This window comes from Glutamicibacter sp. X7 (assembly GCF_054889245.1).
The window spans coordinates 1645100-1873968 of the sequence record NZ_CM142678.1; the positions used below are offsets into that span (position 1 = coordinate 1645100).

Annotated in this window: 216 protein-coding genes, 3 tRNA genes, 1 other RNA gene and 1 pseudogene (2 of these 221 running past the window's edge); 122 read left to right on the forward strand and 99 right to left on the reverse strand. The window is 61.1% G+C overall.

The window, feature by feature from the left end:
* Positions 1-255, reverse strand: partial view of a DNA-3-methyladenine glycosylase gene (locus ACYU0X_RS07945; protein WP_461902685.1) — the 5' portion only. The gene continues 417 nt to the left of window position 1, outside the view; the window shows 255 of its 672 coding nt (coding positions 1-255); it begins with the start codon at positions 253-255; its stop codon lies beyond the left edge, outside the window.
* Between the two features lie 254 nt (positions 256-509).
* On the opposite strand from ACYU0X_RS07945, the gene ACYU0X_RS07950 reads away from it, so the two are divergent.
* The 3 genes from ACYU0X_RS07950 to ACYU0X_RS07960 all read left to right on the forward strand — a co-directional run bounded on the left by ACYU0X_RS07950 (position 510) and on the right by ACYU0X_RS07960 (position 4253).
* Positions 510-2615, forward strand: coding sequence for a catalase (locus ACYU0X_RS07950; protein ID WP_461902686.1), 2106 nt, complete (start codon positions 510-512; stop codon positions 2613-2615).
* A gap of 169 nt (positions 2616-2784) precedes the next feature.
* Complete coding sequence (locus tag ACYU0X_RS07955) at positions 2785-3282, forward strand: transporter substrate-binding domain-containing protein (RefSeq protein WP_461902687.1); 498 nt, start codon at positions 2785-2787, stop codon at positions 3280-3282.
* Positions 3279-4253 carry a cation diffusion facilitator family transporter gene (locus ACYU0X_RS07960; RefSeq protein WP_461902688.1) on the forward strand — a complete coding sequence of 325 codons (975 nt, stop codon included), beginning with the start codon at positions 3279-3281 and terminating at the stop codon, positions 4251-4253. Before ACYU0X_RS07955 ends, ACYU0X_RS07960 begins: the two co-directional genes overlap by 4 nt.
* A 174-nt stretch (positions 4254-4427) precedes the next feature.
* Here the strand turns inward: ACYU0X_RS07960 and ACYU0X_RS07965 are convergent, their stop codons facing one another.
* The 4 genes from ACYU0X_RS07965 to ACYU0X_RS07980 all read right to left on the reverse strand — a co-directional run bounded on the left by ACYU0X_RS07965 (position 4428) and on the right by ACYU0X_RS07980 (position 6403).
* Complete coding sequence (locus ACYU0X_RS07965; protein WP_461902689.1) at positions 4428-4841, reverse strand: hypothetical protein; 414 nt, start codon at positions 4839-4841, stop codon at positions 4428-4430.
* A gap of 200 nt (positions 4842-5041) precedes the next feature.
* On the reverse strand, positions 5042-5641 hold the full coding sequence (locus ACYU0X_RS07970) for a cysteine hydrolase family protein (RefSeq protein WP_461902690.1): 600 nt from the start codon (positions 5639-5641) through the stop codon (positions 5042-5044).
* 135 nt (positions 5642-5776) lie between these two features.
* Entirely contained in the window at positions 5777-6028 is a 252-nt protein-coding gene (locus ACYU0X_RS07975) for a hypothetical protein (RefSeq protein WP_461902691.1), read from the reverse strand.
* A 105-nt stretch (positions 6029-6133) separates the two neighbouring features.
* The gene (locus ACYU0X_RS07980) at positions 6134-6403 is read right to left on the reverse strand and encodes a DUF7218 family protein (RefSeq protein ID WP_418909170.1); all 270 of its coding nucleotides are present in this window, start codon (positions 6401-6403) and stop codon (positions 6134-6136) included.
* A 328-nt stretch (positions 6404-6731) separates the two neighbouring features.
* Here ACYU0X_RS07980 and ACYU0X_RS07985 point away from each other — a divergent pair, with 328 nt between their 5' ends.
* Positions 6732-7811: a carboxylate-amine ligase gene (locus ACYU0X_RS07985; RefSeq protein ID WP_461902692.1), complete on the forward strand. Its 1080-nt coding sequence runs from the start codon at positions 6732-6734 to the stop codon at positions 7809-7811.
* Between the two features lie 116 nt (positions 7812-7927).
* On the opposite strand, the gene ACYU0X_RS07990 is transcribed toward ACYU0X_RS07985, so the two are convergent.
* The gene (locus ACYU0X_RS07990) at positions 7928-8437 is read right to left on the reverse strand and encodes a Dps family protein (RefSeq protein ID WP_309407394.1); all 510 of its coding nucleotides are present in this window, start codon (positions 8435-8437) and stop codon (positions 7928-7930) included.
* A gap of 724 nt (positions 8438-9161) precedes the next feature.
* On the opposite strand from ACYU0X_RS07990, the gene ACYU0X_RS07995 reads away from it, so the two are divergent.
* The 5 genes from ACYU0X_RS07995 (at position 9162) to ACYU0X_RS08015 (ending at position 14421) form a co-directional block, all read left to right on the forward strand.
* Positions 9162-9602 carry a hypothetical protein gene (locus ACYU0X_RS07995; protein WP_461902693.1) on the forward strand — a complete coding sequence of 147 codons (441 nt, stop codon included), beginning with the start codon at positions 9162-9164 and terminating at the stop codon, positions 9600-9602.
* Positions 9603-10072: 470 nt separating this feature from the next.
* Positions 10073-11134 carry an acyl-CoA dehydrogenase gene (locus tag ACYU0X_RS08000; protein WP_461902694.1) on the forward strand — a complete coding sequence of 354 codons (1062 nt, stop codon included), beginning with the start codon at positions 10073-10075 and terminating at the stop codon, positions 11132-11134.
* The gene (locus ACYU0X_RS08005; protein WP_461902695.1) at positions 11128-12501 is read left to right on the forward strand and encodes a PIG-L family deacetylase; all 1374 of its coding nucleotides are present in this window, start codon (positions 11128-11130) and stop codon (positions 12499-12501) included. Before ACYU0X_RS08000 ends, ACYU0X_RS08005 begins: the two co-directional genes overlap by 7 nt.
* The gene (locus ACYU0X_RS08010) at positions 12494-13228 is read left to right on the forward strand and encodes a glycosyltransferase family 2 protein (RefSeq protein ID WP_461902696.1); all 735 of its coding nucleotides are present in this window, start codon (positions 12494-12496) and stop codon (positions 13226-13228) included. The genes ACYU0X_RS08005 and ACYU0X_RS08010 overlap by 8 nt, the downstream gene beginning before the upstream one ends.
* Before the next feature lie 92 nt (positions 13229-13320).
* Positions 13321-14421, forward strand: coding sequence for a hypothetical protein (locus tag ACYU0X_RS08015; protein ID WP_461902697.1), 1101 nt, complete (start codon positions 13321-13323; stop codon positions 14419-14421).
* A gap of 83 nt (positions 14422-14504) precedes the next feature.
* Here the strand turns inward: ACYU0X_RS08015 and ACYU0X_RS08020 are convergent, their stop codons facing one another.
* Complete coding sequence (locus ACYU0X_RS08020; protein WP_461902698.1) at positions 14505-15428, reverse strand: SDR family oxidoreductase; 924 nt, start codon at positions 15426-15428, stop codon at positions 14505-14507.
* 352 nt (positions 15429-15780) lie between these two features.
* Between ACYU0X_RS08020 and ffh the strand changes: the two genes are divergently transcribed.
* The 3 genes from ffh to ACYU0X_RS08035 all read left to right on the forward strand — a co-directional run bounded on the left by ffh (position 15781) and on the right by ACYU0X_RS08035 (position 19056).
* Positions 15781-17346: a signal recognition particle protein gene (ffh, locus tag ACYU0X_RS08025; RefSeq protein ID WP_309407384.1), complete on the forward strand. Its 1566-nt coding sequence runs from the start codon at positions 15781-15783 to the stop codon at positions 17344-17346.
* Positions 17333-18559: a hypothetical protein gene (locus ACYU0X_RS08030; protein ID WP_418909179.1), complete on the forward strand. Its 1227-nt coding sequence runs from the start codon at positions 17333-17335 to the stop codon at positions 18557-18559. Before ffh ends, ACYU0X_RS08030 begins: the two co-directional genes overlap by 14 nt.
* Before the next feature lie 266 nt (positions 18560-18825).
* Complete coding sequence (locus ACYU0X_RS08035) at positions 18826-19056, forward strand: hypothetical protein (RefSeq protein ID WP_418909180.1); 231 nt, start codon at positions 18826-18828, stop codon at positions 19054-19056.
* Positions 19057-19148: 92 nt separating this feature from the next.
* Here the strand turns inward: ACYU0X_RS08035 and ACYU0X_RS08040 are convergent, their stop codons facing one another.
* Positions 19149-20150, reverse strand: a complete 1002-nt coding sequence (locus ACYU0X_RS08040; RefSeq protein ID WP_418909181.1) for an ABC transporter substrate-binding protein — start codon at positions 20148-20150, stop codon at positions 19149-19151.
* A 104-nt stretch (positions 20151-20254) separates the two neighbouring features.
* Here ACYU0X_RS08040 and ACYU0X_RS08045 point away from each other — a divergent pair, with 104 nt between their 5' ends.
* The 3 genes from ACYU0X_RS08045 to ACYU0X_RS08055 are packed head-to-tail and all read left to right on the forward strand — an operon-like array spanning position 20255 to position 22932.
* Entirely contained in the window at positions 20255-21289 is a 1035-nt protein-coding gene (locus ACYU0X_RS08045; RefSeq protein WP_418909182.1) for a FecCD family ABC transporter permease, read from the forward strand.
* Positions 21286-22305, forward strand: a complete 1020-nt coding sequence (locus ACYU0X_RS08050; protein ID WP_418909183.1) for a FecCD family ABC transporter permease — start codon at positions 21286-21288, stop codon at positions 22303-22305. The genes ACYU0X_RS08045 and ACYU0X_RS08050 overlap by 4 nt, the downstream gene beginning before the upstream one ends.
* Positions 22306-22335: 30 nt before the next feature.
* Entirely contained in the window at positions 22336-22932 is a 597-nt protein-coding gene (locus ACYU0X_RS08055) for a hypothetical protein (protein WP_418909184.1), read from the forward strand.
* Here ACYU0X_RS08055 and ACYU0X_RS08060 read toward each other — a convergent pair.
* Positions 22929-23936 (reverse strand): hypothetical protein, encoded by a 1008-nt coding sequence (locus ACYU0X_RS08060; protein WP_418909185.1) that lies wholly within the window; start codon positions 23934-23936, stop codon positions 22929-22931. The genes ACYU0X_RS08055 and ACYU0X_RS08060 overlap by 4 nt on opposite strands.
* A 3-nt stretch (positions 23937-23939) precedes the next feature.
* A complete protein-coding gene (locus ACYU0X_RS08065) occupies positions 23940-25667 on the reverse strand; it encodes an AMP-binding protein (RefSeq protein ID WP_418909186.1) in 1728 nt (575 codons plus the stop codon).
* 222 nt (positions 25668-25889) lie between these two features.
* Here ACYU0X_RS08065 and ACYU0X_RS08070 point away from each other — a divergent pair, with 222 nt between their 5' ends.
* Positions 25890-26759, forward strand: a complete 870-nt coding sequence (locus ACYU0X_RS08070) for a VOC family protein (protein ID WP_461902699.1) — start codon at positions 25890-25892, stop codon at positions 26757-26759.
* Here the strand turns inward: ACYU0X_RS08070 and efeB are convergent, their stop codons facing one another.
* The 4 genes from efeB to ACYU0X_RS08090 form a co-directional block, all read right to left on the reverse strand.
* The gene (gene efeB, locus ACYU0X_RS08075) at positions 26760-28037 is read right to left on the reverse strand and encodes an iron uptake transporter deferrochelatase/peroxidase subunit (RefSeq protein WP_418909188.1); all 1278 of its coding nucleotides are present in this window, start codon (positions 28035-28037) and stop codon (positions 26760-26762) included.
* A gap of 5 nt (positions 28038-28042) precedes the next feature.
* The gene (efeO, locus tag ACYU0X_RS08080) at positions 28043-29197 is read right to left on the reverse strand and encodes an iron uptake system protein EfeO (protein WP_461902700.1); all 1155 of its coding nucleotides are present in this window, start codon (positions 29195-29197) and stop codon (positions 28043-28045) included.
* Positions 29198-29232: 35 nt separating this feature from the next.
* Positions 29233-30072, reverse strand: a complete 840-nt coding sequence (gene efeU / locus ACYU0X_RS08085; RefSeq protein WP_418909190.1) for an iron uptake transporter permease EfeU — start codon at positions 30070-30072, stop codon at positions 29233-29235.
* A 159-nt stretch (positions 30073-30231) separates the two neighbouring features.
* Complete coding sequence (locus tag ACYU0X_RS08090) at positions 30232-31422, reverse strand: thiolase family protein (RefSeq protein ID WP_418909191.1); 1191 nt, start codon at positions 31420-31422, stop codon at positions 30232-30234.
* Positions 31423-31670: 248 nt separating this feature from the next.
* Between ACYU0X_RS08090 and rpsP the strand changes: the two genes are divergently transcribed.
* From rpsP to ACYU0X_RS08145, 11 genes are all read left to right on the forward strand, one after another.
* Positions 31671-32087: a 30S ribosomal protein S16 gene (rpsP, locus tag ACYU0X_RS08095; RefSeq protein ID WP_309407364.1), complete on the forward strand. Its 417-nt coding sequence runs from the start codon at positions 31671-31673 to the stop codon at positions 32085-32087.
* Between the two features lie 2 nt (positions 32088-32089).
* Entirely contained in the window at positions 32090-32329 is a 240-nt protein-coding gene (locus ACYU0X_RS08100) for an RNA-binding protein (RefSeq protein WP_309407362.1), read from the forward strand.
* A 158-nt stretch (positions 32330-32487) separates the two neighbouring features.
* Positions 32488-33009 (forward strand): ribosome maturation factor RimM, encoded by a 522-nt coding sequence (rimM, locus tag ACYU0X_RS08105; protein ID WP_418909192.1) that lies wholly within the window; start codon positions 32488-32490, stop codon positions 33007-33009.
* Between the two features lie 3 nt (positions 33010-33012).
* Positions 33013-33849, forward strand: a complete 837-nt coding sequence (trmD, locus tag ACYU0X_RS08110; RefSeq protein ID WP_461902701.1) for a tRNA (guanosine(37)-N1)-methyltransferase TrmD — start codon at positions 33013-33015, stop codon at positions 33847-33849.
* A 248-nt stretch (positions 33850-34097) separates the two neighbouring features.
* Complete coding sequence (rplS, locus tag ACYU0X_RS08115) at positions 34098-34457, forward strand: 50S ribosomal protein L19 (RefSeq protein ID WP_309407357.1); 360 nt, start codon at positions 34098-34100, stop codon at positions 34455-34457.
* Between the two features lie 13 nt (positions 34458-34470).
* On the forward strand, positions 34471-35118 hold the full coding sequence (lepB, locus tag ACYU0X_RS08120; protein WP_461902702.1) for a signal peptidase I: 648 nt from the start codon (positions 34471-34473) through the stop codon (positions 35116-35118).
* A 485-nt stretch (positions 35119-35603) separates the two neighbouring features.
* A complete protein-coding gene (locus ACYU0X_RS08125; protein WP_461902703.1) occupies positions 35604-37946 on the forward strand; it encodes a hypothetical protein in 2343 nt (780 codons plus the stop codon).
* A 320-nt stretch (positions 37947-38266) separates the two neighbouring features.
* Positions 38267-38686 carry a hypothetical protein gene (locus ACYU0X_RS08130; protein WP_461902704.1) on the forward strand — a complete coding sequence of 140 codons (420 nt, stop codon included), beginning with the start codon at positions 38267-38269 and terminating at the stop codon, positions 38684-38686.
* A 142-nt stretch (positions 38687-38828) separates the two neighbouring features.
* On the forward strand, positions 38829-39536 hold the full coding sequence (gene lepB, locus ACYU0X_RS08135; RefSeq protein WP_461902705.1) for a signal peptidase I: 708 nt from the start codon (positions 38829-38831) through the stop codon (positions 39534-39536).
* Between the two features lie 9 nt (positions 39537-39545).
* Positions 39546-40223, forward strand: a complete 678-nt coding sequence (locus ACYU0X_RS08140; RefSeq protein ID WP_461902706.1) for a ribonuclease HII — start codon at positions 39546-39548, stop codon at positions 40221-40223.
* Positions 40224-40270: 47 nt separating this feature from the next.
* Positions 40271-40591: a DUF2469 domain-containing protein gene (locus tag ACYU0X_RS08145; RefSeq protein ID WP_309407345.1), complete on the forward strand. Its 321-nt coding sequence runs from the start codon at positions 40271-40273 to the stop codon at positions 40589-40591.
* A 90-nt stretch (positions 40592-40681) separates the two neighbouring features.
* Here the strand turns inward: ACYU0X_RS08145 and ACYU0X_RS08150 are convergent, their stop codons facing one another.
* The 3 genes from ACYU0X_RS08150 to ACYU0X_RS08160 are packed head-to-tail and all read right to left on the reverse strand — an operon-like array spanning position 40682 to position 43788.
* Positions 40682-41572, reverse strand: a complete 891-nt coding sequence (locus ACYU0X_RS08150; protein ID WP_461902707.1) for a glycine betaine ABC transporter substrate-binding protein — start codon at positions 41570-41572, stop codon at positions 40682-40684.
* 50 nt (positions 41573-41622) lie between these two features.
* Positions 41623-42519 (reverse strand): ABC transporter permease, encoded by an 897-nt coding sequence (locus tag ACYU0X_RS08155; RefSeq protein ID WP_461902708.1) that lies wholly within the window; start codon positions 42517-42519, stop codon positions 41623-41625.
* Positions 42520-42522: 3 nt separating this feature from the next.
* Complete coding sequence (locus tag ACYU0X_RS08160; protein WP_461902709.1) at positions 42523-43788, reverse strand: quaternary amine ABC transporter ATP-binding protein; 1266 nt, start codon at positions 43786-43788, stop codon at positions 42523-42525.
* A gap of 686 nt (positions 43789-44474) precedes the next feature.
* Between ACYU0X_RS08160 and ACYU0X_RS08165 the strand changes: the two genes are divergently transcribed.
* The 5 genes from ACYU0X_RS08165 to ACYU0X_RS08185 all read left to right on the forward strand — a co-directional run bounded on the left by ACYU0X_RS08165 (position 44475) and on the right by ACYU0X_RS08185 (position 49220).
* The gene (locus ACYU0X_RS08165; protein ID WP_461902710.1) at positions 44475-44834 is read left to right on the forward strand and encodes a YraN family protein; all 360 of its coding nucleotides are present in this window, start codon (positions 44475-44477) and stop codon (positions 44832-44834) included.
* Positions 44831-46390: a YifB family Mg chelatase-like AAA ATPase gene (locus tag ACYU0X_RS08170; protein ID WP_461902711.1), complete on the forward strand. Its 1560-nt coding sequence runs from the start codon at positions 44831-44833 to the stop codon at positions 46388-46390. Before ACYU0X_RS08165 ends, ACYU0X_RS08170 begins: the two co-directional genes overlap by 4 nt.
* The gene (gene dprA / locus ACYU0X_RS08175) at positions 46387-47598 is read left to right on the forward strand and encodes a DNA-processing protein DprA (RefSeq protein ID WP_461902712.1); all 1212 of its coding nucleotides are present in this window, start codon (positions 46387-46389) and stop codon (positions 47596-47598) included. The genes ACYU0X_RS08170 and dprA overlap by 4 nt, the downstream gene beginning before the upstream one ends.
* Positions 47599-47609: 11 nt before the next feature.
* A complete protein-coding gene (locus ACYU0X_RS08180; protein WP_461902713.1) occupies positions 47610-48590 on the forward strand; it encodes a tyrosine recombinase XerC in 981 nt (326 codons plus the stop codon).
* 126 nt (positions 48591-48716) lie between these two features.
* On the forward strand, positions 48717-49220 hold the full coding sequence (locus tag ACYU0X_RS08185; RefSeq protein ID WP_309407330.1) for a DUF3145 domain-containing protein: 504 nt from the start codon (positions 48717-48719) through the stop codon (positions 49218-49220).
* A 21-nt stretch (positions 49221-49241) separates the two neighbouring features.
* Here ACYU0X_RS08185 and ACYU0X_RS08190 read toward each other — a convergent pair whose 3' ends face one another.
* The 7 genes from ACYU0X_RS08190 to aceE all read right to left on the reverse strand — a co-directional run bounded on the left by ACYU0X_RS08190 (position 49242) and on the right by aceE (position 57198).
* The gene (locus ACYU0X_RS08190; protein ID WP_418909206.1) at positions 49242-49817 is read right to left on the reverse strand and encodes a dihydrofolate reductase family protein; all 576 of its coding nucleotides are present in this window, start codon (positions 49815-49817) and stop codon (positions 49242-49244) included.
* Between the two features lie 111 nt (positions 49818-49928).
* Positions 49929-51167, reverse strand: a complete 1239-nt coding sequence (locus ACYU0X_RS08195; protein ID WP_418909207.1) for a beta-ketoacyl-[acyl-carrier-protein] synthase family protein — start codon at positions 51165-51167, stop codon at positions 49929-49931.
* A gap of 114 nt (positions 51168-51281) precedes the next feature.
* The gene (locus ACYU0X_RS08200; protein WP_309407325.1) at positions 51282-51521 is read right to left on the reverse strand and encodes an acyl carrier protein; all 240 of its coding nucleotides are present in this window, start codon (positions 51519-51521) and stop codon (positions 51282-51284) included.
* 185 nt (positions 51522-51706) lie between these two features.
* Complete coding sequence (locus ACYU0X_RS08205; RefSeq protein WP_418909208.1) at positions 51707-52627, reverse strand: ACP S-malonyltransferase; 921 nt, start codon at positions 52625-52627, stop codon at positions 51707-51709.
* 170 nt (positions 52628-52797) lie between these two features.
* A complete protein-coding gene (locus ACYU0X_RS08210) occupies positions 52798-54012 on the reverse strand; it encodes a PucR family transcriptional regulator (protein WP_461902714.1) in 1215 nt (404 codons plus the stop codon).
* Between the two features lie 87 nt (positions 54013-54099).
* Complete coding sequence (locus ACYU0X_RS08215; protein WP_309407321.1) at positions 54100-54255, reverse strand: hypothetical protein; 156 nt, start codon at positions 54253-54255, stop codon at positions 54100-54102.
* 198 nt (positions 54256-54453) lie between these two features.
* Positions 54454-57198 carry a pyruvate dehydrogenase (acetyl-transferring), homodimeric type gene (gene aceE, locus ACYU0X_RS08220; RefSeq protein WP_461902715.1) on the reverse strand — a complete coding sequence of 915 codons (2745 nt, stop codon included), beginning with the start codon at positions 57196-57198 and terminating at the stop codon, positions 54454-54456.
* Positions 57199-57564: 366 nt separating this feature from the next.
* Between aceE and ACYU0X_RS08225 the strand changes: the two genes are divergently transcribed.
* The 3 genes from ACYU0X_RS08225 (at position 57565) to ACYU0X_RS08235 (ending at position 58601) form a co-directional block, all read left to right on the forward strand.
* A complete protein-coding gene (locus ACYU0X_RS08225) occupies positions 57565-57981 on the forward strand; it encodes a DUF3052 domain-containing protein (protein ID WP_309407319.1) in 417 nt (138 codons plus the stop codon).
* A 7-nt stretch (positions 57982-57988) separates the two neighbouring features.
* On the forward strand, positions 57989-58453 hold the full coding sequence (locus ACYU0X_RS08230; protein ID WP_461902716.1) for a redoxin domain-containing protein: 465 nt from the start codon (positions 57989-57991) through the stop codon (positions 58451-58453).
* 72 nt (positions 58454-58525) lie between these two features.
* Positions 58526-58601, forward strand: a tRNA-Val gene (locus tag ACYU0X_RS08235).
* 189 nt (positions 58602-58790) lie between these two features.
* On the opposite strand, the gene ACYU0X_RS08240 is transcribed toward ACYU0X_RS08235, so the two are convergent.
* Positions 58791-59987, reverse strand: a complete 1197-nt coding sequence (locus tag ACYU0X_RS08240) for an IS1249 family transposase (RefSeq protein ID WP_461902717.1) — start codon at positions 59985-59987, stop codon at positions 58791-58793.
* Between the two features lie 424 nt (positions 59988-60411).
* On the opposite strand from ACYU0X_RS08240, the gene ACYU0X_RS08245 reads away from it, so the two are divergent.
* Entirely contained in the window at positions 60412-60606 is a 195-nt protein-coding gene (locus ACYU0X_RS08245) for a CsbD family protein (RefSeq protein ID WP_309407316.1), read from the forward strand.
* 168 nt (positions 60607-60774) lie between these two features.
* On the opposite strand, the gene ACYU0X_RS08250 is transcribed toward ACYU0X_RS08245, so the two are convergent.
* The 3 genes from ACYU0X_RS08250 to ACYU0X_RS08260 form a co-directional block, all read right to left on the reverse strand.
* Positions 60775-61662: an esterase/lipase family protein gene (locus ACYU0X_RS08250; RefSeq protein ID WP_461902718.1), complete on the reverse strand. Its 888-nt coding sequence runs from the start codon at positions 61660-61662 to the stop codon at positions 60775-60777.
* A 178-nt stretch (positions 61663-61840) separates the two neighbouring features.
* Positions 61841-63010, reverse strand: a complete 1170-nt coding sequence (locus ACYU0X_RS08255) for a hypothetical protein (protein ID WP_461902719.1) — start codon at positions 63008-63010, stop codon at positions 61841-61843.
* A gap of 74 nt (positions 63011-63084) precedes the next feature.
* Entirely contained in the window at positions 63085-63345 is a 261-nt protein-coding gene (locus ACYU0X_RS08260) for a GlsB/YeaQ/YmgE family stress response membrane protein (RefSeq protein WP_418909214.1), read from the reverse strand.
* 241 nt (positions 63346-63586) lie between these two features.
* On the opposite strand from ACYU0X_RS08260, the gene ACYU0X_RS08265 reads away from it, so the two are divergent.
* Together ACYU0X_RS08265 and ACYU0X_RS08270 are read left to right on the forward strand one after the other, a co-directional pair.
* Positions 63587-64093, forward strand: coding sequence for a gluconokinase (locus ACYU0X_RS08265; protein WP_461902720.1), 507 nt, complete (start codon positions 63587-63589; stop codon positions 64091-64093).
* Between the two features lie 41 nt (positions 64094-64134).
* A complete protein-coding gene (locus tag ACYU0X_RS08270) occupies positions 64135-65550 on the forward strand; it encodes a GntP family permease (RefSeq protein ID WP_461902721.1) in 1416 nt (471 codons plus the stop codon).
* A gap of 116 nt (positions 65551-65666) precedes the next feature.
* Here ACYU0X_RS08270 and ACYU0X_RS08275 read toward each other — a convergent pair whose 3' ends face one another.
* Positions 65667-66404, reverse strand: a complete 738-nt coding sequence (locus tag ACYU0X_RS08275) for a FadR/GntR family transcriptional regulator (protein ID WP_418909217.1) — start codon at positions 66402-66404, stop codon at positions 65667-65669.
* Between the two features lie 199 nt (positions 66405-66603).
* Between ACYU0X_RS08275 and gndA the strand changes: the two genes are divergently transcribed.
* Entirely contained in the window at positions 66604-68043 is a 1440-nt protein-coding gene (gndA, locus tag ACYU0X_RS08280) for an NADP-dependent phosphogluconate dehydrogenase (RefSeq protein WP_418909218.1), read from the forward strand.
* Positions 68044-68117: 74 nt separating this feature from the next.
* Here gndA and ACYU0X_RS08285 read toward each other — a convergent pair whose 3' ends face one another.
* From ACYU0X_RS08285 to ACYU0X_RS08295, 3 genes are read right to left on the reverse strand one after another with little or no spacing between them, the layout of a single operon-like run.
* Positions 68118-68429: a GNAT family N-acetyltransferase gene (locus tag ACYU0X_RS08285; protein ID WP_461902722.1), complete on the reverse strand. Its 312-nt coding sequence runs from the start codon at positions 68427-68429 to the stop codon at positions 68118-68120.
* Positions 68410-68631: a hypothetical protein gene (locus ACYU0X_RS08290; protein ID WP_461902723.1), complete on the reverse strand. Its 222-nt coding sequence runs from the start codon at positions 68629-68631 to the stop codon at positions 68410-68412. The genes ACYU0X_RS08285 and ACYU0X_RS08290 overlap by 20 nt, the downstream gene beginning before the upstream one ends.
* Positions 68631-70895 (reverse strand): ATP-binding cassette domain-containing protein, encoded by a 2265-nt coding sequence (locus ACYU0X_RS08295; RefSeq protein ID WP_461902724.1) that lies wholly within the window; start codon positions 70893-70895, stop codon positions 68631-68633. The genes ACYU0X_RS08290 and ACYU0X_RS08295 overlap by 1 nt, the downstream gene beginning before the upstream one ends.
* Before the next feature lie 196 nt (positions 70896-71091).
* Between ACYU0X_RS08295 and ACYU0X_RS08300 the strand changes: the two genes are divergently transcribed.
* Positions 71092-72375 (forward strand): dicarboxylate/amino acid:cation symporter, encoded by a 1284-nt coding sequence (locus tag ACYU0X_RS08300; protein WP_461902725.1) that lies wholly within the window; start codon positions 71092-71094, stop codon positions 72373-72375.
* A 96-nt stretch (positions 72376-72471) separates the two neighbouring features.
* Here ACYU0X_RS08300 and epsC read toward each other — a convergent pair whose 3' ends face one another.
* The 3 genes from epsC to msrA all read right to left on the reverse strand — a co-directional run bounded on the left by epsC (position 72472) and on the right by msrA (position 74761).
* Entirely contained in the window at positions 72472-73056 is a 585-nt protein-coding gene (gene epsC / locus ACYU0X_RS08305; RefSeq protein ID WP_418909222.1) for a serine O-acetyltransferase EpsC, read from the reverse strand.
* Positions 73057-73178: 122 nt separating this feature from the next.
* Complete coding sequence (cysK, locus tag ACYU0X_RS08310) at positions 73179-74114, reverse strand: cysteine synthase A (RefSeq protein WP_418909223.1); 936 nt, start codon at positions 74112-74114, stop codon at positions 73179-73181.
* A gap of 122 nt (positions 74115-74236) precedes the next feature.
* Positions 74237-74761: a peptide-methionine (S)-S-oxide reductase MsrA gene (msrA, locus tag ACYU0X_RS08315; protein WP_461902792.1), complete on the reverse strand. Its 525-nt coding sequence runs from the start codon at positions 74759-74761 to the stop codon at positions 74237-74239.
* Between the two features lie 130 nt (positions 74762-74891).
* Between msrA and ACYU0X_RS08320 the strand changes: the two genes are divergently transcribed.
* Both ACYU0X_RS08320 and ACYU0X_RS08325 read left to right on the forward strand, forming a co-directional pair.
* Entirely contained in the window at positions 74892-75875 is a 984-nt protein-coding gene (locus ACYU0X_RS08320) for a Nif3-like dinuclear metal center hexameric protein (RefSeq protein WP_461902726.1), read from the forward strand.
* Between the two features lie 2 nt (positions 75876-75877).
* A complete protein-coding gene (locus tag ACYU0X_RS08325) occupies positions 75878-76264 on the forward strand; it encodes a VOC family protein (protein WP_461902793.1) in 387 nt (128 codons plus the stop codon).
* A gap of 18 nt (positions 76265-76282) precedes the next feature.
* On the opposite strand, the gene ACYU0X_RS08330 is transcribed toward ACYU0X_RS08325, so the two are convergent.
* The gene (locus tag ACYU0X_RS08330; RefSeq protein ID WP_461902727.1) at positions 76283-77062 is read right to left on the reverse strand and encodes a YaaA family protein; all 780 of its coding nucleotides are present in this window, start codon (positions 77060-77062) and stop codon (positions 76283-76285) included.
* An 89-nt stretch (positions 77063-77151) separates the two neighbouring features.
* On the opposite strand from ACYU0X_RS08330, the gene rnpB reads away from it, so the two are divergent.
* The 3 genes from rnpB to ACYU0X_RS08345 all read left to right on the forward strand — a co-directional run bounded on the left by rnpB (position 77152) and on the right by ACYU0X_RS08345 (position 80355).
* Positions 77152-77506: RNase P RNA component class A (gene rnpB, locus ACYU0X_RS08335), an RNA gene on the forward strand.
* 202 nt (positions 77507-77708) lie between these two features.
* Positions 77709-79163, forward strand: a complete 1455-nt coding sequence (locus tag ACYU0X_RS08340) for a glyceraldehyde-3-phosphate dehydrogenase (RefSeq protein WP_461902728.1) — start codon at positions 77709-77711, stop codon at positions 79161-79163.
* 121 nt (positions 79164-79284) lie between these two features.
* On the forward strand, positions 79285-80355 hold the full coding sequence (locus tag ACYU0X_RS08345) for a winged helix DNA-binding domain-containing protein (RefSeq protein ID WP_461902729.1): 1071 nt from the start codon (positions 79285-79287) through the stop codon (positions 80353-80355).
* A 25-nt stretch (positions 80356-80380) separates the two neighbouring features.
* Here ACYU0X_RS08345 and ACYU0X_RS08350 read toward each other — a convergent pair whose 3' ends face one another.
* Together ACYU0X_RS08350 and def are read right to left on the reverse strand one after the other, a co-directional pair.
* Positions 80381-81226, reverse strand: coding sequence for an acyltransferase domain-containing protein (locus ACYU0X_RS08350; protein WP_461902730.1), 846 nt, complete (start codon positions 81224-81226; stop codon positions 80381-80383).
* 9 nt (positions 81227-81235) lie between these two features.
* Positions 81236-81808 (reverse strand): peptide deformylase, encoded by a 573-nt coding sequence (gene def / locus ACYU0X_RS08355; RefSeq protein WP_309407289.1) that lies wholly within the window; start codon positions 81806-81808, stop codon positions 81236-81238.
* Positions 81809-81969: 161 nt separating this feature from the next.
* Between def and ACYU0X_RS08360 the strand changes: the two genes are divergently transcribed.
* Positions 81970-83175, forward strand: coding sequence for an NAD(P)/FAD-dependent oxidoreductase (locus ACYU0X_RS08360; protein ID WP_461902731.1), 1206 nt, complete (start codon positions 81970-81972; stop codon positions 83173-83175).
* Positions 83176-83180: 5 nt separating this feature from the next.
* Entirely contained in the window at positions 83181-84101 is a 921-nt protein-coding gene (locus ACYU0X_RS08365) for an RNA polymerase sigma-70 factor (RefSeq protein WP_461902732.1), read from the forward strand.
* Positions 84102-84116: 15 nt separating this feature from the next.
* On the opposite strand, the gene ACYU0X_RS08370 is transcribed toward ACYU0X_RS08365, so the two are convergent.
* From ACYU0X_RS08370 to ACYU0X_RS08380, 3 genes are all read right to left on the reverse strand, one after another.
* Entirely contained in the window at positions 84117-85265 is a 1149-nt protein-coding gene (locus tag ACYU0X_RS08370) for an acyl-CoA dehydrogenase family protein (RefSeq protein ID WP_459275826.1), read from the reverse strand.
* A 193-nt stretch (positions 85266-85458) separates the two neighbouring features.
* Complete coding sequence (locus ACYU0X_RS08375) at positions 85459-86292, reverse strand: aldo/keto reductase (RefSeq protein WP_418909233.1); 834 nt, start codon at positions 86290-86292, stop codon at positions 85459-85461.
* A 374-nt stretch (positions 86293-86666) separates the two neighbouring features.
* Entirely contained in the window at positions 86667-87179 is a 513-nt protein-coding gene (locus tag ACYU0X_RS08380; RefSeq protein WP_461902733.1) for an SRPBCC domain-containing protein, read from the reverse strand.
* Positions 87180-87323: 144 nt separating this feature from the next.
* Here ACYU0X_RS08380 and ACYU0X_RS08385 point away from each other — a divergent pair, with 144 nt between their 5' ends.
* A complete protein-coding gene (locus ACYU0X_RS08385; protein WP_461902734.1) occupies positions 87324-88004 on the forward strand; it encodes a phosphoribosyltransferase in 681 nt (226 codons plus the stop codon).
* Here the strand turns inward: ACYU0X_RS08385 and ACYU0X_RS08390 are convergent.
* Complete coding sequence (locus tag ACYU0X_RS08390) at positions 88001-88483, reverse strand: SRPBCC domain-containing protein (protein ID WP_418909236.1); 483 nt, start codon at positions 88481-88483, stop codon at positions 88001-88003. The two genes, ACYU0X_RS08385 and ACYU0X_RS08390, sit on opposite strands and share 4 nt — an antisense overlap.
* 154 nt (positions 88484-88637) lie before the next feature.
* Here ACYU0X_RS08390 and ACYU0X_RS08395 point away from each other — a divergent pair, with 154 nt between their 5' ends.
* Entirely contained in the window at positions 88638-89072 is a 435-nt protein-coding gene (locus ACYU0X_RS08395; protein ID WP_461902735.1) for a VOC family protein, read from the forward strand.
* A 732-nt stretch (positions 89073-89804) separates the two neighbouring features.
* Here ACYU0X_RS08395 and ACYU0X_RS08400 read toward each other — a convergent pair.
* Positions 89805-90101, reverse strand: a complete 297-nt coding sequence (locus tag ACYU0X_RS08400; protein ID WP_461902736.1) for a MerR family transcriptional regulator — start codon at positions 90099-90101, stop codon at positions 89805-89807.
* Between the two features lie 114 nt (positions 90102-90215).
* On the opposite strand from ACYU0X_RS08400, the gene ACYU0X_RS08405 reads away from it, so the two are divergent.
* Positions 90216-90656 (forward strand): Hsp20/alpha crystallin family protein, encoded by a 441-nt coding sequence (locus tag ACYU0X_RS08405; protein ID WP_418909238.1) that lies wholly within the window; start codon positions 90216-90218, stop codon positions 90654-90656.
* A 507-nt stretch (positions 90657-91163) separates the two neighbouring features.
* Complete coding sequence (locus ACYU0X_RS08410; RefSeq protein ID WP_461902737.1) at positions 91164-91445, forward strand: hypothetical protein; 282 nt, start codon at positions 91164-91166, stop codon at positions 91443-91445.
* Positions 91446-91637: 192 nt separating this feature from the next.
* On the opposite strand, the gene ACYU0X_RS08415 is transcribed toward ACYU0X_RS08410, so the two are convergent.
* Together ACYU0X_RS08415 and orn are read right to left on the reverse strand one after the other, a co-directional pair.
* Positions 91638-91710: transfer RNA gene (locus ACYU0X_RS08415), tRNA-His, on the reverse strand.
* 173 nt (positions 91711-91883) lie between these two features.
* Positions 91884-92468, reverse strand: coding sequence for an oligoribonuclease (gene orn / locus ACYU0X_RS08420; protein ID WP_461902794.1), 585 nt, complete (start codon positions 92466-92468; stop codon positions 91884-91886).
* 236 nt (positions 92469-92704) lie between these two features.
* Here orn and mptB (ACYU0X_RS08425) point away from each other — a divergent pair, with 236 nt between their 5' ends.
* The 8 genes from mptB (ACYU0X_RS08425) to ACYU0X_RS08460 all read left to right on the forward strand — a co-directional run bounded on the left by mptB (ACYU0X_RS08425) (position 92705) and on the right by ACYU0X_RS08460 (position 101575).
* Positions 92705-94225, forward strand: a complete 1521-nt coding sequence (gene mptB, locus ACYU0X_RS08425; protein WP_461902738.1) for a polyprenol phosphomannose-dependent alpha 1,6 mannosyltransferase MptB — start codon at positions 92705-92707, stop codon at positions 94223-94225.
* A gap of 8 nt (positions 94226-94233) precedes the next feature.
* Positions 94234-95709, forward strand: coding sequence for a polyprenol phosphomannose-dependent alpha 1,6 mannosyltransferase MptB (gene mptB / locus ACYU0X_RS08430; protein ID WP_461902739.1), 1476 nt, complete (start codon positions 94234-94236; stop codon positions 95707-95709).
* A gap of 83 nt (positions 95710-95792) precedes the next feature.
* Positions 95793-96941: a VanZ family protein gene (locus tag ACYU0X_RS08435; RefSeq protein ID WP_461902740.1), complete on the forward strand. Its 1149-nt coding sequence runs from the start codon at positions 95793-95795 to the stop codon at positions 96939-96941.
* Between the two features lie 118 nt (positions 96942-97059).
* On the forward strand, positions 97060-97860 hold the full coding sequence (locus ACYU0X_RS08440) for a DUF2637 domain-containing protein (RefSeq protein ID WP_461902741.1): 801 nt from the start codon (positions 97060-97062) through the stop codon (positions 97858-97860).
* A gap of 17 nt (positions 97861-97877) precedes the next feature.
* Entirely contained in the window at positions 97878-98987 is a 1110-nt protein-coding gene (locus tag ACYU0X_RS08445; RefSeq protein WP_461902742.1) for a GTP pyrophosphokinase, read from the forward strand.
* Positions 98988-99115: 128 nt separating this feature from the next.
* A complete protein-coding gene (locus ACYU0X_RS08450; protein WP_418909246.1) occupies positions 99116-100717 on the forward strand; it encodes an ABC-F family ATP-binding cassette domain-containing protein in 1602 nt (533 codons plus the stop codon).
* 121 nt (positions 100718-100838) lie between these two features.
* On the forward strand, positions 100839-100994 hold the full coding sequence (locus tag ACYU0X_RS08455) for a hypothetical protein (protein WP_418909247.1): 156 nt from the start codon (positions 100839-100841) through the stop codon (positions 100992-100994).
* A gap of 98 nt (positions 100995-101092) precedes the next feature.
* On the forward strand, positions 101093-101575 hold the full coding sequence (locus ACYU0X_RS08460; protein ID WP_461902743.1) for an SRPBCC family protein: 483 nt from the start codon (positions 101093-101095) through the stop codon (positions 101573-101575).
* A gap of 34 nt (positions 101576-101609) precedes the next feature.
* Here the strand turns inward: ACYU0X_RS08460 and ACYU0X_RS08465 are convergent, their stop codons facing one another.
* Genes ACYU0X_RS08465 through ACYU0X_RS08475 form a run of 3 tightly spaced genes read right to left on the reverse strand, consistent with a single transcriptional unit; the run spans position 101610 to position 103178 of the window.
* The gene (locus ACYU0X_RS08465; RefSeq protein WP_418909249.1) at positions 101610-102500 is read right to left on the reverse strand and encodes an SURF1 family cytochrome oxidase biogenesis protein; all 891 of its coding nucleotides are present in this window, start codon (positions 102498-102500) and stop codon (positions 101610-101612) included.
* Complete coding sequence (locus tag ACYU0X_RS08470; protein WP_418909250.1) at positions 102501-102752, reverse strand: acetone carboxylase; 252 nt, start codon at positions 102750-102752, stop codon at positions 102501-102503.
* Positions 102753-103178, reverse strand: a complete 426-nt coding sequence (locus ACYU0X_RS08475) for a DUF3099 domain-containing protein (RefSeq protein WP_418909251.1) — start codon at positions 103176-103178, stop codon at positions 102753-102755.
* 202 nt (positions 103179-103380) lie between these two features.
* On the opposite strand from ACYU0X_RS08475, the gene ACYU0X_RS08480 reads away from it, so the two are divergent.
* On the forward strand, positions 103381-104103 hold the full coding sequence (locus tag ACYU0X_RS08480) for a beta-ketoacyl-ACP reductase (protein WP_418909252.1): 723 nt from the start codon (positions 103381-103383) through the stop codon (positions 104101-104103).
* Between the two features lie 43 nt (positions 104104-104146).
* The gene (locus ACYU0X_RS08485; protein WP_461902744.1) at positions 104147-104896 is read left to right on the forward strand and encodes an SDR family oxidoreductase; all 750 of its coding nucleotides are present in this window, start codon (positions 104147-104149) and stop codon (positions 104894-104896) included.
* A gap of 91 nt (positions 104897-104987) precedes the next feature.
* Here ACYU0X_RS08485 and ACYU0X_RS08490 read toward each other — a convergent pair whose 3' ends face one another.
* Positions 104988-106715, reverse strand: coding sequence for a VanW family protein (locus ACYU0X_RS08490; RefSeq protein WP_461902745.1), 1728 nt, complete (start codon positions 106713-106715; stop codon positions 104988-104990).
* A gap of 142 nt (positions 106716-106857) precedes the next feature.
* Entirely contained in the window at positions 106858-107787 is a 930-nt protein-coding gene (serB, locus tag ACYU0X_RS08495) for a phosphoserine phosphatase SerB (protein WP_418909255.1), read from the reverse strand.
* A gap of 112 nt (positions 107788-107899) precedes the next feature.
* Here serB and ACYU0X_RS08500 point away from each other — a divergent pair, with 112 nt between their 5' ends.
* The 3 genes from ACYU0X_RS08500 to ACYU0X_RS08510 are packed head-to-tail and all read left to right on the forward strand — an operon-like array spanning position 107900 to position 110347.
* Positions 107900-108685, forward strand: coding sequence for an ABC transporter ATP-binding protein (locus ACYU0X_RS08500; RefSeq protein WP_418909256.1), 786 nt, complete (start codon positions 107900-107902; stop codon positions 108683-108685).
* A gap of 17 nt (positions 108686-108702) precedes the next feature.
* On the forward strand, positions 108703-109509 hold the full coding sequence (locus ACYU0X_RS08505; protein WP_418909257.1) for a sulfite exporter TauE/SafE family protein: 807 nt from the start codon (positions 108703-108705) through the stop codon (positions 109507-109509).
* Positions 109510-109522: 13 nt separating this feature from the next.
* A complete protein-coding gene (locus ACYU0X_RS08510) occupies positions 109523-110347 on the forward strand; it encodes a TrmH family RNA methyltransferase (RefSeq protein ID WP_418909258.1) in 825 nt (274 codons plus the stop codon).
* 88 nt (positions 110348-110435) lie between these two features.
* On the opposite strand, the gene ACYU0X_RS08515 is transcribed toward ACYU0X_RS08510, so the two are convergent.
* The 3 genes from ACYU0X_RS08515 to ACYU0X_RS08525 all read right to left on the reverse strand — a co-directional run bounded on the left by ACYU0X_RS08515 (position 110436) and on the right by ACYU0X_RS08525 (position 117305).
* Entirely contained in the window at positions 110436-110657 is a 222-nt protein-coding gene (locus tag ACYU0X_RS08515) for a hypothetical protein (protein WP_461902746.1), read from the reverse strand.
* Between the two features lie 88 nt (positions 110658-110745).
* Complete coding sequence (locus tag ACYU0X_RS08520; protein WP_418909260.1) at positions 110746-111324, reverse strand: hypothetical protein; 579 nt, start codon at positions 111322-111324, stop codon at positions 110746-110748.
* 1409 nt (positions 111325-112733) lie between these two features.
* Positions 112734-117305: a DUF3320 domain-containing protein gene (locus ACYU0X_RS08525; RefSeq protein WP_461902747.1), complete on the reverse strand. Its 4572-nt coding sequence runs from the start codon at positions 117303-117305 to the stop codon at positions 112734-112736.
* 225 nt (positions 117306-117530) lie between these two features.
* On the opposite strand from ACYU0X_RS08525, the gene ACYU0X_RS08530 reads away from it, so the two are divergent.
* Positions 117531-118727, forward strand: a complete 1197-nt coding sequence (locus ACYU0X_RS08530; RefSeq protein WP_461902717.1) for an IS1249 family transposase — start codon at positions 117531-117533, stop codon at positions 118725-118727.
* A gap of 55 nt (positions 118728-118782) precedes the next feature.
* On the opposite strand, the gene ACYU0X_RS08535 is transcribed toward ACYU0X_RS08530, so the two are convergent.
* Positions 118783-119487: a DUF4011 domain-containing protein gene (locus ACYU0X_RS08535; RefSeq protein WP_461902748.1), complete on the reverse strand. Its 705-nt coding sequence runs from the start codon at positions 119485-119487 to the stop codon at positions 118783-118785.
* A gap of 490 nt (positions 119488-119977) precedes the next feature.
* Here ACYU0X_RS08535 and ACYU0X_RS08540 point away from each other — a divergent pair, with 490 nt between their 5' ends.
* Genes ACYU0X_RS08540 through ACYU0X_RS08560 form a run of 5 tightly spaced genes read left to right on the forward strand, consistent with a single transcriptional unit; the run spans position 119978 to position 127109 of the window.
* Positions 119978-120337, forward strand: a complete 360-nt coding sequence (locus ACYU0X_RS08540; RefSeq protein ID WP_418909262.1) for a hypothetical protein — start codon at positions 119978-119980, stop codon at positions 120335-120337.
* Positions 120338-120363: 26 nt separating this feature from the next.
* Complete coding sequence (locus ACYU0X_RS08545; protein ID WP_418909263.1) at positions 120364-121848, forward strand: DUF3375 family protein; 1485 nt, start codon at positions 120364-120366, stop codon at positions 121846-121848.
* Positions 121841-122578 carry a DUF4194 domain-containing protein gene (locus tag ACYU0X_RS08550; protein WP_418909264.1) on the forward strand — a complete coding sequence of 246 codons (738 nt, stop codon included), beginning with the start codon at positions 121841-121843 and terminating at the stop codon, positions 122576-122578. Before ACYU0X_RS08545 ends, ACYU0X_RS08550 begins: the two co-directional genes overlap by 8 nt.
* The gene (locus ACYU0X_RS08555; protein ID WP_418909265.1) at positions 122575-125946 is read left to right on the forward strand and encodes an ATP-binding protein; all 3372 of its coding nucleotides are present in this window, start codon (positions 122575-122577) and stop codon (positions 125944-125946) included. The genes ACYU0X_RS08550 and ACYU0X_RS08555 overlap by 4 nt, the downstream gene beginning before the upstream one ends.
* Before the next feature lie 14 nt (positions 125947-125960).
* A complete protein-coding gene (locus ACYU0X_RS08560; RefSeq protein WP_418909266.1) occupies positions 125961-127109 on the forward strand; it encodes a Wadjet anti-phage system protein JetD domain-containing protein in 1149 nt (382 codons plus the stop codon).
* A 1287-nt stretch (positions 127110-128396) separates the two neighbouring features.
* On the opposite strand, the gene ACYU0X_RS08565 is transcribed toward ACYU0X_RS08560, so the two are convergent.
* Together ACYU0X_RS08565 and ACYU0X_RS08570 are read right to left on the reverse strand one after the other, a co-directional pair.
* Complete coding sequence (locus ACYU0X_RS08565; RefSeq protein WP_418909267.1) at positions 128397-128609, reverse strand: hypothetical protein; 213 nt, start codon at positions 128607-128609, stop codon at positions 128397-128399.
* Complete coding sequence (locus ACYU0X_RS08570; RefSeq protein ID WP_418909268.1) at positions 128606-128770, reverse strand: hypothetical protein; 165 nt, start codon at positions 128768-128770, stop codon at positions 128606-128608. Before ACYU0X_RS08570 ends, ACYU0X_RS08565 begins: the two co-directional genes overlap by 4 nt.
* Before the next feature lie 750 nt (positions 128771-129520).
* Between ACYU0X_RS08570 and ACYU0X_RS08575 the strand changes: the two genes are divergently transcribed.
* From ACYU0X_RS08575 to ACYU0X_RS08595, 5 genes and pseudogenes are all read left to right on the forward strand, one after another.
* The gene (locus ACYU0X_RS08575) at positions 129521-130555 is read left to right on the forward strand and encodes an alpha-hydroxy acid oxidase (RefSeq protein WP_461902749.1); all 1035 of its coding nucleotides are present in this window, start codon (positions 129521-129523) and stop codon (positions 130553-130555) included.
* Positions 130556-130746: 191 nt separating this feature from the next.
* Entirely contained in the window at positions 130747-131952 is a 1206-nt protein-coding gene (locus ACYU0X_RS08580; protein WP_461900383.1) for an IS110 family RNA-guided transposase, read from the forward strand.
* Positions 131953-131960: 8 nt separating this feature from the next.
* A pseudogene (locus ACYU0X_RS08585) lies at positions 131961-132221 on the forward strand (alpha-hydroxy-acid oxidizing protein); the annotation flags it as partial.
* A 176-nt stretch (positions 132222-132397) separates the two neighbouring features.
* A complete protein-coding gene (locus ACYU0X_RS08590) occupies positions 132398-132655 on the forward strand; it encodes a type B 50S ribosomal protein L31 (RefSeq protein WP_309407240.1) in 258 nt (85 codons plus the stop codon).
* 101 nt (positions 132656-132756) lie between these two features.
* Positions 132757-133812 (forward strand): lipoyl protein ligase domain-containing protein, encoded by a 1056-nt coding sequence (locus ACYU0X_RS08595; protein ID WP_461902750.1) that lies wholly within the window; start codon positions 132757-132759, stop codon positions 133810-133812.
* Positions 133813-133886: 74 nt separating this feature from the next.
* Here the strand turns inward: ACYU0X_RS08595 and pepN are convergent, their stop codons facing one another.
* Positions 133887-136541 carry an aminopeptidase N gene (gene pepN / locus ACYU0X_RS08600; RefSeq protein ID WP_461902751.1) on the reverse strand — a complete coding sequence of 885 codons (2655 nt, stop codon included), beginning with the start codon at positions 136539-136541 and terminating at the stop codon, positions 133887-133889.
* Positions 136542-136727: 186 nt separating this feature from the next.
* On the opposite strand from pepN, the gene ACYU0X_RS08605 reads away from it, so the two are divergent.
* The gene (locus ACYU0X_RS08605; RefSeq protein ID WP_461902752.1) at positions 136728-137297 is read left to right on the forward strand and encodes a hypothetical protein; all 570 of its coding nucleotides are present in this window, start codon (positions 136728-136730) and stop codon (positions 137295-137297) included.
* Between the two features lie 145 nt (positions 137298-137442).
* Here ACYU0X_RS08605 and ACYU0X_RS08610 read toward each other — a convergent pair whose 3' ends face one another.
* Positions 137443-139473 carry an acyl-CoA dehydrogenase family protein gene (locus ACYU0X_RS08610; protein WP_461902753.1) on the reverse strand — a complete coding sequence of 677 codons (2031 nt, stop codon included), beginning with the start codon at positions 139471-139473 and terminating at the stop codon, positions 137443-137445.
* Between the two features lie 22 nt (positions 139474-139495).
* Positions 139496-140164, reverse strand: coding sequence for a TetR/AcrR family transcriptional regulator (locus ACYU0X_RS08615; RefSeq protein WP_461902754.1), 669 nt, complete (start codon positions 140162-140164; stop codon positions 139496-139498).
* Positions 140165-140236: 72 nt separating this feature from the next.
* Between ACYU0X_RS08615 and ACYU0X_RS08620 the strand changes: the two genes are divergently transcribed.
* From ACYU0X_RS08620 to ACYU0X_RS08630, 3 genes are read left to right on the forward strand one after another with little or no spacing between them, the layout of a single operon-like run.
* On the forward strand, positions 140237-141529 hold the full coding sequence (locus ACYU0X_RS08620; RefSeq protein ID WP_461902755.1) for an acetyl-CoA C-acetyltransferase: 1293 nt from the start codon (positions 140237-140239) through the stop codon (positions 141527-141529).
* Between the two features lie 2 nt (positions 141530-141531).
* Positions 141532-142869, forward strand: coding sequence for a 3-oxoacyl-ACP reductase (locus tag ACYU0X_RS08625; RefSeq protein WP_461902756.1), 1338 nt, complete (start codon positions 141532-141534; stop codon positions 142867-142869).
* A gap of 14 nt (positions 142870-142883) precedes the next feature.
* The gene (locus ACYU0X_RS08630) at positions 142884-143735 is read left to right on the forward strand and encodes a MaoC/PaaZ C-terminal domain-containing protein (RefSeq protein WP_461902757.1); all 852 of its coding nucleotides are present in this window, start codon (positions 142884-142886) and stop codon (positions 143733-143735) included.
* A 3-nt stretch (positions 143736-143738) separates the two neighbouring features.
* Here ACYU0X_RS08630 and ACYU0X_RS08635 read toward each other — a convergent pair whose 3' ends face one another.
* Complete coding sequence (locus ACYU0X_RS08635; protein WP_461902758.1) at positions 143739-144959, reverse strand: glycosyltransferase; 1221 nt, start codon at positions 144957-144959, stop codon at positions 143739-143741.
* A 334-nt stretch (positions 144960-145293) separates the two neighbouring features.
* Between ACYU0X_RS08635 and ACYU0X_RS08640 the strand changes: the two genes are divergently transcribed.
* Together ACYU0X_RS08640 and ACYU0X_RS08645 are read left to right on the forward strand one after the other, a co-directional pair.
* Positions 145294-145378, forward strand: a tRNA-Leu gene (locus ACYU0X_RS08640).
* Between the two features lie 62 nt (positions 145379-145440).
* Complete coding sequence (locus ACYU0X_RS08645) at positions 145441-145899, forward strand: hypothetical protein (protein ID WP_461902759.1); 459 nt, start codon at positions 145441-145443, stop codon at positions 145897-145899.
* 40 nt (positions 145900-145939) lie between these two features.
* Here ACYU0X_RS08645 and ACYU0X_RS08650 read toward each other — a convergent pair whose 3' ends face one another.
* The gene (locus tag ACYU0X_RS08650) at positions 145940-147223 is read right to left on the reverse strand and encodes an Nramp family divalent metal transporter (RefSeq protein ID WP_461902760.1); all 1284 of its coding nucleotides are present in this window, start codon (positions 147221-147223) and stop codon (positions 145940-145942) included.
* Between the two features lie 237 nt (positions 147224-147460).
* Between ACYU0X_RS08650 and ACYU0X_RS08655 the strand changes: the two genes are divergently transcribed.
* The 5 genes from ACYU0X_RS08655 to ACYU0X_RS08675 are packed head-to-tail and all read left to right on the forward strand — an operon-like array spanning position 147461 to position 153040.
* Entirely contained in the window at positions 147461-148120 is a 660-nt protein-coding gene (locus tag ACYU0X_RS08655; protein ID WP_461902761.1) for a response regulator transcription factor, read from the forward strand.
* Positions 148121-148158: 38 nt separating this feature from the next.
* On the forward strand, positions 148159-149535 hold the full coding sequence (locus tag ACYU0X_RS08660) for a sensor histidine kinase (protein WP_461902762.1): 1377 nt from the start codon (positions 148159-148161) through the stop codon (positions 149533-149535).
* Between the two features lie 50 nt (positions 149536-149585).
* On the forward strand, positions 149586-150521 hold the full coding sequence (locus ACYU0X_RS08665; RefSeq protein ID WP_461902763.1) for a TAXI family TRAP transporter solute-binding subunit: 936 nt from the start codon (positions 149586-149588) through the stop codon (positions 150519-150521).
* Between the two features lie 36 nt (positions 150522-150557).
* Positions 150558-151889, forward strand: coding sequence for a M20/M25/M40 family metallo-hydrolase (locus tag ACYU0X_RS08670; RefSeq protein ID WP_309407215.1), 1332 nt, complete (start codon positions 150558-150560; stop codon positions 151887-151889).
* An 11-nt stretch (positions 151890-151900) separates the two neighbouring features.
* Positions 151901-153040 (forward strand): acyl-CoA dehydrogenase family protein, encoded by a 1140-nt coding sequence (locus ACYU0X_RS08675; protein ID WP_461902764.1) that lies wholly within the window; start codon positions 151901-151903, stop codon positions 153038-153040.
* A gap of 38 nt (positions 153041-153078) precedes the next feature.
* Here the strand turns inward: ACYU0X_RS08675 and ACYU0X_RS08680 are convergent, their stop codons facing one another.
* Positions 153079-153327: a DUF5703 family protein gene (locus ACYU0X_RS08680; RefSeq protein ID WP_418906616.1), complete on the reverse strand. Its 249-nt coding sequence runs from the start codon at positions 153325-153327 to the stop codon at positions 153079-153081.
* Between the two features lie 44 nt (positions 153328-153371).
* Between ACYU0X_RS08680 and ACYU0X_RS08685 the strand changes: the two genes are divergently transcribed.
* The 3 genes from ACYU0X_RS08685 to mshC all read left to right on the forward strand — a co-directional run bounded on the left by ACYU0X_RS08685 (position 153372) and on the right by mshC (position 155883).
* A complete protein-coding gene (locus ACYU0X_RS08685) occupies positions 153372-153581 on the forward strand; it encodes a hypothetical protein (protein ID WP_418906617.1) in 210 nt (69 codons plus the stop codon).
* Between the two features lie 105 nt (positions 153582-153686).
* The gene (locus ACYU0X_RS08690; RefSeq protein ID WP_418906618.1) at positions 153687-154511 is read left to right on the forward strand and encodes an undecaprenyl-diphosphate phosphatase; all 825 of its coding nucleotides are present in this window, start codon (positions 153687-153689) and stop codon (positions 154509-154511) included.
* A 109-nt stretch (positions 154512-154620) separates the two neighbouring features.
* Positions 154621-155883, forward strand: coding sequence for a cysteine--1-D-myo-inosityl 2-amino-2-deoxy-alpha-D-glucopyranoside ligase (gene mshC / locus ACYU0X_RS08695; RefSeq protein WP_418906619.1), 1263 nt, complete (start codon positions 154621-154623; stop codon positions 155881-155883).
* 31 nt (positions 155884-155914) lie between these two features.
* Here the strand turns inward: mshC and ACYU0X_RS08700 are convergent, their stop codons facing one another.
* The gene (locus ACYU0X_RS08700; protein WP_418906620.1) at positions 155915-156850 is read right to left on the reverse strand and encodes a proteasome assembly chaperone family protein; all 936 of its coding nucleotides are present in this window, start codon (positions 156848-156850) and stop codon (positions 155915-155917) included.
* A gap of 83 nt (positions 156851-156933) precedes the next feature.
* Here ACYU0X_RS08700 and ACYU0X_RS08705 point away from each other — a divergent pair, with 83 nt between their 5' ends.
* The 16 genes from ACYU0X_RS08705 to ACYU0X_RS08780 all read left to right on the forward strand — a co-directional run bounded on the left by ACYU0X_RS08705 (position 156934) and on the right by ACYU0X_RS08780 (position 175520).
* The gene (locus ACYU0X_RS08705) at positions 156934-157647 is read left to right on the forward strand and encodes an HAD family hydrolase (RefSeq protein WP_461900239.1); all 714 of its coding nucleotides are present in this window, start codon (positions 156934-156936) and stop codon (positions 157645-157647) included.
* Entirely contained in the window at positions 157644-158765 is a 1122-nt protein-coding gene (locus ACYU0X_RS08710) for a site-2 protease family protein (RefSeq protein WP_418906622.1), read from the forward strand. The genes ACYU0X_RS08705 and ACYU0X_RS08710 overlap by 4 nt, the downstream gene beginning before the upstream one ends.
* 10 nt (positions 158766-158775) lie before the next feature.
* The gene (locus ACYU0X_RS08715; protein WP_461900241.1) at positions 158776-159813 is read left to right on the forward strand and encodes a tRNA (adenine-N1)-methyltransferase; all 1038 of its coding nucleotides are present in this window, start codon (positions 158776-158778) and stop codon (positions 159811-159813) included.
* Between the two features lie 190 nt (positions 159814-160003).
* Positions 160004-161641, forward strand: a complete 1638-nt coding sequence (gene arc / locus ACYU0X_RS08720; protein WP_461902795.1) for a proteasome ATPase — start codon at positions 160004-160006, stop codon at positions 161639-161641.
* Positions 161638-163254 (forward strand): depupylase/deamidase Dop, encoded by a 1617-nt coding sequence (gene dop / locus ACYU0X_RS08725; protein ID WP_461900243.1) that lies wholly within the window; start codon positions 161638-161640, stop codon positions 163252-163254. The genes arc and dop overlap by 4 nt, the downstream gene beginning before the upstream one ends.
* A 33-nt stretch (positions 163255-163287) precedes the next feature.
* Positions 163288-163473 carry a ubiquitin-like protein Pup gene (locus tag ACYU0X_RS08730; RefSeq protein ID WP_418906624.1) on the forward strand — a complete coding sequence of 62 codons (186 nt, stop codon included), beginning with the start codon at positions 163288-163290 and terminating at the stop codon, positions 163471-163473.
* Between the two features lie 62 nt (positions 163474-163535).
* The gene (pafA, locus tag ACYU0X_RS08735) at positions 163536-164909 is read left to right on the forward strand and encodes a Pup--protein ligase (protein ID WP_461900245.1); all 1374 of its coding nucleotides are present in this window, start codon (positions 163536-163538) and stop codon (positions 164907-164909) included.
* Positions 164910-165028: 119 nt separating this feature from the next.
* Positions 165029-165955, forward strand: coding sequence for an FKBP-type peptidyl-prolyl cis-trans isomerase (locus ACYU0X_RS08740; RefSeq protein WP_461900247.1), 927 nt, complete (start codon positions 165029-165031; stop codon positions 165953-165955).
* A 34-nt stretch (positions 165956-165989) separates the two neighbouring features.
* Complete coding sequence (locus ACYU0X_RS08745) at positions 165990-166385, forward strand: FKBP-type peptidyl-prolyl cis-trans isomerase (RefSeq protein WP_309407191.1); 396 nt, start codon at positions 165990-165992, stop codon at positions 166383-166385.
* A 92-nt stretch (positions 166386-166477) separates the two neighbouring features.
* The gene (locus ACYU0X_RS08750; protein ID WP_461900249.1) at positions 166478-168472 is read left to right on the forward strand and encodes a helix-turn-helix transcriptional regulator; all 1995 of its coding nucleotides are present in this window, start codon (positions 166478-166480) and stop codon (positions 168470-168472) included.
* A 4-nt stretch (positions 168473-168476) separates the two neighbouring features.
* Positions 168477-168851: a hypothetical protein gene (locus tag ACYU0X_RS08755; protein WP_309407187.1), complete on the forward strand. Its 375-nt coding sequence runs from the start codon at positions 168477-168479 to the stop codon at positions 168849-168851.
* 22 nt (positions 168852-168873) lie between these two features.
* Positions 168874-169095 (forward strand): Sec-independent protein translocase subunit TatA, encoded by a 222-nt coding sequence (gene tatA / locus ACYU0X_RS08760; protein WP_309407186.1) that lies wholly within the window; start codon positions 168874-168876, stop codon positions 169093-169095.
* A 9-nt stretch (positions 169096-169104) separates the two neighbouring features.
* Positions 169105-169938, forward strand: a complete 834-nt coding sequence (tatC, locus tag ACYU0X_RS08765) for a twin-arginine translocase subunit TatC (protein WP_418906628.1) — start codon at positions 169105-169107, stop codon at positions 169936-169938.
* 62 nt (positions 169939-170000) lie between these two features.
* The gene (locus tag ACYU0X_RS08770; protein WP_461900252.1) at positions 170001-172778 is read left to right on the forward strand and encodes a DEAD/DEAH box helicase; all 2778 of its coding nucleotides are present in this window, start codon (positions 170001-170003) and stop codon (positions 172776-172778) included.
* 36 nt (positions 172779-172814) lie between these two features.
* The gene (locus ACYU0X_RS08775) at positions 172815-174425 is read left to right on the forward strand and encodes an amidohydrolase (protein WP_461900253.1); all 1611 of its coding nucleotides are present in this window, start codon (positions 172815-172817) and stop codon (positions 174423-174425) included.
* A 363-nt stretch (positions 174426-174788) separates the two neighbouring features.
* Positions 174789-175520, forward strand: a complete 732-nt coding sequence (locus ACYU0X_RS08780) for a polyprenol monophosphomannose synthase (protein WP_309407178.1) — start codon at positions 174789-174791, stop codon at positions 175518-175520.
* A 105-nt stretch (positions 175521-175625) separates the two neighbouring features.
* Here the strand turns inward: ACYU0X_RS08780 and ACYU0X_RS08785 are convergent, their stop codons facing one another.
* The 5 genes from ACYU0X_RS08785 to ACYU0X_RS08805 all read right to left on the reverse strand — a co-directional run bounded on the left by ACYU0X_RS08785 (position 175626) and on the right by ACYU0X_RS08805 (position 179195).
* On the reverse strand, positions 175626-175973 hold the full coding sequence (locus ACYU0X_RS08785; RefSeq protein WP_309407176.1) for an RNA polymerase-binding protein RbpA: 348 nt from the start codon (positions 175971-175973) through the stop codon (positions 175626-175628).
* 170 nt (positions 175974-176143) lie between these two features.
* A complete protein-coding gene (locus ACYU0X_RS08790) occupies positions 176144-177079 on the reverse strand; it encodes an SPFH domain-containing protein (protein ID WP_418906633.1) in 936 nt (311 codons plus the stop codon).
* 51 nt (positions 177080-177130) lie between these two features.
* Positions 177131-177601, reverse strand: coding sequence for an NfeD family protein (locus tag ACYU0X_RS08795; RefSeq protein ID WP_461900254.1), 471 nt, complete (start codon positions 177599-177601; stop codon positions 177131-177133).
* A 103-nt stretch (positions 177602-177704) separates the two neighbouring features.
* Entirely contained in the window at positions 177705-178553 is an 849-nt protein-coding gene (locus tag ACYU0X_RS08800; protein WP_461900255.1) for a putative RNA methyltransferase, read from the reverse strand.
* Positions 178554-179195: a peptide deformylase gene (locus ACYU0X_RS08805; protein WP_461900256.1), complete on the reverse strand. Its 642-nt coding sequence runs from the start codon at positions 179193-179195 to the stop codon at positions 178554-178556.
* A gap of 198 nt (positions 179196-179393) precedes the next feature.
* Between ACYU0X_RS08805 and ACYU0X_RS08810 the strand changes: the two genes are divergently transcribed.
* Positions 179394-179741, forward strand: a complete 348-nt coding sequence (locus ACYU0X_RS08810) for an ArsR/SmtB family transcription factor (RefSeq protein WP_461900258.1) — start codon at positions 179394-179396, stop codon at positions 179739-179741.
* A gap of 180 nt (positions 179742-179921) precedes the next feature.
* Here ACYU0X_RS08810 and ACYU0X_RS08815 read toward each other — a convergent pair whose 3' ends face one another.
* The gene (locus ACYU0X_RS08815) at positions 179922-181133 is read right to left on the reverse strand and encodes an MFS transporter (RefSeq protein ID WP_461900260.1); all 1212 of its coding nucleotides are present in this window, start codon (positions 181131-181133) and stop codon (positions 179922-179924) included.
* Between the two features lie 97 nt (positions 181134-181230).
* On the opposite strand from ACYU0X_RS08815, the gene ACYU0X_RS08820 reads away from it, so the two are divergent.
* The gene (locus ACYU0X_RS08820) at positions 181231-182496 is read left to right on the forward strand and encodes a citrate synthase (protein ID WP_461900261.1); all 1266 of its coding nucleotides are present in this window, start codon (positions 181231-181233) and stop codon (positions 182494-182496) included.
* A 167-nt stretch (positions 182497-182663) separates the two neighbouring features.
* Positions 182664-183050, forward strand: a complete 387-nt coding sequence (locus ACYU0X_RS08825) for a DUF3054 domain-containing protein (RefSeq protein WP_461900263.1) — start codon at positions 182664-182666, stop codon at positions 183048-183050.
* On the opposite strand, the gene ACYU0X_RS08830 is transcribed toward ACYU0X_RS08825, so the two are convergent.
* Both ACYU0X_RS08830 and ACYU0X_RS08835 read right to left on the reverse strand, forming a co-directional pair.
* Positions 183012-183569 (reverse strand): hypothetical protein, encoded by a 558-nt coding sequence (locus tag ACYU0X_RS08830; RefSeq protein WP_461900265.1) that lies wholly within the window; start codon positions 183567-183569, stop codon positions 183012-183014. The two genes, ACYU0X_RS08825 and ACYU0X_RS08830, sit on opposite strands and share 39 nt — an antisense overlap.
* A 3-nt stretch (positions 183570-183572) precedes the next feature.
* Complete coding sequence (locus ACYU0X_RS08835; RefSeq protein WP_461900266.1) at positions 183573-184169, reverse strand: hypothetical protein; 597 nt, start codon at positions 184167-184169, stop codon at positions 183573-183575.
* A gap of 157 nt (positions 184170-184326) precedes the next feature.
* On the opposite strand from ACYU0X_RS08835, the gene ACYU0X_RS08840 reads away from it, so the two are divergent.
* Positions 184327-184608 carry an Lrp/AsnC family transcriptional regulator gene (locus ACYU0X_RS08840; protein WP_309407156.1) on the forward strand — a complete coding sequence of 94 codons (282 nt, stop codon included), beginning with the start codon at positions 184327-184329 and terminating at the stop codon, positions 184606-184608.
* Positions 184609-184679: 71 nt separating this feature from the next.
* On the opposite strand, the gene trpD is transcribed toward ACYU0X_RS08840, so the two are convergent.
* Positions 184680-185744 (reverse strand): anthranilate phosphoribosyltransferase, encoded by a 1065-nt coding sequence (gene trpD, locus ACYU0X_RS08845; RefSeq protein WP_461900268.1) that lies wholly within the window; start codon positions 185742-185744, stop codon positions 184680-184682.
* A 286-nt stretch (positions 185745-186030) separates the two neighbouring features.
* Here trpD and ctaE point away from each other — a divergent pair, with 286 nt between their 5' ends.
* The 4 genes from ctaE (at position 186031) to qcrB (ending at position 190336) form a co-directional block, all read left to right on the forward strand.
* On the forward strand, positions 186031-186669 hold the full coding sequence (gene ctaE, locus ACYU0X_RS08850; protein WP_309407153.1) for an aa3-type cytochrome oxidase subunit III: 639 nt from the start codon (positions 186031-186033) through the stop codon (positions 186667-186669).
* Positions 186670-186742: 73 nt separating this feature from the next.
* Positions 186743-187537, forward strand: coding sequence for a cytochrome bc1 complex diheme cytochrome c subunit (gene qcrC, locus ACYU0X_RS08855; protein ID WP_309407151.1), 795 nt, complete (start codon positions 186743-186745; stop codon positions 187535-187537).
* 70 nt (positions 187538-187607) lie between these two features.
* A complete protein-coding gene (gene qcrA / locus ACYU0X_RS08860; protein WP_461900271.1) occupies positions 187608-188657 on the forward strand; it encodes a cytochrome bc1 complex Rieske iron-sulfur subunit in 1050 nt (349 codons plus the stop codon).
* On the forward strand, positions 188657-190336 hold the full coding sequence (qcrB, locus tag ACYU0X_RS08865) for a cytochrome bc1 complex cytochrome b subunit (RefSeq protein WP_461902796.1): 1680 nt from the start codon (positions 188657-188659) through the stop codon (positions 190334-190336). Before qcrA ends, qcrB begins: the two co-directional genes overlap by 1 nt.
* Before the next feature lie 272 nt (positions 190337-190608).
* On the opposite strand, the gene ACYU0X_RS08870 is transcribed toward qcrB, so the two are convergent.
* The 7 genes from ACYU0X_RS08870 to ACYU0X_RS08900 all read right to left on the reverse strand — a co-directional run bounded on the left by ACYU0X_RS08870 (position 190609) and on the right by ACYU0X_RS08900 (position 197165).
* Positions 190609-190908, reverse strand: a complete 300-nt coding sequence (locus ACYU0X_RS08870) for a DUF1883 domain-containing protein (RefSeq protein WP_461900273.1) — start codon at positions 190906-190908, stop codon at positions 190609-190611.
* A 241-nt stretch (positions 190909-191149) separates the two neighbouring features.
* Positions 191150-191932, reverse strand: a complete 783-nt coding sequence (locus ACYU0X_RS08875; RefSeq protein WP_461900274.1) for a GntR family transcriptional regulator — start codon at positions 191930-191932, stop codon at positions 191150-191152.
* Between the two features lie 82 nt (positions 191933-192014).
* On the reverse strand, positions 192015-192416 hold the full coding sequence (locus ACYU0X_RS08880; RefSeq protein ID WP_309407141.1) for a cytochrome c oxidase subunit 4: 402 nt from the start codon (positions 192414-192416) through the stop codon (positions 192015-192017).
* Positions 192417-192418: 2 nt separating this feature from the next.
* Positions 192419-194137, reverse strand: a complete 1719-nt coding sequence (ctaD, locus tag ACYU0X_RS08885; protein ID WP_461900276.1) for an aa3-type cytochrome oxidase subunit I — start codon at positions 194135-194137, stop codon at positions 192419-192421.
* A gap of 6 nt (positions 194138-194143) precedes the next feature.
* The gene (gene ctaC, locus ACYU0X_RS08890) at positions 194144-195034 is read right to left on the reverse strand and encodes an aa3-type cytochrome oxidase subunit II (RefSeq protein WP_461900278.1); all 891 of its coding nucleotides are present in this window, start codon (positions 195032-195034) and stop codon (positions 194144-194146) included.
* A gap of 212 nt (positions 195035-195246) precedes the next feature.
* Entirely contained in the window at positions 195247-195621 is a 375-nt protein-coding gene (locus ACYU0X_RS08895) for a HesB/IscA family protein (protein ID WP_309407135.1), read from the reverse strand.
* Between the two features lie 134 nt (positions 195622-195755).
* Complete coding sequence (locus ACYU0X_RS08900; RefSeq protein ID WP_461900279.1) at positions 195756-197165, reverse strand: M20/M25/M40 family metallo-hydrolase; 1410 nt, start codon at positions 197163-197165, stop codon at positions 195756-195758.
* Positions 197166-197233: 68 nt separating this feature from the next.
* On the opposite strand from ACYU0X_RS08900, the gene ACYU0X_RS08905 reads away from it, so the two are divergent.
* Positions 197234-197833, forward strand: a complete 600-nt coding sequence (locus tag ACYU0X_RS08905) for a DUF3043 domain-containing protein (protein ID WP_418906649.1) — start codon at positions 197234-197236, stop codon at positions 197831-197833.
* Positions 197834-197968: 135 nt separating this feature from the next.
* Here the strand turns inward: ACYU0X_RS08905 and ACYU0X_RS08910 are convergent, their stop codons facing one another.
* A complete protein-coding gene (locus tag ACYU0X_RS08910; protein WP_461900281.1) occupies positions 197969-199036 on the reverse strand; it encodes a quinone-dependent dihydroorotate dehydrogenase in 1068 nt (355 codons plus the stop codon).
* A gap of 61 nt (positions 199037-199097) precedes the next feature.
* Between ACYU0X_RS08910 and ACYU0X_RS08915 the strand changes: the two genes are divergently transcribed.
* Positions 199098-200126, forward strand: a complete 1029-nt coding sequence (locus tag ACYU0X_RS08915; RefSeq protein ID WP_461900283.1) for an alpha/beta hydrolase — start codon at positions 199098-199100, stop codon at positions 200124-200126.
* Here the strand turns inward: ACYU0X_RS08915 and ACYU0X_RS08920 are convergent.
* The 3 genes from ACYU0X_RS08920 to leuA form a co-directional block, all read right to left on the reverse strand.
* Positions 200123-200932 carry an isoprenyl transferase gene (locus ACYU0X_RS08920; RefSeq protein WP_418906652.1) on the reverse strand — a complete coding sequence of 270 codons (810 nt, stop codon included), beginning with the start codon at positions 200930-200932 and terminating at the stop codon, positions 200123-200125. The two genes, ACYU0X_RS08915 and ACYU0X_RS08920, sit on opposite strands and share 4 nt — an antisense overlap.
* Entirely contained in the window at positions 200929-201678 is a 750-nt protein-coding gene (gene recO, locus ACYU0X_RS08925; RefSeq protein ID WP_461900285.1) for a DNA repair protein RecO, read from the reverse strand. Before recO ends, ACYU0X_RS08920 begins: the two co-directional genes overlap by 4 nt.
* A 97-nt stretch (positions 201679-201775) precedes the next feature.
* Positions 201776-203521: a 2-isopropylmalate synthase gene (leuA, locus tag ACYU0X_RS08930; RefSeq protein ID WP_461900287.1), complete on the reverse strand. Its 1746-nt coding sequence runs from the start codon at positions 203519-203521 to the stop codon at positions 201776-201778.
* Positions 203522-203808: 287 nt separating this feature from the next.
* On the opposite strand from leuA, the gene ACYU0X_RS08935 reads away from it, so the two are divergent.
* Entirely contained in the window at positions 203809-204981 is a 1173-nt protein-coding gene (locus ACYU0X_RS08935) for an FAD-dependent monooxygenase (protein ID WP_461900289.1), read from the forward strand.
* Positions 204982-204989: 8 nt separating this feature from the next.
* Here the strand turns inward: ACYU0X_RS08935 and era are convergent, their stop codons facing one another.
* The 4 genes from era to ACYU0X_RS08955 are packed head-to-tail and all read right to left on the reverse strand — an operon-like array spanning position 204990 to position 208730.
* Positions 204990-205952 carry a GTPase Era gene (era, locus tag ACYU0X_RS08940; RefSeq protein ID WP_309407118.1) on the reverse strand — a complete coding sequence of 321 codons (963 nt, stop codon included), beginning with the start codon at positions 205950-205952 and terminating at the stop codon, positions 204990-204992.
* Positions 205942-207234, reverse strand: a complete 1293-nt coding sequence (locus ACYU0X_RS08945) for a hemolysin family protein (protein ID WP_418906657.1) — start codon at positions 207232-207234, stop codon at positions 205942-205944. Before ACYU0X_RS08945 ends, era begins: the two co-directional genes overlap by 11 nt.
* A 3-nt stretch (positions 207235-207237) precedes the next feature.
* Positions 207238-207711, reverse strand: coding sequence for an rRNA maturation RNase YbeY (gene ybeY, locus ACYU0X_RS08950; RefSeq protein ID WP_418906658.1), 474 nt, complete (start codon positions 207709-207711; stop codon positions 207238-207240).
* The gene (locus tag ACYU0X_RS08955) at positions 207708-208730 is read right to left on the reverse strand and encodes a PhoH family protein (RefSeq protein ID WP_418906659.1); all 1023 of its coding nucleotides are present in this window, start codon (positions 208728-208730) and stop codon (positions 207708-207710) included. Before ACYU0X_RS08955 ends, ybeY begins: the two co-directional genes overlap by 4 nt.
* Before the next feature lie 285 nt (positions 208731-209015).
* Here ACYU0X_RS08955 and ACYU0X_RS08960 point away from each other — a divergent pair, with 285 nt between their 5' ends.
* Positions 209016-209927, forward strand: a complete 912-nt coding sequence (locus tag ACYU0X_RS08960; RefSeq protein ID WP_461900292.1) for a GerMN domain-containing protein — start codon at positions 209016-209018, stop codon at positions 209925-209927.
* On the opposite strand, the gene ACYU0X_RS08965 is transcribed toward ACYU0X_RS08960, so the two are convergent.
* The 3 genes from ACYU0X_RS08965 to hrcA are packed head-to-tail and all read right to left on the reverse strand — an operon-like array spanning position 209924 to position 212894.
* Positions 209924-210697: a 16S rRNA (uracil(1498)-N(3))-methyltransferase gene (locus tag ACYU0X_RS08965; protein ID WP_461900294.1), complete on the reverse strand. Its 774-nt coding sequence runs from the start codon at positions 210695-210697 to the stop codon at positions 209924-209926. The two genes, ACYU0X_RS08960 and ACYU0X_RS08965, sit on opposite strands and share 4 nt — an antisense overlap.
* A gap of 10 nt (positions 210698-210707) precedes the next feature.
* Positions 210708-211829 (reverse strand): molecular chaperone DnaJ, encoded by a 1122-nt coding sequence (gene dnaJ / locus ACYU0X_RS08970; protein ID WP_418906662.1) that lies wholly within the window; start codon positions 211827-211829, stop codon positions 210708-210710.
* A gap of 57 nt (positions 211830-211886) precedes the next feature.
* Complete coding sequence (gene hrcA, locus ACYU0X_RS08975; RefSeq protein ID WP_461900296.1) at positions 211887-212894, reverse strand: heat-inducible transcriptional repressor HrcA; 1008 nt, start codon at positions 212892-212894, stop codon at positions 211887-211889.
* A 113-nt stretch (positions 212895-213007) separates the two neighbouring features.
* Here hrcA and ACYU0X_RS08980 point away from each other — a divergent pair, with 113 nt between their 5' ends.
* A complete protein-coding gene (locus ACYU0X_RS08980) occupies positions 213008-213859 on the forward strand; it encodes a DUF3097 domain-containing protein (protein ID WP_461900298.1) in 852 nt (283 codons plus the stop codon).
* A 113-nt stretch (positions 213860-213972) separates the two neighbouring features.
* Positions 213973-214368, forward strand: a complete 396-nt coding sequence (locus tag ACYU0X_RS08985; RefSeq protein WP_309410438.1) for a DUF4870 domain-containing protein — start codon at positions 213973-213975, stop codon at positions 214366-214368.
* A 20-nt stretch (positions 214369-214388) separates the two neighbouring features.
* Here the strand turns inward: ACYU0X_RS08985 and hemW are convergent, their stop codons facing one another.
* Positions 214389-215618, reverse strand: a complete 1230-nt coding sequence (gene hemW / locus ACYU0X_RS08990) for a radical SAM family heme chaperone HemW (RefSeq protein WP_418906665.1) — start codon at positions 215616-215618, stop codon at positions 214389-214391.
* The gene (lepA, locus tag ACYU0X_RS08995; protein ID WP_418906666.1) at positions 215618-217462 is read right to left on the reverse strand and encodes a translation elongation factor 4; all 1845 of its coding nucleotides are present in this window, start codon (positions 217460-217462) and stop codon (positions 215618-215620) included. The genes hemW and lepA overlap by 1 nt, the downstream gene beginning before the upstream one ends.
* Positions 217463-217573: 111 nt before the next feature.
* On the opposite strand from lepA, the gene ACYU0X_RS09000 reads away from it, so the two are divergent.
* Together ACYU0X_RS09000 and rpsT are read left to right on the forward strand one after the other, a co-directional pair.
* Positions 217574-218092 (forward strand): type II toxin-antitoxin system PemK/MazF family toxin, encoded by a 519-nt coding sequence (locus ACYU0X_RS09000; RefSeq protein ID WP_418906667.1) that lies wholly within the window; start codon positions 217574-217576, stop codon positions 218090-218092.
* 171 nt (positions 218093-218263) lie between these two features.
* The gene (rpsT, locus tag ACYU0X_RS09005; protein ID WP_309407099.1) at positions 218264-218524 is read left to right on the forward strand and encodes a 30S ribosomal protein S20; all 261 of its coding nucleotides are present in this window, start codon (positions 218264-218266) and stop codon (positions 218522-218524) included.
* 81 nt (positions 218525-218605) lie between these two features.
* Here the strand turns inward: rpsT and holA are convergent, their stop codons facing one another.
* The 3 genes from holA to ACYU0X_RS09020 are packed head-to-tail and all read right to left on the reverse strand — an operon-like array spanning position 218606 to position 222615.
* A complete protein-coding gene (gene holA / locus ACYU0X_RS09010; protein WP_418906668.1) occupies positions 218606-219595 on the reverse strand; it encodes a DNA polymerase III subunit delta in 990 nt (329 codons plus the stop codon).
* A 36-nt stretch (positions 219596-219631) separates the two neighbouring features.
* Positions 219632-221914 (reverse strand): ComEC/Rec2 family competence protein, encoded by a 2283-nt coding sequence (locus ACYU0X_RS09015; protein WP_461900302.1) that lies wholly within the window; start codon positions 221912-221914, stop codon positions 219632-219634.
* A complete protein-coding gene (locus ACYU0X_RS09020; protein WP_461900304.1) occupies positions 221911-222615 on the reverse strand; it encodes a helix-hairpin-helix domain-containing protein in 705 nt (234 codons plus the stop codon). Before ACYU0X_RS09020 ends, ACYU0X_RS09015 begins: the two co-directional genes overlap by 4 nt.
* Positions 222616-223450: 835 nt before the next feature.
* On the opposite strand from ACYU0X_RS09020, the gene ACYU0X_RS09025 reads away from it, so the two are divergent.
* Complete coding sequence (locus ACYU0X_RS09025; protein WP_461900306.1) at positions 223451-223990, forward strand: hypothetical protein; 540 nt, start codon at positions 223451-223453, stop codon at positions 223988-223990.
* Between the two features lie 248 nt (positions 223991-224238).
* Here the strand turns inward: ACYU0X_RS09025 and ACYU0X_RS09030 are convergent, their stop codons facing one another.
* The 4 genes from ACYU0X_RS09030 to glpK form a co-directional block, all read right to left on the reverse strand.
* Positions 224239-225168: a DegV family protein gene (locus tag ACYU0X_RS09030; RefSeq protein WP_461900308.1), complete on the reverse strand. Its 930-nt coding sequence runs from the start codon at positions 225166-225168 to the stop codon at positions 224239-224241.
* Between the two features lie 9 nt (positions 225169-225177).
* Positions 225178-227667, reverse strand: coding sequence for a leucine--tRNA ligase (gene leuS / locus ACYU0X_RS09035; protein ID WP_418906672.1), 2490 nt, complete (start codon positions 227665-227667; stop codon positions 225178-225180).
* Positions 227668-227878: 211 nt separating this feature from the next.
* Positions 227879-228202 carry a hypothetical protein gene (locus ACYU0X_RS09040; protein ID WP_461900310.1) on the reverse strand — a complete coding sequence of 108 codons (324 nt, stop codon included), beginning with the start codon at positions 228200-228202 and terminating at the stop codon, positions 227879-227881.
* Positions 228203-228418: 216 nt separating this feature from the next.
* Positions 228419-228869: the final stretch of a glycerol kinase GlpK gene (glpK, locus tag ACYU0X_RS09045; protein ID WP_418906674.1), read on the reverse strand. The gene runs 1073 nt beyond the window's last position; only the last 451 of its 1524 coding nucleotides appear in the window; the start codon falls outside the window, past its right edge; its stop codon occupies positions 228419-228421.

Genomic DNA, 228869 nt, shown 5'->3' on the forward strand with positions numbered 1-228869 from the left:
GGCGTAATGGATCCCATAGGACAAATACACGTAGGCGCACCCCGGTTCTCCGAACATTGCGGCATTACGTTCGGTACGCCGGTTCCGCGAATGCGACCCGGCATCATAGGGCCCGGACGTGCCCACTCCGTGATAGGCCTCAACCTCCGTGAGCCGTATCCCCACCACACCCTCGACGCTGTTCACGCGCAGCACCCCGCCCAGTAGCTTCGGTGCGACCTCTAATGCGTCGGCTTCGAATAAGGATCGATCCATCTTCCCAGTATCACCCGGATTCGTTCTCTGCCTAGGGCGCGGGGCCCGGCGCGAGTGCCGCGACCTACTACGCAGCCGTCAAGGCGCCCTACTCGGTGAAGCTCCGGTGGATGGATCAATAGTTCGCAACTAGAGCGGCTGTGGTGGTTTTATGTGAGAATCATGAGAATTATTGGGCGCGCTGGCTTCCGGTGCATTGATTACCTAGCGTGGCAGACATCCAGCACGTTTTGGATAAGAGCTAGGAGTGTGCATTGACCAACGAACCAGCCCAGCAATCTTCGCCGAACCAAACCCCTAAAATTTCCGGTCCGGGCCAGGACAGCGAGAGCCTAACGACGACCCAAGGCGCACCGGTTTACGACACCGATCATTCTCTGAAGGCCGGCGAGCGCGGCCCCACCTTGCTACAGGATCACCACCTGCGCGAGAAGATCATGCACTTTGATCATGAGCGTATTCCCGAGCGAGTGGTGCATGCGCGCGGAGCCGGCGCCCATGGTGTCTTCACCAGTTACGGCAACGCCGAAGAATTGTGCCGAGCCGACTTTCTGAAGCCCGGGCGGGCCACACCCGTTTTCGTTCGCTTCTCCACGGTGGTTGGATCACGCGGATCCATGGATACGGCCCGCGATACCCGCGGCTTTGCCACCAAGTTCTACACCGAAGAGGGCGTCTTCGACCTGGTGGGCAACAACATCCCGGTCTTCTTCATTCAGGACGGCATCAAATTCCCCGACGTGGTGCACGCGGTCAAACCACACCCGGATCTGGAGATCCCTCAGGCCCAGTCCGCCCACGACACCTTCTGGGATTTCGTCTCCCTGCACACACCGGCGCAGGCGCACACCATGTGGAATATGAGCGACCGCGGCATCCCGCGCTCCTACCGGATGATGGAGGGATTCGGTGTTCACACCTTCAGGTTGATCAACGCCGAAGGCCGGTCCTCCCTGGTGAAATTCCATTGGAAGCCTCGCCTCGGCGTGCACTCGCTCACCTGGGAAGAAGCCCAGCTCGCCGCGGGTGCCGACCCCGACTTCCACCGTCGTGACCTGGCCGAGGCCATCGATGCGGGGCAGTATCCAGAGTGGGAATTGGGGGTGCAGATCTTCCCGGACGATGGGACCGCCGTCTTCGAGGGGATCGACCTGCTCGACCCGACGAAGTTCGTCCCCGAAGAACTCGCCCCGGTACAGGCGCTGGGAAAGATGCAGCTGAACCGGAACCCCGAGAACTACTTCGCCCAGACCGAACAGGTTGCCTTCCACCCGGGCCACCTTGTCCCGGGCATCGACGTAACCGACGACCCGCTGCTGCAGGCCCGGCTTTTCTCGTACTTGGATACGCAGATCACCCGTCTTGGCGGGCCGAACTTTGCGCAGATTCCGATCAACCGGCCCCATTCGCCGGTCAACGACATGTTCCGCGACGGCTACCACCAACACAACGTGCCGCAGGGGATCGCACCCTATAAGCCCAACTCCATGGATGGTGGGTGCCCGTACCTGGCACAGGTCGCCTCCGGGGAGCACGCCCCGTTGGACTTCCCGCAGGAGTTGCCAGCCACGCAGAAACTGCGTAAGGAACCAGCGAGCTTCTCCGACCACTACAGCCAGGCGCGTCTGTTCTATCAAAGCATGACCGCCCACGAACGCGCCCACATTCAACAGGCGTATTCGTTCGAACTCGGCAAGTGCACCGATAACACCGTGCGACAGCGCCAAATCGACTGCCTGGCACAGATCGACGGGGAGCTGGCCGCCACGGTGGCAGGTGCACTGGGGCTTGAGGCACCGGCGGCAGCCGAAGAAACCTCAACCACCGAGACCAGCCCAGCCCTTTCGCAGATCGGTGGGACCTGGCCGGTCGATGGCCGGAAGGTCGGCATCGTGTTCAACCGCGGCAACGAGGATGGGCTGGAGCAGATCACCCAGGCGCTCGCCGATCGCGGCATGAGTCCGCTGTTGGTGTCCTCGCAGGGCGGGAAGACCGCAGCCGGCCAGGAAATCGATCGCACCTACCTCACCGCCCGATCCATCGAGTTTGACGCGCTCATCCTGATCGGCCCGTTGCCACCGGCGGGAGACTCCGTGGTTCCGCTCGACGCAAAGGCGGGGGCACCCTCGGCCGGTGCGGTCCCGCTGGATCCCCGCGTGTCCTTGCTGGTGAACGAGGTCTACCGGCACAGCAAGGCGATACTCTGCCTCGATGGGCAGTGCGATGGGTTGTTGGACGCCGCGGGCATTGTGGATGACGCGCCCGGGGTTGGAACCGTCGAGCTCCCCGCGGTAGGCGATTCGATGGAAGAGCTGTTGGCGTCGCACCGTGCCTGGGAGCGCTTCCCGGTCGCTGAGTAATAACGTCTAAGTCTCAGTGGGATGCGGCCGCCTTGCGGGGTCGCATCCCACAGTGATGCTGTGCATCCTGACAGTTCCCCGCGAGTGCTGGGTTCGTAGCACGCTGCTCAGTATGTTCAAAGCAACACAGAGTGGATGGGTAGTACTTCGAGTAACGGGAGGAATCTCAATGAGGTCGAAGAGAGTTCGGCGGCTGCGTGGTGTTGTGGCCCTAATCTGTGGCGGTTTGGCCTTGGCGCTCAGTGGGTGTGCCTCGTCGTTGCCGATGGATCCGGAAGGAACGCTGGATTCGGTACGCAACGACACCCTGCGCGTGGGTGTCACCCCACATGAGCAGCTCGTGAAGATCGACGGCGGTTCCTTGGGTGGCCGCGATGTGGAACTGAGCAAGGAGTTTGCCGCGCATCTTGGAGCTCAGCCGGAATTTGTGCTCGGCGGCGAGGAAAGCCTGGTGAAAAAGCTCGAGGAAAACGAGCTGGATCTCGTGGTCGGGGGAATCAGCAGTAAAACCCCGTGGTCGGAGAAGGTAGGGATCACCCGTCCCTATGCCGAGATCACCGACGAGAAGGGCAAGAAGGAAAAACTGGTGCTCTTGGTACCGCCGGGGGAGAACGCCTTCTTGAGCGAGCTGGAATATTTCCTCGACCAGACTCAGGAGATGCCATGATCCCCGAAGCCGGCACGCACTTACCGCGCGAACAACAACAGCAGATGCGCCGGGCCACCCGACTCGAGTGGGCCAGCATCGGATACGCCGCCTGCACGATCACCGCCGTGGCGCTGGTGGTCGGTAACTCGCAGGCCATGCGCACGGCTTGGGTGGAAGACATGCTGTCCGTGCTTCCACAGCTGGCCTTTCTCATCGCTTGTCTTGTGGTGCGTAAGCCACGGCGCCCAACCCATCCCTACGGCTATCACCGCAGCATGAGCGCCGGACACCTCGTCGCCGGCGTAGCCCTGCTCGCAGTGGGTGCGATGCTGGTCTACGAAGCGGTATCGAGTCTGGTCAAGGCCGAGCATCCCACCATCGGCACCATGAATCTTTTCGGCCACACCATCTGGCAAGGCTGGCTGATGATCACCGTCATGGTTGTGCTCTCGGTACCGGCGGTGATCCTCGGCCGGTTGAAGATCAAGGCGTCGAAGCCGCTGCACAACAAACTGCTACAGGCGGACGCGAAGATGGCCAAGGCCGACTGGCAGACCAACCTGGCATCGGTTATCGGTGTCGGAGGCATCGCCTTTGGTATCTGGTGGCTGGACGGTGCCGCGGCGTTGGTGATTTCCGCAGGCATCATTCAAGACGGATGGACGAACATGAAGTCGGCGATCGTGGACCTGCTAGATCGCCGATCCACCTCATACGATGGCACCGACCCGCACCCGTTGATCACCACGCTGGAAGCGCAGCTGAAGACCTATGGGTGGATCAAGGACTTCGCCATCCGTGCCCGCGAGCTGGGTCAGGTGATGCACATTGAAGCCTTCGTGGTGCCGATTCCCGGCGAGCTCACCGAGGAGCGGCTGCGTCAGGTTCGTGAGGAACTGGAGGAAACGGACTGGAAGGCCTATGACGTGGTCGTGGCGCCAGTAGACGAATTGCCAGGCTTCTTTCTCCAACCCCGGGAAGTGGCTTAGCCGTCCGCACCAGGTAGCACTCATCCTCGCTGGTGAGGCTGGGGACTCGCATCCCCAGCCTCTCACCGAACTCTCGTTGTGTGCTTGGTAGCGGTCGGTGACCCGGACTCTCTCGATGTAAGCGGGCGGTTTTGGCGCAGAGCGCCACGCCACCACGACGTGAGCTACCGTGCCCTACGAGAGCAGTTCCTCGTAGTCGGCGAGGGGAACGATATTCGCTGCCGCGGCCACAAGGTGCGCATCGCCCGCGATCAGGGCGTCGGCTTGTAGTGTGGCAACGGCGAGGTATTCGGCCAGCTTGGTGTCATCCCAGTCCAGCTGTAGCGCGAGCTTCCAGGCAGTCGCGCGCGATACTCGGTCACCGAGTAGCCGGATTTTGAGGCTCGCGATTCCTTCGAGCTCCTGCCGCGCTGTCTTCTCATCGAGCGTCCCCTGGCGGACCTGGCGATAGAGCAGCGAAAGCACGTGGCTACGCAGCACACTCGGGCCAACCAGGCGGTGCCGGGAAGCAATGTCGCGGTGATCGCGAACAATACGCAACGCCGTCATCGCATCGATGGCATAGCGCCGAGACTCAAGACCTGTCATGGCCCATACCCTTCTCTAGGGCACCGTTACTGTCAAGGAGGTCGTGGTCCGGGGCCGGGAACAGCTCCATCGCAGGACAGCCCAGAGTCGGAAACCCGTGCGGTTATGGCCCATTAGCAGGGCGTAGGTTGCGGCGGCCCAAGGATCATGAGTCGAACCGCCGTCGATGGCTACGGCTCGGCAACCAGCCCGCGCTGTCCCTAGCTTCGGGGTTCAAGGGCGTCGATTAGCGTCTGTGTGTCCAGTGAAGGCTGGCGGTGAAGGACCTCCAGTTGATGTAGCGTGCTTTGCTCGAAATCCGGGTCGGCGGAGGCGACCGCTTGCTTCGCGATCGCCACGCGGTAGTTCGCCGCAAATGCATCTCCGGCCGTGGAGGCCACGCAGGAGTCGGAGGCTACGCCAGCCAGAATGAGGGATCCGATCCGGTGGGCACGGAGCAGTTCATCGAGGTCGGTCTGCCAAAACGCGCTATCGCGATGTTTGATGATCTGCGGGCACTCACCGATGTGCAGTTCGGGCAAGTTACGGGTCTGTTCGGTTCCCTCGAAGAGGAAGCCTTGGTCGTCTTCCAACATGCTCAGTGTCCAGGTGGACTTATCGCGTTGGTGGATGGTGCGTACGTTGACAATCAGCAGTCCGTGATCCCGTGCGGCATCGATGAGTCGGTTGCATTCGTCGACCACCTGCCGGCGTTGTTGCGCCAACTCCGGTGCCTCGAAGAAGGCATTTTGCATATCGATCAGAATCAGGGCGGGCTGCCTAAAATACTCCGGTTTCCAGATTCTCAACGATATCCTCACCCTCGGTGCATTGGGGGATCGCCGTATAGCTCACGATCCCAAGGACTACTAGGACGGCACTGAGTACTCAGTGCCTACGGTGCGCCGCCGAGCCCCGCCGGCATCTACCGACGGGGCCCACGGTTATCTAGGTGCTCAGGCTCCAGCGTCGGTACCACCCTGCGGGTGGTCGAGCTTGCTGGGCCCTTTGAGTAGCCGATACAGCCCCCAGACCGCCATGAGGGCACCCCAGGCCACGCCGATCCACATGGGTGTCAGTGACGTGGCCGCGCTCTGCGAAATGAGCAGGAAGGTAAGGAAGAAACCGGCGACGACAATGCCGCCGATGAGCAACCACAGGCCGCGTCGTGGGCGGTGCGACGACTCCCGTGCATTTGGTGAGGTCATGTTCTGTGTCCTTCCTTCCGCCACGTGGCTTGGGGGCTGGGTCTGTGGTGGGTGGTGTCGGGTGCAGTAGGTGGTAGAAACTGCTTGTCCACCGCTAGCCACGTGCTAGCTGTTGCGGAGCATATCGATGAGCTCCTGCTTACGCTTATTCGAGTAGTTTTTCAGGCCAATTTCTTTGGCCCGAGACTTGAGTTCATCCACGGTCCAGTCTTCGTAGCTGCCGGATTTTCCACCGCGCTTGCCCACTTTCGATCGTCCGTCACGAGCCGCGGCGTTAGCGATGCGTGCCGACTTCTGCTTGGAGTTCCCCTCCTCGCGCAGCTCGTCGTACAGTTCTTCGTCCTTGATGCGGCTGGAGTCGTTCGTGCTTGCCATATTTTCACCTCTCGCCTGACCATACGTTGCTAGAAGCTTGCGCTCGTTAACGTACAGGCTAGGCAACCATGCTCGGGCGCGCTAGAACATTCAGGCATCTATAAGATACGGACCGACAGTAGGGAATGAGCAGGCAGTTTATATAGCACAAGTCGCCTCTAGTGGGTAGCGCTCGACCTCAAAGCACAGCATATTTCGGGAGCTTTCGGGGCAGAGTGGTCTTGTAGCGGCTTTCACCGGGTGAAACTCTGATGACATGGGTTTAGTGCCAGGGTGACCGCCCGCCACATGGACGTACCGGCCCTCGGCCGACAGAAGGGGGATTGCCATGAGCAGCTTCGGTATTGAAGAAGAATTTTTCATGTTGGATGCAGAGACTGGGCTGCCCGCCGAACCGGATCCGAACCCCTTCAAGGAATTGCTCGACGCGCAACGCGATGGGCAGGTGCAACATGAATTGTTGGCGTGCCAGCTCGAATATGCCAGCGCGATCTGTGAGGACAGAAATCAGGCCATCGAAGAACTCAGCAGTTTTCGTCGCGCCCTGGCGCAGCACGCCGAAGGATCCTCGATGATTGTCGCCGGGCTCGGCGCCGCTCCAATGATCGCGCAGAAGAGTTCAGCGGTGACCAATAATCAGCGTTATCGCGAAATCGACGCGTCAATGCCGGGAATCACCAACGAGCACTACATGTGCGGATTACATATACATGTCTCGATCCCGGATCGGACAGCCGGGGTCATCGCACTGAACTTTCTGCGGCCGTGGCTGCCGCTCTTGTGTGCGCTAGGTGCGAATTCGCCGCTGTGGCGTGGCATCGACAGCGGGTTTTCGTCATGGCGGAATATTCACTACCGAAAGTGGTCGGTGCAGGGGATCCCGCCAGTCTTTGCCGATGCAGCCGATTATGAGCGTCGCCTACAGACCCTTATCCAGACCGAGGCGGTTCCCGACCAAGGGCACATTGGGTGGTCGGTGCGGCTGTCGGAAAACCACCCGACCATCGAATTACGTGTGGCAGACTCGCAACTTCGCGCACACGATTCGGTACTCTTGGCCGTGCTGGCTCGTGCGCTGGTCGACACAGCGTTGCAATCAGGCAGCGACCTGCCGCAGTTCTTGCCCGAAGTACTGGATCTTGCCTTCTGGCAGGCGGCGAAGCATGGGCTGACCGGAAATCACATTAACCCCTGGGACGGTTGCACGGTCACTCCGCGAGATCTGATGTCCAAGCTACTGCGCACCTGTGAGACGGCGCTACGCGCCAGTGGGGACTACGACTTTGCGGTGCATTCGCTACGCAACATTCTGGAGGTCGGAAATGGTGCGGTGCGCCAACGAGAAGCCTTTGCACGGGGCTCGATCAGTCAGGTACTGGCCAATGCACACAGCGAGATGCGCATGTAAGTAGAACCGCTGGCCTGGGTCAGACAGGCAGCGTGGCCCCAGCCGACTAGGTGCGGATAAAACGGTGCGCAGGACCGAAGCAATGCTTCGGTCCTGCGCACTTGGGTTATGGCAGGTTAGGGCTTGCGCGTCTCGGCGCTAATGAACCAGGCCTGCTGTTCAAGGGCGGCGATGTACTCGTGCAGAATATCCGCAGTGGTTGGGTCCGCCTCGTCCACCGGATCATGCACCTCACGCATGACCCCGACGGTTGCTTCCAAGGCCTTGACGATGAGGTCCACGGCGTTGGTGGTCAGGATCTCCCCGTTGGAAGGCTGATCCAGTTCGGTGTACTTGGTGATGGTGGCGGCCAGGCCGTCCGGAGTCACGTGCATGGCACGCATACGTTCGGCAATCTCGTCGGATCCGCGGCGAGCGATGGCGACGATCTCATCGAGATTCTTATGAAGATCTCGGAAGTTGGGGCCCACGACATTCCAGTGGATCTGCTTGCCTACCAGCTGCAAGTCGAGCAGTTGAATCAGCACCGACTGCAACGAGTCGCGCAGGACTGCCGGGGCGACGAAGCCACCTTCAGCATTTTCTTTGCGGGTTTTGCTCGCCGGAGTGCTTTTCGTGTTCGACATGTTTTCTCCCTTGCAGTGAAGTTGAGATGACGGACGGTGGGTATTAAGAACGCACCGTCTGTTTCGGACGTTACTAGGGCTGTGCCGGGAGGGAAAACTAAAACCTAAATTCTCATGTGTTTCCAAGGTTCCCTCTAGGAGGAGCAAAGCGAGTGTCCATCGACGCGGGAAGGTGATACCTTCGCGCCAACGTCGGGCCTGCTGGTTGGTGCACGTGATGCGCGGGCATTCTGCCCCGAAATTTCGGCATTTTCCGGTATGCCGTTGATTTAGTGTTCCCGGTCAGCGAATCACAAGGCGCGCCCCGTAGCGTTGTCAGTACGGGCCGTAATTAATGGCGGTGCGGGCAAGGTGCCCGTGGCGTACGGGACAATGAAAAGCCTCATCCTGGCCTCTGTAATACGTCAATCCAAAGTTTTGAGCAGTTCTGATCGCTCAGTGGTATTGATGCAGACAAATTGATGATAAATTCTGCCGTCGTTATCGACAGTCGGCCACGGACGCTATCCATTCGTCTACAAGTCCTAGCTGACATGAAATTTTCTTAAACTCCGCAGGTTTATCGTTCCGTTATCTGGAGTTTCAGGATAAGTTGAAATAACACTCTGCTTGCCTATTCCGGATTTCGGATTGGTGCAATAGCGCCAATTGAAGATCCAAAGGTGGTGCAGCGTGACTCATGGGGAGTACTCGGACAGTTACGTAGAAAGTGGAGGTTTCAAAAGTGCCAGGACGCATCGTTCGATCCAGGACCGCCGATCTAGTGGCCGAGGTACTCGGATCACGGGAAGGTCGGGAACACCTGAGCCAATATGGCTGGGTGCAGGGGATGCCCATTGTCATCGCGACGCCCAAGGAGCTGTTGAGCGACACCATGGGATTGGCATCCGTGCATGGGCGGGCAGTGCTTATCGCACTGCTCAATGAGGACAACGGCGAACTAAATTTCATGCACGTGTCCGTTCCAAATGCCGGGCTAGCAGTTGTTGAGGCCCATGCTGCAGACGCGACAATCCAGTCGCTGTTCGAGCAGGTGGCACACGACGGCGTTGCTACCTTCCGCGTGGAGTATTGGCAGCACAGCGCGGTCGCCCACTGGATCCCGGTGTTCGCATCGGGCGATAGTGGACGGGCGAGTAAGAAGAAGACGCCGCTCCTGTCGTAGCGGACGTTGCTTCCCAACGCGTGGTGCTCTCAATCCACGCGTCACTTATCCAGTATTCGTTTTCAGGGATAGCTGAAGCTATTGATGAACACCGGAGCCACCGGGGCAATCTCCAGTAGCTATCCACTCACCGGCGGCTAGCGCCCGGGTAGAAAGCGAACAGACGGGGATCGTTCCACCGGCTCGATCCCCGGTTCGGAGGGCACCCGACAGTGGGGTGCCCTCCTGTCTGTTAGCAGACCCGCACGCCCGCGGGCTGTGCCTGTCGTCTTCAAGCACAGCTGTTAGATCTGTTGGGCACACCGCGATGTGCTGGCCAGCCGCCGCGTTGCACTGCCCTAACCAGATCATTTCTGCGGCCTTTTGCGAAAAGGCAAACACACTAGTCAGCGTATTCTCAGGTGCTTAACAGTATTGGGGCGACCTGATTGCGAGTTCTTTAGACTGAGCCAAAGTTCAGGAGGAATTCAATGGATCATCGGGCAGTGACATTCAGCAAGCCCACCACCGTTCCGGACCCGCCGACCGAAACCACGTGGTGGCCGGGCGCCGACGCCGTTCTCGAAGCGGCCACGCAGAGTGATGGCAGTCCCGAGCCGATGCTACGGGCCTTGGCGGCAGACATCATGGATCCTCCCGTTCCGGGAACGGGCCAGACCCGCAGATTGTGGGAGATGCTGGCGACCGTTGCAGCCATCGACTTGGTGGCGGCTCGAACCTTGGAGCCGCATCTGGACGCCGCCGCTATTCTGCGCCAAGCCGACCTGCCTTGGCAGCCGGGAAGGACGTGGGGTGTGTACGCGGCCGAGGGCCCGAATATGAAACTTGAGGCGAAGCCCGCAACTCGTGGTTTCTGGACTCTGCATGGGGTCAAACCGTGGTGTTCCTTGGCCGAACGCGTTTCTCACGCGCTGATCACCGCGCACACCGCGCAGGGGCGTCGATTGTTTGCGGTGCCGATGTACGGCCTGGGTGTCAGCGTGCTTCCCTCGCGGTGGGTCAGTCGCGGTATGGCGCAACTCCCCAGTGGTTCGGTGCAATTCGACGGGGCGTGCGCCACCCCGGTGGGCGAAACGGGATGGTATCTCGAGCGTGAGGGCTTTGCTGTCGGTGGAGTCGGGGTCGCCGCCTGCTGGTTCGGGGGAGCCGTGGGTGTGTTGCGGCACCTGATTGACAGCGCCCGGCGACGGGAACCGGACCAGCTGGCTTTGGCGTGGATCGGTGAGGCCGACCGGCTCATGTGTAGCGCCGCCGAACTCTTAGGTCAGGCCGCGCTACGAGCCGACGAGGGTTCACTGGACTCACTCACGGCCGCCCGGGTCCGCGGCCATGTGGCCTCGGTGTGTCAACGACTGTTGCGGATTAGCGCCGAGGCCACCGGCCCCGGTCCGTTGGCCACTGATGAAGCGCATGCCCGGCGCGTCGCCGACTTGGGCATCTACCTTCGCCAACACCACGCCGCCCGTGATGACGCGGCTCTCGGACGCATGGTGCTTACCGACCGGGCCACTCAAGGTGCGTTTTCATGGTGAGCTTCAGCCATCGTGACACCGGAACCGCCGCGCAACTTTGGGCGCAGCACGGCCTGGAAGAGTTGCCGCCGATCGACCTCGCCCGAGTCTTCGACGGAGCCACACGCTTGCTCGTGGTGGCAGCCCACCCCGATGATGAGACCCTGGGCGCCGGCGGACTCATCCACCGCGCGCTGGGCATGGGCCTCGAGGTGACCGTCGTCGTGTGCACCATGGGCGAGGGCTCGCACCCGGACTCGACGACGCACACCCCACAAGAGCTAGCAACCCTGCGCGAAGCCGAACTGCGCGCGGCCATGCAGGCGCTAGGTCAGAGAGTCGACGGGCACGGCAACTTGCACCTGCGCTGTCCCGGCCTGCCCGATGGACAGCTGGCATCCCATGAAGCAGAGCTTGAAACCCTGCTCGGTGAACTCATCGGCCAAGGTTCATGCGTGGTGGCCAGCACCTACCGCGAGGATGGACACACCGACCACGAGGTGCTCGGCCGACTGGTAGCCCGCCAAGCGGCCCAGGCGTCGGTGACCCACCTAGAATTCCCCATCTGGTACTGGCATTGGGCGCACCCGGAAAACGACAAACGTTGGACCCATTGGCACCGGCTCGAATTGACCCAGGCCGACCACGAGGCCAAAGAATCCGCGCTCGCCGCCCACCAGAGTCAAGTCCAACCGCTCTCGGAGCTACCAGGCGACGAAGTGCTGCTCGATCGGCACGTTCTCGAGCATTTTCACCGTGCGCAGGAAACCTTCCGCGTCACCTGGCTGGGCGAGAAGGACGCCGCCGTCGCCGCACAGGTTTTCGAAGACCTCTATGTTCAGCGCGGTGACCCGTGGGATTACCGCAATAGCCGCTACGAGCAACGCAAACAAGACATTGTGCTCGCCTCGCTACCGCGCGCCCGCTACGGCGCCGTCCTGGAGCTAGGTTGCTCCATCGGGCTGCAGACCGCCGAATTGGCTGCGCGCAGCGACCGGCTGGTCGGCGTGGATGCTAGCGCCACCGCCTTGGCCCAAGCCCGAGCCCAGGTTGCGGACCTAGCGCACGTAACCCTTGTGCAAGCGACGTTACCCGGGCAATGGCCACCGCTCGAGCCCGGCTCAATAGATCTGGTGGTACTGAGCGAAATCGGGTACTTCCTAGCCGCCGACGAACTAGCCCAAACCCTACGGCACAGCGCCGAGGTCTTGCGGCCCGGAGGCGAACTTCTTCTCTGCCATTGGCTGCACCCCATCGAAGGGTGGCCGCTAGATGGGCAGGCCGTGCACCGGATGGCCCAGGCCCTAGACTGGCCGCGGCTACTCCAGCACCGGGAACAGGACTTCCTGCTGGAGGTTTTCCAGAAACCCGGGGGTGAACGTGCGTAACCCCCTAGAAGCCATGGTCATTGTCATCCCGGCACATAACGAAGATGAACTCATCGGAGGCTGTCTACGTTCGGTGCGAACCGCCATGGACCACTTCACCGCCCAACACCCACGGGTCACCATCGGCGCCACCTTTGTCCTTGATAGCTGTACGGATCAAACCTCCCGGATCCTGCAAGACCAGATGCTAGATGACCCGCGACTATCCATGCTTGAAGTGCGGCATGGCAATGTCGGGGCCAGCCGGGCCGCCGGGGTACGCTTCGCACTCCAAGGACTCGGTCAACGCACGCACCTTCAATCGGTGTGGCTGGCCTGCACGGATGCCGATACGCGGGTGCCGGTGCACTGGCTAACGGCCATGGCCGGGCGGAGGGCGGCCGGAGCCGACGCCGTGGCCGGAACGGTGCAACCCGACAGGCAGGAACTGGACGCCGAACTCTACCGGCTGTGGCGCGCCGCCTACCGACCGGTGGATGGCCACCACCATATCCACGGAGCCAACTTGGGGGTCAGCGCGGCGGCCTATGAGGCCGTCGGAGGCTTTCCGCCCTTAGCGGCACGTGAAGACGTGGCACTCGTGGCGGCCCTGCGGACGGCCGGTTACCGCATCGACGCCTCCGCGCAGTTGCAGGCCATTACATCCGAACGCCTGCGCGGCCGCTTGCGGGAAGGCTTCGCCGACTACCTGGCGGCCCTCGACGGGCAGGGGGCGCGCATCGACTAATCAGCGAGCCAGATGCCCAAGGGCAGGATCCGCCGTCCCACCCGGACGATGCGCCGACCATGCCACCGACACCCTAGAACCCGAGGTGCTTGATGAACGAACCAGATCTTCCCACCCGATCGGTGGGCCTGCTGGCAGACCCCGGCATTGCGCAGTCGCTGGCCGACCGGGTCGTCGAACGCCTAGAGGAAAAGCTCAACGAGACCCACCTCGATCACGCCCGATGGAGAGTCACCGTCGACTCGGTGACCCTCCCGATGAACGACTCCGGCGAGGTCATCCTCAATAAACACGTATCGGATATGCGCGAGAAGTTCGGCTGGGAATTCGTCATCTACCTGACCGACGTGCCCCAGTACGAACAGGGCCGCCCGGTGCGCTCGATTATCAATACGAGGTTCGCAGCGGCCACCGTGGTCCTGCCCAGCCTCGGGCCCCCGCGACGCCGCTCGGTGATCAAAGCCTTTATGGAAGTTCTCTCCGAACTCAACGGACGCCCGAAGCCCGGGCCCGAACCCACCCCGCTGGGCAAAGCCCTGAGCGTCAAGGGGCGACTGGACGACGCCAACGATGCCGGCGATCACTGCGACAGCATTGAAGGCTTGCGCGGACGCATCTGGCTCGTGATGGGAATGATCCTCGTCAACCGTCCCTGGCGGCTGGTGCCTCGGCTTTCCTCGGCGCTCGCCGGTGCGGCGGCCACCGGAGCCTTTGGTGTGTTTTATACGAGTATCTGGTCCATGGCGGACTATCTCAGCTCGTGGCGCCTGGCACTGATCACGGTCTTGAGCATCTTGGTGCTCAGTACCTGGTTGCTGTTCCATAACCAGTTATGGGAAAAGCCCACGGGCGCGCGGCGTAAGGAAAAACTGTTGCTATATAACCTGGCGACGGTGTTCACCGTGGTGTTGGCGGCAGCAGCCATGTATGCCGTGCTGTTTATCGCGCTACTACTGGGTTCACTGGTCATCATCGATCAGGCGTTCCTGTCCTTCGAACTCAACCACGAGGCGACGATCCGCGAGTACTTGAACCTGGCATGGCTGGCCGCCTCGCTGGGTACGCTCGGCGGTGCCATCGGCTCGAGCTTCGATGAAGTGCAGTCCGTGCAACGTGCGACCTTCAGCCAACGGGAGTATGAACGGCGGAACCTCGAGCTCGATTCCTCGGACGGCGACTTGCGGGACTGTTAGCCGACACGGTGCGTGATAGCCCTGAGACAGGGCAAGGGCACCAGCAATCCGGACGGATCGCTGGTGCCCTTGGCTCGTGGCGGTTATGGGGTGGCTTTGCCGCCATTGACGTTGAGCGTCTCGCCGATCACATAGCTGGACTCGGCCGAGGCCAGGAACACGTAGGCCGGGGCCAGTTCCACCGGTTGTCCGGCACGGCCCAACGGCACGTTGTGCCCGAATTTCGGTAGCTTTTCCTTCGGCTGGCCATCCGAGACCTGCAGTGGCGTCCAGATTGGGCCCGGGGCCACCGCGTTCACGCGAATACCCCGAGGTGCCAGTTGCACGGCCAGACCCTTGGTGAAGGCGTTGATCGCGGCCTTGGTTGAGGCGTAATCCAACAAGGTGGGGGAAGGCTCGTAGGCTTGAACCGAGGTGGTGTTGATGATGCTTGCGCCCTGAGGTAGATGCTTCAAGGCGGCGCGGGTGATGGCGAACATGGCCAGGATATTCACTTGGAAGGTTTCAATCACCTGCTGGTCGCTGAGGTCTTCGAGCCGTTCGATGGCGATTTGCTTGCCGGCGTTGTTCACCAGGATGTCGAGACCACCGAGCTGACGGGCCGCCTCATCGGCCAGCGCGTTGCGGTACTCCACCTCGAGCAAATCTCCGGGCAGGGCTACCGCTTGGCGCCCCTCGGCCTCGATGGCGCGCAGGATCTTGCGGGCGTCCTCTTCCTCGGCCGGAAGATAGGCGATGGCCACATCGGCCCCTTCGCGGGCGAAGGCAATGGCCACGGCGGCACCGATGCCCGAGTCGCCACCGGTGATCAGCGCCTTGCGTCCCTTCAGGCGTCCGGTGCCTTGGTAGCTATCCTCGCCGTGATCCGCCTGCGGTTCGAGTTTGGCGTCGAGGCCCGGTTCGGGCTGGTCCTGCTTAGGTGGCTCGATCTTGGGGTATCGGGTGACCGGGTTATCGAGCGCCATCTGGGTCTCATCGTGTGGGGAAGTGTGCTCGGGTGTCGTCATCTGAATTCCTCCTCCGTGTGCAGGGTGCTGCTCGGATCTCTCACGCTAGGTCAGTGCACAGTGGCTCTCAACAGGTTCCCGGGACTCACGGGTAACGTTCGGGAAACGTCAACGTTCTGAAAAGTCCGTGGCACGCGTGAGTGGCCGCTGGTCTGCGCCTATAGGGTGTTTGGTGCTGGCGCCCGGCGGTGCTGATCGGCGGATCGAGGCGGCCGATAGCAGAGTGAGAAAGATATTTGGCACAGCAACGCGGGTTCGATTAGTTGCTGGGCCGATTGTTGATATTCTTGTAAGTCGAGTCCTGTGCGTTTTCATGCGCGCCCACAGACCTATCGAAAGAAGTGCCCGGCACGTGTTCAATTCACTTTCCGATCGCCTGACAGCTACCTTCAAGAACCTGCGAGGCAAGGGTAAGCTCACCGAGGCCGATATCGACGGTACGGTACGCGAAATCCGCCGCGCTCTGCTGGACGCCGACGTGGCCGTACCCGTGGTGCGCGCCTTCGTGGCCCAGATCAAGGAGCGCGCCCTCGGCGCCGAGGTCTCCGAGTCGCTGAACCCGGGACAGCAGGTCGTGAAGATCGTCAACGAGGAGCTCAAGGCCATCCTCGGCGGCGAAACCCGTCGCATCAACCTGGCTAAGAACCCTCCAACGGTGATCATGCTCGCCGGTCTGCAGGGTGCCGGTAAGACGACGCTGGCCGGTAAGCTCGCCAAGCACCTCAAGTCCGAGGGGCACACCCCGATGCTGGTGGCCTGTGACTTGCAGCGCCCGAACGCGGTCAAGCAGTTGCAGATCAACGGTGAGCGAGCCGGCGTGCCGGTTTACGCCCCGCACCCGGGAGTATCCTCGGAGTTCGACGCCGTAACCGGTGACCCGGTGGCGGTGGCCCGCGACGGTGTGGCCGAGGCCAAGGCCAAGCTGCATGACGTGGTGATCGTCGATACCGCCGGACGACTCGGCGTGGACGCCGAAATGATGGAGCAGGCCGCAAATATTCGCGCCGCCATCAACCCGGATGAAGTGCTGTTCGTCATCGATGCGATGATCGGTCAGGACGCGGTCAACACCGCCCAGGCCTTCCACGAGGGCGTGGACTTCACCGGCGTGGTGCTGTCCAAGCTCGATGGTGACGCCCGTGGTGGTGCCGCCCTGTCGGTCGCCTCGGTCACCGGCAAGCCGGTGATGTTCGCCTCCACCGGTGAAAACCTGGACGACTTTGAGATCTTCCACCCGGATCGCATGGCCAGCCGCATCCTGGACATGGGCGACGTGCTCACCCTGATCGAGCAGGCCGAGAAGAACTGGGATAAGGGCGAAGCCGAGCGGATGGCGAAGAAGTTCGCCGACCAGGAAGACTTCACGCTGGACGACTTCCTCGCCCAGATGGCCCAGATCAAGAAGATGGGCTCGATGAAGAAGCTGCTGGGCATGATGCCCGGTGCGCAGATTTCGCGTCAGCAGCTTGAACAGTTTGACGAGCGCCAGATCGACCGTGTTGAGGCGATCGTTCGTTCGATGACTCCGCATGAGCGTGTGGCACCGAAGATCATCAATGGTTCGCGCCGTGCCCGTATTGCTAAGGGTTCGGGCGTCTCGGTCTCCGAGGTGAACCAGATGCTTGAGCGCTTCACCGAGGCGCAGAAGATGATGAAGAAGATGGCCGCCGGTGGCGGTATTCCGGGGATGCCCGGTGCCGGCAAGGGTGCGGCTCGCAAGGCCAAGGGTAAGGCCAAGGGCAAGAAGCAGAAGTACGGTAATCCGGCCAAGGCCGCCCAGGCCGAGCTCGAGGCCAAAACCAAGAAGGCTAACGCCCCCAGCGGGTCGGCCTTCGGGGCAGGGAACGTGCCGGAGGATTTCGATGCGTCGAGCCTGAACCTACCGGCGGGCTTCGAGAAGTATCTTGGCAATAAGTAGCCACCCAGATGTACAGGGCGGCGACCAGCCTGAATCGCTGGTTGCCGCCCTGACGCTTATCTTCCAGGACACCTCCGCGCAGGAGGCCGAGCAGGCCGTGCGATCCGTGCTGGCGCAGCGCGAGGTCATTGCGCTGGTCTCCCGCCCGGTGCCATGGAATGGCTTGGTCATCGTGGAAGTCGGTATCGCGGTGAACGCCGAAGGGCTGATCTTGTTGACCACGGCCGAAGGCAACGTCCGGCTCGGACAACAGGTGGAGGACTTCGCCCTCGCCCTGAAACTTGGCACCGGTGCCCTGTACGTGGATCAAGATGACCTCGAGGCGCAAAGCGGCGAACCCATTGCCGATCCGCGGCTCGAGGCCACGCCCTCCGGGCGTACCGTGCTGACCGGCAAGCTCAACGAGGCCGACATGCTCATACTTGCCTCTGCGACAAAAGCCACCTGGCACCTGCTGGAGTCAGGGGAGTCGGAGGGCTCGGCGCTGGCGGTGTGCGATGAGTTCATGCCCGACGACGGGCCCGGAGCTGATCAGTATCCGGCCATTATGTTCAGTCGCTCCGGTGCACGGTATGTGGCGAGTTTTTGGTTCTCCAAGCAGTCCAAGAAGCTCCTCGGGGCACCGGCGTGGGTACATATCTGGCCGGTCATGGCTAGTGCCGCGATCCAGCCCGAGCCTGGGACCGAGGCCTTGCGTGAACTTCAGGCACTGGAAAGCCACTATGTTTCGGTGGATGTCGAAGGCTTGGAAGAGCTAAGCGGCGTCGGTGTCACATCCGAACACATTGAGGTACTCAAACGCGTGTTGCCCGGCTTCGGAAGTCAGCAGGCGGTGGAACAGGTTCTGGCCGGTTTCGGCTACCGGAGTGAAGCGGCCGAGTTGTTGGAACAGTCTGGAGCGCCCACGGGCTCCGTAGCCATCCAATCGGTGGGCTTCGCGAAGGCACTAGGCCGAGCCACCGCGACCGAAATGCGCAAGAGCAGCGCGACACCGAGCTTCTTCAACACAATGTCGTGGAGGCCCGGCCTGCAATTGCTCTGGGGCTTGCTCGAGGCAGCGATCTTCACGTTCGTGCTCGTGGGCATCGATTGGCAACAGCTGTGGCTTCCGGCGTGGTTGCTCATCACTATTCTGGTCCTCGGCTACCTGGACGCACTAACCAATGTCGTGATTGCCGTTGTGCGCGGCGTTAGACGAAGGCGACGAGCCTAGGCGCGCCAACGACCACGCCGTAGCCGGCCGAGCCAGTGCGACAGATCCCGTGAATGGTTGCTGACGACTTGCCGACCGTAGTACACGTTCGCAGATTGTGCCTAAAGGTGCGTCCCGAACTCTTCAATCGGGTACTCTGCAGGGCACCCAGCAGATCGGTGCCTATGCGCTTTAGAAGTACTTAGGGCACTGGTCTGGGCCTCACGAACGCTCCGTATTCCTAGGACAGTCGCCCGCTTCCACCATCGATCGAGATTGCATATTCGATGCACCGTCACGAGGCGGAGTGTGCTCGCGCCACCGGGGTGGCGGTGGCCGTAGCCATGATTGTCGGTGGCGTCGTCACCATCACCTGGGAGGTGCAGGGTCTCTCCGAGCAGATCAACGCCATCATCATTTCCCTGCCGATCACGCTGGTAGTGCTCGTGGTGCTCTCGCTACTGACCCAGCCGCGAAGTCCTCGCGTTGAGGGCGACACCCGCGCTTCCTTGCGATAGGGAGCCGAACTCACCATCGGATGACAAGGGCCAGTGGGCCGGGACTGATCTCCCGGCGCACTGGCCTCTTGGTATGATGCGGCTCGCAGACCTTACGGCAGCTGCGGGTCGACCCCGAAGTGCTCGGCGACCTGAGTGATCACTTCGCCAGCACCCTGGAGGGATACCGAGGAGAGGAAGATCGAGTCATCCACGGTGACAACCTCGCCGGTGAGCTTCTTCCATAGCGGGTTCGAGGTGAACTTCTTCTCCTGGTCCCGGGAGGCGTCACCTTCGGCACCTTCAGGCGCCCAGGTGGACTGGAAAATCACCTTGGCGTCGGCCTTCAGGATCTCTTCGGGGGACAGCGGTACGAAGATCGACTCGGTGGTATCCGGGGCGTCCTTGGGGCGCGGAATGCCCATATCGGTCATGATTTCACCGATGAACGAATCGGTGGCGTACAGGCGTGCGGTGTCCTCACCGGCAAAGCGAATCAGCGAGTAGGTGGCCTCCGGATCCTTCGCGAGGATTTCCTTACCCACGGCTGCGGCGCGTGCCTCATAGTCGGCGACGGCCTTCTTGGCCTCTTCCTGCTTGCCGATGGCCTCGCCAAGCAGCACCACGTTTTCCTTCCAGGTCGGTCCGGTGGACTCGGAGAAAACGGTGGGGGCAATCTTCTGCAACTGCTCGTACATCTCGCCCTGGCGCACATCGGCGGAGATGATCAGATCTGGTTCGGCGGCCAGCAACTTTTCGAGGTCCGGTTCGGCGATGGTGCCCACGTTGACGGCATCGGCGGTCAGTGCGCTGACATCACCTAGGTACTCGGGGAATGGATTACTGGACTTGCGGTATTCGGTGTAGGCCACAAGTTCGGCATCCAGAAGCAGGGTGGCATCCACGTAGGAGGGGTCCAGCGCTGCAATGCGGACCGGGCGCTCGGCAATTTCGGTGCTGCCGCGGAAGTGCTTGACGGTGCGCGGGAAGCCCTCGGCCTCGCCGGTCGCCGGGGCTTCGCTGCTTTCCGGGCTCGTCGAGCCGCCGCAGGAGGTCAGTGCCAGGGCCGCGGCAGCCAGTGCCGCGGTCAGGCCGCGTCGAAGGTTAGTTGGCATGCGAGTGCCTTTCGTGATGACGGTTCAAAAAGAATTACGTGATGAAATTAGGTTAGGGTAAACTCATTACGCGTCACGAACAGTAGCATGAATCACCTTCTGGCGTGAATCAGCTTGTCATTCATGAAGGATCGATCATCATCACCCTCCGTCTTTCACGCCCGACCCGGCTGGCCGCGCTGCTGATCGGAGTGCTCGGCGCCGTTGTGCTCAGCCTCTGGGTCGGCAGCACCACCTCCAGTACCGCGGAAATGTTCCACGCGCTATTCACGCCCCAGGATACGGTCGCGGACATTTCCATCCGGGAGATCCGCTGGCCACGCACCGTCACGGCCCTCGCCGCCGGGGCCGCCCTCGGCGTTGCCGGAACCCTCATCCAGGGGCATACCCGCAACCCGATCGCCGAACCCGGTCTCCTGGGCATCAACCAGGGCGCGGCCCTAGCCATCGTCGCGGTGGCGACGACCAGCGGCCCGATGCAGCCCTGGCCACAGGCCCTGCTGGCCCTATTCGGTGCCCTCGTGGCCGCGGTGATCGTCTTTGGCCTAGGACAGGTCGACGGTAGCCGGGGCTCACCGGTGACGTTGATCTTGGTGGGCGCCGCCGTCACGGCGCTCTGCGCCGGGATCGTCTCCACCCTGGTGCTATTGAGCGAAGCGGCGCTGGAAACCCTGCGTTTTTGGCAGGTCGGCTCCGTGGTGCACGGCTATCACGCCTTCCTAGCGCTCTGGCCGCTGCTGGTGCTCGGCATTGTGCTCGCCGTAGCCAATGCACGGCAGCTAAACGCTCTCACCCTCGGCGAAGCCACCGCCCGCAGTCTGGGGATTACCGCGGGCCGGGCCCGGGTCATTGGGTTGGGCGCCGTCGTGGTGCTCTCTGGCTTCGCGGTGACTTTAGCCGGTCCCATCGCCTTTTTAGGCCTTCTGGTCCCACATGTGGTCCGCCGACTCTTCGGGGCCGACTATCGCTGGCTCGTACCGGCGGCGGCCGCTGCAGGGGCGCTGTTGCTGGTCTCCAGCGACATCCTCGGCCGGGTGTTGGCTCGGCCCGGCGAGTTGCCGGTGGGCGTGGTGGTGGCCATTATTGGCGCGCCGTTCTTTGTGTACGTGGCCCGGCGGCGCAAGTTGGTGTCCGTATGAAACGTCGGCACAGCTTCATCACCGCGCTGACCCTCGCCGCGGTGGCCCTCGTGTCGCTGGTCGTGCATATCAGCGTCGGCGGAACCCCGATCGCCCCGGGCGACGTGTTCACCACCTTGCTAGGCCAGGCCCCGGATCAGCGCACGGCACTGACCATCTGGGAATTTCGTCTGCCGCGCAGTGTCGCGGCGGTTTGCGCGGGAATCGGTTTGGGTGTGGCCGGTGCGCTGACGCAGACCGTGGCGCGCAACCCGTTGGCTAGCCCGGACATACTGGGCATTACCAATGGCGCGGCGGCCGGGGCGGTTGCGCTGATGGCCTTCACCAGCCAAGTCTCGGGCCTGCCGGCCGGGCTGAGCGTCTACGGACTTCCGATCGCAGCGACCCTCGGCGGCCTGCTCGCGGCCGGTGCGGTGTTCGCATTGGTCTGGCATACCTCGCTCGAGTCCAGCCGACTGGTGCTCGTGGGCATGGGAATCAGCGGGCTCTGTGCGGCCTTGACCTCATGGATGCTCACCCTAGGCGAGGTGACCAACGCCCAGCAAGCCCTGACCTGGATGGCCGGCACCGTCAACGGCGCCTCCTGGGAAGATTTGGGTGGCATGCCGATGGTCATACTTGGCATGGCCATGTTGGGCGGTCTGATGCGCAACCAACGCGAGGTGCTGGCGCTGGATTCCGATACCGCCCGTGGGCTGGGGGTGCATCTGTCGCGTGATCGCCTCATTGTGCTTGGCGTCGCGACGATTCTCGCCATTGCCGCTACCGTCATCGCCGGACCGCTAGCCTTCGTGGCGTTGGCCAGTGGCCACGCCGCCCGAATGCTGGCGCGTACGACCATTCCACCGGTACTTCATAGCGCGCTGGTGGGAGCGATCTTCGTGCTATTAGCCGATCTCATCGCCGCCCGCACCTTCTCGGTGGTGCTCCCGGCAGGCGTGGCCACCGCGGTCATTGGAGCGCCGTACCTGATCTATCTGGTACTGAACCGAAGCCGGGTGCGCGTCAATGCCTAAGTCACATTGCGTGTTGTTAGACTGCCGGGCATGAGGACGCGGAAGGTGGCCGGTACGGCACTGCTGGGGTGTGCGCTCGTACTGACCGGATGCACACCACATACGCCACCAGTGGAACCGGGTTCCTCCAGTTTTTCCTCGGAAACACCGGCTAGCCCCGTGGAGCAGGTCGAGTATCTGGACTGTGCGGATATTGACGCCTCCGTGGTTTCCGACAGACTCGGTGTTGCGGGACGTTTCGAATACACCGAGGGTGTGGTGGTCGGCGATTCCGGCGCACGTGAATTGGGGTATTGCCTCTTTATGGACGAGGCCACCAATCTCTACGTGCTCGAATACTGGCTCGGGCGCGGTGTTCAGGATCTGGCCCACTGGTTAGCCACCGATCCGCAGTTCGCCCCGGATCCTACCGGTACCCAACAGATCACCTTCGAACCGGTCGAGTCCACCGCGGATGAGGCCTTGATACAGCGCACTGTGCTGCAGTGGAAGGGCGAAGAGCTCGAGCATGTTTCGCTCTGGGCCCGCTTTGGAGACCGGGTGGTGTCGATTGCCGAGAGCGACTTTGGGCAAGTGCGCCTCAGCGAGTCCGATCTTTTGCCCCTGCTGGCCGCCTATCGGCCTTAGGGAGCACGGCGAGGGCGCCGGGGCACATCTCTGAATGCGCGGCGGGTGGCCAGCCAGGATGGCTTTTTGCCTGTGTGTGCGGCCACGAGTGACCGATAAGTGCTCATGGCTTCGCCGCGCGAGGCAAACTCCACGCAACGCGCGCCGCCGGGTAGCACCCCGCGCTGGGCGATTTCCAGCGCCATGAACGGAACCTGAGCGATGCTGAAAAGCTCCGCCGCGGCCCGGCGGCAGTCCCCGCTGGCCACGTAGCGGGCTATCTGCTCCCCAGCTCGCGCCGTGTGGGTGATCTGGGTCAGCCGTTCGATGGCTTCGGTGGTCAGCCCCGCCCACTGCGCCCGAAAATCACCCATCAGGTCCCCGGCCGGTGTGCCCGGTGGGTAGTCGGTGATGGGCCGAAGCTCATCGGCCAAGGTCAAATCGAACCGCTGCCCGCCGGCGAATAACACCAGGTCGGCGCCGTCCGCTTCGGGGGCGATCTCTATGACCTTTCCGGCCTCGTCGGGGAACGCGAAGCCACGAAACATCCGTGGACCGGTGTAGCGCGCAAAGGTGCACCCGTGCTCCTGCCAGATCTCCACGCACACCCGTCCGGCACCTGCGCTGGCCTGAATCAGATGCTCGGCCTTGAGTTCGCGGCCCACGAATAGCGTCCACGGATTCAGCTCGGGCAGCTGGGTGTCTAGACGCAGGTCCTCGCCGCGGGCCAGCTGGTCACCCACGTACGCGGTCACCGGATTGAGTTCGTCGAGCAGAAACTGGTCGGCAACCGCGGCGAGCTGGCGGTAGCTGATCCGCCCCTCGTCGTCGGCCACGGCTACTTCTTGGCCATCAACGCCGAGTAGCAGCGCGGTGGCGGCCGTATGGTCTTGGTGCAAGACCGGTTCTTCGACAAAGCCCACCACGTGGCGCAGTGCCAGTGCCTGGCCGAGACGGGACGAGAGTGTTCGATCCCGTCCGGTCACTACCAGGTCGAGGTCCGTGAAGTCGATTTCCTCCGGCATTAGCTATGCGGAGCGGTCCGCGCCGCCACGACCGGTGAGTGAAGGGAAGTCGCTGTCTCGGTACTCCCGCTCCGGGCGGCGTTGTTCGCGGTGGTGCTCAACTTCCATGCCGCGCAGTTCCACCCGGCGAATCTTGCCGGAAATGGTTTTGGGCAAATCCATGAATTCGAGGCGTCGAATGCGCTTGTAGGCCGCGAGGTGTTCACGGCAGTGCGCCAAAATGCTTTCGGCGAGGGCTTCATCCGGGGTATATCCGGCGGCCGGGACAACGTAGGCCTTGGGTACCGAGAGGCGTAAGTCATCCGGGGCCGGGACCACGGCCGCCTCGGCCACCGCCGGGTGTTCGATGAGCACGGACTCCAGCTCGAAGGGGCTGAGCTTGTAATCGCTGGATTTGAACACGTCGTCGGCGCGGCCTATATAGGTCAGCACTCCCTGTTCGTCGCGTTCGGCGATATCACCGGTGTGATAGACCCCGTCGCGGAACGCTTCGGCATTCTTCTCGTCATCCGCGAGATACCCCTTCATGAGGCCGAGCGGTCGGGGGTCGGTACGGAGGCAAATTTCGCCGACATCGCCTTCGAGCCCGGTGGCCGGGTCACGCAATATCACCTCGTAGCCGGGCATGGGGCGGCCCATGGCCCCGATGGTGATTCGCTGCGCCGGGGGATTGGCGATCTGCACCGTAGTTTCGGTCTGCCCAAATCCGTCCCGGATCGTCTGGCCCCACCCGCGGTGCACCTGATCGATGACCTCTGCGTTTAGCGGTTCGCCGGCGGAAACCAGCTTGCGCGGTGGATGCTTCAGGTGTTTCAGATCGGCTTGAATCAGCAAACGCCAGACCGTTGGCGGGGCGCAGAAGCTCGTGACCTTGTGTGCGTCCATCTGTTCCATCAGCGCTTGAGCGTCAAAGCGTTCGTAGTTATAGACAAAGACCGTTGCTTCGGCGATCCAGGGGGTGAAAAAGTTCGACCATGCATGCTTGGCCCAACCCGGTGACGCGACGTTCAGATGCACGTCGCCCGGTTCCAGCCCAATCCAGAACATGGTGCTCAGGTGGCCCACCGGATATGAGGTATGGGTGTGTTCGACAAGTTTGGCGCGTGAGGTGGTGCCCGAGGTGAAGTAGCGAAGTAGGGTTTCACCGGCTCCGGTTGGTTCGGTGAGTTCAAAGTCTGCCGGCGCAGTGAAGGAATCGGCGTAGTTCAGTTGGGTCCCGCTGGACTCGCCGATGACAATCAGCCGGTAATCACCCTCAACCGCCTCGAACTTGCTGGCGTCTGCGGCGTTGACCACCACCCATTGCGCGGCGCCGCGCTCGATCCGTTCGGTGAGATCGGCTGGGGTCAGTTGTACGGTGCACGGTATGAGAATGGCGCCCAACTTAATTCCGGCGAGCATGGTTTCCCAGAGCTGAACCTGATTTCCGAGCATCACCACGATCCCATCCCGGCGTTGCACGCCCTGATCGGCTAACCATCGGGCCAGCTGGGTCGAGCGCTCGGCCAGCTCGTGCCAGGTGCGGGTGGTGGTCGAACCATCCAATTCGGTGATGATCAGCGCCGGGGTCTGTGCACGCTGCGGGTCGGCGGCTACCTGGTCAAACCAATCGGTTCCGAAATTAAAGGTCTCAAAGCTCGGCCAGCGGAACTCGGCGCGAGCCTGGTCATAATTTTCGCGCAGTTCAAGCAACTGATCTCGGGCGGTGCGGAACCGTTGGGTGACTGTCATGGCCTGCCTCTCGCGTATATCTGCACAATTCAACTGGATGTGAGTCCGGTCACTGGTCAATATACTGCGAAAGCGCTTGTGGTGGTGGAATTGCGCCCGCGTCAGCGGTGTCCGGCATTGCTCGCGGGGTGGGCGGAGTCCTGTGACCTATCTTTTATTGAAGCTTCAAGTAAATTTCGATAGACTCGTTGTATCGGCACCACAAGGGTAGGGGAGAGAACCATGAACGTACGCAGTGATGTGAAGCTATCAGGCGATCTGGCCATGAGCACCGTCCAGCTCAAGGTCGGTGATCGTGCGCGGCTTACCGACTATTACCAGCGTGCCCTGGGACTCGAGGTACTCAGCGAAAATTCCGAATCAACCATCCTAGGCCGCGGCACCACGCATCTGGTGCAGCTCAACGACGGCAAGGGTTTGCAGCTGCCGGCGCGTTCCGAGGCGGGACTCTTCCACACGGCACTGCTCTTTGAGGATCGCAGCGATCTGGCGGCCACCGTCTACACCGCCGCACAATACAATCCGCACTCCTTTGTGGGAAGTTCGGATCACCTTGTCTCCGAGGCCTTCTACTTCACCGACCCGGAGGGCAACGGCATCGAGCTGTACTTCGACCGGCCGCGGGACACCTGGACCTGGCGCGGGGAACATGTCGCGATGGACACCATCGCCCTCGACCCCAATGACTACCTGCAGACTCACCTGAACGAGAACGCGCTACAGACCCAAGTCGAGGCCGCGGCCGCAGTGGGCCACGTGCACCTGCAGGTTGGAGACGTGGCCACCGCCAAAGATTTCTACGTCGACACCCTGGGCTTCGATATCACCTCGCAACTGGGGGACCAGGCGCTATTCGTCTCGGCCGGCGGATACCACCACCACATGGCCATGAACGTGTGGAACTCGCGCGGGGCTGGGCCGCGGCACGATACCCTCGGGCTCGGTGAGGTGCTGATCCAGCTGCCCCACGCCGACGAGGTGGGACAGCTTGCCGAACGGCTAAGCTACGCCGGCATCGAACACCACCACACCGGAGCCGAGCTGCGGTTCGGTGACCCATGGCGTAACCGGTTGCGGGTGGCCGTGGCCTAGTTAGGACTCGAAGAGCTGCTGGCCGAGGTAACCGCCTTGGCCGAACCCCGGTGGGATCGCAAAGAGGCCCGAACCGTTGGTGCGCAGGTATTCGGTCATCGCGTCGCGCGCACTCATTGCCCGTTGCAGGGGCACAAAGTGGGTGCGCGCGTCGCGCAGGAAGGCGATGAAGAAAAGACCCGCATCCAGGCGCCCGAGATCGTCCGAGCCATCGGTGTAGTTAAACCCGCGGCGCAGGATCCGCGCCCCGTCATGCTGCTGCGGATGCACCACCGCCACATGCGAATCGGCGGGAATCAGCGGTCCGTTGGATCCCTGCAGTGAAAAATCGGGTGCGCTGAATTCATCGCCGCCCGATAACGGCGCCCCGGTGCCCTTGGTGCGTCCGACGATCTGTTCCTGTTCGCCCAAGGGGGAGCGGTCCCAGGTTTCAATATGCATCCGGATGCGCCGGGTCACCATGTAGGTTCCGCCCTCGAGCCACGGCTGATCGCCGTCGGCAACCCACACATGTTCGTTCAGGGCCTGATGATCTTCGGCGAGGATATTCGCGGTGCCATCCTTGAAGCCAAAGAGATTGCGTGGCGTGCGCTGCGAGGTGGTGGTCTTCGCCGTACGTCCGAAACCGATCTGTGAGGAGCGGACCCGTACCGCGCCAAAACCAATACGTGCCAGGTTGCGGATGGCGTGCACCGCAACCTGCGGATCGTCGGCGCAGGCTTGGACGACGATATCGCCGCCGGTGCGCTGCGACTCGAGCATATCGCCGGCAAAATGGGGCAGCTCGATCAGTGCCTCGGGCAGCTTCGCGCGCAGCCCAAAACGATCCCGCCCCTCGGCATCGACAAACAGGGAACGCCCAAAGCCGACCGTGACCGTCAGGTTGGCGGCCGACAGGTCCAGCGCTTCGCCGGTATCTTCCGGTGGCGCGTCATAGCCGCCATTGAGCGCGCCACCGGCACCGATAGGTTCCCCGCGGGTCAGCGAGGCAATGGCCGTGCTCCACTTCGTGAGTAGGTCCACTAGCTCGGCGCGGTCCGTGGCGGTGACATCGAAAACGGCCAGGTGCATCCGCTCCTGCGCCGCGGTGGTGATGCCGGCTTGATGCTCGCCGAAGCAATCGACGACCGCCTCCTTGGTGGTGGAAGCATCGGCTGGCTGTCGACCGAGCGCGGCATAGCCCAGTGCGCCCAAGGCTAAACCGGCACCACCGGTGCCTGCGGCGGTGAGAAGGTTACGCCGCGACATTCCGCTGCGTTGTGGTTCCTGCTGCCCCATGATGCCTACTTGACGACCGCGGCGGTCAGCTTCGACAGCGGCTCGGAGAGTGCATCCACCCCGGCGGCCAGTTCCTGGACCTGCTGCTTGGTCAGCTCATCGTAGAAGACGAAGCCATCACCCTTGCGGTAAGCATCGAGCTGCTGCTGCAAGGAGGCGAAATTCTTCTCCAGGGTCCGCTCCAACTCGGCATTGGACTCGGCCAGCAGCGGACGCAGGTCCTCGAAAGCGATGCGTGCGCCCTCGAGGTTGGCCTGGAAATCCCACAGGTCGGTGTGGGAGAAGGTTTCTTCCTCGCCGGTCACCTTGTCGGTGGCCACCTCGTCAAGCAGTTCCTTGGCGCCGTTGGCCAGCTTATCGGCGGTGTACTCAAGTTCCTGGGTGCGCGTGTACAGCTCGTGGGTGTTCTTGACCATCTGCTCGGCCACGGCGGTGCGTTCGGCCTGGGTCATCTTGGTGTAGTCGGCCGGGGCCCACAGATCCTTTTCGGCGCGGTGCCAACCGGTGAACTCTTGGCCTTCTTCCAGATCGGCTTCGCGGGCGTCGAGAATCGGATCGAGATCGCCAAAGGACTCCGCGACCGGTTCAATGCGTTCCCAGTGCATGCGAACCGCCGGATACAGGGCCCGGGCCTGCTGCTCGTCGCCGGCGCTAAAGGCCTTGGCGAATTCTTCGGTGCCGCGCACCAGCTGCTCGGTCTGGTCCTTCACATAGGCGGCGTAGAGGTCGGTGGCCTCCTGCTGAAGCTTGGCCCGATCGGCGTTGACCTGTTGTCCCTCGGGCGCGGCGGTTACCGTGAAGTCGGCGCGAATACCGTCGCCCACCATGCCGGGCTTGCAGGCGGTGAAGTACTTGCCCTCGGGGGCGGAGACCACCAGGTCACGGGTCAGGCCGGGACCGATGTTCTCCACTTCACCCACGATGCGAAGCCCGTCCTCGGCCAGCAGGTAGAACTCGGTGACCTCGCTGCCGTCGTTTTTCACGTTGAAGGTCAGTGTGCCGCCGGGAGCGCTCTGGGTAGCGACCTGGCAGGAATCGGCGGTGCTCACCACGTTGATGGCGCCGTTCGCGGAACCTTCGCTGGGGTTATTGTCCGTGCAACCGGTCACGGCCAGAGCGGTTACGGCCAACAGGGCGGCTGGTGCGAGTGCTTTGCGCATGTAAATGTTCCTCAAGGGTTGTCGGTGATGGAGAGTTAGTTCGCGGTGGCCGCGGCGGAAGTAGCGCGCTGTCGACCGGTGATCGAGCGCAAGTACAGGGCCATAACGGGCACCACGTAGAGGACCCAGGTGGTTGCCTCGAGCCAAGTGGTTGCCGGTGAGAAGTTGAAGACGCCCTTGAGCAGCGTCCCGAGCAGCGAGCCGGGGGCAATGGTGTGCGAGACGTCGAAGGCCAGGTGGTGTAGGCCCGGTAAGACCCCGGCTTCCTGCAGGTCGTGCACTCCGTAGGCCAGTACGCCGCCGGCGATGATCACCAAGGCGACACCGGTCCAGCGGAAGAAGGCTCCCAGATTGATCCGGAGCACTCCGCGGTGGAGGAGGGCACCGAGCAGGACCGCGGTCACGATGCCCAGCAGGGCGCCGAGCAGCGGCTGCCAGGTGTCGGCGGAGGTGCGTGCGGCCGCCCAAATAAACAGCGCCGTTTCCAGGCCTTCGCGGCCCACGGCGAGGGCGCCGACCATGACCAAGGCCCAGCCCGAGGAGCGTTCGGCGGCCGAATCCACATGATCACGCAGGTCGCTGGCCAGCGAGGTGGAGGCCTTGGCCATCCAGAAGATCATCCAGGTCACTAACCCGACAGCCACAATCGACAGGCCACCGCCGATAAGTTCCTGGGCTTGGAAGGTCAGGCCACGGGGGCCGAAGGTCAGCAGCGCGCCGAAGCCCAAGGAGATCGCTACCGCCAGGGCCACGCCCATGTAGATGCGGGGAAGTAGCTCACGACGTCCGGTCTTGCTCAGGTAGGCGATGAGTAGCACCACGATCAAAACCGCTTCGAGCCCTTCGCGTAGCCCGATGAGATAGTTACCGATCATTAGCCAACCCCTGAAAGTGCTTTACCTTGTGTCGCGTATCTGTGCGGGCGCGCCGGGCGATGATCCTCGTACCGGGGCGCTGGTCACTGCGATGTCCAGAGCTAAGGCTAACCTACTCAATGGGGTTCGAAAAAGATGATGAAAGGGTTCGCTATGAATTTAGTGCACCGCGCGTAGCAGTGCGGCAATCCCTTGCCCGCCGCCAATGCAGAGGGACACGATGGCGTATTCATGATCGCCGCGAGCCAGTTCCATGGCTGCGCGCAGGGTCAGAATCGCTCCGGTGGCGCCCACCGGGTGCCCGAGTGCGATGGCCCCTCCATAGGGATTGACTCGCTCGGGATCTAGACCTGCATCTCGAATGACCGCGAGGGCCTGTGCGGCAAATGCCTCGTTGAGTTCGATGACACCCACCCGCTCGAGGTCCACGCCGGTGCGCTCGAGTAAGCCCCTGATGGCTGTGACCGGGGCATAGCCCATGAGCGCCGGGTCGTAGCCGGTGACCTCGACGTGTTCCAGCGTGGCGAGCACGGGCAAATTCTGCGCCCGAGCATCGGAGAGGCGCGCTAGGGCCATGACCGCCGCTCCGTCGTTGACGCCCGAGGAATTACCCGCCGTGACCGTACCTTCGGCGGCGAAGGCCGGAGCTAAGGCCGCGAGCGATGCGCCGGTGGTGTCGGGGCGTGGATGCTCATCGCGTTCGGGCTCGGAATGGCCCAGCAGGCTCTGATCAATGATTTCTTCGGCGAAGACCTGCCGTGCCCGCTCGCTGGCGGCCCGCCGTTGCGAACGGAGCGCGAAGTCATCTTGGGCGCTGCGGTCGATGCCGAATTTTTCGGCCACATTCTCCGCCGTCGTACCCATGTGCCGATTGCTGAACGGATCGGTCAGCATCGCCAGGGTGCCGTTGAGCAGTTTGCGGTGTGACAGTTTCGGTCCGCCGTGGCCGGCATAGTCAAGATAGGGCATGGAGGTCATGGACTCGTTGCCGCCGGCGAGCACGACATCGTTGATCCCCAGGGCCAGGGATTGCGCCGCGGAGAACACTGCTTGCAGTCCGCTACCGCAGAGCCTATTGACGTTCATGGCTCGGGTGGTTTGCGGCAGGCCCGCTCCCAGTGCGACTGCGCGAGCGTTATAGGATTCGGGGCCCACTTGGCCGATGCAACCGAGGATTACCTCGTCGACGTCCTCTGGCGCCAGAGCGCTACGCTGCAGTGCGCCGCGCGCGGCGGCTATGCCTAGGTCCGTGGTACTAAGCGAAGCGTATTGCCCGCCGTAGCGGCCGGTGGCGGTGCGCGCTCCGGCTAGGATGGCGATTTTTGTCCGGGAGAAGGTAGCTTCGCTCATGTTCTTTATGGTTCGGCACCGGGAGGATAATGTCTAGGGTGCGGGCCAAGCGCAACGAGGCGTAGCTAACAAGCGCCCCGGTTGGTCAACTTTGGCACTCTCTGGCATAATTGCAGGGTACTCGATTTGCCGCGGCCCCTCTCTCTGCGGTGGATCCTGTCCATTCTAGAGTCACAGTAGTATGGCCTGCCCCACAGGAGCAGAACCTATGGCTCGACCTTTGTTGAGAAACAGGAGTGACCACTAAAGTGGCCGTTAAAATTCGTCTGAAGCGCTTCGGTAAGATGCGCGCACCGTTCTACCGCGTCGTGATCATGGACTCGCGCGCCAAGCGCGATGGCCGTGCCATCGAGGAGATCGGCAAGTACCACCCGACCGAGAACCCTTCGCTGATCGAGATCGATTCGGATCGCGCTCAGTACTGGCTCTCCGTTGGTGCTCAGCCGACCGAGCAGGTTGCCGCCTTGCTGAAGATCACCGGTGACTGGCAGAAGTTCAAGGGCATCGAAGGCCAGGAAGGCACCCTGAAGGTTGCCGAGCCTAAGGCTGAGTTCGTTGCTCCGAACAAGGGCTCGGTCATCCTTCCGGAGGCCATCACCCCGAAGGCTGAGAAGGTTGCCGAGACCGAGGCTCCTGCCGAGGCTGAAGCTACCGAGGCTGAGTAATCATGCTCGTTGACGCGTTGGACCATCTGGTACGCGGGGTAGTCGAGGAGCCGGAGGACGTTCAGGTAGCCCTGAAGTCCACCCGCCGCGGCGACTTGCTCGAGGTTCGTGTGAATTCCGAGGATCTCGGTCGAGTAATCGGCCGCCAGGGACGCACCGCCCGAGCACTACGTACCGTGATGGCTGCGCTGGCCAAGGAGCCGATTCGTGTTGATGTTATCGACACGGATCGTCGCCGCTAGCCGAACACGTCAGAGGTCATGCGCAAGATGATCTCATCTTCGACAGGGAGCCTTCGCCGATTTCGGCGGAGGCTCTTTGTTCGCTTAAAATAACCTACCGGTCTATCGGTCCCCACGTGATCCGTGGCAGGGAATTCAAGGAGAATGATTCGCACACTATGCGACTGCAGGTAGCAAGAATTGGCAAGCCGCACGGCATCCGCGGCGAAGTGACGGTTCAGGTCCTCACCGACGCTCCGGAAGAACGTTTCACTCCCGGCACGGTGCTTCAGGTGGTCGACGGGCCGGTGAGCGAGCTGACCATCAAGTCGGCCCGCTGGAATAAGTCGATCCTGCTCCTGGGCTTCGAGGAAATTGCCGACCGCAATGCGGCCGAAACCTTACGTCAGGCTCGCTTGGAATTCGACAGTGACGAAGAAGAGGATGACGATTCGGACCAGTGGTACGAGCATGAGCTGCTCGACCTCAAGGTCATGCTCGATGGCACGCAGATCGGCATCGTGACCGGGCTGCGCACCAACCCGGCACAGGACCTGCTGGTGTTCGAGCGTAGCGACGGACAGGAAGTCTACCTTCCCTTTGTCGACGAATTCGTGCCCGACATCGACACCGAGGCCGGTGCGTTGAGCATTACGCCTCCGGCCGGGCTGTTGGAACTGAACGACGACGAGGAGGCCTAAATAATGCGCATCGACGTCGTGACGATCTTCCCGGAGTACCTCAAGCCGCTTGAGCTGTCGTTGATTGGCCGCGCCCAAGAGGACGGCCTGCTGTCGGTCAACGTCCAGGACCTACGCGAATTCACCTACGACAAGCACCGCACGGTCGACGACACCCCCTATGGTGGGGGCGCCGGCATGGTGATGAAGCCCGAACCATGGGGCGAAGCCCTCGACCGTATTCTGGAGAACCGCCAGGGCGATGAGAAGCCATTGTTGCTCGTCCCCTCTCCGGCCGGTGCGGTATTTAATCAGGATCTGGCCTATGCGCTGGCCGAAGAAGAGCATCTGGCCTTCGCCTGCGGACGCTACGAGGGCATTGACGAGCGCGTGATCGAACACGCTCACGAAAACTTCCGCGTCCTGCCGGTGTCCATCGGCGATTATGTACTCAACGGTGGGGAAGTGGCCGTGATGGTCATGGTTGAGGCCATTGCCCGGCTTATTCCCGGGGTGATCGGCAACCCGGACTCACTGCTCGAAGAATCGCACTCGGATGTGCTGCTGGAGTACCCGGTATACACCAAGCCCGCCGAATGGCGTGGACTGAAGGTTCCCGAGGTGCTGCTTGGGGGCAACCACGGTAAGGTTGCGCGTTACCGTCGAGATTTGCAGATTCAGCGCACCGCCGCCCGTCGGCCGGACCTCATTCAGCAACTGGATCCCAGCACCTTGAACCGCAAGGATCGCGACCAGCTCTGGCATGCCGGTTTTGCCGTTCAAGATGGCAAGGTCATCCCCAAATCCCAGTTGGACTGGGGAGACGAAACGGAGCCCGCGAACACCGCCCCAGCGGAGTAAGAGGCCAACGCCACAATTGAAGCCGCGGCCCAGACTCGCCGTAGCGGCACCGGATGTGGCAAAATTGACTCTTGGTGTGTTTTGTTCGTCTCCTGCCGCAGGGGGAGCGCGAATACAAGAAACCACCGCGCCGTGTGCCAATGCCATGCGGCGAGAACTTCCAACGAGGCCGACGCCACTTAGTGGGGTACGAGCCTAAGCAACATGGGTTAGGTGACCTGCGGCATTGATCCCAAGGAGATGCTCTCATGCATATTCTTGACTCTGTCGATGCAGCTTCGCTGCGTTCCGACGTTCCTGCTTTCGGTCCGGGCGACACCCTGAAGGTGCACGTCAACATCATCGAAGGTAAGAACTCCCGCGTTCAGGTCTTCCAGGGTTACGTGCTCGGCCGTCAGGGCCGCGGCATTGGCGAGACCTTCACCGTTCGCAAGGTCTCCTTCGGTGTCGGCGTTGAGCGTACCTTCCCGGTACACTCCCCGATCATCGAAAAGATCGAGGTTGTCTCCCGCGGTGACGTGCGTCGTGCCAAGCTGTACTACATGCGCGATCGTCACGGTAAGGCTGCTCGCATCCGCGAGAAGCGCGACTTCGGTGGCAAGAAGTAATCCGACTCTTTCAATGAATCGGAGTGCCCGCCTAGAGCGAGCAACAACGAAGCGCCGGACCCTTACCTGGGTCTGGCGCTTCGCCGTTCTCGCCATAATCCTCGCCCTCATCGCGACGCTAGTCGTGCGTAATACCGTCTTCGACGTCTTTCGTATCGAATCGGTTTCGATGCAACCGACCGTCAACCCTGGACAGAGCATCGGCGTTAACCGAACCGCCTACCATGAGACCGCCGTGCAGCGCGGGGATGTGATCGTCTTTGACGGCCGAGGATCGTTCGATCCATATCAACGGGATGACTTCCTGCAACTTATGGGCCGTACGTTGCGGCTAACTGGCGGGGACAGCACCTATGTCAAGCGGGTTATCGGCGTCGCCGGAGACACCGTCTCCTGCTGTGGCCCGGATGGGCGAGTGCAAATCAACGGGCAGTCAATTGACGAGCCCTATCTATATCCGGGTAACGCACCAAGCGAGCAGCTCTTTACCGTGGAAGTCCCAGAGGGCCGCGTGTGGGTCATGGGGGACCACCGTGCACGTTCCGAGGACTCGCGGTCTTTGCTCGGGTCCAGTGGCGGTGGCATGATCCCGGTCGAGCGCATCTTGGGTAAGGCGACGAAAGTTATTTGGCCGTTATCTGATACCAAACCCTTGCGCTAGGTTATCGCCGGGGTCTACAGTTCCGGAAGAGATTCTCGGTAGTGAGGACTTGCTCGGGCCGACTTTTGAGCGGGCTCAGTCGTGGTTTTGGCCGCGTAACACGCGAACCCTGAGAAAAATTTTGAAAAATCTTCGAGCTTTCTAGGTGTCTTGCTCAGCAGTAAAGCTTGAAAATAGAAGTTTTTGCCCGCCACTCTGACTCATCCGGATGTAGCGCAACGCACACATCGCTGATTAGGCATGTTTTCGCGTTCGCCGATAGATAACTCTGGAATCCCGTTGAACGTCGAGGCGACAAGCATGGCTACTCGTGTCCAGCAAACACTCAGAAAACCGGCCGGATGGGTAGTTCTACCCCCTCGGACGGCTTGAATTGGCTAATCTCAAGCAGATATTGTTTCGATTTGGTAACAGTACTGTGCGCAGACCGGTGAGATGCACACTCCCGTTTCGCACTCGCACCAAACAACTTGGGAGAAGCATTAATGCCACATCCACAAAAGAAGAACGCGCAGCGCGGCGTCGTTGCTGCCGCGGCCACCGCACTGGTGGTCGGCGGTAGCTTCATCGCTCCTGCCGTCGCGGCTGATAAGGCGATCGAATCGCCGGCCGCCCAGACGCCGGCCACGACGACCGACTCCGGTGTGGACACTCGTGGTCTCAAAGAAGCTGTCAAGGAAGACCTCGGCAAGGACCTAGACCAGTATCTAGAAGAGTCGAAGGTCAGCAACGCCGTCTCGGACGCCAAGCAGAAGCTAGCCGAAGAAGGCATCAAGGCCAGCGCCTCGGTTAAGGATGGCAAGGCCACCATCGAGGTCGCCACCAAGGACCAGAAGGCCGCCGCTAAGGTAGTCGCCGCCAGCGCCGCCCCGAAGGCGATCAAGCTTGTCGCCAAGGTCGGCAAGGTCTCGACCGTAGGCGAGGTCTACAAGGAGTTGGCAGAGAACGTCGCTCCGAAGGAATTGAGCCGCCTGACCGCTGTCGTCAGCGACGGTACTCCAGGACAGTTCACGATCATCGCGGCCGGCCCGGCTCAGATCGAAAAGTCGAAGAAGACCGCTGCGACCGCTTCGGTCAGCGGTGGACTTACCCTTGAGCAGTTCGCGAGCCAAGCCCCGAACGTCGAACTCAACGAGACCAAGGCCGTAGTTGATGGCAAGGGCAAGGACAAGGTCCACGCTAAGCCAGCTGCTGCCAACGATGTCTTCGGTGGCATGGGCTACGGTGCCGGAACCACTCAGAACACCGCCGAGGGCTTGTGCTCCTTCGGTTTCAGTGGCTGGACCACCGATGGCAAGGACGCCGCAATCTCAGCCGGTCACTGCACCCAGGACGACGCCTTCAAGTTCGTCTCCTTGGTCGAGCAGGATATGCCGGATGATCCGAACACCGCGCTCGGCGCTCCAATGGGACAGTTCACCTTCTCCCAGTTTGGTGGACCGAACCACGCTGGCGTTGTGCCGGATGAGAACACCACCGAACAAGACATCGTCGATGCCGCAGGTACCGATATCTCGGCCATTGACAAGACCAACGCCGACCTGAACATGCAGCCAGGCGTCTCCAAGTGGGCCGAAGGCAAGGACGAGCGCGACGAGACCGTCAAGGTCACTGGCGTTTCCAAGGCCGTCATCGGCTCCGAGGTGTGCTCGGTGGGTCGAACCACCGGCTGGAGCTGTGGCGAGGTCATTTACGAAGGCCTCTTCACCGTCGGCGGCTACAACGACGACATCCGCGTCGTGAACGGTTTCGCCTCCACCAACCCGGGCCAGACCGTTCTGGACCAGGGCGACTCGGGCGGCGCCGCACTCATCGGCACCAAGGCTGTTGGTATCAACTCGGCGACTCACGCGGGCGATGACGCCGTAGAAAACACGACCGACGACTTGGCCATGTACACCGACCTTCAGGAGGGCATGTCCGTCCTGAACTCGGCCACCGGCGAAAACTACCAGGTGAAGTTCTTCGTGAACGCTCCGGTCGTCGTTACCCCGGAGAACGGTGCAACCGTTGAGCCAGGCGCAACCATCACCGGTAAGGTCGAAGGCGCTGCTGCTGGTACCAGCGTTCAGGTCATCGTCAATGGCGAGGTCATTGCCACCGTTCAGGTGGGCTCCAATGGCACCTTCACCTTCAACGCCCCGGAGACCGAAGGAGAATTCTCCTTCACTCTGAAGGCAAAGAACGGTTACAACGTCTCGGCTAACACGCAGGGATCGGTCATCGTGGCCGCACCTGAGCCAACTCCGACCCCGACTCCGACCGAGGAGCCGACTGCAACTCCGACTCCGACCGAGGAGCCGACTGCAACTCCGACTCCGACCGAGGAGCCGACTGCTACCCCGACTCCGACCGAGGAGCCGACTGCAACTCCGACTCCGACCGAGGAGCCGACTGCTACCCCGACTCCGACCGAGGAGCCGACTGCAACTCCGACTCCGACCGAGGAGCCGACTGCTACCCCGACTCCGACCGAGGAGCCGACTGCAACTCCGACTCCGACCGAGGAGCCGACTGCTACCCCGACTCCGACCGAGGAGCCGACCGCAACTCCGACCGAGTCTGAGGAGCCGACCGAGGAGCCAAGCAAGTCGGACGAGCCTACTGCAACCCCGACCGAGTCCGAAAAGCCGACTCAGACCGAGGAGCCGACCAAGTCGGAGCAGCCAAGCAAGTCCGAGGCACCGAAGAAGGAACAGCCTAAGAAGGACGATCCTTTGGCTGAAACCGGTTCGAGCGCCGCTCCGCTGGTTGCTGCCGGTGGCGCACTAGCACTGATCGGTGCACTCTTCCTGATGCTTCGCCGCGGCACCCGTCGCCACGGCTAGTCCGGAACGAACCTAGCGTGTCCCTGACCGACTAGGTAGATAATGCCCCCGTCACCATTCGTGGCGGGGGCATTATCACTTGAATCACACATGAAACTCTCTGCTTCTATGCCGGGATATCGACTAATTTTGGAAGCCATAGCTTCTATTGGGTAGGTGTATCTATGAACATCAAGACATCCAAAAACATCAGCGGCATCGGACTTGCCGCATTCACCGTGGCCTCCGCGCTGTTTTTGAGCGGTTGTGGCAATGGGGCAGGAGCCCCTAACAGTTCAGAACCCGAGCCAACGGCCTCTTCCTCGCAGCAGGAGTCATCGATGGATCAAGAAAAACTGTTGGATCTCTCCGAGCGGTTGACCGACTCTTTGGGAACCAGCTTGGGTCAGACCTGGATCAGTGACGGAAAGCTACATGTTTCCACAACCGACGAATCCAAGGTTTCCGAGATCGAAGCCGCCGGTGCGGTACCTCATGTGGTGGACTACTCCGCCGCCGACCTCAACGAGGCGATTACTAAGGTTATGGAATGGCAGGGGAGCCTTGAAGGCCCGCTGAAAACCGCAATCCATGGCTACTACATGAATCCGGAAGACGGTGGCTTGACCCTGATGGTCGACGTTGGCCAGTTCGAGAGCATCGAAAAGCTATTCAATGAGCAGAAACCGATCGGGGACATTCCGGTAACACTGAAGAAGAGTGCCGGACCAGCCTCACCGGCGATGATGACCAAACCGTAAGAGAACAAAAACCTATAGCATCGAGTCGGCCCGTCTTCGGAGGATGGGCCGACTCAGTGCATTAATGATTGCGCCCATCGGTAGATCCCCACCACGGTGCGATAGTGTTACAGAGTAACTCCCGAAAGGTAAAACTCGAATCGTGACATCTGAACCAGTCAACCCGCCTGACGCAATTCACGGCCTCGCATATCGCATCTGGCGCTCGGTCCGGGAGATCCTGTTGATCCTGGTCATTGCGATCGGACTGTCGCTCATCATCAAGACCTTCTTCTTTCGGGCGTACTACATTCCCTCGGGTTCGATGGAAAATACCCTGCAGATCAACGACCGAATCTTCGCCAACCTCATGGTACCCGGGCCCTTTGATCTCGAGCGCGGGGACGTGGTGGTTTTCCGGGATGACCTCGACTGGTTGCCGCCCTTGGACGATGATCCCAACTTTGTTGAATCCGCATTGAGCTTCGTGGGCGTGCTCCCGGCCGCCGACGAACAGTACTTGGTGAAACGAATTATTGGAATGCCAGGGGACACCGTCGAGTGCTGTTCCGCGGACGGCAAGCTGACGATCAACGGTACGGCCATTGATGAGCCCTACGTGTACGCCGGCAACGCACCCAGCGACATGGAATTTAAGGTCACCGTTCCGGAAGGGAAAATCTGGGTGATGGGTGACCACCGTGCCGCGAGCGCCGATTCCCGTTTCCATACGGATATCCAAGGGGGCTTCGTTGACCTCGATAGTGTCCAGGGCAAGGCATCGGTCATTTCGTGGCCTATTAGCCGCTGGGGCGGCATTGATTCCCATAGCGAAACCTTTGCCCAAGTTCCCGCCCCCAGCACACCCTAGCGAGGCGACATGGCAGGACGAGCAGTCACAGTAACGACCCTCGAGCACGAACTGGCGCTGGCTGCGGCTCACCAAGTGCGCTACATCGGGGCGGTCGACGAAGTGGGCCGCGGTGCCCTCGCCGGGCCCATCAGCGTCGGCGCGACCGTGCTGGACACCACCGCGCTGGTCTCATTTCCCGAACTGCGTGATTCGAAGTTGCTTTCCGCGGCCAAGCGGGAGAGCTTCGTCGAAGAGATCCGTTCGTGGGCCGTCGGTTACGGCGTTGGGCATGCCAGCGCCCAAGAGGTCGATGATCTAGGTGTGACGGCGGCCTTGCGACTGGCGGGCACACGAGCCCTCGCGGCCTGTGCGGTCGCCCCAGAGGCAATCCTGCTAGATGGCAGTTATGACTGGCTGACGACACCGGAGAGCAACCTGCTCGATCTGCTGGCGCCACCGACCGAAGAATCCGGGGTGAGCGTGCCGGTGCGCACCATCATCAAAGGCGATATGCAATGCCAGGGGATTGCCGGCGCCTCGATCCTCGCGAAGGTCGAACGAGACGCCTTGATGGAATGCTATGCAGCGGAATTTCCCGTGTATGGTTGGTCGGAAAACAAGGGTTATGCGACGGCAAGTCATCGTCAGGCGATCGCAGAGCACGGGGCCTGTCACTTACATCGGCGAAGCTGGAATCTTACGTAGCACGAACAGGGCTTCCGGTACAGTCACCGTCACCAAAGGAGAATACGATGGGCGCAGAAGATCTCGAGAATTACGAGTCCGATCTTGAGCTGCAGCTTTACCGCGAGTACAAGACGGTCGTTGGGCTATTCAATTACGTCGTAGAAACCGAGCGTCGATTCTATTTGGCGAATCAGGTAGAAGTGGCCACCCGGTCCAATGAGGGAGAGGTCTACTTTGAATTGAGCCTGACCGATGCGTGGGTATGGGATGTTTACCGGCAGGGTCGTTTCGTGAAGTCGGTCAAGGTTCTGACGTTCAAGGACGTCAATATCGAGGAACTTAACCGGGAAGAACTTGAGATTCCTAAAGAGGGGCTGGGCAGTTAACACCAGCTAAAAGTCAGAGAACCGGTGTTCGTTGCCCTTGATCATAAGGGCAGCGAACACCGGTTCTCTGGTTTGAAGGTCGAATACCGACTATTCGGTCATGGCGGAGACAACCTCAGGGTTTTCTTCCATCCACTGCTTGACCAGTGGCTGGTAGTCATCGGTATCGTTCTCGACGAAGAGAAGATTTTCCAGATCGTAGAGGGTGTCCAGATCCATCTTCCAGTCGCCGACCCAACCGGCAACCTCGGGGAAGTCATCGGCGAAACCGGTGCGCGAGTAGCTGTGCAATGATTCCGTGCCGCCTAGGGCACCCTTGGGGTCTTCGAGGTTCTTGATCGGGAAGACGCCGTTGGCCCAGTGCGGCTCCCACAGGGTCACCACAATGTTCTCGCCCTTATCGGTGGCCGACTTCAGCTCGGTGAGCATCGCAGCGGTCGAACTGGTCGAGAAGTCCATATCATCCAGACCGTACTCGGGGATGACCTTCTTCTCCATGGTCTCGGTCAGACCTGCGCCCGGCTCGATACCCACGATCTTGTTATTGAAGTCATCGGCATGCTCGGCCAACTCGTCCAAGGAGTCGATCGGAGCATCCTTGTTGACCGCAACGGTGAGCTTCGACTCGTCGTTCCATGCACCCAAGTCCTCCATCTTGTCCCCATAATCCTCGATGTAGGTGGCGTGGGTGACAGGTAGCCAGACGTCGGTCGTCAGATCGTAGTCGCCGGTGGATAGACCGGAGAAGAGCGGGGCAGGGTCAGCGTATTTGAGCTCTACGTTGTATCCCTTGTCTTCGAGTACGGCCTTCCACAACTCGCTCGTGGCGATACCCTCGTCCCAGCCGTTGAACACGGCGATGGTGATGTCCTTGCTCTCACCCGAGGCGCTTGGCTCACCGCCACCACCGCTGCCGCACGAAGTCAGCGCAAACAGACCAGCAAGGGCCAGCGCCGTGGTTTTCATTAGAGGTTTCTTCATGATGATTCCTTTCGTACGCACCGCACGAGACGATGCGAATACTTGGGGTCTTAGGCGTTCACGGGGTCCTGCGGTACCGAATCCACATGTGGTTTACGGGCGCGGAGTTTGGCGAAGAGGCCGGAGTGTTTGCCGAATGCATTAGTCAGCCGGTCGAGAATCATGGCAATGATGACAACGGCAAGACCAGCCTCCACACCCAGCGCCGTATCCAGACGGTTCAGCGACTTGATGACGTCGCCACCGAGGCCTCCGGCGCCGACCATGCCGGCAATCACGACCATTGACAGCGAGAGCATGATGACCTGATTGACGCCGGCCATGATGGTCGGTAGCGCCAACGGAAGCTGGATCTGCCGCAGGATGCGCGAGGGGCTCGAACCAAAGGCCTGCCCGGCCTCGACGACCTCGGCATCCACCGAGCGAATACCAAGTTCGGTGAAGCGAACGCCGGGGGCCATGGCGAAGATGATGGTTGCCACGATGCCTGGGGCCACACCGACCCGGAACAGCAACAACGCCGGAATCAGGTACACGAAGGCGGGCATCGTCTGCAGGAAGTCCAACACCGGACGAATCAACGCCGAGAAGGTATCGGACTTCGCCGCCCAGATTCCCAAGGGAATCGAGATTACCAGCGCCCAGAACGTGGCGACGAGTACCAACGACAGCGAGGACATGGCGTTCTCCCACTGGTCGACACCTACAATGACCACGAGCCCGATGATGGTACCGAGCATGAACTTCCAGCCACGCGAGAGTAGCGCAATCAGTGCCGCCAGAATCGTGATTACGACCCATCCAGGGCCATCGAGGATCGCAAAAATCGCTCCGTACATCTCGTCAAAGATGGTTCGTAGCACCGAGAAGAGGGCATTGAGATTGTTCACGATCCACGTGATGACGGTGTCGGCTACCTCGCCGATGGGGATACGGAATTCGTCCATGAGTTATTCCCCTCCTTCTGCGTTCAGTGCGGCGTCGACCACGTCGGCCGGAAGAGGAGCCTGTAGCACGCTCATTTCTTCGGTCGGGGGAGTCGCTGCCGCAAGGGCCGCCAGCAGGGTCACACGCGGGATGACTCCCAGGAGCCGGTCGTCCTGATCGGTCACGGTCACCGGGAGCGGTGACTCTACCGACGGAACGAAGAGGTCGATCAGGGGAGTATCTCGGTGCACCGTGTCCAGCGGCTTGATCTTCGAGCTGAGCGAGTTTTCTCCCTGCCGTAAGAGCTTGAGTGCGTCGCGGTCGGTGATCATGCCTAGGACCTTGCGGTCGCGGCTGGTGACCACCGCAGCGGAGAGAAAGTTATCGCGCATCGTGCGTAGCGCGTTACGCGGTCCAGCCTGTTCGGTGATATGTGCTCGTGCTGGCTCCATGACTGAACCTGCACTGAGCACGCGGGCGCGATCGACATCCTGGACGAATTGGGCCACGTAGTCATTGGCCGGATCTGTCAGGATTTCCTCGGGTGTTCCCACCTGCACGATCTGACCGTCGCGCATCACCGCAATGCGGTCACCGAGGAACATCGCTTCATTGAGATCGTGGGTGATGAAGACGATGGTTTTGCCCAGTTGTCCCTGCAGCTCGATGAGCTGTTCTTGCATTTCGCGCCGGATCAGTGGATCCAGGGCAGAGAATGCCTCATCCATCAGCAGAATATCGGTGTCGGCGGCCAAGGCACGGGCAATGCCCACACGCTGTTGCATACCGCCGGAGAGTTCGCTGGGCATCTTATCGCCCCAACCATCGAGCCCCACCATCTTCAGCGTTTCGTCGGCCTTCGCCAAACGCTGGGCCTTCGGGACCCCGTTTTGCTCAAGGGGATAGGCGACATTGTCACGCACCGTGCGATGTGGGAGGAGCGCGAAGTGCTGGAACACCATGGAAATCTTGGTGCGCCGGGCTTCGCGTAGTCGGGCCGGCGACATGCCGGTCAGTTCTTCTTGGTTGATGCTGATCGAGCCGTCGGTGGCTTCCCACAAGCCATTGAGCGTACGGATCAGAGTGGACTTACCGGATCCAGACAAGCCCATCACCACAAAGATTTCTCCCTCGAGAACCTCGAAGGACGCGTCGATGACGGCGGCGGTGGTCGATGAGGGGAGCTGATCCCGGGTTAGTCCCGCTTTGAGTTTCTCGACCGCGTCTTTAGGTTTGCGGCCAAAGACCTTGTAAAGGTGATCTACCTTTACGGCCACGTTTCTGGTCATAGTCTCCATGCCCGTCTATCGGGTTGTTCTTGCCTCACATGGATCCAGCATCGATAGCACGCGCGCCCGAACTGTCAACAAGCGCGGAACTTAGACACCAATGATCTGGCACTCCTATGTGCAGTGCCAGTCTGATCCTTGTCTTCTCTTGTGCGTTAGCGGTCGTGTCGGACGCGTCGCCGCCACTGTCCACGGTAGCAAAAGAGCGATGAATGGTACCCCGGAGAGGAGTGATATAGCTCCAATATTTCTTGTCTCGAGCCCTGAATATCCTTATAAATACAGGGAAAAGTCAGGAGTTATAGAACTGTTATAAATTGCAGACGAGGTTGGTGGTGAAGCCGCGGTTCCCGAACGCGCCGCGCAGTGCCGCGAATTGCTTCGCGTAGCAGCGTTGGGCGGCTACGGTTTTTGCTTGGTGGTGAGCACCTTGAGCTGCCGAAAATTATGTCGTTTCAATGGCGTATTTGACGCGTGAAGGCGGTCACGGGCGGATTTTCCGGCTGACGAATTCTAGAGTCCACTGGACTGCAATGGGAGTGTAAATCCAGCGATGCGTACAGCGATTATTACGTGCTGACCTGTCGCTTTGCGCCTTTACCCACAACTCGTTAGGCGACCGCCCACGGTGCTGGACACCGCGTGCAGGATGAATCTCAGGAAGCACGGCGGACAGGGAGCGGCTCATGGGGAATCACAATGTGGAGTTGGGGCGACGAGGAGAAGACTACGCCGCCGCCTACTTGCAGCGTCACGGCGTGCAGGTGTTGGCGCGCAACTGGCGATGTTCCATCGGCGAACTCGACCTAGTTTGTCGCGACCAACGCGGGGTGTTTGCCGTCGAGGTCAAGACACGTAGCTCGCACCGCTTCGGGGACGGTTTCGAAGCAGTCAACGCCGCGAAGTTTCAGCGACTTCAACGCCTGTTGCTGTGCTGGGCCAAAAGTGAACAGTGCTGGGTCAACACGCTGCGCATCGACGTGATCGAAGTGTATTGGGGCAACGGAAAGCCCTCGTTGCATCACCATCGCGAGGTCACCCAATGAGTCTGGCCCGAACCTATTCCATTGCATTCATTGGCGTTGCCGCGCGGGTCGTTGAGGTGCAGGCCGACCTCGGCGCGGGCATTCCGGGCTTCACGATCTTGGGACTTCCGGACCCTTCGGTTAACGAAGCCCGCGAACGAATTAAGGCCGCGGCCCGAAATACCGGGGTGCCGGTGGCGAATCGACGCCTGACATTGAACCTTTCCCCGGCCAATGTACCCAAGCGAGGATCTGCCTTTGACCTGGCCATGCTCATTGCCGCACTAGGGGCCGATGCACGACTCGCCGTGCCACCGCGCACGTTGTTCTTCGCCGAGCTCGGACTAGATGGCACACTTCGCGCGGTGCCTGGAGTGCTCCCGGCCGTGCTGGCCGCCTCGGAGCACGGGATAGACCATGTCGTGGTGGCCGAGGCCAATGAGCAGGAAGCTCGTCTCGTGCCCGGGATACATGTCACGGGGGCCAGCCATTTGAGTCAGGTGCTCATCAAACTAGGCGTCCCATACGAGGACTTGCGAATCATGGGACGACACGAGTCCGGTGCAGCGGCACCAAAGGCCATGCGATCAACTCAGATCAGCGGAGATCTGGCCCATGTCAACGGTCAATACGAGGCGAAACAGGCATTGGAGGTGGCCGCTGCGGGAGGGCACCACATGTTGCTGACTGGCCCACCGGGGTCGGGCAAGACGCTGCTGGCGCGTTGTCTGCCGGGAATCCTGCCGCCGCTCGACGACGACGTCGCACAACAGGTCACCGCCATCGAATCTCTTTTTGCTGGCGCGCAGGGGGCAATAGCCCAACTACGACGCACCGCACCTTTCGTTGCTCCCCACCATTCCAGTTCGGTTACCGCATTACTGGGTGGCGGTACGGGCCAGTTGCGCGCCGGTGCGATCACGCGGGCCCATGCTGGGGTGCTATTTCTCGATGAAGCCGCCGAATTCGCCACTGGTGTGCTCGACGCGCTTCGCCAGCCGCTCGAGGACGGGTACATAGAGTTGGCCAGAATTCACGGTGCACAGCAGTTACCCGCGCGATTCCAACTCCTTTTGGCGACGAACCCTTGCCCGTGCGGACGAAATTATGGGCAGGGCACCGGATGCACCTGCACGCCCAACGCCCGTCGACGGTACTTTGCCAGACTCTCAGGCCCGGTACTTGATCGAGTAGATCTGCAGCTAAGCGTGCAACCGGTCACCGGCCGCGATCTTCTAGGTTCCGGGAGTTGCGAATCGAGTGCGGCGGTCCGCGATCGCGTTCTGATGGCTCGAAAACGAGCCGTTCGGCGACTTCGGCCTCTGGGGCTCGGGACCAACGCGCGGGTCCCTGGTCATGTACTGCGCACGGACCTGCAGTATCCTCGCAGCACTCATCGGGCGCTGAGTGTATTGGCTGATACCCCGGATCTTTCGGCCCGTGGGTTCGATCGGGTACTGCGCGTGGCGTGGAGTCTCGCGGATTTAGACGGAGCGCCCGCGCCTGACCCGACACATTTGGATCGGGCTCTAAAGCTGCGCCAACGCCTTGACCGGGCACCCAAGGAGAACCGATGAGCGCCGAGATCACACCCGAGCACCGAATTCGTGCCGAGCTGAACATGTTGATCGAGCCCAATGATCTGGCGGGCGGAGCGTTGCTGAGTCTAATTGGACCAGCTCAGTGCCTGGCGATGATCACCTCCGGGTATCCACCGCCCGCGGATCTGCAACGTCGCTGCAACGATCTTCTCGGCCTCAGCTCGACCGCGGCAGATACGCATAGCCTCCCGGTCGCCCTTCAGCGGTGGCGTAAACGTATCTCACCGGGCCGGAGCGACAAGCTGCTCGAGTCTCTGCGACGCAACGGGGGAGGACTGTTCATTCCCGGGGATCCCCTTTGGCCCACGCAACTAGGCGACTTGCAGCTTGGGCGGCCGATTTGTTTATGGTGGCGTGCGACGCAGGTCCAACGCATGGTCCAGTGCACTCTCGATCGGTGCGTTTCGATCGTGGGTTCGCGAGACTGTAGCGATTACGGACAACGAGTTACCCAGGACTTTGCCGAGCACCTTTATCGGGCTGGCAACACCATCGTCTCGGGAGGCGCCTACGGGGTTGATGCAACTGCCCACCGAGCGGCACTGAACGCCGCTGCGGTCGATGAGAAAAATCTGCCGACCATCGCCATACTGGCCGGCGGTATTGATCGCCTCTATCCCGCGGGCAATAGTAGCCTGCTGTCACAGGTGATTCACTCAGGGATCATCCTTTCGGAAGTCCCACCGGGAACTCCACCTGCCCGCTTCCGGTTTCTGAACCGCAACCGTCTCATTGCGGCGCTGTCACGCGTTACCTTGGTGACCGAGGCCCGTTATCGTTCCGGCGCCTTGAACACGGTAGGTCATGCACTGGATCTGGGCCGCGACGTCGCTGCCGTGCCAGGTAGCGTGTATTCGGCCTACTCTGCCGGAACCCACCGGTTGATCTCTGAGGGTCAAGCGCAATTGGTCAGCGAACCACGCGAACTCCTAGGCGAAAGCGTGCTGCCGGGTACAGGTGGAACGATACGCCGACTCACCGACGCGCTCACTCTGACCCAGCGCATGGTTTATGACTCGCTAGAGGTGCGTCGCACGCTACCGGTCAGCGAGATCGCCGCTCGCGCGGGAATCAGCGACGGACATGCGATGACGGCGTTAAGGTACCTCGGCGGGCAAAGTCTGGCTCGCCAGCAGGGCGCTCAGTGGTGTCTCGCACCGCAAGAGCACGGTCCGAAGGGGTAAATTGGGCTGTGATGAGTATTGATCGTGAGGTCGCGGTGCCCGAGCAGTTCACCGCCACACTGGAGGAGTTTCTCGACCACCTCAGGCTCGAGCGCGGTCGCAGTGAGAATACCTTGCGCGCCTACCGGGGTGACCTCAATGATCTGCTGACTTTTATTGCCTCTGCGGGGAATGTGAAACTTCTGCGCGAGGTAACGGCTCCCTTGTTGCGTGCTTGGATGGCCGATATGCACGAGCGAGCGCTGGTCCCTTCGACACTGGCGCGCCGGGTATCCGCGGCAAAGAACTTTTTCGCGTGGGCACTGCGTCTAGGCATTGTGCAGGTCGACCCGTCGCTTCGACTGGTGGCTCCTAAGAAACCGCAGAAACTTCCCCATGTGCTCCAGGGAGAGCAGGTGCATCGCCTTCTCGATGACGATCAGACAGCGCGAGATCCAAGCTCATCAGCCGACACCGCAACCAACGCGGGCACTCCCAGGCAAGCGGCCCTGGAATGCCGCGACCGGCTCATCATCGAGTTGCTGTACTCCTGCGCATTGCGCGTGGGTGAATTGGTCTCTTTGGACATCGACGACGTGGACCGCTCGGCGCAGACACTGCGCGTGACGGGTAAGGGAGATAAGCAACGCACCGTGCCTTTCGGTGCCCCGGCCCAGGCAGAACTTGCCCGATGGCTCGCTGAACATCGACCGCGGCTCGCCGGGCAAAAGTCCGGGCCCGCCTTGTTGCTCGGGGCCCGAGGTGCGCGTCTTAATGTGCGCCAGGCTCGCGAAGTTGTTGCGCGCAGCTTGCATGCCCTAGGCGACACGGCAGCGAGCGGACCGCACGCACTGCGCCACACGGCGGCAACACATTTGCTCGACGGCGGCGCCGACCTGCGCATGGTGCAGGAATTTTTGGGTCACTCGTCGCTGGCCACCACCCAGCTGTACACGCACGTTTCGATAGACCGGCTGCGGGACAGTTACCGCCAAGCCCATCCGCGTGCGTAGGAAATTCGCGCATCGGCTGGCAAAATACCCACTCTGTCAGGCAAAATAGGTTCCAACGGACATGATGGATCCGCCGTAGTGGTTTTGACGTAGGGGAAGACGATCAACACCGAGACGGAGGATGGCATGTCTGCATCGATGACCCGAGGCGTGATCTATATTCACAGTGCCTCGGCAGCGCTGTGCCCGCATCTGCAGTGGGCGATCGGCGAAGTGCTAGGTCGGGCCGTGAATTTGGACTGGTCCGATCAATCTGCCGCGCCCGGACTCCTGCGGGCCGAATATCAGTGGACCGGCGAGCCCGGTACTGGTGCACGCATCGCCTCGGCGATGCGTGGATGGCAGCACTTGCGTTTCGAGGTGACCGAAGAGCCCAGCCCTGGGGTTGATGGTAGCCGTTGGTCATTCACTCCCGAACTCGGTATTTTCCATGCCACGACCGATGTGGCGGGAAATATCATGGTCAACGAAGAACGGATCCGTTGGGCCTACGAGAAGGGCGATGGCAACCCGGCCGTCTTTTTTCAGGAGATGTCCATCGCGCTCGGTGAAGCGTGGGATGAAGAGCTCGAACCGTTCCGGCATGCCGGCGAGCAGAGCGCGGTGCGCTGGCTCAACCAGGTGGTCTAAGCCCCGCAACGCTCGCGGTCGTTAGCGCACCACGTCGAAGACCTGTTTCTGGATGCCGTTCGGGTACGTTGCCTGAGCGGTCAGCTGTAGTTTCTGCATATCCAGATCGGCCTCACTGAACAGTCGTAGTCCGGCGCCAAGGAGCACCGGGAAGACCAGCAGGTGATAACGGTCGATCAGTTGATGTTCCTGTAGCGAATGCACGAGCGTTCCAGAGCCATGAATGATCAGTGGCGCACCGTCTTCTGCGCGCACCCGCGCGACATCGGCGGCCGAGCGCAACAGCGTGGTCTTACCCCAGTTATCGACTAGATCTCCGGGTTGCAGGGTCGTAGAGACCACGTATTTGTCCATGGCGTTATAGCGCGGAAACTCTTCGGTCATCGTTGGCCAGACACCGCTGAATGCCTGGTAGCTTTTCCGGCCAAGCAGCATGGCGCCAGCTTCGTCCTGTTCGCTTCCCTTGAGCTCGTACGCCGCCGGATCGAATTCCGTTGCGGACATGGTCCAACCCGAATTGCGGTAGCCCGGTTCACCGCCCGGAGCCTGCATGACGCCGTCGAGGGAAATGAAAGCCGTGGCAATAATGGTACGCATGTGGCAGAGAATACCAGTGCGTGTGGTGAAGGGGAATACACCAACGGCGGGCCCCGGTAGCTTGATGCTACTGGGGCCCGCCGCAGGTGACTTGCGTGTCCGCCGGTAGGCTTAGACGCTGCGGATCGCGACCACGGCGTTGTGACCGCCGAAACCGAAGGAGTTGTTCAGCGCAACGATGCTTCCCTCACGCAATTCGGCTGGCTGTCCGGTGACAACCTTCAACGGAATCTCCGGGTCCTGATTGTCGAGGTTGATGGTCACCGGGGTCTTGCGGTGATAAACGGCCAAGGTGGAGAGCACCGACTCGACGGCGCCGGAGGCACCGAGCAGGTGTCCCATCTGGCTCTTCGTGGCCGAGACCCAGACATCATCGAGGGCGTCGCCCAGAGCGGCACGCAGGGCGGTGTACTCGGGCTTATCGCCGACCGGAGTGGAGGTTGCGTGCGCATTGACGTGTACGACATCTTCCGGCTGGATTCGGCCGTCGAACATGGCAGCCTTCAGCGCGCGGGTTGCTCCGAGGCCCTCGGGGTCCGGCGCGGTGATGTGGTAGGCGTCGGCGGTGACCGAGGAGCCGGCGAGCTCGGCATAGATCCGGGCGCCACGGGCCAGTGCGTGCTCTTCGGCTTCCAGTACCAGTGCGCCGGCGCCTTCACCCATGACGAAGCCGTCGCGGTCAACGTCGTACGGGCGCGAGGCGCGGGCCGGGTCGTCATTGCGCTTGGACAGCGCCTGCATGGAGGCGAACGCTGCGATAGGCATCGGGTGGATGGCCGCTTCGGCGCCACCAACCATGACAACATCGGCCTTACCCGAACGAATCAGATCCAGACCCACGTGCATCGCTTCGGTGCCCGAGGCGCACGCGGAGACCGGGGTGTGTGCGCCACCGGCGGCACCGAGGTCGAGGGAGACCGCCGCAGCCGGACCGTTTGGCATAAGCATCGGAACGGTCATCGGCAGCACGCGACGCGGGCCCTTTTCCTTCAGGGTGTCCCAGGCGTCAAGAAGGGTCCACACGCCACCGATACCGGTCGCGAAGGCCACAGCCAACTTATCGCGGTCGAACTCCTCGATGCCCGAGTCCTTCCACGCTTCGCGGGCCGCCACCACGGCGAACTGCGTGGACGGATCCATGCGCTTCATCTCCACGCGGGAGAGGGTCTCGCTGGCAGGAGTCGACGCACGCGCCGCAAAGGTGACCGGCAGTGAGAACTCCTCCACCCACGAATCGGTCAGCGTGGCTGCCCCGGATACACCCTTGAGGGCGTTCTCCCACAGGGTTGGGACGTCCCCGCCAATGGGGGTGGTGGCTCCGAGACCGGTGATCACTACTTTGCGCGCCATCATCAAACTCTCTACTGGGAGGCAATAAAAACTAGAGCGGCCGGCTTGACGTACCGGCCGATGCGCGCGGCAAGCTCCACGCGACGGTTGCCCCGAGGGGCCAAGGACTTAACCTTAGGCGTTAGCGATGAAGTTCACTGCGTCGCCCACGGTCTTGAGGTTCTTGACTTCCTCGTCCGGGATCTTCACGTCGAACTTCTCTTCGGCGTTGACCACGATGGTCATCATCGAGATCGAGTCGATGTCCAGGTCCTCGGTGAAGGACTTGTCCAGCTGCACATCGGCAACGTCCAGGCCGGTCTCTTCGTTGACGATCTCGGCGAGGCCCGCCAGGATTTCTTCGTTGCTAGCCATTACGGCTCCTTTTCTTTCTCGTGCCGGCGAGGCCGGGCAGTGTGCAGTGGCAACCGTTCTCGGAGGCCACCAATAGGTGAAAACTTATCGGGTTTTCACGCTTCCGGGTTAAAGCTTAGGGCAGAGGTGCCTGCTACTGGTTCAAGACAAGCCCCGTCGCCCGTTGGGTTACGTCCCGAAGCGCGTTAGGCGCCGTGTTCGGCGATAAACTCACGAGCCGCGTCCAGATCCTGCGGGGTTTTGACCGCAAGAGTCTTGACTCCCTTCAGCCCACGGCGCGCCAGACCAACCAGGGTGCCGGCGGGGGAGAGCTCGAGCAGGCCGGTCACTCCCTGAGCGGCCAGGGTTTCCATGCAGAGATCCCAGCGAACCGGGCGGGAGACCTGCGCAACGAGGGAGGCGAGATTGGCTTCGCCGTCGGCTACTGGCTCACCGTCAAAGTTCGACAGCAGGGTGCGCGATGGGGTGGCGGGGTTCAGCGAGCCGGAGAGCTCTTCGAGCACACCCACGGCCGGGGCCATATGCGCGGTATGGAACGCGCCGGCGACCTTCAGCGGGATCACGCGGGCCTTGGCCGGCGGGTTCTCGCCGAGAGCCGCGAGCTGCTCCAGGGTGCCGGCGGCCACGATCTGACCGCCACCGTTGGCGTTTGCAGGGGTCAGGCCCAGCTCGTTCAAGCGATCGGTGACTTCTTGGGCGTCCCCGCCGAGGACGGCGGCCATGCCCGTAGGAGTGACGGCGGCGGCCTGGGCCATTGCGTTGGCACGTTCACGCACGAAGGTCATGGCGTCGGCTTCACTGAGCGCACCCGAGATCGCCGAGGCGGTGATTTCACCGACCGAGTGTCCGGCCAGGATTGCCTTGCTTGGCAGCTCGTTGCCGAAGAGTGCGCGGGCGCTGGCTAGCCCGGCGGCCACGATGAGCGGCTGAGCGACGGCGGTGTCCTTGATGGTTTCTTCGTCGGCTTCGGTGCCGTAGGCAATGAGATCGCGCTCGCTAATGGCGCTGAGCTCGGTCAAGTGTTCGCGCACACCTGGCACGTCGAGCCATTCGTTGAGAAAACCTGGGGTCTGGGAGCCCTGTCCCGGGCATACAATTGCTAGCACTCTTCCAGCTTTCCAAATAGTCGATTCTTTTCGCGCGGCAAATAAGTACCAAGCTCGCGAACCCTGTTTGTATGGATGCTACAAAAGCCTATCGCATCCAACCCCAGAGAATTCACGATTTTTGGTGTTGCGGACCGCGAAAAACTGTGTGGTTCCCATAACCGGGCGGTTTAGTCATCCTCGGGCTGCAACCTGCCAACCAACAGCGCCGTGTGCAGAACAAAGGCATCCCGGGCGGAGAGCGGATCCCAGCCGGTGACCTCACTGATGCGCTTGAGGCGATACCGGACCGTGTTGGCATGCACGAAAAGTTCACGGGCCGTGCCCTCGAGCGAAAAGCCCAGGGCGAGATAGCTACAGAGCGTTTCGGCCAAGGCGTTCCCCGCTTCGATGAGTGGCCGGTAGACGCGTTCGAGTAAGGCCGTGCGAGCCAGCTGGTCCCCGTTGAAGGCACGCTCGGGCCACAGATCGTCGGCGGCGACCGGCGTAGGGGCCTGTGGCCACGCACGAGCCGCCGAGACGCCGGACATTGCGGCCAAGGCGGCGTGGTGCACGTCCTTGATGTTTGGCGCCAGCGGCGAGTAAACCACGGGCCCATCGCCGAAGAGTCGGGCCATGCGGTGAAAGTCCACCTCGTCGAAGCGGGTGCCCGATAGGACCATAATCGAGCGTTCGCCTAGCACGCTGACGAGTGAGTCCCGTGAATACCGGGCGGCCACGCGGCGCAAGGCGTTGACGAACGTGCTCGGTGCCATTTTGGGAGTCATACCCACCATCACGCGCAGGTTCTTCTGTGAACGCCAACCTAGGGCGGCCACCCGGGAGGAGAGCGACTCCTGCGACTCTCCACGTAAGACAGCATCTATGAACTGGGCTTCGAGTCGTGAATCTAAGGCGCCGCGGGTTTCTGCCGCCCGGGCATAGACGTCGGCGGCTGCAAAGGCTACTTCACGTGAATAGCGCAAGACCGCCTCGCGCACCTGAGCCTGCTCGGACTCGATCACGATGTCCGGGACTTGGGATTCGACAAGTTCCACGATCGTGCGCAGCAACGCCAGTGCCTTCTGCAGACTAATCGACCGGGTGAGTTCGGTCGGTGCCGCCCCGAAAACGTCACTCATGACCCAGGCGGGCGTTGAGTCGGGCTCCTCGTACCACGACACGAAGGTCGCAATACCCTTTTGCGCCACGAGCCCCAAAGCGGCGCGTTCCTCGGGTGCCAATGAGCCATACCACGGTAAGGACTTTTCCAAGTAACGAAGTGCCGTGGTGGAAAGTTCGCCCAGATGCGACTTGAGCCGCTTGATGGTCTGCGGACTGGGTTTGGGCAGGTGGTTGGCCATCCGGGACGGCTGCTTGGTGGGGAGATCGGACTCTTGGGCCATGCTTTAGAGCATACGGAAAATTCGCGAACACCGCGTTGCGGCAAGCCGGTGCCCGGCGGGAGAACCGCCGGGCACCGGTAGATATGTTTACACTTCGCGGGCCGTGATCCGTAGTCGTGAGGATTGCGCCGCGGCTTTGACGATCTCATTGGCGAGCTTGCTCGCCGCCAGCACCTGCTCCTGGGCGGCAGGAGCGTTGGTCAGTGGTGTACGTACGTTTGTTTGAACTGGCTGGTTACCCATGGTTCCCCCTTGCCTTGTGACCTACCATCAGTCTTAACGCTAGGGCTCACGGTTGTGGTGGGGGTGGGCAGGATCTGCAAGTAATCAGCTAGATTCATCGAATAAAGCTGAGCTTTAGCTGGATATAAGTTGAGGGTCGGAGAGAACCAGTTGGTTCTTTCCGACCCTCAAGGCATGATCCGCTAGGCGGTGTGTGGGTTAGGCGTCGCCGCCGGCGTTCCCACTCGTACCCGCGGTCGGGTCATTCAACCGGTACGCCGCATGCGCCTCGGCGACCTTCGCCTCATCAATCTCCCCACGCTCGGCCAACGCGGCCAGCGCCTGAACCACCACGGTATGCGCATCGATCTTAAAGAACCGGCGCGCCGCGGCCCGCGTATCGGAGAACCCGAACCCATCAGCCCCCAACGTATAGAACTCACCAGGCACGTACGGGCGGATCTGCTCGGGCACCGCGCGCATGTAATCACTGGTCGCGATCACCGGCCCGGTCGCCTGGGCCAGTTTCCCGGTCACAAACGGAGTCACCCGCCCGCCGGCCGGATCACACAGGTACGCCTCATCGGCGGCCTGCCCATCCCGCGCCAACTCGTTCCAGGAAGTCACCGACCACACATCAGCGGACACACCCCACTGCTCGGCCAGGATCGCCTGGGCTTCTAACGCCCACGGCACCGCCACACCCGAAGCGAGCAGTTGGGCGCGGGGCCCGTCCACGGCGGCTTCCTTCAACAGGTAGATGCCCTTGATCAGCCCCTCGACGTCCAGATTTTCTGGTTCGGCCGGCTGGGTGATCGGCTCGTTATAGACCGTGAGGTAATACATCACGTTCGGATCCGGGTGCCCCCCACCATACATGCGCTCCAGCCCGGAACGCATGATATGCCCGATCTCGTACCCGTAGGCCGGGTCGTAGGTGACCACCGCCGGGTTGGTCGCCGCCAGCAACGGTGAATGCCCGTCGGCGTGCTGCAGTCCTTCACCGGTGAGGGTGGTGCGTCCGGCGGTCGCGCCGATGATGAACCCGCGGGTCATCTGATCCGCCGCCGCCCAGAACTGGTCGCCGGTGCGTTGGAAGCCGAACATGGAGTAGAACACGTAGATCGGGATCAACGCTTCCCCATGGGTGGAGTAGCTGGTGCCCGCGGCGGTGAACGCGGCGACCGCGCCGGCTTCGTTAATGCCCGGGTGGATCAACTGACCGGCCGGGGATTCCTTATACGCCAGCACCAGGTCACGGTCCACCGAGAGGTAGTTCTGCCCGGCCGGGTTATAGATCTTCGCGGTCGGGAAGAACGAGTCCATCCCGAAGGTGCGGGACTCATCGGGCACGATCGGCACGATCCGGTGCCCGAAGTCCTTATCGCGCATCAGATCCTTGAGCAACCGGACAAAGGCCATGGTCGTGGCCGCCTGCTGCTTCCCGGACCCGCGTTTGGCGATCGCGTAGGACTTCTCCCCGGGCAAGGTCACCGGGGTAGGGGTTTCCGAGCGGCGGGAGGGGACCGCCCCGCCTAGGGCGGCACGGCGTTCCATCAGGTACTTATACTCTGCGGAGTCCACTCCGGGGTGGTAGTACGGCGGCAGGTACGGGTCGGCTTCAAGCTGCGCGTCGCTGATCGGGATCCGCAGGTGGTCACGGAACCCCTTCAAGTCTTCCAGGGTGAGCTTTTTCATCTGGTGGGTCGCGTTGCGGGCCTCGAAGTGCGGGCCCAGCCCGTACCCCTTGACCGTTTTGGCCAGGATGACGGTGGGTTTGCCCTTGAACTCGGTCGCGGCCTTATAGGCGGCGTAGACCTTGTGGTAGTCATGCCCGCCACGCTTGAGCTGCCAGATCTCATCATCGGAAAGGTCCGCGACCAGTTCCTTCGTTTCGGGGCGCTGCCCGAAGAAGTGCTCGCGGATAAACGCCCCGGACTCGGCCTTGTAGGTCTGGTAGTCCCCATCGGGGGTCTGGTTCATCACATCGACCAGGGCCCCGGCCGGGTCCTTATCCAGCAGGGTGTCCCATTCACGACCCCACACGACCTTGATCACGTTCCAGCCCGCGCCGCGGAAGAACGCTTCAAGTTCCTGCATGATCTTCCCGTTACCACGTACCGGACCGTCCAGGCGCTGCAGGTTGCAGTTGATCACGAAGTTCAGGTTATCGAGCTTCTCATTCGCGGCCAGCTGCAGGAAGCCACGCGACTCGGGCTCATCCATTTCCCCGTCCCCGAGGAACGCCCACACCTGCTGGTCGCTGGTGTCTTTAATGCCGCGGTTGTGCAGGTACCGGTTCAGTTGGGCCTGGTAGATCGCGTTCGCCGGGCCGATGCCCATCGACACGGTCGGGAACTGCCAGAACGCGGGCATATTCCGTGGGTGCGGGTAGGAGGGCAGCGCGTGCCCTTCCTTGGACTTTTCTTGGCGGAACCCGTCCAGGTCCTGCTCGGTCAGACGGCCTTCGAGGTAGGCGCGGGCATACATGCCCGGCGAAGCGTGGCCTTGGAAGAAGATCTGGTCCCCGCCGCCGGGGTGGTCTTGGCCGCGGAAGAAGTGGTTGAATCCGACCTCGTAGAGGGTCGCGGCACCGGCGTAGGTGGAGATATGCCCGCCGACCCCGACCCCGGGACGTTGTCCGCGGTGCACCATGACCGCGGCGTTCCAGCGCATGAACGCCCGGTAGCGGCGTTCAATGGCTTCGTCGCCGGGGAATTCGGGTTCTTGATCGACCGGGATCGTGTTGACGTAGTCGGTGGTGGTGACCATCGGCACGCCCACGGATTTCGCGCCAGCGCGTTGCAGTAGGGAACGGATGATGAATTGGGCCCGTTCGGTGCCCTGCGCCTCGACGAGTTGGTCGAACGAGTCGATCCATTCCTGGGTTTCTTCAGGGTCTCGGTCGGATAGCTGATACGTCAAACCACTACGGATCTGAGAGATGTGCTCCTCAACAGCCACGGTTTCTCCTAGGTTGATATGGCGGTCTCTATGGTTAGGCGCGAGGTTTCGTCGGATAACCATATGCGGGACAACGGACTTAACTGCGCGGGTACCGTGAGTGCGTCCGATTCACCCCTAACTCTAGTTCGCCCGCGCGAGCGAAAAGACGAAAATTTCGCCCGAAAGGGCCTAAAAGCATTCTTTTTAGGTGACTTAAGGCACCTCGTAGGATGTCAAAATCCATTTAACCCATGACTCTGTGATGTGGCACACTCGTTACGTGACAACAAAACCCGGCGTGTTGCGTCGTTCACGCTTGAATGGGAGCGCGAAACCGTGTTTCGTTGTTAACAACGCTTCGCACCATCATCAGGAGGAACACAAGTGAGCGACGCCGTACAGGCAAATCTGGAGCCCGCAAAAAAGCTCGGCTTCAAAGAGGATGACCTAGTTCAAGAGCTGGGTTATGACGATGACGTGGATTTCGATCTGCGTGATTCCATCGAAGATCTCATTGGTTCAGAGTTGCTCACCGAGGAAGACCACGACGTGGTCGACTCAGTTATCTTCTGGTGGCGCGATGGTGATGGAGACCTCGTAGATGCACTCGTAGATTCTCTGAGTTGTCTCGAGGAGGGCGGAGTGGTCTGGCTACTTACGCCAAAGCAGGGGCGCGACGGCCACGTTTCGCCGGCACTTATTCAACAAGAAGCTCCCACCGCCGGGCTTCACGTGACCACCTCCGAGGGTGTTTCCGCCGATTGGTCGGCGATGCGCCTCATGCCTCGTCGCAAGAACTAGGGGCAGTATGACTATCAATCCGGGTGACCGTATACCTAGCTGGTGCCTGGAAAACCAGTTCGGAGAACTGGTGGACGCCGACGACGTGAAGGTCGGGCGGAGTCTGCTGGTTTTCTTTCCGTGGGCGTTTTCCCGCGTCTGTGGAGCCGAATTGGACGAATTGCAGCGTGAACATGCCTTTTTCACGGAGGCCAAGGTACGTGTCTGCGGTATTTCCGTGGATCACAAATTCGCGTTGCGTTCCTATGCGCAGGACCGCGGTGTCGAATTTGAGCTTCTCGCTGACTTCTGGCCGCACGGCGCTGTGGCGCGGCAGTTTGGCGCCTTTGACGACGAGCGTGGCGTCGCCACGCGACATAGCTACTTTGTGGTCGATGGAATCGTGCGGGAAGTAATTTCGAGCCCACTTAGTACGGTCCGTGCGTTCAGTGACTACCGAGCCGCGATAGAGACGCACGTCACCACCCACTGATTTGCATCGACCCGCACAATGCGTATAGAGTAGATCATCGTTGGCAGGAAGAAATTCCTAGTCACACTGGAAGGGCCTTTAGCTCAGCTGGTAGAGCGTCACGTTTACACCGTGAATGTCATCGGTTCGATCCCGGTAGGGCCCACCAAAGAAAAAGTCCCCTGAGTTTGAGTGTTTAGCTCAAACGCAGGGGACTTTTTCGTTCCCTAGCGCAGCCGCTTGCTGGGTGATCCAAAAAGCGGGTTATAGGGTTATAGGCAATAAATGGGTTATAGGCAATAAATGGTGTCTGGCCCGGGCGTGTTACCCGGGCCAGACCTTCGTGAAACCACGGTTCCTAACGGCTGCGCCCGCCCCAGCCAGACCGGGAATACAAGCCATCCTCAGCTGTCGTGTGCGTGTCATAAAGCGCTGGACCAACCTGTTGGTCAACCGGCTTCATCTTGGCTTCTCGTTCCAAGACCAGCTTTCCCGAGGCCCGGATCAAGGCCGGCAAGTTCGCTCTTGACACCGGCTCAGCTCGGCTCCAGCAGAACCATTCACAAGCCCGCCGGCGATGCTCGATGGGCATCCCGCGGTGATGCGAAATCAGCGCCCGGATCCCGGAATTGATCCCTCCTTCAATCATGTTCGTCGTCGCGTTGACGCCCAACCCGTCCAAGTCCTCGTCCAGGTAGGTGAACACATGGCCGCGCTTGAGCGGTGTGGCCATGCTGCGGTAGGCGCTACGTAGCCGCTCATGCGTGTACCACCACGGTCGTGTGGACTTGACGCTTTTGGGCAATGGGCCGGCCCAGTCTTTCGCGTATGTTTTTTCCTCCAGCAGGTGCTGGTAGCAGGCCTGCCAGGACGCGAACGCGGCACTCCATTCAGCGGCTGCAGCCCGGGTCTTGATCTTTGTGAGCCTCAGGCTCAAGCGCCGTAGTGACTTGCCAGGTTCAGTTCGCGGTCTCATGCTCAGGTGCGTGCGTACGTTGCGTTGCAGATGCACTAGGCAGCGTTGGATCCTCACCTTCGGCCAGAGGGACTTCAGTGCTTTGAGCAGTCCCGAGCCGCCGTCGGTGACAACGACTCTGGGCTCGGGGAAGTGCTTGAGCAGTTCCAGCCACGCCGCTGATTTTTCCTGATCGCACCACTGCCATCCAATGACCTTGCCGTGGGCGATGGCGATCAATAGACACCATCCTGGACGGAGGTAAATGCCGTCGATCTGGATCTCGGCAAAGACTTCGCCGGTGTGGTGCAAAAATGGGTGCACGTTCCAGCACCACTGGGTTTGCTGGCGGAAGGTGCGTCCGGTTCCTCCGGCGAATTCTGCTTGGGACTGTTTGCTGGTCAGCCAGCTGACGAAGCCGGCTAGGACGTTGCGTGCGGTGGTGTCTGGACGTGCTCGGGTTGTGGAGGCGTTGCAGGTGATGCATCGCCAGCGTTGCTTGCCGTTGCGTTTCCCGTTTTTCTTTAGAGGGCTATGGCAGATACTGCATAGGTGGGTGTTTTGTCTTGTAGGGGTCACGCCTATGGGAACAATGCCCATGCGGAACTTGATTCTGCCCCGGGATTCCGGGGCAGAATCAAGTTCCAGGACACCACTTATTGCCTATAGCCCAAAAAGCCTCAACATTCACGGTACGGCCCAATGGTGGGCGGAATGCCTGATTAAGCGCACCTGTGCCCGGCACGAGACCCAGCGAGGTCAACGACCGTGGCGTTTAGGTGGATTCGGGCCTCACTTCGGTCCCCGATGACATTCAACGCCCCAACTACCGGATAATCTCCGTGCTTTTCAAGGGCAAGTTCTGCACTAAGTTGACGTTTCATCGGAATAGTCTGGGATGAGCCTGTAAAGCCTAGACAGGTTCAGTTACCTCTCCGTAGCGTGGGATTTATCGGGCATGCGGTGGCATCTCGCCGGTGCGCCGATCGAATGAGTATTTCGATCAGGAAGGAAGGCTGTGTAAATGGGTCTCGGTGACAAGATCAAGAACAAGGCGCAGGAAGTTTCCGGCAAGATCAAAGAAGGCGTTGGAGACGCTACCGACAACGAGGACCTGCAGGCCGAGGGCGTAAAGGATCAGGCGGCCGCATCGGCTAAGCAGGCTGGTGAACACATCAAGGACGCGGCCAAGGATGTCAAGGACGACTTGAACAAATAGGCCGTCTCTAAAAAATGTCCCACCTAATTAGGTGGGACATTTTTTATGCTGGAAAGCGAGCAGCAATCGACCGAGGTCAACTCCTAACAGTGCGGCCTTCGCACGCCGCTAGGGTCATGGCGTGCTGGTGCCGACAGCTGGCAGACGTTACTGGATCTTTGGCGGCTATTACGGCAGTAATCCGCAATTGGGCTGGAAGCCAGGATCGGCGGGTGCATTTTGCTGCGCCAGCGCGTGGGAGACGAGCCGGTGGACTACGGGGTCGTTTGGCGTTTGATCGTGTTCGAAGAAATCCAGTGGGCACAGATCTTGCAGGACCAGGTTCGTGACCTGTCGTTCATGCCCCGCCAAGAACTGCGAGCGGTATGGGGTGACCACCTCGTCGTATTTGGTCGTGATGACCGTGTATACCGGGCCTGGTACGGTGTCGCCGATCGAATTAAGTTCCTGCATAAACTCGCTGCCGGCTTTTTGGTCGGCGCAGGCATCGCAGATCACCGAGGCGGTATCGACAAGAAGAGCTCCCTCTGCGCTGGGCATGAGTACGCCCCGCGTTCCGTGATTTGACGGTGCGATCCCGATGAGCTGGTTGACATATTTGGCTCCTCCCAGGAAACCGAGATACCACCGCGGCATCATCCCGCCCTGACTGTGTCCCACGAGGTCTACCTTTCGAGCTCCGGTAGCCTGACGTACCCGGTCCACGAAGTCGGCCAGTTCCTTCGCGGATTCGCGAATGGGACCGGAAGCTGGCAGGTGATTGCGCACACCGTAATTGAGCGAGTAGACACAATAGCCTTGGCTTTTGAGTACCGGCGAGAGGGTGGACCAATTCTTCAGCATGGTTTCAAAGGTTCCCGGAACCAAGATCACCGGATGTGGGTGTGCGTCGCTGGGCTTGCAGCCCCAGTCATTCGCACCGAGTGGACTGAGCTCGAAACTCTGCAATTCAGTGTTCGATGAATCTGTGCTGGCCGCGGCCGACGAGCTGGGCAGGAGCACCCCGAGGCTGAGTAGGGCGCAGGCGGCGAGGGACGCGAGGAAGCGACGAGGCATGGCGAATTCCTTGAAAGTGCGGGCGAGAACTGCAAATTACTATCTAGTAACAAAGGATGTGTGTCAAGGGTCACACTTCAATGTCGCCCGTTGTCCTCACGGATAAATCCGTTGCCGTCAGTCTCGAGGCGGATACCTAGTCCAATCGTCATGTTGTCTTCACGAACAGCGATCGTTCCTAGTGGGGAAGCAGTTGATCAAGTAACTCGTAGAACGGTTGATGCCCGAAGTAGGCGCCGTGATTTCGTGGAAAGGGCGCCTCGGTATCTACCGGATAGTCTCTCGATGTAGGGCCAAAAAATGACGCATTCCGCGATGCCAACAGGTCGCGGGGATCGTATACATTACTCACTCGGGGAAAGCCGGCCGGTGGATGAAAGTCCGGTGTGTATGGCAATGACGGTAGAGAGTTGAGTTCGAAGAGTAGTCCAGCGGGGCTTCCGGCACTGATAAATTCCTGCACCGGGGCCAGATCGGCTGACAGTAGCAGATCTAGGCAGGCTACCGCCCCAAGCGAATGTGCCACGATGCTGGTTGGCCCCGCAGGCAATGCGTCGATGTGGTCCTTGATCAGTTTCCTGATGGCAGCACCCCTGCTGAGATACATTGTGAGATCGCCAAAATAGGGGGCGGCAAAGCGGGTGAGTTCGGCGCGATAGCGGGCAATCCAATCCGTGGCCAATTGCAGTAGCCAGTCGGTCAGCGACAGCGCCGTGGGAACTTGGCGGTGGTCGGTGGTGATCGCATGCGCGATGGCTTCTTCAAGTTCCCGGCGGTGGACGCCATCCACCGCCGTCAGCCCGCCAAGGGTGGTGTCATTGGCTTTTATGATTGCTGCCGTGAGCGCCCGAGCAAGGGCCCCGGTGTGTGGTGTCGGCGTGTGTGCAGCCGCGAAGTACGCGTCGTAGGAGCGCGCTACAGTCATCGCCGCACTGAACGAAGCCTCGAGGTGCAACTTCTTCAGGCATGCGTGAACCTCCGCCGACTGCTCTAGTCGTACGGCTATTTCGCCGATCTCGACCGTCTCGGAGGCAGCGGACCCGGGGTCAACGGGGGAGTAGCGGGCCTTGAGCTCGGCCAAAGGATCGATATCGAGCATGCTCCAGACGCGGAGCATTCCGTCATCCTGGGTGTCCGGCATCTCAAGGTGGGCTGCAATCGATCCACGAAATTCCGGAATGCTTTCTCCGCCGCCGAGCAGGCGTGCGCCTAGTTCGTCGCTCCACGCAATGGTGGTGATCCGTGCCTTCGGACGCAGCCGCAAGATCTGCTCGCCGGCTTGTCGCTCGAAATTTTCGCGGAGGGAGCCCCTCACGCCAGCGCCGGGGACAAGAACGACGTTGCTCATGGCTGATCCAATTTCATAGGAAAACGGGTCGGGTCGACGTTGATGACGTCGACCCGACCCTTAGGGCTGTTTGGCTAGGCTCGCTTGCGGGTAAGAAGTCCCCAGATCACCAAAACGAGGAGGGAACCACCGATGGCAAGTAGCCAGGTCTTGATATCCCAGAATTCTCCGAGGCCCACGTCGAAAATTATCGAGCCGAGCCATCCGCCGACGAGGGCGCCAACCACGCCGAGGATCAACGTCGCGAACCATCCGCCGCCTTCTGGTCCGGGCTTGATCGCCTTGGCGATGGCGCCGGCAATTAGACCCAAAACAATCCAACCTATGAAACCCATGGTTCACCTCTCAGTTCGCATTGAGTAGTGCCTTCATACGAAGACCTAAGGCTGAGACTACGACAGAGCGCCGACCGGGGCTAGCCACTCTGAGAACTTCCCGGGAGTTCACAGGTTCGTTTGAGTGATAAGTGACTATTGACACGAAGGGGTGGGGGTCCTAGGCTGAATAAATCTTACTTATACGCATGGTTCGTTTCTAAAGTAAGACAAAAGAGTGCACGACGAAGTGGGGAGCATGATGAGCGATGTCACGCCGATGGTAGTGATGGGCGTATCCGGGAGCGGTAAATCGACCGTGGGCGCAATGATTGCGCAGCGCCTAGGAATTGAGTTCATTGACGGCGACAGCCTTCATCCGGAATCAAACCGCGCCAAAATGGCCGCCGGTCAACCATTGGATGACGCCGATCGCCGACCGTGGCTAGAGATCATCGGTCGTACCCTCGCCGAAAGCCAGCAAGCCGGTGCCCCCGTGGTCATTGCCTGCTCTGCGCTCAAGCGAAGCTACCGCGATCTCATCCGTAGTTTCGAACCCGCCACTCGCTTCGTACACCTTGCCGGTACGCCAGAAACCCTGAGCGAGCGGCTCGCGGCGCGTAATCACGAATTCATGCCCGCCTCGTTGTTGACCAGCCAACTCTCCACCTTGGAAGAGCCCGGCGCTGAAGAGTCGGCAATTCTGGCCGATATTTCGGCCAGCCCCGAAGACATCGTCACGTACGTCATCGATACGCTTTCCGCCTAGCTGCACGCAGCCCTCGATATATTCACTGATCAAGGACGACCATGAACACAGATATCGTCATGAACTGGACGCTGGGCACCCCAGCGCTCCTGGGCCTAGCAGTGGCCGCCGTAGCGGTCTTGCTTCTGCTCATCATTCGCTTTCGAGTCCACGCTTTCCTAGCGCTGATTCTGGTCAGCTTGCTGACCGCCATCGCCTCCGGCATTCCAGCCGAATCGATTATCACCACACTCACGAGCGGGTTTGGAAGTACCCTCGCTAGTGTCGCACTGCTGGTAGGTCTCGGTGCCATGCTGGGCCGCATGCTGGAAACCAGTGGGGGAGCCGAAGTGCTCACCAAGTGGCTGATCGACAAGTTCGGGGAGACGCGAGCCCCCTTGGCTCTGTCCGTAGCATCGCTGCTCTTCGGTTTCCCGATCTTCTTCGATGCCGGCCTGGTCGTGATGCTCCCGATCATCTTTACCGTCGCTCGTCGACTCGGCGGCTCCCTGCTGCTCTATGCGATCCCAGCCGCCACGGCGTTCTCGGTTATGCACATTTTCGTCCCGCCACACCCGGGTCCGGTGGCCGCCTCCGGCCTGCTGGGAGCCAACGTGGGACTGGTTTTGGTCCTCGGCCTCATCGTGGCGCTGCCAACCTGGTACGTCGCTGGTCACCTGTGGGGTAAGTACGTAGGTAAGAAGTTCAACGTCGCCGTCCCGGACATTCTGGCCGGTAGCTCATCCACCGATGTCTCCCGCAAGGAATTTGCTTCCTCCCCGAGCGTTGGCACCGTCTTTAGCTTGCTGCTGTTGCCACTGGTGCTGATCTTCATCAACACCGGGCTGAACATGCTCGGCGCCGCTGGTGCCGTTGACCCGGAGGCCACGTGGGTGCGCTGGTTGCGTCTGCTCGGCGAAACTCCGGTGGCCCTGCTGCTGACCGTCCTGCTTTCGATGTATCTGCTGGGTGCCCGTAAGAACAAGGACAAGAAGCTCATCGAGACTATCGTCGATTCGGCGCTGGGCCCGGTGTGCTCGATCATCCTAATCACCGGTGCCGGTGGCATGTTCGGTGGCGTGCTGCGCGCCAGCGGTATCGGCGGCGCCGTGGCCACCTCGCTGGAGAGCATTGGACTTCCGCTGGTCGTAGCCGGCTTCTTGATTGCCGCAATCGTTCGTCTGGCTCAGGGCTCGGCCACCGTCGCACTGACCACCGCCGCTGCCATTGTGCAACCGGCCGTCATGGCCGATGCTTCGCTGAGTGCTTTCCAGATCGCGCTGATGGTGCTCGCCCTGGCGGCAGGTTCCGTCTTCGCCGGACACGTCAATGACTCCGGCTTCTGGCTGGTCTCCCGGTTCTTCCAAATGGACGTGCCAACCACGTTGCGCGTCTGGACCGTTGGACAGGGTCTGGTCGGTTTGGTGGGCTTCGCCTGCGTCATGGTGCTCTACGCCATCGCTACGATGATGGCCTAGCGGCAACGACGCCGCCCATCACGGCGGATACTACAAACGCGGCGGGTGCCCGATCTCCCAAAGAAGGGATCGGGCACCCGCCGCGTTGTTGTGTCGTCTAGTAGATCCGAGATCGGTTACTTGCGTTGCGGGCGAGTCGGATCGTGGAAAAGCCGCGGGGCATCTTGCCAGATACCTGAGATTTCGTTCTGGGTGCGACGCATGATGCTGTCCATATTCTTTCGCGCCCCGACCGAATCTGCGGTGGAAATTGCGTCGGCCACGGCCTGGTGCCATGCCAGGGCCTCTTCGTGGGGGCGATCTGGCATCAGCCCCAACTCGGTACGACCTCGCAGGATCGCCCCGATCGGGGTGGCAAGGGTTGCGAACATTTCGTTGCCCGAGGCGGCCAGCACGATCGCGTGGAAGCGGATATCGAGCTCTAAGAACCGGACCAGATCTCCCTGACGGCCGTAGTGGCTCATCTGGGCCGAGACCATGAGCAGTTCCTTGCGCATCGCCTCCGGCGCATGCACCGCAGCCAGCTCGGCCGCCATCGGTTCGACGCAACTTCGTAGCTCGGTTAGCGAACGTAATTGCGCACCTTGCTGGTCGCTAGCTAATCGCCAGCGGATAACCTGCGTATCGAAAGGGTTCCAATGTTCTGGAGCCAAAACGCGAATGCCCACGCGCTTGGTGCTGGTAACCAACCCGGCCTGCGCCAGGACACGAATCGCTTCGCGGATCACCGAGCGGGAGACCTCGAGCCGATCTTCCAGATCGGCGGCCAACAGAATGGACCCTTGAGGGATCACCCCGCTGACAATGCGGGAGCCTAAATGCTCCACTACTTGGTTATGCAAACTCGTAGGCATACCTGAATCTTAGTAACTGGGCCGTCAATTACCGGAACCGCACCGGGGAATGCACGAAATAAACCAGTTTTATTTGCCAGAGACCCGGACAAGGCGTGCCGCGAACGGTAGACTGGGATTCGTCACGATGCCGTGCGGGCACGGTCGATGGTGCCCGATGCGCGGCACAACTCCCCGTATTTGATGGAGACTTATTTTTATGCCTGCACAGATTGGCGTTACAGGTCTGGCCGTGATGGGTGCTAACCTCGCCCGCAACTTCGCTCGTAACGGCTACACCGTTGCTTTGCACAACCGCTCGGTAGCTAAAACCGATGCGTTGCTCGAGGCCCACGGGTCGGAGGGCGACTTCATTCGCACCGAGTCCCTTGAGGAACTGGTCGCCAATCTGGAAACCCCGCGGCGGGTGCTGATCATGGTCAAGGCCGGTGCTCCGGTGGATTCCGTGATCGAATCGCTTGTGCCGCTGCTGGACGAAGGCGACATTGTCATCGACGCCGGTAACTCGCACTACACCGACACGCGTCGTCGTGAAGCTGCACTGGCCGAAAAGGGCCTGCACTTCGTGGGTGTCGGCGTCTCCGGTGGCGAGGAAGGCGCACTGCTGGGCCCATCGATCATGCCCGGCGGTTCGGCACAGTCGTACCAGGCCCTGGGCCCGATGCTGGAGAAGATCTCCGCCAAGGCCGATGACGGAACCCCATGCTGCGCGTGGATCTCGACCGATGGTGCCGGCCACTTCGTGAAGATGGTGCACAACGGCATCGAATACGCCGATATGCAGGTTATCGGCGAGGCTTATGATCTGCTGCGCAATGCGGCGGGCATCGAGCCGGCCGAACAGGCCAAGATCTTCACCGAATGGAACGCCACCGAGCTCTCCAGCTTCCTCATCGAGATCACCGCCGAGGTGCTCGGCCACGTCGACGCTTCCACCGGCAAGCCACTGATCGACGTCATCGAGGACTCCGCAGGGCAGAAGGGCACCGGACGCTGGACCGTGCAGTCCGGCCTGGACCTGGGTTCACCGGTCTCGGCCATCGCCGAGTCGGTCTTTGCCCGTTCGCTGTCGTCCCAGCGCTCCATCCGCGCCGTGGGCCAGCAGGTGCTGGAGGCGAACACCAGCGAGGTGACGCTTCCGGAGAACTTCGTCGAGGACGTGCGCCAGGCGCTCTTCGCATCCAAGCTCGTTTCCTACGCGCAGGGTCTGGACATGCTCACCTCGGCTGCAGGCGAATACGGCTGGGAACTGAAGCTGGACGAAATCGCCGGCCTGTGGCGCGAAGGCTGCATCATCCGTGCCGCCCTGCTCAAGGACATCACCGCCGCGTACTCCGGTGCCGAGAAGCCGGAGAACCTGCTCTTCGCCCCAGCTTTCGCCGAGGCCATTGCCAAGGCCGTACCGGCATGGCGCCGCGTGGTGGCCATCGCCGCACAGGCTGGCATCCCGGCTCCGGTCTTCTCCTCGTCGCTGGCCTACTACGACGGCTTGCGTCGCGACCGCCTGCCGGCCGCGCTGACTCAGGGACTGCGCGACTTCTTCGGTGCACACACCTACCGCCGCAACGATAAGGAAGGCACCTTCCACACGCTGTGGAGCGCCGACCGCTCCGAGGTCGAAGCGGTGGACACCCACTAGTTCGAATTAACGCGAAGGCCCGAAATGCTTCATGCATTTCGGGCCTTTGCGCTTCCTACCGCATCTTGGGCCGGCTAAAGCCGAAGCATGCGTGCGTCGGTGATCGCCGGCGCCGCAGGGTCTCGCTCGGTTAGCCCATCGAAGCTGAAGCCGTTGCGCTGATAGAACGCGATGGCCCGCGGATTTTCCTGGGCCACCCAGAGCATCGTGGGTTCGTGTCCCAGGACCGCGTCGAGCAGCCGCTGGCCGACGCCCGTGCCGTGGTGCTCGCGCAGTACGTAGAGCATGTGCAGGTTCAGCTTGGCCCCGGTGGCCCGATCCGACTCGGAGCGGACCGGTCCGGCGAGCGCCACCCCGACGGCTTGTTCATCGAGCACCGCGAGCATGGGGGCGCAGCTCCATTTCCGGGCGCTCGTGCAGGTCGGCGGTGATGCGTTCCCATTGACGCACCCGCGAAGCATGGTGCTCGTCCGTGAAGAACCCCTCGGGCAATAGCTCGGCATAGGTTTGCTTCCAGCACTTGACCAGCAGGGAGGCAATCTGCGGTACGTCATCGGCCACCGGGACGCGTAGGAGATAACTACTCATCAGGCACCTGCAACGTACTCGGCCAGGTGGATGCCGGTCAGGGTTTTGCCAGCGGCTAGATCGCGTGGGGTACCTTCGAAGACGATGGTGCCGCCCTCATGTCCGGCGCCCGGACCCAGATCGATCACCCAGTCGGCGTGAGCCACGACGGCGAGATGGTGTTCGATGACGATCAGCGTTTTGCCCTCGCCGACCATTTCGTCCAGCAGCTTCAATAGGCGGTCCACGTCGGCCATGTGCAGACCCGTAGTCGGTTCGTCCAGTACATAGGTGTCGGCCCCCTGACCCAAATTGATGGCGAGCTTCATGCGCTGACGTTCGCCGCCGGAAAGGGTGCTCAGCGGTTGGCCGAGTTTCAGATACCCCAGCCCTACCTGATTGAGGCGTTCGAGCATCGGTTTGGCCTTGGCGATGCCCAGCGCCTCGGCGGCCCGTTCGATGCTCAGATCCAGAACATCGGCGATATTCAGCCCCTGATACTGGTACTCGAGCACTTCATCGGTAAAGCGCCGTCCCTCGCACCGTTCGCAGCGGATGGCAACCCCGGCCATGGAGACCAGGTCGGTGTAGATGACCCCGGCTCCCTTGCATTCGGGGCAGGCTCCGTCGGAGTTGGCGCTGAACAGGGCCGGCTTGACCCCGTTAGCCTTGGCGAAGGCGGCCCGGATGGGGTCCATGATGCCGGTGTAGGTTGCCGGGTTGCTGCGTCGCGAGCCGCGGATCGGGGACTGGTCCACGACCGCCACGCCCTCCTGCTTGGCCACCGTGGAATGAATCAGCGAGGATTTGCCTGAGCCGGCGACCCCGGTGATAGCGCACAGCACGCCGCGGGGGATATCCACGTCGACGGCGCGCAAATTGTGCTCGGTGGCCCCGCGAATTTCGATCGAGTTGTGCCCGGTGCGCACCTGTTCCTTGAGGGGGACCCGCTGTGTGAAATGTTCCCCGGTGCGTGTGCCCGAGGTGAGCAGGCCCGCCACATCGCCGGAGTAGCAGATGGTGCCGCCGTGCACCCCGGCCCCCGGGCCCAGATCGATCACGTGGTCGGCGATGCGCACCACCTCGGGTTTGTGCTCGACTACCAGCACGGTATTGCCCTTATCGCGCAGCGACAGCAACAGTTGGTTCATCCGCTGAATATCATGCGGGTGCAACCCCACAGTGGGTTCATCAAACACGTAGGTGACATCGGATAGGGCGCTGCCCACATGTTTGACCATCTTCACGCGCTGAGCCTCACCGCCAGAGAGCGTGGCCGCTGGCCGATCCAGCGAAATATAGCCCAAACCGATGTGCACCATGGACTCGAGCACGAGGCTGAGCTTTTCGAGCAGGGGGAGCGCACCGGGCTCGTCGATGGTCTTCAGCGTCGCCAGCAGATCGCTGACCTGCATGGAGCACAATTCCGCGATTCCGTGCCCGTGAAGCTTTGAGGCACGGGCGGCGTCATTCAAGCGGCTGCCGGAGCAGGCCGAGCACGGGGCAGTGGTGGAGATCCGTTCCACAAAATCACGGATGTGCTTTTGTTTCACTTCCCGCTCGGAGTGAATGTAACTGGATTTGATGCGGGTCACCAACCCCGAATAGCTCATGTTGGCACCATTGAGTTTGACCTTGCCCGGTTCGGCGTAAAGGAGCCGGTCCAGCATCTGCGGATCCATTTCCCGCAAGGGCACGTCCAGGTCTACCTGGGTTCCGGCCGTCAGGGTTTGAAAGAGCCAGGCGCCCGGTGCGAAGTTCGGCGCGTTGATCGCTCCCTCGTTCAGGGTCTTGTCCCAGAACAAGAGTTCGTCAAGGTCGATGCTGGCCTCGGTGCCAAAGCCTTCGCAGACCGGGCAGGCGCCTTCGCCGAGGTTGAAGGAGTAGGCGCCGGGGCCGCCGGCACTCGGAGTTGAATAGCGAGCGAAGAGCATGCGCAGCAGCGAATAGGCATCCGTGGCGGTTCCTACCGTCGAGCGCGAATTAGCTCCCAATCGTTCCTGATCCACCACGATGGCCGCCGTGAGATTTTCCAATACTTCCACGTCGGGCCGTGGCAGCGAAGGCATGAAGGTCTGCACGAACGTGGAGTAGGTTTCGTTAATCAGCCGCTGGGATTCGGCAGCGATGGTGCCGAAGACCAAGGAGGATTTACCGGAGCCGGAGACCCCGGTAAAGGCGGTGAGGCGACGTTTGGGGATGTCGGTGTCGACCGCACGGAGATTATTTTCGCTGGCCTTGCGGATCCGAATGTACTGGTGCGTATCTGCGGCGTGTTCGCTCATGACTCTCAGCATACTTAATCGCTGCCCGATACTTAATCAGTAAGTTGGCGCCGCGCTGCGTAGCGAAATCCCGTGCTGACCCGGGCGTGGATTTCGGCTTAGGCGCGGCACTGTTTACCATTGTTGAGTCGTGCGCTGCGCCACATGTAGTTTGCGCGGTATCTGCGTTCCGCACCCTTTGACTTTAAGGATCATCATGAAGTTCCTGAAATCTATTCCGCTACTCGGGTGGATTATCGTTGCCATCATCCTTGGCATTTTGACCGGACCGATTATGCCCACCGGGCTCGGTAATTTGTTCCTGACCTACAACTCGATCTTCTCCGGCTTCCTCGGGTTCATCGTGCCACTGATTATTCTGGGACTCGTGATGCCCGCGATCGCCGAACTGGGCAAGGGCGCCGGCAAGTGGTTGGGGATTACCGCGCTTATCGCCTACGGTTCCACCGTGCTGGCCGGGTTGCTGGCCTATGCGGTCAGCCGCTGGCTATTTACCGCACCGCTGTCGGGGGCGAGCCTCGAAACCCTCAACGAGGGTTCCGAGTCCGGTTTTACTCCCTACGTCACGGTGGCTGCCAGCGCCGGAGATTCGGCAACGCAGATCGTCCTTGAACCGGTCATCGGTGTGATGAGCGCGCTGGTGCTGGCCTTCGTTATCGGTATTGGGCTGACCGCTTTCCGCAGCACCGTGCTCTTCCGTGGCGCTGTGGAGTTCCGTTCCATTATCGAATCGGTGATCCGCCGCATTATTGTCCCGGCCCTGCCGTTGTTCATTTTCGGCATCTTCATGGATCTCTCCGCCAGCGGCGCGGCCGTGGTGGTCATTACTCGCTTCCTGCTCGTGGCAGCTGTGGCCTTCGGCTTGACCCTAGTCGTGTTGTTGGCCCAGTACTCGGTGGCCGGAGGCATGACCGGACGCAACCCATTCAAGGCGCTGTGGAATATGCGCGATGCTTACTTCACCGCCCTGGGTACCTCCTCCTCGGCCGCGACCATCCCGGTCACCTTGGCTTCGGCTAAGAAGAACGGCGTGTCCGATTCGGTGGCCGGTTTCGTCGTGCCGCTGTGCGCAACCATCCACCTGTCGGGTTCGATGGTGAAGATTACCTGCTTCTCCATTGCCGTACTGTTGCTGACCGGTGGCGACGTGTCCATCGGTTCCTACCTGCCGTTCATCCTCATGCTGGGCATCATGATGATCGCCGCTCCGGGCGTCCCCGGTGGCGCAATTGCCGCCGCGGCCGGTCTGCTCGCGCAGATGCTGGGCTTCGGGGAGGCCGAGGTTGGCCTGATGTTCGCCGCCTACATCGCCCTCGATAGCTTCGGTACCGCCACGAACGTCACCGGTGACGGTGCCATCGCGATGATCATGAACAAGCTAACCCGTGGTCACCTAGGCACCCAGGTGCAGGACCCGGAAGATGAAGAAATCCAGAGCGCAAGCGGCACCACGTCCGAGCCGCACACGCTGGGCGATTAATTCACAGGGCTCGAACGCCCGCCGAAAATAGTTGAGGTCGATGCCGCATCAGCGACATCGACCTCAACTATTTAATGGGTTTCAACTAAACGGTGGCTAGATCCACATCGCCGGGTCAATGTACTCGGCTGGATCCACCGCTGGCTTGCGCTCTTCGGGGGTACGAGGCCGATTCTGCGCCGGAATACCCGTAATGATCGAACCCTCCGGTGCGTCCTTGACCACCACGGCGTTCGCGCCCACGGCGGAGTCGGCGCCGATCACGATGGGGCCGAGGACCTTGGCGCCGGCCCCGATGACCACCCGGTCACCGATGGTGGGGTGGCGCTTGACCTTCGCCAGCGAACGACCGCCGAGCGTCACGCCGTGATACAGCATCACGTCGTCGCCAACTTCCGCGGTTTCGCCAATGACGATGCCCATGCCGTGATCGATGAAGAAGCGTCGCCCGATGGTGGCGCCGGGGTGGATCTCGATGCCGGTAATGGCCCGGTTGGCCTGGGAGAGCAGGCGGGCTGGCCAGCGTAGCGCCGGGTTCTGCCACATGCGGTGGGCCAGACGGTGTAGCCAAATGGCGTGCAGGCCCGAATAGACGAAGAAGTTCTCCACGTCGCTGCGGGCGGCCGGGTCGTGCGAACGGGCGGTGGCCAGGTCTTCGCGCAGTCGGGAGAGGAAGCTCATGGTTCTACCTTAGTGTTTTGGGTGCAGTGGGCAGGTGACCAGCGTAAACGCGTCAATGGGTGGTTGGATCCTATTAGGTCCAACCACCCATGGCGCGTATTTATTCTCCGCCGGTGAACTCTTTAGCCGCGAATGTCGTCAAAGAGCAGGGTGGAGATGTAGCGTTCGCCGAAGTCCGGGATCACGGTAACGATGCGCTTGCCGGCGTTTTCCTCGCGAGCTGCGACCTGCAAGGCACCCCAGACCGCTGCACCACCGGAGAGACCGCCGAGGATGCCTTCCTGCACTCCCAGGGCGCGGGCGGTGGCCACGGAGTCGTCGATCGAGGCGTCGAGCACCTCGTCGTACAGTTCGGTGTCCAGCACCTCGGGAATAAAGTTGGCGCCCAGACCCTGGATCTTGTGCGGACCTGGCTTACCACCGTTGAGGATCGGGGAGTCCTTCGGCTCGACGGCCACGATCTTCAGGTTCGGGTTCTTTTCCTTCAAGAAACGACCTGCGCCGGTGATGGTGCCACCGGTACCGATGCCTGCGACCAGGATGTCGATCTGGCCCTCGGTGTCGTCCCAGATCTCCGGACCGGTCGTCGATGCGTGGATCTCCGGGTTTGCCTCGTTGGCGAACTGCTGTGCCCAGATAGCGTTCTCGGTGGTAGCCACGATCTCCTTGGCCTTCTCCACCGCGCCGCGCATGCCATCGGCACCCGGGGTCAGCACAATCTCGGCACCGAAGGCACGCAGCATGACGCGACGCTCGGTCGACATGGTCTCGGGCATGGTCAAGATGACACGGTAGCCGCGGGCGGCACCGACCATGGCCAGTGCGATACCGGTGTTGCCGCTCGTGCCTTCCACAATGGTGCCACCGGGCTTGAGTGCGCCGGCCTGTTCGGCGGCGTCGACGATAGCCACACCGATGCGGTCCTTGACCGAGTTGGCCGGGTTGTAGAACTCGAGCTTGACGGCGATCTCGCCTGGCAGGCCCTCACCGATACGGTTGAGCTTCACCAGCGGGGTGCGGCCGATGATTTCGGTGACGTTGTTGTAGATCTTGCCCATGAATATGCAGTCCTTACGTACAAATAGCCGTCAGTGCGGCATGGGTTGGGTCGCGGGTCCGGGTTGGTCCGGCATTCGACCAGGTGCTTCGCTCTTAACCTTAGTAGGCTGCGCAAGCCACCCTAGTCGTTGAGCCATTGAGCGTAATATTTCCTGACCTTTACCAGCTTCGGGTCGATGATGACGCGGCAGTAACCCGCATTCTGGTTGTTTGTGTAGTAGTCCTGGTGAACTGTTTCGGCCAGATGAAACCTCGTGTCATCTTCGATTGACGTCACGATGCGGTTTGGGTAGATTGCGCCAAACTTTTCGATGCTCTGGTCAAACAAGTGGCGCTGAGCCTCATCGAGCGGGAACATGGCCGAGCGATACTGCGTGCCCACGTCGTAGCCTTGTCGATTGAGCGTGGTTGGATCGTGCGTCGTGAAGAACATGTCCAGAATGACCTCGGCCGGTACCACCGACGCGTCGAACCGTACCGCCACCGCCTCGGCGTGGCCGGTACGCCCGGTACACACTTGGTAATAGTCCGGGTCTGGGGTGTGCCCGCCAATATAGCCCGAGAGCACCTCGTGCACTCCGCGGGTCCGTTGATACACCGCGTCGAGGCACCAAAAGCAGCCACCGGCCAGAATAAACGTGGTCAGGGCCGTCCCATCGGCGGTCGTCGTTTCGGGGCTGAAGGTCAGTGGTTCGGAGGTTTTGTGTCGCACATTGTGCATAACGTTGCGGCGTTGCAAAGTGTTCCATCGAGCCAGCATGCGTAGTCTTAGCACTATGCAGAGCAAGACCAACGGGCCCGTTCCGCCCGAGCAGAATTCGGCGAAGAAGGCTGCGACGCCCGCCGCCGAGAAGGCCACACCCGCGGACGCGGAACCCACACCGCCGACCGAGCAGGCTCCGGTGCACGGTGAAGCGGCAACTCCCGCCGTCCCGACCCTGGGCAATGTCTTGGAAGCCGCCGAGGAACTGTGGCCGCTATCTCTCGCCGAGGCGTGGGATGCGGTTGGTCTGGTCACCGGACGCACCGGACAGCCGGTGCGCAAGGTCGTGTTCGCCGTGGACCCGACCCTCGAGGTCATTGACGATGCAATTGCGCAGGAAGCGGATCTGCTGATTACCCACCACCCGCTGTTGCTACGCGGGGTCACGCAGGTTGCCGGCACGCATTTCAAGGGTGAAGCCATTCACCGATTGATTGAATCCGGTACCGCGTTGCTGACCGCACATACCAACGCCGACAGCGCCGTGGGCGGGGTCAACGACGCCCTGGCCGACGCCTTTGGCCTGCAAGACTGTGTGCCGCTGGTGCAATCACCCAATGGCCTTCCGGAAGAAGGACTGGGGCGCGTGGGATTCCTCGAGAAGCCGATGAAGCTTGAGGCCTTCGCCGAACGGGTCTACACGGTGCTCCCGGCGGTCGCCGGCGGGGTACGCGTGGCCGGAGACCGACTAGGTGTGGTGCGTAAGGTGGCGATCTGTTCCGGCGCCGGAGACTCGCTCTTCGATGCCGTGCGTTCGCATGCGGCGGATGTGTACGTGACCGCGGATCTGCGCCACCACCCGGCCAGCGAACTTCGTGAGCAGGCCGGTGCCGGTCACCCCTACCTGATCGATGTTTCGCATTTCGCCTCCGAATGGGTGTGGCTCTCGGCCGCCGCCAAGGCGTTGGGCAATGTGTTGCATGACGATGGTTTCGACATCGACATCCAGGTCTCTCAGGTCAATTCCGACCCGTGGGACTTCGTACTCACCCCGTAGTGATGTTGCACCACCTCGAGTTGTGGGTTGCCGAGCTCGATCTATCGATCGCCAGCCTCGGCTGGCTATTGACCCGCATGGGGTATCGGCAGTCCGCGCGCTGGAGCGACGGGATCAGCTACCAGCACGGCGACTTCTACATTGTGCTGGAGTCCGGCCCGGACCTGCAGGCCGGAGCTCATGAGCGCCGCCGCCCCGGGCTGAACCACTTGGCGTTCCGGCTGGAGTCACGGGACTTGGTGGACGCGGTCACCGCCGAGGCGCTGAGCCACGGTTTCAAGCTCATGTTCGCCGACAAGCACCCCCATGCCGGAGGCGAGCAACATTACGCAAGCTACCTCGAGGACGCCGCCGGTTTCGAGGTGGAACTAGTCGCCGCGGGTCCCTAACGAGCACCCGCGGCGCCGCTACTTCGCCGTGGTGAACTGGTGATCTTCTGGCAGCAGAATATTCAGGGCGCGGCCCTTCTTATCGTCGACGAGGCTCGCCGACCAACGCTGTGAAATCAGCTCCAGCAGCTGTTGGGGATTCTGCGGCTCATGCTCGGCCTGCAAGAGGAAGCGGGCCACCTCGCCGCGGGTATGCTTCGCGAAATGCGACACGACCTTCGGCACCCCGTTGCGGAGCTGAAAAACATTAACGGCGACGGCGTTGCCATTACCCGGCTTGTAGGCTGCCGCGTAGGTGCTCGACCGCGCATCGACAATCAACTGGTCGCCAGCCACCTCGTCGAGCACCGCGCCTAAACGCTTCTTCCACCAGGTCGCCAGCTTGCCGAGCGGTTCGAGCTTCACCGACATCGAGAGGCGATAGGGCGGAATACGATCCGCGTACCGCACCGCGCCCCACAGGGCGGAGATCACGAGCACCTGTTCATCGGCGCGACGCTGTGCGCGCGGATCGAGCGAGTTGTATCCCAGCGCCTCATAGAGAACCCCGGAATAGATTTGGTGCGCCGGTGCCGCCGGTTCGGTATGCAGGGCCACATTGCGTGCCACCTCTGCGGCCAGTGAGGCGCCGACCCCGAGCACCTCCATGGCATCGGCCGCAGCCGAAACCTCACCGAGGGCGTTGAGCGCGGCGTGTCGGTCCTCATTGAGGGCGGGAAAGGAGAGCTCCTCGAGCTCAAAGGGTGCGCCGGTGGCGTGGGCGGTTTTACCTTCGGAAGGCGGCAACAAAATAAGCACGCCCTCCAGCTTAATGCCCCGGGAGCGGGCTCGCCGTGTCCGCGTAGCTGAATGAAGCAGTGCTGGTGAGGGACTAGAATGGTAGCGAATGGGATGGTCAGGCGATCGCGTGCCGCAACAGCGGCCCGAGGAACGTCCGGGCTCCACAGAACAGGGTGGTGGGTAACGCCCACTCGGGGTGACCCGCAGGCTAGTGCCACAGAAAGTAAACCGCCAGGTTCGTCCTGGTAAGGGTGAAAGGGTGGTGTAAGAGACCACCAGTGCCCCGGGTGACCGGGGCAGCTAGGTAAACCCCACCCGGAGCAAGGTCAGACAGATTGCGTTTGAGGGCTGTTCGCCCAAGCAATCGGGTGGACCGCTAGAGGCTGTCGGCAACGGCAGTCGTAGATAGATGATCGCCACCGCACTGCGGTACAGAACCCGGCGTATCGGCCATCCCATTCAACATTCCTCACCCCACCTTGCGGGTGAGATGATTCACAGCGCCGACGCGTTCAACGGCCCCGCTACCGACTAGAATGGTAGATGTACTTTTACGGGGATAGGATCCGCAAACCCCGTACCACCGCAAAAGCAATGGTGCTTCTCACGGTGCCAACCTGCTTCCAGGATCCGGAAGCTGGCTGAAATTTGAAAGGGATTCTCTGTGACCCAGCAGTCTGTCGTAGCCCAGCAGGAATGGAGCGGGCGCGAAGAGCTCGCAGAAGCCATGGTTCCCCTGATTGGACGTCTTTACCGCCACAACAACGTGGTGACCTCCATTTACGGACGCAAGCTCATTAATCAGTCCGCCATCGACATCATCAAGGCCCACCGTGTGGTGCGCCGCATCGACGGTGAAGAGCTGCCACTGGCTTCCACCATGCCGATCCTCGAGGCCCTCGAGTCGTTGAACGTCGGCGCCCTGTCCGTGGACCTCGGACGCTTGAACAAGAAGTTCGTTGAATCCGGCAGCGCTGACCTGACCGAATTCCTGCGTAGCGAACTCGGCGAGAAGGTCGGCCAGGCCGGCGCCGCCGAGGCCAACCCGCAGGACGTCGTGCTCTACGGCTTCGGTCGTATCGGCCGCCTGCTGGCTCGCATCCTTATCGAACGTGGTGGTTACGGCCTGAACCTGCGCGCCATCGTGGTACGCAAGGGTGCCGAAAACGACCTGGTCAAGCGCGCCTCGCTGCTACGCCGCGACTCGGTGCACGGGCGCTTCGAAGGCTCGATCACCGTTGACGAGGAAAACAACACCATTCAGGCCAACGGCACGCTGATCCAGGTCATCTACTCGAATGACCCGGCTTCCGTTGACTACACCGCCTACGGCATCAACAACGCCATCGTGGTGGACAACACCGGCAAGTGGCGCGACGAGGCTGGCCTGTCCCAGCACCTCGAGGCCAAGGGTGTTTCGCGCGTGCTGTTGACTGCCCCGGGCAAGGGCGACCTGAAGAACATCGTGCACGGCATCAACGATTCCTGGATCGGCGAGGACGACAAGATCATCACCGCCGCTTCCTGCACCACCAACGCCATCACCCCGGTGCTCAAGGCACTGAACGACAAGTTCGGGGTTACCCACGGACACGTCGAAACCGTGCACTCCTTCACCAACGATCAGAACCTGATCGACAACTTCCACAAGGGTGAGCGCCGTGGCCGCTCGGCCGCGCTGAACATGGTGATCACCGAAACCGGTGCCGCCAAGGCCGTGGCCAAGGCTCTGCCGGAGTTCGCTGGCAAGCTCACCGGCAACGCCATCCGCGTTCCTACCCCGGATGTGTCCATGGCCATCCTGAACCTGAACCTGGAGAACGAGACCACCAAGGAAGAGCTCAACGCCTACCTGCGTGAAACCTCGCTGACCTCGAACCTGCACAAGCAGATCGACTTCACCGATTCGCCAGAGGTCGTTTCCACCGACTTCGTGGGTTCGCGTCGTGCCGGCATCGTCGATGGTCTGGCGACCATCGTTTCCGGCAAGAATGCCGTGGTTTACGTGTGGTACGACAACGAGTTCGGCTACTCCTGCCAGGTGGTTCGCGTGATTGAGACCATGGCCGGTACCCACCCGGTCGCGGTCCCTGCGCTACAGCAGGCCGCCGCGGTCTAAGCAGACCAACCGCTCGATGGCCGGCCGCACCAACTTTGGTGCGGCCGGCCATCGGCCGTTAACGGGGGAGTCCGAGCCAGCGACGGCCGCGGTACGGGCACGGGCGGCTAGGCTAGGGCACATGGATCAGATCCTCGATAGTCGGCGGGGCACCGATCGGTCGCGGCTGCGCGCCCTGCGGCTACGCAGCCATCTGCTAGCGCCCAGCCCAGCCCGCGATCGGACGGTCGGTGCGGTCGCCGCCCATATGCTGGCCACCCAGGCTCAGGACCTCGCCGGAGGGGCGTACGCGCTGAGCTTGCGGCACGGTTCAACGACGCAGCGTCAGCCAGTGGTGCACGCCTTGGAGCGCGGCGAACTGGTTCGCAGCTGGTTGATGCGTGGAACGCTCCATCTCTGCCAGTCGCAAGATCTTGGATGGCTCGTAAGGCTCAGCGCCCCGCGGGTGGCGCAGAGCGCCGCAACCCGCCGCGCCGACCAACACATCACCGCAACCGTCGTGGATGACGCGGCCGCGCACGTGATGGATCTATTTCGGCGCGAGGGGCGGGCGAGCCGCGAACTGATTCAGCGTCGCTGGCAGGAGGCTGGACTGGACCTGCGCGACGGTCGGGGCTACGCACTGCTCCAGGAACTGTCCTACCGTCTGTTGATTTGCCAAGGTCCGCTGATCGATCCGGGTTCGTGGAGTGCCGGACAGTATTTTGTGCCGGTGCCCGAAGTGGCGACCGCCGGTGCGGAGCCGGCCGATCCGCTGGCCGAGCTACTTTTAGGGTATTTGCGCGGTCACGGCCCGGCCAGTCTGCGTGATGCCGCATGGTATGCCGGGCACCCGCTTGGTGCGCTGCGTGCGGCGGCCAAGCGACTAGGCGACCGGATCCAGACCGTCGGAACACACGAAGGGGAGCCGCTCTATCTGCGTACCGAGGACAACGACGCACCTGCGGACCAGCCGGCCGGACGCTACCTGCTGCCGCCCTTTGACGAGTACTACATCTCCTATGCCGATCGGTCATTGGTGGCCGACGGCCAGGCGCAAGCAAGTGTCGGGCCGGGACGCAACGGGATGGTCAAGGCGAGCTGGCTTCGGTCGGGGAGCGTGCTGGGTGCCGCCGGGCCCGAGGGCCTGACCCAGTGGCAAGCCCAGCAGTGGCAGCGATACCAGCAGTATCGTGCGCCGTGTCAGGTCTGAGGCGGAACCGCCCGGGATTCGTCCTCTATGAGGCGGGCCAACGAAACTCGCCGCGACCGAGGAACCAAGTGCCCTCCGTACGGAGCCGCTCAAGGACCAAGGACTGTAGAGCGCTGCGTGCGCTGAGCCGATGCAACCATCCCATGTCGCGTGTTCCGAAGGTGAAGTAGAGCGCATCCGTGGGCTCCGGGGTGGCCGCCCGCGGCTGGAATCGGCGTGCGAAGGAGAGGATATTGCTTGTGGGCTTCATCCGTTCCAGCAACCAAGGGTCGAAAAGCCAGCTGGTGCACACCGCCCGGTCGATGCGTAGCTGCGGAAAATGAGTGCGGAAAAAGGCCGCGGCCCGCGATAACGAACCGTCCACCGTCGCTGGGGCCAGTGCCTCTCCGGCCGGGATATGTACATCTACTTCCCAGCGGTTCTCGGTGTCGGCGATCCGCCGCAAATGGTACTGCAGGCGCCCGATACGAAAAAGGCTCCCGCTGGCGTGCAGCGAGAGCCAATGCCAAGTCCCTAGACCAGCGTTACCGTGCTCGGCACGGTGCAGCCGGCACTGCTGGCCGAGGTCGGCCAGGGTGGCGGCAATGATTTCCGGGCTCAGCGCGCGGGCCAGTAGCCGGTCGTGGCTTGCGGCGAGTTCCAGAAGCGTAGCGAGTTCCCAGACCCCGGGAGCGGTATGGGTATCTTCGCGTGAGATCGGGGCGGAAGGGAACTCGCCGAATCGCTCGGCCAGTCTCACTCGGGCCAAGAGCAATTGTGAGCGGTCGACGCTGGCGTTGAGGTCATGAAAATACGAACGGTCCCGATCATCGACGTCGCCTAGGGCGAGTGCACGTTCAACTGCCGATGTCAGGACCGTCGTTTTTGTCATGGCACTAATCTAATGGCCAAACGGGTCTTCGTCAGTACCCGGGAGCCAAGTAATTCCCGGCACGCCCCAGCCCAAGGCCTTCTTGGCCTTCAACCAGCGCTTGTCCCACTTAGGTACCAGCTTGTCGACGTAGAGGTACCCGTCGAGGTGATCGAACTCATGCTGCATGATTCGGGCAAACCACCCGCGGGCCTCGAAAGAGATCGGCTTGCCGAACTCATCGAAGCCCTCAACCTTGGCATAGTCGGCGCGCTTGAGCGGGAAGGAAAGGCCCGGGGCCGAGAGGCAACCTTCGGACTCCTCGTCGACATCCGGTGCGGCACCGGAGATCTTCGAAAGCGTCAGCTTCGGATTGATCAGCACGCCGCGTTCCGGGGCGGTGTCCTGATCGGCGTAGATATAGGTGAAAATGCGCAGGCCAATGCCGATTTGTGGGGCTGCAAGGCCGACACCGTTTGCGGCGTCCATGGTCGCGTGCATATCGGCGACTAGGGCGCGTAGCTCGTCATTAAACTCGGTGACTTCGGCGGCGCGCTGATGTAGCACCGGTTCGCCATAGACGGTGATTTGCCGGATGGGCACTTTGGATACGTTCCTCTCGAACAACAAATGGTCTCAGCTAATAGTTTCACGCTCGAACTCAGTTGTGCCAGCGGAGGTCGCAACGCACTCGCCGATACGAAGCCGCAAAAAAGTTTTCCGGGACCATGTCACAGATGCTTAGGCGCTCTCGTCTAGTGGATATGAACACTTCAACGGCACAGCTACAGGTATTAGTCATCGGCTCGGGCTTCGCCGGAGCTACCCTCGCGGTTCGACTCAACGGCCGCGGGCGTTCACGGGTTGCGGTGACGGTGGTCAACCCGCGGCCCACCTTCGTCAACCGGTTACGGATGCATCGGGTGGCCACCGGTCAGGTCGTTCCGGCGCAGAGCCTTCAACGCCTCCTCGGCCCGGGGATCAGGCTGATTCAGGGCAGCGTGACGGATCTTGAGCCATCCACCGGCTGGGCCACCGTTGATACGGCACAGGGCCCGGAACGGCTGCATTTCGACCGGGTGGTGTTCGCCTCCGGCAGCAGGACTCAGACTCCAGAGCTACCCGGGGCGCATTTGTTGTACGGAGTCGGCGATGTGGACCAGGCGCACCGCCTGCGTGCCGCATTGCGGCGCCTACCCGAAGGGCGGCGTGTGAGTGTGATCGGTAGCGGATTCACCGGTCTTGAAACGGTCACCGAGATCGCCGAGCAACGCCCGGATCTGCAGCTCTCGCTCATCTCCATTACCGCGGCGGCCGCCTGGTTTTCCGCTCCCGCCGCTCACCGGGTGGACAGCGCCCTGTCCGAACTGCGCATTGCCGAACACCGCGCCCGCGTCGTTGGTATCGACCCGGGGCAGCTCGCGTTGGCCAACGGGCAGCATCTGGATAGTGACCTGAGTATCTGGTGCGGTGGTTTCTCCGCCTACCCGCTCGCGGCCCACTCGGGCCTTGCAGTGGATGACCGTGGAGCCGTACTCACCGATCCCACCCTGCGGTCGATCTCGCATGAGCGGGTGCTGGCGGTGGGAGATGCCGGGCACACCGTGCGGCCAGACGGAGAGTGCTATTCCATGTCCTGCCAATTTGCCTTCCCCTCGGCTGCCCATGCCGCCGACCTTTTACGTGCCGAAGCCCTCGATCTAGATGTCACCGGGTATCGCGACTTTTCCCTTGGTTTCCTGGCACGTTGCGTGTCTCTGGGACGTCGCCGAGCCGTGCTCCAACGCACTAACGGTGCCGATCAAGCCAGTGGCTGGGCCCTGACGGGACGCACGGCGGTGGCCGCCAAAAGGCTGCAGGTCTCGGCCTTGCTGGCGAACATCAGCACCGAACGGCGGTTTCCCGGGACGATGCGCTGGCCCGCGGCGCCAATGGGTCTGGACAGGTCCGGTCACCCGGTGCGAGACTGAGCGCCATGACGCGTACCGCGCAGTTTCTTGAGCTACAGCCACTGCTTTTCTCCATTGCCTACCGAATCCTCGGGCAGGTGACTGAGGCCGAGGACGCTGTGCAGGAGGCCTGGGTACGCTACCAGAACAATGCCGACGAGCCGCGCTCGGCTAAATCGTTTCTCTGTGCCGTCGTCACCCGGATCTGCGTTGATGTGCAACGCTCGGCGCGGGTGCGCCGTGAACAGTATGTCGGCCCTTGGTTTCCCGAACCGTTGGCACACGACCCATACACCGACCCGGAACGCATGGCGGAATTGAACGACTCACTGAGTTATTCGGCGCTACTGCTCCTTGAACGCCTCAGTGCCCTAGAGCGTGCCGCCTTCGTGCTCCACGAGGTTTTCGGCTTCGACTACGCCGAGGTGGCCGCGGCGGTGGATCGCAGCGAGCCGGCCTGCCGGCAGCTGGTCGCGCGAGCCCGCAAACATGTGCGCGAACCGCGCCCGCGCTTCCGGCCCGACCCGCAGGCCCGAGACGAATTGGCCGCCCGCTTCGTGGAAGCGATGCGCGAGGGCGACCTGACGGGGCTGCGCCAGTTGCTGACCGACGATGTGCGCTTCGTTGGTGACGGAGGCGGAAAGGGACCGGCCTTCGCGCACCCGGTCGAATCCCTGGAACGCGCCGTGCGTCTGGTGCAAGGTTTTGCGGCGCAGTTGGCCACCGGGCTGGTCAACCTGCGGGTGCAGAGTTTCAACGAGCAGCCCGGCGTGCTGATCAGCGACCAGCAGGAACGGGTTGTTGCGGTGATGGTGCTGGAAACCCGCGGTGAGCGTATCGCCCAAGTACGTGCGGTCATCAACCCGGAAAAATTAGGCCATCTCGGAGAGGTGGCGGACGCCTGGGCGTTACGCCACCAAATCCGTGATGAGCTCCGTCGCGGGTGAGCCGCAGACCGAGAGTTACAGCGCGCGCCCGATGGTCTCGCGCATAATTTCGCTGGTTCCGCCGAAGATGGTCAGCAGACGGGAGGCGGTAAAGGACTGCGCGATCGGGTATTCCATGATGTAGCCGTAGCCGCCATGCAGCTGCAGGGCACGGTCGGTAAGCGTGCGGGCCTTTTCACTGGCGAAGAGCTTGACCTCTGCGGCCTCCTCGGCGCTGAGCTGCCCCTCGTTGAAGGCCTGCACCGCGCGATCGACAAACACCTCGGTGACATGAGATTCGGTCTTCAAATCCGCCAGCTCGAAGCGGGTGTTTTGATAGTCGGCAACCAGCTGCCCGAAGGTCGAACGGTTCGAGACGTGCTCCTTGGCCTGTGCGAAGGCAGCGGTGCAGATGGCGCTGGAGGCAACCGCAATGGCCAGTCGGGCCTGCGGCAGATGGGCCTTGACGTACCCTAGGCCCGCCCCAATCTCGCCAACCCGGTCGGCGTCGGACACCCGGACCTCGTCGAAGAACAACTCGGCGGTATCTGAGGCACGCAGCCCCATCTTGTCGAAGGGTTTGCCGTTGCTGTAGCCCTCGGAACGTTCCACCATGAACAAGGTGAAGGAGTCCGCGCCGGCGCGGGTTCCGGAGCCTTCGGTACGGGCCAGCACGAGCGCGGCATCGCCGTGCGCCGCGTTGCCGATAAAGGTTTTCTGCCCGGAAATCAGCCAGTCATCACCGTCGCGTACCGCCTTGGTGCGCACTCCGCGCAAATCCGAGCCGGCACCCGGTTCGGTGAACGCGCAGGAGGTGATGGTTGAACCGTCGACCATGCGCGGCAGCCAGCGTTCCTTGAGATCCTGCGAACCGTGCGCAATTAAGTAGGGCAACACGAGGTCGTCGTGCAAGTGGAAGGCCAGAGCCACGGCGAGGTGACCGGCGCGCACGAATTCTTCGTCGAGGACGACACGGAAGCGATAGTCATCGATGCCCATCCCGCCGAATTCTTCGGGCACCGCCAGACCCAACAGCCCGTTCTCGCCAGCCGCTTGCCACACTTCGCGAGGAATCCGGTGTTCCTTCTCCCACGAAGCGTAGCCCGGGGCTACCACTCGAGTGTTGAATTCGGCCGCGAGCTCGCGGAACTGGTCGTGGTCCTCTTCGAACAAGTCGCGTTTCACCGTGTTGACCGGTCCTTTCGGGGTAAAGGTCGAAAAATGCTCCCCCAAGAGTCTAGGAGGATCACCGCTGGTTGCGGTGGGTCGGGCCGATCGGCCGGACACACCATGACCATTATTGTCATGTTTGTCATGCACTGGCCAGCGCGGCACGAGAATCGTAAAATCCGTGCGGGTCGGTAGACGTGTGGCCGAATTAGAGCATCTGAAGTGGAAGTTTACGCTGTGGAGGTGCAAAGGCGTCATCGATGGCCGCGAGCTGCTCAGTGGAGAGCTGTAGTTCGGCCGCCGCGGCATTGAGTTGTACGTGCTCCACGCGAGAGGCCTTCGGTATGGCGATCACCTCGCCACTTCGTATCGCCCACGCCACCAATACCTGTGCGGTGGTCGCCGAGAGCTGTTCGGCCACCTCTTGCAGTGCCGGATGCGTCAGTAGGCGACCTTGCTCAATGGGGGAGTACGCCATGGTCCGGATTGCCGGGGATGCGGCGGCATGCGCCGGTAGCAGATCATATTCCACGCCACGCCGACTCGGGTTATACAGCACCTGATTCACCAGGGGGGTCGCCGGGAGTTCCTGAAGGTCATCGACATCGAAATTGCTCACGCCCCATGCGCCAATAAGCCCACGCTCGATCAGGGTTTCAAAGGCATGCACGGTTTCCTCGACGGGGTGTGAACCGGGCCAATGCAGAAGCAACAGATCGATATGGTCGGTGTCCAGCCGTTCGAGGGATCCCTCGCAGGAGGCAATGGTGCCCCGATAGGACGCCTCATAGGGAAGAACCTTGTCTACCAGGAAGACCTCGTCGCGCACGGGGGCGATAGCTTCACCCACCAGTTGCTCGGAGAGCCCGTCTCCATACATGGTGGCGGTATCAATGAGCGTTAGGCCCAGTTCCACGCCACGGCGTAGCGTTGCGATCTCTTCGCGCTGACGGTCGGGCCGCTCGCCCATGAACCAGGTGCCCTGCCCGATGGCGGGCACGCTGCAACCATTGGCCAATTCAACGTGTGGAATAGCAGACATATCCGAAGCCTAAAACACCGGCAGAAGATGCGAGAACTTCATGAATCTGCCTCGCAATCGGCGACTCCTCGGGAGGAAACCTAACCCGCGCTCGCCGGTGCACACCCGGGCCCGCCTGCGAGTGGTAGGCCCGGGGGTATGCCAGAGTCAGGCTACGGGTGAGGATCCCCCAATCAATCATCACAACCGCGGCGACTACGGCCATGCTAGACCCTTAACCCGGAAAAAGCCTCTATTTTTCCTATGCGTGCACCACAGTGACTTCGACTCCGTCACGACCCGACTCTCGCTTCGAACATAGCTTCGAATGTCTGGGCGGTGTGCCATAGAACGTACCCGAAACCGCGGCAATGCGAGACGGGGTCGCGGGTGTACTAGTGCTCGGCCGAATCCGGCGTCTGGTCCTGGAAGTACGCCTGCTGGGCAGGATAATAATCCTCCCAACTGGGCCGGGGGTTTCCGTTTATCGCGGCGACTAGTTGGTCGAGATAGTATTCCCACCCCGGCCCAATCTCACCGACGCCTTGTGGATCGACCTGATGCATCATGAAGGTCAGTTCACTACCCTTCTCATGCTGGCGCAGTGAAAGCTCCAAATCCCAGTTGCCGTACTCATCCTCGGAGACTAGCCGCAGGTGCTCGGGTTCCTGGCAGGCGCGGATCACCATCTGAACCGTTGGGGCACCCTCCTCAAAGGCTAGGGTTACATCGATCGGGTGACCCTCGGCGGCCCACCCGGACCAGGGGCCATACCAGTGTTCGGTGAGCTCCGGATCCGTAAGCCACTCCCAAGCCCGCTCCATGGGAACCGGCAGCTCACGCACTAGCCGTAAGTCGAAACCCTGATCTGAAGAAAGTAGCTGCCCCGTTGGCGTCGGAGAAGACATGAGCTCGATCCTTAGGTAGACCATCCGAATCACGGTGATGACTCGGTCTCTCGATCATAGAATCCCACCGCCGCACACAACAGGGGCAGAATCGATTATTCGCTGCCACTGGACAGCGCTGGTCACCGCGGCCGAGTATGGACTATGGGACAGCAACAACAGAACCTGCCCGCCTACGCCGACCGCCACGATGCCGGACTGCGGCTCGCCGCCGAACTCAGCGCCTATCGCCAGGCCGCCAACACCCTCATTCTCGGCTTGGCTCGCGGGGGATTGCCCATCGCCTCCACACTGGCCGCTGAATTACACCTACCCTTTGATGCCCTACTGGTGCGTAAGCTCGGCGTGCCCGACTATCCGGAACTTGCCTTCGGGGCCATTGCCGCACATGGGCAACTGCAAGCCGAAGTCATTCTCCCGGAGCTCATCGATTCACTACCCACGGAACTGACCCGACCGGAGCGTCTCGAACGCGTACGCCAGAGCGAAACCGCCGAACTCCACCGGCGACAAAGCGCATATCTGCAAGGGCGCGCTACCGAGGTGACCGGCCAGACCGTTATTCTCTGTGACGACGGATTGGCTACGGGAGCCACCATGGCCGCCGCCATACGGGTGATGCGAATGGCGCACGTCGGGAAGCTCATTGCCGCCATCCCCGTTGGCCCCGAAAGCACCTGCGCCAGCTGTGCCGCGCACTGCGACGAGTTCCACTGCCCGTTGCAGCCAGATGACTTCGGCGCCGTGGGCACCTACTACGAGCACTTCGAGCAACTCGACGACGCCACCGTCCACAATATTTTGCGTCAGGCTGGCTCGACCTAGCCCCGTTCGCGCTCGGCCTGCGCAATCAGGTACTCAGCCAACTGTTCCAGGGACTGACTCATCCCCACATGGTGGTCGGAGGCCGAGATGGATGCCGGGGGATTCTCGGCACTAAAGTTCACCAGCGTCCCGTTCGCGGCCAAAGCAATATCGAAACTCATCGTCATCGCCTCGGTATGCGAACCATCTGGATTCACAAAATGCACGTCAAGAACCACCCGCTCGTGCGGTACCAGTTCCGTATAGTGCCCAACCACCTCATCGGTAGTCGCCGTGCTCTTCCCCAGGCCGGCCTGCCCGGGCGGATAGTGCAGAATCATATGAAATGAACCGCCAGGGCGCGGATCCAGTGCGAGAAACTCGGCTCTCATTCCTGCCGGTGGTAACCATGCCTGAAGCGCGGCCCCGTCGGTCAACGCCTCGTAGACCCGCTCCGGCACGGCGTTGAGCATTCGTTCGGTCGTATCAATGCGTGTCATAGAACTAGCATTGGCCCTCGCCGCCCAAATGGGAAGAGCTACGCACGAAGTCAATCAGTTAGGCACGAAGCGCGACCCATTGCGCGCCATGCGTACCAGCGGTAGCGTTCCGACACACCACACAGCGACATCGGGATGGAGCGTTCCTGCGTATATGGCTACCGAATTTCAAGTCACCTATGATTGCGCCGATCCAGGACGTCAAGCGACCTTCTGGGCCGAGGCATTGAACTATATCCTTCAGCCACCACCCGAGCCTTTCGAGAGCTGGAGCGCCGCACTCGAAGCATGGGGGATACCACCAGAACTTCACAACGAACGCTCCGCAATCATTGACCCTCACGGGCATGGCCCCAGAATCTTCTTCCAGAAAGTTCCCGAAGGTAAAGACGCTAAAAACCGAGTCCACCTCGATCTGCGGGTTGCCCCCGGACTCGAGGGGGAAACACGCATGGACGCGCTCGAAGATCGCGCACAGTACCTAGAGAACCGAGGCGCTCGCCGGTTGTACCGGGTCGACCCCGACGGTATCGACGCCGGACACATCACCATGGCCGATCCAGAAGGAAACGAATTTTGTCTGGACTGAGATGTCGATGCATTCGCGCAGAACCATATTCGAACAGGTATTCGAATAGGCTATTTGTGCGTGGGTAGCGTTGCGCGGAGGAAGGGCTTCGTGCAGTCGATCTAGCGTCTGGCCCATGGGGTGTTGGCCTCGGGCACTGCGCGCGTTGCGCAGGATTCACTGTAGGTGCGGAGCACTGAAGTTTGGGGAATCGTGCGATGGTGCTGATTTGACCTCGAAATCCAGTGGCGCGCTATTGGCCAGCTGCCAACGTATCCACACGGGCTTTTCTGGCTCCCTTCCTTTCGGGAAGGGTCGGAGCGTGGGATGAAATCTTCTGTTGCGAACCACTGGCTGGGACGTCGGCTCGAGGCCTGTGTCGAATGCCTCGGTGGGGAGAGTTTCCGCCTATTCATTTTGCGCCTGCGTGGCCGGTGGCCCCAGCTGCCGCGATGGGGCCACCTTGGCTCGACCTAACAGGGAGGTTCGCTGGCCACCCAGTCATCCCAACACCACTCTTCGGTCTCTGGATCGAGCAGGATGGCGTCGTCGGCCAGCGGCTCTGCGGCAAAATTGATTTCCATTGAATGCGCCTCCTTCCGAAATCGCATCTCTTGCGGTCACCAGACCCCGCGAGAAGCAAAATTGTCGATTGAAGTGAAGCGTGCAACGAGTCAGATGTCACGAGTATTCCCGATCGCGGTCGACGGTTTTGTCCAACGTGGGACGATCCCGTGCTCAGGGAGGCAGCGATTAAGAGCTTAGTCTGTCGATTTCGGCACGGAGGAGGCGGTTTTCAGTCTCGAGCTCGAGTACATGGCGAATGCCGACGAGGTTCACGCCTGCTTCGAGCAGCTCTATGACGCGCCGAACAATCTGCAGATCGTCTTCGCTGTAGCGGCGGGTGCCACCTGACGTGCGGCTGGGCTCGAGTAGACCCTTGCGTTCGTAGAGCCGCAAGGTTTGTTCTCCCACGCCGACGAGCTCCGCGGCCACGGTAATTCCATACACGCCGAGTGAGCTGGTTCGTGACCCCGAATTCTTCGCCAAATTTTGCTCCAAACCGCTTGCATCTCTGTGTTCGTTGATGTACAAAATCTATACCACCTGATACAGATTGTCGAGTGGTCCGCAATCGATATGTGAGATGGAGGAGATTCAGAAATGCTGTTACAACATGACCCATTCCGTGACCTCGACCGGCTCACACAGCAGGTCTTCGGCACCATGAGTCGCCCCTCGACCATGCCGCTGGACGCATGGCGCGACGGGGATGAGTTCTTCGTCGAGCTCGACCTTCCGGGCATTGACCCGGACAAGCTGGACATCGATGTGGAGCGCAACGTCCTGACCATTAAGGCCGAACGGGCCTGCCATATCCCTGATGCCGTTGACGCGGTAGCCTCTGAGCGCTCGTGGGGCGTCTTCAGTCGGCAGCTGGTGCTGGGAGACTCGCTGGATACCGAGAAGGTTGACGCCGACTACACCGCCGGTGTGCTGCGCCTTCGTATCCCGATCGCCGAGCAGGCCAAGCCACGCAAGATCAGCGTCACCAGCCGCGACGCGATTGGCCAAAACCCGGACCAAAAAAGCCTGAACGCTTAAGCCGCGGATGCGGCAATCGATAGGGGAGGGTAGCCGAGATGATGCTGGAGACAGCCATGCGACCAGCCGACAACACGACCGACCTGTGTTCGGGGGAGCTCGAGATGCGCCTAGCGGATCGTGACTGGGTGGCAAGGCGGTTCTCGGCCATTCTGGAAGGTTCAGGATTCCAGGACCATATGGCTAACGGGTCTCGCCTGCACTTCCCACGCGATCGCGTCCGGCCCTACCGCCGCCCGGGTGTTCGGTGGACAGAGCCGGGCCTGCCGCGCCAAATGTGGATCCAGTCAAGGGTTCGCTCACCACCGACCCCTCGATAGTTGTCGCGTGGAGGAGCCCGGAGCCCCGGTGGAGGGCTCCGGGCGGCGATCGAGGCCCCGATATGTAGATGCGTACTCCTATGGCCACGTCGGCAAATGGCCGCAACCTAGGGCCGTGGATTCCGGCCCGACCCGGGCCGGAAGGTCCGCGCATGTCCGAAGACCACGAAAGGAAAGTGCACTGAGCATGACGACGCTCATTTCGACACCAAGGCCCACCGAACGTGAGGGTTCGGCGTCCGAGGTATTGCGACTTGATGCGATTTCCGACCATGAATGGCGTGTCATCGATACGCGTTATTCCGAACACGATGCATCTTGTGTCGTTGGCTTTGTTGAAGCGCTCGGCAGTGAGTACGAGGCGCTCGTTATTGGGCGTGGCTGTGAACGTCGGAGGTTTTCGAGCTTGCTCGACGCGACCGGATTTATATCTCGCAGCCTGGGCAACGCGGTCGAGCCGGTACTCTGAGGTGGCTCATGCTGATTTGAACGGCACAAGTCCTTGCTGCATACAAAGACCAAGAAAAGTGCGTGGTTGAAGAGGGGGTCGTGATACCCGCCGAATTGAGGGTGAAGTTAGGCGGAGGACGGCGCGGATGCGCCGGAAATGAGAAAGAGGTGCGAATCTTGACTAGTCAAGATTCGCACCTCGTGCAATCTGGGTGAGTAACGGGGCTTGAACCCGCGACCTTCTGGACCACAACCAGACGCTCTACCAACTGAGCTATACCCACCATATTTGCTTCGTTACTTGTCAGCGTGGATTTCCTCGCTGTTTCCGTACCGGGCAACGAGAAATACTATACACACATTTGTAGGTGCAGTGCCAACTTGAAAAGCTCCAAAATGGCTGTGTTGTGTGTCACTAGGCAAAATGTGGTGTGAAGGGGTCAGTAGTCACACCGAATTATCCGAGATTGTCGGCAATCTTTCGCGCGTGAGTCGTATCCGGGCCCGGTGCCGGAACCATAACTGCCGCGCGGTAATAGCGCAGCTCATTTATTGAGTCGCGAATATCGCCCAGCGCTCGGTGATTGCCGGTTTTGGCCGGCGCCGCGTAGTAGGCCTTGGGATACCAGCGCCGCGTCAGTTCCTTGATCGTCGACACGTCGATAATCCGGTAGTGCAGGTAATCGATAACCTCGGGCATATCTCTGGCCAAGAAGTTCTTGTCGGTCCCCACCGAGTTTCCGCCCAAGAGTGCCTTCTTGGCCTCGGGGACGTACGTGCGAATGTAGTCCATAACCTGTTGCTGTGCTTCGGCCATATCGATGCCGGCATCGAGTTCATTGAGCAAGCCACTGCTCTGGTGCATATTGCGCACGAAGTCGTCCATCTGGGCCACCGCCGCAGCCGAGGGTTTGATGACGACCTGTAGTCCTTGGTCGTCGACAATATTCAGTTCCGAGTCCGTGATGAGCACCGCCACCTCGATAAGGGCGTCGTTGACCACGTCCAGGCCGGTCATTTCACAGTCGATCCATACGATCATTTCCGATTTATTTGCCACGCATCACAATCTACCGCCAAGTACATGAGAATGCGCCTCTCGATAGTGAACGGTGGATCACTTCTACCGTGTTTTACCGCCCTGCTGAAGTAGGTGAATGGTAAAATCATCTGAGTTTTTGTGGCCGTCGACCGTGTAGATTCCGGTTGCCGTGATGGCCCAACCCGTTGGACCGAAGCCGGTGAATTATCGGAAATCAAGCACATGAGGTGACGTTCGTGGTCGATCCCCAAGCGATGCCGCTCAGCGCGCGTTCACACCGCGCCCGTACGCGGGTATTGCTCTCCGGCGTGCTCGGTTCGCTGATGATCTTTGCCGGCTCCATCGGGGTCGGTTGGCTAGCCAGTGTGTCTCCGCTGAACCGCGACCCGCTTTTTATTGCCCTGCGTACCGAGTCGGCCGGCGTGCTTGGCTCCGTGATCGTTCTGGCTCTGGGGTGCTGGGTGCTGTTCCGCGCTTGGTGGCGTTTGGGGCAGGAGCTACGGGGCTGGCCCGAAGGGTCATTGGCGCTGGTGAAGCGTGCCGTATGGCTATGGAGCATTCCGTTATTGGTCTGCATTCCCATCATGAGCCGAGACGTTTTCGCCTACATCGGTCAGGGGCGCCTGGTCCAAGCGGGGCAGGACCCGTATGTTGACGGAATCTCGTCCATTAACAACTGGTTCCAGTTGGGTACCGACACGATGTGGGCGCAGGACGGGACTCCCTACGGTCCGCTCTACCTCTCCATCGAATACCTTGTGGTTCAGCTCGTGGGTCAGTCCACGGATGCGGCCATCCTGATCTTCCGTGCCATTGCCTTCATCGGCGTGCTGTTGTGCCTGCACTTCGTGCCGAAACTTGCCGCGCTCCACCAGGTCAATGGTGCGAAGGCCGCGTGGATTGCGGTCGCCAATCCGTTGGTGCTGCTGAATTTCGTGGCCAGCGCGCACAACGATGCGTTGATGACGGGATTGTCCGTTTGGGCCGTCTACCTGGCTTGCCAACGTCGTGGGGTCTGGGCCGTGATCGTGCTGACCGCTTCCATTGGCGTCAAGCCCATCACCTTGGTGTTGTTGCCATTCATTGGCCTGCTCTGGGCCGGTCCCAAGGCCACCTGGCCGAAACGCATTCTCTACTGGTTCTACTGCGGGGCGATTCTGCTCGGTCTGATGACCTTGGTGGGATGGATGAACGGCTACTGGTTCGGCTGGCTGAAGGTCATGCTGTTTACCGGCACCGGCTACTCGATTTTCTCGCCCCTGGGCATCGTGATCCTGCTGGCCAGCGGAGTGTTCTCTGCCTTTGGGATCTCCACGGACTGGATCTTGCCGGTGGTGAAACTGTTCGGCCGCCTAGTGGGCGTAGCGCTGGCCATGGTCGTGATCTTCCGTGGCACCTACTCGCATCTGGTGCAACGATTGGCCATCGCCTTTGCGGCGATTGTGGTGTTATCCCCGGTCATTCAGCCGTGGTACCTGTTGTGGATTCTTCCCTTCTTTGCCGCCACCGGGGTACGCGATGATTGGCAACTGCTGTGGGTGCATCTGACCACCATCTACTTCGTCGCTTACCAGGCCGCGGATCAACTGTTCATTTGGCAGTTCCTGCAAGACGAACTGGGCTCACTGCCGCAGATGTTGTCTTGGGGTGTGTCGGCTTTGTGCATCGCATACCTGCTGATTATTGATCCGAAGACCAGGAAAATTGCCCCCGAGCTCCTCACCTCGACGCGCTGGCACTTTAAGCGCTTGCAATGACCGCCGCCATGCAGGAATCCATCACGACAACGGCAACGCTCCGTCGCTTAGCGATTCACGGGGCCGCGGCCAGCGCGCTGGTGACCATCGCCTCGTGGGGTATCGGTTGGTTCCCGCGTAACCAGTTCTCCCCGCTGGCGCGCACCGGTTTCTTCATCGAGTTCCGCACCGAAGCGATCGGTGTTATTGCCTGTATCGCGCTGATGGCCGTGGGATTGGCGTGGATGACGCGCTGTTGGCTGCTGTTGCGACCGCTGGTGGCGCCCACCGAGCGCGTCAGTACCCGACAGGTCGCACGGCTACTGACCGCATGGTGCGCCCCATTGCTGCTTGCCTTCCCGATTCTGAGTCGCGACGTCTACGCGTATCTGGCTCAGGGTCGGCTCTTGCATGCTGGGCGTTCGCCCTATGCCGACGGGGTCTCCACAATCCCAGGCTGGTTTGACGCTGGGGCGGACGGGCTCTGGGCGCAATCGCTCTCTCCCTACGGGCCGATTTTCGTCTCACTCTCACGCTTCATCCACTTCATTTCCGGCGGAATCCCCGAAATTGGGGTGCTGCTACTCCGCGTGGCGGCCATCGCCGGGGTGATCGGCTGCTTCCACTACCTCAAAGTGCTTTGCGCCAAACTTGGTTACAACACCGATTGGACGCTGTGGGCGGTGCTCTGCAGCCCGCTTCTTCTGCTGACCATGGTGGGCGGCGCGCACAACGACGGGCTCATGCTGGCCGCAATTTTCGCGGCCTTTGCGCGGGCCGCGGACGGACGCTGGATGCGTGCAAGCTTTGCGCTCTCGGTGGCGGTGGCCATTAAGCCCATTGCGCTGATCCTGTTGCCCTTTGCGGGATTGCTGATGCTTGCCGCCGATGCGCGGCGTACCGAACGCTTGGTCATGTGGGTCAAGCTCGGTGCGCTGACGATGCTGTGGCTATTGATTTACGGGGCGGCCAGCGGCCTGTGGTTCGGCTGGCTTCCGGCGATGTTCACAGCCGGCTCAGCCGCCTTCCCCTATGCACCGGTCGGCTTGCTGGGGTGGCTCGGCGCGCTGGTGACTAACGCCTTGGGCGGTAACGGAGACCTGGTGCAAACCGTGGTGGTGCTGGTCTTTGAACTCTGCGGACTCTTGCTGGTGTTCAAGCTCGCAATGGCCGAGCGCGTTGCCCGGCCGTTGCGTGCCGCCGCATGGGCGCTGAGTGCGGTGGTGCTCCTGGCGCCGATCATTCAACCGTGGTACATCTTGTGGCTCTTTGCACTGTTCGCGCTCGACCGTGACGTCTCGTGGCGTGCCGAACGGCTCATGGTGCAGATCAGTAGCCTGATCTTGCTGGCGGTTTTTGTCGATCAGCTCTCCATCGAGCAGTGGCACGTGATTTGGTTGATGCGGGTATTCGCCGCCCTACTGGGTCTGCTGCTCTTCCTGTACTTGTTGTATCGGGACCGGGAGATTGCCGACTGGTTCAATGCACCTCGCCCTCCGGACTAGAACGTTCGGAGGAGGCGGTAGGTGAGCGAATTGACACTTTTGGTTGATGTACCGACCGGGCTCCGTGCACTTGAATGGTAACTATGACATCGCTTCTGTGGCCCGGCGCCATTGCCATCCTGATCGCATGGCTCGCTCTGATGGTGGGCGGCATCTTCCTGCTTGCCATCCAGTACCGCCGGCACGGAAGACTCTCCTGGCGGCGAACCATCACCACGATGTCCGCGGTGCTCTACGGCTTCGGGCTTTTCAGCTACACGATGTTGCCGCTGCCCGAGTCGAGCAACGCGTTCTGCCGGCCCGGTGTGGCGGTGCCACAATTTACTCCCTTGCACTTCATTGGTGACTTCCAAGAAGCCTACGCGTTAGGTGCCCGGAGCTTCCTGACGAGCTTCACCCTCTGGCAGGTGCTGTTCAACATCATCTTGTTCATGCCCTTGGGCGTTCTGGTGGTGCGCTGGATGCGCGGAAACATTCTCTCGGCGACCCTCCTTGGCGGTGCGGTGTCGCTGCTGATCGAGCTTTCGCAGTTGACCGGCCTGTGGGGAATTTACGAATGCCCCTACCGGGTGGCCGACGCCGACGACCTGCTGATGAACACCTTCGGCGCCTTCCTGGGCGCCATCATCGCCTATCTGCCGATGTTCGCCTGGCTCACCGGTCCGGTGGAGGCACGCGCCGAACAAGCCCCACCACGCGTCGTGACACGAAGCCGCCGCATCATGGCCGACGTTTTCGACCTCGCCTTCTTCAGCGCCGCGGTGCTCGCAGCGGGTTTCGGCCTGCAGCTGGTGGCCACCCTCGGCGGGCCGACGGCGCCGGGCTACGTGGTCGATGACCTCGTGCCGATCGCGGCCATTACCCTGACCTATATGATGCCCACCTTGAGCGCCGGACGGGCCTCGCTGGGGCAACGTTGCGCCTGGATTCAGGTGGTCGCAGCCGACTCAGCCCCCGCGCCCTTCTGGCGGGCCGGGCTACGGGCCCTACTGGGCTTTGGCGGGTTGAGCCTGATCTACGAACTGGCCGGAGACACCGAAGCAACCGGTCCGTTGGATTTCATGCTCTTCCCGGTACTCATGTTCGGCGTGATCAGTGCGGTCACGCTGGTGCTTGACCGTTCAGGACGCGGATTGGCCGCGCGCATCACCGGCACCGGCTTCATCGACCGGCGCGCCAACCTGCCGCAGTGGGCCGGGGCCCCGGCGCAACGTGACGGAGCCCATCACTGAGTCCGGGCCGACTATGGCTAAAATAGAAACTGGGTGATGGCCCGATGGGGATCGGCCTACAACATTCGCACGCCCGGTGCTTTATTGTTTCTTTCAAGAGTGAGGTCTGCCCAAGCGCATGGATACCACCAAGGAATTGCCTGCCGTCCCGCACCGTGCCGTGCTCGGTACGGCCGTAGGCGCTACCGTCCTGATCGCTGTTGGCGCGTTCGTACTGTCATTCGCCGCGCTGACCGACTTGGCCGAGCGATCGGGTATCTCCCCGCAGCTGGCATGGATCTGGCCGATCATTATCGACGGTATGATCGTTGCCGCCACGGTCGCGATCGTCGCGCTTAACGGATTCCCGCGCAAGGCGATGGTGTACCCCTGGACCTTGCTGTTCTTTGGTGCAATTGTGTCCACCGCGGCAAACTCCACGCACGCAATCCTCACCGTCGACACCATTGAGAACGGTGTCCCGGCGCTGGTCTCCGCCCTCGTGGCAGCGATGCCGCCAATCGTGTTGCTGGCCATCACGCACTTGACCGTGCACATGTACCAGAAGAAGTCCGAGGCCGCGAAGCTCCGCGCCGCCTACGAGTACGACGAAGAGCAGGCCAACGCCGAGAAGTACGGTGTGGCCTATGACGATGGCTACAACGCCGCGATCAATGACGCGCAGCAGGCCGAGGTCGAACGCATCGCCCAGCTCGAACAGGAGCACCAGGACGCATTGGCTCGCACCCGCGCCGAAGCTCTGACCCAGGCTCGCGCCGAGGCCGAGAAGAACTCGAAGGTCACCCCGATCAGCAACAACCAGCAGGCCAATACCAAGCCAGCGGCAAAGACCGCGGCGAAGAAGCAGGGTGGCAAGGTGAGCGATGATCAGACCCCGCTCTACAAGGACATGGCGCAGCAGCGACTGACCAATCAGTAGGACAGGAGGCATGAACAATGCCCCAGGAGAACCCGAACGATAGGCCGGACTTTACCGAACAGATCGAAGCCTCCGTGGCACGCTATGAGGCGGTGCGCGGCGAACTAGACCACGTCCTGGGCGCCATGAAGGGCAAAATTCGCGGTTTGTTCAAGAACAGCGAAGTGCAGCCGCTGTTCATCACCGGCCGGGTCAAAAGCACCGAGTCCTTCCGCTCCAAGGCCTCGCGGCAGTTGCAGCAAGACGCCGACAGCTCGCCGGTCCTGGAATTCCCCAACCCCCTGCGCGAATTACATGACATGGTGGGTCTGCGTATCATCGTGATGCTGCCCCATGAGATTCAGCAGGTCGCTTCCATCATCAAGTCCCATCGTGAGGCCTTCGACTGCCGGAGCGACCGGGAGAAGGATATTGGTTCGGTGGAGTCCGGCACCTACGGGTACTCCTCGCGCCACCTGCTACTGAAAACCCGGAACGAGCCAACGGTTCGCAAGTTTCAGGAGGCCCTGGGCAAACCGGTGGTCGCCAGTGGCAACTTCATCTTCGAAGTTCAGGTGCGCACCATCTTGCAGCACGCCTGGAGCGAAATGGAGCACGATATCCGTTTCAAGCATCCGGGCACCTCGGTCTGGAACCCGCAAATCGACCGGCTGTTTACCGCCACCGCGGCCATGCTGGAAACCGTCGAAGACTACTTCACCGACATCGACGAGCTCTACCACCGGCTCAACGGCTACCAAGACCGGTACAGCTTAGGCGCCCAGGAGCTTTCCGGTGCGCTCATCGGCGAGGTGTGGCAAACCCTGCTGCCGCATGTGGATCGCAAACGCGATGATGACTGGAGCTGGGCGGCGGAACTTCTGGGAGCCCACGGTATCAACCGTGTCTGGCAGTTCGTGCAACTTCTCGACCCCAGCGGGGTCACCGAGGTCCGTGCGGCCCTCGATCACCGGTATTCGCCGGGCCCCGACCGGCTGCTCGATGACCTGTTGCTGTGGCACTTTGGCTCGGCCCACATCGAGAAGACCAGTGGTTCGGATCTGCGCCGTCAAGGGTCGCTGACGCGGCGCCTGATCCAGATGAGCGACTACCGGATGAGTAAGCAGAATCCGCAGTCCGGAAGCTAAAGGCTCCGGTGGCATGGTGTTTGCTACGCCACAGCACCGCGCCACCGGAGCAATCGGCGGCTAGGATAGTTAAGTTGCCCATTTAATGGGCTTCCCATGCACTACCCGCTGCCGAAAGGGGCACCTAGATGATTTCCGTCGCCGACCTTGAGTTGCGCGTTGGCGCCCGCCTGCTAATGGACGAGGTGAACTTCCGCATCGACAAGGGGGACAAGATCGGCCTCGTGGGTCGCAACGGTGCGGGCAAGACCACCATGACCAAGGTGCTGGCCGGTGAATCTCAGCCTACCGCCGGCGCGGTGAGCCACAAGGGCTCCATCGGCTATCTGCCGCAGGACCCGCGGACCCCGGATATGGAGCAGCTGGCGCGCGATCGCATCCTCTCCGCCCGCGGCCTGGATAAGGTCATCAGCAAGCTCGAGGTGGCTCGTGCCGAGATGGCCAGCGATGATAGTGCCGTGGCCGCCAAGGCCATGCGTCGCTACGACCGCCTGGAGGCCGAATTCATGGCCGGCGGTGGCTACGCCGCGGAATCCCAGGCAGCGACGATCTGTTCGAACCTCGATTTGCCCGACCGCATCTTGAACCAGCCGCTGCGCACCCTTTCGGGTGGTCAGCGACGCCGCGTCGAGCTGGCCCGCATCCTTTATTCGGATGCCGAAACCCTGCTGCTCGACGAGCCCACGAACCACCTCGACGCCGATTCGATCACCTGGTTGCGTGACTTCATCAAGAACTATCCCGGTGGCGTGCTGATGATTTCGCACGATACCGGGCTGCTGGATGCCACCGTGAACAAGGTGCTCTACCTCGACGCCAACCGTGCGGTGGTCGACGTCTACAACATGTCCTGGAAGCGCTACCTCACCCAGCGCGAAACCGATGAGCGGGCCCGCAAGCGCGAACGCGCCAACATCGAAAAGAAGGCCTCCACCCTGTTGGCGCAGGCCAATAAGATGAAGGCCCGCGCCTCGGGTGCCTCGGCGGCGCAGTCCATGCTCAAGCGTGTGGACCGCATGATGGCCGGGCTGCAGGAAGAACGCGCCGCCGAGCGCGTCGCCGCCCTGCGTTTCCCGGATCCGGCTCCCTGCGGCAAGACTCCGCTGATGGCCGAGGGGCTGAGCAAGTCCTACGGGTCCCTGGAGATCTTCACCGACGTGTCGCTGGCCATCGACCGCGGCTCGAAGGTCGTGATCTTGGGCCTGAACGGTGCCGGTAAGACCACGTTGCTGCGCATGCTGGCCGGGGTGGCCGAACCCGATAGCGGCCAGATCGTTCCCGGGCACGGCCTGAAGATTGGCTACTTCGCCCAGGAGCACGACACCTTGGATCCGGAGAAGACGGTCCTGGAGAATATGCGGGCCACCGCCCCGGCCTCGCTGGGCGATGCCGATGTGCGTTCCATCCTTGGATCCTTCCTCTTCGTCGGCGACGATGTCGCTAAGCCGGCCGGGGTGCTCTCCGGTGGTGAGAAGACCCGTCTGGCGTTGGCCACGATCGTGGCCTCCAGCGCGAATGTGCTGCTGCTCGATGAGCCGACCAACAACCTGGACCCGGCGTCGCGTGCCGAGGTGCTCGGCGCGCTGTCCACCTTCCCCGGCGCCGTGGTGATGGTCTCGCACGACGAGGGCGCCGTGACCTCGCTGAACCCCGAGCGTGTGGTCATCCTGCCCGATGGCGATGAGGACCTGTTCAGCGAGGACTACCTCGAACTGGTGTCGCTGACCTAGATCGGCTCCATGCACTCGGGCCGGCCTTCCCTTCCCTGGGATGGCCGGCCTGTTGCGTTAAGCGAGCGGGGACCGAACGGGTGGCATTGCCTTCGGCGTGGTGGCGGCGCATACTCGGCACATGAGTACTTCACTTCACTGGCGGTACCTGGCCGAGGATGACCCATTCGGCCTCGGCGTTCCCAAGGGGGAAGCCAGCACAAGCCTGGAATTGGGTGCTGCATGGTGCGATGAGGCTGCGGTGGCTTGCATTATCGAGGTCGACGACGCCGATTAGCAGCTCGGCGGCACCTGTGCGGCTCTGGCACGTGAATTGCTGCCGGAGCATAATGGGGGACGTCCAGACCGATGACCTCGCGCAACCCCGGAGGGCGAATGCAGTACGAGAACGAGTTCTTGAGCAGAAGCAGGCAGATTCAGGCCTCGCCACACGAGGTCTTTGAACTGTTGCGGCACCCCGAGCGCCACCACGAAACCGAACCGGGGGACTGGGTGCGCGCGGCGATCGACCCGGAGCCGATTAGCCAGGTCGGCCAGATTTTCGCGGTTCATATGTATGCCGAAGGCTCCGGCGGTCCCTATATCATGCACAACAGGGTCACTGTCTTCGAGCCGGACCAGGTTATCGCGTGGGATCCCGGGCAACCCGACGAGCACGGCGTGGTGCGGCCCGGAGGATGGCGGTGGCGCTACGAGCTCACGCCGGCCGAGGGCGGAACCATGGTCACACTCATTTACGACTGGAGCGCGGTCAGTGCGGAAGTCCGCGAGTTATTCGGTGGGTTCCCCGTGGTCGACGAGGAATTTCTCGATCGCTCCCTAGCCGCGCTGGAGCGTGCCGTCCTGTCCGAGGACTGAGAGTCGGCGCACCACGTTTGCTAGCTAGGTTCGCTTAGCGAGGCTCGTGCTCGTCGAGCATCGCATCCTCATAGGCCTCGTCGGTCAGCGTGCCGTCTCGTCGCAGCCGTCGCACCTGCTTGGCCTGTACCTTGCGCACCCGGTGGATTGGTGCGTCGAAGCCTTGGGCCTGTGCCTCGGCTAGCTCGGCGGCCTCTTGGGCATTGAGGCGTTTTTGTTGCCGTGCGGCGTACCAGAAGCCCACGAACGCCAGCGCGCCGAACATGAACCACTGGTACGAGTAGGACAGGTGCGGCCCCTCGTCGGTATCCGGTCGGTCCAGCGGCTGTGGTGCGGATGCCGGGGCCGGGCTCTCCTCATAGCTGATGCCATAGGCGCCCTGCGCGATCGGGTAGTTCAGTGCCGCGGCCAAGTCTGGAAGATGAATTGAGGCGATCTGGCCCGCGGGCGCGCCGCGCTGCAGTTTGGCTTCGCCCGGCTTCAAATGCGCCTTCACGGTGACGGTGCCGCTCGGTGGCGCGGGAATATCGTCGGGCTCACCGGCCCGCTGATTGCCGATGGGCAGGTAGCCGCGGTCGATCACCACTGTTTTGCCCTCGGTGGTGCGGAAGGGGACCAACACCTCGTAGCCTGGGCGTCCGGCCTTCACCCGGTTGCGCACCAGCACCGTGTCCTCGCTGAGGTAGCGGCCGGTAAGCTGCACGGTCAGCCACGTGTCATCCTCGGGCAGGGACTCAAACTTGCCGTAGACGGCATCGCCGGTGAGCGGTTCGGCGAAGTAGTTCGTGTTGACCTTGGCGATTTCGGCCAGCACTTCGGTGCGCCGATCCATCTGCCACTTGCCGAGTCCGACGCAGGCTGCGGCGAAAATCACGACGAGGAGCAACCAACCCACCCAACGGGTACTGGCCAAAAAACGATACATCTAGCCTTCCGTCCCTTCGCCGGTGACGAGCGGTTCGGTTTCCCGGTAGAGCAGGCGTTGACGCAGGTAGTCTTCAAGCCACTGCTCGTGCTCCGGGCAGGCCAACCAGACTTTACGGCGTTCGGGGGTATGGATTTTGGGGTTGTTCCACAGCAGCTTCACGTGCGCGCGGTTGCGGCATCCCTTGCGTGAGCAAATAACTTCCTCGGCGTTTGGCTGTTGGCCGGCGCCGAGCGAACCCAGCAAATCCATTTAGTGCTCCTGCGTATGGCGATCATGCGGTGTGGTGGACGTGTCGGTACCATCCTGTGGTTCCTCCACGAAGCTTCCCTCGATCACGGTGTCTTCGGCGTCCTCATCACCCGGCTCCGGCGCCGCGGGGGCTGCGTCGAGCTGCGGGGCATCCCGGTCGTGGTAGAACTCGGCCGGCGGCTGGCGTTTGGTCACGTCGGCGCCGCCATTTGCGATCACCACGGCGATATAGGGCAGCACGATGGCCGCGGCCAGCAAGGTCCACCGTAACCACCCGTCGACGAAAAACGCCAGCACGAAGCACACCACGCGGGTGAGCATGGAGATGGTGTATTTGCGCACACGGGTATCGCGTTCCACGGTGTGCGATTCACGAGCTTCGGTAATGCGGTGTACCGCGGGATGCTCGGCTTTACGATGCGACATGAGGCGCCGGTTTCATTAGATCGAGGGCTTGGGTGTTCAGCTCCATTGTCTCACTTCGGGCGGTCAGCACGTAATTTCTACACGCTGTCGAATCTTGGATACTCTTCGGTAGCTAATAGGATGAAGTGAACACGCTATTAGAATCCATGGCCACTACCGCTAGGTAGCCGTGCCATGCGGCGCATTTGAATGGAGACCTATTGTGAGTAGCGAAGCACCCACCGGCCGTAGCGTACTGGTGACCGGCGGCAACCGCGGTATCGGCCTGGCCATTGCCCGGGCGTTCGAAGCCAATGGCGACAAGGTCGCCATCACCTACCGCAGCGGTGAGGTCCCCGAGGGACTGCTTGGCGTCAAGGCCGATGTCACCGACGCCGCCTCCATCGACGCGGCATTCAGCGAGGTCGAGGCCGCCCACGGTCCGGTCGAGGTGCTCGTGGCCAACGCCGGAGTGACCAAGGACACCCTGCTGCTGCGCATGAGCGAAGACGACTTCACCTCGGTGATCGACACGAACCTCACCGGGGCCTTCCGTGTGATCAAGCGGGCCTCGAAGGGCATGCTGCGCCTCAAGCGCGGCCGTGTGGTGCTGATCTCCTCCGTGGTGGGTCTCTACGGCTCGCCCGGCCAGATCAACTACGCGGCCTCCAAGTCGGGTCTGGTGGGTATTGCCCGCTCGCTGACCCGCGAGCTCGGTTCGCGCGGTATTACCGCCAACGTGGTGGCCCCCGGGTTCATCAACACCGACATGACCGCCGCCCTGCCGGAAGACACCCAGAAGAGCTACCTGGCCAGCATCCCCGCCAACCGCTTCGCCGAGCCCGAAGAGGTCGCCAATGTGGTGCGTTGGGTCGCCAGCGAGGAAGCCGCCTACATCTCCGGGGCCGTTATCCCGGTCGATGGCGGTCTGGGCATGGGCCACTAACGTCAACGTACGAGTATCGACGAGAAATTAGGAGTACAAACAAGTGAGTGAATACAAGGGTGCCATCGTCACCGGTTCGTCCCGCGGAATCGGTTCGGTCACCGCGCAACTGCTAGCCGAACAGGGCATCGGCGTGGTGGTCAACTACCGTGCCAAGGCGCCGCGCGCCAACAAGGTCGTTGCCGGAATCGAAGAAAAGGGCGGCAAGGCCGTTGCCGTCGGCGCGGATCTGACGACCGCCGAGGGACCCCAGGCCCTGGTGGATGCGGCCGTGGAGAACTTCGGCTCGCTGGATGTGCTCGTGCTGAACGCCTCCGGCGGGATGGAGACGAGCATGGGCGAGGACTACGCGCTGCGCCTGAACCGTGACGCCCAGGTCGCCATGCTCACCGCCGCCCTGCCCAAGATGAGCGAGGGTGGCCGTGTGGTCTTCGTGACCAGCCACCAGGCGCACTTCATCAACCAGGTCGAAACCATGGACGCCTACGACGCCGTGGCGCGTTCTAAGCGTGCCGGTGAAGACGCCCTGCGTGCCATGATTCCGCAGCTGTCCGAGAAGAACATTGACTTCGTGGTCGTCTCCGGCGACATGATCGAAGGCACCATTACCGCCACGCTGCTCAACCGCGTGGAGCCCGGAGCGATTGAGGCACGCCGCGAGGCCGCCGGCAAGCTCTACACCGTCGAGGAGTTCGGTGCCGAGGTCGCCAAGATGGTCTTCGCCGACGTGCCGACCGGTCACACCGAACTGGTCGGCGGCGCCGGAGACTTCTTGGAGCAGTCCGAGCAGTAAGGCACTGCCGCTACCGACGGCATAACGCAGAAGGGCCGCTGGTTCCTTCCCGTGAGGGAAAGAACCAGCGGCCCTTCTATTGTCGCGGCGACTACGGCTTGGTGCCGCAGACGACCTTATGCCATGGCTGGTAGGTCCAAGTCTTCGTCTCGGCCGGTAGCTTCTTCGAACCGTCGATGGCTTCCCGGTAACGGGTGATGTCGATGGTGAAGCCCGGCTTGCCGCCACGCTCCGGAACACACTGGTCGGCCGGGTTGTACTTGGTTTCCGGCTTGGTCTGGTGATGCTTGCCCGAGCTGTCCTGCGAAACCTTCCAGTACTTGGTGCTCCACAGGCGGGTGTGTACGCGGTCGGAGGACACCCAGGCTTCGATCAGCACGCCGTAGGGCGTGTTGTTCTTCCACTGCATATCCACCTGTCCCTCCCAGAGGGTGGCTTCGCGTCCGGCCGGGTAGCGTTCGAACCAGCGGCTGTGCGGCTTGTGGGTGATGTCGTCGTAGCCGGCCAGGAAGCCGGCGTTATACATTTGCGTGGAGATCTGCGACAAGCCGCCGCCGACCGCCTCGGAGCTAAAGCCGTCGACCACGACGCCCGAGCCGTAGTAACCATTGGCGGTGGTGATCGGCCCCAGCGCCTTCAGCAGCGAGAACGTTTCGCCCGGCTTAATGACCAAGCCATTGAGTCGCTTCGAGCCGGCCTTCAGGTTCTTGGTGCGTACCGTATCGCTGGTGGGGTAGGGGGTGGAGAAGTGTACGATCTCTTCCTTGATGCCCAGCTTCTTCGCATCGGCCGTGGTGAATTCGGCGTCCTGTGCCACCAGCTCCACCGTCGCGGTACGCGAGTCGGTAGCCGCGGCCTCAAGCACCTTTTGTCCCAGACCCTTGGTCTCGAGGGCGATGCCTTCCTTCGACTCAACGATGCTGGGCTTGCCGCCCTTGAGCACGACCTTGGCGTTCTTAGCGGTGCTACTGAAATCCGAGTTCTTCGTGGCGGCCTTGGCCAGCTTCTCATCGTCGAGGCTCAGGCTCGGCGCATCCTTGGAGAGGTCCACCGAGGCGGCGGCGGCGATGGATGCGGGGGAGACCTCGACCTTCTTGTCGCCGGATTGCAGGGTCACCGGCGCAGAAAGCAACTTGGTCACCTCACCGTCGTAGAAGTCCTTGAGCTGCTCCGCGGAGAATTTCGGATCGACGCGGTGGGCCGGGAGCTCGATGGTAGCCCCGCTAAAATCCCATTGCTCCTCGAGAGTCTCGGCGGCCTGAGGCTGGTCAAGTTCCACCCCGGCCACCGGTTCGGTCAACTTTGCCTGACCCTCGGTGAACTTGATCGTACCCTCGGCGACCTCAGCGTCGGTTTTCTTCGCCAGCGACTTCAGCGCGGCGTCGAGCTTGTCATGATCCACGTTCACCGCCGGATCGATGGCGTAGCTACCGGTGAGTCGCTCATAGAGCTTCACCGGGTTGACCTCGTACTGGGTCAGCCCCTCAAGGGTTGCATCCACATCAAAAGACAGGCCGGCCTTGGCCGGATCCAAGGTGTAGTCCTGACCATCGACCTGCACCTTGATTGGTTCGCTGGCCTTGGCGGTCACCTGGTCCGCGAGGACTTCACGTGCCTGGTCCGGCGACATCGAACCGATGCTCACCCCAGCCACTGCGGCGTTGGCCGGCAGCTGCGAGCTGATCCACGCCGCGGAACCAAAGTAGGCACCACCGGCGGCGACCACACAGGCACCGGCAATGATCCAGCCCTTGGCCTTGGAGGGGCGCTGGTTCTCGGCACGCGAGGTCTTCGGTGATTCGTTCGGAGGATTATGCACGGTGGGTGAGCTCTTTCGACAACGGTTAGGGGTGGGGTGGGCTCAACGGTCACAGACCGCCGGAGCTAAACCCCCTAGAAATACTAGTGCGTTGGTCAACGCATCCGCTGTGAAATGCCCGACGAATGGCCCAAATCGTTATCTAGTTGTTGGATTTGAGCTCGGCAAGGTCCTGCAAAACCAGATCGGCGATCACGTCCAGCTCGCCGAAATCGATGGCGACCGATGCCCGTTCGCGCAGTGCCGGTTTGGCGTTGAAAGCGACGCCGAGCCCGGCGGCGCAGACCATGTCTAGATCATTGGCACCATCACCGGCGGCGATGGTGGCCCCGAGCGGAATCTGGTGTTCCGCGGCCCAGCTACGCAACATACGCTCCTTGGTGGCGCGATCGACAATGTCCCCATGCACTGTGCCATCCAGGATTCCGTCCTTGATGCCCAGGGTGTTGGCCAGCGCGTGGTCAAGACCCAGCTCCGTTGCGAGTGGATCGAGGATCTGCTGGAAACCTCCGGAAACTACCGCGACCACATGCCCCGCGGCATGCATGCGGCGCACCAGTGCCTCGGCCCCGGCGGAGAACTCGATACGGTCGATCACCTCGGCCAGCACCTGCTCGGGAAGTCCCTTCAGTGTGGCCACACGTTGAATCAACGACTGGGCGAAATCCAACTCGCCACGCATTGCCGCCTCGGTGACGGCGGCGACTTCGGCTTCGCGACCGGCATGTGCGGCCAGAAGCTCAATAACCTCCTGACGGATCAGGGTGGAATCCACGTCCATGATCAGCAGCAGCCGCTCGGCCGCGGTCAGTTCGGCGGGCACGACGGCTACACATAACTTATCGGCGGCCGGCAGATCCAGCCCCTCCACTAGGTTCAGCACGTCCGCACGTAGCTGGACGGTGGATTCACCAGGCAACTGAATCTTGGCTAGCTGACGATTCTGGCTCACCGCACGCCATACCGTGCCGGGGTCTACGTGAGAGAGATGCGGTAGCAGCTGCGACAGCAGATCGGTGAAGTCATCAGCGGAAACGTCGGGACGCGAAACGAGGGCCAAAGTGGGATGCATAAGACCATTTTCGGTGAAGCCGTGGTCAAAGCACCAAACCATGACGGTGTTAGTCGAAGCTCACCGACCCGAAATTTAGTGATTGCGCGACGCAAACACTAGGGTTTTATCCATGAGCGAAGTGCTAGATTTCAACGACGTGTCTGTGGTGCGCGCCAATAAGGACCTGCTGAGCGACATTTCGTGGCAGGTACAAGAAGGCGAACGCTGGATCGTGCTGGGCCCGAACGGGGCCGGCAAGTCGACCCTGATGAACATCGCAGCCGCCCGCATGCATCCCACCCGCGGTCGTGCGGGAATCCTCGGCGAACAGCTCGGCCGAGTGGACGTCTTCGAGCTGCGTCCGATGATCGGTCTGAGCTCTTCCCTGATCGCCGCGCAGATCCCGGCCCATGAAACCGCGCTCAACGTGGTGCTCACCGCGGCCTACGGTTACACCGGCCGGTGGCGCGAACTCTATGAGAAGCCCGATGAGCGTCGCGCCTTTGCGCTGCTACACGAGTGGGGGATGTCCACCTTCCTCAACCAGCCCTTCGGCAAGCTGTCCGAAGGTGAGCGCAAGCGCGTGCTGATCGCTCGTGCCTTGATGACCGACCCGGAACTTTTGATCCTGGACGAACCGGCCGCAGGTCTGGACCTCGCCGGCCGCGAGAACCTCGTGCGCCAGCTGGGCACCTTCGCGCAGGATGAATTCGCGCCGGCGTTGATTTTGGTCACCCACCACCTCGAGGAAATTCCTGCTGGCTTTACCCACGTTCTGATGCTCAACGGGGGAAAGATCACGGCCGCCGGCGAAATTGGCGCCACGCTGACCGAAGAGAACCTGCGGAAGACCTACGACATGGATCTAGCCCTCCGCGTTGACAACGGCCGGTACTCGGCCTTCGCCCGACACTAGAAAAGAGTCGTAGCTACGTGGCTTTAGATTTTTGGCGTGAAGCGCTGGTATTCCTTGGCGGCCTCTGGGCCGGCACCATCAACACGGTGGTGGGTTCCGGAACACTCGTTACTTTCCCCATCTTGGTTGCCTTAGGGATTGCGCCGGTCAACGCCGTGGTCTCCAACGCAATGGGCTTGGTGGCCGGTGGCTTCTCCGGGGCCTGGGGATACCGGCGCGAGGCCGCCTCGGTGCGCAGTACGCTGCTGAAACTCGTCCCGGTCTCGCTCATTGGTGGTTTGATCGGTTCGCTCCTGCTGCTGAACCTCCCCGAATCCGTCTTCGGTGTAGTGGCACCGATCCTGCTGGTGCTTGCCTTGGTCCTGGTCATTTTCCAGCCACGGCTCGCCGCATGGGCGAAAACCCGGCAGGCGGCCAATAGCCCCGACCCAGACGCTGCAGACCAGGCTCCCATTCCGCCGATCCTCTATGTGCTGGTGTTCCTCATCGGTATCTACGGTGGCTATTTCACCGCCGCCCAGGGCGTGTTGCTCATGGCCGTCTTTGGAGTATTCCTGCAGGCCTCCCTGCAGCAGTCCAATGCCATCAAGGTGATTCTTTCCTTGATCGTGAACCTTGTGGCTGCGGTGATCTACCTAGTGGTGGCGCCCGAACGAATCCACTGGGTGATCGTGCTGCTTATTGCGGTGGGTTCACTGATCGGTGGCCTCGTCGGTGCGAAGATCGGACGCAAACTCTCGCCCGGATGGTTGCGCGCGGTGATTGTGATCCTCGGTCTGATCGCTCTGACGAATATGGTCTACAAGCTGGTTACCGGTGGCTGAGTCAACTTCTTCTGTGGTTAATCCGGGACGGATTTTCAACGTCGCGGACCTCGAGGATCCACGTCTCGACGAGTATCTGCGCTTGTCCGAGGCCCATCTGCGCATGCGCACCGACGTGGAAAACGGCCTCTATATTGCCGAGAGCACCATGGTGGTCCGGCGCGCGCTGAACGCCGGGCACGTACCGCGAAGCTTCCTGCTGGCCGAAAAGTATCTCGACCAACTTACCGAGGAGTTCGCGCGGTACCCCGAGGTTCCGATCTTTGTCGGCGATGACCGTCAGCTTGAAGAGCTGGTCGGCTTCCACCTGCACCGTGGGGCCATGGCCTCGATGAACCGCCCCGAGCCACTTGACGTGGATCAGGTGCTGCAAGCCAGCACGCGGGTGGCGGTGCTGGAAGATATCGCGGACCACACCAATCTTGGCGCCATCCTGCGTTCGGCTACTGGTCTTGGAGTCGACGCGGTGCTTTTGACGCCTAAGTGCGTGGATCCTTGGTACCGGCGCAGCGCCCGCGTTTCGATGGGCACCGTCTTCGATCTCCCGTGGGTGCGCTTAGACAGCTGGCCGGATGGACTGGAGATTTTAGCGCGTCACGGTTTCCGCACCCTGGCCATGGAGTTGACCGAGGATGCGATCCCACTGGATCGGCTCGAGATTGCCGCGGGGGATAAGGTCGCGATGATCCTAGGCAACGAGGGGCGCGGTGTGCGCGCCGAAACCCTGGGACGCGTCGATGGCACCGTGATGATTCCGATGCACCGAGAGGTGTCGTCGCTCAATGTGGGCGCGGCCAGCGCCATCGCCTTTTGGCATTTGTGCTCCAACCCCCGCTGAGTATCCAGCGGGGGCCTCGACGCGTAGAGCAGGATAAACTTCGAGAAAGCGTCGAGAACTCATGTGTCCTGGCGCTCAAAACTCATGATCATGGTCCCTGGAGCAGCGTAATGACCACGTTCATGATCTGCAGCGACAGAATACCGAGGGCGATCGAGATCACGGCCCAGAGATAGGCGCGCTTTACCATGGCGATGATACCGCCAACTAGTCCGAAGGCTATTGGGAGGAAGAACATCCAGAGGGGCTTCGCAACCCCCGTGCCCGTCCAGTCGACAAGTGCGAGCATGGAGAGTAGTACCAGAGCCATTGAGACCCAAGTGCCAGTCGGACATCCAGGACGTGGTTTCCTTGCAGCTTCGTTCATCTGTCATCCAGCTTTCTGATCGAATCGGCGTCTACTTGAAAGGATTGCAGAACGAGTAGGTGAAGTACACGCTGACGGCACTGGCCATAGCACGTTCGCCACTGCCCATTTTGTATGCATTCTTCTTGATGCCCGAGACTAGATTGCGATCGCACGAGCAAGCGAAATAGCCGCGTGAACCGTAGCAGCGGTCGTGGGTTCGGCAGAGCGAGTCCAGCGTGTCGACGGCACGCCCGCCACCGTGTCCGGGGCCGCACCAATTGCCCCAGACCGGCATGCCGTACGTCGTGACGCCGCCTGAACCACCTGAGGGAGCGCCAAGTGCCGACTGAGCTGAGCTGTATTGGTTCAGCAACCGTCCGATCTCAAGCGTCTTTGCGTCAGCGCCCATAGATTCTGCCTTGTCGGCGTCGAAGTAGACCTCGCCGTCGCGTGTGGTCGTGAACTCCATAGTCGATTCCATGTCCTTGGTGATCTCGCGTTCCGCAGCCTTCTTGGACTGGTCCGACGGTGCCGCGCTAGCCGACGTAGCGAACGCACCAAAGCTGGTGACCAGTAGGGCAAACGAGGCGAGGAATGCAATTCCTGCCCTGTAGGTATTTTTCTTCATGAGATAGATATTCGCTGTCTCTAGATCGGAGAGTCAACTTTGAATCTGACGACGACATGGCAAAAGTATGAGTCGTTTCCCTATCTTTTCATGAATATATGAGAGAACTTGTAGAAAATTCTGAGGAAAACTGGCGGTAATATGACGCGAAATGTGTCGAATGTGACGTCCCCTCCACTTCTCCGCAGAGCACCATGCCCGACTCAGTTAAATTCGGGGTCAAAGAAGATCATCGTCAGCCAACACGGCTGCCCCCGATGAGACACTCCACCGAAGTTATGCGCGCTCATAGGGTAAGCGGTGGAACTTTGAGGTAGGCATCGGTCCAATGGTCACCAATGCCGACGATTTTGGCTACCACAGGGATCAACCCGTGGTTGCAACTATTTTGCTCGTGTCGCACGACTGACGGTCGTCGTCAGTAACGTGCGAACGATCATCGTCGACACGCCGACCGTGTCTCCAATTCAGCTCAACCAGCCGCCGCTCGAGCATTACGTCGCCAGCAACCCCCTCTCGCCAGTTTGTACAAGCTTCGTGAGTTCGGCGAGTGACGTCCTAAGATATCCGTCTGACCTTGAACTTCCCTGCCGACTGGATCGTTCTGTGCATGGCTCCCAGCCAGTGGGTATTGGTGCTTAGAGAAGATGCTGGGCCCATGGACAAGACCTTGCTCAGCGCAGGAGACGTCGCCAATATCCTTGGAGCGTCGAGGCAAGACGTCGTCGCTCAGTGCGACCGAGGAGAGCTTCCCGCCGTCCGCGTGGACTGACATCGTCGCGTCCGCAAAACAGAACTGGATCACTTCAGGTCACCGGAGCTCACCTTTCTCTAGGCGAAGTCGCTCTGGCTCGACCGCGCGATCCTCGGCGCGCTGATGGCCGATCCCGGCCGAGTGGTGGCGATCGTCAAAGAGATCACAGCACGGTGGAGGTCGGTGTACAGGAGTGACAGGCTGAGCCAGGTATATCTCAACGCCTGAAAGGAGATCCTCGACCGAGGCCTTGACTAGGTCATTGCCTTGCTGATGCGCGCCGACGACAAGTCGTACGAGTTGCGTTACAACACACCGTTCGTCGGAGTGCAGTCGGACGTCCAGCGCCAGAAGGTGCAATAGGCCATTCGCAACAACTAGCTGCCGTCCCATCCCGATAATATACACGCGTGAACCGCCAGCAGCTGGCCCACATCCTCCAGTCAGCCGGTCAGATCACCGGTCACCGGTCCGAGAAGTGCATTGGATCTGCTGACTTTTCACGAAGCGCCCCTTAACTTCGTCGCACACAAACTGTGCGCTGGAAGTTCGCTCACACTGATCGAAGAAAATGACGACCTCGAGCTCCAGTCCATCGCCATTGCATCAAGCCGAGCGCGCATAAGGTGAATGCTATACAGCGAGTGCGAAAAGGTTAGAGTGATTTCGCGGAAGTCAAAGTATCGTCGTCCGAGCAAATGATGTTGCCTTCGGTGATGAGCTGGTCGATAGCTTCATTTATATACCGGTCGACGGAAGCTCCCGTTCTAGCCCAGCCGAACACGCGAGCTACGCTTTGGACGACTTCCGAACGACGGGCCGCGCCAGCATCGCGAATAGTCAGGATCGCGGCGGTGGCAAGCTCTTCTCGGTGTACCTGTTCTACCCTGCGGGTGACCCTTTCCGTGGGGGTGCGGACGGATGCGATGTTATTGTCCGAGGTCATGAGGAAGTCACCATCGCGGATGATCAGAGCTCGCTGGACGGCGAGCATGATGTTGTTGCGGATATTGGAGCCGATGCGGCCTACATTCCACCAGTCCCTTAGTCGCTCGTGGGCGACGTCGAGGTGTAAGGGACCTTCGTGTTCGACGAGTGTTTGGATGGCGTCGACCATGTGCAGGTGACTGCCTTCCTCGCCAGGATCGACCCAGCGAGGCAATGTCCGGGCTGGGGCGACGCGGTAGGGAGTTGTCCAAGTTGGAGACACCTCGATGTCTGTACGTTCTGTCTCGATTACTCTTTGCTCGATTGTTGCCGTGATTTTGGTACGACCCTCAATGGGAGCGTTGATGGCGTCTTGGATAGCGGTATGAAGTCGTCCTTCCTCCGTGGTGCGGTCGCGGTACCAAGCAGTGCCCCAGATTCGGTGAAGACGCCAGCCGAGGCCGCTGAGGACCTGGTCCCGGAGCCGGTCTCGGTCTCGGGCGGCGGGCGCTGAGTGGTACTGATATCCGTCACACTCGATGCCTATGGCGAACATCCCGGGGTAGGCGGGGTGGCGTACCCCGATGTCGATACGGTATCCGGCAGCTCCGACCTGCGGTTCTACGGTGTAGCCCCAACTCTTGATGGCACCGATGACGGATTCCTCGAAGGGCGATTCTGGGTCTAGTCCCGTGGACGAGTAAGGGACGGCGAGGGTTTGTGCTCCCCTCTCGGCGTAGTCGAGGTAGGCGCGGAAGTACTCGACGTTCTCATTCGTTGAGGGCGGGATCTGCCCAGCGTGCATGGAAGCAACAACTTCGACGCGTTGCCGAGCGCGGGTGATCGCGACATTAAGGCGTCGCCAGCCCTTATCCTTATTCAACGCACCAAAGTTAGTAGAGATCTTACCTGCCTCGTCAGGCCCATAGCCGACAGAGAAGATGATTACGTCGCGCTCGTCGCCTTGCACCTGTTCCAAGGCACGGATGAAGAAGCCGCTGAGGCGGTCTTCAATGTCGAAGAAACGGTCGAGGTCACGTCGTTGGAGCCGGGCTTCGTCAATAGCGTCCTGAACTGCGTCAGCTTGCGCGACAGAGAATGTCACAACCCCGAGTGTTAGGTTCGGGCGCTTTGTGAAGTGTTCGATTACGCGTTCTGCGACCTTGGCAGCTTCAACAGCGTTGTAAGCTCCACCACCACGACGGTACATCCCATGGGCGTGGAAGAACTCGACACCGACGTCTTCACCTTCGGCGTGGGCAGAAGGGAAGGTGACGAGCTTGCCTTCGTAGAACTTATAGTTAGAGAAAGCGATGAGGTCTTCATGACGTGAGCGGTAGTGCCAACGCAGACCGAGGTTGTTGAAGGCGCCTGACGCTTTAGCGAGTTCGAGGATGGACTGGAAATCCTTGACGTCGGTTTCCTCTTCGTCGTCATCGTCGGTATTGCGCTCGAAGAACGAAGTGGGCGGCAGCTGTTTGTCGTCCCCGGCGAGAATTAGGGACCTGCCCCGGTAGATACAGTTGATGGCGTCGCCGGGGGTGACTTGGGACGCTTCGTCGAAGATCACGATGTCGAACTCCATATCGGAGGGCAGATACTGTGAGACTGCCAGCGGTGACATCATGAAGACCGGCTTGATGCTGGGCGTGACGTTGCAGGTCAATGAGATGAGCTCACGTACCGGCCTGTGTTTTTTCTGCTTGCCACCTTCGCGGCGGATGACGGATGACTCGCCCATTGTGGTATTCACGGGTCGACGCGTGTTGGCGGCGAGGATTATGTCTGAAGTTGACGCCTTGATCAGGTCGCGGTCGAGGGCGCGGTACTCCTCGACGAGCACTTCTCGGTCGGTTGCCAGAAGAGGGCGGAGACGCGCATCGTGTTGGATGACGGCGTCGGACCAGCTGCGGAGAAGAGCTCGCATCACCACGTCGGGCACGTCATGCTCCCGAAGTCGCTGTTCGATACAGAAGTCGACGGCTGTATCGAGCCCCCTCCTGGCGAGGTCATCATAAGCCCGCCTATAGTCGAACCATTCCTGCTGGCCGACAGTGTCGGCCCGAAAGTCGTTAATCAGCTCTACGGCACCGTGGAAGTCGTCGAACTCCTGAGACAGCTCCCTATGACGGGTCCGAGAGAAGGCCTGAACTACGCGATCCTGAGATTGCAACCACCGTTCGTAGGCAGAATTCATCGCGATTACAGGAGTGGAAGCAGCCAGGATATTCACCTGTTCAGAAGTCAGCGGCCCATCGACGAGCGATCGAAGCTCAACAGCCCAAGCGATCGCCTCGTCAAGAGTTTCGATGTCGGTGTCACCGAAATTGAAGTAGTCACCGAACATCGCCCGGTAGTCAGGCTCGGCTACGTGAAGTTCTTCGGTCGCACGCTCGGCGTTCTCCACGAGTGCAAGGAGGTGGTTGGCCTCGGCGAGCGAATGGTTCTTTCCAGTCACGGTCCCCACAGCATTGATGCGTGCTGCGGCCTGGCGCATGGGCTCGACGTGAGCGGTGAGCCAGTCTATGACTTGGCTGATGGGTTCGAGGATGAGTTCAGGACGACCCGCGAGCGCCGGACTTGGTCGGAGCCCCCGCTTCCACTCATCGATGTCCGTACGAGCGGTGGCGGCCACGGTCCGGTGGGCGTCGCTTATCTCGCTTGTGGTCAGGTATGTGACAAGCGCTGCGGGCACGTTATTTTCGGTAAGTGCGAGAACTTCCTCAACCATATTGAAGGCATCATTGAGTGCCTCGAAGTCGGTTTCTCGCCCAGCCCAATGCGTCCCGAGAGTTTCACCGTTTGCGGCAGCGAAGATGTCGAAAGCCTTGCTGGTCTCACCCCAAGCCACGGCCTCCGCGAGCTGGCTGATGCCCGTCCTCACGTCGGCAGCATCGGTCAGCAGTCCAGCGACCGTTTTCTTGTCGGTGCGGTAGCTGCGCGACAGCTTTTTCAGGCCCTTGTGCAGATTTGCGAACCGGTCCTGAAGCTCAGCCAAGGGTGCTTTCAAGGCTTCGGGAGCGAATACCGAAGATGCCCTGGCTTCAGCTTCGTTCAGCGCTGTGAGATGTTCGCGGAGCGTTGTCGCGACTGCACGTGCCTCGGCCAGTCCCACTGGGGTAAACCAGCGTCGGTCAGGTCGAGTGTTCTGGGTGCGCAAATCGATGATACGAGTCAGCCGATCTACGTCGGCGAACATCGAGATTGGCGGGAGCCCCAAGCTGCTGGCCAGCGACGACAGGGTTTGCATCCGCTCACCTAGCAGGTGAGCCTGCATCTCGAACTGGTCAGCAGTCTCTTGCAGATCAGTGGCCGAAACATTCTGCAGGTCTACCGGAGATGTCGATACGTTGACCGGGGCAGGGCACGGTGGCGTGGCGTCCGGTTGCGGCAACCTGGTCCACGGTATGCCGGCCGCTTGTGTAACCGCTTCTTCAGCGTCCTTGAGGCGCGCCAGCCGATTGCCAAGATCGGCGCGGGAAGACATGATCGGTTGTGTGGACTCGGCGGTGAGCCATTGCCCCATCATTTCCGTGGGATGTGGCCGATGCTGGTGCTCTATGAGAGCAATCAAGTGTGGCGTGTCGGATGGCTTCCTCAGATCGAATGCGTCGACGATTTGGGCGTTAATCGTAACTGTGCCGCGTAGCTCCTCCAGCGCCAGCTCGGCCTGATAGAGCCGAACCTCGAGTGACAGGTCGTCGATAACGTCGCGCCACAGGAATGACCCACCTTGGGCCGCGGGCCGCCATGCACGAACCAACTTCGACAGGGTTTCCTGGATCCTAGCGTATTCAGCCTCGGTGAGGTCAGTCGGGGCTCTTTCGGGAATAGGCGCGATCGGCGCGTTCGAAAGATTCGCGTATACACCCAGCACTTGGTGCAGGGACATGTTAAGCGGCTTCCGCACTTCGTTCATGGCGGCCGCGTAGTCGTTGAGCTGTTCGCGTCGCTCTTTCACTCCTTGTCGTGCCAAGGTCGGCATGGTCGTTGGAGGCTTGACGAGGGTGTCCAATGTCCTGAGCAGTTCGGTCGCCACTTCCTTACGGCTCGCTTTGTGCGAATGGAGCTCGAGAAGGTACGAGCCGAGTCCGGCGGCGGCGAGCCGATTGCGCACCACATCGAGGGCCGCCATCTTCTCCGATACGAACAAGACTCTCTTACCAGCGTGAAGCAGCGCACCGATCATGTTTGCGATGGTCTGCGACTTGCCGGTGCCCGGAGGACCGTCCATGACAAATGACTTGCCCGCGAGAGCCGCAGCGACCGCCACTCGTTGCGAGGAATCAGCGTCAAGCACAAAGGGCGTCTCCTCTGGAGGTGCCAGTCTGTCGATGTCTGTGGGGTCGATCGGGTCGAATTGGAACTCCGGTGACTGCTGGGTCGGGTCGGAAGTCGCGATTGCCTGGACAATAGGGTGTTCGAGAATCCTCGCCTCATTGTCTAGAAGATCGGGCTATAGGCAATAAGTGGTGTCCTGGAACTTGATTCTGCCCCGGAATCCCGGGGCAGAATCAAGTTCCGCATGGGCATTGTTCCCATAGGCGTGACCCCTACAAGACAAAACACCCACCTATGCAGTATCTGCCATAGCCCTCTAAAGAAAAACGGGAAACGCAACGGCAAGCAACGCTGGCGATGCATCACCTGCAACGCCTCCACAACCCGAGCACGTCCAGACACCACCGCACGCAACGTCCTAGCCGGCTTCGTCAGCTGGCTGACCAGCAAACAGTCCCAAGCAGAATTCGCCGGAGGAACCGGACGCACCTTCCGCCAGCAAACCCAGTGGTGCTGGAACGTGCACCCATTTTTGCACCACACCGGCGAAGTCTTTGCCGAGATCCAGATCGACGGCATTTACCTCCGTCCAGGATGGTGTCTATTGATCGCCATCGCCCACGGCAAGGTCATTGGATGGCAGTGGTGCGATCAGGAAAAATCAGCGGCGTGGCTGGAACTGCTCAAGCACTTCCCCGAGCCCAGAGTCGTTGTCACCGACGGCGGCTCGGGACTGCTCAAAGCACTGAAGTCCCTCTGGCCGAAGGTGAGGATCCAACGCTGCCTAGTGCATCTGCAACGCAACGTACGCACGCACCTGAGCATGAGACCGCGAACTGAACCTGGCAAGTCACTACGGCGCTTGAGCCTGAGGCTCACAAAGATCAAGACCCGGGCTGCAGCCGCTGAATGGAGTGCCGCGTTCGCGTCCTGGCAGGCCTGCTACCAGCACCTGCTGGAGGAAAAAACATACGCGAAAGACTGGGCCGGCCCATTGCCCAAAAGCGTCAAGTCCACACGACCGTGGTGGTACACGCATGAGCGGCTACGTAGCGCCTACCGCAGCATGGCCACACCGCTCAAGCGCGGCCATGTGTTCACCTACCTGGACGAGGACTTGGACGGGTTGGGCGTCAACGCGACGACGAACATGATTGAAGGAGGGATCAATTCCGGGATCCGGGCGCTGATTTCGCATCACCGCGGGATGCCCATCGAGCATCGCCGGCGGGCTTGTGAATGGTTCTGCTGGAGCCGAGCTGAGCCGGTGTCAAGAGCGAACTTGCCGGCCTTGATCCGGGCCTCGGGAAAGCTGGTCTTGGAACGAGAAGCCAAGATGAAGCCGGTTGACCAACAGGTTGGTCCAGCGCTTTATGACACGCACACGACAGCTGAGGATGGCTTGTATTCCCGGTCTGGCTGGGGCGGGCGCAGCCGTTAGGAACCGTGGTTTCACGAAGGTCTGGCCCGGGTAACACGCCCGGGCCAGACACCATTTATTGCCTATAACCCAGAAGATCCTTGAACATTGACTCCTTCGCGAACGAGAACGTCGCCAAGTAGGTGGTGTTACGCAGGCTCCAACCGGTGAAGGTCTTGTTCTTTTCTAACACTCCCCGGATCGCTGCGAGCGTCTGGGAAACCGAGAACCCCTCAATGTCCTCGGCGGATGGCAAGTCGATTCCGAATTCTCTGAGGCGGAGAGTCAACGCCGGGTTAAGTACGGGTTCGTCCTCGCCCTCGGTGATCCGAGGCGTTCCCTTCGGACCCTGGGGTCGGAGCTGGACGGGCACTAACAGGATTGGTGAGACCATTGGCGTGTCGTCGACGTCCCGCCAGTCGAGTAGACCGAATGCTATATACAACACGGAGAGACCCCGGTCGAGAAATTCTGCCGAAGCCTTGCGCATAAGGTTGCGGACGACCGGACCGACCTCATTGTCAGGCCGGGGGGAGTGGAAGAACTTGCCCGTCTGGACTGGCTGGGGTGCGTCCGGATCGTCCGGATTAACTTCGCCACGAAATGCGTGGGTCTTGCCTGACTGAAGGAGCGTCAAGACGTCGTCCGGCGGCGGGGCGTCGATTAGAAGCGATGAAGCCTTCGGGGCACGGAATTTTATAAGTGCGCTCTGTCGGGTCAATCCAACTAGCCCGTCACGCCATACTTTGAGCGCCGTCTGGTGCTTCCCCCACTGAGTCATTGTTCCTCTTCTCGACCTTTCCCCGCTGATAATTTGCACAAAAGGCGGGGAACAGAATGCATAAATCGGCGCCATCTTGTCCAAGAAGATTAAGTCGTCAAGCGCGCAAAATATACCCCTCAGGACCGACAATTTTTCTAAATCGCTGTGTGGATTGCCGCATCGGGTAATTATGCATCCGAAACAAGGCCTTGCCATTCGTGACCAGCAGTGCAGCAGGAGGTTTGTCCGACGAAGTAGCCCCGAAACCGCGCAATGTAGGGGCAAGGTGTCACTTATCTGGGGATGATGCCGTCGGTACAACAAATCACACACGTGCGCTGAGACAGCCCTTCGTGGCGGCCCGGCTGTGCTCACGCCCCGGTTGACGTGCGAGCGTGCACAATTGGAGTGTCTATGGCTCGCGTTGGGTTTCTTTCAACGGTGAGTGAGCATTGATAGTAGTCACAGAGGCACGTAACATCATTTCTAAAGTTACTAGGGAGGTATTATGTCCGACCGTGGCGTTGTCTTAAGCTCCGAGGACAATGCTGGTCGTGCAACCGAGGAACTTGTAGACGAAGGCAAAAACGGTACGGCATGCGCCGTTGCGTTCAGGGCATTGGTGGTAGGCGCTACCCGAATCTGGTACGAGCGGGCAGCGGAGCTGGAGGGTACGCTAGGCCTCACGCACTATGCGCAGGCGCGCTTCGAGAAGATCTGGCGCGCGGCATACGTTTCCGTCCGTAAGGACTTCGACGAGGTGCGGGCGGCCTGGGCCAGCCGGTACGAGACCGCTCAGAAAGATGTCGCCGCCCTAGTCAAAAGCGTCGCCGAGCAGGACTCAGCACGCGCGAAGGCAAAGGGCTAAAGACTCGACTGAGTTTTGGGGTGAGCATGGTCAACGACATCAAGGCCGAGTACGTCCGCATTGAGTCCGCTCTGGCCTCGCCGACGCTACGGCTACTAGATCGTAAGTCCGCGGCCGTCGCTATACCCATCTTCGCCGCGGCGTTCCCCGACGACGGGAAGCCGGTGTCCGTCGAGAGGTTCCATAATCGTGTCGAGGCGCTGCTGGCCGAGTTGCGGACGGCAGGCTACGAAGTGCCACCAGGTGACGGGAAGTCTCTGGCCATGCGGTGGGTGCGCGAGCGGTGGCTGTACCGCGATCCTGGCCGGGGCGAGGAGACCTATCAGCTCACCGGTGACGCCCGGGCTGCGATGGAGTACGTAGCGCGGACGGCACGGACGCAGTTAAACGTTTCCGCTTCCCGTATCGAAACGATGCGCCGGGTCATTTCTGAGGCGGCCTTGGCCGCGAACCCAGACCGCGAGGAGCGAAAGCGTCGGCTTAGCGAGGAGATCGCGGTCTTGCAGGCCGAGCTGGACCGTCTCGAGGCTGGCGGCGAACTGCCGCAGGCGACGGAAGACGAGCTGCTCGAGCAGTTCGCGAACGTGTTGCGAGAGATCGACGGTCTACCCTCGGACTTTCGTCGCGTTGAGGAGGCCGTGCGGGACATACACAAGGTCATTACCCGCCGCTTCCGCGAGGAAGAGCACCCAGTAGGCCGGGTACTCGACTACTACCTCGACCAAGCGAGGAACCTCCTGCGGTCGACACCAGAGGGGCGCGCCTTCGCTGGAGCTCAGGACCTATTACGCAACCGGGACGTGCTCGCCCAGCTGCGCGCCGACCTCGAGTGCATCCTCGCTCATGAGTGGGCCGGGGGACTCCTGCCGGAGGAGCAGCGCCAGCTCCGCTCGGCCGTTGACGTGATCCGACGTGGCCGCGACAGCGTGCTCGATCGTCGGCAGCGGCTCTCGGCCACCCTACGCGAGCACATCGAGAATTACGACCACATCAAGAACCGCGAGCTTGACCGGGCGCTCATGGAGATCGACCGCGAGATGCGAATCTGGATGCAGTCTGCACGCCCGCGCGACCACGTTGACGTTGAAATTATGCCTCAGGACCTCGCCCTCGACGGCCTTAAGCTACGCGTCTTCGACCCGGAGAGCGAGCGTGCGCCTGAGCCGCTCGAGGATGTGTCGGCTGATGCCCCGCCTGCACGCTCGCTCGTAGAGATCCGGGCGATGGGTGGGCCGTCTCTACACCGCCTCCAGGAGGAGATCGAGGCGCGACTGACGTCCGGGAAGACGACAACTGCGGCTGCGCTATTCGCGGACCTACCCGAGGATCTCCGTCGTCCGGTCGAGGTGTTCGGGGTGTTGCATCTGCTCGTGCGAATCGACGCGCCAATCGACCTGAAAAACCGTGAACTGGTCACTACCACCCGGCCCGACGGCAGCGAACTACGCCTGCTCGTCCCGACCGTGAAGGTGTGTGGGACCTTCGAGACCACAGAGGAAGCCCATGACTGACCTGTTTTACGACGAGAACCGTGTTTCGGAAACCGAGACCCCAGATCCCGAGGAGGGCTTGTCACTGGGATTGTTCGAGGGCGACACTGGCACGCTCTTCCCCGAGCAACGAAGATGCCTGCACGCACTGCTCAAGCACCGTTACATATCGGCAGAGCAGTATCCCGAGCAGTGGGAGACTCTGCTTAAGGACGAGACGGGCATCATCAAGAGTCGCCTCAACGACCTGTACTTGGATCTGGAGATCGAGTGGGAGCAACGGATCGCCTTCAAGCGCCGGGCGATCAGCGAGACCGGGGATTCTCTGCCTTCGCTACTACGCGAGGCCTCCCACACGAAGGAGGAGACGATCGTGATGATGACGCTGAGGCAGCGGTACTTCGCGCAGCGTCAGGAAGGCGACGAGGCGGTGTTCGTCGACCGTGAAGGGATGCTCGAGGAGATTAGGGAGCGCTGGCCCGAGCATCTGACAAACCGAGCCGCCGCCCTCAAGAAGGCGGGCACAAGCATCGACGGCCTTATCCGGGCGGGAGTGCTCCTCAGGACCACTGACGAGAATCGGTTCCGGATCTCGCCGATCATCGAGGTCTTGCTGCCGGTCGAGAAGCTGCACGAGCTGCTGGCTTGGCTCATGAATCAGAACGGGACCGCTCCTCAGGAGCGGGACGAGCCCGAGGACGAGCTCGACCTCGAGGGTCTCAACACCGTTCAGCAGGAGGACGAGGGATGACCGCAGAGCAGACTTCCCTTCCGATCGCGAAGACCGAGCACGATCGTGCTCAGTGGCGGCTAGAGACCATGCAACTGGTCAACTGGGGAGGCTTCCAAAGTCATCACACCGTGCGCATCGCGCCGGGTTCCACGTTGTTGTCCGGCGCATCGGGCACGGGCAAGTCGACGCTACTCGACGCATGGATCGCACTTATGATGCCATCCAACGTCGACTTTAATGGGGCTTCGAACGACACCGGCGGCGGACGGGCCCGTTCCGGTGAGAAGCGGAACCTGCTCAGCTACCTGCGCGGCAAGAGAGATACGAAGAGCGACGGTTCCGGCAGTACGCACGAGCTTCTCCTTCGCGGACGCGAAGGCCAACCTGTTTGGGGTGCGATTGCCTGCACGTTCGTAAATGACAACGGCCGCAAGTACACCGTCCTGCGTGCCTTTTTCGTCCGGGCCGGGGCGACCGCCAACAGCGACGTGACGACTACATTCGCAGCGATGGAGGGCTTCGTTGACCTCCACAGGCTCATCCCGTTGGCAGCGTCGCGATTCGACAAGCGCGCACTACGCAGCGCAGTGCCGGGGCTCGTTATCTTTCACAGCTTCCGGGAGTTCGAGGAGAACATGCACACCCGGCTGGGCATCGGAGGCGGTGACGGCGGCCGGAAGGCGATGCGGTTGCTCGCTCAGGTGCAGGCAGGGATGCAGATCAGCAGGGTTGACGACCTCTACAAGAGCATGGTCCTCGAGAAGCCGATCACCTACCTGGCCGCTGACGATGCTCTGGCGCACTTCGCTGACCTCAAAGCTTCCTACGTGAAGATGCTCGATGAGGCGAACAAAGAGAAAGCCCTCCGGCGGCTGCCAAACCTGCAGAACGATCTGTCGAGGGCACAGGCACATGCCGACCTCATCGGCGGGATGGGTGTCGACCGGGACGGGCCGACGCCTTTCCAGCTATGGCGGCTGCGAACCGAGCGCGGGCTGCTCGACACGGCCGTGGAGGTCAACCGGAGCGAACACGCACAGATGACGACGACGTACGACCGGGCCCGGAAGGACGAGACGGAACATGAGAGCCGTCTTGCCGAGATTGCCGAGGAGAAGCGCGCCCACGGCGGAGACCTGATCGAGGAACGCCGTCGGCGGATCACCGACCTTGAGAATAGCCGCGATGACGTCTACCGGGCGAACCTCAAGTTCCAGACACGGACCGAAGCCATCGGTCTGGCCGTGCCCGAGTCCGCCGATCAGTTCGCCGGGGCCCAGGCAGAGGCGAAGGACTTCCTCGCGGCGTTCGCTGAACGCGAACTCTCCCTCCAGAACGAGGCAGCGACGATCCAGGAAGAGGAACTCGCACCACTTACCGCCGCGCAGCGCGACCTGTTCGAAGAGAAGCTCTCGCTTCAGGGACGGAGCGGAGCCGTCCCTCGCAGGTTGCATGAGGCTCGGATGCGGATGGCCGAGGCAGCCGGTCTCGACCCTAGCGAAGACCTGCCCTTCGTCGCCGAGCTCATCGATGTCCTGCCCGACGAGGAGCACTGGCGCAAAGCCGTCGAGAACACGCTCGGCGGCATCGCACGGACCGTTTTGGTTGACCGACGCACGCGCGATCGGCTTTCCGCGGCGATTGACGGCGTCACGATCCGTCCGCGTATCCGTTTTCAGGCGGTCACGCTTGCCGCGCACGAGGAGTGGCGTGGAGATCCCGACCATGTCTCAGGCAAACTCGCGTTCAAGGACTCTCCCTTCTCTGGCTGGGTACAGGACAGGGTGAGTGCGGACGGCACCGACCATCTCTGCGTGCCCAACGCGACCTCCCTAGGTGGTCGTGGGCCTCGTGTCACTCCGGCGGGCCAGACTCGAGACGGCGACCGCGGGGCGCACGGCGAGTCCGGTGACGGATATATCATTGGCTTCTCAAACGAGCGCCGTCTAGCCGCCATTGACGCGAAGCTAACCGAGCTCGAACCACGCGTCGGCGCGGTCAGGGACCGCATCACCGGGATGCAGAAATGCTTGACTGAGCTGCGCGATCAGAAGGACGCCTACGTCTATGTCCAAGACACCGAATGGGCGACGATCGACCATCTTGGCATCGACCGTCGTATCAACGGACTAAGGAACGAGATTCATCGGCTCCGCGCGACTAACGAGGTCCTCGACTTGCTCGAGAAAGAGGAGGAGAAGATCCGGCCTCTCCATGACAAGGCGAACAATGATCGTGTTCTGGCCCAGCACCGCCTGAAGGGTCTTGAGAAGGAACACGGGGACCTTGTGGACGCCCAGGACTCCGTGCAGGACGCGATCGATGCGATCGAGACCCGGCAGGAAACGGTCGTGAGCGAGGAACAACAGCACCGCCTTGATGGGCTCTACACGAGCATCTGGCGGACCTCGGACCGTAACGCTTTCGGCCGGTGTATCGCGGCGATGCGGAAGCAATTGCTGGACGAAGCCGCCGCCTCGATGAAGACTATCCAGAGCACGCAGCAGGCCATGGAGGACATGTTCACGCAATACAAGGCCCGCTGGACCGAGAACAACCTCGGCACTTCTGTGGAGTCCGCCGGCGAGTACCGCGAAATCCTAGAACGCATCCGTTCCGAGGGGCTCCACGAGCGCCGTGAGCAGTGGCGTCGCGAGTTCACCGCCTGGTCAAGCGACGATCTGTTGCGGCTCAGCGAGGCCTTCGAGATCGCTCTAGAGGATATCGAGGAGCGGCTCCGCCCGGTCAATCGGATCCTTGAGGACCTACCTTTCGGCGGCAAGGGCCACTTGCAGATCAACCTGCGGAGATTGCCTGCGGAGAATGTCAGCAGGTTCCGTCGGGAGCTGCGTCAGCTGTCCTCGAGGCTCGCCGAGGAACTCACCGAGGCGCAGATCGCGAGCCGATTCCAGCGGCTCAGCGCGTTCATGGAACAAATCGCCGTCACGGCGGGATCCACGGTCGAGCGTGATCGTTACCTCGACGTGCGCCAGCACGTCGTCGTCACTGCCCGGTGCATCGACGAGCACGGCACCGAGCTTGCCTCCTACGACCACATTGCCGGCAAGTCTGGAGGCGAGATGCAGGAGCTCGTCGCCTTCATCGTCGGCTCGGCCCTCCGGTACCAGCTCGGGGACGAGGACCGGTCTCGCCCCCGCTTTGCGCCGGTCTTCCTCGACGAGGCGTTCATCAAGGCAGATGGCGAGTTCGCGGGCCGCGCAGTCGCGGCCTGGCAAAACCTTGGGTTCCAGCTCGTCGTCGGTGCTCCCTTCGACAAGGTTACCTCGCTGGAGCAGCCCATGGAGCTGCGCCTCGAGGTCGCGAAGAACTCCCGTGGACACTCTTTCGTGCTTGAGTTGCTTGATGCCGATCAGGGCACCGCATGAAGGATCCGAGGACGGTGACTGCGGACATCGAGCGCCGTATGAAGACCCGTTGGCACGAGCACCTGACTGGCGTATCTGAGGTGTTCCCGCACGCTTTCCCGCTCGGACGCCCCACGACAGCCGAGCTCAGGGCGGACTATGCCACCATCCACGCCGGTACCCTCGAGTGGCGGGACTGGGCTCGCCATCATGGCGTCGAGCTCGTCTACGAAAACCGAGTTGCTAAGGGGGGCAGCACCCAAGTGATCCCTACCCATGTGAAAGTGCCAGGCATCGACCGGGCAGCAGCGATCGTGGGCGGGGACTGGCCCGACCGTCTCGCACGCGGCCGAGAGCGGTTCGCCGTGCTGGGTAGAAGGTATCCCCACGTGAACGCGATCGACCGGGTACTGCGGCACCTTGACCGGTACTCGAACCTCGATTTCACCCTGCTCACCACGGTCGCCGATTGGTTCCTGGCTGATCCCTCGCGCTCGGCGCTTGGCGTGACGCCCCGTCAAGTACCGGTCCCAGGCGTCCACGCGAAGTGGCTGCAGAGCCATTTTGCCGGCGTCCAAGCGCTGACTGGACTCGACGACCTAGGCATCCTGCCCGCGCACCCACCGCGCATTCACTTCACCTATCTCGACCCGGACCACCGGGCCTCGGGAGCACGTGTCCACGACTCAGCCACTGTTGGCGACGCGTTCGAACCTGTCTACATGCCTAAGATTGTCATCATTTCGGAGAACAAAGACACGGCAATTCACTTCCCGCCGCTGGCAGGAGGCATTGCGGTCGAAGGAGTTGGCAAGGGAGGCAAGACCCCTGCTGCCTTTCCATGGATCCGGAGGGCGCCCATCCTCGTGTACTGGGGCGATATTGACCGTGACGGTTACGAGATCCTCGATGGTTACCGCCGGGACTTCAGCCGAGACATCGCATCCATTCTGATGGACCCCAATACCTACGAAACATACGAACAGTTTGGGACCGATCTCGACCCCTACGGACGCTCACTCCCTGTCGGGAACTCGAAATCAGTTGATCTCCTCCACGCCGATGAGCGTTCGGTGTACACACGTTTGCTCGACAAGAACCACTCAGGCCACCGTCGCATCGAGCAGGAGCGGATACCCCTTGACCGAGCACTTGAGGCCGTGATTGAGCTTGGCACAGATTGATGCGACGTAGCCATCGTGACGAGAAGTTCCCTCGGCCGTCGCATCCACGGCCTGTCGTGCTTTGAGTCATCCACGCCTCAGCTGCCTGCGGCGACGATATTTCGTTGTCAGCACCTTCGCCTCAGTACATCAGGACACGCCGACGGCGGCAGGGAGCCTTGTTGATGCCGTTTTTCACGCATCGTCTCGATAAAGTTGTCGTTCATCGAGCTTGGCCGCCCGGTGCGGTCGCCACGCATACGTCCCCGTCATAGTCCGCAGTAGATCGCGGCGCGCCGGACCGCGGTACGGAAATTTTCTAGCTTCCTGAACACACGATCAAGTTTCATTGAGGGGCGCGACTGGCATGCCTGGTAAAGGTCCGAACATGGACATTGCGTTCGAACTGCCTCGCCAGCACAATGTACGTCCGCACACTGCCGCGTTAGAGAGCATTGAGACGTTCGATCTGGAGTTCGTCACCACCATCTGGCCAAACGGACGCGTCCAGCAGTATCGGATGATACTCGATGAGCATGCGTCGGGTGGCGGCCCTTCGAAGACCTTGGAGAAGGGAGGTACTTGCGCTACGAGTTGTAGTGCCACCTCCCTGTGTCTTATTAGCTCGCACTAGGCCGATTCGTGCCACCGCCCTCAACCTAACCAATTCGCCGAGAGGGTCCGCGTGCGTGCTTGTCTTCTCGTTGTCTAAGGCTAAGTTGATCCGCCACTTTGGAGCGCCTAGTGGACCTGGCCCACAACGGGACGGAGCCTGCTTTGTCGGGAGTCGCGCGGCTGACCCAGAAAGACGAAGATACTGCGGTAGTAGTCATGGGGTGCCCGTAGGTAGTCAGTACACCGAACGCCTAGGGTGCAATCCTGTGTTCGGACACCGAACCCGGCTTGGTCCGGTCCTGTTGATGCTCATGCGCGTTGATCCCCGGCATCTGTACAATGCGCGGCTCCCCGTGAGAACCGTCTTCGATCTGCCGTGAGTGTGCCTCGAGTGAGATCCCGTAGCGGCGTGCGTTCCGCAGCCTCGCCTTGACGCCATTGCGCGGCCAGATCCAAATCGCGGAGGGGCAGGGTGGCGATGATTCTGGACAACGAGTAGCACGGGATGCGTGATCGGTACCGTGATGATTCCGATGCACCGAGAGGTGTTTTCACTCAATGTGGGCGCTGCCAGCGCCATCGCTTATTGGTATTTGTGATCCGGTCCTTGCTGAAGCCCGGTGCGCAGAAGGACATTTCTGATATCGACATCGCGACACGATGCTAGTGCCTTGACCTCGTCGGAGAGGTTGCTCACCCGAGTTTCTCGCTGGCAATCTCATGGTGTGTTCCGTCGAGACTGATGGCGTCGAACCCGTCGGCGTGGAGCCGGGCCGGGTCGTTGAGTTCGCCAGACTGAAGGTGAAGCTCGCCCTGCTGATCGAGCAGGCCCTGCCCTTCCTCATCCCAATCGATATTATCGAAAAGCTCGAGCTCGATTTCGAAGCAGCTCTCGGCGTCGATCACCAGTGGATGCTCGGCAGTCCGCCTGTCGAGTGCGCCTGGATCGAAAGTATCCACGAACATGGCGTCGTACCCGCGGCATCCTCATCAAAAATCGAGAGAGTTTCGCCGGTGTCGATGGTGCGAGCCAAGACCAGCGCGGGGGACTGGTCGCCGATGTTCATGTCTCGTCAGATGGTTCCGCAGTAGCTAATGCGGAAGAGGCGTCCACCAGTGGCCGAATGCAACTGAATACGTCGGCCAAAGTCGGGCACGCGAGTGGTCGCATTGCCTTTCCGATACGAGGGAACGGCGGCGTCCATGTCCTGAGATTAACATCTGGCCCTTTCGCAAGCTCGCCGGGCGATGACTGTCCCGTGGCTTGGTGGCTTGAGGCTGGCCGAAGGCCCTATTTTGGCGTACGGCACATTTAGTGGGCCGAAGGCGTCAGGCAACTGATGCCTCGCTCGCGCGTGACGGAGTCGGACATATGCTCCATTCCCGCATGTGGCGTTTTGGGAACTCGGCGAACATGCCAACAACCGGTTAGATTTCTTCTTGCCCGTCTGAGTCAAGTGAGTCGACGTAGCCGGTTGTCCGGGCATAGGTAGGCCTGAAGTTACTCTGGTCCTGACTTTTCTGTCAGGCCCTCGGTCCTGAGCAGCGTTCCAACCAAAGCGGAGCCAGCGTGGTCGTTACCGTCCGCGAACGGCTGAAGCTTATCCATGGTCGCAAGCCCTCTTCTCACGACAAGGTTCGGTAGCATCGGAAGCATGCGGCCATCTGACTTGTGTTAGGCCGGTAGCGATCCGACGCAACGAGTGGTATGCGGTTTTGGGCGGATTAGTCCACGGGCCAAATTCGTGAGGCTTTGGCATGCCGACCTCACCGGAAGCACGTGTTGGTCGCGAGCGACTAAGAAATAAGGAGCGTGCATGTCTCACCTCAAGCGCCAGATGCCGGATGTACCCGAGTTGTTGAAACTCATGAGGTTCAAGACACCGTCCCTGAACCGACGTTCGGCACGGCTGGCTGCGGCCGCCGATCTGTGGGATTTGCGGAGCATTGCCAAGCGGCGCACGCCCAAGGCCGCCTTTGACTATGTGGACGGGGCTGCAGGCCGGGAAATCACGGCGCAGCGAGCGCGGCAGGTCTTCGACGCAGTGGAATTAATTCCCCGGATTCTGCACGGGACAGCCCATTCGGATATGTCCACGAGCATTGCCGGCGTGCGCAGCAACCTACCTTTTGGAATCGCCCCGACGGGATTCACCCGTTTCATGCATTCGGAGGGTGAGATTGGCGGCGTGCGTGCCGCGCAGCGGGCTGGGATTCCCTTCAGTCTGTCGACCATGGGAACGCGTTCCGTCGAGGAGGTCGCCGAGGCTGCTCCACAGGGCCACAAGTGGTTTCAGCTTTATCTCTGGAAGGACCGCGCCAAGTCCAAGGCATTGCTCGAACGGGCGGCCACGGCCGGATACACGAATCTTCTGGTTACCGTCGATACGCCTGTGGCGGGCCAGCGTCTGCGCGATACCCGTAACGGGATGAAGATCCCACCCGAACTGACGTTGAAGACCCTGCTTGACGCCTCATATCGTCCGGAATGGTGGTACAACTTCCTCACCACAGATTCATTGAAGTTCGCTTCACTCTCGGACTCCGCGGCGGACCTTCCGACCATCATCAATTCCATGTTCGATTCGTCACTGGATTTCGAGGACCTGCGCTGGATTCGGGAGCTATGGGACGGGCCGCTGTTCGTCAAGGGAGTGCTCACCGCCGAAGACGCGGCTAAATCGCAGGCCGCCGGCGCCAACGGTCTGGTGGTGTCCAACCATGGCGGTCGTCAACTGGATCGCGCACCGGTGGCCTTCGAAGCCCTGAGTGAGGTTCGTGCCGAAGTTGGTCAAGACATGGAGATCATTACCTTTCTTGTATGTGGATTAGGAGCGCTGGTAAGTTCCTGAACACTCCGGGGATGCTGGGTATGGCTTTCATGTGCCACCCGCCAAGTGCATGGGCAAGGATGATTGGCCGCCCAGCATCCCGCAACGGCTCGACCGCTGATTGAGAGATGCGAACCAATCGCTGTGTAATGACATGACGGCGCGGCTGTTGATCACGGAGTGACCCACCGGGCAACGGAAGGACACTAATCATGCCGCGACTGTGGGCCGGTATCGATGCCGGCAAGACCAATCACCACCTCGTAGCTATCGACACCGAGGGCAAACGCCTGATCTCGAAGAAATTCAGCAACGATGAAACCCTCATCCTCGAGATCATCGCAGAAGTCAATGAACTGGCCGACGGCGACGCGGTCACCTGGGCCACCGACCTGAACCGCGGCGGTGCTGCCTTGCTGATCGCGTTGATGCACGCTCATGACCAAACCCTGCTCTATATCCCGGGACGCACCGTGTTCAACGCGGCCCGCACGTACCGGGGTGATGGGAAAACCGACGCGAAAGACGCCGGAATTATCGCCGACCAAGCCCGCATGCGCCGGGATCTGACCCCGGTACGGCTGAGCGATGACATCGCCACGGATCTGCGCTTGTTGACCGCGCACCGCACCGATCTGGTCACCGACCGTACCCGGGCGATCAACAGGATGCGAGCCACGTTGTTGGAGTTCTTCCCCGGTTTGGAGCGGGCTTTTGACTACGCTAAATCCAAGGCTGCACTGACGCTGTTGACGGGCTACCAGACCCCGGAGGCGATCCGCCGACTTGGTGAGAAACGCTTGACGACGTGGCTGCGCAACCAGGGGGCGCGTAGCGCAGCCAACACGGCCGAACGTGCGGTGGCGGCGGCGAAGATGCAGCATACTACGGTGCCCGGCCAGGAGGCCGGGGCGAAGATCGTGTCCCGGCTGGCCACAGAGATCCTGCGCCTGCATGAGGACATCGATGATCTGGATCGGCAGATCGAAACCCGGTTCAGGCAGCATACCGATGCGGAGGTCCTGCTCTCGATGCCTGGGTTCGGGCCTCTGCTGGCCTCCGAGTTCCTCGCGGCCGTCGGGGGCTCGATCACCCAGTTCGATAGCGCGGATCGCCTGGCCGGTGTGGCCGGCCTGGCCCCGGCCCCGAGGGACTCGGGCCGGATCAGCGGCAATCACCACAGGCCGAAGCGTTATGACCGCAGGCTGCTGCGCGCCTGCTTCCTCGCTGCCCAAGTCGCGGCAAAGTGTTGCCCGATCTCCAAGGCGTACTACGAACGCAAACGCGCTTCGGGAAAGAACCACAAGCAGGCGGTTCTCGCACTGGCCCGCAGACGTCTGAACGTGCTCTGGGCGATGCTGCGTGACCATACTGTGTTCGGTCATGGCCTGGCCTCAACTACGGCGTCTGCCGCTTGACAACTTCATTGAGATTCATCCTAGATTCGGGCATCATGTCGGGAGCCGATATTGTTGCTGCGCTCTGTGCTGGCGCTGACTTCGTGCTCATCGGCCGCGCCTACCTGTATGGCCTCATGGCCGGCGGCGAAGAAGGGGTGAGTCGTGCCATTGAACTTCTGGCGAAGGAGATCGAGGTCACCATGCAACTAATGGGGGCCGCGCGCATCGAGGATCTCACCGGGGATTTGATCCGCCGGCGCGCGGATGGGGAGCGGGTTTCGATCTAATTGGCCAGCCTACGACCACGTCCTTGGGGGCGGGTCCGGTTCGCTGAAGCGGGCGCAATGCGATAGCATGGAATGTCTGTGTCGCCCGCGGGAAACCTTTGTGCGCCACGGCAACATTTTCCGAGTACGCGGCCACTGGCAAAATCCAGGGGCCTGACACCTAAGGACATAAGGCTATGAAGGCTGATATCCACCCGAATTACGACTTCGTCGTTTTCAATGACCTCGCATCCGGCGAGAAGATCCTGACCCGTTCGACCGCTACCAGCGACAAGACCATCGAGTGGGAGGACGGCAACACCTACCCGGTGATCGACGTCGAAATCTCGGCCGCATCGCACCCGTTCTACACCGGTAAGCAGCGCATCATGGACACCGCCGGTCGTGTCGAGCGCTTCAACGCCCGCTTCAAGGGCTTCGGCGGCAAGAAGTAGTCTTCTCGTCCCCACAAGTTGTACCGCCATTGGCGCGTCCCGTTCGCGGGGCGCGCCAATGGCATTTTAATGCGCGTCTCGGGCCGGACTAGGATAGAGGTATGCAGCATCACGGTGAATACAAGGTCGTTGGCGGCAAGCTGGTGGTCGTGGATCTGGTCTCCGAACAGGGAATCATTACCCATGCATCCGTTAACGGGGACTTCTTCCTAGAGCCCGATGAGGCGCTGGACGATCTGAACCGGGCACTGGTGGGACTGCCCACCTCGGCTACACACAGCGCCATTCGGGAGGCAGTGACCTCCGGCCTGCGTGAAGGGGCGGTGATGTTCGGGTTCGATGCCGAGGCCATCGCCCGAGTAACCCGCCGGGCCCTAGGGCATGCGACAAGCTGGACCGACCACGACTGGGAGGTTCTGCCCCCGCAGATCATTCCGGTTGCCGAACAACCAGCGCTCGATGAGATTCTCACCCGGCAGGTCGCGGCCGGAAAACGTAAGCCCACGCTGCGCTTTTGGGACTGGGACCAGTCCGCGGTCATCATCGGCTCCTTCCAGTCGCTGGCCAACGAGGTCGACATGGAACAAGCCAATGCGCATGGGCTACGCGTACTGCGGCGCATTTCCGGCGGCGGGGCCATGTTTATGGAAGCCGGTAACTGCATCACCTATGCGTTGTATACGCCGGATTCTTTGGTCGACGGCATGAGCTTTGCCGATTCCTATCCGTACCTTGACGCTTGGGTGATGCAAGCCTTGGCCGAATTGGGCATCAGCGCGCATTACAAGCCGCTCAACGATATCGCCACCGACGCAGGGAAGATCGGTGGGGCGGCACAGAAACGATTGGCTAACGGTGGGCTTTTGCATCACGTGACGATGAGCTACGACATCGACGCCCAGAAGATGTCCCAGGTTCTGCGCATCGGTCGGGAGAAGCTATCCGATAAGGGCATTGCCTCGGCGGTTAAGCGGGTGGATCCGCTGAAATCCCAGACTCAGCGCAGTCGCAGCGAAATTATCGACACCATGGTGCGCACCTTCATAGAGCGCACCGGAGCCACCGTGGCCACCCTCGACGAGGCGACCCGGCAGGAAGCCCGTGAACTGGCGGCCAGCAAATTCCTCACCGAACAGTGGACCGCCCGGGTGCCCTAACCCGGCGGTAGTTACACGTGCGGGCCTTGACCGAAGTTTTCGGTCAAGGCCCGCACTTGTACTTAATGGGTGAGCTAACCCTTGAGCGCCACGCGTGCCGAGAGTTCTTGGGCGCGCAGACGGCGCAGCAACCCGTCGCGTTCCTCCAACAGAATCCGAACCAGGGCCTTCGGGGCCTGTGGGTGTGCCTCAAGCCAGGCATTGAGAGCAATGACCGAAGGATCCAATTCCACCGGCGTCTGCAGTTGCTGATACCGCGGGAACAGCCCGCGAATCACGCGGGTGGCAAATTCCATGCTCATCGAGTCGAACACCTGCGCAATAGACTGCCAGTAGGTCGTCTCAAAGGGAGCGAGCAATTCGGCCGAACCCATGGAAAATCCCTCGGCAATGGCCGAGAGCGCATCGTTGGAGAGCGGACCGGAAGCGTCTGCGGCCTCGAGTACCTGATGGAAGGCAACGGACTTCACCTCAGGTTCTGGCCGTGCGGCCAGTGCGGTGCGCAGCGAATTTTCCGCCACGGCGCTGGGCTTTGCGGCCAAATCCGCGCGCATGCGTTCCTCGGCTGCCGCGTCCAAGCGGCCCGAGGCTGCCAAAGCTTGCCAGCACAGCCAGCGCAACTGCTCATCAACGTCGAGCCCGAAGCGGTTCGAAGAGTCTGTCATTAGTTCCTCGATGACTTCCGTGGCCACCGCGCCGCGGGCCAGGCGTGCCAGCGTGCGTGCGGTCAGAATCTGCTGGTCACCGTTGGCCTCGAAGCGGGTCAGCCAGGTGGTGAGCACCGCGGCGGCCTCATCGCAGGCTGCCTCGCGGTGCTCGGCGGCCAAATACTGGTTGAGGGAGGCCAGCAGCTGGTCGAGCAAGAAGCCGAATACTCCGGCGTCCCCGATCCGATCGCCATGGCGCAAGATGGCCTCAAGGTAGCGATCGGCGCTGAGCCGGGCCCCGCGAACCGCATCCCAGAGCGAAGCCCAGCAGGTGGCTCGCGGCAGCGAATCGGTGAGCTGGCCAAGATGCTCCAAGAGTGTCGCCAGCGACCGGTCATCAAAGTCGATCAGTGCGTAGGTTTCATCCCCGTCGTTGGGCAATACCAGATCTGGAGCGGGTTGCCCGATGAGGAAATCCAGCTCAACGTGCTCGCCGACAAGCTCCACACGATGGCTGGTGGTACGTTCCAGGGCACCTTCGCGCAGGTTGTAGCTACCGACGCTCAACACATGCGGGCGCACAATTGGCTCGCCGGTCAACGGGTCGGTGCCCTCCTGAACCAGGCGCGCCTCGCTGACGATTCCGTCGTCCGTGGTGCGAAGCTCTACGCGCAGTCTCGGTACCCCGGAGGTCATCAGCCACGCTTGAGCCCAAGCGCGCATGTCGCGTCCGCTGGCCTCTTCCAGTGCGATCAGGAAGTCATCCAGCGTGGTGTTGGAAAAGGCATGGGCCACAAAGTAAGCCCGGGCGGCCTCACGGAAAGCGTCCTGGCCCACGTAGGCCGCGAGCTGCTTGAGCACGCTGGCGCCCTTGGCGTAGGTGATCCCGTCGAAATTTTGATCCGCGGCTTGCAGATCCACAATGTCCGCCACGATTGGGTGCGTGGTGGGCATCTGGTCGGCCACATAGGCCCAGGCTTTTCGACGGGCGGCGAAGGTGGTCCATGCAGTGCTGAAGGCGGTGCCTTCGTCGACGGCCAGCGTGCCGATGTAATCCGCAAAGGATTCTTTCAGCCACAGATCATCCCACCACTTCATGGTGACGAGGTCGCCGAACCACATGTGCGCCATCTCGTGCATGATCGTATTGGCGCGTTGTTCATGCTGCGCCTCGGTGGCCGCCGAGGTGAACACGTAGCGTTCGGTGAAGGTCACCAGCCCCGGGTTTTCCATCGCGCCGAGGTTATATTCGGGGACGAAGGCCGAGTCGTACTTACCCCACGGGTAGGGGTAATCGAATAGTTCGTGGAAGTAGCGTAGCCCCTGTTTAGTCAGCTCGAGAATCTGTTCGCCGTCGAAATCATCGGCGAGCGAGGCGCGGCAGGTCGCGGCCAGTTCGATGCGCAGTGGCTCATCCTGACCCGCTAATTGTTGCTCGTGCACGTCGCGGACCACATGGTACGGGCCGGCCAGCACGGCGGTAATGTAGCTGGAAATCGGGGGAGTCGGTGCGCAACGCACGGTCTTGGTGCCGTCCTCGTGCACCTCGGTATCGACCACCGGTTGGTTACTGGCCAGATGCCAGTCGGCGGGTCCGCGTAGCGTGAAGCTGTACGAGCCTTTAATGTCGGGCTGTTCAAAGCAGGCAAAGACGCGTCGCGCTTCCGAGGGCTCGAACTGGGTGTAAAGGTACGTTTGGGCATCGCTGGGGTCTACGAATCGGTGCAGTCCCTCACCGGAGCGGGAGTACAGTGCCCGGCCGTGAATGCGCACGGTATTGCGGCCTAGGTTCAGGCCGGTGAGGTAGATCCGGGCGTCGAGGACCGCGTCGGCGACATTCACCGGCTCGTCGTTGAGCCAGATGGAGTCGACGGATTCGTGGATGAAGTCGATGAAGGTTTCGGTGCTTGCACTGTCGAATTCGAGCACCGATTCGCTGGCGAAGCTCGTTGCCTCGCGCTCGGCGGCGTTGCTGACATCGAGGGTGACCTGGATGCTCTGCAGGGTGACCTGGGCCGCGCGCCAGGCGGCCTCGTCGCGGGTCAGGTTCTCGTTAGGGCTGTAGCGTTCAAGTGTGTCCACCCTTACAGCTTAGCTGTGAAATGGTTCTTTGACAGTTTGTTGCCAAGGTATTTCCTGCCAAACTCATGCGCTCTTGGGTCCACGGTAGAACAGGGTGGTGCCAGCGCTGGGTCCGGGTTTCCCTCCGGCTTCAAGACCCGTGCATGGCATAGGGTTTAAGGAAACAGATTCAACGATGGAAAGAGCATGATGACGGTAGAGGAATTTCTTAAAGGCCCCTCAAAGCGTGACGTGGCGGGCATGAAAACCGCTTTGAGCGAGGTCTCCGCCGGTGATGTGGTCTCCGTGCTGTATAAATCGGCACGCTATGGCCACTATCTGGTGACCGGCACCGTGCATTGCAGCTTCGCCGACGAATTGATGGTGGGCGGCCAGCCGTTGGCCGGCGTGCCTAAAAGCGTGAAGGTGGGCGAGGATAAGCAGCTACAGCGCAGCCCCGATAAGGAGGTGCGGGCCTTCCCAGCCGACTACGACGGTGCCCTGGAAGCGACCGCATGTCCGGTATCCGAAATTTCCCACGGGGACTTGGTGGCTACCAGCATCGAGCAGGACCCTTACGGGCGCTTCGTAGTCACCGGTGTTGTGACCGCCGCGGAGAACGACGGGCGCTATCTGATGATCGGGCCCTGGATTCTGAACAGTGCCGAAGGGGAGAACCCTCGCCTTCTGGAAGTGCAACGCTTGGCATCCGCCGGTGAACACCAGGCTCCAAAGGTCGAGGTTCGTGCCGCGGTCAAGGCCGAAGACCTCTCGTAGCAGAACCAGCGTCGTACGTAGCCCTCGACGCAAACCACCGGCGGCGGCACCAAGCATGGGTCCCATGCTTCGTGCCGCCGCCGGCTATGTTGAGTTCAGGGCCACCAATGGCCCTAGGTGGTTCCGTTCAGGAACCGCTCCAGGCCTAGGCGGTAGCCGCGGCCTTGGTCTTTTTCAGTAGCGATTTTTCGCTGATTGGGGCCTGATCGCTAGCCCGCAATGCCGCGAAGTAGGCCATGGCCTCTTCCTGACGCTCGGCCTCGATACCGCTGGAAATATCGGCACGCAGGTGATCCTGGGTATATCCGAAGGCGTCGACCAGATCCTGGGCGTGCGGACGGAGGCGGGCCAGCAGGCGGTTGATGTACTCGGGAAGCGTACGTGCACGCTGCATCGAAAGCCAGCCGTTGGCCAGGTACCAGCCCAAATCCTGTTCGATCACGCACAGCACAAACACGTCGCGCAGCCAGGTCAGCACCTCACGGGTGGTTTCGTCGCTGACTTGCTCCAGAGCTTCGGTGAAGGCTTCGAAACGCAACAGTTCGCCGTGGGTGCGCGCAGCGGCGATCAGGGTGTCCTGATTTTCGTTGAACGCCTGTGCGGTCTTGACCTTGTCCTTACCGGCCGCGCGGAGATTGCCGGCGACCTCTGCCACCAGCGCATTAATGCGTCCGGTGAGCAGCTCGCGCTGATTCTGCGAATCCTTGAAGTAGTTGGCGCTCTTGCGTTCGTCGGAGACATCGACCACGGACTGCACCACCGAACGCAAACCGGAGCGGTGTAGCGCGGCGGTGCCGACCTGCTTGGCCACATACATGGCCATCGCGCCGGTATCCAGCTTGCGGAAACCCGAGGCGTAATCGGTGAGTAGACGCTTGCCGACCAGCTGCAACAGGACGTTGTTATCGCCCTCAAAGGTCACATACACATCGAGGTCCTGGTAGAGCTGGGTGAAGCGGTTCTTGGCGATAAAGCCCGAGCCACCACAGGCCTCACGAGATTCCTGCAGCGTGTCGAGGGCATCCCAGGTACTGAGCGGCTTCAGCGCAGCGGCCAAGGTTTCGAGATCTTGACGGTCGTCATCGGAGTCGGCGCGGCCGGAGAAGACGGCATCGAATTTCTCGAGCAGACCATCGTGCGCGAAGCTTGCCGCATAGGTGCGGGCTAGGCGTGGCAGGAGGCGACGCTGGTGGCGCTGATAATCCAAGAGCGTGGTCTCTTCGGTCTCCGACACGCTGGTGAACTGGCGCCGCTGGTTGGCGTAGCTCACCGCGATCTGCAGCGCAATCTTCGAGGCGTTGGTCGCCGCCCCATCCAAGGAAACACGGCCCTGAACGAGCGTTCCGAGCATGGTGAAGAAGCGACGGCCCGGCGACGCGATCGGGGAGGAGTAGCTGCCGTCCGCGGCCACATCGCCGTAGCGGTTAAGCAGATTGGTGCGCGGCACGCGGACGTGGTCAAAGTGCAGCCGGCCGTTATCGATTCCGTTGAGCCCGCCCTTTAGCCCGTCGTCCTCGCCGCCCACGCCGGGGAGGAACTGGCCGTTCTCGTCACGGATCGGCACGTAGAAGCAGTGCACCCCGTGATTCACACCATTGGTGATCAGCTGGGCGAAGACGGTGGCAGCGGTGCCATGCAATCCTGCATTGCCAAGGAACTCTTTCCACGCCGCGCGAAAGGGGGTGTGAATGACGAACTCTTCGGTGTCCTTGTCGTAGGTGGCAGTGGTCGCAACGGCCGCAACATCCGAACCGTGACCGATCTCGGTCATCGCAAAGGCTCCGGGAACGGTTAGGTCCATCGCATCCGGCAGCCACTTGGCGTGGTGCTCCTCGGTGCCGAGGTGCAAGATCGCCCCGGCAAAGAGTCCCCACTGCACGCCGGCCTTGATCTGCAGTGACGGGTCGGCGGCAACCAGTTCCTCGAAGGCTGCCAAGGATCCGCCGTGATCGTCATGTCCGCCATAGGTTTTCGGGAATGCGCGCTGTACGGCCTGCTCATCCACGAGGATTTTCAACTGTGCCAAGACGCGTTCGCGGTGCTCGTCCATGCCCAGCGCGGGGTCGCGTTGCAGCTCTGGGCGGGCGGCGCGGGCGCGTGAGGCGGTGCGGATCTCCGCATAATCGCCCAGTAACTGTTGACCGAGCGCGGCGACGTCGATGCGGTTGGTGCTCATGGATATGACTCCCTTTCGTTGTTCAATGCGTTGCGGCAGCGATGCCGTTGATCAGCCAGGTCGTGAGTGCGTCGGCCAGTTCATCTAGCGGCGGCTTGTTTGGGCCTTCGGGTTGGCTCAGCCAGGATTCTCCCGCGGCTCGCACCATGCCCAGCGCGGCACGCGGCCAGAGCGAGACTGCGTGCGGGTCGCTGGAACCGGCCTCGTGCAGATAGCTGGATAGCCGGTCGGTCATTAGCGCGGTGATCTCGGTGAAGAAGGCGTTCAGCGCTGCCGAGGGGCTTTCTTCCTCGCTGCTTGTTGTTGCTTCGAGGTCTCCGCTGGTGACGAAGTAGTAGAGGTTGGGGCTGCGTTGGGCCAATTCCAGGTAGGCGCCGACCATGGCGCGCAGGGCGGCTCGCTCGTCGTCCTTGGCCAGCGCGGCGTCAATGACCCGGTGCCGAAAGTCCGTGATCACCATGGCGCCGAGGGCTCGGCGCAGTCCTTCCTTGTCCCCGAAGTATCGGTAATACACCGGCTTAGAGGTCTGCGCATGCGAGGCGATTTCCTCCATGGATGCCCCCGGGCCGAGCTGATGCACGGCTTTACGGGCCAGCGTCAACAGTTCGGTGCGGCGCTCGGTGCGGTGGTTCTGCCAGCGCGCGGCGCGTCCGTCCTCGGTGACATCATTCATAGGGGTGACGTTCTTCACGTTACTCAGAGTATCATGTACTCTTGGTTACAGTAATACACCCCACAGTTCGAACTTCTCAGGAGTAGCTTCATGGCAACTGCCGCGCCACGCCAAGCCGTCATCATCGGTGGCAATCGCATTCCCTTCGCCCGTGCCAACACCGCTTACACCAACGCCTCGAACCAGGACATGTTTACCGCAGCACTCGAAGGGCTCATCGCCCGCTTCGGACTGCAAGGCCAGCGCATCGGCGCCGTCTCCGGCGGTGCGGTGCTGAAACACTCCAAAGACTTCAACCTGATTCGCGAATGCGTACTGGGTAGCTCGCTGGATCCAGCAACGCCGGCCTATGACGTTCAGATGGCCTGCGCTACCGGCATGGAGTCCATCGGATCACTGGCCAACAAGATCAAACTCGGCCAGCTTGATTCCGCCATCGGCGGCGGCGTGGACACCACCTCGGATGCTCCGATCGCCGTTTCAGAACCGCTGCGTCGCATTTTGCTCGAACTCGCTCGCGCCCGCAGCACCAAGGACAAGCTCAGCGCCCTAAGCAAGCTGCGCCCGGCCCACCTAGCTCCTAGCGCACCGGGCACCGGCGAACCACGCACTGGGCTATCCATGGGCGAGCATCAGGCGCTCACCACCGAGGCCTGGGGGATCACCCGTACCGCACAGGACGAACTGGCATTGGCCAGCCACCAGAACCTAGCCGCCGCCTATGAGCGCGGGTTCTTCGACGACCTGATCACGCCCTTCCGCGGACTGAGCCGCGACAACAATCTGCGCCCGGACTCCTCGCTGGAGAAACTGGGTAAGCTCAAGCCGGCCTTCGGCAAGTCACTGGGGGAGCGGGCCACTATGTCCGCTGGTAACTCCACCCCTCTGACCGACGGCGCCTCGACCGTGCTGCTCGGTAGCGAAGAATTTGCCGAGGCCAATGATCTGCCGATGCTGGCGAATTTCGTCGACTTCGAAGCCGCCGCCGTGGACTTTGTGCATGGAGCCGAAGGCCTCCTGATGGCCCCGGCCTACGCCACCGCACGCCTGCTCGAGCGCAACGGGCTGACCTTGCAGGACTTCGACTTCTACGAGATCCATGAGGCCTTTGCAGGCACCGTGCTCTCGACCCTGGCCGCGTGGGAAGACGAGCAGTTCTGCCGCGAGAAGCTCGGGCTCGAGGCGCCGCTGGGCGCTATCGACCGTAGCAAGCTCAACGTCAATGGTTCTTCGCTGGCCGCCGGGCACCCGTTCGCGGCTACCGGTGGTCGTATCGTGGCCAGCACCGCGAAGATGCTTCATGAAAAGGGCTCGGGCCGGGCACTGATTTCCGTTTGTGCCGCCGGTGGCCAAGGTGTCGTCGCGATTGTGGAGGCACGCTAAACATGGCTGACAAGTACCTCGAACTGGTCAACACCGGCTACACCAAAAAGGTTGCCAAACTACTTGGCCTGCCACGCCCGCCACGCTTGCGTCGCTACGAACCGGGCGGCACACTGTTGCCCGGACCGCTATTGGTCCTTGGCGCCAGCGCACGCGCGCAACAACTCTCCGACGAGCTGACCTCCTGGGGGATCGATGTGCGCCGTCACGACGCACAGGGCGATAAGCTCGGCGGCATCCTGCTGTTGCTCGATGAGCTAACCCACCCGGAACAGCTCGGCGAGGTGATGCTCACCGCCGGTGGCGCACTCCGTCAGTTGTTGCCCGGCGGCCGTCTGGTGTCGGTTTCACGGCCGGCGCTGGCCCACGATGAGCCGGCCGTCGCGGCAGTCCGCCAAGGTATTGACGGTGCCATGCGATCGCTGGGCCGTGAAATGCGCGGCGGCGCCACCGCCAATGGCGTGCTGCTGGCCGAGGACACCACGGTGACCAGCCCAAGTGCCTTGGGGGCCCTACGCTTTTTCTTCTCCGGCCGCAGCGCCTACGTCGATGGCCAGTTCCTGACCGTACGCAACGACGAGGGTTCGCTACCTGCAGATCCGGAACGCCCGTTGGTCGGCAAGGTTGCCGTCGTTACCGGTGCCGCCCGCGGCATCGGCGCCGCAATTGCCCGCGTGCTGCACCGCGACGGTGCGCAGGTCGTCCTCGTGGATATGCCAGCGGCCGGAGAGGCACTAGCCGCGGTGGCCAATGAGGTGCACGGAACGACATTGCAGTTGGATGTCACCGCCGCCGATGCCGGGCAGCGCATCATCGACCACGCGGTGAATCGTTACGGTCATCTCGACTTGGTGGTCCACAATGCCGGTATCACTCGCGATAAGCTGCTGGCCAATATGGATCAGGCGCGCTGGGATTCGGTGATTGCCGTGAACATCGCCAGCCAGTTGCGCATGAACGAGGCCTTCCTGGCTGCTGACCTGCCGGGCCTGCGAGTGGTTTCGCTCGCTTCAACCTCGGGCATTGCCGGCAACCGCGGGCAGAGCAACTACGCGGCCAGCAAGGGCGGAGTCATTGGCATGGTGCGTGCCAGCGCCGAGCGTTTCGCCGAAAGCGGCGGCTCCATCGCCGCGGTGGCCCCAGGCTTCATTGAAACGGAAATGACCGCGAAGATCCCGTTGGGCACCCGAACCGTCGCCCGGCTGGTTCTGCCTTCACTCATGCAGGGCGGCTTGCCGCAGGACGTGGCCGAAGCCATTGCCTTCCTCGGATCGGATGCTGCCGCCGGTCTCAACGGGCAAACCTTGCGGGTATGTGGACAGTCGTTGGTGGGCGCCTAATGGAAGCCCAACTCGTGACCGAAATACCGGGCCTCGGCGGAGTCTATGCCCGCGCGCTACGAACCATCGGGCGCAAGCCCAAGGCAACGATTTTGCCGCAGACCACGCTGGTTTACTCCGGGGCAATCGTGGACCGGGCGGCACTCGACGCCTACTGCCAGGCGACGGGTGCACCGAATAACGATATCTTGCCCAGCCTGTTCGTACATACCCAGGTCTTTCCACTGGCGATGTCGCTGATGGCACGCGATGACTTCCCGTTGCCGTTGCTGGGCATGATCCACCTTTCAAGCCAGATCAGTGTCGCTGAGCCACTTGATGCCGCAGAAAGCTTCGACGTGCAGGTGCGAGCAGAGAACTTGGCCGCGCATCGCAAGGGCACAAGCTGCGAACTAGTGGTCGAGATCCTGGTTGGCTCCAGCACCCGCATGGAGATGCGACATGTCTTCCTAGCCAAGGGCGTTTCGCTGCCCGGAGTCGCCGCGCCTAAGGTATCGGAAGCCCCCGAGTCAGCGACGGACACCCCGCGGCGCACCGCACATTGGAAGTTGGATGCCGGCACCGGGCGCCGCTGGGCGAAAGTATCCGGGGACTTCAACCCCATTCACCTCAGTGGGCTCAGCGCGAAGGCCTTGGGTATGCCACGGGCGATCGCCCATGGCATCTATCTGGGCGCCCGTGCCTTGGCAGGAATTGAACCGCAGGCGGGTAGCTACCGGTGGCACATCGACTTCAAAACTCCGGTGCTACTGCCCGGCTCCGTGGACCTAGCCTTCGAGCCGCAGGCTAATGGGTATCGCGTTTCGGCCTGGAACTCGCGACGCGGCAAGCCACACTTTGAGTTGGTTTTAGAGCGCGAGTCCTAGACGTTACTGACACCGACCGGCCGTCGGGCACAACAATTGCTGATAACAGTTCAGCGTGTGTTCGGCGGCCGCGGTCCACGTTAAGCTCCGTGCATGAGCTATCGCGGCCTCGGAGGCGCGCTCAATGGCCTGCGGGTTTTCGGCTAGCCGGATGAGCGCCGTGGCCCACGATTTCACCCGTTCCTCGGCTTCAATTAGCCAGCCGGTATGACGGTCGATGACCGCATGGGAGAGCCCGCCTACGCGATTAGCCAACACCGGAGTGCCACAGGCTTGTGCCTCGGCCGCGACTAGGCCAAATGTCTCGGAGAGCGATGGCACCGCTACTATGTCGGCTGCAGCGAAGTAAGCCGCCAGTACTTCCGGGGGACAAGGGGCGCAAAGTTCTACAACGTCCTCAAGGTCGAGCTGCTGCACCATTCCGGGGACGTCGTAGGCGTCGGCCCCCGAATTCGCCCCAATAAGTTGGGCGGTCAACCGTAGATCCGGACGCTTTTGCCGTGCCTTGGCTAGTGCCTGCAACAAAATATGCGGGCCCTTGAGTTTTTGCATGCGCCCGGCATACACCACATGCAGGTCTGACCCTTCGGGAGCACTGACGTGCCCCGCTTGCGCTGCAGGATTGAACCGTACATGGTCCACGCCCGGGGTAATTACAGACAACTTGGCTTCGTCCACCGCGTAGTAGCGCACCAGCTGGTCTGCCTCGACCGGTGTATTGGCAATGACGGCATCGGCCCGGGCAAGTAGCTGGCGTTCTGCCTCGAGGCGTTCGGGTGCCTCGGGAAGGTTCGACTCGTGCATTTTCACTGCGGCACTGGTGTGTAGCGTCAGCGCGAAGGGTGTGCCCCAGTGGCTGCGCAAGGACTCGGCAACACGCCCAGAAAGCCAATAATGGGCATGGAGCACGTCGAAGCCCTGTCCCGAAGCGAACCGCCCGTCAAAATGCGTGGCTATGGCCTCGGCGGCCTCTTCTAATACATCAGCGAGTTGCTCCTTGCTGAGCTCCTGTCCGGGGCGAATAGGTACTTCGTGATGCCACAGATTGGCGGCAACGTCTTGCACCTGTGCCGTGCCGGCGCCGCGGGTCACCATATGGACCTCATGTCCCATACCCGCTAGCGCCATGGCGAGCTGCAACACGTACACATTCATTCCGCCTGCGTCCCCGGTCCCTGGCTGAGACACCGGCGAGGTGTGCAGGGACAGCATGGCGATGCGCATGAATACTCCGTAGCGGTGGTGGACGGTTGCATAAAAAGTTTACGCTCCATAGACAGCACCGAATTGCGCGGCCGACTCGCGAGGGAGCTCCCGAACTGACGGTTGCCAGCGGACTGCCGCAGGTCCGGCGCGTCGCGAGCGTGCTGGAACTACAGAATGAGCGTGATGCTCGACACTTTCCTGCCGATTTTGCTCGTATAGCGACTACTCACAGCCGATTTCCCGCGGAATCACGGGGGATTTGAGGGGTACTAGGCCGAATTTGCAGCGTGAGGTTTTTCGTGTAAAGTTTTACTTCGTTGCCAGCGATAACAACGCAAACAACAAGTCACCTGCGCGGGTGGCGGAATAGGTAGACGCGCTAGCTTGAGGTGCTAGTCCTCGCTTAGAGGGTGGGGGTTCAAGTCCCCCTCCGCGCACAAAAGAAACCCCCGATTGACTGTGGTCCATCGGGGGTTTCGCTTGTCGCCGGATACATTGGTTGAACGCAACAGAAATCCTGTGCGGTTTGGGACATAGGTGGGCGGGGATGAAAAGTTTCACTGAGCGCTTCGAACTGATGCATTACATCTTTGGCGGCTATGGCGAAACTACCGTCATCCCCGCCGCCGGGAATGGAACTGTCTTCTTCAGGTATGAGGATACCGGCGAACTCTTTGCCTTCGAAGGTGACTTCGACGGTCTCTATGAACATGCCCAGAATTGCTCCGGTACGAGCCTGTGGCCAGATAGGGATCCCGAGACTGCCAATCTATCGCTCTTTTCCGTGCACATCATGGAAACCGTTGAGTTGGCACCGCCAAAGGCTTGCCGAATCTTGTGGAAAGAAGGCGGGCTACAAGCGGTACCCGGCTCCTTGCCGCCGGCGGTCGTCGCATTTCCCGCAACTTTGCATATTTCATTCCCCAAAATGCACCGGGCACCCAGCGTTGAACGCTAGGTGCCCGAGCAGGTGGGTCGTCATTGATCGAGCGAACTTGCTATCCGCCAAGTAGCGGGGCGAGCGCCTTGATGAGCTGCTGCACACCCAAGGCGATAAACAGCAGTGCGGTCACACCGAGAGCGATATTGGTGTGCAACTTGTTCGCCCAGGCCTTTTCGATCCGCTTGCCGTTGAGCAGCCCCAGCAGGGTCAGCGCCAAGAATGGCATGAACAGGGACCCTAGGACGCCGTAGGCAAGGATGAGTCCCACCGGCTTGCCCAGCATCACCAGAATGATCGGCGGAAAGGTCAGCCACAGCAGGTAGAACTTGAAGTACTTGCCGCCGACCAAGGTATCGGCATGTCCGGCTGCCTTGCCGCGCATGTGGCCCCAGAAATCGGCGAACATCAGCGATACGCCGTTCCAGACACCCAAAATTGAGGAGAAGGACGCAGCCCAGAAACCCACGAGGAATCCGGTGCCGATAAATTGTCCGTATCGATCGGCCAGCACATCGGAGAGGTCCAGCAACCCACGATCGCCGCTGGTCAGGCTAACTCCTGCAGCGCTGACCACCTCGGCACCCACAATCAGCATCGAGATCACAAAGATGCCGGTCATCACGTAAGCCATCGAATTATCGATGCGCATAACACGCATCCACTTCGGGGTAATCCAGCCCTTTTCACGTAGCCAGTAACCATAGGCGGCGAGGGTGATGGTGCCACCGACACCACCGGCCAAGGCCAAGGTGTAGAACAAGCCGCCCTCTGGGATCAACGGCACCAGGCCGCGCAACATCTCGGGAAGATTTGGCGCCGCAATCACCGCAAGGCCGACAACGGTTACGAACATGATGCCAACCAATACGGCCGTTACCTTTTCGAAGAAGGCATAACGACCCAGCCAGACCAGCGTGAAACCAGCCAGCCCCATCAACACCGCCCAGATGCGCAAGTCCACCGCCGGCATCAGGGCGGCAAGGGGCAATGCCGCCGAGCTCATGGCCGTGGCACCGTATACGAAGCCCCAGATGATGATGTATGGGCCGAAATACCAGGTGGTCCACTTGCCGAGGGTTCGCCAGCCCTCAAAGATGGTTTTGCCAGTAGCCAACGAGTAGCGACCGGCGCCTTCCACCAGCACGATCTTCATGATCACGCCGACGATCACCGCCCAGAGCAGGGCATAACCGTACTTATTACCAGCCACCAGCGTGGCCACCATATCGGCCGCGCCGACACCGGTGGCCGCGACCACGAGTCCTGGGCCGATCACCTTCCACTTAGGTGGGGTACCGCCGTCTTCATTGACGATTGCGGGTTTAATGCTGTCCGCCATTGGGTTTGTTCCTTAGGGATAACTCTCATGTGTGGCCGGATACCCGACCATTGACTAGGTGCAGTGCGGTAGCCGGTCTCGAACCGGCCTCCGGAAGCGTGAAGAACAGCAACAGCCTATGTGTGAGCTGCGGCATAGCCAACGCGTAGGCAAAGTCCTAACACTCTCTTAAGTTTTCGGAACATGAGAAACTGGTCACAGAGTTTTGGCTAGTCACTGCTGTGGAGGGAAGCGTCGGTGCATTTATTGATCGTCGAAGACGACGACGCCGTGGCCGCGGCACTTTGTGAGGCGGTCGCCACCGCAGGGCATCGGGTGCAGCGCTTGTCGCGGGGAGCCGACGCCCTGCTAAATCATCAGCAGGCGCAGATGATCTTGTTAGATCTTGGCTTGCCAGATATCGATGGTCTCGAAGTGCTACGCAAACTTAGGCAAGTCACCGAGGTGCCGATCGTAATTCTGAGTGCCCGAGATGATGAACGAAGCATTGTGCGTGGGCTACGACTAGGCGCTGACGACTACTTGTCCAAACCCGTTGGGCTGGCCGTGCTCTTGGCGCGTATTGAGGCGGTGGCCCGGCGAAGCCGAACGTCACGTACCGAAAGCGCGGCCATCACCGTAGGTTCGCTGTCGTTAGATCTGGAACGCCGAACTGCCACACTGGCCGATCGGGAACTGAAACTCACCGCAAAGGAATACGAACTGCTGGCGCTGCTGGCCAGACATGCCGGCACGGTCGTTACCCGCGAACAGATCCTAGATGCGCTCTGGGGTGACGCCTTCGTGGCCGTATCGCGGTCGCTGGACGTGCACCTCACCGGGCTACGCGCAAAGCTCGAAGTCCCCGGCATGATTGTGAACGTGCGCGGGGTGGGCTACCGGCTGGAAGCCAGCTGACCATGCGGCTCCGTGTTTTGGGCATCCTAGGCTCACTGATGAGCCTGATCGTGCTAATTGTCGGATGGATCGTCTTGCAACAGGCCAGCCGTGACCTCACCCAAGACCTGCAATTAAACAGGCTGACCTCGGTGAACCGATTCGTCCAACTGGCTTCACATGCCCAAGAGTCTTCGGATCTGACGATGTTGCGAAACTACATGGATCATTATTCGCAACTCTATGATGAGGGTCTGCTGATCACGATCGGGGAGCGAACCCTACGCTCGGGTGACATCGACCCGACACAGCCAGCCGTCGCCGATGCGGTCCGTAACGCCAGCCTGAATCTGGAAACAACGGGAATCTCGGTGTTGACGCCCTTCGATTCTTCGACGGTGGTTATCGCACGACCCTACGGCAATATGGCCCAGGTGCTCGGCTCGGTGGTCATGGAGGTCAACACGGAGGCGGCCCGCGCCAAAGTATTGAGAACGTGGGCCGCGGTCGCCCTGATCTCCTTGTTGCTCCTAGTAGCTCTACTGCTCTTGGCGGATCGATTAACCACATGGATGCTACGGCCCATGCATCGTCTCGAGGACGAAATTCGGGAACTAGCCCGAACTCGGCGAACGCGTCCACTATCGTTGGCGGGCCCTCCGGAGCTAAGGGCGCTGACGGCCTCGGTGCAGACGATGTCCGACGCAATGGACGCATCGTTGCGTCAACAGCGAATGCTGATCGCCGAAACATCTCACCAGCTGCGCAATCCGGTCGCCGCGCTGCGTCTTCGCATAGACCTTTTGCGTCACCGGCTGGGAGAGGAATCCGAACGGCTTGGCGCCGACCAGGTAGATAAGGAATTAGACCGGCTTGAGGACATGCTCAATGATGTGTTGCAGTTAGCCAGCGCGGAGCATCGAGTAACACAACAAGAAGCTGGCGGCTCGTTGCCCGAGAGCGAGCCGACGGCCACGAGCTTCGACGCCCGCGAACTGCTCGAGGAAGAATGCGAACGGCAGCGGATGGCCGCCGAACATGCCGGGGTCGACCTGCGCGTACATGGCCCGTATGGATTATTCATTCGCGCGAACCCCTTTGAAATACAGCAGATTGTGGCCGAGGTGCTCACCAATGCGTTCAAATATGCTCCCGGTGCCCCGGTGGATTTGAGGTGCATAGAGGCTGGAAGCCATGTCCTTCTCAGCCTGCGTGATCATGGTGCCGGGCTGTCCCAGCCTGAGTTGGAACAGGCCACCGAGCGTTTCTGGCGCGCCGAGACAGTGCGTAGCGAACGGGGAAGCGGTCTCGGACTGACGATCGTGGAGCGTCTGACACGAGCCAACGAAGGGACACTAGATTTGCGTCCGGCACCCGGTGGGGGACTCGAGGTCTGCGTGAAACTCCCAGCAGCCGGGCCAGGGGTCGCACAATGACTCGGCCCGCGCCAGAGCCCCGCAAGCTGAGTCGGCGGCGGATGCTACGCATGACGCTAGGCCTCACGGCCGGCGCCATAGGTGGTTTCGGTCTTAGCGCCTGCGCCGGTGGGCCGCTGATGCCGCGCATCGATATCGCCGGCGGAGAGAACGGCGGTTTTTACTTCGAGTTCGCCACAGAACTCTCGCGTGCGCTGGTTGCCGCCGGTATTGCCGGTGAAAGCCGGGCATTACGGACCGAGGCCAGTGTTGAAAACCTGCGGCTACTAGGTGAAGGGCGGGCACAGTTGGGCCTCGCCCTGGCAGATACCGCCGATGCCGAACGCCACTCACCTACGGCCAAATCCGAGCTACGTGCACTGGGACGGGTCTATCAGAATTACTTCCACTGCATTGTGCATGCCGATAGCCCCATTACTAAGCTGCACGACTTGGCCGGAGCACGCTTGGGTGTGGGAGCCGCCGGTTCGGGCACGTGGGTGACCGGTCAACGAATCTTGGCCGCCTCAGGCCTCAGTCAAGGTTCCAACCCGCCACGGCAACAGATACTCGGGTACGCGGATGGGCTGGCCGCGCTGAAGGCTGGAGATATCGACGCCCATTTCCTTTTCGGTGGGATTCCGGTCGCCGCCATTAGCGAGTTGGCCTCCGGTGCACGTCTAAGACTATTGGATCTCAGCGATGTGCTCGTTACTCTCCGGGCACAGTTTCCGGGGCTCTATGACCGGGTGGTCATCCCCAAGGACACGTACCCGGCCATCGCGGAAGTCGAAACGGTGGGAGTGGCGAATCTATTAATGTGCCGTACCGACCTGCCCGACCCGGTAGCAACCGCGGTAGTGCACTTGCTGGTCGACCGAGCTGCCGAACTCGTGCCACGCCATAGCGCCGGCATTCAATTTCTGACCCCTGAGACCCTGATCGGGACCTCCACCACGCCACTGCATTCGGCGGCGGCCGAAACGTATCGCGACATGCACGGTTAGGCTTGGAGTAGGAACCCGAGCCTGGAGGGAAGTGCAATGACTACCGAGCCGACATCTGTCAACGAATCGCTGTCGCTATTGGAGCGCGAAACCGTGGAGATCTGCCAACGGCTGATCCAGATCGACACCTCGAACTATGGCAATAACGACGCGCGAGGCGAACGCGAAGCGGCGGACTATATCGCCGGGCTTCTCGCCGAGGTCGGTCTAGAGTCGGTGATTCATGAATCCTCGCCCGGTCGCGCCAATCTCGTGTGCCGCTTCCGCGGAAGCGACCCGGACCTGCCGGCACTGATCGTTCATGGCCACCTGGACGTGGTGCCGGCCGTCGCCGAAGACTGGAGTGTCGACCCGTTCTCCGGAGCACTGATCGATTCGATGATCTGGGGCCGCGGAGCGGTGGACATGAAAGACATGGACGCCATGATCGTGGCCGCGGTGCGGCACCTACGTCGCGAGAACATCACCCCACGCCGCGACCTGATCATCGCCTTCTTTGCTGACGAAGAAGCCGGCGGCGTGTACGGGGCGGGCTGGATGGTGAAAAACCATCCGGAGCTTTTCGCCGGGGCGACCGAAGCGATTAGCGAGGTTGGTGGATTCTCCGCCGACATCAACGGTCAGCGCGCCTACATGCTACAGACAGCCGAAAAGGGCATCGCCTGGCTGAAACTCACCGCACATGGACGTGCCGGCCACGGCTCCCAGGTCAATGACGAAAATGCGGTCACCCGCCTAGCTTCCGCGGTCGCCCGGATCGGTGAGACCCAGTGGCCGCTGTCGTACACCAAAACCACCCGGGCACTGCTCGAACAAGTTTCCGCGCTCACTGGTCTACCCTTTGACGAGCAGGATCCACGACCACTGCTGACGGCCATGGGCAGCGTTTCGCGCTTCGTTGAAGCCACCTTGAAGAACACCTCCAACCCCTCGGTCCTGGACGCCGGCTACAAACACAACGTCCTGCCGGGAACGGCCGAAGCACTGATTGACTGCCGCACGCTACCGGAACAGCACGAGCAGGTCATCAATCAACTTCGTGAGCTCGCTGGGGAGCATGTGGAGCTGTCCATGGTGCATGAGGAAAGCTCCCTTGAGGTGCCCTTCGCCGGCGAATTGGTCGAAACCATGGTTGCGGCCCTGCAGGCCGAAGACCCCGATGCAGTGGTGCTGCCCTACATGCTCTCGGGAGGCACCGATAACAAATCGCTGGCGAAGCTGGGGATCACCGGTTATGGCTTCGCCCCGCTACAGCTACCTGCCGACCTCGATTTCACCGGGCTCTTCCACGGGGTCGACGAACGAGTTCCGGTCTCGGCGCTTCACTTTGGCTCCCGTGTACTCGAACGCTTGCTGCGGAGCTACTAGGAGCGGATACAGTGCAGATCAACGAGATACTCGATGACGACCTCCTGACCCGTTTCCGGGGCCGGGCCGCTGGCTACGACGAACGGAACGAGTTCTGCACCGAGGACTTCGCCGAACTAACCGAACGAGGCTATCTCAAGGTCCTACTGCCGCCCGAGCGTGGGGGATCGGGCTGGTCACTGACGCAGCTGGCCTTGGCGCAACGTCGCCTAGCCGGCGCCGCCCCAGCCACCGCCTTGGCGGTCAATATGCACCACGTATGGGGCGCCGTCGCGCACCTCTTGCAGGCGCGCGGTGATCACCGCTTGGACATGGTCCTGGACTGGATCGCCGACGGGGAAGTGATGGCTTTTGGCGTCTCAGAACCGGGCAACGATATGGTGCTCTTTGACTCTTCGACCCGTGCCGAGCGTAAGCCGGACGGATCGGTGCGTTTCACCGGGTTGAAGATTTTCACCTCGCTTTCCGGGGCCTACACTCGGCTCGGTGTGTTCGGTAAGGATCATGAGAACGACACGCTCATCCACGGTTTCGTGGCCGCCGGTGAGGGCGTCCAGTCCGCGGGGGACTGGAACACCCTAGGGATGCGGGCAAGCCAGTCACACAGCACCCGGCTCCAGGACGCCGAATCCCCGGCGGAGTGGGTGCACTCCACTCTTCCAGTGGGACCAAACGCCGACCCGCTGATCTTCGGGATCTTTGCCGCATTCCTCACGCTCACCGCCAGTGTCTACGTGGGGATTGCCGAACGTGGCATGGAACTTGCCGCCGAGTTCGTGAGCACACGTCGTGACAGCCACGGCCTGGCGCACGCGCAGGACACCCGGGTGCGTTCCATTGTTGCCGATGCCGGGATGGAGCTGCTGGGCCTTGATGCGCTGCAACGGAGCATTGCCGGGGATTTGGATCAACTGGTGGATCACGGTCCGGCATGGTTCCCGAAGCTGGTGACTCTGCGAACCATGGCCGGGAAGGTAGCCCGTGAGAATATCTCTCGAGCCGGGCAACTTGGCGGTGGCGGTCAATACTTCCGCGGTAGCGAATTCGAACGTCTCTACCGTGACGTTCAGGCCAGCTGGTATCACCCATCCAACGCGGCCTCCGCCGCCAACACGGTCGCCACCTGGCTGGTCGGTCCGCGCGAGGACTAGGGAAGCGGGGCACTGGGCCCCGCTGATCTCCCGAAGGTCTACGCGGGAAAAATCAGTGGGTCCAGTGTTCCACGAATACGCATGACGCGACGCCGGAGCCAGTACTTATAGCCTCCACCCTCATAGCGGCACGTACGCATAAGCTCCCACTTACCGTTATCGGCGTGCTCACGTAAGACCGCACGCGCCACCGATTTGGGTTCGTTGGGGAACTGGGTGATGACCAAATACTCGTAACGTGAGTCATCTGGCTGATGCAGTGGCGCCTTGATTCGTTCTTGCAGCATTTAACCCCCTACCGTGGCGATGCGTTCGGCTGTAGCTTTATCCCATGAGCACCGATCCAAACTATGCGTTGCACGATCTTATCGCTCGACTGGAAAACCATCTACAGGTGGTTTCATTTAGCCGTAGCGATCAAGACCCCGCGGTCGATGCCGCCTACCGGGCCCTAGCCGATGCCTTCGAATCCTATGAAGATGCCCTCTATGACCGGTACAACGAGTTGCTGCCTTTCACCATTCCGGAGGACGATGACTAGCACTCATCGCGAACAAGAACTCACGTCTCATACCTGAAGGTGATTTTCCCCGCGCTGGTGTTTCCGGGCAGGGTTGACGCACAGCGGTGAAGTACTCTCGGTAGGGTGAACTGGTTAGAAGCAGCTTTTCTCGGCCTAGTCCAGGGCCTGACTGAATTTCTCCCGATTTCTTCCTCGGCGCATCTGCGCATTGTGGGCGAGATCCTGCCCAATGCCCAAGACCCGGGCGCGGCGTTTACCGCGATTACCCAGCTGGGTACGGAGACCGCCGTCATCGTGTTTTTCTGGCGCGATATCGTGCGGATCATCGGCGCCTGGTGCAAGGCCATAACGGGTAAGCTCCCGCATTCGGATCCCGACGCCAAGATGGGCTGGATGATTATCCTTGGTTCCATCCCGATCGGCGTGCTTGGCCTATTGCTCGAAGACTATATTGATACGAACTTCCGCTCACTGTGGATCGTGGCCACCATGCTCGTGGTCTTTGGCCTGCTGCTGGCGGTGGCCGACCACTACGGCAAGCAACAGCGCGGACTGCAGCAGCTGACCGTCAAGCACGGTATTCTCTATGGGTTTGCGCAGGCCATGGCATTGATCCCCGGCGTTTCACGTTCCGGTGGCACAATCACCGCCGGTTTGTTGATGGGCTACACCCGTGAGGCCGCCGCCCGCTACTCGTTCCTGCTGGCCATTCCGGCCGTCTTCCTCTCCGGGCTCTATAAGTTGGCCAAGTCCATCTCCGAGCCCGGGGTGTATTCACTGGGCCAAACCGGACTGGCTACCGTGGTGGCCTTCGTCGTGGGCTTCTTCATCGTTGGGTGGTTCCTGAAGTTCGTCTCGTCGCACTCATACCGAGCCTTTGTTTGGTACCGTATCGCGTTGGGTCTGGCCCTATTCGTTCTCCTCGGCGCCGGAGTCATTAGCGCCTAATAACCAGTCAAATTCGATTCGGCGCGGCCCCCGGGAATAATCCGGGGCCGCGCCGACTTGGCACACATGGAATGTGATCGACCCGCTGTGGGTGAAAGGACAATTATTCGTGCTCGCGTGGACAGCCCCCGAAGTGCCGCATGTACTCGGCTCGGCGCCGATTCTAGAAGTATTCAACACCTCGAGCGGACGCAAGGAGCCCACCGCCCCGGCGGATAAGGCTAACGCCCCGGCGAGCCTCTACGTCTGCGGGATCACCCCCTACGACGCCACCCACATGGGTCACGCCGCGACCTACGTGACCTTCGATCTGATGCATCGCACCTGGTTGGATAACGGACGCGCGGTCAGCTACACCCAAAACATCACCGACGTGGATGACCCGCTACTCGAGCGCGCGAACGCCACCGGGGTGGACTGGCGGGATCTTGCCGCCGATCAGGTCCAGCTCTTCCGCGAAGACATGCAGGCACTGAACGTCATCCCGCCACAGAACTATGTCGGGGCCGTGGAGTCCATCGATTGGCTCGTTCCATTCATCGAGCAGATGCTGGCCGAGGACGTGGCCTACCGGGTGCCCGCCGGTGAAGACGGCGTGGAAGGCGATATTTACTTCGACTCCGCCAAAGCGGCCAATGGGGCATGGGAATTGGGCCGTGTTTCCGGGTATGACCGCAAGACCATGACCGAGTTCTTTGCCGAGCGCGGCGGGGACCCGTGGCGTGAGGGCAAGCGAGATGCGCTGGATCCCTTGCTCTGGCGCGCGGCCCGTGAGGGTGAACCTAGTTGGGATGGCCGAAGCCTCGGCACCGGGCGTCCCGGCTGGCACATTGAGTGTTCGGTGATCGCACGTAAAACCCTGCCTGCGCCCTTCACCGTGCAGGGCGGTGGCTCGGACCTTATCTTCCCGCATCACGAGTTCTCCGCTGGGCACGCAGCCGCCGTTGACGGCAAGGAGCTCGCCACCCTGTACGCGCACACCGGCATGGTGGGCCTCGATGGCGAAAAGATGAGCAAGTCGCTGGGCAACCTCGTGCTGGTGTCAAAGCTTCGCGCCGACGGGGTGGACCCCATGGCCATTCGCGCGGCACTGCTTTCGCAGCACTATCGCAGCGACTGGTTCTGGACCGATGAGCTCTTGGCACGCGCCCAACAACGCATAGCGACCTGGCGTGAACGCATTCATGGCACCGGACTTGCCGAGGCCACCGCACTGCTGACCAGAATCCGTGCCCGGATGGCCGATGATCTCAATGCCCCAGCCGCGCTGGAGGCTATCGATCAGTGGGCCCAGACAGAGGCCGAGGGAAGCGGCGAAGGTGCCGAGCTGATCCGCAACGGACTGGACGCATTGCTGGGCCTGAAGCTCTAGTCCAGCAAAGTACCGCCACCCTTCGCGTCGACTATTGACCGAAGGGTGGTGGACCCTCGGGGTCCTGATCCGGACCCTCGCCGCGATAGCGGCTGCGGCGACGGAGATAGCGTTCGAACTCACGGGCAATCGACTCACCCGAGGCCTCTGGAATGGACTGGGCGTCACTGGCCTCTTCAAGCTGCGTGACGTAGCGGGCAATCTCCGGCTCGCTGGCCGCAAGTTCTTCGACTCCGTGCTGCCACGCCAGGGCATCTTCCCGCAGCTGATCCAGGGACAGCTCCCACGGCAAGAGGTCGTCGATGAGTTCGGCTAACGCCAACTGCACCCGCGGGCTCGGGGACTGCGAGACGTAGTGCGAAAGTTGCGCCCATAGCGACAGGCTCGGAATGCCCGCATCCGAGCATTCATGCCCGAGCACCGAGGGAATCCCCGCCGGGCCCTCGTAGCTCGAGGTGGAGTACCCGAAGTAGTCCTGCAGCACTTTGTCATTGGTGTTCAGCAGGCAAGGCACCGGCCGGGTATGCGGAACATCGGCGAGCAAGGCACCCACACCGAGCATTAACTGCACGTTCTGGTCCTGCGCGACCTCAATAATCTCGGCGCAGAACGCCCGCCAGCTAAAGGTCGGCTCCACCCCGAGAGCTACCACAAGATCGAAATTGCCCTGCGGGTTCGGAACCTTGAACAGATCGGTCTGTGGCCAGCGAATGGTTGTGCCGGTGGTCGTCAGCTCCTGGCGCGGACGAGTGAACTGATAGTCGTAGTAGTCGTCATCGCCGACGGTGGCCAAATGCTCAACCTCGGTATCGCTGACCAAGCGACGCACCGCATCGGTGGCCGCGGAACCGGCATCGTTCCAGCCTTCGAAGGCGGCAACGAGCACGCAGGGACGTGTGGGGTTATCCCCGGTGACCCGCGAGGCTAGAAAAGTCCCGATGGTCTTCGGATGGTCTGTGGAAGCCATGGCACCCTTTCCTCCAGTTTGATCAGTGGCCTGTGGTCGGCGTCTCGGTCGGTGATGCCCACTCTTCCACGTAGAATGTACTCATGCCAACCACCAGTTCCGTGTCCGAAGTAAATACCCAACGCATCTTGCCGCAGGCCGTACTCTGGGACCTCGACGGTACGTTAATCGACACCGAACCGTATTGGATCGCAGCCGAACATGCCCTAGTGACCGCCCATGGCGGAAGCTGGAGTGAAGAGCAAGCACACGCTCTGGTCGGTGCGGCACTTCCAGACTCGGCGCGTACCCTGCAAGCCGCTGGTGTGAACATGGGGGTGCGAGAAATCATTGACCACCTCACCGGTGAAGTGATCGCCGGACTGCGCCGTGAGATTCCATGGCGCCCGGGCGCTCTGGAATTGCTGCGCGCCAACCGCGAGGCGGGCATCGCCCAGGCCCTAGTGACCATGTCGGAGCGCAGCATCGTGGACATCATTGTTGCTGCCATGCCCGAAGGACTCTTTGACGTCACCGTCGCCGGTGATGAGGTGACCGCCGGTAAACCAAACCCGACGCCCTACCTGCGCGGTTTGCAGCTACTGAGCGAAAAACTTGGGCGGGAGTTCACCGCCGAGCGGTGCATCGGGCTCGAAGATTCGCTGCCCGGGATTACGGCCGCCAGCGGTGCTGGACTGCACGCCGTGCTGATCCCGAACGCCACCGACCCCGGAGCCGGACAGTGGCGTCGGGTACCGACCCTAGCCGGCGTGACCCCCGTAGAGCTGGCAGGCTGGCTCGAAACGGCGGTCGCGTGAGCACCGAACAGGAAAAGCCTCAAGGGCTCAAACTCGGTTCTATTGCCGGTGTCCCGGTGTATCTTGCCTACTCATGGTTTGGGATTACGGCGATCATCACCATCGTGATGGGTCTGCAGTTGCAGCGCGTTGTCGGAATCACGACGCTGGAGGCCTACGCACTGGGTCTGGCCTGTGCGGTAGTGATTGCCTTTGCGGTGCTCGTCCATGAGGTGGCCCACGCCTTGGTTGCCCGGGCGTTCAAGTGGCCCGACGCACATATCGTCCTGACCCTGATGGGCGGTCATACGCAGTTCGGTTCTTTCAAGGCCACCCCCGGAGCCTCGCTGCTGGTGGCTCTGGCGGGTCCGGCGGCGAACTTCGTCCTCGCTGGCCTGGGTTGGGTGATAAATACCCTCTACGCCCCGCCGACGGTACCCGGGCTGCTTTTGAGCTTCCTGATTTACTCCAACGTGCTCTTGGGCATCTTCAACGTCCTGCCCGGGCTACCGCTCGACGGTGGACGGCTCGTGGAAACCGCCGTCTGGAAAGCCACCGGCTCACAAGAACGCGGCACCATCGCTGCCGCATGGTGCGGTCGGGTTATCGCCGTGCTGGTTGTGGCCGGTGCGCTGCTCTATCCACTGTGGCGCGGACTGTCTCCGGAGTTGACCACCGTGGTGGTCGCGGCCATGATCGCCTTGTTCATGTGGCAAGGGGCCGGTCAGTTGATCTCTTACTCGCGGATGCGCCTAAACCTGCCGCGGGTACGGGTCCGGGACCTGATGAGCCCGGCCAGCGCCATGCATGCCACCGTCACCGTGGCCGAAGTATTTTCACGTCGCAGTAGCCGCGGCGGGCAAGTTGTTCTACTCGATCCACGCGGCATGCCCGCGGGTGTGGTTGACGAACCAGCCTTGGCCCGAGTTCCAAGCGACGTTGCAGCAAGCACACCGGCACTGTCGGTATGCCGCGCCCTAGGCGAAGGTGCCGTGGTTGACGCAGATGCGGACGGACGAACTTTGATTCAATACCTGGCGGGGGTGCCGACTGCCGAATACGTGGTGATCGACGCCGCCGGTCGGGTCGTGGGTCTGCTACAGCAGCAGGCCATTATCCGGGCCATTTCCGGACAGTAGAAAGGTAATCGTGACAGAACAGAACAGCAACACGGCCCACGGCGCCGCGGCGCGCCGCGGTCCCTTCCGCGTCGGTGACCGGGTGCAGCTTACCGATGAGAAGCGCCGGATTAACACCATTACCCTTGAAGAGGGCGGTGAATTCCACACCCATAAGGGCATTTTGCGGCATGAGGAAATCCTTGGAAAGCCAGAGGGCACCGTCATCGAGAACGTCGACGGTTTCCGCTACCAGGCGTTGCGTCCGTTGGCGAAGGATTTCGTGTTGTCGATGCCACGTGGAGCGACCGTGGTCTACCCGAAGGACGCGGCCCAGATCGTTCAGTTCGGCGACATTTTCCCCGGGGCCCGCGTGGTGGAAGCCGGCGTAGGCTCCGGCGCACTTTCGATTTCGCTGTTGCGCGCCGTGGGGGACCAGGGCTTCTTGCACTCCTTCGAACGCCGCGAGGAATTCGCGGACATTGCCCGCGGCAACGTGGCTACTGTCTTTGGCGGGGAGCACCCCGCATGGCGTATTTCCATCGGTGACTTCCAGGAGCAGGTCGTTGCGCTCGAGGAGCCAGGCAGCGTGGACCGCGTGGTGTTGGATATGCTCAGCCCTTGGGAGTGCCTTGACGCCGTGGCCACCGTGCTGGCCCCCGGAGGCGTGTGGACCAACTACGTGGCCACCGTGACGCAGATGTCTCGCGTGGTTGAGGCCATCCGCGCTTCGGGACAGTTCACCGAGCCCGAGTGCTTCGAAACCATGGTGCGTGGCTGGCACGTCGACGGCCTTGCCGTCCGCCCGGATCACCGGATGGTTGCGCACACCGCATTCCTGATCACCTGTCGCCGCCTGGCCGATGAAACCAACGGCATCCCCAAGGCCAAGCGCATTAAGGAGCACGGCTATTCGGCCGAAGACCTCAGCGCGTGGACGAAGGATCACGATCCGACCGTGTGGACCGCGGAGGCCTTAGGGGAGCGCGGACTCTCGGCTAAGAAACTGCGCCGGGCAGCTAAGGACGCGGCGCGTCCCGAGCAGGTTCGCAAGGACAACGAAGCCTAACGCATTTCTCGCCATGTGGACTTTCGGCCCCGCACCTTTTGGGTTGCGGGGCCGTGCCTTTCTAAGATGAACCCAGTCACATCGGCGTAGCATGGCAAGTAGAACCCGGTGGAAGACCCACCCTCCGGTCAAGGTGAAAGTGAGTATCGTGTCCGACAGTAGCGAAGCCCAACTGGCCGAGCGGCTTTCCATGAGTGAACGGCAGATCAATATCCTGCGCGACAAAAATCGCAGTCTGGATAAGCAGCTGGCCACCCTCAACGGCAACAACCAGCGGCTCGTGGCGATGCTAGAACGCACCCGCGAGCAGATCGTGAATCTCAAGACGGCCCTGGAAAAGGATGGAGACACGCCCTTTAGCTACGGGACCATCACGGCGCTACACCCGCGTCGGCACCCCGAACCGGGCACCGGGATCGAATCTACGGCCGTTCAGTCAGTGGACGTTCAGTACTCTGGGCGCAAGATGCGGGTGGCGGTCAGTCCACTGCTGGACTTCGAGAAACTTCATGTCGGACAGCAGGTGCTGCTCAACGAAGCGCTAGTGGTCATTGCCGCCTTGGGCTACGATTCCACCGGCGAACTGGTCACCATCAAGGAATTGCTGGATGATCACCGTGCCGTGGTGATGGCCCGCGCCGACGATCAACGGGTCGTGGAACTCGGCGAGCCCTTGCGCTCGGTCCATTTGCGCGTGGGTGATCAACTCACGTTGGACTCACGTACCGGGCTGGCGATGAGCCGGGTGGTCCTTACCGACATGCAGTCGCTGGTACTCGAGGAAGTCCCCGACATCGCCTACTCCGATATCGGCGGGCTGAACTCGCAAATCGAGGCGATTCAGGATGCCGTTGAGCTGCCCTTCGCGCACCCCGAGCTCTATCGCGAACACGGGTTGACCGCCCCGAAGGGTATCTTGCTCTATGGTCCTCCCGGCTGCGGTAAAACGCTGATCGCCAAGGCGGTGGCCCATTCCTTGGCCGAACGCGCCGCGGCGAAAACCGGATCGCAAACCACCCGGAGTTACTTCCTGAATATCAAGGGTCCGGAACTGCTGGATAAATATGTCGGCGAAACCGAACGTCATATCCGACTGATCTTCGCCCGGGCGCGCGAAAAGGCGGTCAGCGGCGATCCGGTCGTGGTGTTCTTCGATGAAATGGACTCGCTGTTCCGCACCCGCGGCACCGGAGTCTCATCGGATGTTGAAACCACCATTGTTCCGCAGTTGCTCTCCGAGATCGACGGTGTGGAACGACTGGATAACGTGATCGTGATCGGTGCCTCAAACCGTGAAGACATGATCGATCCGGCCATTTTGCGTCCGGGCCGTTTGGACGTGAAAATCAAGATTCGCCGCCCCGATGCAGAGGGCGCAGCCGATATCTTCGGCAAATACCTGACCGAAGCGGTGCCATTGCATGACGCGGAGCTTGCCCTTGACGGCGGAGACCGCCAGGCAACGGTGAACCGGCTCATTGCCAGCACCGTGGAATCAATGTACTCCACCGCGCCGATCAATGAATTCCTCGAGGTAACCTACGTCACCGGTGAGACCCAGGTGCTGTACTTCAAGGACTTCGTCTCCGGTGCCGTGATTCGCAATATCGTGGATCGTGCCAAGAAGCATGCGATCAAGGAGCTGCTCACCAACGGGCAGCGCGGCATCACCAGCGACTTTCTGCTGCGCGCCGTCCGTGAAGAGTTCGCCGAACACGAAGACATGCCGAACACCACCAACCCGGACGATTGGGCACGGATTTCCGGGCGCAAGGGGGAGCGGATCAGCCATATCCGTTCGCTGGTCGGCAAGGGGCATCGCTCGTGAGCGCCCGTCGAGTTGTCGGGCTGGAAACCGAATACGGCATTATCCGCCCGTCCATGCCGCGGGCCAACGCCACTGTCCTATCGGCGCAGATCGTGGACTCCTACGCTCAGCTGGTCCGCGAAGGAGCCGGTCAGGTCCGCGGTACGCGATGGGACTATTCCGAGGAAAGCCCGCTGGCCGACGCCCGTGGATATCAAGTGGAGCGTTCAGCCGCGCACCCCAGCCAGCTCACCGATATGGAGCCGTCCGAACAGCCCGGCATGGTGTGGACGGCCGAATCGGTGGCCTTGGATGCTGGCGACGCGCGCGTCGGACAGGCACTCTACCGCGAGGAGTACGCCAGTGACGTGGTGATGAACATGGTGCTGGGCAATGGGGCGCGTTTTTATGTGGATCACGCCCACCCGGAATATTCGAGTCCCGAGGTGACCACCCCGCATGATGCGGTGCTCTGGGATCAGGCCGGTGACGAGGTATTGCGCCGCGCGGCGGCTCATAACGACCAGCTGGGTAACGGGGTGTTGCAGCTCTACAAGAACAACACGGACAATAAGTCCGTTTCGTATGGGGCGCACGAGAATTATCTTGTCCCACGCGAGGTCGAATTCTCGGCCCTGATTTCCGTACTCACCCCATTTTTCGTGTCCCGTCAGGTGATTTGTGGAGCCGGGCGAGTGGGCCGCGGCATGCTCGGCAACCTTCCCGGGTTCCAGATCTCGCAACGAGCGGACTTCTTTGAAGCCGAAGTAGGGCTGGAAACCACCGTTAACCGGCCCATTATCAACACGCGCGATGAGCCGCACGCCGTATGGGATAAGTATCGGCGGCTTCACGTGATCGTCGGTGATGCCAATCTCGGGCAGATTTCCACGCTGCTCCGGGTAGGAACCACTAATCTGGTGCTCTCCATGCTTGAGGCAGGTTGCGCGCCGCAACTCGAACTCATCGACCCGGTCGGTGCGCTTCAGCAGATCAGCCACGATCCGACGTTGCGCACCACGGTGGCATTGCGTGGCGGGAAGCGACTGACCGCCCTCGAGATTCAGCGCATCTACTTTGAAGCCGCTGTCAGTCACTGCGCGAAAACCGGGGCGGATGACCCGGCCACCGAAGATATTCTGGCGCGCTGGGAGGGGCTGCTCGATGATCTGGAGCGGGATATTTTCAGTGCGGCCGACCGCGTGGACTGGATCGCAAAATACCGCCTCATGTCGTCCTATACGCAAAAGCACGGCGTAGGCTTTGACGATGCACGCATTGCGCTGATGGATATTCAGTGGGCCGATCTCGACAAGCAAAAAGGCCTGTACTACCGGCTGGCCGCTCGCGGTGCGATGGAGACGCTGTTCGACGAGGCACAAATCAATGAAGCGGTGCTCGCCCCACCGACCGACACGCGGGCCTACCTGCGCGGGATGGCGTTACAGCGCTACGCCGATCATGTGGTGGCAGCGAACTGGGACGCGCTGTCCTTCTCGGTGCCCGGGGCCCGTAAACTAAATCGCATATACCTCACCGAACCACTGCGCGGCACCCGGGCAGAGGTCGGGGCGTTATTTGACGCGGAAATGGAGATCGCCGAATTTCTCGACTCTCTCCCGCCGCGACTCTAACCGCACACACCTTCCGATGAAAGGACCGTTGAGATGACTCAGGAAAGCTTCTCTTCCCGTAAGCAGCAGCAAGGCACCGAAGCCGAGCAGGAATTCACTCAGGCGCAGCGTAGCGGCACCGAGGCCGGGGTCGATGACCTGCTCGACGAGATCGATTCCGTGCTGGAAAGCAACGCCGAAGAGTTCGTGCGCGGCTTCGTCCAAAAGGGCGGCCAGTAGCCCTTAGCGGCAGTGAAAGACTGCGCGTCACAACGCGCACCCGGTAGTGAAGGTGGGATTAGGTGGACCGCAGAATTTATGGGCTAGAAACCGAGTATGGGCTGACCTATGTGCCCTCGGACGGGCGTCGGCTCACCCCCGAGGATGCGGCGCGCCACCTCTTTCGCCCAGTGGTCGCCTGGGGGCGTAGCTCGAACGTGTTCCTAACCAATGGGTCACGGCTCTACCTCGATGTCGGATCACACCCGGAGTATGCCACCGCCGAATGCGACAACCTTCAACAGTTAATCGCCCACGACCGGGCTGGTGAGGCGATTCTGCTGGACTTGGTGGAGCAGGCCGAGGAGCAATTGGCCGACGAAGGGCACCATGGCAAGCTCTTCCTGTTCAAAAATAACGTGGATACCGCAGGTAACTCCTATGGTTGCCACGAGAATTATCTGATCACCCGCCGCATGGAATTCAAACGGCTGACCGATATGCTCATCCCATTTTTGGTCACCCGGCAGCTGCTCTGTGGTGCCGGTCATCTGGTCAACATCGATGACGAGACCCGCTTCGTCTTCTCACAACGTGCCGACCATGTCTGGGAGGATGTCTCCTCGGCTACGACACGTTCACGTCCCATTATCAACACTCGCGATGAGCCCCATGCGGATGCCGAGTACTACCGTCGGCTGCATGTGATCGTGGGGGACACCTCCATGAGCGAAACCACTCAGCTGCTCAAGATCGGTACCACCGATCTGGTGTTGCGGCTGATCGAATCGGGGGAGATCTATCACGATCTGCGTTTGGAAAACCCGATCCGTTCGATTCGTCAGATCTCGCACGACTTCACCGGCCAAACGGTGGTTCGTCTGATGTCCGGCGACGAGCCGACCGCTTTGCAGATTCAATGGAAATTGCTGGAACTTGTCACCGAATTTGTCGAACGCCACGGCGCACACCATGAATCGGTCCCGCATATTCTTGCCCTGTGGGAACGTGTGTTGACCGCAATCGAAACCCAGAATTATGGGCTGATTGACACCGACATTGACTGGGCCATCAAACATAAACTTCTCACCGGGTACGCGGTGAAAAATAACCTGGAGCTATCGGACGCCCGGATTGCTCAATTGAATTTGACCTACCACGATATCGATCCGACACGCGGAATCTTCCACCTGCTACAGAAGCGTGGCCTTGCCACCGGTGTGGTGGATCCGTCAGCGATTCGTGCCGCCATCGATCAGCCGCCGGCGACCACCCGAGCGAAAATTCGTGGTGATTTTGTCAGGGCGGCCCGGGCCACCGGTCGGCGCTATAGTGCCGACTGGGTCCATATGAAATACGAGGAAGGGGCCGGTGGCACCGTCTTGTGCAAGGATCCCTTCGCCACCGAAGACCCTCGTGTGCAGGAACTTTTGGCGATCATGAATCAACCGGTGTAAGCCTCCGCGTCGATTAAGAGGATTCACAGCCTGCACCCGTAGGCTGGTTCGTGGACATTGCGCCTGCGCCCACCGACCACGGTGGTACAGGCATTTCACCGCAGACGGAAAGTAGATACGTGCGTAAGATTTTGGCAATGGGGGCTACCGCCTCCCTTCTGGCCCTGTCATTAACCGCCTGCGGCGGGGCCTCCGGCGACAGCCTAGACTCGATCAGCGTCAAGCCTGGCAAGGACGAGAAAACCGCCCCCGAGGTAAAGTTCAACGCCCCGCTGTTGACCGATAAGAGCGAAGCGGTGACTCTCGAATCCGGTGACGGTGCCGAGATCGATCCGGGCTCCTCCATCAGCATCAAGTCAGGCATCTACAAGGCCATTGACGGCACCTTGACCAACGAAAACTTCACCGGCGACGCCACCAGCATGACCGTGGATGACACCATGAAGCAATCCATGCCGGAGTTCTACAACCTCTTGGTTGACTCCAAGGTCGGCGACTGGATCGCCTACACCACGGTCGAGGGCACCCCTCAGGCAGACGGTTCGGTGGCCGAGCCGGCGGAAGGTGCGAAGGCCGAACGCATCATCATCGTTCATGTTGAAGGCGCCACCGCTCCGAGCAAGGATCTGTCCAAGGACGAGATCAAGAAGCTCAAGGACGAGAAGAAGCTGCCAACCGTCGACACCTCCGGTGACACCCCGAAGATCAGCATCCCCAAGGACACCGACGCGCCTAGCGGTCTTGTCGTAGACGTGCTCGAAGAGGGCAAGGGCAAGGAAGCAACCAACACCTCGAAGGTCACCGCCAACTACACCGGCGTGCGCTGGGAGGATGGCAAGGTCTTCGATTCCAGCTTCGAGCGCGGTAAGGCCACCGAGTTCTCGCTCGATGGGGTCATCAAGGGCTGGACGGAGGGCCTGAGCGGCCTGAAGGAAGGCAGCAAGGTGCTCTTGAGCATTCCGGCCGATAAGGCCTATGGCGACGGAGCGAACGGACAGCCGGCCGGCCCATTGGTCTTCTACGTGGAACTAGACAAAGTTAAGTAGTCTTTAAGCTCAAACATCTATGGAAGGGACGCGCATGTCATTTGGTCAGCGCAACTACGACCGCACCAAGCCGGAAATCGACTTCCCGGGCGCGGAGCCACCCACGGAACTGGTGATTACCGACCTCATCGAGGGTGACGGCGCCGAAGTTACCCCGGGCACCACCGTGCAGGCCCACTACGTGGGCGTGGCCTGGTCCACCGGCGAAGAATTCGACGCGTCGTGGAACCGTGGCTCCACCCTCGACTTCCCGGTCGGCGTGGGCATGGTCATCAAGGGTTGGGACGACGGCCTGCTCGGGATGAAGGTCGGTGGCCGCCGCCGCCTGGAAATTCCGTCGCACCTGGCCTATGGCGAACGTGGTGCACCCGGTGCGATCGCCCCCAACGAAGCTTTGATCTTCGTGGTTGACCTGATGGGCGTCAAGTAGCCTAGGTCTGTGAGGCGGCCGATTCGTGAGTCACGAATCGGCCGCTCGACTTTTTAACAACCCTGGTGGATTTTTTCGTTAGGGTAGGGGATGTGAGCACGAAGCACCGTGATGAAGCCAGCAAGGCCGAGCGCCTGACCAGTCTGATCTATGCCATGGCCACCACCAGAGGCAAGGTGACCGCCGAGTTCATCGGCAATTATCTCAACCCCGAGGGGAGCGCCGAGGCCAAGGAGAAGGCCATTGAGCGACTCAAAGAGGAAATCCGCAACGAATTCGGGTTGCGGGTTATCAGCGAACTAACCGCGGATGACACCACCTATTACCGGATTGACCGCGATGACTGGCTATTGCCGCCGTTGGAGTTCTCTCCGGCCGAAACGGGCCTGATCGCCCTGGCCGCCACCCTCTGGAAGGACAGTAAGCTCCAGAGCCTTGGGCTAAATGCCGCCGCCCGCGTCACTGGGGCCGTGGATGGTGTGCTCACGCCGGTGGCCGGCAACCTGCTTCCGCGCCTGTCGATGGACGAACCAAACTTCAAGCAGTGCGCCTTGGCCGTGTTCAACCGCCGGACCGTGCGTTTTGATTATCGCGATAGCAACGATGTGCCCAGCCGACGGGTGGTAGATCTGTGGGGGATCGGGCAACGTTACGGCAACTGGTACTTCACCGGTTGGGATCACTCGCGCGCGGATCGCCGCGTGTTCCGCTTGGCACGGGTCGAAGGAAAATTCGCCATCGTCAACCGTGGCAAGGCCGGGACCGACGGGACGTATCATCCACGCCCCGACGACTTCGACATGAACGAGGTGCTACTGCAATTCGATGCGGCCACCCAACCGGTGCTGGCCCGCGTGCAGCTACTCGAAGACTCGGCCACCCCCTTGCGGGCCCGGGCCATCTCCGAAACCCAGGATCTGCTAGAGATCCCCTACGCCGGGGAACAATCCTTCGCCCAAGACTTAGCCTCCTACGGGCCGGCCGTTGAGGTGCTCGCCCCCGACTCCTTGCGGGAACGGGTGTGTGCGGTGCTCGACGCGGCCGCAACGGCACAGCATGACATCGGGCAGCAACTGGATGTGCAGCAGATCAAATTCCGGCCGAGCCGTCCCTCGGGCCGCGGCAGTACCGCGCAACAGGTGATGCGAAATATCGAGCTGATCCAGTATGTGGTGGCCCACGGCAACGTCTCGGCCCGCGAACTAAGCGAGCGCTTCGACATCCCGGCCTCTAAGCTTCCCGATGAACTGGCCATGCTTTCGCTCTGCGGTGTGCCCTACGGCTATCCGAACGAGCTGATCAACGTCAACGATGGCGACTACGACGCCGAGACCATCTCGATCTCCAACGCCGCGCTCCTGGGTGAACCGCAGAAGCTCGCCCCCATGGAAGCGATCGCCGTGCTCGGCGGGCTGAACGCCCTGCGCAGCGTGCCGGAGTTCGCCGATCACGAGATCTTGGGTTCGGCCCTGGCCAAAGTCAATGAGGCGGTGGCCCGATTCGACGGCTGGAACGGCGCACTGGGGTTCGCATTAAGCCAGGCTCGCGATCACGATGTGCTCGGGCTGCTGCACCGTGCGGTAGCCCAGCACCACGTGCTGCGCATCGACTACTATTCAGCCAAATCCGGGGTTCACGCGGTGCGCGAGATCGAACCGGTGCGGATGATCGAAGACGGCACCTTGAACTATGTGCTGGGCTACTGCCGTACCCGACAGGCCGTCCTGACCTTCCGGGTGGACCGTATCCTCAACGCCGAGCTGCTCGATGAGCGCTTCGAACCATCCGAGCGTCATGAGCCGGCCGACACAATGACCCCACAGTACGCCTCCAGCGCCGATGACGAATCGGTGGTGGTGTACGTGGCCGAGGACGCGGTGCCCGCCGTCGAGGCCTACCGGCCGGTGGCGTGGTCTACCGCCCGGGTGGCCGGCGGGTACTTGGCGAAAATTCGGTTCGCCGACGCGTTGGTTGCCGCCCCGCTGATCGCCCGCGAAGGCGGTAGACTGGCGGTCGTGTCCCCGGCGGATGCGAAGGAAAAAGTTGAGGCGTGGCTCAGCCGTGCCCGAGCGATGTACAAGGACTGATTGAATGCTTCCCTGGTGGTTTTGGGTGCTGCTGTGGCTGGTGCTGATCTTGGCGACCCTGCTACTGGTGGTACTGGCAGGGGTGTGGCTCTTCCGGCGCTTCATGAAGGTCCTCGACGATCTTGGGACGGCCACTACCCAATTCGGTGAGCAGCTCGCGGCCGAAGGCACCGTCGTCGAGTACGCCCCGCGCACCCGCCGTTACCCCTCGGGTACCAAGGCCACCCATGGTGATCCGAAGAAGATTCGCAAGAAACTCGAAAAGGGTAAGGCCGAGCGGATCGAGGCCCGACGCGAACGCCGAGTGGCCCGTCGACGTGAGCGGGGACAAGCTCAGAACATGAATGACCTCGGCCTGTTTGACGTAGACTTTAAGTAGACATTAGTAGGGGGTAATCCACATGGGTGGTTTGCAGGGATGGCACCTAGTCATCATTATTGTGTTGGCGCTGCTGCTCTTCGGCGCGCCGAAGCTTCCGGGCTTGGCCCGGTCGATGGGACAGTCGCTTCGCATCTTCAAGTCCGAGGTGCGCCAGATGAAGGACGACGATCCGGCAGCATCGGAGACCATTGACGGCTCGGTCGTTGAGCCTAAGAACGACGACGAGAAGAAGAACTCGTAATCTCTATCCGTGGCAAAGAACACCAACAAAACCAAGCGGCCTAAGCGACCTAAAAACGCCGAAGGGCGGATGTCTCTCAAAGAGCATCTCATCGAGGCGCGAAATCGACTCTTCAAGTCGCTGATCGCCCTCGCCCTGTGCACGATCGTCGGCTTCTTCGTTTACGACGACCTGCTGGCGTTGCTCATCGAACCGGTGAAGGATGCCGGTGGTTCGGTCAACTTCACCGCCGTGATGTCGCCCTTCGACATCCTGCTCAAGGTCGCTCTCTTCGTCGGTCTCGTGCTCTCCTCCCCGGTGTGGATCTACCAGATCTGGGCGTTTATCGTCCCGGGGCTGAAGAGCAACGAGCGCAAACTGGGCTACGCCTTTGCCGCCGTCGCCGTGCCGCTGTTCCTCGGCGGCGTGGCCATGGCCTACTTCGTGTTGCCTTTCGCACTGAAGTTCTTCATCGGCCTGGCGCCGGAGAACTCCGACACGCTGTTCACGATCGACACGTATCTGCCCTTTATCTTCCGGTTATTGCTCGCCTTTGGCTTGGCCATGCTGGTTCCGGTGCTGATGGTCGGGCTGAATATGGTCGGGGTGCTCTCTTCCAAGCTCATCTTGAAGAACTGGCGTATTACGGTGTTCCTCATCGCTTTGGTAGCGGCCATGGCTGCCCCGGGCGGCGATATGATTACCATGTTCGCGCTAGCCGGACCGCTCTTCGTGACCTTCGCGGCGGCCACCATCTTCTGTGTGCTCAACGACAAGAAACGAGCCAAGAAGCTCAAGGCGCAGGAAGCCGAAAACGAGCGGATGGCCGCCTCCGGCCATAGCGAAATCGACGATCTCAAGTAATCGCCGCCGACACCGGTGTGGTGCCAGGTGGTAATCAGTACCCAACCGAGCAAAGGACCCCGGTGACTTCACCCGCCGAACGCTACGCGTTATCTAAGGCCCGAGCGGTGGAAGCGGAAACGCCGCTGCCGGATTTTCGAGCCAGCCTTTCCTTCGATCTCGACGATTTCCAAGCCGAGGCCTGCCGTAGCGTGGCCGCCGGGCACTCCGTGCTGGTCGCCGCGCCTACCGGCGCCGGAAAAACCGTGGTGGGCGAGTACGCGATCTTCCAGGCTCAACGGGAGAACCGCAAGGCCTTCTACACCACCCCCATCAAGGCGCTGAGCAACCAGAAGTACGCGGAACTGGTGACCCGCTACGGGGCCAAACGCGTCGGTCTGCTCACCGGGGATACCTCGATCAATAGCGAAGCGCAGATTGTGGTTATGACCACCGAGGTGCTACGCAATATGCTGTACGCCGATTCGCCGACCCTCGACGGGCTGGGCTACGTGATCATGGACGAAGTGCACTATCTGGCCGATAAATTCCGGGGCGCGGTCTGGGAAGAGGTCATCATCCATCTGCCGATGAACGTGCAGATGGTCGCGCTCTCGGCCACGGTCTCGAACGCTGAGGAATTTGGCGGCTGGCTCGACACGGTGCGCGGCAAAACCGACATCGTCGTCTCCGAGCACCGACCCGTCCCGCTGTTCCAGCACGTGATGGTCGGCGGATCGATCGTGGATCTCTTTGCCGAAGATGTCGCCTTCGACGAGGTCGCCGGCGCCCAAGCACCGAATGCCACGGTCAATCCCGAACTGCGCAAGCTCGCCCGGAACCTTCGTGCCCCGGCCCGTGTGCCACGCGGGAAACGCGGCGGCCCGCCCCGTCGCGCGGCCGGAGCCGGACAGCGCAGGGTGAGCCGCGCCGAGGTCATCCGCTCACTGGATCACCATGGCCTGCTGCCGGCAATCTTCTTTATTTTCTCGCGCAAGGGCTGCGATATGGCGGTGCAACAATGCGCCTACGCAGACCTGCGATTGACCACTAATGAAGAAGCCGCGCAGATTTCTGCTGCGCTCGATGCCGTGGCCCACCAGATTCCCAGCGAAGACCTGGAAGTTTTGGAGTACTGGGCATGGCGCGATGGCTTGCTCCGCGGCATTGCCTCACACCACGCCGGGCTGCTGCCGATCTTCAAGGAGATCGTCGAAGACCTGTTCGCTCGCAATCTGCTCAAGGTGGTTTTCGCGACCGAAACTCTGGCCCTGGGCGTGAATATGCCAGCGCGCACCGTGGTGCTGGAGAAGCTGGTGAAGTTCAACGGCGAAACCCACGTGCAGATTACGCCGGGGGAGTATACCCAGCTCACCGGGCGAGCCGGACGCCGCGGCATTGATGTCGAAGGCCATTCGCTGGTGTTGTGGAACCCGGAGATGGAGCCCGAAGAACTGGCGGGCCTGGCCTCGAAGCGTACCTACCCGCTGCACTCCTCATTCCGCCCGACCTACAACATGTCCACGAACCTGTTGGCACAGTTCGGACGCGAGCAGACCCGGGCGATTCTCGAATCCTCCTTCGCGCAGTACCAGGCCGACCACTCGGTGGTCGGTATGGCCCGTCAGGTGCGCAGCCGCGAGGAATCCCTCGAAGGCTACCGCAAGGCAATGTCCTGCCATCTGGGTGACTTCTCCGAGTATGTGAAGCTGCAGCGCGAACTGGCCGCCGCGCAAAAGCTTGCCGCGCGCAATCGGCGGGTCGAACGACGCAATGCGGCCCAAAAGTCCATGGCGTCGGTGATCCGTGGCGATGTGGTGGACCTATCGGGGAACCGGAAGATGGGCCGGGCGGTCATTATCGCCGTCGACGACTCCCTGCACGATCCACGCCACACCATCCTCACCGAGGAAGGACGCCTGCGCCGGCTGTCGCTGGCCGATCTCAGCGGGCCGTTGGAGATCATCTCGCGCGTCAAGGTTCCTAAGTCCTTTACCGGCAAAACACCCAAGGAACGCCGCGACCTGGCCTCGGCACTCCGCAATGCCATCTACGAGCACCGTCCACCGCGACTGGACGCCCAGGGCTTCAACTACGGCGATGAGGGCTTCCTGAACGAGGCGCAACAGCTGGAACAAGCCCTGCGGGACCATCCCTGCCACGGTTGTAATGATCGTGCCGAGCATATGCGCTGGGCCGACCGCTACTGGAAGCTGAAAAAGGAAACCGACAAGCTGCGGCGCAATATCCGTGGCCGGACGAACACCATCGCCCAGCAGTTCGACCGGGTCTGCCAGGTGCTCGAGCGTCTCGAGTATCTGCTTCCCGGCGAGGGTGACGAGTTCACCATGACCGACGCCGGTCGCCGGCTGCGCCGCATTTACGGGGAACGCGACCTGCTGATCAGCCAGGTGCTGGAATCCGGTCAGCTCAACGGGTTGAGCCCGGAGGAGTTGTGCGCCGCGGTGGCCTCCTTGGTCTTCCAAGGCCGACGGGAATCGGATCGACCGGACCCGAAAATGCCCACGGAGAAGCTCAACCAGCTTTGGCACCTGTCCATCAATGCTTGGGGGAAGCTCTCGGACCTAGAAGAGGAAATGCGTCTAGAGCCGACCACTCCACCGGAATCAGGGCTCATTTGGCCGATTTTCAAATGGGCTAAGGGCGCAACGCTGAACAACGCGTTGCGCGGCACCGAAATGGCTCCCGGCGACTTCGTGCGCTGGGCCAAACAGGTGATTGACACCCTCGAACAGTTCGCACAGAACCCGCAATTGCCCGCCCGGCTCGTCAAGAACTCTTCACGTGCCGTGGATCTGCTCAAACGCGGGGTTATCGCCTACTCGAACGTGCTGAACTAACCGCGGTGTCCACCGACGTAGAAAGGTAACAGGTCAATGAGCACCATTCTGTACCGCAATGGCTCCATCTACTCGCAGGCCGACCCGTTCGCCACCGCCATGGTGGTCGACGGTGCGACGATCGCATGGCTGGGCTCCGAGGAGGCCGCCGATGCCCAGGCCGAACGCGTCAGCGAGGTGATCGACCTCGCCGGAGCGCTGATCACCCCCGCCTTCGTTGACGCTCACACGCATCTGGCCGGCCTCGGCCGGCAACTCGAGGGCGGCTCGCTGGAATCGGTGCGTAGTGCCGAGGAGCTGTTGCAACGCGTGGCTGAGCTGGCCGCCGGTGCCACCGGCCCGGTGATGGCCCACGGTTGGGATGACACCCAGTGGAGCGCAGGTGGGCTACCGACGCCGGCGCAGCTTTCCGTCGCGGCCGCCGGGCGCGGGTGCTACCTGCTGCGTCGCGACGTGCACAGCGCCTTGGTGGACGCGGACCTGCTCGAGCAGCTGGGCCTGGACGACGTGAGCCCGGGATTGGTGCAGGGCACGACGCATGATCGCGTGCGGGCCGCGGTATTGGCCGCCCACCCGGTGGCCGACAGCGCGGCGCACACGGCGTTGAAGCACTATGCCGCCAAGGGGTATGCCGCGGTGGTGGAAATGGCCGCTCCGCACATTGAGGGAGCCGAGCAGCTCAAGCAGCTCCTGGGTGACACCGACCCGCAGCTACCGGCCGTCTACGCCTATTGGGGTCAGGCCGTCTCCAGTGCCGCGGAAGCCCAGAGCGTCCTGGCCCAGTTCGATTCCCCGCGTGTGCTTGGGCTCGGTGGGGACCTGCGTGTCGATGGCTCTCTGGGCAGCCGCACCGCCTTCCTGCATGCGGACTACGCCGACGCCGCCGGGCAACGCGGCGAGCTGATGCTCACCTCCGCACGGATCGCCGATCATGTGGTTGCCTGCGCCGAAGCTGGGATCCGCACCGGTTTTCATGTGATCGGTGACGCGGCCATGGATGAGCTGCTCGAAGGATTTGAGCTCGCGGCACAACGGGTAGGCCTCGGACGGGTACAGGCCGGACGCCACGTGGTGGAGCACGCCGAAATGCTCGATGCGGCGCAGCGCCAGCGGATGCTCGCCCTCGGACTGACCGTGTCCGCGCAGCCCTTATTCGATGCCTACTGGGGACAGCCCGAGGGCATGTACGCCACTCGGCTCGGCGACCGCGCCGAGTCGATGAACAACCTTGCGGCGCTACTTTCCGACGGGATTCCGCTGGTCATCGGTTCCGATGCTCCGGTCTGTGAAGTCGATGGCTGGAAAAACGTCCGCGCGGCGATGCAGCTGAACAATGCGGCAGGACGCATCTCGGCGCGTGCCGCGTTCATTGCCCAAACACGCTCGGCCTACCGGGCGCTGGGGGAGATGAACCCCATGGCCGGACAGCTGCTGATCGGTGCGCCGGCGACCTTCGCGATCTGGGCGGCCTCCGAATTGGCCGTGCAAACGCCCGACACACGTATTAGCTCGTGGAGCACCGATGCCCGTGCGGGAACGCCGATGCTCCCGGTGCTCGACGAGGAAATCCCGCAGTGTCTACGCACCGTTCGCGAAGGTGTAACGCTTTACGATCAGCTACCTGCAGCGGCGAAGCCCATAGTCTAGACAATCTTCCAAGTTTTTGAAACGGTCGATAAACGAGCATTTGATCTGTAGTTTTATCGAAAATTGGTGGTCATTCTCTGGTTGACAGGACCGGTGGGGTAGCCACTAGGCTTGGGGGAAGCGGCACGTTGCAACCGGAGCTCTTCCGGCACCCGCGTGCTACTCGATAGTCGATCCCCGGTGACATTAGATAACATTTCACGCCGTTCGCGGTGCACAGAAATAGGGCCGAAGTCACCGGGGATCGCTGCGTCCGGAACACCTCTTAGGCCCTGAGAGTGGATATACTGTGGGTTTGGGTAACCCCCGTCGGCCCGTTAGGGGCCATCGTCCTATGTTGTAGACCATGAAAGGTGCCGCCGCGTGCGCGTCGTTACGATCATTCCGACCTATAACGAGCTTGAATCGTTGCCCATTACCGTCGGACGCCTGCGTCAGGCGGTGCCGGACTCGGATGTCTTGATCGTCGATGACAACTCGCCAGACGGCACCGGTGACCTGGCGGAGAACATGGCCGCCGAGGACTCGGCAATCCACGTGTTGCACCGCACCGGCAAGGAGGGCCTGGGCGCAGCGTACATTGCCGGATTCCGCTGGGCCCTCGAGCGCGACTATGACGTGCTGGTCGAAATGGATGCCGATGGCTCGCATATGCCCGAGCAGCTCCCACGCCTCCTGGAGGCCAGCGAGGCCGGCGCCGACCTCGTTATCGGCTCGCGCTGGGTCAAGGGTGGGGAAGTGGTGAACTGGCCGCTATTGCGCAAGATCATCTCCCGTGGTGGCAGCTTCTACGCGCGCACCATGCTGGGACTGCCGCTACGCGATATCACCGCCGGCTACCGTGCCTTCAAGCGTTCCACCCTTGAAGCCATCGACTTTGACGCCATCGAATCGCGCGGCTACGGATTCCAGGTCGATATGACCTTCCGCGTGGCCATGCTGGGCAAGAAAATCACCGAGGTACCGGTGACCTTCGTCGAGCGCGAACTGGGGGATTCGAAGATGAGCGGCAATATCGTCGTGGAAGCCATGCTCAACGTGACCCGCTGGGGTCTTAGCGCCCGCTGGAACAAGTTGACCAAGAAGTCGCGCTAGCCCAAGCCGGCAACGAAAAAGACCGGCGGTCGCGCCCCCAGTTGGGGGACAACCGCCGGTCTTTTGGCGTTAGTGGCCCTGGTCGGGCCGCACGTCGCCGGGTGCTTAGACCGCTTCGCCGCGCGATGCGCGTAGCTGGGTTAGCCGGTCGGCAAGGATCTTCTCGAGCTCTTCCTCGCTGCGACGCTCGAGGAGCATATCCCAGTGGGTACGGATCGGCTTATCCGTGGACTCCTCGTCGGCCTTGGCCTCACCATGCACCAGGTGGGCTTCCTTGCCGGTCTTAGTGGTCCACGTGGCGGGCACCTCGGCCTCGGCCGCGAAGACTACGAAGACGCGTTCGCCGTCCTCGCAGCGGTATTCCACACGCTGACGGGCAGCGGGCTCTACACCTGCCTCGGATTCCATGCTCTGTGCACCCAGGCGCATGCCTCGAAGGCTGCGATCGCTCATGTTTTTCCTCCGCGATGGTTCGACGTAGTGGCTATAGTGTCAACGCATGGCAGCGGGGAAACATTCCGCTGCGCCCTGACACGTCAAAACATTTATTATACGCGTAAGTGGCGGTGCACCGTTCGGGGCGCACCGCCACTTAGCTAGCTCGGTTCGAAGATGAACGAGACTTAGATCTCCTCGGCCTTGTGGGTGCCGGAGGGGGAGCCGGCATCGGGCTGGTTGGCCAACGGGCCACCCAATGCGCCGCCAATGCCCTTGAGCGCCTCACCCAGCTCGCTGGGGATGATCCAGAGCTTGTTGCTCGAACCATCGGCCAGCTTCGGGAGCGTCTGCAGGTACTGGTAGGCCAGCAGCTCGGAGTCGGGACGACCAGCATGGATCGCGTCGAACACCTTCTGAATCGCCTGGGCTTCACCGTCTGCACGCAGGATCGAGGCCTGAGCATCGCCTTCGGCCTTGAGGATCGCGGCCTGGCGTTCACCTTCGGCGGTGAGAATATCGGACTGCTTGGTACCCTCGGCGGTCAGGATGGCCGCACGACGATCACGCTCGGCGCGCATCTGCTTCTCCATCGAGTCCTGGATGGACATTGGAGGATCAATCGCCTTGAGCTCCACGCGGGAGACGCGGATGCCCCACTTGCCGGTGGCCTCATCGAGCACGCCGCGCAGCTGACCGTTGATCTGGTCGCGGCTGGTCAGGGCCTCTTCCAGGTTCAGTCCACCGACCACGTTACGCAAGGTGGTGGTGGTCAGCTGTTCGACCGCTTGAATGTAGTTGGCGATTTCATAGGTCGCAGCGCGAGGCTCGGTGATCTGGAAGTAGACCACGGTGTCAATGGAGACCACGAGGTTATCCTCGGTGATCACCGGCTGTGGCGGGAAGGATACGACCTGTTCGCGGAGGTCCAGCATCGGCAGCAGTCGATCCACGAAGGGGATCAGCAGTGTCAATCCGGGGTTGAGCGTGCGGTTGTATTTGCCTAGTCGTTCCACAATGCCAGCACGTGCCTGCGGCACGATACGGACGCTACGGAGCAACACTACGATCACGAAGATCGCCAGGACAATGAGCACGATCGTCAAGCCAAAGTTATCTGGCATGCTCGTTACCTCTTTCCATGTGCTGGGTGATAGTTATGGTCTGTGGTCGTTCTAGATTTCCTCGGTGGGCGCCGGTACGAGGTAGGCCGTAGCACCTTCGATGCGGGCCACTACGGCGTAACTGCCCGGATTCATCACCGGGGCGTTGGTTTCGGCGCGGGCGGTCCAAATTTCCCCGACGATTTTTGCGCTACCGGAGATGCGCGAGGTTGGCTCCAAAACCAGTGCGTCCTTGCCGATCAAACGATCGACGTTGGTTCGGAACCCCTCCGGGGACTTACGTAGGTGCCGCACGGCAATTGGCCTGATAAACAAGATCATCAACAGCGATACCACGCCGAAGATCACGACTTGCAACCAGATTTCCCCGTTGAGTAGGGCGGTAACGACACCGCCGAGTGCTCCGACGCCGAGCATGATGAAGTAAAGATCCAGCGAGATCATCTCGATAATGGCCAGCAATAAAAAGAGCGCAAGCCACACAATCCATGCGTTATTTATGATCCATTCAGCCGCTGTCATGGCCTCCACCTTCAATCAGGGACGTGCTATGCCACCGATGTGGCTTTGCGTCCTATTCTGCCGCACGAATACGCGAAACCGCGTACCTATTTGGGCGTATATTTCACGAACGATGCCCGAAAACATAAATGCCAAAGGCCGCGGTGACGGTTTGCGGGCCCAATCCGGCGGCGATCTGCTCAAGGTCGGACAACGCTTGATGGTGCCCTGCCGGACCCATGAATGCCAGGTCTGCCAGTTGTTGTTGGGTAGCGGAAAATTCGTGGCGGAGGTGCTTCTCATCGAGCAATTCGAGGCCAGCGGGGGAGAACTTCTCCAACAACTGGTCGCGTTTGTTGCCGCCAATGCCGAGCATGCCCAGGGGTTCGCGGACCTCTTGGAGATGATCGGGCAGGCCGGTGACCACGATGCAGCGTCCCGTGGGTCGCAGAACGCGGGCGAACTCCGCAGGGTTGTGCGGGGCGAAACAGTTCAGTACAAGGTCGCACGAGCCATCCGTGGCCGGAAGGCGACGCCAGAGATCCCAGACGACGGCCGTGGTCTTCGGAAGCTTCGCGGCGCGTCGCATGGCGTAGCGCGAGATATCTAGCGCCAAGGCCGAAGCCTCGGGCAAGGCGTTGGCCTGGAGGATTTCACCGAGGTAATAGCCGGTGCCGGCGCCGGCATCCACAATATTGCTAGGCGGCGACGCCGGAATCGCACGCGCACGCTCGATCAATTCCTGAGCCAAGGGGGAGTAGTGCCCGGTGGCTTGGAATCGTTCACGGGCGGCCACCATGGGCGCAGTATCCTCGAGGAATTTGGTGCCAGCCCCGGTGAGGAAGTTGTAGTATCCCTGCTTAGCTGGATCGAAACGATGGTTCGCATCGCAGGCCAACGTGGCTCGCGAACCTTCCAGAATGTGGAGTTCTGCCTGGCAGATCGGACAGTAGATATCAATCGTTGCGCGCACCTAGAAGCCCAGAACCTTGCGTGCAGCATCGACATGTAGACCCGGGTAGCGCGACAGTTCGCCTTGCCCGATCAGTGAGCGTGTCTCGGCACGGTCGATGTAGACGGTGCCGGCCAAATGATCGGTCTCATGCTGGAAAATTCGTGCTTGCCAGCCGCTGAAGGATCGCTGGATCTTGGTGCCAGAGGCATCGCTAAACGACGTTTCGATGTCGGCCGGACGCGTGACTACGGCCTGAAAGCCGGTAAAGGACAGGCAACCTTCAAAGAAGCTGGCGGTGCGATCACCCGCCGGGGAGTACGACGGATTAAAGATTTCGAGGTACTCCAACGGTTCGCGTTCCCGGTCCGCGGCGATGGCTGGATCAAGTGCGTACTGGTCTTCTAGCACCGCAATCTGCAGGGATATACCAACTTGGGGAGCGGCGAGACCGACACCTGGGGCGTGGTGCATCGTGTGACGCATGACGCGGAGGAATTCGCTCAGTAGGTCATCGGGTAGCTGGCCGTCGTAAGGCTCGGCGTTCTGGCGAAGCGCTGGATGCCCTAATTGCACGATGGGCACAATATCGTCGGTAGCTTCGGAGACCAGGCGTTCGACCTGATCGCGAAGCTGAGATGACCTCGAGGATTGACTGCTCATAGATCTAGTATTTCTGATTTCAGGGCGAACACCACACTGACGCATATTATGTAAAGTAATAAGTTTCGCCGTGTCAGCGACGGGGAAGTGCCGCAATGGTTGCATTCCGTGGCGAGGCGCTCATAATGGGAAGCATCCTCAGGGCCCAAGTGGTGCCTCCGGAATAAACGGTCAACGGTGATACGGGGCGTGATGATCATGACGCAGGGTAACAACGATGCCGAGATGCAATTCCTCGCTAGCGACGAGCTTGAGATGGCTTCCGGCATATTGGGTACGTTGTCAGATCCGATGCGCCTACAGATGCTCTGGGCGCTGTGCCAAGGTGAATGCACGCTTAGCGACTTAGCCCAGCAATGCGGCGTGAGCACCAACGTAGCCAGCCAACTAATGACTCGCTTACGAACAGCTGGAGTTCTGCGTTCGCACAAAGATGGACGGCACGTGATCTACGAACTGCACGACGACCAGCTGCGAGACTTCATTGAGAGCGTTGTAGACATGGCACGCCGTCGTCTGCGCATGGAACTCGATGATGCTTCGTAGCCAGATACCAACTAGCTCAAACCCCTGATTATCAGCAGGTCATCAAAGAGCCGATAATCTACATTATGTAAAGTAGTGGATTCTTTGCACTACCCCGGCGCATTCGTCTGCACCGCCTATCTTCACTAACGCCGCCCCAGTCACGTCGTAGTGCGTCGACATTTTTACCAGACCATCTCTTTAGTTTCGAGCGTCCCATACGGGAGCAATGAAGAATGCGATGGCTCCTGCTACGACTGAACCTGCGCCACATACCAAAATGGTTAGCGTTGACCCACCTAGCGACAAGGTGAAGCTGATGATGCCAGCGCTAACAAGATTGCTGGCGGTGAATATGACTGAAGTCAGAGCAATGAGTCTTTCCCTAAAGCCGGACGATTGTCCCCAAGTGGTCGCCATAGTTGATGACGACGTCAAGGCAAGTCCGCGACCTACTCCGGCAACGAAAGAACTAACCAGAATCGTGGCTTCGGTAAGGCTCGAGGGAAAGAGAAAGGCAATTAAACCGAGGCCAAGCAATACGCTGCCCCCGGCGTAGCAACTCCTGAGGTAAAACTCGGCTCGTGCGACAACCATCGCGCCTAGCAGTGAACCAAGTGTATGCGCTGAGACAATCAAGCCCGCATATCCCTCGACCCCATCAAGAAGATCGCGAGCGGCTAGGGGTGCAATGACTTGAATGTTGAATCCAAACGCACAGACAAAAGAGAAGGCGACTAGAAACATTCTGACGTTCCGGTTGCCTAGAATCTGGATTTGGTCAGCTTCTCCCCCGGTATCCAGCGCCTGTGGATGCAGAACTCTGAGCACCTTGATGGCCCGAGTAGAAAGTGCAGCAGCGGCAAGACAAACAACCCCGTCAATTATGAGCCAGACCTGCCAGAGCCCGGAAGCCAAAGCCAATCCTGCCAGCAGCGGAGCTGCCAAACGAGCGCCATTGCTGTACGCGGTGATGAGTGACATAGCCCGGCGACGTTGGCGTTCAGGATGAAGATCGGCGGTTATCGTTCTACGACCTGGCGTCTGCACGGTCGAAGCAGTCGCATAGATCAAGCTCACGACCAAGGCCACGTTGAAGTTATAGCCCACTAAGAGCGAAATGACACCAAAACTAATCGCACTTGCGCCTTGAAGCCAAAGGCTCGCGACAAGTGCTGATCGGAAGTTGAAGCGGGACTTTGAGCTACGAATGAGCAACAACAAAACCAGCGCGGGGAATGATTGTGCAGTTAACTGCAAGCCCACGGCCAGAGGGTCCTCTGCCCTTAAAACCGCGAGGGCGGCAAGAAGAAAGAAGACGCCTTGCGTAGTCGCCCCGTTCGCAATCGATAGCCATACGTAGGTACTACGCAGATGCGCATTGACGCCCTTGTGGGGCGATGAAGCAGACAAGCACCTACGCGAGGGCCTCGAGGGTTTCCACATGTTCCCCAGTATCAAGATTGATGCTAGGTTCATCAATGTTGATTCAGTCAAGTAAGGAGCCAAAATGGGAGATATTCCGCGACTTACTGTGGGGCAAACGGCGATCCGACTAAACGTGAAACCAGCAACTGTTTACGCTTATATTTCTCGTGGCCTGCTGCGTAGCCAGAGATCAAGTAATGGATCGACACTCGATTCTCTAGAGGTCGAAGAGTTCGCCCAACGGCGGAGACGACACCCGGTTTCTTCAGTTACGCAGATGGATGGGACGCGGTATTCTGCGCACGGGGTACCGCTAATGGTTCTGGATACTGATATTTCCCATGTCCTAGATGGCGAGCTCTACTTTCGAGGCGTTCCAGTCACCGAGCTCGCCACCCAGCACGCGTTCGAATCCGTCGCTCACTGGCTCTGGAGCGGAGAATTACGAGCCCCGGAGAAATTTACAGTCGACATTAGCGACGTTCGAATGGCTGGAAATGTAGTAGCTGCCTTGCCTCGTTTCGCTTCGACCTTGGACAAAGTATCGACAGCAGTCTTGGCGCTTGGCGCGACCGATCCCCTGCGTTATGCAACACGAGAGAATGTGACTGGGCTGGGTGCAAGGATACTGGCTGGAATCGTCGGGGCCTTGAACTATGCTCGCCAGGACGACGCGCAGGTGAATAATTTGCATCCCGATTCAGGAAGTATCGCTAGCGGGCTACGACGTGCATTCGGTTCGACTCATGAGTCGCATTCGGCTGGTATCCGCGCGCTAGATGCAGCGTTAATTCTACTAGTTGACCACGATCTAGCTATTTCCACTTTGGCCGCGCGGGCCGCTGCTTCTGCGCGAGCGACGGTCTACGGGGTTCTCTCGAGCGCTATGGGTGCGATGGATTCCGAGCTTCACGGTAATGCTAGCCACGAGGCTGCAGAATTGATCAATCTCGCGATTGAATGTCCTTCTCCGGATCAAGCTCTGGCAAAATTCATGGCTGCAAGTAGCGGGAGAGTCCCAGGATTCGGCCATGCGCTGTACCCAGAAGGCGACCCGCGCGCCCAAATCCTTTTGGACGTCCTCCAACGTGAGGTTCCGGACTCGCCAGTTCTTGCGACAGTTGATTCGCTGTCAGATTTTATGTCGAATCGCATGCAGCTCCAGCCTAATATTGACTTGGCTCTGGCTGCCCTACTGCTCATTGAGGGCATGCCGCACGATGCAGGTACGGCAATCTTCGCTATTTCGCGTTCTGTTGGCTGGATAGCCCACATGATGAACGAATGCGAATACGCTCCCATGCGGTTACGACCTCATGGCCGATACGTTGGACCTGCACCTAGCTAACTGCTTTGGTCGTACGAGTGAATTCCACCAGTGCTACATCTGTAGGGTGACCGTCGGCGACGACGCGAGCAATGGTACTGAAAGCACTAACTTCCCTGGTGGTTGTGACTTATTCGGGCCGCTCTGGTGGCAAAGTACCTGACACCCGGTGAACTACGATGGATAGTATGTCTGAGAAGCCCGCGCGTTGGATTACCTACCTCATTATTGACCTAGTGCTCATTATTCTGTTCGCGGCGCTCGGCCGACGCGAACATGAACATGGACTATCCCTCGCTGGAATTCTAGGGACTGCTGCCCCATTCCTCTTGGCTTACCTAGTTATGGCGTTGCTTTCACGGCCATGGTTTAGCATCAACAAGATCTGGCCCGCCGGCGTCCTCGTCTGGATCGGCACGGTTGCCTTCGGTATTGCCTTGCGTCTGCTATTCGGAAGCACAGCAGCGCTTCCTTTTATTATCGTTGCCACCATTGTGCTCGGTGTGTTCTTGCTCGGTCGCCGTGTGCTGACCAAATTACTGCACAAGCGGCTGACCCAGCAGGGCAACGCCTAGTCCGTAACCAGCAAGCGCGGTGAGTCCGCTTGAAAAAGTACCTAGGATAAATTGCTCGGCGGCAACGGTGTCCTTCAGTTCAGCGAAGCGACCGAGTCCCTTGATGGCCATGACGACCGCGATTCCTTCGGGCCAGCCTGCCCACAGGGAAACGATGATGGCCGTACGTTCGAGAAGGCCGATCCAGAGTCCTCCCTTCAGCGGCGATGGGTCTCTGTCAGTTTCGCCGGCATGTTCGGTACGTGCGCGAGCAAAAACGGCTTCGGTGAACGGTCCACCGCATAAAACCGCATAGAGCCCCGTCATACCAATAATCCACGGAGCTGGCATCCACGAATGGTCCTGCTCCCCCGACGTCGCACCTCCGATAATTGCAAAGATGCCACTGAGCGCACCTAGAGCCAAAGCAAGCACGGTAAGAAGTCTCTTCAGGCGCAGGCGTTTTGGCGCCTCAAGGGCGAAGGCCCCGCCACCAGCGGCTGTGCCTAGAACAAGTGCGATGAACGACAGAACGAGCATTCCTTATTCCTTTTCTAGCTTCTTAAGTTCTTCGTCCAGTGCTGTGGCTGCGTGCTCCATAAGTCGCTGACATTCGAACCACAGGGCGGCCGCCACGCGCGAAGACACGGCCTGTTGACTGATACCTAGTTTCTCGGCCGCTTCGGCTTGGGTATAGCCCTGGTCCAACAAGGTACCGGCATCCCATGCTGTGGAGCGGCGTTTCGCGACGATATTCGACAGTAGCTGAAGTTCGGCTTCGAGACGTTCCGACTCCCCCGTTGCCCCTGCCACGGCGAGGTGTCCAGAGGAATGTTTGGCGCGTTCCACAGCATCTCGCGCGTACTCAAAAGCAAGACCACGCCCGGCACGTGTTTCACTGGGTAGCGGTTCTTCAACTGAGCCATATCCTAGCCCTACGCTCCAGTCGCCGGATGCTGCAAGCATGACGGCAAGACGCACCGCTTCAAGTGAATTGTCGAGCACGGCCTGAACTTCATCGCCGGCGGTCCGCTGAAAGGGCCGAATGTGTGACACCGTAGAGTTAGCGCGATCTATTAACTCGGCAACCTTATCTTCCGAGCTGCGCGAGTGACGCTGGTCAATAGTCAAGACGATCATTCAACAAGGTTAAAACATTGTATTCCTGATTACAAGGTTTTATATTTGTATTGTGTGCTACGCACTTAGAGTTTTGTGCTTTCTGTACGCCAATCCACTGGACTAGACTCGTGATCAAAGGAAGATTGCCCAAAGAGAGACCTTGGAGGTACCCATAGTGGTCACCGCATTCGTGATGATCCAGACCGCCACCGACAGTATTCCCGAGTGTGCGCAGCAAATTTCGGAGATCGAGGGGATCAGCGAGGTCTACTCAGTCGCTGGCGACTGGGACCTTATTGCCGTGGCGCGCGTAACCCGGCACGAAGATCTGGCCGAAGTGATTGCCAACAAGCTCTCAAAGATCCCCGGAATTCGCGGCACCCAGACGCATATTGCCTTCCGCGCGTATTCAGCTCATGACCTGGAAGCAGCCTTCTCGTTGGGTCTTGACGACTAGTCTTTAGGTGCAGAACAACGGGGGCGGAACATCAAACGATGTTCCGCCCCCGTTGTTCTGCGTACGGCGTACTATCCGACAATTCGAGTGGTGCTATTGGCCCACCGTTGTAGCGTTTCGCCTGCGGCGCCGGAGTCGATTGAATGTGCCGCGCGCTTCAGGGCCGATTCCATTCGTTGCTGGAATGGCTGGTCCGCGGAATCTTCAAACGCGACGATGCCGGCGGCGGAGTTCAGCAGTACGGCGTCGCGGACCGGACCGTGGGCGCCCTGAATAATATCCCGAACTACTTGGGCGTTTGCTGCGGCTTCTCCCCCGCGCAAGTCATCGAGCGTTGCCCGCTCAAGGCCAATGTCACGCGCATCAAAGGCGAATTCTTCGACCTTCCCGTTGCGCACTTCCCAGACACGGTTGGCCGCGGTGGTCGTCATTTCATCAAGTCCGTCGTCACCCCGGAATACAAGACCGCGGACACCGCGCTGGGCCAGAACGCCGGCCATGATGGGCGCCATGCGCAGGTCGGAGCAGCCAATGGCTGAGGCGTTGGGAAGTGCCGGATTTGTCAGGGGTCCCATGAAGTTAAAGGCAGTCGGAACTCGCAGTTCCCTGCGGGCGCCGGCAACGTGTCGCATCGAGGGATGGAATACGTTCGCAAAGCAAAAGGCGATTCCCACTTCGTCGAATACTTCCGAAAGCCGCTCGACGGGTACATCGAGCCGTACATTGAGCGCTTCGAGGACATCGGCGGACCCGGACGACGAGGAAGATGCTCGATTGCCGTGTTTAACGATCTTGATGCCGGCTCCGGCGCAGACCAGCGTGGACATCGTCGAAATATTCACGGTGTTCTGCCGGTCGCCACCGGTGCCTACAATGTCTAGAGTTTGTTCTTCGATGTACAAGGGTCTTGCGTTCTCGACCATGGAGTCGACCAGACCGGTCAATTCATCAACCGTCTCGCCCTTGGAGCGCAGTCCGACCAGTAGACCTGCGATCTGTACATCGCTGGCTTGCCCGGTCATGATTTGGCCCATTGCCCAAGCGGCCTCCGCGCGCGTGAGATCCCGGCCGGAAATCACGGCCGACAAAAGGTTTGGCCAGGTTGGGAACTTTTCATTTTGAGCTGTCGTTGACACGTTGTAAGCGTATCGAGGGCATGGGCTACGCTTCCACTTCATTGCGTGTCACGAAGGAAAAATCTAGGGCGCAGGTCACCTGAAAACACCCGGAAATAGGTAACAAATTCGTTGCCTAAGTGGTGCGGGAGTATGACGCGCCGTAAGGCGCTCTACGAATTGTAGAAAGACTTTCGAGCCAACTTCCCCGTGTTTCCGCGGCTCTGGGCTCTATGTGGCGTAGAAAACCTCTGTCACGCCGGTTTTGCATTGGTATATGTAGGCCGTTTAGAGACATAATGTCAGTGTGACAACTGCGACTCATGCCCCAAATACGACGGCGCACCATGCGCCGAACCGCCCAAACATGGTGTCGGTGGGAACGATGGTATGGCTCTCGAGCGAGCTCATGTTCTTCGCCGCGCTTTTTGCCATGTATTTCAGCCTTCGTGCGGCCGCCCCAGAAATGTGGGCGACTGAAACCGCGAAGTTGAACGTACCGTTCGCGCTGATCAACACCATCATCCTGGTGTCCAGCTCCTTCAGCTGCCAGCTTGGCGTTTTCCGCGCCGAAGAGTTCAAGGCCCGCCGTAGTGGCGGCGTCTTCAACGTTAAGGAATGGGGAATGATCGAATGGTTCATTCTCACCTTCATCCTTGGCGCGATCTTTGTTGCCGTGCAGGCCTATGAATACACCGAACTGGTTCACCACGGTATTGCCCTGAACTCGAACTCCTACGGTTCTGCCTTCTACATGACCACCGGCTTCCACGGCATGCACGTGCTCGGTGGCCTTATCGCCTTCTTGCTGATCATTGGCCGTGCCATGCTCGCCAAAAAGTTCGGTCACTTCGAGGCAACCGGCGGCATCGTTGTGTCCTACTACTGGCACTTCGTTGACGTCGTGTGGATCGCGCTGTTCGTGATCATCTACTTCTTGAAGTAGGCAACAAATATTCATCGGTTGCCTCCATAGAAGTAGGGCAACACCACACCAAGACAAAGTGAGGAACCAGCAAGTGAAGGCTCTTTCCAAAAAGCGCCGCCACCCGCTCGCCGCTGTGGCTCTGCTGTTGTTCGGATTGCTTATCACCGGCAGTCTCTACACCGCAGCGGGAAATATCCAGGAAGCGAAGGCGGCGGAAACTAGCACCGCTTCGCAGAGCGATATTGAGGAAGGCGGCAAGCTCTTCGTTGCCAACTGTGCCACTTGCCACGGCAAGAACGCCGAAGGGACCAACGATGGTCCGTCGCTGATCGGCGTTGGTGCCGCAGCCGTTGACTTCCAGGTCGGCACCGGCCGTATGCCGATGCAGATGCAGGGCCCACAGGCTCAGGTCAAGCCGGTTCAGTTCGACGACGAGCAGATCTCCCAGTTGGCTGCTTACGTAGCTAGCCTCGGAGCCGGCCCGGCCATCCCCGACGAGCAGTACCTCGACACTTCCGAGGGCGACGCTGCACACGGTGGCACCGTCTTCCGCGTGAACTGCGCCATGTGCCACAACGCTGCCGCTGCTGGTGGTGCGTTGACCCGCGGTAAGTTCGCGCCGACGCTAACTGGTGTCGAAGAGAAGCACATTTACGAAGCCATGGCGACCGGCCCGCAGAACATGCCGGTGTTCAACGACTCGAACATCACCCCGACCGAGAAGCGTGACGTGATCACCTTCCTGAAGACCATTGAAGCTAATGGTTCCGCCGGTGGTGCCGCATTGGGTTCGTTGGGTCCTGTGGCTGAGGGTCTGTTTATCTGGACCGCTGGTCTGGGAATCGTTATCGCCTTCACCATCTGGCTGACCTCGCGTCCTTCCTAAGGCGCCCGCGGTGTTAGAGCCGCGACATCACTACGTACGAAAATTCCTAAGAGAAGGATGAGAGAGAAACATGGGCGACCATAGTCACGGCAGTCCCGAAGACTCGGGCACCGTTGCTAAGGCTGACGATGTGGCTCAGGACCGTTTCCCGGATCCGGGCCTACCCCCACACCGTCCGCGTCTCGCAGATCGCGATCCGCGCGCAGCCAAGCGACACGAGCGCCAGGTAGCGCTGCTATTTACCATCTCCATCATCGGCACGCTGTTCTTCTTCGTTGCCTACTTTGTGCTGGGTCAGCTGGGCGATATGAGCTTCGCCGAGTTGCGTGTGCAGAACGCCGCGTTGGGCCTTGGTACCGCCTTTGCCATGCTCGGCATCGGTATCGGCATTGTGCACTGGGCTAAGACCCTGATGCCGGACCACGAGCTGGTGGAAGAGCGTCACGAAATCCGTTCGGAAGCAGACCGCAAGGATGCTCAGGAGATCATCGACACCGTGCTCGATGAGTCGGGCATCAAGCGCCGTCCGCTGATCCGCAACACCCTGATCGGTGCCATTGCATTGGCTCCGATTCCGGCGATCTTCATGTTCCGCGATCTTGACCGCACCGGTAACACCGCTAGCGAGATGATCGACAGCCTGCGTCACACCATGTGGGACACCGGCGTGCGTCTGACTCGCGACCCATCGGGAACCCCGATCAAGGCCGCAGATGTTCAGATCGGTTCGGCCTTCCACGTTATTCCTGAGGGTCTGAACGAAGCCGAGCAGCCGCTGAACGAAAAGGCTAAGGCCGTCGTTCTGTTGATGCGCATGGACCCGAAGGAGATGAACGTCTCCCCCGGTCGCGAGGACTGGAACGTTGACGGTATCGTCGCTTACTCCAAGATTTGCACTCACGTGGGTTGCCCGATTGCACTTTACGAGCAGCACACCCACCACCTGCTGTGCCCGTGCCACCAGTCGACCTTCGACCTCGCCAACGAGTGCAAGGTTGTCTTCGGTCCGGCAGGTCACGCACTTCCGCAGTTGCCGATCGAGGTTGACGCCGAGGGTTACCTGGTAGCCAAGAGCGACTTCCATGAGCCGGTTGGCCCGAGCTACTGGGAGCGTGGTTAATCATGGCCGCAAATACCACTGAGTACACGGCAGCAACCAAGACCGGTCGCATTGCCGACTTCGTGGACTCCCGCGTTGGCGGGTCCGCAATGGTCAAGGAATTCGGCCGGAAGATCTTCCCGGATCACTGGTCCTTCATGTTCGGTGAAGTAGCGCTGTACACCTTCGTACTGCTGCTGCTCTCGGGCACCTTCCTGACCTTCTTCTTCGATCCTTCGATGGCTCACGTCACCTACAACGGTAGCTACGTGCCGATGAAGGGCGTTGGCATGTCCACCGCCATGGCCTCGACCCTGGACATCTCCTTTGATGTTCGCGGCGGTCTGTTCATGCGCCAGGTCCACCACTGGTCGGCGCTGCTGTTTGTCGCATCGGTGTCCGTCCACATGCTGCGTGTCTTCTTCACCGGCGCCTTCCGACGCCCGCGCGAACTGAACTGGATCGTCGGTGGCGTCCTGCTCATCCTGGGTCTGGCTGCCGGCTTCACCGGCTACTCGCTGCCTGATGATCTGCTGTCCGGTAACGGTCTGCGCATTATCGACGGCGTTATGAAGGCCCTGCCGATCGTCGGTACCTACCTGTCGATGTTCTTCTTCGGTGGGGAGTTCCCGGGCGAGCACGTGATTCCACGTCTCTACTCGCTGCACATCATGATCGTTCCGGCCATGATCCTGCTGATGGTTGCCATCCACCTGTTCATGGTTGTCGTGCACAAGCACACCCAGTACCCCGGCCCGGGCCGCACCAACAACAACGTTGTCGGTTTCCCGGTTGGTCCGGTGTACGCAGCGAAGGCCGGTGGCTTCTTCTTCATCGTCTTCGGCATCATCGCGCTGATCTCCGGTCTGTTCCAGATCAACCCGGTGTGGAACTACGGCCCTTACGACCCGTCGCCGGTGTCGGCCGGTACCCAGCCTGACTGGTACATCGGCTTCGTCGATGGCGCCCTGCGTCTGATGCCAGGTGTCTTGGGTAACTTCAGCTTCGAATGGGTTATTCCGTTCCCGTGGGGTGACAACACCCTGGTCCTGAACGTGTTGCTCCCCGCGCTGGTTCCGGCCGGTGCCTTGTTCGCAGTGATGTTTGCTTGGCCGTGGATCGAGCGTTGGGTCACCAAGGACAACCGCGAGCACCACCTGCTGGATCGTCCGCGTAACGCCCCGTTCCGCACCGCCGTTGGCGCTGCTGGAGTGGTGTTCTACTCGGTCATGTGGGCTGCCGCATCCTCCGACTTGATCGCGACGCACTTCCATGTGTCGCTGAACGATGTCACCTACTGGTTGCGTACGCTGTTCTTCCTTGGTCCAGTGGTTGCGTTCTTCCTGACCCGCCGTATTTGCCTGTCGCTGCAGCGCAAGGACCGCGAGATCGTGCTGCACGGCCGCGAGGCTGGCATCATCGAGATGTCGCCGGAGGGCGGCTTCTCGGAGAAGCACGAGCAGGTCGACGTGTACCGCCGTTACGTACTGACGAACTTCAACGATCGTCAGTACATCCCGGCAGAACCAGATGCAGCCGGCCACATCTCCCGCAAGGAGAAGCGTCGCGCGAAGATCTCGAAGTTCTTCTTCGAAGATCGTGTTGCTCCGGTGACCCCGTCCGAGCTGGAAGCCGCTCACGCGGCACACGGCCACCACGAGGTCGAGGGCGACAATAAGTCTGAGTCGCTCGAGAGCTAAGCTCTCACCGCATTAGTCACAAAGAGAGGGACCCGCATTGCGGGTCCCTCTTTTGTATGCTCTGGACGTGATTCAGAATCGCACGTCGGTCTGAAAGGTTGTCGATCCGTGGTTGTGCAGTCCGCTGCCTCCGAGTTCGCGTCCACCAACCGCTGACGCCAACCGAGCCCGACTCCCCTACAGAAACGTGTCAGACCCTCGGCGGAGCCGTTTACGGGTCTTCTGACGCCGTCATGGTTCCTTAGGTCGCCACGCCACCGGGAGTGTAGCGACTAGAGCCTCTGCGAAGGACGTGCCCGGTGCTCGACATCGACCGAGTGGCGCACCAGTGGCCCGCCAAGGCCTTCGAGATCAACAACGAGAAACCAAGGTCCAGAACTGGGTACTCGTAGCCGGTAGGGCGCTTTACGTGCGACTGATTCCCGCGCACTGTATTCGACGCCATCTTCGAAAGCCGCGAAATTTTCGGGATCCATGAGGCGAACGTTGGCCGGTCGGCTCAACGTAATCACCAATGTGCTGCCGCGTTCCAGATGCTCCCAGTGATACTCGGCAAATTTACGCTCTGTCATACCGCTAGCCTCTCATGAGAGCGATTTGGTATGCCCTAGGCTTTCTCGCGCGCCCCGGAGTCTCATTGCCTACCGCCGCTCGATACGAGAAGTACGTGGAGACACCAGCGCACCACCCACTCGTTGGTGCCCGTGGCAGTTTGTGAAGTCTCACGAGCGGCTGTCGAGATAGGTCGACGCCAGAAGGACCTACTCCCCCGTGCCCAGAGGCTCTAGACGGCTCTCTACGGGGTGCAGAAGGTTAGAAGGTGTCCGAGTAGCGTGGCGTACCGGTTCCGAGGCGCTGTAGCGGCACAAAGAGCTTATAGCGATCCGAACGATACAGCGAGACGGAATAGTCGGCCAGCCGTTCGCCGATGTAGGCGTAGCGAGTGATCTGCAGCAAGGGGAAACCTGGCTCAACACCCAACAGATCGGCCTGGCTGTGGCTAGCGGCGCGACTCTCGACCTGATCTTCGCCCCACTCCAGCAACAGGCCATAACGCTCATGAAGGGCCTGATAGAGCTTTGACGGCGGAGGGCCGTCGATAAAGCCCGGCACGAGGTCGGCGGGCATATAGTTCTCGTCAAGGCTCATGGGTGTGCCATCGGCCAGCAGGAGGCGCTTGAAGCGTACGACGGGCTGTCCCTCTTCGATCATCAACTGAGCGGCCAAGTGCCCGGACGCCTTGATGGTGTCGAACTTCAACACATGTGCATCCGGCACCATGCCACGACGCATCATGTCTTCGCTGTAGGAGTGTAGCCGGACGCGGAGGTCCATCTTTTCGGGTACCACGAAGGTCCCGATCCCCACGACGCGCTTGAGCACCTGCTCGTCGACAAGTGCGTCAATGGCATGGCGAATGGTCTTGCGGGCCACGCCAAAGTGCTCGGACAGCTCACGTTCGGGTGGTAGCCGGTATCCGGGCTGGCAGGCCTCACGAGCATGCGTTTTCAGGATCTCGCGGATCTGCTTGTACTTGCTCAGAGGACTCTCCGGATCCAGTCCTTCGGTGACCGGTGGCTGAGGTACATTCCGCATGATTTACCTGACTTGTCGTAGTGCGTTAAATGCCGAAACGGGGTGGCAAGAACTATCTTGCCACCCCGTTACCGGAATTTACTTAGTGGGCGTGATCGCCACGGCTGTACTCGTAGACCCAGCCGGTCACACCGACGATGGCCAGGCCAGCGCCGATGTAGAAGACCCACCAACCCACGGCCAGGCCGAGGAAGGAGATCGCAGCGGCTGCGGCCAATACCAGCGGCCACCAGCTCCACGGGGAGAACATGCCGATCTCGCCGGCGTTCTCGTGGATTTCGCCATCGAGGCGGTCCTCGGGACGAGCACCAACGCGCTTAGCGGTGAACAGCAGGTACCAACCAACCATTGCGGACAGGCCCACCAGCATCAGCAGGGCCAGTACGCCAACCCACTCGCTCCAGTTGGTCATGTAGCCATACACGACCGCTACCGGTGCGAAGAAGAAGACTCCACCCAAGAAGATCCAGGATTCGATTTTCACCGTTACACGTCCTTCTGATCAGCCGGGCCAAAGATCTTGGCGGCCGGTGCGGATGGGGTTGCGCGGCCAGACAATTCCGGGTGGTGCAGATCCAGCGCAGGGCGCTCGGAACGAATACGCGGAATCGAGTGGAAGTTGTGGCGTGGCGGCGGGCAAGAAGTTGCCCACTCCAGCGAAGCACCAAAGCCCCACGGATCGTCAACTTCAACCTTCTTGGCGCTACGTGCGGTGATCCAAACGTTCCAGAAGAACGGAATCAGCGACATGCCCAGGATGAAGGCGAAGACGGTCGATACCTGGTTCATGGTGGTGAAGCCATCTTCCGGCATGTAGTCGGCGTAACGACGTGGCATACCCATAACGCCCAGCCAGTGCTGGATCAGGAAGGTGCCGTGGAAGCCGATGAACAGCAACCAGAAGTGGATCTTGCCCAGGCGCTCGTTGAGCATCCGGCCGGTCCACTTGGGCCACCAGAAGTAGAAGCCAGCGAACATTGCGAAGACCACGGTACCGAAGACCACGTAGTGGAAGTGAGCAACCACGAAGTAGGAGTCGGAGACATGGAAGTCAAGTGCTGGAGCCGAGAGGATAATACCGGTCAGACCACCGAAGAGGAAGGTGATCATGAAGCCAATACTCCAGAGCATCGGGGTTTCGAAGGTAATCGAACCGCGCCACAGGGTACCGATCCAGTTGAAGAACTTCACACCGGTCGGAACCGCGATCAGCATGGTCATGAAGCCGAAGAACGGAAGCATGACGGCGCCGGTCACGTACATGTGGTGAGCCCACACGGAGGCGGACAGTGCTGCAATCGCGATCGTTGCGAAGACCAGACCCTTGTAACCGAAGATCGGCTTGCGGCTGAAGACCGGGAAGATCTCGGAGACGATACCGAAGAACGGCAGGGCGATGATGTACACCTCGGGGTGACCGAAGAACCAGAACAGGTGCTGCCACAAGACGGCGCCACCGTTATCGGGGTCGAAGATGTGTGCACCGAAGCGACGGTCCGCGCCCAGGGCGAACAGTGCGGCTGCCAGCGGCGGGAAGGCCATGAGCACCAGGATCGAGGTGATCAGGGTGTTCCAGGAGAAGATCGACATGCGCCACATGGTCATACCCGGTGCGCGCAAGCAGATGATCGTGGTGATGAAGTTGACCGCACCAAGGATGGTACCGAAGCCCGACAGGCCCAGACCGAAGACCCACAGGTCGCCACCGATACCCGGGGAGAACGTGGTGTTCGACAGCGGTGCGTAGGCGAACCAACCGAAGCTAGCTGCACCCTGCGGGGTGAGGTAGCCGGCCACGGCGATGGTCGAACCGAAGGAGAAGAACCAGAAGGCCAGTGCGTTCAGTCGCGGGAATGCCACATCGGGCGAGCCGATCTGCAGCGGCATCATCACGTTAGCGAAGCCGGCGAACAGCGGGGTTGCGAACATCAGCAGCATCACGGTGCCGTGCATCGTGAACAGCTGGTTGTACTGTTCCTTGGTCTGCAGGATCTGCATACCTGGTTCGAACAACTCTGCACGGATCAACAGCGCCATAACGCCACCGATGCAGAAGAAGAGGAACGACATGACCAGGTACATGTACCCGATCTTCTTGTGGTCGGTCGAAGTGATGTAGTCGAGGAAGAGGCGACCCTTGGACTTCGGAACCACGGATGGTGCGATCGCACGAGCGTCGTCTGTTGCGTATTCAAACGTCGTCATAATCGATTACTCCCCTTCCCCGTGAGCGCCGTTTTCTCCGGCGGTGGAGTTCACCTTGTTCGGCTTGCGGTCGTACTCCTCGCCGAGGTGTCCATCGTCGAGCTTGGCGAGCTGGGCCTTGAACTCGGCCTCGTCGACAACCTTGACGTTGAAGAGCATCTCGGAGTGGTACTCACCGCACAGCTCGGCGCACTTGCCGTCGTAGGTGCCCTCAACCTGAGGAGTCAGGTAGATGTGGTTGGTGCGACCTGGGATCATATCCAGCTTCTGCAGGAAGGCTGGGACCCAGAACGAGTGGATGACGTCGCGGCTGTTCAGCTGCAATTCAACGCTCTTACCTGCCGGCAGGTAGAGGGTCGGAAGCGAATCACGCACGCCTTCGGAGCCGTCCTTGTTCAGGTGAGCCTGCTCACCGGCGAAGTACTTCTGCTGACCCTGGTAGTCATAGTTGAAGTCCCAGGACCACTGCTTGGCTCGAACGTCGACAACAAGCTCGGAATCAACCTTGGTGTTGATTTCCTTTTCGAGGTTGTTGTTAAAGCTAAAGAAGACCAACACCATCACCAAAGGAACGGCGGTGTAGAAGATCTCCAATGGCAGGTTGTAGCTCATCTGACGCGGGTAACCAGTGTCGGACTTGCGACGGCGGTAGGCGACGATGCACCACAGCATCAGGCCCCAAGTCAAAATACCGATGATAATCACGGCGAGCCACGAGTGCGTCCAGAAATCCTGAATCGCACCGGTGTGGTTGGTGGTGTCACGCTCCACGTTTGGGAGCCAACCCCGTTTAGCCTCCGCTGAACATCCCGTCAACAGCAATGCGCCGGTGCCAACCAAAGCCAGGACTTTGGCTTTAGCAGACCCGCGACTGCCGGTTCGGTCTTGCGAACTCACAGACGGCCCTTCCTCTTTGTTGGTGCAGAATGTGGTCTTCATAAGTCACCCCGCATTTACAGGTTGCACGGTGAGGTGGCTCACGAAGCGAAACATAGTTTTACTACTTAATGTAGAGCTTACCCTCTTGGGGCCCAGAATGCAGAAAAACACCGCTGCCCGACCGAGATTTTTCATCAACGGTCGAGCAGCGGTGTTAGTTCCCGCGGCCTTTAGTGGAAGGAGTCACCGCAAGCGCATGAGCCCGAAGCACTTGGGTTATCGATGGTGAAGCCCTGCTTGGCGATGGTGTCCTCAAAATCGATGGAGGCGCCAGCCAGGTACGGAACGCTCATCTTGTCCACGATGACCTCGACCCCGTCGAAGTCACGGACGGCGTCACCGTCGAGCACACGCTCATCGAAGTACAGCTGGTAGATCAGACCGGAGCAGCCACCTGGCTGCACGGCGATGCGAAGGCGTAGATCGTCGCGGCCCTCCTGCTCGAGCAACGAGCGCACCTTTTCCGCGGCAACGTCACTGAGCTTCACATCGTGGCTTGGCAACTCGGTTGGGTCGCCCTTCACGTCATTGGCTGCTGCAGTCATGATTTTCCTCCCATACTGCTTATGCTGATTCGAGTCCTTGGTCGGTGTAACGCCGGGACCGAACATTTTCTTCCTTCTATCCTACGGGCCATGCTTCCCATCTGGGCAGAGCGCGTTCCGTTATATGACGCGAGTCATAGTCCTTCGGCGTTGATGCGCGCCAACAGAAGGGCTTCGGCGATGATGGCATTTTTGAAATCGCCTAGGTGCAGTGATTCATTCGCGGAGTGCGCACGCGAGTCCGGATCTTCCACGCCGGTCACCAAGATTTGCGCCTCCGGGAAGACCTCGGAGAGATCGGCGATGAAAGGAATCGAACCGCCCAGTCCCATGTTGACCGGCTCGCAGCCCCACGCGTTCGCCAGAGCCCACTGCGCGATCTGCGTTGACTTGGTGCCTTCGGCGGCCTGGTAGGCGCTGCCGGCCTCGGTGCCTTCAAAACCAACTTCGGCCCCGCGCAGGTCCACGCTGCGCACATGCGCTTCGAGTGCTTCAAGCGCCTTGCGTGGGTCCTGGCCCGGGGCCAGTCGCATCGATACTTTGAAGCGAACCTGCGGAATCAGGGTGTTCGAAGATTGCGCGACGGCGGGCATGTCGAGGCCGATAACGCTCAGTGCCGGCTTGTGCCAGAGGCGATCGGTGAGCTTGCCTTCACCGGCAAGCTCCACGGAATCTAGGATGCCGCTATCCCGGCGGAAATCTTCTTCGGCGAAATCGACCTCAGCGGACTCGAAAGAATGTAGGCCGGCCACGGCCACATTGCCCTTCTCGTCATGGAAGCTGCTGATCAATTTCGCTGCCAGTAGCGGTGCGTCCAATACCGGGCCACCAAACATGCCCGAATGCACCGCGTGGCTCATGGAGCGCACGGTGATCTCCGCGGCCGCCATGCCACGAAGCGAGGAGGTCAATGCCGGAGTTCCCACGGCCCAGTTCGACGAGTCGGCCACGATAATCAGATCGGCCTTGAGCTTATCCTGATGGGCTTCGAGGAAGTTGCGGAACGATGGCGACCCGGCCTCCTCCTCCCCCTCGATGAAGTAGGTGACGCCGACGCCGAAGTCCTCGCACAGGCTCAATACGGCGCGCATGGCCGCCACATGCACCATGATCCCGGCCTTGTCGTCGGCCGCGCCGCGACCATAGAGGCGCCCGTTGATTTCGGTGGCTTCGAAAACCGAGGTGTTCCAGTCGGCTTCGTTGCCCGGGGGCTGCACATCGTGATGCGCGTAAAGCAACACCGTAGGTTTACCCGGCTGGGCCGCGCGGCGGGCTACGACGGCCGGGCTACCGAGGCTTCCGCTATCGGTAGGTTCGCGCAGAATTTCAATGCTGTCCATGCCTGCTGTTTCGGCCAGTTGGGCCACAGCCTGGGCGCTGCGTTCGAGGTTTTCCGGGTCGAAAGATTCCCACGCAATGGCTGGAATCGAGACGAGGTGGCGTAATTCATCGACGATGCCGGTAAAGGATTGATCGACCTGGACCCGCAAGGCTTCGAGATCGATGCCATGGGTGGTGGCATCGACGGTAGAGAAATTAGTCATAGCTTTAGCCTAGCAATGGACAATGCCTTCGATGCGAAATAGCCCACAGGTGCCGGTAGGATGGTGGGGTGTTTGGTCGTAAAAAGGAAGATCCCCAGTCGCAGGCAAGTGCCGAGCCGACTCAGCCCGTAGATCCCACGGCTGGTGACGGACGTAAGTCCGGTCCGACGCCGAAACGAAGCGCTCAGCAGTCGCAACGTCAGCGTCCGCTGGTGCCCACGGACCGCAAGCTCGCCAAGGAGCAGGAGCGTAAGCGGCGTATGGAGGCTCAGGAGCGCCTGCGTTTAGCTAATGAGACCGGCGACGAGCGCTACCTGTTGCCGCGTGATCAGGGTCCGCAGAAGCGCTATGCCCGTAATTTCGTCGACTCTCGCTGGATGTTCAGCGAATTCATGATGTTCTTGATCTTCGGGTTCCTTATTGCCTCGTTGATCTTCGGTAATAACCTCGTCGTTCAGGTCAATATCCAATTTGCCCTATGGATCGTGTTGGCCATTGTGATCCTTGAACTGATCGTCACCACGATCATGCTCAAGAAGCGTCTGGTCGCGAAGTATGGATCGCTGGATCGCGGGGTGCGGATGTACGCCGCGATGCGTGCCATGCAGTTCCGCAAGCTGCGTCTGCCGAAGCCTCAGGTCAAGCGCGGCGAATCTTTCGAGTCTTAATCTGCTTCTCGCAAGCAAAAGGGGCGGCCTTGTGGCCGCCCCTTTGCTTTACCCAACGTTCAGCTTGTACGCGTGGATACAAAACAGGGGCCTTGTTGAGTCAACAACAAGGCCCCTGTTTTGTAGAGCGGGATACTACTTCAAGAGTTCTGCCAGCTCGCGGTTGATCGTGCGGGCCCAGAAGGGTCCTTCGTATAAGAACGCGGTGTAGCCCTGCACCAGATCGGCGCCCGCCTCCAGGCGCTCCTTCACGTCCGCGGCGGTTTCTACGCCGCCCACCGAAATGATGGCCATTTCTTCCGGAACCAACTGGCGAACCTGGCGTAGCACCTGCAGCGAGCGCTCCTTGAGTGGGGCACCGGATAGCCCGCCAGCACCAATCTCCTCAACCTTGGCGCTGTCGCTTTGCAGGTTCTCGCGGCCGATGGTGGTGTTGGTGCAAATGATGCCATCGAGCTTCAGGTCGGTGGCCAAGGCCGCCACCTCAGCGACGTCGTCATCGCTGAGATCCGGCGCGATTTTCACCAGCAGCGGCACATGTCGGCCGGCTACTTCATCGGCGAGGGCCCCGACTTCACTCAGCAGCGGGCGCAGGGATTCAACACTCTGCAGCAGGCGAAGTCCCGGCGTATTCGGGCTGGAGACGTTAACCACGAGGTAGTCGGCGTGGATCGCCAAGTAACGGGTCGAGGTCAGGTAATCCCCCACCGCATCTTCAAGCTCCACCACCTTGGTTTTGCCAATGTTGACACCGACGACGGGACGCACCCCGTCATACTCCTTGGCCAGTCGAGCGCGTGCCGCGGCCACGCGGGCCGAAACTTCTTGTGTCCCGTCGTTGTTGAAGCCCATCCGGTTGATGACCGCACGGTCCTCGACCAGACGGAACAAGCGGGGACGCTCGTTGCCCGGCTGGCTCTGCCCGGTGATGGTTCCGATTTCAATGTGACCGAAGCCAAGATCGCTTAGTGCCTCGATTCCGGTCGCTCCCTTATCGAAGCCGGCAGCCAAACCGAAGGGTGAGGGGAAATCAATGCCGAGCACCGTGCGGCGCAGCGAGGGGTCCGGGGCGAAGAAAGATCGTGCCGCCTTGGTCAGGCCCACCCGCTGGGCGATTTTGATGGCGTTGAAGGCCAGGTGGTGTGCCTGTTCCGGGTCCATCTTGGTGAACAGGTGCTTAAAAACCAGTGGGTAGATGCGCATGACTTCTATTTTCCGTGCCGCAACGCATCCAGACAAACTCGCGACGGCTAGGCTACACGGTATGAGGCATGTCAGTGCATCCCCCACCAGCCAGTGGCCGGACTTTGCGAAATCAACTGACCCCGGGCAGTGGGTCGATGATCCGCTAGGTGACGGCTTTAGCTATACGACCCTTCCGTTGCGTGACGATGGCGATGCGCCCACGCTGGCGACCCTGGTACGCTACCGCCGCACCGGTTTCAAGCGACTGCTCGATCGCCCGCGTGCCGTCGTGCTCAGTGTGCATGGGTGGAGCGACTATTTTTATAATCCCGAGCTGGCGCACTTCTACGCCGGGCAGCATGTGGCGTTCTATGCCTTGGATTTACGTCGTTTTGGGCGCAGCCTTCGGGTGGAGCACGAACTTCCCGGATTCGTCAGTGACCTCAGCATCTATGACGAGGAACTGGCCGCCGCCGTGGAGATCATCGAGGCGGAGCATCCAGGACTGCCGCTCGTGCTCCATGGGCATTCACTGGGCGGATTGGTCTTGTGCCTCTGGCTGGCGCGCACCGGCCTAAGTGCCACCGGGCTGGTTCTGAATTCGCCCTGGCTAGAGTTTCAGGGCACCGCGTTCTTGCGCGCCCCGATGAAGGGGCTGCTCGAGGCGATGGCTCGCGGAAACCCGCGGCGCAAACTGCGGCTACCCGAAGTCGATACCTATTGGCGGTCGATGAGTGCCGAGGGCGAAGGCTGGTGGGATCTGCACCGCGTGTGGCGCCCGATGAAAGCGTTCCCGGCCACCGCTGGATGGCTCAGTACGGTGCTTGAAGGGCACGCAGTGATCGCCAAGGGTTTGGCCTTGGAGCTGCCAATCTTTGTGGCCACCAGTAAACGGACACACTTTTCTCTTCAATATGCATCCGACATTCAATCCACCGACTCGGTGATTGATGCGGTGCAGACGCGCGCCCGCGCCCTGCAACTAGGTTCGCTGGTTACGCTGTGCACCATCGACTCGGCCATGCACGATGTATTCGCGTCGGCGCCCGAGCCGCGCGCCGAAGCGTACCGAAGCTTGGGTCGCTGGTTGCCGATGGCCCTGGGCTAGGCCTTCACGACCTTATCCACGGCTCCCCCGTAGCGGCGATCACGCTGCGCATACTGTTCCACGGCTTTGTACAAGGTGCCGCGATCGACATCTGGCCACAGCTCGTCGAGGAACACGAATTCGGCGTAGGCCGACTGCCAGAGCAAGAAGTTGCTGGTGCGTTGTTCCCCCGAGGTACGCATGAAGAGGTCCACGTCCGGAAGCTCGGGCGCGTGAAGGTATTTGGCAATGGTTTTCTCGGAGACCGCCGAGGCCTTGAGCCGGCCAGCGGCAACGTCCTGGGCAATGAGCCCCATCGCATCGGCGATCTCGGCGCGCCCGCCATAGTTCACGCACATGGTCAGCTGGCAGCCGAGATTGTCTTTGGTCAGTTCTTCGGCCACCTTCAGTTCCCGAATAACCGACTTCCACAATCGCGGTTCGCGTCCCGACCAGCGGATCCGTACTCCCCAGGAGTTCAGCGTGTCACGTTGTCGGCGCAACACATCCCGCGAAAAGCCCATGAGGAATCGCACCTCGTCCGGGCTCCGCTTCCAGTTTTCGGTGGAGAAGGCGTAAACGGAAACGTATTTGATCCCCAGTTCCACGGCGCCGGCGAGCACATCCAGAAGTGCTGCCTCGCCCGCTCGGTGTCCCTCGGTCCGCGGCAACCCCCGTTGATTCGCCCAGCGACCGTTGCCATCCATCACGATCGCCACATGTTCGGGCACCAATTCTGCGGGAATCTGCGGCGCCTGCAGCTGCTCGGGATGAGCAAAGGGTTTCACCGGTCCACGTTGGCCGGTGATCGGGGCAAGTTTCTTCACGTTCTCTCCACATGACGTAGCGACTTCACGGCACGTTCTAGGTGCCACTGCAGATAATTGGCCACAATCTCGGCGGCCTGATCGATAGCTCGGGGGCCGGCCTGCGCGACCGCGGCCCAGTCGCCGGTGAGTAGGGCCTGCAGATAGGAGACCGTGACCGGATGCGGCGACAGTGAACCGGCCGGGCGGCAGTTAGCGCACACCACACCGCCCAGCGGGATATTAATCGCCTGATGAGGTCCCGGCGCGCCACAGCGAACGCAGTCGGTAAAGCTCGGAGCCCATCCGGCAATGGCCAGCGCCCGCAGAATATAGGAATCTAGCACCGCGCCGGGGCGTACCTCGTGCCGGGCCAGTAGTGCGATGGCTCCGTGCAGGAGCCGATACTGTGCCGCGGTCGAGTCCGAGTCGGCCTCGGCGAGACGTTCGGCGGTTTCCGCCATTGCGTGTGCCACCGTGTAACTGGCATAGTCCGCGACCAAACGTTGGCCGTAGGGGTGGCGTAGCTGGGCCTGTGAAATCGTGTGTAGCGTGCGGCCCATGACGATCTGTGCGTCCACTTCCATAAATGGTTCGAGGGTAGCCCCAAGCCGCGAGGTGGTACGCCGAACACCCTTTGCGACGGCACGCACCATCCCATCGGGAGTCATCAACGTGATGATGCGGTCGGCCTCCCCCAATTTATGGGTACGCAGCACAATCCCGCGGGTGCGGTAGCTGCGCGCGGCAAAACCTGTTCTGGACACATGCCCTATTCTCCCACCGAAAGCCGTCCACGAAAAAACCCGCTGCCGCTATCCCACCATCGGTGGCGTAGCGGCAGCGGGTCAGCGCGCCAAAGTCTTATTCGGCGGCGTCGCGAATCGCGCGGTTCACGGCCGAAACGACGGCCTTCAGCGAGGCCAAGGTGGTGTTGGCGTCCAAGCCGACACCCCACAGAATGCGGTCACCAACGGCGCACTCGACGTACGCGGCCGCCTGAGCGTTCCCGCCTTCGCTGAGCGCATGCTCGGTGTAGTCCAGCACGCGCAGGTCCACGCCGTCGTCATTGAGCAGCTTCACCAGCGCCGAAATCGGGCCGTTGCCGGTGCTGGAACGCTCGTGGGCCACACCGTCGATGAGCAGCTTGGTGTGCAGCGTGAAGCTGCCATCCTCGCTGGACTCCGCGGTGGCCGAGGCGATCCGGTAGTAGCCCCATGGTTCCATCTCCGAGCCCTCGGCCGACGGCAGGTACTCATCCTGGAAAACATTCCAAATGGTGGCCGAGGAAACCTCGCCGCCTTCGGAATCGGTCTTGCGCTGGATGACCCCGGAGAATTCGATCTGCGCGCGACGGGGCAGATCCAAGGAGTAGTCGTTCTTCAAGAGGTAGGCCACGCCGCCCTTGCCGGACTGCGAATTCACGCGGATCACGGCCTCGTAGCTGCGCCCAATATCCTTCGGGTCCACCGGCAGGTACGGTACCGCCCAGATGATCTCGTTAATATCCTTGCCCTGGGCCGCGGCCTTGGCCTCCATGGCCTCCAGGCCCTTCTTGATGGCGTCCTGGTGCGAACCGGAGAACGCGGTGAAGACGAGGTCGCCACCGTAGGGGCTACGCTCCGGTACCGGCAACTGGTTGCAGTATTCGACGGTGCGGCGGATGTGGTCCATATCGGAGAAGTCGATCTCCGGGTCGATCCCCTGCCCGAAGAGGTTCATCCCCAACGTGATCAGGTCGACGTTACCGGTCCGCTCCCCGTTGCCGAACAGGCACCCCTCGATACGGTCGGCGCCGGCCAGATAGCCCAGCTCCGCGGCGGCCACACCGGTGCCACGGTCGTTATGTGGGTGCAGCGAGAGGATGATCGATTCACGATTCGCCAAATTCCGGTGCATCCACTCGATGGAATCGGCGTACACGTTCGGCGTCGCCATTTCCACGGTGGCTGGCAGGTTCAAGATCACCTTACGCTCGACGCTGGCTTCCAAGACCTCGGCAACCTCGTCGCAGATGCGCTTAGCGAATTCCAGTTCGGTACCGGTGAAGGACTCCGGGGAGTACTCGTAGGTGATCCGCGTGCCGGTCAGCTGCTCCTCGTACTTCTTGCACAAGCGGGCGCCCTGCAGGGCGATGTCCACGATGCCGTCCTCATCCTGGCGGAAGACCACCTCACGCTGCAGGATCGAGGTCGAGTTGTACAGGTGCACGATGGCCTGCTTGGCCCCTTCGAGCGCCTGGAAGGTGCGCTCGATCAGGTGCTCGCGGGACTGGGTGAGCACCTGGATGGTTACATCCTCCGGAATGCGGTTCTGCTCGATGAGCTGACGCACAAAGTCGAAGTCGGTCTGCGAGGCGGAAGGGAATCCAACTTCGATTTCCTTGTACCCCATCTGCACCAACAGGTCGAACATCTTGTGCTTGCGTTCCGGGCTCATGGGGTCGATCAGTGCCTGATTGCCGTCGCGCAGATCGACGGCGCACCAGCGCGGAGCCTTGGTGATGTACTTGTCCGGCCAGGTGCGATCCGGCAGATTTACCTGGATCTGGTCCTGAAACGGGACGTACTTGTGGATAGGCATTTTCGAAGGCTTTTGCACGTGCTGCATGGTTACTCTCCCCGGGGCGTTGAAATCACGATGAAATGGGGCCAGATATGAACTACTCCGCAACGAGGGCTTGGCCAGGAACCACTAACGGTTCGTTGGATCCTCGCAGCGGCTAAGTAGGAGTAGTAGCGTCAAATGCACGTGGTAAGCATATCGCTGTAAATTCTTCAGCACGGAACTTATTGCGCGATCGTGTCACATTGTGGACACGCTGATCGCGGTTGCGGGTCTGGACAGCAAGCACGCCACGGTTCACGCTGGAGCAATATCGCGCGTGGAGGGTCGAGATGCGAGTGCTCATTGCAGGTGCAGGAATTGCGGGATTGGTCGCCGCCCGCCAGCTCGGTCTGGCCGGCTGGCAAGTTACGGTGCTCGAACGCAGCGGCGGCCCCCGGCCCGAGGGCTACATGATGGATTTCTTTGGTCCCGGAGTGCTGGCCGCCGAGCGTATCGGGCTAGCCGGGCGCATGCGGGAGGCCGCCTACGATGTGGACGCCGCATGCTACGTGGATCCCGTGGGCAAGGAAACCGGGCGACTCAACTACCGTTCCTTCCAGCGCCTGGCCGGTGGGAAAGTCTTCAGCCTGATGCGCCCAGATCTAGAGGCCGTGGCTCGCCGGGCCCTGGCGGATGTGCCAGCGGGGCGAATCAGCCTGCACTACGGGTGCACGGTGCAGAGTGTCGACAACGCGCAGGCCGGTGTCGCCTTGCACTGTGCAGAGCAGTCCGGGACCTTTCGTGGTGACGTGCTCATCGGTGCCGACGGGTTGCATTCGACGGTACGCCGCGAAGTATTCGGGCCCGACAACTCATATTTCCTTGATCTGGGGATGCGGGCGGCTGCCTATATCGTGACCGATCCCGAACTGAACGCCAGGATCCACGATACTTTTATGCTCACCGACAGCGTGGGGCGAAGCGCCGGCTACTACGCCCTGAGCGACGGTCGGGTGGCGGTTTTTCTGGTCTATCGCCCGCGGGCACAGGATCGCGGGAAACCCACCCGGCAGGTCCTTCGCGAGCAGTTCGACGGTTTGGGGCGGGAGGTTGATCGCCTCCTTGAGCTATGCCCGGAGCTCCCCTATGACGATACGGTGGCCCAGATCCTGATGCCCCGGATTTTTGCCGGCCGCACGCTCTTGCTCGGCGATGCCGGAGGTGCCGTCTCCCTACTGGCCGGGCAGGGTGCCTCGCTGGCGATAGCCGGTGCAGCACGTCTGGGCGACGAACTTGGCCAGCTCAGCGACCCCGACCGGGTGCCAGCGGCCGTGGCTGGCTTTGCTACGAGCTGGTTGCCGGTGATTCGGCAGGCGCAGGCTTCCGGACGTCGGGCGGCGCGCAGTTTCTTGCCGCGTAACCGATGGCAGCAGTTGCAACGCCGGATGATTCTTAAAGCGACAAATCTGCCGGGCCTTGAAAAGATCGTGGCCCGGCAGATTGTGGCGCGACTAGCGAAATAACCGCAGGTTTAGAAGCCCAAGCGTCCTAGCTGCTTCGGATCGCGCTGCCAGTCCTTGGCGACCTTCACATGCAGATCCAAGTACACCTTGGTGCCCAAGAGTGCCTCGATCCCCTTGCGGGCATTGGTGCCCACCTCACGCAGTCGCGAACCGCCGCGGCCAATGACAATGGCTTTCTGGCTGGGGCGCTCCACATACAGCGAGACATGGACATCGAGCATGGGGTTGTTTTCGCTGCGGCCCTCGCGCGGCAGCATTTCCTCAACCACCACAGCCAACGAGTGCGGCAATTCGTCACGCACACCCTCCAGGGCGGCCTCGCGCACCAGTTCGGCGACCATGATGGACTCCGGCTCGTCGGTCAGCTCGCCATCCGGGTAGAGAGGCGGACCCAAGGGCAGCTGCTGGACAAGAACATCAGCCACCTCCTTGACCTGGAATTCGCTCACCGCCGAGACCGGGACGATCGCGGCGAAGCCCTCGGGACCAAAGTTCTGGCTGCCAAGCTCGGTCACGGCCAGCAACTGGGCGGCCAATTGCTCGCGATCCACCAGATCGGCCTTGGTTACGATGGCGATAATCGGCTTGCGCTGCAGCTGGGCCAGTTGGGTGGCGATAAACCGGTCACCCGGGCCGATCTTCTCATTGGCCGGAATGCAGAAGCCGATCGCATCAACTTCCGAGAGGGTCTCGGCCACCAGATCGTTCAGTCGCTGACCCAGGAGCGTGCGGGGGCGGTGCAAGCCGGGGGTATCGACCAGCACCAGCTGGGCGTCGTCGCGGTGCACGATGCCGCGAATGGTGTGCCGGGTGGTTTGCGGCTTCGCGGAGGTGATTGCGACCTTCTGGCCTACGAGCGCGTTGGTCAGCGTGGACTTGCCGGCATTGGGGCGTCCCACGAACGAGGTGAACCCCGATCGGTAGTCTTCCGGCCATCCCCCACTGGGTAGCAATTTTCCGTTATCGCTCATCTGTTGAGTCCTCATCGTTCTGCGTATCGTCGGAGGCGGCCTTCTCAAGCCGCTCTACATGGATCTTTCCAATGCGGTTTCGGCGACCGGCAAGGGTCGCCACGGTAAGCCGTAGCCCGTAAATCTCTGCGGTGGATCCGAGCACCGGAACAGATTCCAGCGCCTTGGAGAGCAGGCCGCCGACGGTGTCGACGTCTTCTTCCTCGATCTCCATGTCCAGATGCTCGGCCAGATCGTTCACATTCGTTGCGGCCATCACAAAGAAGGAACCATCCGGGTTGTCTATGATCTCAAACTTTGCGCGATCGTATTCATCGTCGATCTCACCGACGATCTCCTCGAGCAGATCCTCCATGGTGATCAGACCTGCCGTACCACCGTACTCGTCGATCACGATCGCCAAGTGAATGGATTCCATCTGCAGTTCTTGGAGCAGATCAGCAGCGGACTTCGACTCCGGAACGAAGCGCGCCTCGCGGGCCAGTTCGCTCAGCTCCATCTTTTCCTGCAGGCCGTGGACCTCGCGGATCACATCCTTGAGGTAGATGATGCCGCGTACATCGTCGTTGTCCTCGCCCACCAGCGGGATCCGTGAAAAGCCGGAGGCGATGAATAGCTCCACGGCCGTGGCCACGGTATCTTCGGGGGTCAACACGACCATGTCGGTGCGTGGCACCATCACCGCGCGCACATGGGTTTCTTCAAGATCAATAACCGAGGAGATCAGTTCGGCCGACTCCTCGTCCAAACCCTCGCCTTCACTAGCTCGATCGACGATATCGCGCAGAAGTTCTTTGCCCAGATACCCTTCGTCATCGCCGACTGCGCCCGGGCTCAATGCCTTGCCGATGGAGGCTAGCCAGTCGCTGACCGGCCCGAGCACGACCCGCAGGGCTCGCACCAGCGGCGCGGTGCTCCGCACGACGGTACGCGCATTGGAGCGCCCGTAGCGGCGAGGCGAGACCGAAACCAGCACGAAGCCGACGCCGGCCATCACCATGGTGGCCAACAGGCCGGTAAGCCAGTCGTTTTCGATCCAGCGGGAAAAGAGTAGCGCCACGGCGACCGCCGAGGCCGTCTCGAACCAAATACGCCAAAATCGGATGGCCTGCGCGTGCGTTTCGGTATCGTCCAAAATCCGGCTCAAGGCCGGAGACTGACTGTCGGCTCGGAGCTTTTCGGCTGCAGAGCGCGAGAGTGTGTAGAACGCGGCGTCGGCCGCCGTAAGAACCGCAGAACAGACGATAAAAGCCAGCGCAAGGGCCAGCAAGATGAAAATCACCGTCTACTGCACCGTTTCCTTCGGGGCCGGACGCCCCAGGTACTCCTCCAACAAGGTCCGCTGCAAGGTGAACATCTCCTCACGTTCCTCGGGCTCATCGTGATCAAAACCCATCAGATGCAGCAGGCCGTGCGTGGTCAACAACAGGATTTCATCGGCGGTGCTGTGTCCGCCGCGCCGTGCCTGCTCCTCGGCCACGGTAGGGCAAATCACGATGTCACCCAGAATCCCGTCGAGGCCCGGCGCCGACTCGGTTCCGGGACGTAGCTCGTCCATAGGGAAGCTCATCACGTCGGTCGGCCCCTCGAGGTCCATCCACTCCACGTGCAAGCGGCTCATCGCCTCTTCGTCGATGAAGACGATCGATACTTCGGTTTGCGGGTGCAAGAACATCCGGCGCATCACGAAGTCGGCCAGCTTGGAGACATCCTGCAGGTCAACTTCGAAGCCGGTCTCGTTGTTAACGTCGATGCTCATTTGCTGCCTCGTTCGTTGCGGTGCTTGTATTTGCGGGTGCTGTCCCAACGGTCGTACGCCGAGACAATATCGGCAATCAACCGGTGACGGACCACGTCGGTGGAATCCAAGCGGCAGACAGAAATGTCATCGATGCCCTCGAGCACCTCGGTGACCACACGCAGACCGGACACGGCCGAACCGGGCAGGTCGACCTGCGTGATGTCGCCGGTAACCACCATTTTCGAACCGAATCCCAGACGGGTAAGGAACATTTTCATCTGTTCGCTGGTGGTGTTCTGCGCCTCGTCGAGAATGACGAATGCGTCGTTCAGGGTGCGCCCGCGCATATAGGCCAGCGGCGCCACCTCGATGGTGCCGGCTTCGAGCAACCGCGGAATCGATTCGGGATCAACCATGTCGTGTAGCGCATCGTAGAGCGGACGCAGGTACGGGTCGATCTTCTCGCTCAAGGAGCCAGGCAGGAAGCCGAGCTTCTCCCCCGCTTCGACCGCCGGACGGGTCAGGATGATCCGATTGACCTGCTTATCCTGCAGGGCCGAGACGGCCATGGCCATCGCGAGGAAGGTTTTGCCGGTACCGGCCGGCCCAATGCCGAAGGTGATCGTCGAGTCCTCAATGGCATCGACATAGGATTTCTGATTCAGCGTCTTGGGGCGGATCGAGCGTCCGCGTCCGGAGAGGATCTTCAACCCGAGGACGTCGGCCGGGGAATCCTGCCGTCCGGCGCCGAGCATCTTGATGATCTGCTCGATGGCCTCGGCGGACATCCGGGTGCCACGCGAGGCAAGGGAACGTGCCTCTTCCACTACGCGCTGGGCACGCCGTACCTGCGAGGGTTCGCCACGAAGGGTCAACGATTCGCTATTTGGATGGAACACAACATCCGGGTAGACCCCGGTGAGAATGCGCAAGAGCTCGTCGCCGGCGCCGAGCGTGGCGACCATATGCTCCGGTGTGTCAAAGCTGATGCTGAGCGACGCGCCCTGTGCGGCCGTAGCTGGTTGTTCAACGTCCATGCAGTGCTAGATGCCCCTTTTCGAGCTGATCGGGTGAATAGGTTCTGCCTACCTCAAGTCTAGCCAGTACCCGATCGCGGTGGGTCCATTGCGCCCACGGCGTAGCCAGCTTAGGTATAGATTTGGTTACGGATCGGTAGAAAACTCGGTTTCCGGCCGTTTGCCGGGCAAACTTGTGGCAAGCTAAATGGGCGCGCGAGCTCGCCGGAGGGCGAGTCGGGCGCGCTGAGGGCATGATACGGAAATGGGAGAAGTGTGCAGTTCAAGGTGCGTAAATCAGGCGTAATGCGCCAACGCATTGCCTGCCTAGCGGTTGCGGCGGTGGCGTTGACCGGCTGCGCTAGCACCCAAAACAGCACGGAACTGCAGATGCCCACCGCCGACCCGGCACAAGCCAACGGACTACCGGTGGCTGAAGATACGGTCGAAAGCGGCACGAAGGCTCAAAGTCTGCCGGTGTACTGGCTGCAGAACACCGATCAGGGCGTTTTTCTCTACCGTGAATATGTCAAAGGTGATGCCAGCGCCGAACCGGTCACGGAGGCGGTGCGTTATCTACTCAACGATGCCCCCGCCACGGACCGCTGGTACACGCTATTGGAACCCAGCACCGAAATCGGCGTTGCGGTCGGTCACGATAATGTGATCACCCTCGATTTGCCCGCCACGGTGTTTACCGCCCGCATCGATAATGGGCTGGCCGAACGTAGCATCCAACAGCTGGTATTCACGGCCACGGCCGCCGCCTCCCACGCCAGTCTGCTCACCGGAACGGCGGCACCGAGGGTGCGACTGCTGGTCGACGGGCAGCCAGAGGCCACGGTCTTTGGCGACTATCAGCTACCGGCCACCATTGAACGCGACCCGAGGTTTGCCGCTCCCCTGTGGATCATTGACCCGCAGTACGGTTCGGTCAAGACCGCCGGGAATGTGCGGATCAACGGACGCACGTCCGGTTTCAGCGGCGGAACGCACTACAGCCTGACCCGTCTCGATACCGCATCCGGGGATCACAACATCATCCCGGCGACCCGGGTGGACCAAGCGCTGATCGCCGATGACGGCAGCTTCAGCATCCGCCAGCGGCTCGAAAAGGGCCGGTACCGCTTGACCCTGTGGGGACAAAATCAGGGGTCCATGGCCCATGTCGCGACGGTGACCAGCGATTTCACCGTCGGCCCCAAATCCGAAGACTAGAGTTCGCCGAGTAGGTGTCGGATCAGCACCAGTGCGGCCGGTCCAGCAGTCGAGGCACGCAACACATGCTGACCCAATAACGCGGGAATGGCTCCGGCGGCGGTAAAACGCTCAATCTCCGCATCCGAGATGCCCCCTTCGGGACCCACGATCAGTCGGATGGCGCCGCCTTCCGTGTCGGCACCGAGCCATTGGCTCACCACCTCCGACAGCGCCCGCTGCTCGGCCTCGTGCAACACGATCACCAGCTCACCGGCCGCCACGTGCTCGGCAATCTGCGCTTCGAGTTGCTTCGAGTTGCACAGCGGCTGCACCGAGGGTTCATGTGTGCGCCGGGACTGTTTCTGCGCGGCGCGGACCTGAGCCTGCCATTTCGCCTGGCCCTTGGCCGCCTTTGCTTCATTCCAGCGCACGATGGAGCGTTCGGCCTGCCAGGGCTGGACCTGACTGATCCCCAATTCGACGGCGGCTTCGACTGCCTGCAGGTCGCGGTCCGACTTGGCCAGCGCCTGCGTCAGCGAAATCGGGATCGCCGGTGCAGGTTCACGCTCCACCTGCTCCACACGGACGCTCAGGAGCTCACGCCCGACCTCGAGCACGCTCACGGTCAGCCGGGTACCGCGCCCGTCGAGCAGATCGAGCTGCTCGCCGGGCGCGGCCCGCTTGACCGTGGCCGCATGGTGGGCCTCGGCCCCGGTGAGCTCAAGGGTATCGCCCACTGCGGCACCACTGGCCTGCTCGGGGTCGATGGTGAAGCTCTGGTTACTCATTGGCTAGCCGTTAGCGCTGGTGGAGCTTGTCGCGCAGGCGGGCAAACATGCCGCCGGACTGTTCGACCTGACCGGCGGTCATCTCCTCACCGCGGAGCTTAGCCAGCTGTTCGAGCAGGTCGCGCTGGGCGGCGTCGAGCTTGGTGGGGGTCACCACCTGCAGGTGCACGACGATGTCGCCGCGCTTGCCGCCGCGAAGCCGTGGCACACCCAAGCCGGGCAACGTGACGGTGTCCCCGTCCTGCGCGCCGGCTTCGACGTTCACGGTCTGTTCGCCGTCGAAGGTTTCCAGCTTCAGCTCGCAGCCCAGGGCCGCGGCGGTCATCGGCAGGCTCATCTTGGCGTGCAGGTCGTTGTGGTCGCGTTCGAAGATCTTGTGGCGACGCACGTCAATTTCCACGAACAGGTTGCCGTTCGGGCCACCGCCCGGGCCTGCCTCGCCCTGACCACGGAGCTGGATGCGGGTACCCGAGGCCACACCGGCCGGAATGTTCAGTTGCTTGGACACATGCTCGCGCACGCGGCCCTCGCCGTTGCACTCCACGCAGGGATCCGGGATGGTGGTGCCGTAGCCGCGGCAGGCGGCACAGGTTTCGACGGTCATCATCTGACCCAAGAAGGAGCGCACCGGGCGCTGCACTTGACCGGCGCCGTGGCAGATCGAGCAGGTCACCGGGCTGGTGCCTTCGCGGCAGCAGGAGCCGTTGCAGACCTTACAGGTGACAGCCGATTCCATCTCCAGCGGGTACACGGTGCCCTTGACCGCGTCCTCCAGGTCGATGGTGACGGTGATCAGCGCGTCACGCCCTGGCTGGGTACGCGACATCGGGCCCTGCTGGCCGCCGGCACCTCCGAAGAACTGCTCGAAGATATCCCCGAAGCCACCGAAACCGCCACCGCCGAAGCCTTGCTGGCCGTTGCCGTTCTCGTCGCCGGTCGCGTCGTAGTTGGCGCGCTTCTGCTCATCGGAGAGCACCTCATAGGCGCGGGTTACCAGCTTGAACTGCTCAGCGGCATCCTGAGACGGGTTCACGTCCGGGTGCAGCTTGCGCGCAAGTTTGCGGTACGCGCTCTTGATTTCCTGTCCGGTCGCGTCCTTGGCCACGCCAAGGGTTTCATAGTGCGTGCTCACGGTGAAGCCGCATCCTTTCTGCAGGGGTCATACGTTGAGTGTAGGGGCCAACAAGGGTTAGCCGGTCAAAATACGCGAAAGATAGCGCGCCACAGCGCGTACTGCGGCCATCGACGAGGGATAGTTCATGCGCGTCGGGCCCAGCACGCCGAGTTTATTGCGGGCATCGTTACTGTAGGTGGTGGCGATGACCGCGGTATCCAGTAGCTGGCCGTAGTGGTTCTCGGTGCCGATGGCTACGGCCACACCACGTGAATCCGCTTCGAGCTCGGAAAATAGCTTCAGCAATACAACCTGTTCCTCTAGTGCTTCGAGAACCGGAGTAATGCTCAAAGGAAAGTCTCTGCCCGAACGGGCCAAATTCGCGGTTCCGGCCATCACAATACGCTGTTTGCCAGCGGCGAGGGCCATTGCCGAAATACCGTCGACCAATTCGTTGAGAAAAGCCGCGTCTAGTTCCGCCGGGACGGGCACGGACTCAGCCTGTGCCAAGTCGGCAATTTGCCGCCCCGCAAAGTGGGTTAGCAGCCAGATTTTGGAACGTTGGAGCTCTTCTTCACCAATCATCCGATCCACCGTCAGCATGCGCTGATCCACGGTGCCGTCGGAGGTGATAAGTACCATCAGCACCTGGGATCCACCCAGCCACACCAGTTCCAGATTTTTCAAATGTGCCAGGTCGTAATGCGGCACCTGAATCATCGCGACCTGATTGGTCAACTGTGAGAGCAAGCGCACGGTGCTGCGCAAGAGATCGTCGAGATCGTGCGAACCGTCGAGAATCTTGTTGATGGCGTCGCGTTCGGGTCGTGAGAGCGGCTTGAGCTCCTCGATCTGATCCACGAAACGCCGATAGCCCTTTTCGGTAGGGATACGCCCCGAAGAGGTGTGCGGGGCCGCGATCAGCCCCTCCTCTTCCAGGGCCGCCATGTCATTGCGGATTGTCGCCGCCGAGACGCCGAGATTATGACGATCTAGCAGCGCCTTAGAGCCGACGGGCTCACGGGACTGCACGTAGTCCTCGACGATTGCGCGCAGCACATCCAACCTACGCAACTCACTCATGGGACCACCTCGCCTCGAATTAGCACTCGAACCTTTCAAGTGCCAAGTCTAGTACGTTCAACGCTTGCTAGCATGGGATTTCCCGCGTATTCGATCACAGCGAAAGGCAGTTCGTGACCAATTATCCCTGGGGCGCCCAAGACCTGCGCGCGCCACAGCCGCGAAAACTCCGCCAAGTGCCCGTCGCCAAGGGCCTACTGCTTGAAGACGTGGACAGCGGATGGGTCGGTGAAGTCATACGCACGGAAAAGTCCGGCGGCATGCGCGTCATCGTGCTTGAAGATCGACATGGCCGCACTCGCTCCTTTCCCGCAGGCTTCGGATTTCTGCTCGAGGGCGAACCGGTTGAACTAATCGAGCCGCGCACAGCGGCCGGCTCGGGCAAGAAAATCTCTGCCTCCGGTTCCGTGGCGGTCACCGGGCATAAGGCCCGTGTTGCCCGCGCCAGTCGCATCTGGGTCGAGGGTAAGCACGATGCGGAACTGGTCGAAAAGGTGTGGGGCCATGACCTGCGCGTGGAAGGCATTGTTGTCGAGCCCCTGCACGGCGTCGACGACCTGGCTGGAGCGATCGCCGAGTTCGCCCCATCGCCACAGCGACGTCTGGGCATTCTGGTTGATCACCTGATCGAGGGCACGAAAGAACAACGCATCGTCCAAGAGGCACTCAAGGTGCCCGGTGCGGCCGGAAACGTGAAAATTCTCGGCCACCCCTACGTGGATGTCTGGCAGGCGATCAAACCCGCCACGCTGGGAATTTCGGCGTGGCCGGTCATCCCCAAAGGCACGGATTGGAAAACCGGCGTGTTGCGCAGCTTCGGCTGGCCGCATGCGACGGCCGAAGACATCGGCATCGGTTGGTCGAAAATCTTGAATACCGTCACCCATTACGGACAACTCGAACCGCAGTTGCTCGGTCGTGTCGAAGAGCTGATCGATTTCCTCACCAGCGAAGATTACAACTAGCTAACAATCGCCCAGTAAATGGAGAATAGGGTGCAATATCCCCGATTTCTCCGGCGACACTGCGTAGAATTAGGCGTAGAAACCAACAGCAACGCGAGGAAGTGCCAGTGTCAATGCGCCAGACGGATCCGTCGAAGGGTTCGAATTTCGAGGGATCCAAAACATCGGCTCAGCCGTTGACTCCCTCCGAAGACCGCCAATGGGCAATGCTCGCCCACTTCGGCTTGATTCTCGGTTGCATTCCGGCCGCGGTGATCTTCGCGGTCTATCGCGACCGGGGACCGTTCACCGCGCAGGAAGCCAAAGAAGCCTTCAACTTTGCGTTGCCATTGACCGTGCTGGCGATCGCGTTGAACGTACTAACTCTGATTCCCGGGCTGGGCTGGCTGTTTGCCGTACTGGCCGTGGTGTTGTGGATCTTCATGACGCTCATGGGCGCACGTGCCGGTATCGAGGTTAATAAGGGACGCCCCTACCGCTACTCGATGAACCTTCGGTTGCTCAAGTAGCGCCAGGGGGCACCGATTGCTCAGAATCCGAGCAGTTGACGTACTACGAGGTCGGCCAAGAGCCGGCCTCGTTGCGTTAAGACCAACGTTCCTTGGAGCGCCTGCTTTGGATCGATCAGTGAATCGGCGATGAGCCCGGCCACGTTCTGCCGCGCTTCGCCGCTGAGTAGCTCCAAGGGCATCCCACTGGATAGCCGCGTCAAAAGCATGGTGCGTTCGAGCTCCACGGCCTCAGCATCGGGGAACTCGCGTCCGGCGCCGGGAGAAATTTCCGCGTCGATCCGCTGCTGATAAGCCGCCGGATGCTTCACATTCCACCAGCGCAGACCGCCGACATGGGAGTGAGCGCCCGGGCCGGCACCCCACCAATCCCCACCCTTCCAGTAGGCGAGATTGTGGTCGCAAGCAAATCGTGGTTCGCGCGCCCAGTTACTGACCTCGTACCAGCCATACCCGCCGCCGGCAAAAAGCTCGTCCGCCAGCTGGTACTTCTCGGCATGATCGTCATCGTCGATATTCGGCACTTGACCGCGGCGGATCTGGGCCGCCAATTTGGTGCCCTCCTCAATGATCAACGCATAGGCACTGATATGGTCCGGCTCCAGGGCCAATGCCGCTTCGATGCTGGTGCGCCAGTCCTCGAGCGATTCCCCCGGTGTGCCATAGATTAGGTCCACGCTTACTTCCAGCCCGGCCTCCCGGGCCCAGCTGACCACCTGCGGTAATCGGCGCGGATCATGCGTCCGTTCCAGAACCTGCAACACGTGGGGTACCGCGGACTGCATGCCGAAGGACACGCGCGTGAATCCGCCCGCCGCCAATTCGGCCAACGACTCACGAGTGACCGAATCGGGGTTGGCCTCGGTGGTGACCTCCGCCCCGGGCGTCAGTCCGAATCGCTGGACAATGCGCTGCAACACGGTCACCAGGTCCGCGGCAGGCAACAGGGTGGGCGTGCCACCACCGAAAAATACGGTATCGACCGTGCGTTGCGGAATACCGGAGCGCTCGAGAACCTGCTCGGCGAAGTCGATTTCCCGTGAGACGGTTTGCGCATAGGTCAGTTGGGAGGCGCCGGATCCGAGTTCGGTGGCCGTGTAGGTGTTGAAGTCACAGTAACCGCAGCGAACCGTGCAAAACGGAATATGCACGTAGAAGGAGAAGCTACGCCCCGCGGCGCCTTCGGCGCACGCGGGGGGTAGCAACCCGTCGGCTGGTGCCGGGTCACCGTCGGGAAGAACTGAGGGCATTACTTCTTTTTCGGCTCGTCCGAGGACAGTGCGGCGATGAAGGCTTCCTGCGGAACCTCCACGCGACCGACCATCTTCATGCGCTTCTTGCCTTCCTTCTGCTTCTCCAGCAACTTGCGCTTACGGCTGATGTCACCGCCGTAGCATTTGGCCAGCACGTCCTTGCGAATCGCTCGAATGTTCTCACGGGCAATGATGCGAGAGCCGATGGCTGCCTGAATCGGCACTTCGAACTGCTGGCGTGGAATGAGCTCGCGTAGCTTGGTGGCCATCATGGTGCCGTAGGCGTACGCCTTATCGCGGTGGGTGATGGCGCTAAATGCGTCCACCTGGTCGCCCTGGAGCAGGATGTCGACCTTGACCAGGTCGGCGGTCTGCTCCCCGTCGGCCTTCCAGTCCAGCGAGGCGTAGCCACGCGTCTTGGATTTGAGCTGGTCGAAGAAGTCGAAGACGATTTCCGCCAGCGGTAGCCGGTAGCGCATTTCGACACGATCCTCGGAGAGGTAGTCCATGCCGCCCATGGTGCCGCGACGCGACTGGCACAGTTCCATGATGGCGCCAATGAACTCGCTCGGCGCCAAAATGGTGGCCGAGACCATCGGCTCGTGCACCTCGAGGATCTTCCCATCGGGGAATTCCGACGGGTTGGTCACCGTGATCATTTGCTTGTCTTCGCCCATCACCCGGTACACCACGTTAGGAGCGGTGGAAATCAGGTCCAGCCCGAACTCGGCCTCGAGGCGCTGGCGCGTAATTTCGAGGTGCAGCAAGCCGAGGAAGCCCACGCGGAAGCCGAAGCCCAGTGCCACCGAGGTCTCCGGTTCGTAGACCAGCGCGGCGTCGTTGAGTTGAAGCTTATCCAGAGCATCGCGCAAGGCCGGGTAGTCCGATCCGTCAATCGGATACAGGCCGGAGAACACCATGGGCTTGGGTTCTTCGTAGCCGCCCAGGTTTTCGGTAGCCGGATTCGCGTTGTTGGTGACGGTGTCACCGACCTTGGACTGTCGGACGTCCTTCACACCGGTAATCAGGTAGCCCACTTCACCGACACCCAAACCCTTGGTGGGGATCGGGTTCGGTGAGGAGACGCCAATTTCGAGAAGTTCGTGGGTGGTGCCGGTCGACATCATTTCGATGCGTTCACGTGGCTTCAAGTTGCCATCGACCACACGCACATAGGTCACCACACCGCGGTAGGTGTCGTAGACCGAGTCGAAGATCATGGCGCGGGCCGGGGCGTTGGCTTCGCCGACCGGGGCAGGAAGCTGACGCACAACCTCATCGAGCAGCGCCTCGACGCCCTCACCGGTCTTACCGGATACCTTCAGCACGTCTTCCGGTTCGCACCCGATCAGGCCGGCCAGTTCCGCAGCGTACTTTTCCGGCTGCGCGTTGGGCAGGTCAATCTTGTTGAGCACCGGAATGATGGTCAGGTCGCCTTCGATGGCCAAGTACAGGTTCGCTAGGGTCTGCGCTTCGATACCCTGAGCGGCGTCTACCAGCAGGATGGCACCCTCGCAGGCTGCCAGCGAGCGAGAGACCTCATAGGTGAAGTCCACGTGGCCGGGGGTATCGATCATGTTCAGCGCGTACGACTGCCCATCGAGCTCCCACGGCATGCGTACGGCCTGGGACTTAATGGTGATACCGCGCTCGCGTTCGATATCCATCCGGTCCAGGTACTGGGCCTTCATATCGCGGGCGGCGACCACGCCGGTAAGCTGCAGCATTCTATCGGCCAGGGTCGACTTACCGTGGTCGATATGTGCGATGATGCAGAAATTTCGGATGAGCGACGGATCGGTCGCGGCGGGCACCTGAGCGGTGCGGGCCATGGGAGACACCTAAACAGACCTCACTTGCTGATGAAGTTACATGCAGAATTAACCCTCATTCTCTCATGACTACACTGCGGATCCGTAGTTAGGCCATCGCGTGCTGATAGTTTGTCAGCTATGGCAATCAACGTTGAGAAGATCTTCAGGGTCGTAAACCAGGTCTTCAAGGTACTTTCTTCCTCCCAAAAGGCCCCTGCGCAGCGTTCGCACCGCACCGCGAACCCGGCGGGCACGACCCGAGTGGCCGAGGGCTATCCCGGAGATTTCACCGGACGGGTCACCTTCGAATATGCACCGGAGCTCGACGGTCAAGCTGATCCCGGCGAGGTCGTCTGGTCGTGGGTTCCTTACGAAGAGGATCACACCCAGGGCAAAGACCGCCCGGTACTGGTCGTTGGCCGTGATGGTCGGTGGCTCTTGGGGCTCATGCTCACCAGCAAGGATCACGGCAACGGGCGCACGCAGGATCCCGACTACCTCGATATTGGGACCGGCGACTGGGACCGGCAACGTCGCGAAAGCGAGGTCAAACTTGACCGCATTATTCGCCTTGCCCCGGATGGCATTCGCCGCGAGGGTGCCGTGCTGGATCGTCGGCGTTTCGAGCGCGTAGTTAAGGCGCTCAACGAGCGCTAAGTCACGTGGGTCTGACCGGCCCAATGTGCTAGGGTTAATGCTTGTGTGTCCATCTGGTTGGGTGGACCGCCCCCTTCGGGTCGCCATAGGTGCCCCACACCGCTCAGTCGATGGCTTGAAGGATGAACCCTCTACCGACCGTATAAGACGATAAACGAGAGAGTTTATTAAGTGGCTAACATCAAGTCCCAGAAGAAGCGCATCCTGACCAACGAAAAGGCTCGCCTGCGTAACGTAGCAGTCCGCTCCGAGGTCAAGACCGTGATCCGTAACGTCAACGCTGCCGTGGCAGCCGGTGACAAGGAGAAGGCAACCGACGCTCTGCGCTTGGCCGGCAAGAAGCTGGACAAGGCAGTCAGCAAGGGTGTGCTGCACAAGAACAACGCAGCAAACCGCAAGTCGGCCCTTGCCCAGAAGGTTAACGCCCTCTAAGCAAAGCGAAGCTTCATAGTTCGGCCCGGTAGATTCTTCGGAATCTACCGGGCCGAACTGTTTTTAACTCGTTTCTAACCGCTAGCGCGGAGCCTTACCGGCAATGAAGAGTACCGCCCGCTCCAAGGCATACCCCGGCGACTTGCCGCCACCTTTGACCATGCGGTCGGTCTGCGCCACATGCTCGACGCAGGCTGCCACGTCGGCACGTTTCCAGCCGCGGGACTGCTGCTGTGCCGCCTGTACCTGCCATGGCGCCATGCCCAGTTCGGAGGCCAGTTGCGCGGCGGGCTCGTTCACGCCAAGCACCTTGGCCATCAATCGCACCTTCATCGCTAAGGTGGCGACCACCGGAATCGGATCGGTGCCGGTATCCAAGGCATGACGCAAGGTGGCCAAGGCTAAATACGCATTGCCCGACACGGCCGCGTCGGCCACCTTGAACGCGGTAGCCTCGACTCGACCGCCGTAGTACTTATCCACCACGGCTTCGTCGACAACGCCCGTGGTGTCCTCCAGCAATTGATGCACGCTGGCCCCCAGCTCGGAGAGCGAGGATCCAACGGCCGCGACGAGGGCCTTAACCGCATCATTGGTGATCCGGCGTTTGGCGGCCTTAAACTCGGCCATCACGAAGTCGATCTTTTCGCTGTCGCGTTTCAGCGGCTGACAATTAACGACCACTGCCCCGGCCTTCTTCACCGCATCCAGCAGCTTCTTACCGCGGGTTCCTCCCGAATGGTGCATGATCAGCACGGTATCTGGGGCCGGGTCCTGCAAATATTTGAGCCCATCCTTGAGGAAGTCCTCGTTCATCGTCGCCAGATTGTGGACCTCGACGAGGTTGGCGCTTGAAAAGAGTGAGGCGCTGGTGGCCATCAGCAACGATCCTGGCTCGTAGCCCGAGGCCGATAGCACGGTGTGCCCAATGTCTCCGCGTCCCATGGCGGCCCGCCGCATGGCTTCGAAAGCGCGCGACGCCAAATAATCTTCCGAGCCGCTGAGCAGAATCAGGGGTTGGGGTTGCAGGTCCCGCCAGGGGATCCCCGCCGGGGTCTGGGCGCGTGCCATCGTGCTCCTTCAAGACAATTGGGTGCAGCCTCGATCTTATCGAACCGGCCAGCGGATCGTGTTCACTCGGATCTGCTCGGCGTCGAATGTGACCAGAACCGTGCCCGAGTGGTCTGTGCGCAGGATCCTTGCTCCTACGGCGCGAGCCCGGTCGAGGATTTGTGCGTGCGGATGACCATAACTGTTCTGCGCGCCGACCGAAATAAGAAAGAGTTGGGGTCGTACCGCTTCAATGATGTCCGCTCCCCCGTTACGCGCCCCATGATGGGAGGCTTTCAGCACGGTAGCCGGTGCGATAGGTCGGCGCCGTAAGAGCGCCGCCATCGATTCTTGCTCCATGTCCCCGGCGGTGACGAGGCTCGCTACGCTCTCGCCTGCGGTATCGAACTCGAACCGCAACACCAGGGAATGATCGTTGGGGTTACTTGAGCTCTCTCCGGGCGTCGGGCCGAGCACCGCATAGGAAAGCTCGGGTGTCCCACCGCGCTCCCCCTGCCGAAGGACCGTTGCCTCCGGGACAAGCGAAGGATCGAAGCCCTCCGGGATGAAGATCTTCCCGATAGGGAGCCCCGAGGTGCGTAGTTGTGGCAGCGCGCCAATATGATCGGCGTGCTCATGGCTGAGAAAGACCCGTGGTAGTTCGCGTACCCCTAAGGAACGTAAACAGCCGAGGATCTCGCTTTCCGGTGGGCCGGTGTCGATCAACCAACCGGCCCCCGAGCCAGCATTGAGCACCATTCCATCGCCCTGTCCCACGTCGCACAGGGCGATGTCCCAGTCGCTGGGCAACTTCGGCGGCAATAGCAGGCTCAGCGGGAACATTGCGGCGACGAGCACCACGAGCGTCATCGGTAGCGCAAAGCGCAAAATCCGCTGTGCTACTGGCCGCTCGGCATGAAGCCGGCCGAGCAGAATGACGCTCAGTCCAAGGCTCACCGCCACTGCCAGCCAGAGACCGGCCGCACCTTCGGGCCACGGTCTCGCAGCCCCGGGCAAGTTCACCGCGTGCAGCGCCGCTCGACCGATCAGCTCGGCAGGCCACACCGCCATGTGGGCCAGTACCTGAGCGAGCGGGGCCAGCGCCCCTGCCAGCAGCAAGGCGAAAAGTCCAAGCACCGTAATTCCGGGAACTAGCGGCGCGGCCATCAGGTTCAGCGGGACGGTGTACGGACTCAAGCTTCCCGAGAGGGCGATAATTATCGGCAAACAGGTCAGCTGTGCGGCCAGGCAGATCGCGGTGGCCTGCGCTAGAAGATTCGGCATCCAGCGACCTAGCGCGTCGCTGAGCCCAGTTCCAAAGAGGATGATGCCCAGGGTCGCCAGCATGGACAGCGCAAAACCTGGCTCGGTTGCCAGTGAAGGATTAACGGCCAGCAGAATACACCCGCTAAAGGACAACACGCCCAGCGAGCCGCGCCCACGACCGCTTAGTAGTGCGACGGCGCCGATGGCGCCCATGACCCCTGCACGCAGCACGCTCGGGTCCGGCCCCACGAAGACGACGAAGAGCCCTAGTACGCTCAGTGCGCCGAGCCCCGAACTCCAGCGCCCAAGGCCCAGTGCCCGCAAACATCGTAGAGCCAGTGCGGTCAGCAGGGCACAGTTCGAGCCGCTGACCGCCGTCAAATGGCTGAGCCCGGTGAGTTTCATGGCCGCGCTGAGTTCTTCATCCTGGCCCGAACGGTCGCCGTACAACATCCCCGGCAGTAGCGCGCGGCCCTGTTCCGGTGCTCCCTCAAGCATGGCCGGTAACCGAGCCTTAACGCGGTCCGCGATAGAGGAAGTTCTGTAGGAGAGCACGCTCGGTTCGGAGAGTCCTCGCGCCCACCAGTCGATCGAGCCTCCAGTATCATTGCGCTCCAAGCTGAGTAGCACTTCAAGGGTCTGTGCGTGTTCCGGTGGCGCCTTGGGAAGCGTGAGATAAATATCCAGTGTGCAAGACTGCCACGCGGGGCTGTGCTGGTCCGATTGCCGATAGGCCAACAGCTGCGCCCGACCTTGCACCCTGCCATCGATTTTCGGGGCCACGATTTCGCGAAACTCTACGCGTGCACGTCGGGATTGCTCCGCCGGGCCGGGGAGCTCACATTGTGGTTGAACCACCGATAGCCCGACCATGGCCAGTGCCGCGAGGGCTAGCAACAATGGGGCGGTGAACCAGGGGGCCGCATAGCCCGTAGCATGTCGCTGGCGCAGCAGAAGCACGGTGAGCACAAAGATCACCGCAGCTAAGGGCGCCGCCACGATGGGGTCGGGACGAAGCAGTGCACACACCCAGGCTCCGGTAAGTAACCAAAGCCCGCGAAGGTCGGTGCTCATGGCACCGAGACACGATCTTTAAGTCGCTCGAATAGTACAGGGCCAATCCCGGGCACGGCGTCGAGTTCGGCAATATCGCGAAAGCCGCCATGTTCGGTGCGGAAGTCGATGATGCGTTCGGCCAGCGTGGGGCCGATTCCGGGAAGTTGCTCCAGTTGCTGGGCGTCCGCGGAATTCAGCGGGATTAGCTCTTGTGTGTGCGAGGTCACCGGCGCAGCAGGCCCGGGGCCGTCTGGCCTCCGCTGGGTAGTCTCGTCATGGGTGGGAATGTAGAGTTGCGAGCCGTCGATGAGAACGGCTGCGAGATTGAGCCCAGAGTCTTCCGCGTCCTTGCGCAGTCCCCCGGCGGCGGTCACCGCATCGATCGCGCGTTCGCCCTTGCGAAGGCGGTAGACCCCAGGATTTTTCACCGCCCCGACCACGTGCACCATTACTACTGCGCCCTCGGGAGGGCTCTGGGTCGTGCTTGAGTCGCCTGGAGCCGAGCTCGTAGTGTCTTGGGGGCCTTGGGGTTGCGAGGATTCCTCTCGGAGCGGCAACGGATGTTGCGCTTCGGAGCGTGGCGGTGGGGATATGAGCAGTGAGGCCACCATCCACGTCAGCACAGCGGCGAGTAGGGCAAGTACGGCGATTCTGGACACGGCAAAGCGTAGCCGCGCCGGGCGCGGAGCGAAGCTGCTGAAGAGATCGTGGCGGCCCATACGCCACAGTGTCCACTCCGGTGTCGCGGCTCGGGATCATCCGCTTCCCAGCTGTGGATCGGCCCGACCCGAATCTGACGACAGGCGAGCAGGCGACCGGTGAGCAGTGCCCATATCCGATGGCCTAATTCAACGTGCCGGACCATTTCGCTGCAGTTACGGATACGGGAGAGGTGGAATTCCGGTTGCTTATTCGCAGGACCCTCATTCCCGCCAAGAAGCTCGCCCAAGGGCTAATATCGGGCCGAGGTGAATGGTCCAGTGCTGTGCAACGCAGTGTGTTGGAAATTCGCGGACTTAAGGTTTTGGTGGTGGTTCCGCCGTACTGTGAATTACTGCGATCAGCAGTAAGAGCCGTTATTTCAACCGATCGCCTACGATGGCTTTCATGATGGCCCGCAACAAATAGTGGCGCGCTTTCCGCACAAGAATGTTGTGGACTCCGGAGAAATCACCTCGCTCCGACTTCGCCTTTCACGCGTGATAGTGACAGCACTAGAGCGTGGGAGGTGAAGCCATACCTTATCGAAGTCTCCCGGTATTCAGTTCAAGAGGAAGGCATCAACTCGCGACGGATCTCGCGAAATTACGTGCCTCATTGTCGGCCTAACGCCCTACTAATGCTGGACCTCGATGCGCTGAGAATATGCGCACTCCAGTGCGTTTTTGTGCAAGCTAGACTAAATTTCACGAGCCAGAGGGCCGTAGATTCTTGAAACCGCTCATGATAGCGTCAAGATAGGTAATGTGATTCACCTCATTGTGGGCTGAATTATTGCCGAGCTATCAGCCCGAAATGCCAAGGACAGGTGTAACCGCAGGAAATCCGAGCCCTATGCTCGGCTACGCATTCACCATCGCTCCGGTTGTGGTGGGAAGGATTGATATGTTGCGGCAGATATTCGGCTTTGTTGCGGGGGCAATCTGTTCCTTGGTCTATGTGCTTAGTGTGGGACTGCTCTTGATTCAAGCCGATGGAGTGCGTTCAGGTGTCGGGCTGGACCTCACTAACCAAGTAGTTACGGTGATTGGCCGCGGTCTGCCAGTTCTTCAGTGGGTCGGGATTCTGGCTATTGGCACGTTGATAGCACTTGCTCTCGCAACACCCAGAACAAAACCCGGGCAATGGTCATATGTCTACTTTCGCCTCGGATTCGCTCTCTGCACGCTCGGTTTAATTCTTTACGGTCTGATCGGGCTGATTGCCATGATGCCAGCACGTACGAGCTACGCTGATGGGTCACTCACTGGATGGCAAGGGTGGATTCGTCAGGCTGCAATGGACCCGGCCGTGCATCTGATGCTCGTCATTGCGCTTGTCGCAACAATCGCTGCATGGAACAAGGCGCGGGTGGTTACGCCCGCTCTCCGGTAGCAGACTCGAAAGTGGCCGCTACAGCGCATCAGTCTTCGCCCAAATAATTCGTGAGTGCGCAGATAGAGACGTGCACCAGCATCACGGACCTACAGGTCGCCGAGCCCGCGCATTGCTATACGTAGAGCGTCGCGGATGGAATCCCAATGGGTCGTGGAGAGCCAGATCCGGCCCTCATCGAGGCGGACACCCCGATCGCCTTTTCACCTGACCGGTGCAACAGCAAAGCCCAAAGGATCTGTATGGGGCTAGTTTGCCTCGATACTTGGTTCTTCTTCGGCGGGAAGACCGGCTACGCAAATGGCGAGCACCCCGATCCCAGTATGCGCGGCCAGCACCGCCGGAAGCGACTGCACCAGAACCGCTTCCTCGCCAATATCGGAGAGTTCGGCGGCGACTTCTTGGGCGAGTTCCGCGGCGCCAAAGTGCATGACGCCGATTCGCACCGGTCCCTGGCACGCCGCGGCCCGCGTGCGCGCCAACGTCACCAGGCGCCCTTGGGCTCGTTCGAAGGAGCGCGGCTTCTCCAACGCCACAATTGACCCGTCGTTGATCCCGAGGATCGGCTTGACGTTCAGCAGCGTTCCGAGGACACCCGAGACGGCCGAAATCCGTCCTCCTCGACGCAGGGTTTCCAAGGAAGGCACCGCAAAGTAGACCGCGTACTTCTCGGCCTGTCGGGCCAGAGACAGTAACTGCTCAACATCTGCCCCGGCGGCCCGTGCACGCGCCATTTCGGCGACCGCAAAACCTATGGGTGCCGCCGCGGTGCGTGTGTCGATGACATGCACCGGAATTGTCACCTGGGATGCCGCCAACCGAGCTGCTTCGAAGGTCCCCGACAGTGCTCCGGAAAGGTGCACCGAGACGATTTCCTTGCACCCGGCTTCCTGTAGCCGGGTGTACGTCGAAACGAACTGTCCCGGTGCCGGGCGGGAGGTGCGTACCGCCTTGCCCATGGCCAAACCCATGAGCAGTGCCTGAGTGTCGCCGTCTTGGACCTCATCGTCGACAATAATCGGGATGGTTAATTCGATGAGGTCTGGCGCGTGGGAAAATTCCTCGGGAAGACAACTGGCCGAATCGACAACAATCCCGATCCGTGAACGCGCAGGAGCGCGGCCCGGGCGCCATCGAGACAGCCACCCGGTCCGCGCTCCTGCGCTGCGTTCGTTCATGATCCGAGCTTACGGTGCGGGAACCACATTCACGAGCTTCGGGGCCCGCACAATCACCTTGAGCGGATCCTTGCCATCAAGCAAACGCACGACGTTGGCATCGGCCAGCGCCAGCTCGCGCAACTCTTCCTCGCTGATGTCAACGGACACCTCGAGGCGGGCGCGCACCTTGCCCTTGACCTGTACCACTGCGGTGATGGTGTCATCCACCAGCAGGGACTCGTCAACCTCGGGCCAGGCGCTGGTGGCTACGGAGGCTTCGTAACCGAGTTGGGCCCACATGTCTTCGGCCGTGTATGGGGCGAACAGGCTCAGCAACTGGGCGGTAACGCCGGCAGCCTCGCGGACGGCCGGATCGGCGGCGCCGGCACCGGAATCGATGGTCTTACGGGTGGCGTTGACCAATTCCATGGTCTTGGCGATCACCACGTTGAACTTGCCCGAGTCCAACAGCTGGGCCGACTCGTTGACGGTGCGGTGGATGACCTGGCGCAGTGCCTTGTCTCCGGTGCCGTAGTCCACGCCCGGGGCGCTAGCGACGTCCTGAGCGATGCGCCATGCACGCGCAAGGAACTTCTGCGAGCCAGCCGGGGAAACATCGGCCCAGTCCACATCGTCCTCTGGCGGCGAGGCGAAGACCATGGTCAGACGCACGGCATCTACACCGAACTTGTCCAGCTGCTCACCCAGGTCCACGCCGTTACCCAGCGACTTACTCATGGCCTTACCGCCGTTGAGTACCTGCCCCTGGTTCAGCAACGCGCTGAATGGCTCGGTGGCGTCGATCAGGCCCAGGTCGTGGATCACCTTGGTGAAGAAGCGTGCGTAGAGCAGGTGCAGAATCGCGTGCTCCACACCGCCGACGTACTGCCCCACCGGCATCCAGTCGCGCACGGCCTTCGGGTCGAATGGGCCCTCGGTGTAGTTCGGGGAGGTGAAGCGCAGGAAGTACCAGGAGGAGTCCACGAAGGTATCCATGGTGTCGGTATCGCGCTTGGCCGGCTTGGCGCAGCGCGGGCAGGGCACGTTGACCCAGTCCTCGGCCGCGGCCAACGGGCTGGTGCCCTTCGGAGCCAGCTGCTCACCGCGCAGGTTATCGGGCAGACGCACCGGCAGCTGATCATCCGGTACCGGTACCTCGCCGCAATCAACACAGTGAATGATCGGGATCGGGGTTCCCCAGAAACGCTGGCGGGAGAGCAACCAGTCGCGCAGGCGGAAGTTCACCGTGTGCTTGCCGGTCCCGGCAGCCTCGATGATCTCAATGGCCTTGGCGATGGCCTCGGCCTTGTTCAGGCCGTTGAGCTCACCGGAGTTCACCAAGGTACCTTCGCCGCTGGTGGCTACGCCGCTCTCGGCTGGGTTCTCTTCGCCGGTGTCCACGACCACGCGGACCGGCAGGTCGAAGGTGCGGGCAAAGTCCAGGTCGCGCTGGTCGTGTGCCGGCACCGCCATGATGGCGCCGGTGCCGTAATCGGCCAGCACGTAGTCGGCGGCCCAGATCGGCAGCTTCTCACCCGAGAGCGGGTTGATGCCGTAACGGCCGGTGAATACACCGGTCTTTTCACGCTCGGTGGACTGGCGCTCGATCTCCGAAAGCGCCTTGACCTGCTCCTGGTAGTCGCTCAGCGCCTGGCGGTGCTCGTCGGTCACCAGCTCATCGGCCAGCGCCGCGTCCGCCGCAACCACCATGAAGGTGGCACCATACAGGGTGTCTGGACGGGTGGTGAATACCGGAATGGTCTTGCCCGGCTTGTCCTCGGTGGCTTCGATCGCGAACTCGACCTCGGCGCCCTCGGAGCGGCCAATCCAGTTCTTCTGCATGAGCAGCACGCGCTCGGGCCAGTGGCCCTTGAGCTGCTCCATGTCCTCGAGCAGGCGATCGGCGTACTCGGTGATCTTGAAGTACCACTGGTTCAAGGACTTCTTGGTCACCGTGGTGCCGCAGCGATCGCAGGCGCCGTTGACGACCTGCTCGTTGGCCAGCACGGTCTGGTCCTTCGGGCACCAGTTCACCGGGTGGTCCTTGCGGTAGGCCAGACCCTTCTCGTAGAAGCGGGCAAACAGCCACTGGGTCCAGCGGTAGTATTCCGGGTCCGAGGTGTGCAGGCGGCGGGACCAGTCGGCGCTGATGGCATAGCGCTTGAAGGAGGCGGCCTGCGTGTCGATGTTCTTGTAGGTCCACTCGGCCGGGTGGGCATCGCGCTTAATGGCCGCGTTTTCGGCCGGCAGGCCGAAGGAGTCCCAACCGATCGGGTGCATCACGTCGAAGCCCTTGAGCTTCCAGTAGCGTGCCACCACATCGCCCATGGCGAAGGCCTCGGCGTGACCCATGTGCAGGTCGCCCGAGGGGTACGGGAACATATCTAGTACATAGCGGCGCTCGGCCGTGCCGTCGTCGGCGGGCTTGAAGACCTCAAGTTCATCCCACTTCGGCAGCCACTTGGCCTCGATGGTCTTAAAGTCGTATGTACTGGTCTCGTTCGTCGCTGATGTCACTGAGCTCGTCTCACAAAACGGTCGGAAAAGGGGCTAACTCCCATAACGTGCAAACACCCCCGTTCACTCACGAGGGTGTCGACTCCGGCAAAAGCCGGTGTCACTGGGGTTTCATACGCCGATTCTACCGCAGAGCGCAGTGGGAATCGGCTTCGTGTCCGCTCGCTCACACCCCGGCGGTGCGCGGTGCTCCGGTAGCGGAGGGCTGACTCTAATAGATGCTCTCTTCGCGCTGGTTTGCTAGGGCGCGTTCGCGTAGTTCTTCGAGGCTAGGATCGTCAATTTCGAGCAAGGTGTAGGCCACGGGTTCGCTGATTTCGAATGAGTCGAGTTCAATATCGATTTCATCGACGATCACCGCAATGAGCCGCGGGCTATCTGCACCCAATGGCCGTGCATCGTGCATATAACGCATGGCCACCTGCAATTCGTGAACCTGTTCCTCGAGGTCTACCCGTTCAGCAAATTCTTTGGTCAGCAGCACCAGCTCCTGCTCTCCCGGCGTGCTCTGAATGACCTGGATGGCTCCGTACATGCCCCGCTCCGTCCTTGGGGTCCACCGCCCGAGGCGCGGGGCGAAAGACATTCTCGAATGATTAAAACCAGTATGTCCTATTCCCGGGATTTTTCGGCAATAGATTGCGCGATTAATGCGGCCTCGGTTCGGTGGCTAAAACGCGAACACCCCGTGATTGATGTCCAATTGACTGAACATCTATCACGGGGTGCGCGTCGGTTTTACCGGTATTGATTAGGCCTTGGTGTCTTCATCAACCCAGTCGAAGGTGCGGGTGACGGCCTTCTTCCACAGACGGAGACGGCGCTCGCGCTCCTCCTCGCCCAACTGTGGCTCCCAACGCTTGTCTTCGGACCAGTTCGAACCCAGTTCGCCCAGGTCCTTCCAGAAGCCCACCGCAAGGCCAGCGGCGTAGGCCGCACCCAGTGCGGTGGTCTCGGTGACCTTCGGGCGGACCACCGGTACACCGAGAATGTCGGCCTGGAACTGCATGAGCGCATCATTCGCAACCATGCCGCCGTCGACCTTCAGTTCGGTCAGCGGCACCTCGGCGTCGGCGTTGACCGCATCGAGCACCTCACGGGTCTGGAAGGCCGTGGCCTCCAGTGCCGCGCGGGCGATGTGATGCTTATTGGCGTAGCGGGTCAGACCCACGATCGCACCGCGGGCATCCGAGCGCCAGTAT

Bases quoted from the DNA above. Each gene is read 5' to 3' on its own strand.
- ACYU0X_RS07955 (WP_461902687.1), top strand. From the start codon at position 2,785: ATGAGGTCGAAGAGAGTTCGGCGGCTGCGTGGTGTTGTGGCCCTAATC.
- ACYU0X_RS07960 (WP_461902688.1), top strand. From the start codon at position 3,279: ATGATCCCCGAAGCCGGCACGCACTTACCGCGCGAACAACAACAGCAG.
- ACYU0X_RS07965 (WP_461902689.1), bottom strand. From the start codon at position 4,841: ATGACAGGTCTTGAGTCTCGGCGCTATGCCATCGATGCGATGACGGCG.
- ACYU0X_RS07975 (WP_461902691.1), bottom strand. From the start codon at position 6,028: ATGACCTCACCAAATGCACGGGAGTCGTCGCACCGCCCACGACGCGGC.
- ACYU0X_RS07980 (WP_418909170.1), bottom strand. From the start codon at position 6,403: ATGGCAAGCACGAACGACTCCAGCCGCATCAAGGACGAAGAACTGTAC.
- ACYU0X_RS07985 (WP_461902692.1), top strand. From the start codon at position 6,732: ATGAGCAGCTTCGGTATTGAAGAAGAATTTTTCATGTTGGATGCAGAG.
- ACYU0X_RS07990 (WP_309407394.1), bottom strand. From the start codon at position 8,437: ATGTCGAACACGAAAAGCACTCCGGCGAGCAAAACCCGCAAAGAAAAT.
- ACYU0X_RS08000 (WP_461902694.1), top strand. From the start codon at position 10,073: ATGGATCATCGGGCAGTGACATTCAGCAAGCCCACCACCGTTCCGGAC.
- ACYU0X_RS08005 (WP_461902695.1), top strand. From the start codon at position 11,128: ATGGTGAGCTTCAGCCATCGTGACACCGGAACCGCCGCGCAACTTTGG.
- ACYU0X_RS08015 (WP_461902697.1), top strand. From the start codon at position 13,321: ATGAACGAACCAGATCTTCCCACCCGATCGGTGGGCCTGCTGGCAGAC.
- ACYU0X_RS08020 (WP_461902698.1), bottom strand. From the start codon at position 15,428: ATGACGACACCCGAGCACACTTCCCCACACGATGAGACCCAGATGGCG.
- ACYU0X_RS08035 (WP_418909180.1), top strand. From the start codon at position 18,826: ATGCACCGTCACGAGGCGGAGTGTGCTCGCGCCACCGGGGTGGCGGTG.
- ACYU0X_RS08040 (WP_418909181.1), bottom strand. From the start codon at position 20,150: ATGCCAACTAACCTTCGACGCGGCCTGACCGCGGCACTGGCTGCCGCG.
- ACYU0X_RS08050 (WP_418909183.1), top strand. From the start codon at position 21,286: ATGAAACGTCGGCACAGCTTCATCACCGCGCTGACCCTCGCCGCGGTG.
- ACYU0X_RS08055 (WP_418909184.1), top strand. From the start codon at position 22,336: ATGAGGACGCGGAAGGTGGCCGGTACGGCACTGCTGGGGTGTGCGCTC.
- ACYU0X_RS08060 (WP_418909185.1), bottom strand. From the start codon at position 23,936: ATGCCGGAGGAAATCGACTTCACGGACCTCGACCTGGTAGTGACCGGA.
- ACYU0X_RS08065 (WP_418909186.1), bottom strand. From the start codon at position 25,667: ATGACAGTCACCCAACGGTTCCGCACCGCCCGAGATCAGTTGCTTGAA.
- ACYU0X_RS08070 (WP_461902699.1), top strand. From the start codon at position 25,890: ATGAACGTACGCAGTGATGTGAAGCTATCAGGCGATCTGGCCATGAGC.
- efeB (WP_418909188.1), bottom strand. From the start codon at position 28,037: ATGGGGCAGCAGGAACCACAACGCAGCGGAATGTCGCGGCGTAACCTT.
- efeO (WP_461902700.1), bottom strand. From the start codon at position 29,197: ATGCGCAAAGCACTCGCACCAGCCGCCCTGTTGGCCGTAACCGCTCTG.
- efeU (WP_418909190.1), bottom strand. From the start codon at position 30,072: ATGATCGGTAACTATCTCATCGGGCTACGCGAAGGGCTCGAAGCGGTT.
- ACYU0X_RS08090 (WP_418909191.1), bottom strand. From the start codon at position 31,422: ATGAGCGAAGCTACCTTCTCCCGGACAAAAATCGCCATCCTAGCCGGA.
- ACYU0X_RS08100 (WP_309407362.1), top strand. From the start codon at position 32,090: ATGCTCGTTGACGCGTTGGACCATCTGGTACGCGGGGTAGTCGAGGAG.
- rimM (WP_418909192.1), top strand. From the start codon at position 32,488: ATGCGACTGCAGGTAGCAAGAATTGGCAAGCCGCACGGCATCCGCGGC.
- trmD (WP_461902701.1), top strand. From the start codon at position 33,013: ATGCGCATCGACGTCGTGACGATCTTCCCGGAGTACCTCAAGCCGCTT.
- rplS (WP_309407357.1), top strand. From the start codon at position 34,098: ATGCATATTCTTGACTCTGTCGATGCAGCTTCGCTGCGTTCCGACGTT.
- lepB (WP_461902702.1), top strand. From the start codon at position 34,471: ATGAATCGGAGTGCCCGCCTAGAGCGAGCAACAACGAAGCGCCGGACC.
- ACYU0X_RS08125 (WP_461902703.1), top strand. From the start codon at position 35,604: ATGCCACATCCACAAAAGAAGAACGCGCAGCGCGGCGTCGTTGCTGCC.
- ACYU0X_RS08130 (WP_461902704.1), top strand. From the start codon at position 38,267: ATGGATCAAGAAAAACTGTTGGATCTCTCCGAGCGGTTGACCGACTCT.
- ACYU0X_RS08140 (WP_461902706.1), top strand. From the start codon at position 39,546: ATGGCAGGACGAGCAGTCACAGTAACGACCCTCGAGCACGAACTGGCG.
- ACYU0X_RS08145 (WP_309407345.1), top strand. From the start codon at position 40,271: ATGGGCGCAGAAGATCTCGAGAATTACGAGTCCGATCTTGAGCTGCAG.
- ACYU0X_RS08150 (WP_461902707.1), bottom strand. From the start codon at position 41,572: ATGAAGAAACCTCTAATGAAAACCACGGCGCTGGCCCTTGCTGGTCTG.
- ACYU0X_RS08155 (WP_461902708.1), bottom strand. From the start codon at position 42,519: ATGGACGAATTCCGTATCCCCATCGGCGAGGTAGCCGACACCGTCATC.
- ACYU0X_RS08160 (WP_461902709.1), bottom strand. From the start codon at position 43,788: ATGACCAGAAACGTGGCCGTAAAGGTAGATCACCTTTACAAGGTCTTT.
- ACYU0X_RS08165 (WP_461902710.1), top strand. From the start codon at position 44,475: ATGGGGAATCACAATGTGGAGTTGGGGCGACGAGGAGAAGACTACGCC.
- ACYU0X_RS08170 (WP_461902711.1), top strand. From the start codon at position 44,831: ATGAGTCTGGCCCGAACCTATTCCATTGCATTCATTGGCGTTGCCGCG.
- dprA (WP_461902712.1), top strand. From the start codon at position 46,387: ATGAGCGCCGAGATCACACCCGAGCACCGAATTCGTGCCGAGCTGAAC.
- ACYU0X_RS08180 (WP_461902713.1), top strand. From the start codon at position 47,610: ATGAGTATTGATCGTGAGGTCGCGGTGCCCGAGCAGTTCACCGCCACA.
- ACYU0X_RS08185 (WP_309407330.1), top strand. From the start codon at position 48,717: ATGTCTGCATCGATGACCCGAGGCGTGATCTATATTCACAGTGCCTCG.
- ACYU0X_RS08190 (WP_418909206.1), bottom strand. From the start codon at position 49,817: ATGCGTACCATTATTGCCACGGCTTTCATTTCCCTCGACGGCGTCATG.
- ACYU0X_RS08195 (WP_418909207.1), bottom strand. From the start codon at position 51,167: ATGGCGCGCAAAGTAGTGATCACCGGTCTCGGAGCCACCACCCCCATT.
- ACYU0X_RS08200 (WP_309407325.1), bottom strand. From the start codon at position 51,521: ATGGCTAGCAACGAAGAAATCCTGGCGGGCCTCGCCGAGATCGTCAAC.
- ACYU0X_RS08210 (WP_461902714.1), bottom strand. From the start codon at position 54,012: ATGGCCCAAGAGTCCGATCTCCCCACCAAGCAGCCGTCCCGGATGGCC.
- ACYU0X_RS08215 (WP_309407321.1), bottom strand. From the start codon at position 54,255: ATGGGTAACCAGCCAGTTCAAACAAACGTACGTACACCACTGACCAAC.
- ACYU0X_RS08230 (WP_461902716.1), top strand. From the start codon at position 57,989: ATGACTATCAATCCGGGTGACCGTATACCTAGCTGGTGCCTGGAAAAC.
- ACYU0X_RS08240 (WP_461902717.1), bottom strand. From the start codon at position 59,987: ATGGGCATTGTTCCCATAGGCGTGACCCCTACAAGACAAAACACCCAC.
- ACYU0X_RS08245 (WP_309407316.1), top strand. From the start codon at position 60,412: ATGGGTCTCGGTGACAAGATCAAGAACAAGGCGCAGGAAGTTTCCGGC.
- ACYU0X_RS08250 (WP_461902718.1), bottom strand. From the start codon at position 61,662: ATGCCTCGTCGCTTCCTCGCGTCCCTCGCCGCCTGCGCCCTACTCAGC.
- ACYU0X_RS08255 (WP_461902719.1), bottom strand. From the start codon at position 63,010: ATGAGCAACGTCGTTCTTGTCCCCGGCGCTGGCGTGAGGGGCTCCCTC.
- ACYU0X_RS08260 (WP_418909214.1), bottom strand. From the start codon at position 63,345: ATGGGTTTCATAGGTTGGATTGTTTTGGGTCTAATTGCCGGCGCCATC.
- ACYU0X_RS08265 (WP_461902720.1), top strand. From the start codon at position 63,587: ATGAGCGATGTCACGCCGATGGTAGTGATGGGCGTATCCGGGAGCGGT.
- ACYU0X_RS08270 (WP_461902721.1), top strand. From the start codon at position 64,135: ATGAACACAGATATCGTCATGAACTGGACGCTGGGCACCCCAGCGCTC.
- ACYU0X_RS08275 (WP_418909217.1), bottom strand. From the start codon at position 66,404: ATGCCTACGAGTTTGCATAACCAAGTAGTGGAGCATTTAGGCTCCCGC.
- gndA (WP_418909218.1), top strand. From the start codon at position 66,604: ATGCCTGCACAGATTGGCGTTACAGGTCTGGCCGTGATGGGTGCTAAC.
- ACYU0X_RS08285 (WP_461902722.1), bottom strand. From the start codon at position 68,429: ATGCTCGCGGTGCTCGATGAACAAGCCGTCGGGGTGGCGCTCGCCGGA.
- ACYU0X_RS08290 (WP_461902723.1), bottom strand. From the start codon at position 68,631: ATGAGTAGTTATCTCCTACGCGTCCCGGTGGCCGATGACGTACCGCAG.
- ACYU0X_RS08295 (WP_461902724.1), bottom strand. From the start codon at position 70,895: ATGAGCGAACACGCCGCAGATACGCACCAGTACATTCGGATCCGCAAG.
- ACYU0X_RS08300 (WP_461902725.1), top strand. From the start codon at position 71,092: ATGAAGTTCCTGAAATCTATTCCGCTACTCGGGTGGATTATCGTTGCC.
- epsC (WP_418909222.1), bottom strand. From the start codon at position 73,056: ATGAGCTTCCTCTCCCGACTGCGCGAAGACCTGGCCACCGCCCGTTCG.
- cysK (WP_418909223.1), bottom strand. From the start codon at position 74,114: ATGGGCAAGATCTACAACAACGTCACCGAAATCATCGGCCGCACCCCG.
- ACYU0X_RS08320 (WP_461902726.1), top strand. From the start codon at position 74,892: ATGCAGAGCAAGACCAACGGGCCCGTTCCGCCCGAGCAGAATTCGGCG.
- ACYU0X_RS08325 (WP_461902793.1), top strand. From the start codon at position 75,878: ATGTTGCACCACCTCGAGTTGTGGGTTGCCGAGCTCGATCTATCGATC.
- ACYU0X_RS08345 (WP_461902729.1), top strand. From the start codon at position 79,285: ATGGATCAGATCCTCGATAGTCGGCGGGGCACCGATCGGTCGCGGCTG.
- ACYU0X_RS08350 (WP_461902730.1), bottom strand. From the start codon at position 81,226: ATGACAAAAACGACGGTCCTGACATCGGCAGTTGAACGTGCACTCGCC.
- ACYU0X_RS08360 (WP_461902731.1), top strand. From the start codon at position 81,970: ATGAACACTTCAACGGCACAGCTACAGGTATTAGTCATCGGCTCGGGC.
- ACYU0X_RS08365 (WP_461902732.1), top strand. From the start codon at position 83,181: ATGACGCGTACCGCGCAGTTTCTTGAGCTACAGCCACTGCTTTTCTCC.
- ACYU0X_RS08375 (WP_418909233.1), bottom strand. From the start codon at position 86,292: ATGTCTGCTATTCCACACGTTGAATTGGCCAATGGTTGCAGCGTGCCC.
- ACYU0X_RS08380 (WP_461902733.1), bottom strand. From the start codon at position 87,179: ATGTCTTCTCCGACGCCAACGGGGCAGCTACTTTCTTCAGATCAGGGT.
- ACYU0X_RS08385 (WP_461902734.1), top strand. From the start codon at position 87,324: ATGGGACAGCAACAACAGAACCTGCCCGCCTACGCCGACCGCCACGAT.
- ACYU0X_RS08390 (WP_418909236.1), bottom strand. From the start codon at position 88,483: ATGACACGCATTGATACGACCGAACGAATGCTCAACGCCGTGCCGGAG.
- ACYU0X_RS08395 (WP_461902735.1), top strand. From the start codon at position 88,638: ATGGCTACCGAATTTCAAGTCACCTATGATTGCGCCGATCCAGGACGT.
- ACYU0X_RS08405 (WP_418909238.1), top strand. From the start codon at position 90,216: ATGCTGTTACAACATGACCCATTCCGTGACCTCGACCGGCTCACACAG.
- ACYU0X_RS08410 (WP_461902737.1), top strand. From the start codon at position 91,164: ATGACGACGCTCATTTCGACACCAAGGCCCACCGAACGTGAGGGTTCG.
- orn (WP_461902794.1), bottom strand. From the start codon at position 92,468: ATGATCGTATGGATCGACTGTGAAATGACCGGCCTGGACGTGGTCAAC.
- mptB (WP_461902739.1), top strand. From the start codon at position 94,234: ATGCAGGAATCCATCACGACAACGGCAACGCTCCGTCGCTTAGCGATT.
- ACYU0X_RS08435 (WP_461902740.1), top strand. From the start codon at position 95,793: ATGACATCGCTTCTGTGGCCCGGCGCCATTGCCATCCTGATCGCATGG.
- ACYU0X_RS08440 (WP_461902741.1), top strand. From the start codon at position 97,060: ATGGATACCACCAAGGAATTGCCTGCCGTCCCGCACCGTGCCGTGCTC.
- ACYU0X_RS08445 (WP_461902742.1), top strand. From the start codon at position 97,878: ATGCCCCAGGAGAACCCGAACGATAGGCCGGACTTTACCGAACAGATC.
- ACYU0X_RS08450 (WP_418909246.1), top strand. From the start codon at position 99,116: ATGATTTCCGTCGCCGACCTTGAGTTGCGCGTTGGCGCCCGCCTGCTA.
- ACYU0X_RS08455 (WP_418909247.1), top strand. From the start codon at position 100,839: ATGAGTACTTCACTTCACTGGCGGTACCTGGCCGAGGATGACCCATTC.
- ACYU0X_RS08460 (WP_461902743.1), top strand. From the start codon at position 101,093: ATGCAGTACGAGAACGAGTTCTTGAGCAGAAGCAGGCAGATTCAGGCC.
- ACYU0X_RS08465 (WP_418909249.1), bottom strand. From the start codon at position 102,500: ATGTATCGTTTTTTGGCCAGTACCCGTTGGGTGGGTTGGTTGCTCCTC.
- ACYU0X_RS08470 (WP_418909250.1), bottom strand. From the start codon at position 102,752: ATGGATTTGCTGGGTTCGCTCGGCGCCGGCCAACAGCCAAACGCCGAG.
- ACYU0X_RS08475 (WP_418909251.1), bottom strand. From the start codon at position 103,178: ATGTCGCATCGTAAAGCCGAGCATCCCGCGGTACACCGCATTACCGAA.
- serB (WP_418909255.1), bottom strand. From the start codon at position 107,787: ATGCATCCCACTTTGGCCCTCGTTTCGCGTCCCGACGTTTCCGCTGAT.
- ACYU0X_RS08500 (WP_418909256.1), top strand. From the start codon at position 107,900: ATGAGCGAAGTGCTAGATTTCAACGACGTGTCTGTGGTGCGCGCCAAT.
- ACYU0X_RS08515 (WP_461902746.1), bottom strand. From the start codon at position 110,657: ATGGCTCTGGTACTACTCTCCATGCTCGCACTTGTCGACTGGACGGGC.
- ACYU0X_RS08520 (WP_418909260.1), bottom strand. From the start codon at position 111,324: ATGAAGAAAAATACCTACAGGGCAGGAATTGCATTCCTCGCCTCGTTT.
- ACYU0X_RS08530 (WP_461902717.1), top strand. From the start codon at position 117,531: ATGGGCATTGTTCCCATAGGCGTGACCCCTACAAGACAAAACACCCAC.
- ACYU0X_RS08535 (WP_461902748.1), bottom strand. From the start codon at position 119,487: ATGACTCAGTGGGGGAAGCACCAGACGGCGCTCAAAGTATGGCGTGAC.
- ACYU0X_RS08540 (WP_418909262.1), top strand. From the start codon at position 119,978: ATGTCCGACCGTGGCGTTGTCTTAAGCTCCGAGGACAATGCTGGTCGT.
- ACYU0X_RS08545 (WP_418909263.1), top strand. From the start codon at position 120,364: ATGGTCAACGACATCAAGGCCGAGTACGTCCGCATTGAGTCCGCTCTG.
- ACYU0X_RS08550 (WP_418909264.1), top strand. From the start codon at position 121,841: ATGACTGACCTGTTTTACGACGAGAACCGTGTTTCGGAAACCGAGACC.
- ACYU0X_RS08555 (WP_418909265.1), top strand. From the start codon at position 122,575: ATGACCGCAGAGCAGACTTCCCTTCCGATCGCGAAGACCGAGCACGAT.
- ACYU0X_RS08570 (WP_418909268.1), bottom strand. From the start codon at position 128,770: ATGAACATCGGCGACCAGTCCCCCGCGCTGGTCTTGGCTCGCACCATC.
- ACYU0X_RS08575 (WP_461902749.1), top strand. From the start codon at position 129,521: ATGTCTCACCTCAAGCGCCAGATGCCGGATGTACCCGAGTTGTTGAAA.
- ACYU0X_RS08580 (WP_461900383.1), top strand. From the start codon at position 130,747: ATGCCGCGACTGTGGGCCGGTATCGATGCCGGCAAGACCAATCACCAC.
- ACYU0X_RS08590 (WP_309407240.1), top strand. From the start codon at position 132,398: ATGAAGGCTGATATCCACCCGAATTACGACTTCGTCGTTTTCAATGAC.
- ACYU0X_RS08595 (WP_461902750.1), top strand. From the start codon at position 132,757: ATGCAGCATCACGGTGAATACAAGGTCGTTGGCGGCAAGCTGGTGGTC.
- ACYU0X_RS08605 (WP_461902752.1), top strand. From the start codon at position 136,728: ATGATGACGGTAGAGGAATTTCTTAAAGGCCCCTCAAAGCGTGACGTG.
- ACYU0X_RS08610 (WP_461902753.1), bottom strand. From the start codon at position 139,473: ATGAGCACCAACCGCATCGACGTCGCCGCGCTCGGTCAACAGTTACTG.
- ACYU0X_RS08620 (WP_461902755.1), top strand. From the start codon at position 140,237: ATGGCAACTGCCGCGCCACGCCAAGCCGTCATCATCGGTGGCAATCGC.
- ACYU0X_RS08625 (WP_461902756.1), top strand. From the start codon at position 141,532: ATGGCTGACAAGTACCTCGAACTGGTCAACACCGGCTACACCAAAAAG.
- ACYU0X_RS08635 (WP_461902758.1), bottom strand. From the start codon at position 144,959: ATGCGCATCGCCATGCTGTCCCTGCACACCTCGCCGGTGTCTCAGCCA.
- ACYU0X_RS08650 (WP_461902760.1), bottom strand. From the start codon at position 147,223: ATGGCGGACAGCATTAAACCCGCAATCGTCAATGAAGACGGCGGTACC.
- ACYU0X_RS08660 (WP_461902762.1), top strand. From the start codon at position 148,159: ATGAGCCTGATCGTGCTAATTGTCGGATGGATCGTCTTGCAACAGGCC.
- ACYU0X_RS08665 (WP_461902763.1), top strand. From the start codon at position 149,586: ATGACGCTAGGCCTCACGGCCGGCGCCATAGGTGGTTTCGGTCTTAGC.
- ACYU0X_RS08670 (WP_309407215.1), top strand. From the start codon at position 150,558: ATGACTACCGAGCCGACATCTGTCAACGAATCGCTGTCGCTATTGGAG.
- ACYU0X_RS08680 (WP_418906616.1), bottom strand. From the start codon at position 153,327: ATGCTGCAAGAACGAATCAAGGCGCCACTGCATCAGCCAGATGACTCA.
- ACYU0X_RS08685 (WP_418906617.1), top strand. From the start codon at position 153,372: ATGAGCACCGATCCAAACTATGCGTTGCACGATCTTATCGCTCGACTG.
- ACYU0X_RS08700 (WP_418906620.1), bottom strand. From the start codon at position 156,850: ATGGCTTCCACAGACCATCCGAAGACCATCGGGACTTTTCTAGCCTCG.
- ACYU0X_RS08705 (WP_461900239.1), top strand. From the start codon at position 156,934: ATGCCAACCACCAGTTCCGTGTCCGAAGTAAATACCCAACGCATCTTG.
- arc (WP_461902795.1), top strand. From the start codon at position 160,004: ATGAGTGAACGGCAGATCAATATCCTGCGCGACAAAAATCGCAGTCTG.
- ACYU0X_RS08730 (WP_418906624.1), top strand. From the start codon at position 163,288: ATGACTCAGGAAAGCTTCTCTTCCCGTAAGCAGCAGCAAGGCACCGAA.
- ACYU0X_RS08745 (WP_309407191.1), top strand. From the start codon at position 165,990: ATGTCATTTGGTCAGCGCAACTACGACCGCACCAAGCCGGAAATCGAC.
- ACYU0X_RS08755 (WP_309407187.1), top strand. From the start codon at position 168,477: ATGCTTCCCTGGTGGTTTTGGGTGCTGCTGTGGCTGGTGCTGATCTTG.
- tatA (WP_309407186.1), top strand. From the start codon at position 168,874: ATGGGTGGTTTGCAGGGATGGCACCTAGTCATCATTATTGTGTTGGCG.
- ACYU0X_RS08775 (WP_461900253.1), top strand. From the start codon at position 172,815: ATGAGCACCATTCTGTACCGCAATGGCTCCATCTACTCGCAGGCCGAC.
- ACYU0X_RS08785 (WP_309407176.1), bottom strand. From the start codon at position 175,973: ATGAGCGATCGCAGCCTTCGAGGCATGCGCCTGGGTGCACAGAGCATG.
- ACYU0X_RS08790 (WP_418906633.1), bottom strand. From the start codon at position 177,079: ATGCCAGATAACTTTGGCTTGACGATCGTGCTCATTGTCCTGGCGATC.
- ACYU0X_RS08795 (WP_461900254.1), bottom strand. From the start codon at position 177,601: ATGACAGCGGCTGAATGGATCATAAATAACGCATGGATTGTGTGGCTT.
- ACYU0X_RS08805 (WP_461900256.1), bottom strand. From the start codon at position 179,195: ATGAGCAGTCAATCCTCGAGGTCATCTCAGCTTCGCGATCAGGTCGAA.
- ACYU0X_RS08810 (WP_461900258.1), top strand. From the start codon at position 179,394: ATGACGCAGGGTAACAACGATGCCGAGATGCAATTCCTCGCTAGCGAC.
- ACYU0X_RS08820 (WP_461900261.1), top strand. From the start codon at position 181,231: ATGGGAGATATTCCGCGACTTACTGTGGGGCAAACGGCGATCCGACTA.
- ACYU0X_RS08825 (WP_461900263.1), top strand. From the start codon at position 182,664: ATGTCTGAGAAGCCCGCGCGTTGGATTACCTACCTCATTATTGACCTA.
- ACYU0X_RS08830 (WP_461900265.1), bottom strand. From the start codon at position 183,569: ATGCTCGTTCTGTCGTTCATCGCACTTGTTCTAGGCACAGCCGCTGGT.
- ACYU0X_RS08835 (WP_461900266.1), bottom strand. From the start codon at position 184,169: ATGATCGTCTTGACTATTGACCAGCGTCACTCGCGCAGCTCGGAAGAT.
- qcrA (WP_461900271.1), top strand. From the start codon at position 187,608: ATGGGCGACCATAGTCACGGCAGTCCCGAAGACTCGGGCACCGTTGCT.
- ACYU0X_RS08870 (WP_461900273.1), bottom strand. From the start codon at position 190,908: ATGACAGAGCGTAAATTTGCCGAGTATCACTGGGAGCATCTGGAACGC.
- ACYU0X_RS08875 (WP_461900274.1), bottom strand. From the start codon at position 191,932: ATGCGGAATGTACCTCAGCCACCGGTCACCGAAGGACTGGATCCGGAG.
- ctaD (WP_461900276.1), bottom strand. From the start codon at position 194,137: ATGACGACGTTTGAATACGCAACAGACGACGCTCGTGCGATCGCACCA.
- ACYU0X_RS08895 (WP_309407135.1), bottom strand. From the start codon at position 195,621: ATGACTGCAGCAGCCAATGACGTGAAGGGCGACCCAACCGAGTTGCCA.
- ACYU0X_RS08900 (WP_461900279.1), bottom strand. From the start codon at position 197,165: ATGACTAATTTCTCTACCGTCGATGCCACCACCCATGGCATCGATCTC.
- ACYU0X_RS08910 (WP_461900281.1), bottom strand. From the start codon at position 199,036: ATGCGCATCTACCCACTGGTTTTTAAGCACCTGTTCACCAAGATGGAC.
- ACYU0X_RS08915 (WP_461900283.1), top strand. From the start codon at position 199,098: ATGAGGCATGTCAGTGCATCCCCCACCAGCCAGTGGCCGGACTTTGCG.
- leuA (WP_461900287.1), bottom strand. From the start codon at position 203,521: ATGCAGCACGTGCAAAAGCCTTCGAAAATGCCTATCCACAAGTACGTC.
- ACYU0X_RS08935 (WP_461900289.1), top strand. From the start codon at position 203,809: ATGCGAGTGCTCATTGCAGGTGCAGGAATTGCGGGATTGGTCGCCGCC.
- era (WP_309407118.1), bottom strand. From the start codon at position 205,952: ATGAGCGATAACGGAAAATTGCTACCCAGTGGGGGATGGCCGGAAGAC.
- ybeY (WP_418906658.1), bottom strand. From the start codon at position 207,711: ATGAGCATCGACGTTAACAACGAGACCGGCTTCGAAGTTGACCTGCAG.
- ACYU0X_RS08955 (WP_418906659.1), bottom strand. From the start codon at position 208,730: ATGGACGTTGAACAACCAGCTACGGCCGCACAGGGCGCGTCGCTCAGC.
- ACYU0X_RS08960 (WP_461900292.1), top strand. From the start codon at position 209,016: ATGCGCCAACGCATTGCCTGCCTAGCGGTTGCGGCGGTGGCGTTGACC.
- ACYU0X_RS08965 (WP_461900294.1), bottom strand. From the start codon at position 210,697: ATGAGTAACCAGAGCTTCACCATCGACCCCGAGCAGGCCAGTGGTGCC.
- hrcA (WP_461900296.1), bottom strand. From the start codon at position 212,894: ATGAGTGAGTTGCGTAGGTTGGATGTGCTGCGCGCAATCGTCGAGGAC.
- ACYU0X_RS08985 (WP_309410438.1), top strand. From the start codon at position 213,973: ATGCGCCAGACGGATCCGTCGAAGGGTTCGAATTTCGAGGGATCCAAA.
- hemW (WP_418906665.1), bottom strand. From the start codon at position 215,618: ATGCCCTCAGTTCTTCCCGACGGTGACCCGGCACCAGCCGACGGGTTG.
- ACYU0X_RS09000 (WP_418906667.1), top strand. From the start codon at position 217,574: ATGGCAATCAACGTTGAGAAGATCTTCAGGGTCGTAAACCAGGTCTTC.
- holA (WP_418906668.1), bottom strand. From the start codon at position 219,595: ATGGCACGCGCCCAGACCCCGGCGGGGATCCCCTGGCGGGACCTGCAA.
- ACYU0X_RS09015 (WP_461900302.1), bottom strand. From the start codon at position 221,914: ATGAGCACCGACCTTCGCGGGCTTTGGTTACTTACCGGAGCCTGGGTG.
- ACYU0X_RS09020 (WP_461900304.1), bottom strand. From the start codon at position 222,615: ATGGGCCGCCACGATCTCTTCAGCAGCTTCGCTCCGCGCCCGGCGCGG.
- ACYU0X_RS09025 (WP_461900306.1), top strand. From the start codon at position 223,451: ATGCTCGGCTACGCATTCACCATCGCTCCGGTTGTGGTGGGAAGGATT.
- ACYU0X_RS09030 (WP_461900308.1), bottom strand. From the start codon at position 225,168: ATGAACGAACGCAGCGCAGGAGCGCGGACCGGGTGGCTGTCTCGATGG.
- ACYU0X_RS09040 (WP_461900310.1), bottom strand. From the start codon at position 228,202: ATGTACGGAGCCATCCAGGTCATTCAGAGCACGCCGGGAGAGCAGGAG.